Below are 175,926 nucleotides of genomic sequence, written 5' to 3'. Positions count from 1 at the left end.
CCTGAGAGTCACCACTGGCCTTGCCCGGGACCGCGCACGTCACATCCCATACGGAGGAGCGCCAATGCCCAATCCCAACAATGAATCTCAGAGCGTCGAAGAGCTCTTGCCCAATTCAACCGGGGTCTGGCGCATAACAACCGTCGGTTCCACCCACGTTCTCGACCTCGTCCGAGGGACAGTCACCCGCTTCCCCGGACCCGGCGCGGCGCCAACGATCAACGACTGCTGCCGCCCCCTGCGCACGCTGGACACGTGTCGGATCGGTGAGCGCGGTCGGTGGACGATGATGTCCGACGAGTGGTCCATCGAGTACTACTGGCAGGTCACGTCCACCATCCTCAGCATTCAAGAGGTGATTCCGGATGAATGCGAACAAGGTCAGGAAGGGGTCGGCATGTAGCCGATCCGGCTTCTTCAGGGAGAAACCTTCAGGTTCGCGCCCAGTCCGGAAACTCGCCCATGCTCGCTGCCGGCAATGCGGCCGCCGACGGGTCGTCCTCACTCGCCAGCGACTCACCGCGCGTGAACCCACTGATGTCACCCAGCATGCGGTCCGCCGCAGCGACGTCTTCCAAGCGCATGATGACCTCGCCACGCAACATCTTTACCAGCCTGTCGTAGCTGATTCCAGCCATCTGCGCGTAAACCCGGCTGCGCGTCATTCCTCTGCCCTTCACCTGCGTTCCCTCTGCGATGGCCCGTCGGATCCGCATCGCGTAGTAATGCTGCATCTGGGCTGCTTGCAGTCGCCAGGCGTTCGTGCGCCAGTCCGCGTATCGCCGCCGCAGATCTTGCAGCTCCGCCGGGTCTTCAGGAATGACCCAGTCGACGACCTGAATCGACTTCCATTCAATCCCCGTCGGCCTACCGAATCGGTCCGGGGTCAGGGCGAAGTCACGTGGTCTGAAGCGGGCATCGGTCACAGAACTCAGGCTATCGGCTGTCCAGTTGGAATTGATTTATGCCTTTTAGACACTCCGGATGTCGTGAGTGTGTCTATTAGACCCTCTAGAGCGGTCGTAGAGCCCAGCCGGCTTCCGACGGCGCGCATTGAGTGGGCATGAACAACATCACGCATAACCCAGAAGCAAAATCCGCCCCCTCTTTCGCGCCGCAGCCGGACGTCATGGCGTCCAATCTGTACGTTCCAGATACCGGCGTGCTCACACCCGAGTCCGCCCTGCCTGCCCGCGTTCAGTGGAAGAAGCGCAATGACCAGAAGACCTTGACGTCGGCACTGGCTGGCCGCGCGCTCCTCGGCATGGACCTGTACACGGCAGCCCCCATCCGGACCGGCAACCGGTACCCCCAACAGCGCAACTATCACGGCTACTACTGGCACAGCGCGGCCCGCATGCAGCTCTGGCACGAATCGCTGCTGGAGCGCAGCATCCTGATGTGGCTTGACCACTCCGAAGACATCGTGGCCATCGCCACACAGCCATTCACCATTCTCTTCGCCGACGGCACCGAACACGTCCCCGACTTCATCGCCCTCCACGCCAACAACAAGCAGGTCGTCTACGACGTCAAACCGCTCTGGCGCATCAACGACAACGCCGCCGAGCAGTTCCGGAAAACCAAGGCCGTCTGCGACGAGGTCGGTTGGACCTACGAGGTGCACACGGAGCTGAGCGAACCGCTCGCCTCCAACCTCGCCTGGGTCCAAATGTTCCGGCACCCCCGCTTCTACCCCGGACTGGCCTCGGTCCAGCAGCTGACCGACGCGCTCACCGAACCGGTATCCCTCGACGCCATCGCCGCGCTGCTGCCCGACCTCACGCTCGGCAACGCACGCGCCGCCGTCTACCACCTCGTCTGGGAGCGCATCCTCGACGCCGACCTGACGCAGCCACTCTCCAACACTTCCCTCATCCGAAAGGCCAGTCATGCGAACGATTGATACCACCCAACCACTCGAACTGATCGACGGCACGTTCCTCTGCGTCGAGCGAATCGGCAACCAGCTGACTCTGCGCAATCTGACCACCGGCGACTACAAGAACTTGCACGTCGCGGAATTGACGAGCCGGCTCCTCACGCCGCCTGCGATGGTCTCCCTTCCGGAACGCTCGCTCGCGGCACTGCCCAAACCCGAACAGGAAGAGCTCTCCACCGTCGCGGCACACCTGCGCGAGATGGAAACGGGAGAACGAGCCGGGCACGACACGCCTCGCCCCGAATACGACCCAGCGACCCGGTCGCTGACCCACCGGATGGAAGCCAAGGCCGCGGAGCTTGCGGGGACCGAATTCGAGATGTCCGTCCCGACCCTGAAGCGAAAACTCAAGGCGTACCGCGAGTCCGGGGCCGCGGGCCTCATCGACAAGCGCAAGCAGCGCACGTTCGAACGCTTCGACAACGTGGACGAGCGCGTCTACAGCGTCATGTGCTCCATCGTCGACGACCAGACCAACCAGGCCACCGGTACCGTCGCCCGCCTCATCCGCACCCTCGGACGCCGGCTCGACGAACTGTATCCAACAGACGAAGTCCCGGTGCCCTCTGATGCCACGCTACGGCGCCGCTTCGCGGAACTGACCAAGGGCCGGTACACCACCGGGAAGGCCACGTCACGGCGCTCCCGCGACAACACCCCGAAGCGCGTGCACAAGTCCACCATCCGCCTCCTCCCCGGCGCCGAGGTGCAGCTGGACTCCACGATTATGGACATCGAGGTGCTGGGCGAGGACGGCAAACTGACCCGGCCGTGCCTGACCATCGCCGTGGACGTGGCGACCCGCAGCATCGTGGCCGCCACCCTCCGGCTCGACGCCACCAAGGGCACCGACCACGCTTTCCTGCTCGCTCAGATGCTCACGGGCCCACAGTTCCGCCCGGACCGATCTGCGTTCCGCGCCGAGCTGAACCTCGCCCTCATCAACACCCATCACGGGCTGAAGCTGCTCGCCCCCGAGGTTCGCCGGCCTCTCGAGGAAGCTCGCCCGTTCGTCTACCCGCGGCAGATCACCACCGACAACGGGAAGGACTACCTGAGCGAAACGTTCCGCGCCGCCTGCGTCACCTTCGAGTCCGACATTGTCCTCTCGGCCATCCACACCCCAACGGACAAGGCCGTGGTGGAGCGAATGTTCCAGACCATCAACACGCTCTTCACGATGCAACTGCCCGGATACATCGGCAACAGCCCAGTCAACCGCGGCCGCAGGCCGAAAGACGCCCCCGTGCTCGACATCCACACGCTCTTCGAGCTATTCGACGACTGGGTCATCAACTGCTGGCAAAACACACCCAACTCGGCGCTGCGCGACCGGCTCGACCCCAGCATCACGCTCACCCCGAATCAGGCGTTCGCCGCCGCCACCGACCTGTTCGGATCCATGCCGATCTCACTCGACGCCGACATGTTCATCGAACTACTGCCCAGCGATTGGCGTGCAATCGGCGCTGCCGGCATTCAGTTCGACCGTCGTTTCTACGACTGCGCTGACATCAACAAGTACAGAAGGAAGAAGTCCAACATCCCGCACAAGGACAACAAGTGGGAGTTCAAGTACCACCCGTACGACCCGCTCGTGATCTGGCTACGTGACCCCGACGGCGGCTGGATCGAATGCCGGGACCGCAAGGAGCACCTCGCCACCGAACCACACGCCGGCGACTTCCAAGCCGCCCGGCGAGAAGCATTCCGGCGGGCGACCGCAATCACCAACGCCGCAGCCACCGGCACGCCCATGCCCCTCCCCAGCATCTCCGAGACAGAGGACACATTCGCCCCGACCGACCCATCCAGCGAAACCCCAGCACCCAAAACCACCAAGCTCACCCGTTTCAACCCGACAAAGGAAGACCAATCATGAACAGCCCCACAATCATGTTCCCCGAAACCACGAAGATAAAGCCCGCGCCGCGGCACACCAAGGAGGACCTCGCCCGGTTTCTGAACACCATCCCCTACGAACCCGAACGCCACACTGCCGCCGAGTACGCCGCCCTCGGCACCCGCGCCCGAACGGCCTACGACCGGCAGCGCAAGATGTTTCTCTCCGGAGGGATCACCATCCACACCCCGGACTTCTTGCAAGCACGGCTCTCACTGGCCGAGTCCATGAACGAGAACATCCACCCCGACCGTGACCCCAGTGGTTTGATCCTCACCGGAGATGCCACGCTCGGGAAGACAACCGCGACCAGAATGCTCATCCGCTATGTGCACGACGCGTACGTCCGGCAGTTCCCGGACTACGCCAACCACGGACGCGTGCCCATTGTGTTCATCGAAGTGCCGGCCACCTGCACAGGACGAGCACTGATGTGCACCTTCGCCCACTTCTTCGGGATGACCGTCGCACGCACCGACACAATGGAAATGCTCCGGCAGCGCGTCGTGGACATGATGGACCGCGTCGGCACCCGGTTGGTCGTCGTCGACGAACTCCACAACCTCTCGGCCGCCAACAAAGGCAACGGGGAAAGCGTCGACATTCTCCGAAGCCTTCACCGGGACGTCTTCGCAACCTTCCTCTACGCCGGCATCGACCTCGACACCGGCGACCTCCTGTCCGGTCCACGAGGACGCCAGATCGCCGCCCGGTTCACGATGATGCCCATGGAGCGCTACCACCCGAGCAGCGAGGCCGACCACGAAATCTGGCGCGGCATCATCGAACAGTTCGAGGACGCACTGCCGCTCCTGAACCACAAGGCCGGAAGCCTCGTCGCCCTCAGCGCCTACCTTCTCGAGCGCACCAACGGTTCGATCGGCTCGCTCGGCCGACTCATCAACGGCACCGCCAACGGCGCCGTTGGCACCACTGAAGCGGTCACCCGGGCGCTCCTCGACAAGAAGACGATCGACTTCGCAGCCGAGACAGCGCGCATCGAAACCCTCGCCCGCAAAACCCGCAGCCGCCAGTCGGCCGGACGCATTGGAGGCACCAAATGAACGAAGCAACCCGCGTCTTCACCTTTCGCGTTCGACCCCTCGACCGCGAAACCCGTGCCAGCTACATCCGCCGCCTGCTCGAAGCCAACGGCGAGACCCAAGCGCATTGGAAACACCTGCTGAGGCTCGCCGGCACCGAGGAGGCCGGCGCGACCGGTGACCCCGAACTGCGCCTCCTTCAGGCCAAAACAGGGCGCACCGAGTTTCCCTTCACGCGGGAAGTTCTGTCTCCCACGCACTCCGACGGGACAAGCTGCCCGGCCTGCACTGAAGGCTTAGGGAACCAGTGGATGTGCATCCTGTGCGCCCACGGTGCCACGGTGGAACAGGGAGTTCAGTTCACCGAGTACGTGTGCCTCAAGCACGCTCTCTGGGTTGGGGCGGGCACCCGACCTGATCAGCAGATCAATGTCGGTCCTGACGTTCTCGCCGCCGAACGGACCTTTCGGAAGCTCAGAGCGAGGAACCTGCTCGAAGCACGCCTCTTCCTCATCCTCCGGAACGCGCTGATCCAGTCCCCGGTCATCCCGCTCACACCGGAGACTTACCCGGTGCTGATTCGTCTGGCCGCCCTGCTCACCAGCACCGCGTTCATGCGGGCCTTCTATGACCCGACTCAACCGTTCGGGGATGCACACAAGTACCTGAGCCAGGCAATCACAGGAGTCATCGGCACACCCCACCGCAAGCTTGTTCGTGCGATCTGGCTTCACAGTAGGTCAACGCACCTCGCCGTCCGCGAAGCGACCGCGGGTGAACGGCCGTTCACACCGGCATGGGAACACGACCTTCCGCTCAAACCTTCAGTCGCCGCCCGATTCGAGCCGGTAACGGATCCGCTGGAACCGTTCCACCGGTTCTTGGAACCCACTGGAGATCGAAAACTCAGCCGGTCCAACACGTTGGAAGTCCTCGCCCACCAACTGAGACGGAACAAACAGTCCGGGCAGGAGCCGATCACCGGCGCCGGCAAAGTCCCCACCGTCTGCCGCGAAGGACACCGTCTCCAACAGTTCCCAACCGACCTGCTCCGCCACGCCCCGCGGAACACTGACCGGTGCCCGTACTGCAAAAACCGTGAAGCTCTGCCAGGGTTCAACTCCCTCGAAGTCACTTGCCCGGAGCTCGCCCAGCAATACGAACCGGCGCTGAACAACGGGCGACCCGTAAACACGATCTTGGCCGGTTCGCACGACATCATCGTCTGGCGCTGCGCCGCGAACCATCTCACCGAGGCGTCACCTTCCGAACGCACAGCCGGTGGCATCGGCTGCGGAAAATGCACGGGCCGAATCCTATCCGTGGGCGAAAACGACCTCGGGACCACCCACCCCGAAGTGGCAAAAACCTGGCACCCGCGCAACTTCCCCGCGACACCGCAGTCAGTATCCGCGGGAATGAGCGACGTGGTCTACTGGCTCTGCGATGCCGGGCACACCTACAAGCGCAGTATCAGATCCCGAACCCACGGCGGCGGATGCCAACACTGCGACAAGAAAGAACGTCGCGCCACCCTGCCCACGCTTGCCGCGGCGAGGCCCGACCTCGCCCGCGAATGGGACCATGAACTCAACGGGACCCTGACTCCCGAAAAAGTAACAACCGGCTCCGGAAAGACCGTCTACTGGCGCTGCCCCGAGGGACATTCCTACGACCAGATCATTGAGCGACGTGTCGCTGGCTACCGGTGCAGTATCTGCACGCACCGACGCCTCGACACCGGAACGAACGATCTCCTCACCAGAGAACCCGTTCTCTGCGCCGAATGGCACCCCTACCTGAACTACCCCGCCGAGCCCAGCAAGATCGTCCGGGGAACCGGCTCCTTCTGGTGGCGCTGCGGTCATGGACACATCGTGCAGCAGACCGTGGCGCATCGCCTCCAGTCCCACGGATGCACAGAGTGCGATCCAGCGGAAAGGATCCTCAGCAGCCCCTAACAGTAGACAGCAGAAGACCGACCAGAAATTTTCTCTGGTCGGTTTTTTGCTGTCCAAAATGAAAACGGAGCAACCCCGGCAACACGTCAGATCAGAATGGTTGCAACTCCACCAACGGTAGGCCTGACCACCGGCCCAATGATTACAAGGGATCAATTCACTGGAATAGATCAACAGGAAGGCAACGTGTCACCTGTGATGCGGCTCGGTGATGCGGCTCTGTGCTGCCCCACGTCGGCGGCCTCCGGTATCGTCGAGACTATGACCGACCCGACACTGCGTATGCCGAACACCGTGCTGCGGGTGGTGCTCGACCTCGGCGTGCTGCCCCTGGACATCCCCCCGCTGCCCCCGCGTTTCCGGCACCCGGAATTCGACGCGGACTGGGACGACGAGGAGCAGGTCGCCGGCATCTTCCTCGGCTTCGACGACGGAGAGTTCCACCTGGACATCCTGGAAGAAGGAGTCGAGTACCACTTCCACAACGCGGACGGGTCTTCGAGCGATGACAGTCCGTGGCCGGCCGCCGACACCCAGGCCCTCGTCGACTGGGCGACCGGCTTCGTGCTGCACGTTGCACCGCGCCTCCCGGATCTGCTGGAAGACTCGGATGAGGCCGCCGAATGGCACCATGTGGGGCTGCCGGTGTACTCCCGCGATTACGGGCCGGTCCCGCTCGAAATCATCGACGTGGAGTTGGAGGGCGAGCAGCTGATGCTCCCCTGGCTCGGGTCCGGCCACATCGCCGACGATCACCTCGACGGATCTGACCACCCGATCGCGCTCCTCTGGAATCCGGAGCACGAAGATCCGGATATCCCGATCGCACGGGTGTGGCTGAACCCGAAGACCGGGGAACCGACAGCGCGCGCGGAAGCAGGGGTGGACTGGTCGGCCGTGGGGCTCACCAAAGCGGAAGTCCTGTCATGGGCGGAGAGCCTGTACCTGAACAATCACGTGATCGGCGATCCGGCCCAGATGATCATGCGAGCCGCACTGGAACGCATGGCAGGGCTCGACCGCTAGCTGAGTGAGTCCCAACCCGTTGGGTTGCATGACTCCCGATAGCTCCGATCCGACAGCCCCCGTGGACTTTGTTTCTCAGCGGCGGAGCGCCGGGTCCGTCGCCGCACCAATTCGACGGAGATTCTCGTATATAAGACCATTTTTTCGGGTTTCCGGGCCGTTTCGGGCAAAAACTCCGTCGAATTCGTTCGGGCCGGCGTTGCCGGCAGCGAGCGCGCCCTCGCCGCGGCGAACGAGGCCACCATGACCTATCTGCCGGCATGCGAAATCCTGTACCTGCCGGGTCTCCCCCGCCGGGTCGACGAGGTCACCGTATCCCGCGGCACCTCGATCACGGGCTCCGTGATGCGCGTCTCCGGTGCCACGATCCAGATCAACGCCTCCGCCTCGGCGAGCGATGCCAAACTCATGAAGGTCGGCAACGCCGCCGTGCTCTCGATGCAGGACGATTCCGAGCACGGCGCCACCGTGACATCCGTCGCCGTGGCCGAGGCTAAAGAGGGAACGGATGCGGCGAGCGGACGCTTCACCATCCTGCTCACGCTCGACGACCTCACACCCGGGCAGCTCCAGAGCATCCAGGGCAGCAACCTGCGGGTCACCATCCCGGTCAGCTCCACCGACGGGGAGGTGCTCGCTGTGCCGTTGGCCGCGCTTACCGCCGGCCCGGGCGGGGAATCCCGGGTCGAGGTGTCGACCGGATACGGAAAAAAGACCGTGCTGGTCGAGGTGAGCGCCGGGCTCGCGGCTGACGGTTACGTCGAGGTGCAGGCGGTCGACGGTTCCCTCGAGGAAGGGGACCTCGTCGTGGCCGGGCGATGAGCCGACCGGCCGTCGTGGAGCTCATCGACGTCACCCGCTCCTTCCCCGGCCCGCCCGAGGTCCAGGCGCTCACATCAATCAACCTGCGGGTAGAGAAGCAGGACTACCTCTCGATCGTCGGGCCGAGCGGGTCGGGCAAGTCGACCATGCTCAACATCCTCGGCCTGCTCGACCGACCGAGCGTCGGCGAGTACTACCTCGACGGAGCGCTCACGGGTCTGGCCGGCGAGGCGGAACGCGCGGCGCTGCGGGGCGGCAAGATCGGCTTCGTGTTCCAGGCCTTCCACCTCATGCCGCACCGCTCGGTGTGCGACAATGTGCTGCTGGCCACGATCTACAGCAAAGTTCCGCGCGCCGACCGCGAATGACGGGCCCGCGCCGCCCTGCACCGGGTGCACCTGGACCACCGGATCGACTTCCTGCCCGGCACTCTCTTCGGCGGCGAGCGCCAGCGGGTCGCGGTCGCGCGGGCCGTGGTGGCCTCGCCCCAGCTGCTGTTGGCCGACGAGCCGACCGGCAACCTCGACGCCTCCACCTCCAGGGAGGTCATGGACCTGTTAGAGGAGCTGAACGCCGGCGGCCTCACGCTCATCGTCATCACCCACGACCGGGCCGTGGCGGATCGCGCCGGGCGCACCATCAGCATCACCGACGGCCGCGTGAGCGAAACAACATGAAATTGCGGATGCCGAACCGCCGTCGAGCGACCAGCGCTCCGGCCCCGGTAAGCGACGGTGACCGCGGGGCCGCGCCGGCCATCACCCGCGCCGACCGGTTCTCGGTGCAGGACCTCATCGTCGAGGCGGGCTATGGCATCGGGGCGCGCCCCACCCGCCTGATCATGACCACGCTCGGGACCACGATCAGAATCGCCTCCCTGGTGGTGACAATCGGATTCGCCCAGACGGCAGCCGGCCAGATCGCCCGCCAATTCGACGCGGTCGCGGCCACCCAGGTCGTGATCGAGCCGGGGAGCACCGACGGGATGAACAGCTCGGAGCGCGCGACCGGGCGACTGCCTTGGGATGCCCCGGACCGGGTCAGCCGCCTGGCCGGGGTGGAGCTGGCCGGCCTCGTCAGCGAGGTGCCCCTCGATGCCGTGACCATTACCGCGGTGCCGGTAAACGACCCGTCGGAACCGGCAACCCTGGGCCCATCGCTGATGGCCACCTTCCCCGGACTGCTCGACGCGGTTCGCGGCAACATCGTGACCGGCCGGTACTTCGACACCGGCCACGATGCCAGGGCCGATCGGGTGGCGGTGCTCGGTTCGCGCGCGGCTGATCGCCTGGGCATCAACCGCGTCGACAGCCAGCCCTCCATCTTCATCGGCGACTCCTCATATACCGTGATCGGCATCATCGATGGGATGGAGCGACGCTCCGACCTGCTCGACGCGGTGGTCGTGCCGATGGGCACCGCGCGCGCCGACTTCGGCCTGACCGGCCCGGATGAACTGCAGATCCGGATCGCTCTCGGCGCCGGCAAAGTGGTCGCGGAACAGGCTCCGCTCGCCCTGGACCCCAACGCTGCGCAGAACTTCGAGGTACAGGCCCCGTCGGCTAGGTCCGCCCTGCGCGAGAACGTGCAGGCCGACGTGAACGTCATCTCCCTGATTCTCGGCGTGCTCGCACTCGTCGCGGGCGGACTGGGGATCGCGAACGTCACTCTGCTGTCGGTGATGGAAAGGGTGGGCGAGATCGGGCTGCGCCGGGCCTTGGGCGCCACCAAGCGCAACATCTCGAGCCAGTTCATGGTCGAATCCGTGGTCATCGGCCTACTCGGCGGCCTGATCGGAGCCGCACTCGGGGTCTTCGCGGTGGTGATCGTGTCGCCTATTCAGCAGTGGGCGCCGGTCGTCGACCCCTGGCTCGCAGCCGGGTCGGCGCTGCTCGGGGCCGTCGTCGGCCTTGCCGCCGGGGTCGACCCCGCCCTGAAGGCGTCGAATATCGAGCCGATCGTCGCCCTGCGCGGGGGCAACTGACGCACCCTGTCGGCCCCGCCTCGCATCAGCCGCGCGCCTCGTCGGCGACGAGCGCGAGCTCCACGAACGCGCGCACGGCAGCCGACGCGCGCCGCTTGCGCGAGGCCGCCAGGTACACCGTGAAATCGGGCAGATTCGCCACGGGAAGCCGGTGCACGTCGAGCGCGTCGTGGGCGGTGAATTCGGGCAACAGGGCCACTCCGAGGCCGTTGGTCACGTATTCGGCGGCCGTTCCGATATCGGAGACCTCGATCATCACCCGCCGCTCGAGGCCGGCAGCGGTGAAGGCATCGTCCACGATCTGACGGCTGGCGTAGCCGGGCGGCAGATCGATGAACTCCTCCGGCACGAGGTCGCCCAGGCCCACGGCCGACGCGGAGGCGAGCCGGTGGCCTTTCGGCACCACCAGCACCATCGGCGACGAAGCGATCGGCACGGCTGAGAGCGCCGTCGGCGCCGGGCCGCTGAGGGCGAGGAAGGCCAGGTCGAGTTCGCCCGAGACGAGCTCGTCGACCAGCCCGGCCGACCCCCGCCGGGCCGCGCGCAGCCGCACGCCGACGCCCGGATGGCCGGCGCGGAAGAGACCGAGCAGCCGAGGCACATTGACGAGCGTGACCGAGGTCATCAGCCCGATCACGATGGACCCGGTGATGGCGCGGGTGGTGTCCTGGGCGGCGTCGCGCACCTCGTTCACGGCGTCGAGGGCGTCGCGCACCTTCGGAAGCAGCAGTTCGCCAGTCGTAGTGAGCCTGATCTGGCGGCGGCTGCGATCGAACAGTTCGACGCCCAATTCGCTTTCGAGCGATCGAATGCCGGCCGAGACGGCTGACTGGGCGATGGTGAGCCGGTCCCCGGCGCGCGTGAAGCTCAACTCACCGGCGACGGCGCTGAAGAATTCGAGCTGTCTCAATTCCATGGGCCTAAGCATCTCATTTTCAGATCGTTTGCATCGCTACTCGGCGTTGCTTGTTATTGAATGTGCAGCGACGATGGAGGGGAGGCCGATTCAGAACGGCGATCCGGGAGGCATCACAATGACCACTACTTCACCGCTCCAGAGCGACGACGACACAACCGAGACCACGCTCGTGCGCTCTGACGCCGGCACCCCCGCTCCGTCCACCCGCTCCGCCGAACGCGTGGTGGAATGCCTGAAGGCATACGGCGTGCAGTGGGTCTTCGGCGTTCCCGGCGCCAAGATCGACCCGGTCTATGACGCTCTCATCGACGACGGACCCGAGGTGATCGTGGTGCGTCACGAGCAGAATGCGGCCTTCATGGCCGCGGCCGTCGGGCGTCTGAGCGGCCAGCCGGGCGTCGTCCTGGTGACGAGCGGCCCAGGCACCTCCAACCTCGCGACGGGCCTGCTGACGGCGACGACCGAAGGCGACCCGGTGGTCGCCCTCTGCGGCGCGGTTCCGCGCGCAGACCGGTTGAAGCGTACCCACCAGACAATGGATGCCGTGGGCATGCTGTCCGCCGTGACCAAGTCCGCCGGCGAGGTGAGTGTCGCCGACAACGTGCCGGAAGCAATCGCGAACGCGTTCCGCGAGGCAAGCCAGGAGCCCAAGGGCGCCGCAGCGGTTGTTCTCCCCTACGACGTGCTCACGGACTCGACGACCGTGTCGATGACGCATCCGCACTGGGTGCCGCAGCTGGGCGCCGCACCCTCCAAGAGCGTGCAGCGCGCTGCCGCCCTGCTGAAGGATGCGCAGTTCCCGGTCATCCTTGCCGGCGCGCGGTCCGGCTCGGACCAGGCCGTCGCGGCGCTGCACCGCCTGCTGGGCGTCGCCGGACTGCCCGTCGTTGAGACGTTCCAGGCCGCGGGAGTCATCTCGCACGAGCTCGAAGAGCATTACCTCGGACGCGTGGGCCTGTTCCGCAACCAGCCCGGGGACATCCTTCTGCACAAGGCCGACGTGATCCTGACCGTCGGCTACGACTTCGTCGAGTACGAACCGTCGAAGTGGAACAAAGACCACCTGCGCGTGATCATCCACCTGGACGAACTCTCCGCCGACCTCGACGACTACTACCGCCCCACGCTCGAACTGCGCGGCGACGTCGCCGAGACCCTCGACGCCCTCGCCCGCCAGATCAACGGGCTGTCGATGCCGGTCGCCGCCGCGGCCGAGGTAGCCGAGCAGCGCGCCCGCCTCGCGCACGCCGACCAGCCCACCGGTCGCCGGGACGAGTCCGAGGGCGTGCACCCGGCCGACCTCACCCTGATGATGCGCGAACTGCTCCCGGATGACACGACGGTGCTCTGCGACGTGGGCTCCCACTACATCTACATGGCCCGGCACTTCCGCACCTACCACCCGCGCACCCTGCTGTTCTCGAACGGCCAGCAGACCCTGGGCGTGGCCCTGCCCTGGGCGATCGCCGCGACCCTGGTGCGCCCGGGCACACCAGTCGTGTCCGTGTCGGGCGACGGCGGTTTTCTCTACTCCGCCATGGAGCTGGAGACGGCCGTGCGGCTCGGCTCGACGTTCACCCACATCATTTTCAACGACGGCACCTACGACATGGTGGCGTTCCAGCAGATGGGCAAATACGGGCGCACCTCCGGCGTGCAGCTGGGCGATTACGACGCCGTCGCCTATGCCGAATCATTCGGCGCCCACGGCCACCGGGTAACGCACCTCGACGACTTCGCCGGCATCCTGGCGCAGGCCCTTGCCGAACCCGGCCCGAGCATCATCGACGTGCACGTCGACTACCGCAACAATAGAGATGACCTGATGGCCGATCTGGAAAGCGATGTGCTGCAATGAGCAAATTCACTGTCACCCGACACGAAATTTTCCAGACGAGCCTGATGAGCGCGCTGCTCGACGGCGTCTACGAAGACGAGATGACCGTGCGCGACCTGCTCGGCCGCGGCAGTTTCGGACTCGGCACGTTCAACGGACTGGACGGTGAAATGCTGATCATCGACGGCATCTGCTACCAGTTGCGGGCCGACGGCGGGGTGTCGAAGGCCGACCTGGGCGCGCACACGCCCTACGCCGTCGTCACGAATTTCGTGCCTCATATCGAGAGCCAATTGCCGAAGAACATCGTGCGCGCGGAGGCGTCAACGTTCATCGACAAGCTGACGGCGTCGCAGAACTACATGTACGCCCTGCGCATCGACGGCGACTTCGAGTGGATCCGGATGCGCACGGTCGTCAAGCAGGAGAAGCCCTACCGCCCCATGGTGGAGGCAACCGACGAGGACGCGATCATTGAGTTGCACGACGTCTCGGGCGTCGTGGCTGGCTTCCGCACCCCGCTCTACGAGCAGGGGATCGGCGTGCCCGGCTGCCACACGCATTTCCTGACCGACGACCGCACGGCCGGCGGCCACGTGCTCGACTTCAAGCTGCGCTCCGGCACCGCTGCCCTGTGCCTCGGCACCGACCTGCGCTTGCAGCTGCCGCTGACGGATGCCTTCAAGAACGCCAACCTGTCCCCCGACGACCTCGAGTGGCAGATCCAGAAGACCGAAATGCACCGGTAGCCGAGCGATCCGAATCGGTTGGTTGTGTCGCTCTCGAAAGATCACAGCTCAGCGCACCGAGTGAATGCTGCTCATCACAGGTGACTCCCTGCCCGGCGTCCAGCCAATTCGACGGAGATTCTGGTGCAAATCGGCTTCTTCTCAGGATTTACGGCCATTTTTGGGCAAAATCTCGGCTCTCCGTCGAATTCGTCCGGGGTACGGGGTGGAGCGGCTGATGGAGGTGCGAAGCGCGCACGCGCTGCCGCTCATCCGGCGCGCGTTGTGGCCAATTCAGGAGATCCGTCCGGCCGGGCCGAACATCCGCCCCGGTTCCGCACTGGTCCGTGGCGGCCGATGGACTTGGCTGACGGATGTCCTGAGTTGGCCACATGTGTCGGCTCGGCCGGGCCTAACCCACGCATGAGGGCAGCGCGACCGCCATCACGGTGAGCGCGAAGGTGCGGGGTATCCGTCTGCTGGATGGCGTGGGCGACCACGACATCGACTGCAAGCTGGACGGATTCGGCTCAATGCGGCTGAAGTCCAGCGTGGTGAAGAAGGTCCAGCCCCGAACCGCCCGCTAAGGGGACCGTCAGCGTCCGGAATCCAGCCCTGCCCGACGGTTCGACATCAGCGCCGCCAGATCGGTGTTCACCAGAACCCGCACCCGTTCCGCCCGCCGCTGCGCGTAGTCGGGCTCCCGGCGGTCGACAACCTGTTCGACCAGCCGGGCGGCGAGCGCGGCGCCGATTTCCTCGCTGGCGTCCGTGCGGGCCCGCTTAAGCAGGTCGGCGACCTGCTCGTCGTCGGCGGCCACGGCCCGTAGGGCACCGGCGAGCTTCAGGTGCACACTCCGTCGCAAGGCCAGCTGGCGCACGTGGAGCCTGTCATCGTCGGTGATCTCGAATGCGCTCCGCTGCCGGCCCAGGACTTTCCGCTGCCGGCCGACACGCTCGGCATCTTCCTCGTTCTGCGTCGCCAGCCGGACCAATTCGGAGCGGACGGCCGCGGTGTAATCGGCATCGGCGAAGTCGCGGTGCTCACGCAGCGCCCCCACGATGATGTGGTTCTTCACGGCCATGCGCGCCGCGGAGAGCCCGATGAGAACGCCCTCGTCGACAATCCGCTCAAAGGAGGCCATGGCGATACCCTACGCCCCACGCGCCCACGGGGGTCTCATGGGCTGCATGACGGCAGGAACCGAAGCCTCGACACGCTGGCCCACCATCCCCAAGAATGTTCGCGCCCTCACGGTGCCGCCCAACCTCGTCAACTATGACGAGACCTGCGCTGCCTTCACCTGGGACGAGGCCCGCCACGCTCTTTCGGGACTGCCCGGCGATCGGGGGCTCAACATCGCCTACGAGGCGGTTGACCGGCATGCCGCCGGTGCCAGGGCCGCTCACGAGGCCCTGTGCTTCGTGCGCGGCGACGGCACGACCCACTCCCTGAGCTATGCAGAGCTCGCCGAGCAGACCGGCCACTTCGCCAGCGTGCTGCGGGGCCTAGGCATCGGGCGGGGCGACCGGGTCTTCTCCCTCCTCGGCCGCGTTCCCGCGCTCTACGTCGCGGTGCTCGGCACGTTCAAGAATGCCAGCGTCTTCTGCCCGCTGTTCTCCGCCTTCGGGCCGGAGCCGGTACGCCGACGGCTCCAGCTCGGCGGCGGCCGGGCCCTGGTCACAACGCGGGCGCTGTACCGCAAGAAGGTGGCGCCGATCCGGGTCCAGCTGCCGGACCCGCGACACGTGTTGCTGGTCGACGCCGACGGCCATCCGGACCCGGGCACGCTCGATCTGGCGGCCCTGCTGCGGGAGACCCCGCCCTACATCGAGATCGCCGCCACCCAGAGCTAGGACATGGCTCTGCTGCACTTCACGAGCGGCACCACCAGCACCCCGAAGGGTGCCATCCACGTTCACGACGCCGTGACCGCGCACTACGCGACCGGCCGGTTCGCCCTCGACCTGCACCCCGGTGATCTCTACTGGTGTACCGCCGACCCCGACTGGGTCACGGGCACCTCCCACGGCATCATCGCTCCGCTGGTGCACGGCGTGACCGCCATCGTCGACGAGGAGGAGCTGGACGCGGACCGGTGGTTCCGGGTGCTCACCGAGCAGCGCGTGACCGTCTGGTACACGGCGCCGACCGCCCTGCGAATGCTTCTGAAAGCCGGCTCAGACCGGGCCGCCGGCCACGACCAGTCCACGCTGAGGTTCGTGGCCAGCGTGGGTGAGCCGCTCAACCCGGAGGTCGTGGTGTGGGGCCAGGAGACGTTCGGGCAACCCGTGCACGACAACTGGTGGCAGACCGAGACCGGCGGGATCATGATCGCGAACTACGCGGCCACGCCCATCCGCCCCGGCTCGATGGGGCGGCCTTTGCCCGGCGTCGGGGCGGCGAGGTCGTGCTGGTGACCGAAATGGATGCCCTGAGCGAGCTGGCACTGCGGCCCGGCTGGCCGTCGATGTTCCGCGGGTATCTGGGCGAGGAGGAACGTTACCGACGAACTTTCGCCGGCGGCTAGTACCTCACCGGCGACCTCGCCCGACAAGATTCCGACGAGTACTTTTGGTTTGTCGGCCGCGGAGACGACCTCATCAAGTCGTCCGGGCACCTGATCGGGCCCTTCGAGATGGAGAGCTCGCTGATGGAGCACGAGGCGGTGGCGGAGGCCGGCGTGATCGGCATCCCGGATCCGGTTGACGGCGAGGTGGTCAAGGCCTTCGTGGAACTAAAGACAGGGTGAGAGCCCAGCGAGGCCCTGCACCTGGACATTATCGGCTTCGCCCGCGGCCTGCTGCACCAGATGCTGCGGGTGCGGCGGTTCGAGGAGAAGTGCGTCGAGCTGTACTGCGCCGCATAGATCCGCGGGTTCATGCACGTCTGCATCGGCGAAGAGGCGGTGGCAGCCGGCGTTCTGGTGACGCTCGAACCGGAGGACGCCGTCGTGGCGACCAACCGCGAACACGACCACGCGCTGCTGCGAGGGGTCGCCGCCGGCGCAATCCTGGCCGAGATGTACGGATTCGAACAGGGATGCTGCCGGGGCCGCAGCGGGTCCATGCACCTTTTCGACGCGGCCACCCGGTTCTTCGGGGGCAACGCCATCGTCGCCGGCGGTCTTCCTCTCGCCATCGGTCTGGCTCTGGCCGACAAGATGGCGGGCCGTTCCCGCGTCACCGCCTGCTTCTTCGGCGAGGGCGCCGTCGAGGAAGCCACTCGGCGCGCCGTCGCCGCCGTGAGAGCCGGCGCCGGACCGCACTTCCTCGAGCTCCGCACGTACCGCTTCCGGGCGCACACGATGATCGACCCCGAGCGCTACCGCGAGAAGGCCGAGGTGGCCCAGTGGCTGGAGCGCGACCCGATCGACCTGCTGCGCGCCGCGCTGGAGGCCGACGGCGAGCTCCCCGAGCGCATGTGGGCCGACCTGCGGGCATCCGTGGACACCGAGGTGCAGGTCGCCGTCGACTTCGCCGAGGCAGGCACCGCGGAACCGGTCGAAAACCTCACCCGCCACGTGTATACCGAGAGAGACGTCACCGAGCAGGAACGATCATGAAACGGATGCCGAGATGAAAACCACCTATCGCGAGGCCATGCGGGCGGCCATCCGGGAGGCGATGGCGCGCGATGACCGGGTGTTCATGATGGGGGAAGACGTCGGGTCCCACGGCGGCTGCTTCGCGGTGAGCCTGGGTCTGCTCGAGGAATTCAGGCCCGAACGCATCCGGGACACCCCGCTCTCGGAAACCGGGTTCGTGGGGGCCGGGATCGACGCGGCCCTGGGCGGGATGCGCCCGATCGTCGAGATCATGACCGTCAACCCCAGTCTGCTCGCCCTCGGCCAGATCATGAACAACGCGGCGACCCTGTCCTACATGTCGGGCGGGCAGTTCAGTGTGCCCGTGGTGATCCGCATGACCACCGGCGCCGGGCGCCAGCTGGCCGCCCAACACTCGCACGGCCTCAAGGGCTGGTACGCACACATCCCGGGCCTGCGTATCCTCACCCCGTCGTCCCTGGCCGACGCCCACGGGGTGCTGTGGAGCGCCCTGCAAGACCCTGACCCGGTGCTGATCTTCGAGCATAGTTCGCTCTACAACACTGCCGGCGAGCTCGACGATGACGCCGGCGCGGTCGACATCGACACCGCGGTCGTGATCGACGAAGGTTGGCGCAGCGGCAGCATCTCGTCCGAGATCAGCGCACGCATCTCCGAAACAGCCTTCTTCGACCTGGATTCTCCGGTCGGCCGGGTCTGCAGCGCCGAGGTGCCGCTGCCCTACGCCCGGCACCCGGAGCAGGCCGCCCCGCCGTCGACCGCACGCGTCATCGCCGCCGCCCGGGAGGCGGTGGGCACCCGTGGGTGAGTTCCGGATGCCGGCGCTCGGCGCGGACATGGAGCAGGGCAGGGTGGTGGAGTGGCTGGTCAAGCCGGGCGACTACGTGCATCGCGGCGACATGGTCGCCGTCGTCGACACCGAGAAGGCGGACATCGACGCGGAGTCGTTCGAGGAGGGCGTGGTCGCCGAGCTGCTCGTCGAGGTCGGCACGACCGTTCCGGTCGGCGCACCACTCGCCCGGATCATCCAGACCCCGGCGGCCGAGGTCGAGCCCACGGTGCCGACCACGTCCGCGCCGGCCCCGGCGCTCGCCCGGGCGGTCCCGGTGCCGGGCTTCGTGTCTCCCCCTGAGCGCCAGCTTGCACACCGGCTCGGCGTCGACACCGACGCGTTGCACGGAACCGGGAAGCACGGCGCCCTCACCCGGGCCGACGTTGAGCAGGCCGCAGCCGCGCTGTCGACCGCCGAACAACCGTCTGCCCCGGCAGTAACCCCGCTGACGGTCCGCCGGGTGCGGTCCTCCCCGCTCGCGCGGCGCGTCGCCAAGAGTCTCGGCGTGGACCTGGCAGTCGTGCCGGGCACCGGCGCCGGGGGCGCCGTCACCGAGGCCGACGTGCGCAACGTCACCACCGCGCCACCCGTCGCAGAGCCGGCCGCCGCACCAGTGATCGCACCAACCGCCGGGCCAACCGCCGCTCCAACGGATGCCGCCGAGCGGGCCGCGGGCCTGCTCCGCGCCATCGGGTCGCTGATGGCGCGCTCGAAGAAGACCATCCCGCACTACTACCTGAGCACCACCCTGGATTTGCGGGCGGCACTGGCCTGGATGGAGCAGTACAACTCCGCCCGCCCGATCGCTGAGCGGCTCGTGCCGGCCGCCCTGCTCCCGAAGGCCTCCGCGCTGGCCGCCAGGGACGTCCCCGAGGTCAACGGCTTCTTCACCGAGGGTTCCTTCCAACCGAGCGCCGCAGTGCACCTGAGCGTAGCCGTGGCAGTGCGCCGGGGTGGCCTGGTTGCCCCCGCGCCGCACGACGCGGACACCCTGCCGCTGGAGGTGCTGATGAAACAGCTGCGGGACCTGGTGAGCCGGGCGCGCGGCGGGCGATTCCTCGCCCGGATCAACGAACTGTTGCAGAACCCGGAGGAGCTATGACCGAACAGACCGAACAGGAGGCCCGAGCGGCAGTGTATGCGGCCATCCGCCAGGTGGCGCCGGATGTCGACACCGACGATCTCGACGAGGGCGCGCGATTGCGCCAGGATCTGGAACTCGACTCGCTGGACTTCTTGCGGCTGATAAAGACGATCCACGAGGCGACAGGCGTTGACATCCCCGAGCGCGACTACGCGGTTGTCACAACGGTGCGAGTCCTGATCACCTATGTCGCCCTGCACGGTTGATTCAGTTCTCGAGCATTATTCGGTTTCTTCCCGGCCGAGTCAAGGCCCTCGACGCAGTCCCGCCCAGGATATGTACTGATGTTCCAGCCCGAACTGGAGGAACCCATGACCATTACCGCACATGCATCATCCGTTGCCACGTATAACCGTGCAGCGACGGACGCGTTCGGCGACTACCTGAGAAAAATTGGCAGCGTTTCGCTCCTCACCGCCGAGGACGAGGTCGACCTGGCCAGACGCATCGAAGTCGGCCTGTTCGCCGAGCAACGCAGCGAGCAGGGCGAAATTGAACCCTCTCTCCTCCGCGAGCTGGCCTGGCTTGCCCATGACGGCCGCCGCGCGAAGAACCACTTCATCGAAGCGAATCTGCGCCTGGTGGTCAGCATCGCCAAGCACTACTCCGGACGCGGAATGCCCATCATGGACCTCGTGCAGGACGGCAACATCGGCCTCGTCCGCGCCGTCGAAAAATACGACTTCATGACCGGCTACAAATTCTCCACCTACGCCACCTGGTGGATCCGCCAAGCCATCCACCGCGGCATGGCCGACAAATCCCGCATGATCCGCATCCCCGTGCACACCGCGGAGAAGCTCAACAAGATCAAGCGCATCCGCCGAGACCTCACCAGCACCCTCGACCGCGAACCCACCGTGGCGGAGCTCTCCGAGGCCTCGCAGATCCTGCCGGCCGATGTGATGCGCCTGCTGCGCTATGACAACGAGCCGATGTCCCTGCAGTCGCCGGTGGGCGATGGTCTCGGCGACATCTCCGAGCTGATCATCGACGACGACCTCCCCCAGCCCGAGGAGCATGCCGTGCTCACCATGCGGGCTTCGGACATCGTTTTCTACATGAGTGCCCTGCCGCCGCGGGAGCGGTCGATCCTGATGTCCCGGTTCGGTCTCGACGGGGGCGCGCCCCAGACGCTGGACCAGATCGCCGTCGTTCAGGGCGTGACCCGGGAACGGGTGCGCCAGATCGAGAAGCGCGCACTGGCCCTGCTGAAGGTGCCGTGCCTGGAACAGTACCTGCGCGATTGACCGCCTCTGGGCGGGGACCCGACCGGCTGACGCAGCGGCCGACGCGACTCGAGAAGTCACGTCAGCCGCTGTGGTCACTCCCCCTGCTCATCCATGGCGCCCAGTAGTTCCGGTCGAAGGCGATTTCACTGACCCTGCCCAGCGGCGCGTCGATCGGCATTAGGCGCTCGGTCGCGGGAAGCGCGAAAATGGGCTCATGTCCTCCGTAAGCGCTGCACCCAGGTCTCTGCCCGCATCCGTTCGAATCGGAGAGGGCCGCGGTGGCCTCACCGTGGTGAGAGTGGTCGGTCGCGCCGGCTCCGCCGAGATCTACCTGCACGGCGCGCACGTCACCGACTTCACCCCGGCCGGCGGCCGGCCGGTGCTTTTCCTGAGCGACCTGAGCCGGTTCGGGGCCACCGCCGCGATCCGCGGCGGCGTGCCGATCTGCTTCCCCTGGTTCGGTGCGAACGCGCTCGATGCGGCCGCGCCGTCGCACGGTTTCGCCCGCCTGATCGAGTGGGAGCTCGTGGACGCCCACGAATCCGACGACGACGTCGTGCTCACCTTCAGCCTCACCGACACTCCCGCCACACGCACCTCGGCTTGGCCCCACCGTTTCGAGGCCCGCTACACGGTCACCGTCGGCGCCCGCCTGACCCTCGCCCTCCGGGTGACCAACCGGGAGACGGATGCGCTCAGCTACGAAGAAGCGCTGCACACCTATCTGCGAGTGAGCAATGTGCGCGGCACGACGGTCTCGGGGCTGCAGGGCACCGCGTTCCTGAACCAGCTGACCGCTCTGACCGAGCCCGCGGAGAACAACCCCCTGGGCTTCGGCACCGAGACGGACCGCCTCTATCTGGGCAGCCGCGGCAGCGCCACCGTCGCCGACCCGGACGGCCGCACCGTCACGATCGAATCCGACGGATCCGACAGCACCGTGGTCTGGAACCCCTGGGCCGACAAGGCCGCCCGGATGAGCGACTTCGGCGACGACGAGTGGCCTGGCATGGTCTGCGTGGAAACCGCGAACGTACGCCGGGACCAGGTACGTCTGGACGCCGGCCAGAGCCACACGACGACCGTCGAGTTCGCGGTTTCGGCCTGAGAACCGACCTTCGGGACTGCCCCGCAAAAACTTTCTTTCGGCGCTAGCGTGACGAATTCCCGTCGACCCACGTCATACTAGTGTCGCCCGGCTCGTGCCACGCGCCGCGACAGATTGGAGCATGCCATCGTTGAACAGACGACCTCCGCACGACCAGCCGTCCCCTTAACCGGACCAGGGACGACTGTCATCGCCGATGGCGTCGTCGCGAAGGTAGCCGGCATCGCCGCACGCGAGGTGCCGGGCGTTCACGCGCTCGGCGGAAGCGCGGCCCGGGCTCTCGGCGCCATCCGGGAAGCCCTCAGCGTCGCCGACCTCTCCCCCGGGGTGAGCGTCACCACCGAGGGCGCCGCGGCATCCATCGCGATCTCCATCGTCGTCGAGTACCCGCACGAACTGCAGAAGGTCGCGGGCGCAGTGCGCAACGCGGTCGAGACGGCGATCGAGACAATCGTCGGCATGCAGGTCACCTCGGTCGATGTGACCGTCAAGGACGTGCACCAGGCGTCAGATGACACGGTCGCGGACGTCGACGAGGCAGACACCCCGGACTAATCCGGCTCTTTTCCCCACTTCACCAGAACTGGCCTTCATCAGTTCGCAAACAACAGAGAGACGCAAGGACAAATTATGGGCTTCATCGGATTCCTTATTCTCGGACTCATCGCCGGCGCAATCGCCAAGGCAATCCTGCCGGGCAACCAGGGCGGCGGCTGGGTCATCACCCTCATCCTCGGCGTGCTCGGCGCGTTCCTCGGTGGTTTCCTCGGCTCGGTCATCTTCGGCACCGGTCTCGAGAACTTCTTCGACATCTCGACCTGGCTTCTCGCCATCGCCGGCTCCGTCATCGTTCTCGTGATCTACGGCGCACTCACGGGGCGTCGTCGCCGGGCCTAAGTCACGGCAGCGCGACAAGCGCGCACGAACGGGCGCACTATTAGGGGGTGCTCCGGTTCGTTCGCGCTTTTTTTTGTTGATTTGTGCCTGCCGGCGTCCGATTGCCGGCATTCTGCGTGCCGGTGGCGTCAGTCGCCGGCGACGTCGTGCAGGTGGTGCACCGGATCGTGCACGAAATATTGCCCCATCGTGGTGACGGTGAACCGGGCACCGTCGCTGCGGCGACCGGTTCGGCCGTGGTCTGCGGGCGAAACGGCGGCGAAAGAGCCGGCGACGGATGCCGCGGCTTCGGCGAGTTCGCGGGCCACGACCGCCGGCTCCTGCTCGTTATAGCGCTCCATCACCGCGGTGGCGTCCTGGTCCCAGTTCGGGAAAGCCGGGTCGTCCTCGGCGAGCATGAGGGTGAGACGCTCGTCGAAGATGCGGAACACGTCGCGAACATGGGCCGCGTATTCCAGAGCAGACCAGGTCTGCTCGTCGGGGCGCGACGCGACATCCATTCGCTGCAGCACCGGCTGCCAGCGGGCCGCGTTCTCGCGCACCAGCCGCGGAATGTGCGCGAAATCGACGTCGGCGGCGGAGAAACCGCACTCCGGGCAGGGGCGCTCCAGCACCCAGGTCCAATCTTTTATATCCGCGCTGATTCCCATCCGGTGATCCTATCCGGCGGTCACGGCTACGCACCGGTGTCCGGCCAAACCGAACCGTCGTTGATTCCGAACAATGGGCGAGCACGGATGCACCGTGACATCTACTGGAGGTCTTCTCATGCGTACATCCCCCAACCGCATCATTGCCACTGTTTTCGGTGCCGTCTACGTTCTGGTCGGCGTGCTCGGTTTCTTCGTGACCGGCGGCGTCGACTTCTTCGCCACCGATGGCGGCCTGCTTCTCGGCATCTTCGCGGTCAACCCTCTCCACAACACGGCCCACCTCCTGATCGGCGCAGCACTGTTGATCGCCGGCCTGGCCACGGCCCCCGCCGCAAAGGCCGTCAACACCACGGTCGGTGCGGTGTACCTGCTCCTCGGAATTGTCGGTTTCTTCATCGCCGACACCGCGCTCAACATCCTCGCCCTCAACACGGCCGACCACTTCCTGCATCTGACCAGCGCCATCGTGCTGCTTGGAGCCGGTCTCGCAGCCGACAAGACGGTACCTCGCACGGTCACCGTCTAGCCCACGCGCGCCACCCACACCGCGGACAGGAATCCCATGACGCAGATCACGCGCCTCTGGATCGCTTTCGCCGCCCTCGGGGCAGGGATTATTCACCTGGCCGTGGGCGCCGGCGCTCCAGCCCTGCTCGCCGTCACCTTCGTCGGGCTCGGCGTCGCCGAGCTCTGCTGGGGTGTGGCGACGCTCGTGCGAGGAAGGCATCTTTGGCCGAACCAGGCCCTCGTCGCCGCCCTTCTCCCGGGCGTCGTTTGGGCTGCAATGGTGGCGCTCCGCAGCACCTCGGCGGTGCCGGCCGACGCCACAGTGCTGCCGGTCTTCCCAATGACCATCGCCACCCTGTTCGGCGTGTTCGTGGCCGTCTCCCTTGCCCTCACCCGGCGGCGTGCCAGATGCCGGGCGGCGGCATCCGACACCCCTGCCGGGGTGACCGGGGCGACCGAACCCGCACCGCAGGGCTGGCGTTTCCTGGCCGCGCTGACGCTCGGCGGCCTGCTGGTTTCCGGCCTGACCACTCCGGCCCTGGCCGCGACGGATGCCGGCACTCAGGCGGTCCCGCACGGGTCCCACGGTCACTCGGGCCCCGCCGTTCTGCCCGGCGCACCGCACTCCCACCACTGACCGGCTGCGGGCCAAAGATAATTCCCGGGTCTCGCTGGGCCCGGCAGCCCTTCTAGTCCGGCTGCTGCGATCCGCAGACGGCGACAGCCCGGATTTCGCTGGCGATTTGGTTTTCGGTCCAGGGCAGGTTCAGCTGGGGTGCCGGCACCTCTCCGGACGCGGGCGCAGCGCCGGCGACCGCGGCAAGTCGGCGGGCGACCGCCTCGGCGAATCCGCGGCCGGAGGTCGAATTATTGAAGGCGACCACTACCGTGAGTCCGCTGACCGGGTCGGCCATCGCCGCCGAAATGAAACCGGGGATCTCCCCGGACTGACCGAGCAGCGGGCCGAACCGCTCGACCCCGAGGCCGTGTTGATGCCAGGAGAGGGCTCCGGCACCCGGCAGAACCGGCGCCCACTGCGCATCCGTCGATGTTTTCGACAGGAGGGTCCCCGCGGCCAGCGCCTGCGCCCAGATCTTCAGGTCGTCGAGGTTCGAGACCGCCCCCGCCGCCACTCCGCCCACCGAGGGCGACAGCTGCGTCACATCGAGCACGCTCCCACAGCGGGCCCTGCCGACCGGATCAAGGGCCGCGGCATAGCCGCGGGGACTCGGCCCCGGGATCGCAAGCTCGCCCGGCGATGGCAGGCTGGTGTTCGTCATGCCCAGCGGTTCGAACACGTAGTGCCGGTAGAGCCACGGCCAGTCGCGTCGGGTTGCCTGCTGCAGGGCGAGACCGAGCAGCACGACCCCGGTATCCGACGCGGACCAGGTTCCGCCGGGCAGCGCCACCCGAGGTGCGCCCGTGCCGCTCGCGATAACTTCGCGCGTCGACCATTTGCGACTGGGGTTGGCCATAATCTGCGGAGCCATCAGTGAGGCGTGATCGGCCAGGCCGGACGTGTTGCGGCAAAGCTGCCCGAGGGTGATTTTGTCCAGCCCCACCACCCGGGGCACGTAGTCGGACACCGGATCCTCCAAGCGCACCTGCCCCTCCTCGACGAGCCGGAGCAGCACCGTGCAGGTCAGCGCCGTCGTGTTGGTGCCGATCCGGAATCGCATCTCCGGGGTGAGGGCACCCGGTGTCGTCCTCGAGACGGACCCGGGCGACGCGACCCAGGTGCCGGCCCACGGCGCCCAGACACCGGCAATGGCCCCCGAGGAACCGGACAGGGTCTTCGCCTCGGCGAGCACGTCATCCAGCCGGGACGTGACCTCGGACGAGAACGGGGCCGCCGCCTGCGCGCGGGCCTCCGGGGACGCATCCGTCGCCGCGGTGCACGCCGTCAGCACGAGGGCGGCACTCACGACGAGAGCCGGCACGCGGTGGTGGCGTGTGTGGGGGCTCGCGTGACGAGGTGCGGAGCCGGCTGGTACAAGGCCGGCTGCGGCTTGGCTGATCGGTGCCTGTCCGAGCTTCATCGCCTGACCCCCGTCGCGTCGCGGCCCACACAGGAGCGCCCCTGCACGACGGAGTGTACCCACGCCGCCGTCCGGCCGCACCGTATTGCTGCCGGCGGCCCCCCGGCTCTCGCTCTTGCCCCTACTGCCGCCCTCGTCCCTAACGAATTCGACGGAGATTTTGGGCTAGAGACTCTAGTTTTGGGCTGTTCTGCACCGTTTTCGGCAAAATCTCCGTCGAATTGGTGCGTAGGCAGCGGCGGGAGAGGCAGCCGCGAGAAGGGCAGCCGCGGCGGTAAACACGGGGCTAGTCGGCGGGGGTGACCGGGCAGGGGGTCTCGGTAGCGCGCGGGCCGCGCATGAACCGCTGCACGTTCTCGTCCACGATCATGTCGCTCGGGCGCAGCGGACGGGTCAGATAAAGGCCGTCCAGGCTGGTCAGCCGGCTGAGGGCCACATAGGTTTGGCCGGGGCTGAACACGCGCGCGCCGAGGTCGACGACCGCGCGTTCATAGGTGGCGCCCTGCGATTTGTGGATGGTGACTGCCCACGCCAGCCGCAACGGGAACTGCGTGAACTCGGCGATGACGTCTTTGCGCAGCTTCTTCGTGGTCGGGTTGTAGGTGTACTTGAACTTCTCCCACACCGCCGGTTCGACCTCGTGCGTTTCGCCGTCGATGTCCACGTACACCGTCGAATCGACCCGAGTGACGGTGCCGATGCTGCCGTTCACCCAGCGCGGGCCGCCGTCCTGGTTGGAGTCGTTGCGCAGAAACATGACCTGCGCCCCGACCTTCAGCTCGAGCACCTCGTCGGCGGGGAATGTGCGCCCGCCGAAGTCGCCGGTGACGTCGGCCTTGGCGGTCAGCGCCTTGCCGGGGAGGCGTTTGAGACCGGATGCGTTGATCCGGTTCACGGAATCGTTGCGGGTGGCCAGCGTGATCACGCCCTCCCTCGGCGGGGTGCGGGCGCCCGCGGCGTTGAGCGCGCCGCCGATCTCGGCCGTGACCTGCCCGTGCCGCACCGCGTTGAGCATGTGTTTGAAGTCGGCGTCGCGCTGCCGGTGCACCTCGGTGAGCTCGAAGATGCGCAGGTCGGCGACCTGCCAGACCTTCGCGTCGAAGAACCACATCGACCGGTAGGTGTCCGCGAAGTAGGCACGCTCGTCGGAATCCCCCGGCACCGGGGCCAGCTGGTACGGGTCGCCGAAGAGCACGATCTGCGCGCCGCCGAACGTGTCGTTCGGCCGTTGCCGCGCCTGACGCAGGCTGCGGTCGATCGCATCCATCAGGTCGGCGTTGACCATCGACACCTCGTCGATGACGACCGTGTCGATCGTGTTGAGCAGTTTGCGTACCTGGTCGGACTGGTCGATCGCGTTGTCGGCGATCACGCCGATCGGCAGGCGGAACAGGGAGTGGATGGTCTGGCCGCCCACGTTCAAGGCCGCCACCCCGGTGGGAGCGGCAATCACGATCTGCTTGCTCGTGTTCCAGGCGAGGTGATTAAGCAGCGTCGACTTGCCGGTGCCGGCGCGCCCGGTCACGAACACGTTCTGCCGGGTTCCCTCGATGGCCTCGAACACTTCGGCCTGCTCGCGCGACAGCGGAATCTCAGACACGGGGGCGCTTTCGATGGGGTGCGGACGGGACATACCACTGTATCCGGCCCGGCTGCACGAGTCGGCCCCGGTCTACGGGTTGGTGGAGAACCGGCCCCGTAGGATGTGGGGGTGAGCAACCGGGACGGCAGGCGCCGGCGTAACGAGCGGCGCGCCATCGTGGCCGTGGTCATCGTTGCCGCCCTCCTTGGCGCAGGCCTGGTCGCGACGATCGGGTCGCTCAACCGCGACCTCTACAGCGCCGGCAGCTTCGTGGGGCAGTATCTCGGCGCCCTGGCCCGCAAAGACACCGCCAGTGCGCTGCTGCTTCCCGGGGTCAAACCCACGGCTGCGGAGCTCAAAGCGGCCGCGCTGCCGAAGGACCTGCCGGACACCCTGCTGCGGAACTCTGTGCTGGGGGAGCTCACCGACATCCGTCTGACCGCTGACGACGAGTCGGCCGACGGACGGCACACGGTCGACTACGAGTTCCGGCTGAACGGCACACCCGCGGCGATGACCTTCCAGGTGGAGAGCGCCGGCACGTTCTTCGGCGTTTTCGACAGCTGGCGCTTCACCACCAGCCCGCTGGCCGTGCTGCGAGTGAACGTGCTGCAGCAGGCCACGTTCTCGGTGAACAGGCTGACCCTCGACACGCGTGCGCACGCCGCCGATGGCGCGCCGAAAATGTTCTCGAACCAGGCGGCCTACCTGGCCTTCGCACCAGCCCTCTACTCGTTCGAGCACACCTCCACCCTGCTCGACGCGGCCTCGCAGACGGTGCCGGTCGTCGCGTCCGGGGTGACGGATGTCACGGTCGACGCCCAGCCCAACGCCCAATTCATCGGTCAGGTCCAGGCCGAGCTGGACCGTTTCCTCGACGATTGCACCACGCAACAGGTGTTGCAGCCCACGAACTGCCCATTCGGCATCGAGATCAACGACCGGGTGCGAGACGACCCGATCTGGTCGATCGCCCAGTATCCCCCAGTCACCCTCGTGGCCGGCGACTCCACCTTCGAGATGCCCGACACCGAGGGGCAGGCGCACATTGTGGTGGAGGTGCAGTCGCTTTTCGACGGCGATGTCGAGGTGCGGGATGAGGACGTGGCCTTTGCGGTCGCGATCAGCGTGACCGTGAACCCGGACGGGTCGCTCGCTCTCCAGCTGCGCTGACCGGCGGCGGCTGCCCTGCTGAACGCTTTCTTGCTACTCCGAGCGGTCGTGCGCGGCGAGGCGGGCCAGGCCAGCGTTGTACTGGAGCAGTTCGGCGTCGCCCGTGCGGGCGGCGTTTCGGTCCTTGCGGCGGGTTTCCTTCTCGTCGCTGCGGCTCCATTGGATGGCCACCGCAATGGCCAGGGCGATCGTTGGGATTTCGCCGACGCTCCAGGCGATGCCACCGCCCATCTGCTGGTCCTCGATGCCGCTGAGCCCCCAATCGCGCCCCATGGCCCCGTACCAGTCGGCGAGGAGCAGCCCGGTACCCGTCATCATGGTGACACCGAAGAAGGCGTGGAAGGCCATCGTGCCCAGAAGAAGAAGCAGGCGGCCGGCGTAGGGCAGGCGGTAGGGCACCGGGTCGACGCCGATCAGCGACTGCACGAACAGGTAGCCGGTGATCAGGAAGTGCACGATCATCCACTCGTGGCCGATGTGGTCGGTCGTCGCCCAGCTGAATAGCGAGGAGTAATAGAACACCCAGAGTGAACCGGCGAAGAGCACAGCTGCGACCAGCGGATTGGCCAGGAACCCCGCGTACGCCGAGTGCACGGCCAACAGGATCCACTCGCGGGCGCCGCGGCTGCCATCCTGCCGCTTGCGGATGGCCCGGGCGGCGAGAGTGACCGGCGCCCCGGGCACCAGAAAGACGGGCACGAGCATGGTCAGGGCCATGTGCATGAGCATGTGGGAGGAGAAGAGGTACTTCGCGTAGAGGTTCGCGCCGCCGTTGGTGATGTAGAACAGGATCAGCATGCCGGTCACCCAGAGCACGGTGCGGAAGACGGGCCACTTATCGCCGCGGCGGGCCAGGCGGCGCACCCCGGCCACGTAGAAGAAGATGCCGAACGCGCAGAACAACACCCAGGCCAGGTCGAAGTTCCACTCGGTGAAGTAGCGGCTGAAAGTGAGCGGCGGTGGCAGGAGCTCGCCGGTCAGGATCTGGGCGGGCGTCGAGGTGGGAATCTCGGTCGCCGTGATCTGCTCGACCGGCGTCGCGGTCTTGGCGAGGGCGGCGGCAGCCCCGGAGGCGAGCCCCATGAACGCCAGTTCCGTGACGATGAGCCACCAAAACCAGACGTTCCGGCGGGGTGCGGGGGTCTGGGCGTCTGCGGGGGTGCTCCGCAACATCCGCCCGATCACGTACCGGCGTTGCAGCACGCCGAACACGCCGAGCACGGTGAGGGCGAAGACCTTGACCAGAACGAGGATGCCATAGGGCGAGAGCAGCCGGTCCCAGGCACCCAACCGCAGTTCGGCGCCGACGTAGCCGGACGCAGCGACGACGATGAAGGAAACGAGGGCGAGCGAGGAGTAGCGCGCGATGACCGGATCGAGGCGGCCGCCGGCCAACTGCTTGCGCAGCACGATGATGGTCAGCAGCCCGCCCAGCCAGACCGCGGCGAAGACCAGGTGCAGACCCAGGGCGGTGATGGCCACGTCGTGCCCCTCGGCGCCGGCCGCGTGCCCCTGTAGTGCAATCGGCACCAGGGCCCCCACGGCGAGGACCGTGACGAAGACGAGCCCGGTCAGTGAACGCACCGCGAAACACAAGACGGTGACGAAGGCCGCGATCAGGGTGGTGATCAGCCAGGCCTGGCCGATCTCGATGTCGCTGAAGAACTGCCCGGCGGTGGCGCTGAACCGGTCATCGAAGCTGAGCGGAATGGTCGTCACCTGCAGGAAGGTGAAGAAACCGGTGAGGGCGGATGCCACGGTGAAGACGGCGGCGGACCCGGCGGCGAAATCGAGGGCCGCGTTGTATTCGGGTTCCCGAGGGCTCAGGGCGAAAAGGGTGAGCACAAGGGCGCCGATGGTGCCGGCGGCGCTGAGGTTGACGAGGAGCTTGGCCAGCGGGAGACCCCACCGCACGACTGGTCCCGGATCGGCCAGCAGTTGCGCCGAAGCGCCGCCACCGTAGGCTAGCGCGACGAGCGTCGCCAGCGTCGCGACCAGCAGAAGCACTGCCGGACCGGAGATACGCACGAGACGAGGCACTGACTCAGCCTAACCGTGCCCGGTGGACGCACGCTCCACGAGGCACGCTGACGTGTGACGTCACAGACGAAAGCAGGGCGCCGACCGAAGGCGACGCCCTGCTTTCTTGGTTCGCGACCTACTTGGCGGCAGCCTTGAGCTTGCTACCAGCGGTCAGCTTGACGCGGTGGCCCGCGGCGATGGCGATCTCTTCGCCGGTCTGCGGGTTGCGGCCGGTGCGCGCTGCGGTAGCGGTGCGCTCGACTCCAAGCCAGCCCGGGATCGTGACCTTGCCGTCGTTCGCGACGGTGTCGGCGAGAGTTGCAAAGAAAGCGTTCAGAACGCTGTCAACTGCAGCCTGGCTCTGGCCAGAGTCTGCGGCAACCTTGGCAACGAGCTCGGTCTTGTTCAGCGACTTGTCAGCCATTGAGTGTCCTCCTCGGACCTTTGTCTGTAAAAACAGGGATTCACGTATTGCGGGCGACGCTCCGAGGAGCGACTCCGTTTGGCCGGTTGGACCGGGTTGAATCTAGCAGACAACCGCGGAATTCCGCGGATTTGCGGCGTTTCTAGCCGGTTTGGCTGCCGTAACGGCTTCATTTTCGCTGTGGGCGAAAAAAGAGGATGCCGACCGGAGTCGACATCCTCTCGCTTCAGAACCGAGGTTCCGAATGACCGGCTAAGCGGCTTGGTGCGTTGTTACCAGCTGGACTTGGTGATGCCGGGCAGTTCGCCGCGGTGAGCCATGTCGCGGAAACGCACGCGGGAGATTCCGAACTTGCTGAGGTGTCCACGGGGACGACCGTCGACCGCGTCGCGGTTGCGCAGGCGAACCGGCGACGCGTTGCGGGGAAGCTTCTGCAGGCCGAGGCGAGCAGCTTCACGGGACTCATCGGTGCCGGCCGGGTTGACGAGGGCCTTCTTGAGCTCAAGGCGCTTCGCGGCGTAGCGCTCGACGATAACCTTGCGCTGGTTGTTCTTGGCAATCATGCTCTTCTTCGCCATTTTTAGCGCTCCTCACGGAAGTCAACGTGCTTGCGCACTACGGGGTCGTACTTCTTGAGTACGAGACGGTCGGGGTCGTTGCGACGGTTCTTCTTGGTCACGTAGGTGTAACCGGTGCCAGCCGTCGAACGGAGCTTGATGATCGGGCGGACGTCATGCTGCTTGGCCATTAGATTTTCTCCCCACGAGCGAGAAGGTCCTTTACGACCGATTCAATGCCACGAGCGTCGATCACCTTGATGCCCTTGACGGACAGGGTCAGCGTGACGTTGCGGCGAAGCGACGGTACGTAGTACTTCTTGGTCTGAACGTTCGGGTCGAAGCGACGCTTGGTGCGTCGGTGCGAGTGCGAAATGTTGTGTCCGAAGCCGGGAACGGCGCCGGTCACCTGACAAGTAGCTGCCATGGTTCTCCTCCAATACCGAAGGGCGACTGCCCTTCCCAAGATCTCTTGTCGGCTGGCGTGACTACGCTTCCGCGAAGCGGAAGCGAGCGAACCAGCAGTGCACGCACAGATATGCGCAGCAGCACGTAACATTACGCGGTGCTCTCCCCCAGCGCAAACTGAACCAAATTCGACGGAGATTTTGCCGATTCAGGCCCTAAAGCCGGCAAAACCGGGTTGTGGGGGCAGAATCTCCGTCGAATTCGTTCGGGGCGAGGACGAGTCCGGCGCGCGGAGCCCGGCGCGCGGAGTCCGGCGCGCGGAGTCCGGCGCGCGGAGCCCGGCGCGCGGCGGTGGGCCTAGTCCACGGATGCGGCGGAGCAGGCCGCGCAGAGACCGAACACGTCGACCACGTGGGCGGCCTGGCTGAAGCCGTGCTCGGCGGCCACGTTCTTGGCCCAGTTTTCCACGGCGTCCGCTTCGATCTCGACGGTGAGTCCGCAGTTGCGGCAAATCAGGTGGTGGTGGTGGTCGGTCGTGCTGCAGGCGCGGTAGAGCGCCTCACCGTCAGGCGACTGCAGCGAGTCGGCCTCGCCCTCGCCGGCCAGGTCGGCCAGGGCCCGGTACACCGTGGCCAGGCCGATGGGCGAACCGGTGGCGTGCAGGCTGGCGTGCAGACCCTGGGCGCTGACGAATCCCTCGGCGTCGCTGAGTGCGGTGCGCACGGCCTCGCGCTGCCAGGTGTTTCGCTTCATGCTTTCAACCGTAACCGCGCCCGGACCAGCCGGCGACCGCCCAGGGCCACCAGGAAGAAGACGGCCGCGGTGAGGGCGATCGCTGGCCCGGCGGCCACGTCGATCGCCCGGGACAGGAGCACTCCGACCAGGCCGGCGGCCGCGCCCAGCACCGGAGCGAGAACCAGGATCTGGGTGGCGGTGCGCGTGACCAGGCGCGCGGCGGCGGCCGGGGCCGCGATCAGCGCGATCGCGAGGATCGCCCCGACGGCCGGCATTGCGGTGACCACGGTGGCGGTGATCAGGGCGAGGGTGAGCAGCTCGATCGGCCATTCCCGGAATCCGGCGGCGCGGAATCCGCTCGGGTCGAAGGTAGAGAACAGGATCTCCTTGCCCAGCAGCACCATCACGGCCACGGCCACCCCGAGCACGCCGACGGCCAGCCAGACGTCACCGGTCGTGACGGTGAGGATTGACCCGACCAAATAGGAGTCGACCTGCACCGGCAGCGACGGGTTGAGGGCCTGCAGAAGCACGCCGAGCGCGAAGCCCGCGGTGAGCAGGATGCCGGACGCCACCTGGGTGCCCTGCCGCTTCACCCGGCCGATCAGGGTCATGATGCCGACGATGAGGATGCTCGCCAGGGCCGCCCCGAGTGGGATGCTCACGCCGACGATCGTGGCGGTCACGGCGCCCGGGAAGGTGGCGTGGGTGAGGGCCTGGGCGAAGAAAGTGCGGCGGCGCAATACGACGAGGGATCCGACCAGCCCGCTGAGGGCGCCGATCACGGCGGCCGCGAGGAGTGCCTTCTCGAAGTAGCCCATCACGTCACCAGCTGTTCGTGCGGCGGCGGGGTGTGCGGCTGCGGGGACAGCGGCGGCGGGGTGCGCGGCGGCGGGGTGCGCTGCGGCCGAAGACGGGGCGAACCCAGCCGCCGAAGACCGTCGATGGACAGGCGCAACAGCAGCACCACGGCGTAGCCGGCGACCAGCACCAGCACCACGGTCGCGCCGCTGGACAGGTCGAGACCGGCCTGCACGGATGCCTGGAAACCGAGCACGAGCCCAAGCCAGGCACCGAGGGCCGCGAAACAGGCCGCGATCGGGAACAGCAGCCAGAGCCGGTCAGTGATGAGCCGGGCCACGGCGCCGGGCACGATCAACACGGCCAGGACGAGGAGGTTGCCGACGGCGCTGGAGGCCGCGACGACCACGAGGGCGATGGCCACGTTGAGCACGAGGTCGAGCGCGAGCGTGCGGTAGCCGGCCGCGGCGAAGCCGACCCGGTCGAAGGCGCGGAACACCTCCTCCTTGAGTGTGAACCCGATCAGGACCAGCGCCACGAGGCAGATGGCGACGGTCTGCACGACCTCATTCGGGCTGACCGTGAGGAGGCGGCCGAAGAGAAGCTGCTCCAGCTGGCCGACGTAGTTCGTCTCGCGGGAGACCAGGATGATGCCCACGCTGAACATGGCGGTGAAGACGATGGCGATCGCGGCATCCGAGGACACGGACTGGCGCACGATCAGGGTGAGGGTGACCGCCGCGAACAGGGCGGCGACCATCGCGCCGGCGAACAGCCCCTCGCGCCCACCCCAGACGAAGCCGATCGCGATGCCGGGGAAGACCGCGTGGGTGAGACCGTCGCTGATGAACTCGAGGCCCCGCAGATTGACCAGCACCCCGACGACGCCGGCTACCAGGCTGAGCGCACCCAGCACGAAGAGGGCCCGGGTCATGAACGGCAGGGCAAAGGCGTCGATCAGCGGGCTGAGGAAGTCCATCTCAGTGACCGGTGTGCCCGGGCACAACCACGGTGTGCTCGTCGATCTCCACGCCGACCTCTCGGAACGTGCGCTGCACGTTCTCCAGGATCAGCACCGACTCGCGCGGCCCGAACGCCACCTGGGCGCCATTGAGCAGCAACACCTGTTCGCAGACCTCGCGGGCGAGCTGGAGGTCGTGGGTGGAGACGACCACGGCCACCCCCTCCTCCTTCAAACGCTTGACGGTGCCCACGAGCGCGTCCCGATTCTGCTGGTCGAGGCCGTTGAACGGCTCGTCGAGCAGCAGCAGGCGGGGCCCCGCGGCCACGGCCCGTGCGAGCAGTCCGCGCTGCTGCTGGCCGCCGGAGAGTTCCCCGAAGCGGGTTTTCGCGCGATGCGCGAGGCCCACCGCGTCGAGTGCACGGGCCACGGCCTGACGGTCGCGCTTACCGGGCAGGCGCAGCCAGCCTAGCGAGCGGTAGCGCCCCATCATGACGACCTGCTCGAGCGTGACCGGGAACTGCTGGTCGATCTCGTCGGCCTGCGGCACGTAACCGATGGATCCGGCCGGGGCCGCTGCCGCTCCCAGCACCTCGACGGTGCCGCTCACGCGCTGGATCAGGCCGAGGATGCCCTTGAGCAGCGTGGACTTGCCGGACCCGTTGGGCCCGATCAGCGCCACGGCCTCGCCGGCGTGCACCTCGAAGTCGATGTCGGCCAGGGCAGGGCTCTGGCCGTAGGAAAAGGAGGCGCCCGCCACCTTGAGCGCGACAGGCGCGCTCGGCCGTACTTGAGAAGGGTTCTCGATCACTGACTAACTATCGCAGGTCTGCGGGCACCGCGGTGGGCTCGGCTCCCCAGGATTCGAGGATCAGGCCGACGTTGTGCAGCTGCGAACTGATGTAGGTGGCGCCGTCACTGTGCCGCGCACCGAGGGAGTCGCTGTAGAGCGCGTCCTCCCCCGAGTACACGCTGACGCCGGCCTCGCCGGCGATGGTGTCGGCGGCCTTCGGGCTGATCGAGGCCTCGGAGAAGACCGCCTTGACCCCGGTGGCCGTGATGGCGTCGACGAGTTCGTCGATCGCGGCGGCGCTGGGCTCGGCGTTGTCATCGAAGCTCGGGATGATGGAGCCGACGTAGGTGATGCCGTAGGCCTCGGTGAAGTAGCCGAATGCGTCGTGGTTGCTCACGAGCAGGCGCTGCTCGGCGGGCACGGCGTCGATGTTGGTACGGATCCAGTCGTCGAGCTCGGCCAGCCGGCCGGTGTAGGCGGTCGCGTTGGCCTCGACGTCCGGGGCCAGGTCCGGCTGGGCATCACTGAGGCCCGTGGCGATGGTGACGGCCATGGTCTCGGCATTGGACACGTCGGTCCAGATGTGCGGGTTGCCGCCCTGGTGGGAGTGCTCGGCGTCATCCGTCGCGGCCTTGTCGTCGGCGTGGTCCTCTTCGCCGGCTGCGATGTCCTGGATCTCGATGCCCTCGTCGGAGTCGATCGTCACGCCGTCGAAACCGCTGGCGCTGATTGCGTCGTCGAGCCACTCCTCGAGGCCGACCCCATTGATCACGAGCACATCGGCCTCACCGAGGGCTGTCAAGTCGGCCACGGACGGATCATAGCTGTGCGCGCTCTGGTTGGGCTGGATGAGCTGGGTCACTACTACGCCCGCGGTGTCGCCGACGACGTTGCGGGTGAGGTCCGCCACCTGGGTGGTCGTCGCGACCACCTTGAGGTCGCCGGCGGCGGCGCCATCCGCCGAACCGCCGGTCGGAGTGCAGCCGACCATGGTCAGCGAGGCAACGGCGGCCAGGGCGGTGAGGACGAATCGATTGTTGATCACAGGGCCGACGTTACGCCTAATGATAATGATTGTCAACACCAATAAGAGCCGCCGCCGGGATCTCCTCCGGGACCTTACTCGAGCAGCAGCGCGGGCTCCTCAATGATGCTCGCGACATCCGCCAGGAAGCGGCTCGCGACATCCCCATCGACCACGCGATGGTCGAAGCTCGCGCCGATGGTCGTCACCTGACGCACCCGCACCTCGCCGTCGACGACCCACGGTTTGGGCTTGATCGTTCCGAGGGCCACGATGCCGGCCTCGCCGGAGTTGAGGATGGGCGTGCCGGTATCCATGCCGAAGACACCGATATTGGTGATCGTGATCGTGCCGTTCGACATCTCCGCCGGCGAGGTCTTGCCGTCCCGCGCGGTGAGCGTGAGCTTCTCAAGGGCGCGGGCCAGTTCAAGCAGGCTCATGTCCTGCGCTTCCTTCACATTGGGCACGATGAGCCCACGGGGGGTGGCCGCGGCGATGCCCAGGTTCACGTAGTGCTTGATCACGATTTCCTCGTCGGTGAAAACCGAGTTGACCGTGGGGTTGCGCCGCACGGCCCAGATCATGGCTTTGGCCATGATCAGCATCGGGGACACGCGCACGCCCGCGAAGTCGGTGGACGCCTTGAGCCGCTTGACGAACTCCATGGTGCGGGTGGCGTCCACGTCGACGAAGAGGCTCACGTGCGGTGCGGTGAAGGCGCTGGAGGCCATGGCCTGGGCGATGGCCTTGCGCACGCCTTTGACCGGGACGCGCTCCTCACGGTCGCTGGGCCATTCCGGCGTCTGGATGTTGCGGAACACGCTGGCCTGGGTGGCCTCCCGCAGCACGTCCTCGCGGGTGACGTCGCCGACCGGGCCGGTCGCCTCGACCAGGGACAAGTCCACACCGAGGTCCTTGGCCAGCTTGCGGATCGGCGGCTTGGCGACGACGGGGCCCGCGGATGCCGCGCGCGGCAGGTGCGGGAGCTGCGAAGTGGCCGGGCGCGTGGGGTGCACGGGCGGCGGCGCGATCGACTCGTGGGCGACGGGGGTGACCCCGTGGCGCTTGCGCCGGGTGGGCATGGTCGCCGCGGCGCCGCGCCCGACCAGGACCGCGCCCGGCGTCTCGGCCGGCTCGTCCGTGATGGTGGAGCCGGCATCCGCTGCCGCGCTGGCCAGCTCGCCCGCGCGGTTCGCGATCGCACTGCTCGACGCAGACGCGACGGCGACGGTCTCGGCCACGATGGTGATGATGACCGTTCCGACGTCGACGGTCGTGCCGGGTTTCACCAGGATCTCCCCGACCACGCCGACGTACGGCGACGGCAGCTCGACGAGCGACTTCGCGGTCTCGATCTCGACCAGCACCTGGTTGATCGACACGGTGTCGCCGGGCGCCACCTTCCACTCCACGATTTCGGCCTCGGTGAGACCCTCGCCGACGTCGGGCAGTGTGAATTTCGACACGCTCATCGAGTACGCTCCTTGCGATTGGTGAGGCGAGAAGCCCTGGTGCGACTCATATCAGTAGGAGAGGGCGCGGTCGACGGCCTCGAGCACGCGGTCCGGGCTGGGCAGGAAGTGCGTCTCGACGGCGGCCGGCGGGAACGGGGTGTCGAAACCGGAGACGCGCAGCACGGGAGCCTCGAGCAGGTAGAAGGCCTTCTCCATGACGGTCGCGGCGATCTCCGATCCGACGCTGACGAAGCCGTGGGCCTCCTGGGCGACGACCAGATGCCCGGTCTTCTCGACCGACGCGAGGATGGGACCGTAGTCGATCGGCGAGATTGAACGCAGGTCGATGACCTCGACGCTGGTTCCCTCCGCCGCCGCGAGATCCGCCGCCTGCAGCAGGACGCTGACCATGGCGCCGTGGCCGACGACCGTCGCATCCGTGCCGCTGCGTACCACGCGGCTGGCGTGCAGGGGCGTGCCGCTCTCGGCGAGGTTCACCTCACCCTTGGGCCAGTAGCGGCTCTTGGGCTCGAAGAAGATGACCGGGTCGTCGGAGGCGATGGCCTCCTGCAACATCCAGTAGGCGTCGTGCGGGTTCGACGGGCTGACCACGCGCAGGCCCGGCGTGTGCGCGAAGTACGTCTCCGGGCTCTCCTGGTGGTGCTCGATCGACCCGATGTGGCCGCCGTAGGGGATGCGGATCACGACGGGCATGGAGACCTCACCCTCGTGCCGGTTGCGCATCCGCGCCAGCTGGCTGGTGATCTGGTCAAAGCCGGGGAAGACGAACCCGTCGAACTGGATCTCGCAGACCGGGCGGTAGCCGCGCAGGGCCAGGCCGATGGCCGTACCGATGATGCCGGACTCGGCCAGCGGGGTGTCGAGCACGCGCTTGTCGCCGAATTCGGCGATCAGACCCTCGGTGACGCGGAAGACCCCGCCCAGCGGGCCGATGTCCTCGCCCATCATCAGCACCCGGGGGTTGTCGCGCATGGCCTGGCGCAGGCCCGCGTTGAGGGCCTTCGTCATGGGCAGGTTCGCCGTTCCGGTGCCGGGAATGGCCCGCTTGGCGGCGGCCGGGTGTTCCGGGGTCGGCATCGCGGTGGTCGGTGTGGCGAGGCCGGTGGTGCTCGTCACGATCGTGTCGCTCACGCGTCGCCTCCTTCGAAGGATGCCTCGTAGTGGTCGAGCCAGGCCTTCTGTTCCTGGATCAGCGGGTGGGGTTCGGCGTAGACGTTGTCGAAGATGACAGCCTTCTCCGGGGAGTGGATGTCGAGGGCCCGGCGGCGCACATCCGCGGCGTAGTCGTCGGCCTCCATGTCGACGGCGTCGAGGAACTCCTGCTCGACGCCCAGGCCCTGCAGGTAGCTGCGGAAGCGCACGATCGGGTCGCGGGCCACCCAGTAGGCCAGCTGCTCCGGGTCGCGGTACTTGGTGGGGTCGTCGGCCGTGGTGTGGGCACCGACTCGGTAGGTCAGGGCCTCGATCAGGGCGGGGCCGTGGCCGGCGCGGGCGTCGTCGAGGTGCTTGGCCGTCACCGCGAAACTGGCGAGCACGTCGTTGCCGTCGATCTGGGTGCCGGGCATGCCGAAGCCGGCGGCACGCAGGTAGAGCGGAGTGCGGGACTGCCGGGTCACGGGCACTGAGATGGCCCAGTGGTTGTTCTGCAGGAAGAAGACCTGCGGGGTCTGGTAGCTGGCGGCGAAGACGAGCGCCTCGTTGGCGTCGCCCTGCGACGAAGCTCCATCGCCGTAGTACACGATGACGGCCTGGTCGGTCTCGGGATTGCCGGTCGCGGTCGCGCCGTCGAGCTGCATGCCCATCGCGTAGCCCGTGGCGTGCAGGGTCTGCGAGGCCAGCACAAGGGTGTACAGGTGGAAGTTGCCGTGGTCCTCGGGGGTCCAGCCGCCGAGGGTGACACCGCGCAGCATCCGCAGGATATCGACGGGGTCGAGTCCGCGGATCATGCCGACAACGTGCTCGCGATAGGACGGGAACACGTGGTCCTGCGGCCGGGTTGCGTAGGCGGAGCCGACCTGGGCGGCCTCCTGGCCGTGGCTGGGCACCCAGAGGGCCAGCTGGCCCTGCCGCTGCAGGTTCGCGGCCTCGGTGTCGAACCGGCGCACCACCACCATGTCGCGGTAGAACCGCCGATGGTCGGCCTCGGTCAGTCGATCGAGGTAGGGCAGGAACTCGGCCGCGGAATCGCTCGGGGCGAAGACACCCTCCGGGGAGAGCATTCGCACCGTGGGAGAGGCACTCGGGGTCGCTGACACCGTACTAACCTAGCCCTCGGGCAGGGTGCCCCGTTGGTAGATCGTCAACAATGTCGGCGCAAATACCCAGGAGCTTCTCCACGGATTCTTCCTCACCGATCGAAATTCGGATGCCCTCGGGGAACGGGCGCACGATCAGGCCGACGGCCGACAGGACATCGGCGATGTCGGCGGTGTCCTCAGCGGTGGGCAGCCAGATGAAGTTTCCCTGAGGCACCGGAATGTTCCAGCCCTGCTCGCTCAGCAGGCGCCAGACCCGGTCGCGCCGCTCGGTCAGGGCACGCACCCGCCGCAGCAGCTGGTCGGCGGCGTCGAGAGAGGCGATCGCGGCCGCGCCGGCAACACCTGTGACCGAGAGCGGGATCGCGGTGGACCTCGCCGCATCGAGCACGGCGACGGGACCGAGGGCGTAGCCGACGCGCAGGCCGGCCAGGCCGTAGGCCTTGGAGAAAGTGCGCAGCACGACCAGGTTCGGGAACCGGGACAGCAGTGGCAGGCCGGTGACCGCCTCGGGGTCGGTGACGAACTCGCAGTAGGCCTCATCGAGGATGACGAGGAGGTCCGGCGGGACGACGGCCATGAACGATTCGAACTCGTCGCCCGTGACGGCAGTCCCGGTCGGATTGTTCGGGCTGCAGATGATGACGACGCGGGTATGGTCCGTGATGCGGGTGGCCATCTCGGGCAGGTCGTGGCCATGGTCGGCCCGGTTCGGAACCTGCACGCTCGTGGCACCGGCGACGGTGACCAGACCGGGGTAGGCCTCGAAGGAGCGCCACGAGTAGAGCACCTCGTCACCCGGTCCCGCGGCGGCGAGGATGAGCTGGGCCAGGAGGGCCACGGAGCCGGCACCGATGTGCACCTCGTCGACGCTCAGGCCGAACTGCGTGGCCAGCCGTTCGCGCAGGGCCAGCGCCGAGGCATCCGGGTACCGGTTGTACGCGGTCTCGGCGTTCACGGCGGCGATGACGCCGGGCAGCGGATCGAAGGGGTTCTCGTTGCTCGAGAGTTTGAACGCGCTGGCTGCGGCAGCTTGACCCTGCCGATAGGCCGGGAGGGCGACAATCTCGGGGCGCAGGCGGACCGAGGGCGGGTCTGATGGGCTCACTCGGCGATTCTACGCCGCGGCATATTCACGTGGCCGCATGGTTAGGCCCGGGGCTGGCCCATCCGTGCGACCAGTCACCGGCGATGCCATAGTGGAGTCATGGCCAGATTCCTGATCAAGCTGATCCTCAACTCCGTCGCCCTGTGGCTCACGACCCTGCTCGTCAGCGGGGTGCGGGTCGATCCGTTCGCCGAGGGCACGACCGCCCTGATCGCCACCTATCTGTTGGTCGCGCTGGTCTTCGGCCTCGTCAACAGTGTGATCGGCGGCTTCGTGCGGGTTGTCGCGTTCCCGGTCTACATCCTCACGCTCGGCCTGATTTCCTTGATCGTGAATGGTTTCCTGCTGATGATCGTGGCCTGGTTCTCGGGCCTGGTCGGCTTCGGGCTCGTGGTGGACGATTTCTGGTGGGGTGTGCTCGGCGCACTCGTGCTGGGCATCATCAGCTGGATTCTCGGCGTGCTGATCCGACCGGTCACCCCCCGCTCGTAGCGATCTCCAGCCGTCGGGTCAGCCGTCGGCCAGGCGGAAGCCCCGCCACCGGGAGGACTCGCCAGCTTCCCTGCCGAGGATCTTCCCGAGGGTCTCCCGGAACTCCTGTAATCGTGGTTCCTCGGAGCCGTCCATGAGCCGCCCGGTCTCCCGGTAGGTGGTGAGGGCGTGAGCCGGCAGCGGCCGGTCGACCGGCACCTCCGTCTCAGCGAACACCTCGCGGCGCACCACCAGGCGCTCATCGTCGCCGGTGGCCGTTCCCCCCAGGGCAGGGACAAGGTCGTCGGTGTGCTCGACCATGACGGCCTCCACGTCTGCGGGCAGGGCCACTTGGGCGGTGAGTCCCCCAAAGGTCGCCACCGCGACGGTGTTGAAGTCCCCGGACGCCGCGAGCTGCGCCGCGACCAACCCGCCCTGCGAGTGACCCACCGGAACCACCGGGTCGCCCGGCGCCACCCCGGCCTCCCGCAGGGCATCGACGACCGCCCGATAGGAGCCGGAGCCCTGGTCGGCGAGGGCGACGAGGTTGGAGGTGAGGTCCCACGGTTGTTCACCGGCGACCGGACTCCACGCCGCGGTGCCGCCGATGTAGACCACCCAGGATGCGTCGTCCGGACCGCCATAACGCTCGATGCGCACCTGCGGGGCGTCCTCCGACACCGAGGGGATGCGGGCAGCCAGGTCCTCGAAGCCGGCCGGCGGAGCGACGGGTCGGCCGGGGAGAGCGGCGCCGGGCCGCGCGGCACCCGCAGGCGGCGGGCCGAGGGGGCGGGTCCCACCGTCGAGCCGCTCCACCGACACGGGAGTCTCGCGCAGCAGGCCGAGGGGGCGGGCGAGCCCGACCAGGCCCGCCGCGGTCGTCGTGACACCGAGCAGGCCGAGGCCCTCGTCGCCGAGGGCCAGTGACACCGGGAACGGCACCCCGGCACGACCGGTGGCCGCGTCGTCGGCCGAGGAGACGATCACCCGCACCGCCTCGACCAGGACCGGGTTGGTCAGGGCCCGCGGATGCGCGTGGACCCAGGCGCCGATCTCGGCGGGCGCGTCTCCCGGACGCCGGCCGGTGAGCAGACCGCCGAGCACCAACCCCACCACGCCGACCGTGAGGCCGGGCACGGCCGCCAGGGCCAGAAGAGGTGCCAGCAGCCCGAGGGTGGAGCCCAGCCAGGCCCCGGAGAGGCTTGCTCCCCAGTCCCGCAGGCGCTCGGCCCTGCCGTAGCCCTCCGCCGCCGCGATGAGAGCGTCGGCGAGGGTCTGGCTGCGCTCCGCGACTCGCTCCAGGGCGGAGCGGGCCGCGAACACGTTCATCCCGGCGTTGGGCAGGCTCATCACCGGACCGAGGGGCTGGTCGGAATCCAGTGCCTGGATGCGCGCCACCCGCACCAGCCAGTCCTCGGCGTCACCCTGAAGCAGCCGCAGCCGCGCCGCCTCGGCCAGCAGCGTGTCGGTGGCGACGAGCGTGCTCCCGCCGCCGGACACGATCAGGGTGTCGCCGGGGCCGCCAGGCTGCTCCCCCGTCATCGCACCGCCCGGGCTGGAGCCGGGCCGGGTGCCAGGGTCGGGATCGGCGCCCGGGCCTCGGCCAGAGCAGCCCCGCCCTGATCGATCGCGGCCACCACCTCGGTGAGAGCGGCGTCGAGGAGCCCGGCGGCTCGGCGGAGTTCGCCGGCGAGGTCGCTGCGCTGACGGTCGTAGTTCCGCTGGGCCTCTGAGCGCCACGAGCCGGTCAGGTCGCCGGCCGTGAGCCGGCCCGCCGCCATGTCGACGTCGTCGCGCAGCAGGCGCAGCAGCATCCGTCGCTGCCGAAGTTCGTCGAGGCGCGCCTCCAGCGCGTAATGAGTCACGATCGTGCAAGTCGAGCTGGTGCCGCCCGGAATCTCCATCTCCGCCCTTCTGCGCGCTGCGGATTCGCTGCCAGTGAGCGTGCCACCCCCGGCAGACGTGGTCGCTATGAATCCGAGAGTTCACGGAACATGCCGCACGACGGCGGCTGGGGAGGGGGCCGGGTGCAACACAATGGGGAGATGGACATTGTGTCGATCACACCCGATGAGTCGACACCGTTCCGCATTATTTTCGTCTGCACCGGGAACATCTGCCGTTCGCCGATGGCCGAAGTCATGCTTCGCGATCTGATCACGCGCTCCGGCCTGGGTCGTTTGATCACCACCAGCTCCGCCGGCACCGGCGACTGGCATGTCGGCGAGCAGGCGGATCAGCGCACGATCGCCGCCCTGGCCACCCGCGGCTACGACGGCAGGCATCATCGGGCCCGCCAGTTCGACCCCGAGTGGTTTGCCGACCTCGACCTCGTCGTGGTGCTCGACCGCGCGCAGGAACGCATCCTTCGCAACTGGGCCACGACCGAGCGTGACCGCAGCAAGGTGCGCCTGCTGCTCAGTTTCGATGCGGCCCAGGCTGCCCTGCTGGACGTTCCCGACCCCTACTATTCCGACGATGCTTTCTTTGACACGGTTCTTGGCATGATTGAAAGCGCAAATGAAGCGCTCTTCGCGCAACTTGCACCCGCAATCCGACAGGGAGTCCGATGAGTCCGTTACCGCCCCAGGTCCTCAGCCCACTCGATGGCCGCTACCGCGCCGCCGTCACCGAACTGGGCGAGTACCTATCCGAGGCAGGCCTCAATCGGGCCCGGGTGCAGGTCGAGGTGGAATGGCTGATCACCCTCACCGACCGCAGCCTGTTCGGCTCCGTACCGCTGAACGCGGAGCAGAAGCTCGGCCTGCGCGCTCTGGTCACCGACTTCGGCCAGACCGAGATCGACGAGCTGGCCGTGCTGGAAGCCACCACCCGGCACGACGTGAAAGCCGTCGAGTACCTCGTGCGCCGCCGCCTGAGCACGCTGGGCCTCGACCACATCAGCGAGCTCACCCACTTCGCCGCCACCAGCGAGGACATAAACAACCTGTCCTACGCGCTGACCGTGAGCGACGCTGTGCGCGAGGTCTGGCTGCCCAAATTCCGCGCCGTCATCGGCGCCCTGCGCCTACGCGCCCTCGAATACCGCGCCGACTCCATGCTGGCCCGCACACACGGCCAGCCGGCGACACCCACCACGGTGGGCAAGGAGCTCGCGGTCTTCGTCTACCGGCTCGAGCGCCTGGCCCAGCAGGTCGAGGACAGCGAGTACCTGGGCAAATTCAGCGGTGCCACCGGCACCTTCGCCGCCCACGTCACGGCCGATCCCGCCGTCGACTGGCCGGCCGTGTCGCGCGGCTTCGTCGAGGGCCTCGGGCTCACCTGGAACCCGCTGACCACCCAGATCGAGCCCCACGACTGGCAGGCCGAGCTCTACTCGCGCGTCTCCCACGCGAACCGGGTGCTGCACAACCTGGCGACGGATGTCTGGACCTACATCTCGCTCGGCTACTTCCGTCAGATCCCGCAGGTCGGGGCCACCGGCTCATCGACCATGCCGCACAAGATCAACCCCATCCGCTTCGAGAACGCGGAGGCCAACCTCGAGCTGTCCAGCGCGATCCTCGACTCGCTCGCGGCGACACTGGTGACCTCGCGGCTGCAGCGCGACCTGACCGACTCCACCACGCAGCGCAACATCGGCGTGGGCTTCGGACACTCCCTGCTCGCCCTCGACAACATCCTGCGCGGCCTCGGCGAAATCGACATCGACCGCGCCATGCTCGCCCGCGACCTCGACGCCAACTGGGAGATCCTCGGCGAGGCGATCCAGACCGTGATCCGCGCCGAGGTGTCGGCGGGGCGCTCTACGATCGAGGACCCCTACGCCCTGCTCAAGGAACTCACCCGGGGCAAGCGGATCAACCGGCACGATCTGGTGGCCTTCGTCACCGAACTGGAGATCGGCGACGCCGCCAAGGCGCGGCTGCTCGATCTGACCCCGGGCAGCTACGTGGGTCTCGCGGACCCGCTTCTCGACTACCTGACCTAGCGGCTGCGCGGGTGCTGCGCCGTTCCGCTGGTGGCGTGCCACGTGCGCAGCAGCGCACCCCACGCGCGGCGTCAGAATGCTCGTGGCGTCGGAGTACGCACGGCGCCTCCGTTCAGAGGCCGCGGTCCTGCTCGTCGAGGTCGGACCTCTCGGCCGGGTTCGGCTTCATGCCGAGCACGAGCATCGCGATCACGACGAGCACGAGGATGAACGTGCCGCCGAAGCCGATCAACGCCAGCACCACGTCCCGGGTGCTCATCAGCACGACCAGGCCGAGGAACACGGCCATCACGGCCGAGAAGCCGACGAGTTCGATCGGCTTGAGCTTCTCGGAACGGCTGGGCGTGCGCGGGGTGTTCTGGGTCACAGGGTGTCCGAATCGTTGGGTGAGGCCGTGAGGGCGCGGGCGGCATCCGTGCCGGACCACTTGAGGGAGAACCCGGCGATGGCGAGGTAGACGCCGAGCATCACGAGGTAGGCGCCGAACAGGCCGACCGACACCACTGCGTTGGGCGGCAGCAGCAGGAAGATCACGGCCAGCAGGGCGGTGACGGCGCCGACCAGCAGCCAGTCACGGTCGGCCGGGTCGCGCCGACGCGCACGGATGCCGCTGTACAGCTCGAGAAAACCGGTCACCGCCGCCCAGACCGAGACCAGGAGGAGGAAGAAACCGAGCCCGCCCGCGTGGAAGAGCAGCGCGAGGAGGCCGGCGGCGACACCAACGGCGCCCTGCACCACAAAGAGGGACCGCTCCCGCGGATCGGCCAGCGTGCGCCGGCTGAGCAGACCCACCGTGAGGCCGCTGAGAAGCGCGAAGACGCCGAACACGAGAAGGCCGAATTCCGCCGAATGATCGGCGTTGAAGGTAATCGCGGCCGCCGGCACAAGGGTGAGGGCGGCCCGCAGCACCGGCACCGGCCAGTACCGGCCGGTGGTGGAGTGTGGAGCCTGGGCGTTCGCCACGCGACGACCTCTTTCATTGCGGGTTGAGACGAATACAGTCTACGCGGGCGGTCCTGGCCGCCCGCTGGGCCCCGGTGCGCAGATCGGTCAGAACAGGGTGTCGCCGATGTAGCCGTCCGTTGCGCATCCCGGCGGAATCGCGAACACTGCGGAACCGATCGGGGTGGTCCACTGGTTGAGCAGGTCGAGGGTGTCGAGGCGCTGCTGGATGGGCACGAACTGCGCGTCGACATCCGCCTGGAAAGACGCGAACAGCAGTCCGGAGTTGGAGACGCCGGAACCCTGAGGCGCGTCGTCATAATTGTAGCCGCGGCGGTGGATGCGCTGGGACCGGTCCTCCGACCGGGCGCGACGCAGGTGGGAGTACTCGGGGATGACCGGGAACCCGAGCGCGTTCGTCGCCGTGAAGTCGGGCTCGTCGCGCTCCTTCGTGCCCGTGAGCGGCGCCCCGACGGCGAGAGTGCGTCCGACCGCGGACTCGCGGCCCGAGCGGTCGAGCCCGTCCCACGTGTCGAGGTTCATGCTGATCCGGCGCAGGACGAGGCTGGTTCCACCCACCAGCCAGCCGGGACCGGAGGCCGTGCCCCAGACCAGGGCATTGAAGTCGGCCGTTCCGGCGGACGGGTTCGCGGTGCCGTCCACCTGGCCGAACAGGTTGCGCATGGTGGTGCCGGGCTTCTCCGAACCGGCTGCTCGGCGGAAGCCGGACTGAACCCACCGCACCGACGCGAAGGAGCGCAGGTCCTTCAGAAGCATCCGGGTAGCATGGGCGACCGTCATCGGGTCGTCGGCGGCGATCTGCAGCAGCAGGTCACCGTCGTTCCACTCCGGCTGGAGCCGGTCGATCGTGAACGCGGGCAGGGACCTCAGCCAGCCGGGAGCCTCTCCCCCGGCGACGGCGACGAGGCCGGGCCCGAAGCCGAAGGTGACCGTCAGCCGGGCCGGCACGACGGCCAGCTCGGGTTCCGAGTCGGCCAGGGCGCCCTCGCCCTGGGTGAGCCGGGCGGCATCGTCGGTCAGGATGCGCATCATCCGCCGCAGCGCGGCCCGGTCGATCTGCGCGGGCAGGTTGAGCGCCACGAACGTGACCCGGGCCTGCGGGTCGGTGTCCACCCCGGCCTGGTGCACCCCGAAGAAGGGAACGGCGTCGGTGCCGCGAAAGAGCGGTACCGATGGAGCCGCAGAGCCGCCGATCCCGGCCTTGGCCACGAGGTCGATGCCCATGGCTCCGGCCGCACCGATCCCGGCGGCGGCACCACCCAGAAGAAGGTGGCGCCGGCTGAGCCGGCGGCCCGACTGCACGGACGATTCGGGCGGTCCACTCCGTTCATTCTCTGTGAGGGAACTCACTGGCTGTCGGTATCCATGTCCATTTCGGTGTCGCCCTCGTATGTTTCGTTGGCCCCGGTGTAGTCCTTCACCGGGGCTGAGAAGTCCAAGCTCGACCCGTCGGCGAGGTCGAGGGTGAAGGCGGCCGCATCGCCGGCGGCGAGCGGGCCGGTGAGCCCCATCAGCATGATGTGGCGGCCGCCAGGGATGAGTTCGATGGAGCCGCCGGCCGGCACCACGAAGCCATCCGGATTCTCCTGCATGACCATGTCGCCGGCGTCGTTGGCCACGGTTTCGTGAAGTTCGATCATCGAGGCTGCGGATGTCTCGGCTGAGACGACCGTGATGTCGTCGGGTCCGGAGTTCTCGAGCAGGCCGAAGGCGCCGGTCATGCCGGACTCGCTCGCCTTGACCCAGGCATCCGTCATGGCCAGGGTGTCGGCCGAGGTGGCGCTGTCGGTCGTCGCCGCGGGTGCCTCGGTCGCGCCGGCGCAGCTCGAGAGGGCCAGCATCAGAGCGGCGGCGGCAACGACGAATCGGGTGGGAACGGTGTTGAGCTTCATGAGGGGTTCTCCTGGTCTGGTGCGTTGGGTGCTCGGGAAACGATGCGGCGTGTCAGGTGCTTCAGGTGCTTCACGGGTTGCCGCGGCGCCTGGCTCGCCAGGCAATGAACAGGGCGACGGCGGCCAGTCCACCGAAGGCACCGAAGAGCCCCACCGCGACCACCGAGAGTCCCGTTCCGTCGGCGGTCTCTTCCGAGGCGGCGGATGTCGCCTCGCCGGACGGGTCCGGCGCCGCGGTTGCACCCGCAGTCGACTGTGATCGAGGCTGGGCCGCGGCGCCCACGGTGAAGGCGAAGGCGCCAGAGACCGGGTGACCGTCGGCGGACACGACCCGCCAGCGCACGTCGTAGGCACCGTCGGGCAGGTCGGCCGCCACCGGCTGGGTGGCCTGCGGCCCGTCGAGCCGCATGTCGCCCTCTGCCCAGTTCTTCTCCTCGGTATCGACAACCATGACGATGGCGCCGACCTCGAGGATGTCGTCCGTGAACGTGATGGCGATCTCGGCGGGAGCGAGGTCGACGTTCGCACCGTCGGCCGGCACGGTCAACGCCACCTGGTCGTGGGCGTCGGCCGCCGGAGCCACCGGGCTGAATATGGACAGAGCGATCACGGCCAGGGTCAGGAAAACGGCGGCTGCCGGGCGTCGCGGTTGGGCAGAAATCATTGAAATCTCCGATTCGTGGAGGGAAGAGATGGGGCGGTGCGACGGCAGATTCACCGGGCACAGACGTGCCGGTGGCCGGGTGCGCAGACGCCGTCGACCTCACCGAGGTCGAACGGAATCACTCGGGCCAGGTGTCAGCGGGTCAGCGGGTCAGCGGGTCGCGCGCAGGGTGCAGCGCATCGGGATCAGAGCGCACGAGTAAGAAGGTCAGAGCCTCACGGTGCCAGGGCGCGCGGGGGCGGACCGCGGCGTAGCGCACTGGAGAGCAGTACGCCGAGATCGGCAGGAACGAAGACCCGGCGGAAAGCAGGGCGCAGCGTCGCCGCATTCGTTCCGATCTGCGCCGGAGCGAGGCGTTCGATCAGGACCGCGATGAGACGGATCGTCGTCTCCTCAAGCAGCGCCCAGAACGTCTTCTCGCCGCGGTACAGGGCGGCGATGGTGACGAGGGCGGCCAAGGCGTGTGCCACCCACATCCAGCCACCAGGCAGGGCGCCGACCGCGTGCATCAGGTGGGGGGTCGCGTCCGCCAGGGTGACGGCTCCGTGATGGGAGGTGCTCGTCATCGTCGTGCTCGAGGCCCCGCCGAGGCCGAACAGAACGTGCAGCAGAAGCTGGCTGACCCCGACGGAGAGGGAGAGACGCAATAGCGACAAGCTTGTGCCGGCCAACAGTACGGACGCTATCCCCGCGAAGGCGAGGGCCAGACCCACGCTGAGCCAGCCGGGAGCGTTGCCGCCGCCGGCGATGTGCGAGAGGGCGGCGACGAAGACGGCGACGGATGCGGTCAGCCATCCGCGACCGAATCGCGCCCACCTGCTCGTCATGGCCCTCCCTCGCACCGGAACCGCCCCGATCGGGATCAGGGTCGGATCCCTGACTGAACCCTACCGCCCTGACCTGTGCGCCGGGGCCGGGCGGGCACCGAACTCAGAGCGCGTTGACCGCGCCGAGCACCTTCGTCAGAGAGTCCTTGGCGTCGCCGAACAGCAGCGTCGTCTTCGGGTCGTAGAGCAGCTCGTTCTCGATGCCGGCGAAACCGGGACGCATCGACCGTTTGAGGAACACCACCTGCCGGGCATCACCGACGTCGAGGATCGGCATGCCGTAGATCGGCGAGCCGGGCGACGTCTTCGCGGCCGGGTTGACCACGTCGTTGGCGCCGACGACGAGGGCGACATCCGTGTTCTTGAACTCGGGGTTGACCTCGGCCATCTCCTTGAGCGCCTCATAGGGCACATTCGCCTCGGCGAGAAGCACGTTCATGTGCCCGGGCATGCGCCCGGCCACCGGGTGGATGGCGAAGACGACCTCGATACCGCGCGCCTCGAGGGTGGTGGCGAGTTCGGCGATGGTGTGCTGGCCCTGCGCCACGGCGAGGCCGTAGCCGGGCACGATGACCACGCGCTGGGCGTAGTTGAGCAGCACCGCGACGTCTTCCGCATTGGAGCTGCGCACGGGCCGGTCGCTCTGGGCGGTCGACCCGGCGGTGGAACCGCCCTTGAACGCCCCGAACAGGATTCCGTTCACGCCGCGACCCATGGCGGATGCCATCGCCCGGGTCAGGATCGTGCCGCTGGCGCCCACGAGGGTGCCGGCCACCACAAGGAGCAGGTTGCCGAGAACGATGCCGGAGGCCGCGACGGCCAGTCCGGTGAAGGCGTTGAGCAGGGAAATCACGATCGGCACGTCGGCTCCACCGACGGGGAGCACGAGCAGTGCCCCGACGAGCAGTCCCAGCACGAGCAGACCGATAGCCCAACCGGCCGCACCGGTGGCAACGACAAAGCCCCCGGCCACAAGGGCGGCCAGCACGATGCCGCCCATCACGATCGCGAGGCCCGGGAAGATGAGAGGCCTGGAGCTGATCAGACCCTGCAGCTTGCCGACGGTGACCGCGGAGCCGGAGAACGAGACGGCGCCGATGAGCATCGTGAAGACCACGGCCACCTTGCTCCACGGGCTGTCGGTGCTGCCGAGCTCCAGCATGGCGACCAGTGCCGCGGCACCGCCGCCGACGCCGTTGAACAGCGCGACGAGCTGGGGCATCTGCGTCATCTCCACGCGCCGCGAAATGGGGGCGGCGATCGCCGACCCCACCGCGATGGCGATGAGGATGGCCGGGATGTTCTCGATCCGGGCGGAGAGGAAGACGGTGATCACGGCCAGCAGCGCGCCGGCGGCCCCGATCAGGTTGCCGCGGCGGGCGGTCTTCGGCGAGGAGAGCCCGCGCAGGGCCAAGATGAAACAGACCGCGGCGATCAGGTAGAGCAGGCTGGTCCACTCGGGGCTGAGCAGGCTCATTTCGTCGCGTCCTTCGGATCGGTCTTCGGGCCGGCGCCGGCCGGTTTGCGGGGGGCGAACATTTTGAGCATCCGGTCGGTCACGACGAAGCCACCGACGAGATTCGCGGTGGCCATCACCACGGCGAGCAGGGCGACCGCGAGCAGCCACGGCTCCAGGGTCTGCCCGGCGACGATGATGGCTCCGATCAGGATGATGCCGTGGATGGCGTTCGCCCCGCTCATCAGTGGGGTGTGCAGGGTGCTCGAGACCTTCGAGACGACCTCGAAGCCGACGAAAACCGCCAGCACGACGACGGTCAGCAGGGTGATTGGATCCATCAGTGTTCTCCTGTCGCGGCGGCGGCCACGGCGGCGGCCGTGGGTTCGTGCCGGATGGTGCCGTCATGCGTCAGGCAGGCCCCGGCGACGACCTCGTCCGTGAAGTCGGGCGTCACCGTGCCGTCGACGGTCATCAAAGCGAGCAGGTTGGCCACGTTCTTGGCGAAAAGCCGCGAGGCGTCCGCCGGCATCGTGGAGGGGGCGTCCTTCATGCCCACGAGCGTGACGGAGCCGTCACCGACCTGGGTGGGCACCAGGGTGTCCACACCGGCGAGAACACCCTCGACGTTCCCGCCGGTCTCGGCGGCCAGGTCGATCACGACCGAGCCTGGACGCATCGCGGCCACCATCTCGTGCGTGACGAGCAGCGGGGCCGCGCGACCGGGGATGGCCGCCGTGGTGATCATGACGTCGGCTGCGGCCACGTAGGGTGCAAGCAGTTCGCGCTGGCGCACGGCACGGTCTACGCTCAGCTCCCGGGCGTAGCCACCCGTACCCTCGACGGCGTCCAGGTCGAGGTCGACGAAGGTGCCACCCATGGAGGTGACCTCATCGGCCGAGGCCGGGCGCACGTCGTAGGCCGAGACCCGGGCACCAAGGCGCTTGGCCGTGGCGATTGCCTGCAGTCCGGCCACGCCGGCCCCGAGCACGAGCACTCGAGCCGGCGGAATCGTACCGGCCGCGGTCATGTAGAGCGGGAAGAAGCGGGGGAATCGGATGGCCGCCTCGAGCACTACGCGATAGCCGGAGACCAGCGATTGGCTAGTGAGCGCGTCCATCGACTGGGCGCGCGAGATGCGCGGAACCAGCTCGAGGGCAAAGGCCGTCGCGCCGGCCGCGGCCAGGGCGGCGACGGTGGCCAGCTCGGAGGCCGGCGACGCCAGGCCGACCGTAATCGTGCCGGGGCGGAGAGCAGCCGCGAACTCCGGGGCGAGGGGGCGCACGTGGCAGTAGACATCGAGGTCGCCCGGGGTGAGGTGCGGCACAACGGCGGCACCGGCATCCGTGTAGGCGGCGTCGCCGTGACCGGAAGGGGCGCCCGCACCGGACTCAACCAGGACCTCGAGTCCAAGGGTTGTGAGCTGGGTCACTGTCTCGGGGGTCGCCGCGACGCGGCGCTCACCTTGCAGGCGTTCTCGTCCGATGCCGACTCTCACGCGCGTCTCCTTCGTGGCGAACGGCCACGAGCGAGAACGGACCGATCCGAACGCTTGCACGGCACTTTCGTCCCCGTTCGTAGCGTAGTGGGATTCGCGTGCCGCCCGGAGAATATGACCGCGTTGCGGCGGGTGTGTAGGTTCCTGACTCAGTTGTCATTGGCTACTGCCGAAATCACGGCGAATTCTGTGCACCTGTCACCGCGCCAATCCCCGTCTACCTGTCACTATCCTCGACCGTGTCTCAACCTTGTCCTGCAGGTGGTCAAGGGGTGAGATCACCCGGCAATACCCTTATGGCATGTCAGCAGTTGAGGAAATTCCGAGCATCGTGGCTTCAATCACAGCCGCCGTCGCGATAGGCGTCTCAGTCAGTGGCGCCTTCATGCCGAACGTCGGTCTAGGTCGAATTGAACGACTCACGTCTGCGATTGAGAAGCTCTCTGGTCCAGACCAAGCGTCCTCAGCGAAGTGAGATCGCAGCTGATCAGAAACTATGTCAAAGCATCTTCTTCATGGACATTAACTGCTGACCGGATTCAAGTTGGCGTGCTAACGGCCGGTGGAACTCTGATGTTCGTTTCACTGGGCGCGAGCTTCATCGCGGCTGCGTCAACTTCACCGGGATCGGAGGACCGGTCGAGCGCCTGGTGGATCCCTGGCTATGTCATTGGCCTGGGCACGGTGGTTGTCAACTCAATCATCTTGTTGTGTCGGAGAGCTCGCGCCAAGAAGGATCCGGAAGGACACACAACTCGATCCATCGTGACCGTTCCACAGCCGCCAGTCGGCACACCGACTAATGCAACATCCACTGCAGCAGAAACTTGTAAGAAGCTAGACCCGCTGCATCGTTAGCGCTTGGACGCTCCATGCCTGCTACGAAATGCGTCGTCTCTCGATGCCAGAATCGAGAGTGGGGCGTGTCACGACCAACTTTTCGGCGGAAGGCGAGTCCACCCGTGAGTCCGAAGCACGAAGTTGAACTGGTATGAGCCTCGCGCCGCCTCTTGGACGCGTTTGGATGCCTTCCCGAGGAGTCTACGGAGGACAGCACTCGGGCTCATCCCGAGGATCGCTGCAATTTCCCGGGCGGACTCACCCTGGTCGACGTAGTGCCGCACGGGAAACTCCCGTGAAATGTCTTTCGGGCGACGACCACAAGGAGGTGGCTGGATTCCATGTTCCTTAAATTGCCGAGAAAGCGTGGTTCTTCCGAATCCGGCGTCCTGTGCAATCCGGGTAAGAGTGTTCCCGGCGGCGGTCTCTGCGACGAAAGCACTCACCGTGAAAACTTCCCTCGCTGCGAGGTTACGGTGCCAATTCGAAGGGCGTTATTTCGGATCTCTGAAGCCGACGGCCGGTGGTTCGAGTATCAAGCCCAATACCGTTCAGTTAAGCGTTTGAGTGGTGATTTCTGGCTCGTGGAGGGGTTGTGGCCAGTGCGCGTGGTGGAAGCGTTTGGCGGGCCGTTTTGAGACCTTGCGTTTGATGACGCGAGGGTTTGAACGCCGTCGTCGCGCGGGGTTCAGCCGTCGGATCAGGGCGCGTACCGCATGGCGCCAGACCGCTTTGGCGTAGTCAGGGTGCGGGGGGGAAAAAAGCGCCCTGAGTCACGGAACGGCGGGCGATGCGGAGTGCGGCGATGAGGGAGACCCGGTCAGGGTCGCGGTGAGCATGCTGGGCGGCCTCGACCATGAGGGTGCGGATCGCGTAGTGGCAACAGAGGTGCCCCCAGATTTCCTGCTTGACCAGGTCGGGGAATTTGGACCGCATCACCATGCGCGGACCGCGTTGATGAGTCTTCAGCTCGTCGGACATGGACTCGATCTCCCACCGTTCGGAGTACACGGTCGCGAGTTCTTCCGCGGAGGCCTCGGCCGGATCAAGGATCGTGGTCAGCAGCCGGTAGGCGTCAGGGTTGTCGCGTCCGTCGTCGATCGTGTAGTCCACGACCCGCACGGTCAGTGGTGGTGTCGATTGCCGCCCCGGGCCCGAGGTCGGGATGATCGTGGTCTCGGCCGAGCCGGTCCACCTTCCGAACCAGGAGCGTGTCACCATGACGCAGCGCCTTCAGGCAGGCCGCCAGGTGTGGCCGTCCGTCCTTCTTGCCGGATACCCGGTCCTCGTAGACATCCCCTGCAGGGACGCCGGCAGCCAGGAGTGCGTCTCGTTGTAGATCAGTGCTCTGCGAACCATCAGCTTTTGACACGCGCATGCATCCGACGTGCATGCTCGACCCCTGTCATCTAAACGTTCGATTACGTGACATCACGTGCGTATCGCCCAGAAACCCGAAATTTGTCACATAATCTGCCAGGCATTTCACGTGTTGCAAAGGATCAGCGCGCAAGCCAAATTGACGAGAATTACTAATATCCTGCAGATGCTGAAACCGAGGCCTGTGAGTCTCAATGGTCAAGGGCGTTGTTTCGGCAGTTATTTGTGACCGATTTCTGAGTCATCAACCGGCTTGACACACCCCATTTGGGTCACATAGATTTTTTGCGTTGCTCTAGGCCCTGTCAGCGGATTCACTCACCACATCCAGGGAGTGCCTTGTCTACACTCGTCATTCGAGCGTCCGGGACCGCACCATGGCCACCGCCGAGACGGAGCCGCGTCCCCCCGTGACGGTGCCGGCGACCATTTGCTTCTCGAACAAGTAGCCGCCGGTGACGCGCTCGCCTTCGGCTCCTTGTATGACGCCTCCGTCACCGAAACCTATGCAATCTGCATGTACAAGTTTGCAATGCCGTCGTCGGCCGACACAGCCATGGTCAAAATATGGATCTTCCTTTGGAGCCACGCCGCCGCACTCAACGAACTGGCGGGTACAACAAAATCCATCGTGTTGTGTCCACTGCCTGGGCCGTCATCTCGCAGCGCCGCAGAAGCCTCCGTCAGCTGATTACCCGTAAGATCCGCTAGGTCAGCTCGTCCTCATAAGACCAACAAAACGCGCGGCAAAACGATACGCGCAATGTTGGTAGCGGCAACGAATTTACGAGCCACCCCTACCTACGCGCCAGCGTTGACGGATCGGAGGCGCTACCAGGCACACCAGTACAGTTCTGCCTGCGTGCCCAGTGCGCGATCAAGGCCGTCTCGCGTCATAAACCATAGTCAAATAAGCGTCCTCCGCCCTACTCCTTCTGATTAGGCACGCCAGTTATCGCAGGTTACGGTGCCAGGCCGAGTTGTTGGAGCATGCCCTGTTCGTCGCTGCTACCCCAACGCTCGACAAGTTTCCCGTTCTCGAACCGGCTGATTTGCATGCCACGAACAGACATCGTTTTCCCGCTAGCCGGGTGGCCCATGAGAGGGCCCTGGTGGGTGCCGGTGAGAGTGTACGCGAATGCGACGTCGGTGTCGTTCGCGACGAGGCGCTCGACTTCGATGTGCAGGTCGGGGAAAGCGGCAATCATCTCGCCGAAGAATGCTTTGTAGCCTGCGTGGCCCGGGCCCTGGCCCGGGGCCGGGTCGTTGTCGACTGCGTCTTCGGCCACGAGGTCATTGAGAAGGTCGAGTTCTCCGCTGTTCACGGCGTCACCAAACTTCTGCTGTGCAGCAATATTCACTTCTTGACTCATGTGTTCGCTCTCTTCCCAGAATTAATCATGGATGGGTTTGTGTGGGCCACGAGGTGACCATACCGCCGTTGACGTTCAACGTTGGGAGTGGTGAAAGAATCTGAGCATGAATCCGATGCCGATGAGGACGGCCTGCATTGCAATTCCTGGCAGTGTCGTTGTCTCGACGACGGCCCAGAGCACAGCGGTGCGAACCGTCGCCTCGACGCCGTTGAAGGCGAAGGATCGGGCAAATCGGATACATCCGGATGCGGCAGGTTCTCGGAGGTCTCGGAAGTCGAATCGCTCTTGGAGGAGGAAATTGCCGACGATTGTGACGGCTGCAGAGATGATTGCAGCAGCGATGTACCACACGCCGAGAGCCTGCAGTCCTGCCATGATGAGCAGGTTCGTTACCGCGCCAGCTGCGCCGATGTTGACGAAGCCGGAAAGGTGACCGAAGCGGAGTGCGGCAAGTTGCGTGACGACGCGGACCCCTTGCTGGAAGTCGGCTCTGGATAAACCGGCTTGTCGTTCGTCGAAAACGAACGGTTCCTCCACCACGGTGACCGTATTGCGGGCCAGAATCTCGAGCAGTATTTTGAATCCTCGTGGCTGCAACGCTGATATATCTATGGTGGCGCGGTGTACGGCGAAAAAGCCTGTCATCGGGTCGGTGCAGTTCTGCGGCCTGACGGGAGCATTGCGCGTGCCAGGAGGTTTGCTGCGGTGGAGACGATATGGCGGGATGCGGCTGCGAGCCCGCCGGATGAACCGTCGTCAAGGTTCCGGGAGGCGACAACCACATCTTCGTGTTCGCTAGCAGCTGCGGCTAGCAGAATCGGAATCATCTCGGGAGGGTGCCGCAGATCGCCGTCCATCACGATGCACCCCTTCCCGTCGCTGGCGGCAATGCCCTCGAGGACCGCACCCGCTAAGCCGCCGGTGGGTGTACTTCGGTGGATGATGCGGACGGGGAGGCGGGCGGTGTTGCCGACGTGAACTATTACCTGCGGTGTGTCATCCGAAGAGACGAAGATGATTTCCGCGTCGTAATTGGCTGTGGCGTCACTAATCCGTGCGGCGAGCTCAGCGATGCTCGGTGCCACATTGTAGGTGGGTATCACGATCGAAACGGCCATCAGCGGGTCATTCCGTTCCTGTCCGGGGCGAGGCGAGCGTTCTTGTTCGCCGCTGGCGGGAGGCGAGGTAAAGCCGGTGGGCGGTGATGATTATCGCGAGCTACGCCAGTCCGACGTGGTCTTGCCCGCCCCGTTGTGCCCGAGCAACCCGAATACTTCTCCCATCGGCACCTCGAGAGCGAGGTCGGCTAACGCCGAAGGGAACCGAAGGACCGCAACAGGCCCCTGATAGTTATTGCCATCTTTGTCATAAAACTGACGCTATTGACACCACCGTGAGAAGAAAGCGAGAGAGCCATCGACGCCCGTGTCAAGGGCGGGCTCCCCAGCGGTCGGCTCGACAAACGCCAAGCAGCACCGAGTGGGACACACTTGAGTCGGTACAACTGGTGGACCCCATCTCGGTTCACAGCAATAACCGCCAAGGCCGACGAGGAAGTGGGTGATAGTCGGTTGGAATGCGATTGGAGTTGGAATACTTTGCTGCGACGAACGCTAAGACGCTCGTGGTTTTCGTCACGGGGGGCGTGAATGATGACTGAATGGTGGCAGTTCGCGCTAGCGCCCTGGGAAGCCGCGCACTCTTCTGGCTCGCGCTCGTGCTTTTCCTCTGGATTGAATCCACGCGTCACCTAAGAGGTGCATCGCTCAAGGATTTGTTGCGGCTCGTGCCCGATACCTCGCATCTCCTTCGGCGGCTCGCGAGCGATCATTCAGTGTCCATGGGCGTGCGAATATGGCTCCACATTCTTCTCTTTCACCTTCTATTTCCCATTGATGTGATCCCTGACTTCATCCCGGTTCTGGGATATGCTGACGGCGCCCTTATTGTCGCGATCGCGCTGCAGTTCGCGACCCAACAAGCAGGTAGCGTCGCGATCAAACGCCACTGGCCTGGTGCGCCGGAAGGACTAGCCGCGGTACTGCGACTAGCTGGCCTGCACCAAGGGGAGGCATCTGATCATCATGGGGTTTGAGGCGCCGAAGGTACGATGCATCCGCACCGATAGTTGCGCTGGACAGTTTGTTGGACATCACCTATGTCCTCGTCCATGGTTTAACGATGACGACTTGCCAGTGAATATTGGGAGGAAGATTTATTAGCAGTAGCGGGCAAGACGACGGTGGGACCAACGAGAAAAAATTCCTATCGACGGGAGCGCGCGTCCGTGCTGGCTTCCACGGAGGCCGCTCCGTGTCCCTCGACGCTGTGCGCGTGTTCGCAATGCTCGCAATCGTGGCCGGCCACATCTGGGTAGAGGGTCCAGCACGACCATTTCTTTACAGTTGGCATGTACCGATCTTTTTTTTGCTCTCCGGTTATCTCTGGAAGGTCGGTCGGTCGTTCAACCGGGAGGTTAGGAACCGGGTCAGGTCCCTCCTCATCCCCTACGCGGTCTGGCTCGTGCTGCTTGGAACGGTCACCTTAGGGACCGAAAGTGTGGAGGGCGGCTTCGATCCGATCAGGCTCGCGCACCTTCTCTGGGGCGGCCAGTTCGCGACCGATGGGCCCTTTTGGGCGATGTGGTTTGTGACAGCGTTGTTCTTCGCCGCTGTCATCTATTGGCCTGTGTCACGGTTGCCGCTACCCGGGCAGTGGGCCATCGCCGCGATACTTTTCATCGCGGCGGCGTACATCCCGGGACATCCTGCACGATTCCTGCCGTTGAGCCTGGGGCTCGCCCTTGCGTGCATCATCTTCATCGTTGCCGGGCGTTCGATGCGGCGGGCCCGGGGTATGGTGCGGCACCCGATTGTCACTGGTGTCGTGTTGCTTGCGGTTTCCTTTACCCTCATCGTTCTGGGATGGTCGCAGCCGCTTGATTTGAAGCGTCTCGATGTGGGTACCCCGGTCGTGAGCATAGTGGTGGCCGTCGCACTTTCCTTCGGCTTCATTCTCATTACAGAGGGTCTGCTGGGCGGCGATTCTGTTGGGGAGGATGCCAAACCCAGTGTCAGACGAAAGAGCCGAGTCGACGGCATTGGCCAGCTCTCGCGAGTGGTCACTCAACTTGCCCGGGCGTCATTAACGGTGCTCTTTATCCACCCTGCGGTGGTCACAGGCCTCCACTCATTGGGTCTACCGAAACCCGTGGTCTACCTGCTCACGATCGGAATCGCTTGGCCGGTGGGACTGCTGTTGCTGCGCCTCCCCCATAGCCGCGCTGTCACCGGCCTCAAGCCCGCACACTGACCAGAGGAGAATGGCGTAAACATGCGAGCTCGGAACGCTGCGCCGCGGACGCCGCAACGACTTTCAATCCGAGTGCCGAACTGAACGTAAAACCTCGAAGCCGAACCGTTCCATATCCTTGAAAGTGGAACGCCTCCTACGGCGGAGTTTAGAATTTCGACACGCTGTGGAAATTCGTTCCAAAAGTAAGGTTCGAAAAGGTCTTTCGTTTCTCTCGTACAAAAACGACTTCCGGTACGGCCGCTGTGGATATTGGCTAAACTCGCGTCTCGACTGCCAAGCAAGACCTCGACCGGCAGCTCGACGCGCTCGGCGCCGTCGGGATCCCCGCCGATCAGGTCTACGTCGACAAGAAATCAGGCTCGACGACAAACCGACCGGGGCTAACGGCGGCTCTCAAAGTCGCTCGATACGGCGATGTAATCGTGGTGCACACCCTGGACCGTCTCGGCCGAACTGTTCGAGACACGCTAAACATGATCCACGACCTGCGCGAACGTGGCGTCGGGGAACGAAACCTAGCCGATCCGATTCGGGTCGACTCCGCCAATCCGGATGATTCGATGTCGCAGCTAGTCGTAGTCATGCTCGCCTTATTCGGACAGATGGAGCGCATCTATTCGCTCGAACGTGCCGCCCATGCCCGTGCAGTTGCGATGAGCAAGGGCCGGCGCATCGGGCGCCCCAGCGTCGTGGATCCCACAAAACTCGCCTACGCTGATCACCTCCGCAACGCGGGGCACACAATCCCCGACATTGTTTCTAAGACCGGCATCACGAAATCGAGCCTGTACCGCATTCTGCCTCCACGACGGGCTGACCCTGCTCCAGGTGCAGACGAGTAGAACGCAAGATCGACGAACCTGATGCAAAAGATTTGCCCATGATCCCGAATGAAATAGCCGACGCCTTCAGCAAAATCGACGTTCCCGTGCTCGTCGCTCTCCTCACGACTCTCGTCGTAGAGTACTTTGCTACGCCCGATTGGAGGCCAAAAAATCACGGCTCATCCGTGATCGCCAGCAGATCGATGAGGTCATCTTCGCATTTCAGAAGGCAGCGATGCTCGCTCCGGCATTGCTTCCCGACGAATACATAACTCATCACCCAAACACGAGCGCGGTGAAACGACGCCAAATTGAAAGGCTCGCGCCAGCGGTCGACGCGCTTTTCGACGCGACAGCGCGGTTGCCCTCGCAATTCATAGCCAGACATTCCTGGCAGGTGGGAGCGGCGAGCTTCTTCGTGGCCTACTTTGCTGGTGTTAACGCCAACTGAAAACAGGGCCAGAAACGCCAACTGAAAATAGGGCCACCAACCATCATGGAAGGTGATCAAATTGGATGATTGGGCAGAGATTCGCCACCTGCATTCGACGGGGAAGCATTCGAAGCGGGAGATAGCTCGGCTGGTTGGAGTGTCCCGAGGAACGGTGGACCGGGCGTTGGCCGTGGATCGGTCGCCGACGTATCAGCGGGAGCCGACTGGGTCGAGTTTCGACGCGTTCGCCGGCCAGGTGCGGGTGTTGCTCGCAGCGACGCCAACGATGCCGGCCGCGACCGCTGCTGAGCGGGTGGGCTGGTCGGGGTCTCCGTCGCTGTTCCGGGCCAAGATCGCCGAGCTGCGGCCGGAGTATGCGGTGCCGGATCCCGCGGATCGGCTGGTGCACCCGCCCGGGTTCCAGGTCCAATGTGATCTCTGGTTCCCGCACGAAGACCTGCCGCTGGGCCATGACCAGGCTGCTGCGCCGCCGGTTTTGGTGATGACGTCAACGTTCTCCGGATTCATCCAGGCCCGCATGTTGCCCTCGAGGACGACGCCGGATTTGCTCGGTGGGATGTGGTCGTTGCTGCAGGAGGCCGAGGCCGTTCCCGCCCGTTTGACCTGGGACAACGAGACCGGCATCGGGCGCGGGAAACTCACCGAGCCGGCCGCCGCGTTCGCCGGCACCCTCGGCACGCAAATCAAGCTGCTCAAGGCCCGCGATCCTGAGTCCAAGGGCATGGTGGAGCGGATGAATCGCTTCTTCCGCAGCCGATTCATGTCGGGTCGCGCCTTCATCTCTCCCGACGACTTCAACCAGCAGTTGGCTGGCTGGCTGCCCATCGCGAACAACCGTCTCTCGAGGTCGCGACGAGGGCGACCCGGTGACCTGGTCCGCCTCGACCGGGCGGCGATGCGCGGCCTGCCGCCGATGGCGCCGGAGGTGATGTTCCGCAACAGCGTCCGGCTCCCAAGGGATTACTACGTTCGCGCGTTCAGCAACGACTACTCCGTCGACCCAGCCATGATCGGCCGGGTCGTTGACGTGGCAGCGAGCCTGGAGCGCGTGACCGTCCACCACGACGGGGTCCTCATCGCCGAGCATCGCCGGAAATGGGCTCGGCAACTGACCGTCACCGACCCGGCACATGTCCTCCGCGCGGCCGAGCTGCGCGCCCAGTTCCAAGCCCAACGCGCCCGCCGGCCCACGGTCACGGCCGTCGTCGAAATGGCCTCACTGGACCGCTACGACGAGCTCTTCAGCGTTGACATCGACGCCGCACCGACCGTGTTGGCGGTCGCGTCATGACCGGCTCAGAAGCGGCCTCGCAGATCGAGTACTACGCCCGCGCGCTGCGGGCACCACGGATCAGTGAAGCGTTCCGGCGCCTGGGCGATCAGGCCCGCGACGCGGGCTGGTCCCACGAGGAATACCTCTCCGCAGTGCTCTCCAAAGAGGTCTCCGAACGCGAAGCCTCCGGGGCCGCGCTGCGGATCAAGGCCGCCCGGTTTCCCGGTCACAAGACCCTCGAGGACTTCAACTTCGACCACCAACCCTCCGCCAACCGAAACCTGATCGCGCACCTCGGCACGAGCGTGTTCCTCACCGAAGCGAAGAACGTCGTCCTCCTCGGGCCACCCGGAACCGGGAAAACACACCTCGCCGTCGGCATCGGGATCAAGGCCGCCAAGGCCGGCCACCGGGTCCTCTTCGACACCGCGACGGGCTGGGTGACTCGACTCCAAGAGGCCCACTCGCGGGGCAAACTCGCCGCCGAACTCATCAGGCTGCGCCGCTACAGCCTGCTGATCGTCGATGAGGTCGGCTACATCCCATTCGACCAGGACGCCGCGAACCTGTTCTTCCAGCTCGTGTCATCCCGCTACGAACACGCCTCGCTGATCATGACGAGCAACCTGCCCTTCGCCCGCTGGGGCGACGTGTTCGGCGACCTCACCATCGCCTCCGCGATCAGCCTCAAAGGCAACAGCTACCGGCTCAAGCAACACCAACCCGCCGTGACTACGGCACACTAGAACCACACGAGAGTGGCCCTGTTTTCAGTTGGCAGAAGTGGCCCTGTTTTCAGTCGGCGTTAACAGCTGGCTTAGTTTGGTCAGAGCTGGAGTCTGAACGGCCCAACGGCGATCACCTCCGCGCAGCTGGCAGTGACATCAGCGAGTTCGACGCGAGTTCGCGGCACACGCGAGTTTTCACGACAGTCAGGAGCCGTGGATCAAATGGGCCTTCTCGAGGCGCTTCATGCGGGTTGATTACAAAGAGCAAGCGGAGGCCGTAATTGCCAAACACGGCCTCGAACTATCCAAGTAGCGCTCACGCCGGGCGGAGGGGTGACGAATCCTTAATGAGCAGGGTCTGAGACCCTTGCGTGTCAGTGCCAAGAAGATCGAGCTTGAACCCTATCTGGCAGGGTTTCTGTGGAGTTTGGAGATAAATGGCGGCGCCCTGTGAAGCTCGATGTCGCATTATCGGGCTTCGAGTCGTCTTACATCTCATGTGTGGCGGATTCAAGTGGTGTCTGCAACACCGGTTTGATTTGTTGGGTTCGAGATTAGCGTGGCGAGGACCTCTGCGGGCGTTCGGTAGCCATGGCGTTTGCGGGGCCGGCGGTTGAGCTCCGCGGCAACGTTTTCCAGTATCCCGGGCCCGTGAAAGGACAGGTCTGTACCCTTCGGAAAGTACTCGCGCAAGAGCCCGTTGGTGTTCTCGTTGCTGCCACGCTGCCAGGGCGAGTGCGGAGCGCAGAAATAGATCGGCATCCCGGTCGCCATCGTGATTTCCTGGTGTCGAGACATCTCCGCTCACTGATCCCAGGTGGTCGAACGGCGCAGCTGTTCCGGGAGGGTATTCATCGCGACGATCATCGCGTCGGCCACCGTGCGAGCGGTGTGATCCCCGGGCAGATGCAGCAGCATCACGTATCCCGTGGTCCGTTCGACGAGTGTTCCGATCGCGGACTTCGACGAGGTCGAGCCGATGATCAGGTCGCCCTCCCAATGCCCAGGAACGGCGCGGTCCTCGATCTCCAGCGGGCGGTCAGAGACCATCACCATCTCCCGGAATCTCTGCGGCCGCGGACCCTCCGGCCGCTGCGGCCGCCGTGTGACACGCCCCGACCGCAACGCGGTGGCAACTTCCAAGCGCAACGATCCGCGGCCCTGCACGTAGAGGGCCTGGTAGATCGTCTCGTGTGACACCTGCATCTCCAGATTCTCCGGATGCTCGACTTTCAGTCGGCCCGCGACCTGTTCCGGGCTGAACCGATCGGTGAGCATCGTGGTGACCTGTTCCCGTAACGCTAACCCGTCCAGCTTCCGGGCTCTTGGCCGCCGAGCCCGCGCCCAGGTTTGCTCCTGCGCGAGCGACGGCACGTAGCGGCCAGTGACCTTGTTTCTGGCCACCTCCCGGCTGATCGTTGATGGCACCCGGCCCAGAGCCGCGGCGATGCGGCGCACCCCTTGACCGCGGGCGAGCTGGAATCCGATCTCTTCGCGCTCTCGCAACGATAAGAGTCCGGCACGGGCAACACCGAAATCCTGAACCGGTGATGGCAGCACCTTCTGATGCTGGCTTAACCAACGATACCCAGTCGGTCGCGACACCCCAGCAGCCTGCGCCGCGACGGCCACCGATAGCCCCGCGTCCAGCCCATCCCAAAACGACAAACGGACGCTCAAAGGCGACCACGGTCGAGCCATCGACAACACCCCACAGAACTCAGGGTGTTGCTCTCACCACCTGAACTCGCCTGTTTCGACACACCGAGGTTACGAGACACCCCACACATGAATCTGACTGCATTTGGCGAATTGGGCGGTGCCTAGTGTCTCAAGGGTTGCCGGACGCAATCTCACCGCTGCCCTCATCACCTTGGTGAGCAGCAATGCTGCCGCGTCATGACCGCATCACCAGCCCTAACGGCGTGTGATTTCCGACCCCTGTTGTTGCTACCGCTCCGGGTCACCCCATGGGTAGGCTCGGCTCATGACCTCTGGAGCGGTAGTCAACACGTCGTCGCTCGGCAATGCCGTGCGGTTCGTCGACGTGCCCACCTCGCTGCCAATGAAGATCGGGATCTGGGGCCTTGCAATCATCGCGATCGGGTTCATCGCCGTGGTCCTCAGCGACCTGTTGGTTGGCGCAGATGGCCAGTTCGCCGATCGAATGTCGTTCCAACAAACAGGCCGGATCGGGCTGGTGGGGCTTGAAGTGCTTGTCGCCCTGATTTTCTTGGGCACCGCCGTATTCCAGCGCGCCAAGTTGCGAGCGGCAAAGGCGGTTCGACCCGACGCCTTTGTCTTCATGACGCAGCGCACCCCGGCACTCATCGACGCCCTGAAGACGATTGGGACCGACCGACCGCGACTGCGCCAGCACTTCGTGGTCACGCTCGGACCGAAAGGAATCGAGCTTTGGGGTCGCGGACGAACCGATGTCCCTCGAATGGCCCTGCCCTGGAACGACATTGATTACGCCCATCCCGGCCGACACATGGTCGAAATAGGAAATATCAGCGTCGCGGTTCTGGCCCTCCGCATTTTTCAGACTGTCGATGGGCGCCGGCTAGATCTACCGTTTCCGATTTTCGGTCCGCAAGGCATCAATCGCGCAGGAACTCATGATGCCAACAAGGTGCTCGATGCCTGCTCCCGCTATACGAGCATCGCCTGACCGACCGCAGCGACCTGAATCAGTCGCGGTTCCCGACAACAAATTCGGTAAACGAAAACATCAGCCAGTGCCCCGCTAGACGTTCCTTCGTGACACCCAACCTGGCAGGCCGAAATCGTTGAGTTTTCGACCCGAAGCCGCGGCGTTTCTGGTCTGCTGGAGACTAAGCGCTCGGGTTTGCCGATGCGTACCATCGGCAGGCTCCTAGAACGCGTCGGGTGCGACCGTCTTCGCGCCGACTTGCAGGGCCAGCGCCTCGAGTACGTGCGCGGGGGTCGTGGCGGCCTGGAGGGCGTCGCGGAAGGTGGGCTTTATCAGGGCGCGGGATAGCTGGGCGAGTACCTTCAGGTGCTCGGTTCCGGCCTCCGCCTCCGGGACGGCGATCATGAAGATCAGCGTGGCCTTGGAGCCGTCGGCTGAGTTCCAGTCGATGCCTTGCGTGCTGCGGGCGAAGGCGAGTACCGGGGCGGTTACACCGTCCGACTTTGCGTGGGGGATCGCGATGCCGTCGCCGATGCCCGTCGTGCCGTGCTTCTCGCGGGCGAGGGCGGCCTGGGTCACCAGGGTCTCGTCGGTGACGCGGCCGGTCTTGCTCATCAGGCCGGCGAGGGTGCTGATCATCGCATCCCGGTCGGTCTCGTCGACGTCGAGCACGATCGTGCGTTCGTCGATATAGTCGAGCACCGTCTTCTTCGCCGGGGGCATAGGCGACGATTCGGACTCGGACGCGACCGAGCCGACCGTGCCGGCATCCGCGTCCGATGGGCCCGTGGGCGCGGGGACAGGACCGGAAGCCCCGGCGGCGGTGCCCGTGGCCGCACCCGTCGCTGCAGCGTGGCGGGTCGACTTGCGCGCGGAAATGCCGAGCAGCAGCACCGAAACGAGGGCGGTGACGACGGCGCCGGTGAGCAAGGCCGCGAAGTACATCGGCACCCCGGAGACCGCACCGAAGACGGCGACGATTGGGCCACCGTGCGGTACGGAGTTGGTGACCCCGAACAGGGCGGCAATGCCTCCGGCCATGGCGCCACCGATCATGTTCGCCGGGATGACCTGCAGCGGCTTGGCCGCGGCGAGCGGAATCGCGCCCTCGGTGATGCCGAAGAATCCCAGGAACAGTGCGGCGATGCCGGCTTCACGCTCTGGTTTGGAAAAGTAGCGGCCGCGGATCAGGGTGGCCAAGCCCATCCCGAGCGGCGGGACGGCGATCGCGGCGGCGACCATGCCCATCGGGGCTGAGTTCCCCTCCGCGATCAATGCTCCACCAAAGAGGAATGCGGTCTTGTTGATCGGGCCGCCCATGTCGAAGGCGACCATGGCGCCGAGAATCAGGCCAAGCACGATCGCGCTGCCACCCTGCAGGCCGGTGAGGAACGTGGTCATGCTGGAGAAGACCCAGCTGATCGGCTGGCCGAGGGCGAGCACGAAGGCGCCGCCGACGATCACGGTGGTGAGCACGGGGATCACGAGGATCGGCATGATCGGCTTGATAAAGCGGTGTACGGGAATTTTCTTGATGCCGAGGGCGACGAAGCCGACCAGGAAACCGGTGATGATGCCGCCAATAAAGCCGGCGCCTGATTCGGAATTGTAGAAGGCCCCGGTCGTGGCGATCCAGCCACAGATCATGCCCGGTGCGAGCCCGGGCCGGTCGGCGATGGCGTAGGCGATGAAGCCAGAGAGGATCGGCACCATCAGGGTGAAACCGAGTCCGCCGATCTGGTTGAGCGTCAGCCAGAAACTGCCCTCCGGGATGACGAGCCCATTCGGGGTCGCCTCGCCGCCGAAGGAGAGCGAGATGGCGATCAGGAGCCCGCCGACCACAACGAACGGGATCATGTACGACACGCCGTTCATCAGTGCGCGGTACAGGGTGCTTCCGAAGTCGGCCTTGCCGCTGTTCGAGGGCGTGGCGTCCCGGCTGGAACTGTCGCCGACGGTGGACGGCTCGGCGGCGAGGGCGTCCCGGATCAGGGCGGCGGGGCGGTGAATGCCGTCGGCGACCCCGACGGAGACGATCCGCTTGCCCACGAAGCGCGAGGCATCGATCTTGGTGTCGGCCGCGATCACGATTGCGTCCGAACGGTCGATGTCGTCCTGGCTGAAGGTGCCTTCGACGCCGACCGAGCCGTGCGTCTCGACCTTCATCTCGTAGCCCAACTCAGCCGCTGCGCTCTCGAGCTTCTCGGCCGCCATGTAGGTGTGCGCTATGCCCGTGGGGCAGGCGGTGATCCCGAGAATCAAGAGTCTCGGTGGCACCGTGCTCGCTTCGAAGAGAGGTTGGGACATGGCTAAGCCGTCCTTCCGGGGCGAGGCCGACCGGAACTTCCGCGGACACCACAGCCCAAGTTCATAAATTTAGCCGAGTTTATCACTGCCACGAAAGTGGGTGCGTGCCCTAGCCCTTTGACCTGATGGAGCCCCTGAGGGCGAGTGCGTCCGTCGCAATCCGGGCCATCGACACGACGTCACGCATCCATTGGCCCTGACCCCGCTGGCAGGCTTCACGCCGGGAGCCAGGGTGGAGTAGTCAGGCAATTATCGATCGCGTGCGGGCGTCTCCAACTCGGCCGGTTCCGGCGTTACCCGCAGGCCGCCTGGTGTGTTTGACAGACGCACCAATTCCTCGACCCAAGCACGGTTTAGGAGAGGTTCCTTATTGCCGAAAAAGTCGAATTGAAGCGGAATCGTTGGGTGGATCCAAATGGTGCTGTGACCGTGTCCTGATGCCGCCGAGTATTCCCACGAAAACGTGAAACTTTCCCCTCGGCGTACCTTGGACAAAATGACGATCTTGAGGTGAGCGAGCACCCGGTCGTCGAAATCGACGGAGATCGACGGAGTCCCGTAGATAAATTTACCCATGAATGCTCCCAAGTCCGTTGTCGATTTCGTTAGCGACAAGGTTAAAGTCCTTGGCCGTCCGACCAGCGTCGCCTGTGGTTTCGACGGTGCCGGTAATTCCGATCATCGGCATTTCAGGTAACGGGAAACGCGTCGCCTCATCTTCCTCCGTCATCCCTTCGACGTCGACATCGACGACGTCGAATTGACTGGTTGGGCTGAGAGTTAGCGTGTGCACGGATGTCTCGTCGTTCTCGTCGAGCACGGTGACATCCACAGCCACACTATTGTCGCTATCGGCCACTGAGGTGACGTAGTCGAGAAGCGCTGATGTGATGCTGTTGCTCGTGACAATGGAGCCGCCGATATATGTTATGCGCTTCATGCGGTGATGCTAGCTGATTGTTGTGCCCCGCGCACGCCGATGGTCCACCGGCGCAGGCCAGCGGGAGAAGGCTGGCCTCGCGAAAGGCTGCCCCGACGCCGGCGGGCCCTGGCGATTCCCGCGAGTGAAGGTTGAAGCCGTGCGGCGCTCCAGTCCATCCACAGGGCCGCTACTGACTGACGCGGTGGGCGAGTCACGCCAAGCTGTTTCGACTTTCGAGGTTTGCTAGTTGTCATCACTGACAAGCGATGGACAACAAGATCAGGATTATGACATGTAGATCAGGAACCTAAAGGGTGTCAGGCGCCCGGCACCATATCGGCGAAGCGGGAGTAGTGGCCGTGGAACGCGACCGTGACGGTGCGCGTGGGGCCGTTACGGTGCTTGGCGACGATCAGGTCCGCCTCGCCGGCGCGCGGATTGTCCTTCTCGTACGCGCTCTCGCGGTGCAGCAGGATGACCATGTCGGCGTCCTGCTCGAGCGAACCGGACTCGCGCAGGTCTGAGATGGCCGGCATCTTGTCCGCGCGCTGTTCGGGACCACGGTTGAGCTGGGAGAGGGCAATAACGGGAACCTGTAGCTCCTTGGCCATCAACTTGAGCGCACGGGAGAACTCACTGACCTCCTGCTGGCGCGACTCGACTTTCTTGCCCGACGTCATCAGCTGCAGGTAGTCGATGATGACCATTTTGAGGCCGACCCGTTGCTTCAGCCGGCGGCACTTGGCCCGGATCTCGACCAGGGTCATGTTGGGGCTGTCGTCGATGTAGAGCGGGGCGTCGTTGATGCGACCGCGGGTGGCGGCAATGGTGGTCCAGTCGCGCGCGTCGACGGCGCCCTTGCGCATGCTCTGCAAGGGCACGGATGCTTCGGCCGCGAGCAGACGCATCGCGATTTCGCTGCGGCCCATTTCCAGGGAGAAGAAAATGCTGGGCATGTCGTGCTTGATGGAGGCTGCCCGGGCGAAGTCGAGGGCGAGCGTGGACTTACCCAGCGCCGGACGCGCCGCCACGATGATCAGCTGGCCGGGATGGAAGCCGTTGGTGAGCTCGTCCATATCGGCGAAGCCGGTGGGAACACCGGTCATCTGACCGTCTTTGAGCTTGGCAGCCTCGATCTCCTCGATCGCGGCTGTGACCGCGTCGGTCAGCGGCACATAGTCTTCGGTTTCGCTGCCACCCGTGACGGCATAGACCTCGGCCTGGGCGGTATTGACCAGATCCAGCACCTCGCCCTCACCGGAGTAACCCATCTGGGCGATGCGGGTGCCGACCTCGACGAGGCGCCGGAGGAGAGCGCGTTCGGCGACGATCGAAGAGTAGAAACCGGCGTTGGCCGCGGTCGGCACGAGGCTCGTGAGCGTGTGCAGGTAGTCCGCGCCGCCGGCCCGGGACAGCTCGCCGAGCTTGGTGAGCTCGTCGGTGACGGCGATAACGTCGGTCGGCTCGCCCTGCGCGTAGAGCGACAGGATCGCGTCGAAGATGATCTCGTGCTTGGGGATGTAAAAGTCTGCGGCGCGCACGGTCTCGACGACGTCGGCGACGGCATCCTTGCTCAGCATCATGCCGCCGAGCGCGCTCTGCTCGGCCAGGAGATCGTGCGGGAGCGTGCGCTCGGTGTGCCGGGCTTCCAGTCCGCCGCGTGAGTCTGCCCCGCGTTTGTCCGCCAGACCCAAGTGAGAGATCGACACTCGTGCCTCCTTTACTCGTGGTGCAGTTCTATCAGGGCCCACCGACATCGCTGCCGGGCACTGTGCACACCTCGATTGCGGTCGCGTGCCCACCATACGGACCCGGCTCGGCAGAGAACAAACCGCCCTGTGGATAAGCCTGTGGGCAATCTGGGCGAAACGCCGCGTGTCTTGTGCACAACCTGTGGAATCAACTGTGGACAACTTAAGTTTTTTGTCGGATAAATACAGTTTGATCAGGTATTAATTTAATTCACAGTGTCGTGTAGAAAACCTGTCTAAAGTACGTGTTGAATCTTGTCGAGCTGTGAGAAAACCTGTGTACAGCGCCTCATGTTTTGGGACTAAAATCACCCCCGATTGGGTGTGTGGCATCGCTTAAACAGGTGTGGCGGTGGGTTCCTTTCGGAACCCACCGCCACACGGGTGTAAAGCTGTAGAGCTTACTTGGCAGCTACCACCAGCAGTGTGATGGTCGCACTCAGCTCGTCACGAAGACGAACCGTTGCCTGGTGTTCACCCGTCATCTTGATCGGGCTGAGCTCGATTTTGCGCCTGTCGAGGGCACCGAGACCCGCTGCGGCAACTGCATCCGCAACATCCGTGGTCTTGACGGAGCCGAAAAGGCGTCCGCCTTCGCCGGCCTTGACGACCAGCTTGACCTTGGCGTTCTCGAGTGCAGCCTTGAGAGCCTGCGCCTCTTCGAGGGTGGCGTGCTCGCGGGCTACGCGAGCGGCCTTGATCTGCTGAATCTGCTTCTCGCCACCGCGAGTCCAGGAAACAGCAAATCCCTGCGGGTAGAGGTAGTTGCGGGCGTACCCGTTCTTGACCTCGACGATGTCACCGGGTGCACCGAGGCCGGAGACCTCGTGCGTCAGAATGATTTTTGACATGAGGTGTCCTACCTGCCTGAACCGGCGTAGGGCAGCAGCGCCATTTCGCGAGCGTTCTTGACGGCGCGGGCGATAAGACGCTGCTCCTGAACGGAAACACCGGTGATACGACGGGCGCGGATCTTTCCACGCTCGGAGATGAACTTGCGGAGGGTGGGGACATCTTTGTAATCGATGACACCAACCCGGATCGACTTCGCGGGAGCGGCATTCTTGCCACCCTTAGCACCGCGGAGCGGCTTGCGGCGGTCGCCGCTCGACTTTCCAGCCATGATTTCCTTACTTTCTCAAAGAAGTGTTTTTCAGCCAACAGCCTGTAGGGCTCGGCTTAGAAGGGTGTCTCGTCGCTGAAGTTTCCCGGAGTGTTCCAGACATCTCCACCGGTGTTCGCGGCGGGGGCGCTGGCAGCCCAGGGCTCGTCGTTCGAGGCAACGGCAGGTGAGCCACCGCCTCGAGGAGAAGACGATGACTGCGCGCGAGTGAGCTGAGCGGTGGCGTATTTCAGCGAAGGACCGATTTCATCGATCTCGAGCTCCATGCTCGTTCGCTTCTCGCCTTCCTTCGTCTCATACGAACGCTGCTTGAGACGCCCGGAAGCGATGACACGGGTACCCTTGGTCAGTGAACCAGCTACGTGCTCGGCGAATTCACGCCAAACGCTCGCGCGCAGGAAGAGCGACTCGCCATCTTTCCACTCACTGGTCGCGCGATCGAAATTGCGCGGAGTGGATGCGATGGTGAAGTTGGCAACCGCCAGCCCGTTCTGCGTGTACCGCAGCTCCGGGTCGCTGGTCAGGTTGCCCACCACGGTAATTACGGTCTCGCCGGCCACGGGCTACTTGTCGCTTGCCTTGTCGGCGGACGCGGCCGGCGCGGGAGCAACAGCTTCTGCGGTGGCAGGGGCGTCGACAACCGGGGTTTCGACCTTAGCCGGAGCAGCCTTGACCGCGGCGGCAGCAGCTGCCGATGCGGGCTTCACGGACGCGGCGACCTTGGCGGTCGGGGCGGCAGCAGCGGCTTCAGCCTTCGCAGCGATTACCTTCGGGTTGGCTGCCTTGCGGGCGGCCTTCTCGGCGGCGAGCTTGCTCGCGACGGCGACCTGGGCAATGCCTTCTTCTGCGCGAAGCACTTTGGTGCGCATGACGGCTTCCGACAGCTTCAGCTGGCGGTCGAGCTCGGCCGTGGCAGAAGCGTTGGCGGTGAAGTCGACAACGGCGTAGATGCCTTCGGACTTCTTGTTGATCTCGTAAGCGAGACGGCGGCGACCCCAAACGTCAACCTTGTCAATGGTTCCACCATCGTTGCGAACAACGTTGAGGAACTTGTCAAGGCTGGGAGCTACGGTGCGCTCATCTATCTCGGGATCGAGGATAACCATCAACTCGTACTGATGCATGACTAACCCACCTCCTTCGGACTAAACGGCTGCAGAATCTCTGCAGCAGGAGGGTTGTGCATGTGTTGTAAGCGGAGGCCGGGAATCCGGCGCACAGACAACCTGCCAAGGCTACCGGAAACGGCGGCCCTCCGCCACCGCCTCCGCCCGTTCACCCGTTTGGCGCCCTCGTCGCCGCCGAGTCCGTCAACGCTGTCGCGAGTATCGCCGACTGTGCCGACCATCGCCGTTCTATCGGAGATTCTGGGCACGAACGGCGACGGTCGCTTCACCTGTTGGGGCATTTCCCTGGTTCGGGACGCAGTCCGGCGGCGAGCAGGAGCCGTTTCAGGCTCTCCCGGCGCAGCGCTACCGCCCAGATCCAGCGCGCCATTCCGTGCCCCGTCCCGCGAAGCCGGTCCTCGCGAAGCTTTTCTGACCACACGGCTTCTTCACTGGTACGCCCATTCATGAAGGCGTCCCGCGTGTACTTGACTTTGCCGTCGAATTCGCCGAGGAGGCGAAGTGTGCGGTTCTTCTGTTTCTGAACCCACCGGAAGTCCGTGATGTCTTCCTGCCCGTCCTCGTGCACGAAGGACACCTGTAATTCGGGGGGCGGGAATCCGCACAGGTGAATCTGTCCTCGGCTGAGGGACTCGCCCACCGAACCGGATCGACTGTCGCAGAAGACAATGGCGATCCGAGCGGCTCGTGCCCCACGGGTTGGTCCGTCGGAGTCGAGTCGATCAAGCAGAATGTCGCGGTCGATCCCGAGCGCAGCCATGCCGTTCGGCAGGGTGAATTTAGGTTTCATTCCGTAATCGAGCGTGGCGACTGCCGACAGGAATCCTGCCGTTCGTGCGACATCGATCAGCGTACGCAGCAGACCCGTGACCAGCATCCCTTCGATCTCCACGACGTCTTCGTCGGGCAATCGGTCGTGGTGCCAGGTGACCCCGTTCTTCGAATGCACGCCGGTTTCACCGGCAGCCATGAGGTGGACCTCGTCGGGCAATCTGCCGACGATGGGCAGTCCCCACAAAACAGCAGCCGATTCATAAGAGTAGACGGGCTGGGACTTTCTGGTGGCCTCCACGGCGCGCAAACGCAAGAAGTACCGATCACGATCACTGATGGTGTCCCAGCCGGTCGCGTCAACGGCAACGCCACGTCGTAGGCGAACGGCTTGACCGGATCCGACCGGCCGTTGAACAGGACGCCCATCGCTGCCGAGAAACCGAGCGTCACGGCCGAGATACAAAGGCCGCCAGTCATGCGGGGAGTAGAGATTCATAGCGCCATGCTGGTGGTGCGGCCTACTGGCTCCGATCGCAAGGGCGGCTCCTGTGGCCAAGATCGGCGGCGGAGGTCCTGTGGAGGGATGGTGACACATCCGCTCGCGAAGTGCCACCGGGTCTCGACGCTCGCCGTTTGTGCCGAGAGTCGTCACCCGTGCGGCGACTCTCGGCACAAACGGCGAGCCTCGGCGAATAGACGGGCCCGGAAGGCGCCGGGAGGGCCTACTGTGCGCGCTCGGCCCACCAGGCGATAAGGCGGCGGGTGGCCTCGTCTTCGCCGAGCGGCCCATCATCCAGCCGCTGCTCGAGCAGGTACCGGTAGGCCTCGCCGACGTCACGGCCCGGACCCACTCCGAGGACGGCCATGATCTGCTCACCGTCGAGATCGGGGCGCACCGCCGCCATCTCTTCCTGTTCGTTCAGCTCCTCGATGCGCTGTTCCAGGTCGTCGTAGGCGAAGCCGAGCCGGTCCGCCTTGCGGCGGTTACGGGTGGTGACGTCCGCACGAGTCAAGATGTGCAGTCGTTCGAGCTGGTCCCCCGCGTCCCGCACGTAGCGCCGCACCGCGGAGTCCGTCCAGGCACCCTCGGTGTAGCCGAAAAAACGCAGGTGCAGTTCGATCAGGCGTGCCACGGCGGCCGTCGTGTCGTTGTCGAAACGGAGGGCTCGTAGCCGCTTCTTCGCCAGCTTCGCGCCGACCAGGTCGTGGTGGTGGAAACTGACCACGCCGCCCGGCTCGAGCTTGCGAGTCGCGGGCTTGCCGATGTCGTGCAGCAGCGCCGCCAGGCGCACGATCAGGTCGGGGCCGTCGAAGCTGCCGCGGGACTTCTCGTAGCCGATGGCCTGGTCCAGCACCGTCAGGGTGTGCTGGTAGACATCCTTGTGGTGGTGGTGCTCGTCGACTTCGAGGCGCAGGGCGGGGATCTCCGGCAGCACCCGGCTGCAGAGCCCGGAGTCCACCAGCAGCTCGAGCCCGGCATGCGGGTTGTCCGCACACAGCAGCTTCGAGAGCTCGTCGCCGATGCGTTCGGCCGAGATATTACGAATGCGGTCCGCCATCGCTTCCATCGCTTCCGCGGTGTCGGCGTGGAGGGCGAATCCGAGCTGGGCGGCGAACCGGGCCGCCCGCATCATGCGCAGCGGGTCGTCGCCGAACGAGATCTCCGGGGAAATCGGCGTGCGCAGAACGCCGGCCAGGAGGTCGTCGATGCCGTTCGCGGGGTCGACCAGAGTCAGCCCCGGAAGGCGCAGAGCCAGTGCGTTCACCGTGAAATCGCGGCGTAGCAGGTCATCCTCCAGGCGGTGGCCGAAAACCACCTCGGGCTTGCGCGTCTGGCCGTCGTAGCTCTCCGACCGGTAAGTCGTGATCTCCACCTTTTCGCCGGCGATTTGGGCGCCGATTGTTCCGAAGGCGCGGCCGATATCCCAGTGGGCATCCGAGATTGGCTTCACGAGGTGCAGGATTTGGTCCGGCGTGGCATCCGTCGTGAAATCGAGGTCGTTGAACGGCCGGTCGAGGAAGGCGTCGCGGACCGGTCCGCCGACGAGGGCCAGTTCGTGTCCAGCCGTCTGGAACGCGGTCGCCAATCGGGAAACGGTCGGGGTGGCAGCCAGGTCGCCCAGCCGCTTGAGGGCTGTCGCAACGCTTTGCATGACCTCATGTTAGTTGCTTGAGCTACGCCGGCTGCCCCGGTGCGGCGTTACCCCCGCGTCGAAGCCGTAGAATCCCCTACATGGTGGCCGAGTCTGTTCTCAAGCGTCGGCCCGCGCTCCCCGGAGCGATGCGCGGCCTCTGGTCACGCACGAAGAGGCCGATCGGCGCCGTTCTGATCGGCCTGCTGGCCGGGGTTCTGCCGGTCGCCTCCGCCGGTCTGCCCGCATCCGCAACCGCGTCTGAAATCACATCTGCATCTGCCCCAGCGGCCCCGACAGCGAAGACCATCACCGCCGTAACGGCCAATGCGGTGAACCTGCGCGTGTCGCCCGCGACACTGGCGCCCCTCCAGGCTGGCCAGGACCTCACGGTCACTGTCACCGTCGAGAACGCGACCCTTGACACCATCTCACCGGGCACCATCAACCTCTTCCTCGCGGAACGGGCACTGATCAACCGCAACGCCCTCAACAGCTGGCTGGATCCGGAGAAGAACAGCAAACCCGGCGATCTCATGCTGAGCGAGCCCACGATGGCGTCCATTCAGCCGGACAGCACCGAGATCTTCACCTTGACCGTGCCGGCCGGCTCCGTGGGCCTCACCAGCGGCAACGCGTGGGGTGCCCGCGGCATTGCCGCCACCCTGAGTACAGACGACAGGGTGCGGGCAGAGGGCAGAGGCACCTTCGTCTGGTATTCCGACGAAGAGGTCACCCCCGTCAACATGTCGGTGATCATGCCGATCACCGTCCCCGCGCAGTCGACGGGCCTGATTACGTCAAAGGCACTGGAAACGTTTACGGCGCCGACCGGTGTTCTGAGCCGCCAGCTCGACGGCGTCGTCGGCCGCCCGGTCACCATTGCCATCGACCCGCTGATCATTGTTTCCATCCGAATCCTCGGTTCGGCGGCACCGCCCAGCGCAATCGCGTGGCTGAACCGGCTGGACGAGGCTCCGAACGATATATTCCCGCTCAGCTATGCCGATGCCGACCTTGCCCTGCAGGCTCAAGCCGGCGCCGGGCCGCTGCTGACGCCCACCACGTTCGGCCAGGCGATCGACCCTGCCTTGTTCTCCGCGACGGACCAGTCCGCGACGCCGAACTCCGTCCCTGCCCTCCCGCCTGGCACCGAGACACCGGCGCCGTCAACGGACCAGCCCGCACCCCCCAGCGATGGCACACCACCCACCACGGAAGAGTTGCTTGCTTGGGAATATAGCGCCACTGACATCGGCTGGCCGGCCGAGGGTGACGTTGCGAGTGCAGACCTGGACGTATTCGCGGCCAGTGGCCTCAACACAACCATTTTGGGCGGATCGAACGCATCCGGGGCCGCCGGCGACTTCACCCCGAATGCATCCCTTGATCTCGGCACCGGCCACGGTTTGGGTCTGGTCGTCGATGATTCGTTGGCCGCCGCCCTGCGCACCGCCGCGGCCGCGACAACGGATGACGCGTGGCGCGAAGCCATGTCCCAGGTCAGCTCGCAGCTGGCGGTCGTCTCGGCCGAGCGCCCCGGAACCGCGCGCACCCTCCTGGCCACTTTCGACCGCGGGTGGCCGCCCAACGCAGACCGACTCACCGAGACCATCGACGCGCTGGCCGGGTTGCGGTGGTACGCGCCGTCCACCCTGCCGGAGGTGCGGGCATCCGTTCCAGCCGAAGAGGTCGAGTTTGACAGCCAGGCCGAGCCGGAGGATCGCGTGGCCCTGGCCGCCGAGCTCTTCGAGGCCGAGAAGACAATCACCGACTTTTCCTCCGTACTGTCCGACCCGGCGATCGTCACAGGCACGCAGCGCCTGGACCTGATGGCTCTGCTATCCAATTCCTGGGCATCCCAGGAGGCCAGTTGGGCGGATGCCGTCGGCACCAGCCTCGCGAACTCCTCGGCGCTTGTGGGCTCCATCACGGTCGCGACCAAGGGCCCCATCAACGTGGTCGGCAGCCAGGTCGACATTCCGGTGACCCTGGACAACGCCCTGAGCCAGGCCGTGACGGTGATGGTGCAGGTCGTTCCCTCCAACGGGCGCCTCCTGGTCGGCGAGGCGGTGGAGTCCACCATCGAAGCCCAATCCGCCCGCACCGTGACCATCCCGGTGACGGCCGCAGTGGGAAACGGCGCCGTCACCCTGCGCGTGACCCTGCTCACTCCGGCGGGAACGGTCATCTCGCAGCCCGCCCTCATCCCGATCAACGTGCGCGCAGACTGGGAAGGCCTCGGATCCCTCCTGTTCGCCGCGTTCGTGGTGCTGTTCTTCGGGTTCGGGGTGTGGCGCAACATTCTGCGACGCCGACGGGAACGTGCCGAAACTGAGACTGCGGACGCCCCCGAGCCAGAGGCAGAACCGGCCACAGTCCCTGAAGCCGAAGCACCCCCAGAAGAAGATCCCGAATCCGGGGCCGCCGGCGCTGCGCCCGGCCCGCTGACCCCCGCCAGCGCGGCCGATGCCCCGACGGAGCCCCGTGCCTAAGACCGACAGCATCGGCCGGGCGAGCGCATTCCTCGCCTCCGGAACCATTGTTTCTCGCATCCTCGGCTTCGTGAAGCTGATTGTGCTGGCGGGGGTGATCGGCCAGGTCGGTCAGAGCACCAACGCGTTCGCCGTGGCGAATCAGCTTCCGAACACGGTCTACGTCATCGTGGCCGGTGGGGTGCTGACGGCCGTCCTGGTGCCGCAGATCGTGCGCGCCAGCCTGCACGCCGACGGTGGCACGGCGTACATCAACAAACTCCTCACGCTGGCCCTGGTCATCCTCGCCGCGACCACCATCGCAGCCACCGCGCTTGCTCCGCTGTTGACCCTGCTCTACGGGTCCAACATGAAGCCGGAATCGCTGGCCCTCGCCACGGCGTTCGCCTTCTGGTGCCTGCCACAAATCTTTTTCTACGGCCTGTATACGGTCCTCGGAGAGGTTCTGAACGCCCGCAAGTCCTTCGGCCCGTTCACCTGGGTTCCCGTGATCAACAACGTCGTGGCCATCGCGGGCCTACTCACCTTCTCGGCGTTCTACGGAGCCGACCCGAACGGGACCCGGCTGGCCACCGAGTTCACGCCCGCGATGATCGCCGTCCTCGCCGGGAGCGCCACGCTCGGCGTCGTGCTGCAGGCCGTCGTGCTGTTCTATTTCTGGCACCGCATCGGTCTGCGCTTCCGCCCCGACTTCCGCTTCCGCGGCGTCGGGCTCGGCGTGGCCGGCCGGATGGCGAGCTGGACCTTCGGGATGCTCCTGCTGACCACCCTGGCCGGCGTCGTCGAAACCCGGGTGGTCACCCTCGCCGGCGACTCCGACGCCTCGGTCGCCGCACTCAACACGGCCTGGCTCATCTTCATGCTCCCGCATTCGGTGATCACCGTCTCAGTCACCACCGCCTACTTCACCCGGATGAGCGAGCACGCCTCGGTGGGCAAGCTGGCCCTGGTCAGAACGGATGCCTCCTCCGCCATCCGCGGCACCACCCTGATCATCGTGCTCGCCTCCGCCGTCATCGCGGTCTGCGCCTACCCGTTCGCCCGGGTCTTCGTCGCCCCCTACGAACAGGTGCAGAGCATCGGCAACGTCATCGTCGCCTACGTGCTCGGCCTCGTTGCGTTCTGCGTCCTGTTCGTCGTACAACGCACCTTCTACGCGCTCGGCGACACCCGTACGCCGTTCTACTTCACCCTGTTCCAGGTGACGCTGGTCATCATCGGCGTCCTTGCCTGCTCGCTCCTGCCCAGCGCCTGGATCGCCGCGGGCGTCGCGCTCACGGTCACCGTGTCCGGCATTGCGCAGGCCCTGCTGGCGGCAGGGCTGCTCCGTGGGCGCCTCGGCGGCATCGACGGGCGGCGCATCCTGCGCAGCCTCGTGAAGTACTTAGTCGCCGCCGTGCCCGCGATCACGGCCGGCGTTCTCCTCCTGCTCGTGCTTGGTGGCACCCAGGAGGCTGGATTCGCCCTGTCCGGGAAGCTCCGGGCCGTTCTCACCATGATCGTCATCGGCCTCGCCATGTCAGGCGTCTACTTCGGCCTGCTGCTGCTCATGCGCACCGCTGAGCTGCGCGGCTTCATCGACCCGGTGATCGACCGCATCCGTTGTCGTTGACCGGTCCCCAGCCGGCGTGGAATAGCATCCGATTAGGATGTGTTGTATCCGGAAGCGAGGCAATCGAGATCGCTGCCCCCACAATCTGAAGGAGTCTACGCGTGCGTCAGATCATCATCATAGGCTCCGGACCGGCCGGTTTCACGGCCGCGATCTATGCCGCCCGGGCGAACCTGAAGCCGCTTCTGATCGCCAGTTCGGTCGAGGCCGGCGGCGAACTGATGAACACAACCGAGGTGGAGAACTACCCGGGCTTCCCCGACGGCATCCAGGGACCGGAACTGATGTCCAAGATGCAGGAGCAGGCCGAGCGGTTCGGCACCGAGGTCGTCTATGACGACGTCACCGAGCTCGAGCTTTCCGGCGACACCAAAACCATCACGCTGGGCAGCGGCGAGAAGCACGAAGCTCTCTCCGTGATTTTTGCCACGGGTTCCGCCTACCGCAAGCTGGGCCTGGACGACGAAGAGCGCCTGTCCGGCCGCGGCGTGTCCTGGTGCGCCACCTGCGACGGCTTCTTCTTCAAGGAGAAGACGATCGCCGTGATCGGAGGCGGCGACTCCGCGATGGAAGAGGCCACCTTCCTCACCCGCTTCGCCAGCAAGGTCTACGTCGTGCACCGCAAGGACACCCTGCGGGCCTCCAAAATCATGCAGGAGCGTGCGTTCGCCAACCCCAAGATTGAATTCCTCTGGAATTCCCAGGTCGTCGGCATCACCGGCACGGATGCCGTCGACGGCTTGGTCCTGCGCAACACCGTCTCGGGTGATGAAACCTTGCTCCCCCTCGGCGGAATCTTCGTGGCCATCGGCAACGACCCGCGCACGCACCTCGTGCACACCAAGCTCGATTTGACCCCGGAGGGCACCATCGCCGTCGCCGGTCGCAGCTCGAAAACCAGCCAGACCGGTGTTTTCGCCGCCGGGGACGTGATCGACCCGACCTATCGCCAGGCGGTGACCGCAGCGGCATCCGGAACCGTCGCCGCACTCGACGCGGAGCACTACCTGGCCTCGCTTCCCGAGAACCTGCTGGCCAGCGCCGGCGAACCCGCACTCGCGTAACCCCTCACCGAAGTCACATAACCCGCAATCAAGGAGTAACCACATGTCTGCACGCGCCGTCACCGACGTCACCTTCGACCAGGAAGTCATCAACAACGAAAAAACCGTTCTGGTGGACTTCTGGGCGGAATGGTGTGGCCCGTGTCGCGCCGTCAGCCCGATCCTCGACCAGATTGCCAGCGAGAACGCTGACAAGCTCGACATCGTCAAGCTGAACGTCGACGACTTCCCGGCGCTGGCCGCCAAGTACCAGATCACCTCCATCCCGGCGATGAAGGTGTTCCAGAAGGGCGAGGTCGTCAAGACCGTCATCGGCGCCAAGCCGAAGGTCGCCCTTGAGAAAGATTTGGCCGCCTACCTGGCCTAACCGTCCCTGCCTCTACCGAGGCCCTGACCCGTCCGGCTCACGCCGGGCGGGTTTTTCGGGATTCGGGCCGGATGGTACCGACCGCATACGATTGAAACCTCACCAGATCGGAAGTGACGTGACAGCGAAGCGCTCCCCCCAGACCGGCAACAACCTCGACCCGTGGTACCACCACTACGCCGAGCGAGCCGCGGGGTTGCGCGCCTCCGAGGTCAGGGCTCTCTTCGCGGTGGCCTCCCGCCCCGAAGTCGTCTCACTGGCCGGCGGCATGCCCTACGTGGCTGCCCTACCGCCCGACCTGGTTATCAACGCCATGGACCGGGTCATGCGCCAGCAGGGCCCCGTCGCTCTCCAATACGGCTCTGGTCAGGGCGTTCCCGTTCTGAGGGAGCAGATACTCGAGGTGATGGGGCTTGAAGGCATCCGTGCGCACGCCGACGATGTCGTCGTGACAACGGGGTCGCAACATGCCCTCGAATTGGTCAGTAAACTTTTTCTCGACCCGGGCGACGTGGTGCTCTCGGAGGGCCCCAGCTACGTCACGGCCATGGTCATCTTCAAGTCGTATCAGGCCGAGGTAGAACACGTGCCCATGGACGAGCACGGCCTGATCCCTGAAGCGCTCCGCCAGCACATCCAGCGCCTCAAGGCCGCCGGCAAGACCATCAAGTTCCTGTATACGATCCCGAACTTCCACAACCCGGCCGGAGTGACCCTGAGCTGGGCCCGTCGCCTCGAGATCCTCGAGATCGCCCGGGCGAACGACATCCTGGTGTTGGAAGATAACCCCTACGGACTGCTCTACTTCGACCAGCCGGCACCGGATGCGATGCGCTCGCTCGAAGAGGACGGAGTCGTCTACCTAGGCACGTTTTCCAAGACCCTCGCCCCGGGCTTCCGGGTCGGTTGGGCGCTGGCCCCGCACGCCATCCGGGAGAAACTGGTGCTTGCCAACGAGGCCGCGGTGCTCTCCCCCAGCTCGTTCAGCCAGCTGGTGATTTCCGAGTACCTGGCGACGTCCGATTGGAAGGGCCAGATCAACACCTTCCGCGGGGTCTACCACGAGCGAAAGAACGCACTGCTGGACGCCCTGGAAGAGTACCTGCCCGGCCTCACCTGGACCAATCCGAACGGAGGGTTCTACGTCTGGGTCACTCTTCCAGAGGGACTGGACTCCAAGGCCATGCTGCCGCGGGCGGTCAAGGAACTCGTGGCGTACACGCCCGGCACCGCCTTCTTCGCCGACGGCGACGGGCGGCGCAACATGCGCCTCTCGTTCTGCTACCCGACGCCGGATCACATCCGGGTCGGAATCCGTCGCCTCGCATCCGTCCTCCGTGATGAGCTCGACCTGCTCGAGACCTTCGCCGGCACCGGTTCCCTGAACCCGTTGCGCGCAGAAGGCCGCTTCAACTCCCCACCCCCCGACATTTCGTAGTTCGTCTCCGTCGGTATCCACACCAGCCAAAGCAAGGAAAAACCCTGACCATGAGCGATTTTTTGGCACTTGACATCGTTGTTCTCGCGGGCGGGATCTCGCACGAGCGGGACATCTCACTGCGCTCGGGTCGCCGGGTCGCGGATGCACTGACGAGCTTGGGCCATACCGTCACCGTTCTGGACCCGCAGGCCGGCCTGCTCGCCGATCTGACCATCCGGAAACCCGATGTGATCTGGCCGGTCGTGCACGGCGCCACCGGTGAGGACGGTGCACTCCTGGCCCTGCTGGAGACCACCGGGATACCCCACGTGGGCTCGCTAGCTGGACCGGCCCGTCTGGCCTGGTCGAAGCCGATCGCCAAGGAGCTCGTGCGCCGGGCCGGCTACGCCACCCCCGACGCAATCGCTCTGTCCACCGAAACGTTCCGCGATCTCGGTGCCGCCAGCGTCCTCGAGCACCTCCTGACGGCCATGCCCACGCCGCTCGTGGTGAAACCGGCCGAGGGTGGCTCGGCCCAGGGGGTCAACATCATCGACTCCCCCGCCGGACTGCCGCGTGCCATGGTCGACGCCTACACCTACGCCACGGTCGCCCTGGTGGAGGAGAAGGTCGAGGGTACCGAACTCGCGGTCACGGTCATCGACATCGGAGACGGCCCCAGTGCACTGCCCGCCGTGGAGATCGTGCCCATTGACGGCGTCTACAGCTTCGAGGCCCGCTACAACGCGGGAGAGACGCTGTTCTACACACCGGCCCGGATCCACGCGGAGATTGCGGAACTGGTGGCACAAACCGCGGTCGCCATCCATGAACTGCTCGGCCTGCGCCACATCTCCCGCATCGACCTGATCGTGGACTCGGATGGCGTTCCCTGGTTCCTGGAAGCGAACGTGCTTCCGGGTCTGACCGAGACGTCCCTGGTGCCCCAGTGCATCGAGGCTTCCGGTCAGTCTCTCGGCGCCGTTTACGACGCCCTCGCCCGAGCCGCCATCGCTGGCTCGTAGTCCGCGCCGTGGGCCGTGTTTCACGTGAAACATGGTTCTGTCGCCACTCTAGCCCGTCGGTGGACGAGCTCATCGAGACCACGCCGACCAGCCCCCCCCCTCACGCTGGTGAAGGCTATCGAGCACCCACCCCGCTCCCACACCGCCCGCCCTGCCGGCATGGACGCCTTGCCCCCCCGTACCTGCCCGAATGCCCGGACGGCACCGACGTCGTTGGCTGCACCTGGAAGTTAGGTCGCAGACTCTTTCATTACACCGTCGGAGATGGTGACGAGTACACTCGCACCCGACGCTCGGTGTCGCTCCTCTGCGTCGATGAACACTACTTGATCGACGATGCTCTCGCGAGGGACAGCCCCGGCCACACTTGCCACCGTCCGCTCACCGACCGTCATCCGCGGGATCCAACGTTTCACGTGAAACGCTCACGACACATCCACTCGCTGACCGCAGTAGACGCTAAACCACCGAGTGTCCACGTACGAACCGGCCCGAGAACAACCACGGGTGAGCAAGCTCGGACTGACTGGCCCTCTCCCCTACCCCTCCCCTCTGGCAGTGTGACGCCTTCGCGGATTCGACGGATGTGACGCAAGCTAACGGAATGAGACCAGACCGCAGACGAACCGCCGTGCCTCCAGGGAGTCGGCACGCCGCGCGCAAGGCAGGACATTCTCACCGTTCCGCCGCACCGTGTGCCCGGGACTAGGCGCAATCCAGACAGGCAACATCGACCATATCGGCCTAGGTGGCGGATCGAACTCGCGACTGTGACAGATGCCATGCCGTGGGCGGATGCATCCGCTGACGATCCCCGATCTCACGAACACACTCATTTCGGCGGTCGATCCTGTCAAGACCGGAATGGGAACCGGCGCAGGTGCGCGGAGGTGTCTACGCTGCGGAACTGCTCCAGTGTCGAACTTTTAGAGACCAGATCCGAACCCGGCATGTGTTTCACGTGAAACATGACCATGTCGGGACGGGGAAACGATATTCTTCGCCCACGCAGTGCCCTGGAACCCGTTCGCATGGCGACCCGCCCGATCTGGACGTCGTGTCTTCGGGTCTGCCTGTCGGGGTTCTTGCGCTCGACGCGGTTGGATTTCGGCAATGTCGAACAGGGACGAGGGGATGCCGATACTGCCTCACCCAGGTCCTGCTGGGTTTGCGCAGCGCACGGGGGAGGCGACTCCCCGTCGTGTTGCACAAACGGCAGGACCAAACCCACGAGCCGTGGGGAACAAGTCATCAGTTGACGGGGGCCGAGGGTCGCTCCAGTGATTGACCTCACCCGCGCAACACTCATGATTCACCAGGTTGACCCGCGTCATGCTCGGTCACGCGGAAGGACCCCAGGAGCCCGGCACGTGACGAACCCGACCACCGAAGCGGATCGACGAGAACCAGTCCCGCCACGCTTGACCACCGGAACGGGACGGGGGGCGACGGTCGTCGAGCCTGTCGCAACCTGTGTACACTGAATCGCTCCATTCTCTGCAGGCAAGAATCTGACCGCGGATGCCGGCTGCTCACTCGAAATGCGCGCCGTGACTCAAGCCGAGAATCCAGGGTGGGCTGGTCAGTGCGCTTCTTGAGTGCACGATCTCTGAAGCGCAGAATTTAGGCCTCATAAGGTCCGTAACGCGGATTTCTGTTCTGCCACCTGAATGCTTAGGTTGCTTCCTGATGACGTCTAATGTGCAGTTCATGGCTGATTTGATCGCCCCGGAGACTCAGCTGGCGATGACCGGAGGTCGGTTTGACGAATCGCAGGCCCGCACGCGCGGGAGGACCAGCGTATCTGGATGGACGTGCGACCAAGATGTCGGGTCGCGGGTCTCGGGTCTCGGGTCTCGGGTCTCGACAGGCTCCACCACCGGAAAAGGTGAGGGGACAGAAGTCTGGACAGGCTCGAACACCGCGGCCCGGTTCGACGCGCGGGTGAGGGCCGATGCTCATGTTTCACGTGAAACACTAATGGGGTGGGCGGGTGTCGACCCACTCGACCACGGGGTGATCGGACACCGGCCGGTCGACCACCGAGCGGTCGATCAGCGGGGCGCTCGACACTCGGGTGAGGCTAGCTGGCTCCGAAACCGGGTTCACCGAGGACGTCGAGAATGCGATTGAGATCACCGATCGTGGCAAAATCGACCATGATCTGGCCTTTTCTTGCGCCTAAATGGATCTTTACGCGGGTGTCGAGTCGGTCACCGAGGCGTTCCGCGATCTCGTCGAGGTGTCCCTGACGACGTCCGCCCGTTGGCTTGGCGGAATCGACACGTGGCTGCATCGCGGCCGCGGCCTCTGCTGCCCGCACGGAGAGATCCTCGTTGACGATTTTATCGGCCAGCTTGACCATGCCCGCCGGATCCCCGACAGAGAGGATCGCGCGCGCGTGCCCGGCGGACAGAACACCGGCGGCAACGCGCATCTGCACGGCCTCGGGGAGCTTCAGCAAACGGATGGTGTTGGTGATCTGCGGCCGCGACCGACCGATCTTCTGTGCGAGCTCCTCCTGGGTGATGCCGAAATCGGCCAGCAACTGCTGGTAGGCGGACGCCTCCTCGAGCGGGTTCAGCTGTGCGCGATGCAGGTTCTCCAGCAGCGCGTCACGCAACATGTCGGCATCCGCCGTTTCACGGATGATCGCCGGAATGGTGGTCAGTCCGGCCACCTTCGTGGCACGAAGCCGACGCTCCCCCATCACCAGTTCGTATTTGCCGGGCTGCTCCACGATGGAACGAACCACGATGGGCTGCAGCACGCCGACTTCCTGGATGCTGTGTACCAGCTCGGCCAGGTCGGACTCATCGAAGGTGCTCCGCGGCTGGACGTGGTTCGGCACGATGTCGCTGGGATTGAGGTGCGCGAGCCGCGCACCCGGAACCGGGAGAAGTCCCTCGGTCTCGTCCGAGCGCACCGCATTGGCGTAGGGGAAGAACACATCGACTGGACGCGCCTGAGTCGGGTCGTCCTGAATGGGGATGAGTGCACCGATCCCCCGGCCAAGCCCAGTCCTTTTAGCCATTAGAGTGCGACTCCTGTCTTGGGGGCGCCCCGATGGGCGATCTCTGCTGCTGCTTCGAGGTATGAGAGTGATCCGGCAGAGTTGAGGTCGTAACTGATAACGCTCTGACCGTAGCTCGGCGCCTCAGAGACACGCACGGAACGCGGTATAAGGGTGTTCAGAACCTGCTTGGGGAAGTGTTCACGCACATCCTGGGCCACGTGGTTCGCCAGGTTGGTGCGGCTGTCGTACATCGTGAGCAGAATCGTGGACACCTCGAGGTCCGGGTTCAAGTGCTTCTCGATCAATTCGATATTCTTAAGCAGTTGACTGAGACCTTCGAGCGCGTAGTACTCACACTGAATCGGGATCAGCACCTCGCGGGCCGCGACAAACGCGTTGATCGTCAAGAGTCCCAGAGATGGGGGGCAGTCGATGAAAACGTAATCGTAGGGGTCATCCATCGTTTTCAGGTGCGATTCGAGGGCGCGGTTGAGACGCTGCTCACGGGCGACCAGGGAGACGAGCTCTATTTCTGCACCCGCGAGGTGGATGGTGGCCGGCACACAGAACAGCGAGCCGAACTCCGGGCTGTTCTGAACGACCGCAGCCATTTCCTCGTCGTTGACGATGACGTCGTAGACGCTGGGTGTTTCCGCGCGATGTTCGACGCCCAAGGCTGTAGACGCGTTGCCCTGGGGGTCCAAGTCGATCACCAGAACGCGCGCGCCCTGACGGGCCAGAGCGGCCGACAAGTTGACCGCGGTCGTGGTCTTGCCGACGCCACCCTTCTGGTTCGAGATGGTGATGACGCGCGTCTTCTCCGGCCTCGGCAGCGTCTCGGAGGCAATCCGCTGTCGGCGCCGCGTCAGATCAGAAATCTCACGCGCAAGCGGGGTCGTATCGTCAAACACCGCGGCCGCCTTGCTTGATTGCTGGTCTTCACCAGGTTGTTTCACGTGAAACCTTCGCGTTCGACGATTGATGAGCCACCCCCACAGGGACTCCGGTTGTACCTCAGCACTGATAAGAGCAGACACCAGGGACTAATCCACTGTAGCCCTTATGACTCGAGTCACATCCTGCAGCACGCCCTCGCCGAGGGTGATCACCTCGACATTGCTGAGCCGGAACTTACGGATGGCCTTCGCCGCGGCTTCGACCTCCGCCGCGGCGCCCGTGCCCTTCATCAGCACCAACTCACCGCCGGGATTCAGAAGGGGGGCCGTGAGAGGGATCAGGGTGCGGAAGGCACTGACCGCACGGGCGGTCACCTGGTCAAGCCGCCCGGGCAGCCGAACGTCTTCCGCCCGAGCCCGGAGTACGGTCGCATTGGTCAGGCCGAGCGCGGCCACTTGGCCGGTCAACCACGCGACCCGGCGCTCCATGGGCTCGATGAGTACGAACGTCACGTCCGGCCGGGCGATCGCCAGCACCAAGCCGGGTAACCCGGCCCCGGAACCGACATCGCCGACGAGTCCGGGTCGGAGCAGCGGCGCCACGATCGCACAGTTGAGGATATGTCGACTCCATAGCCGTGGTACTTCCACCGGGCCGATCAGGCCCAGTTCCTCGCCCTGCGCAGCCAGACTGGCCACGAAGGCGCGGGCACCCTCGATCTGGCCACCGAAGAGATCCGCGGCAACGGCTGGCTCCGCCTCGAGAGTGTGAGTCACAATATTTCGATGTACTACGCGGCGGAGATGACCGTGTGACGGTCCCGGCCCTCGCCTTTGGACTCAGAGACGAAACCCGCCTCCGACACCAGGTCATGCACGAGCTTGCGCTCGTAGGAGGACATCGGCGGCATTGATGCCTCGGCGGCACCCGCCTGGATGCGTTCCACGGCGCGGGACACCAGCGAGGCTAACTCGGCCTGCCGGGCGTCGCGCGAGCCGCCGATATCCAGGATCAACCGCGAGAAAGCTCCGGTCTTGTTCTGCACGGCCAGTCGCGTCAATTCCTGCAAGGCATTGACGGTTTCCGGCTTAGAGAGCAAACGCAGGTTCGCGACATCCGAGGAATTGACGGACAGGTATGCCCGCCCATTACGCGCGTCAATGTCGATGTCCCCGTCGAGGTCGCAGATATCGAGGAATTCCTCGATGTAGTCCGCGGCGATGTCCCCCTCCTGCTCGAGCTGGCCGAGCGTGGGGGAATCGTCCGCCGGTCCAGGTGCGGCGATCACGTCAGTGTTCTCAGTCACGTTGGGTCTCTTCTTATTTTTTAGGGCCGGATTGCTTTTTGGCACGATTCTTTGCGACCGGCTGCTGACGCTGAGGCTTCTTGGGTTCTTCGACCACAATCACGTCACCATCCGTGGCGATGAGTTTACCCTTTCGGGCCAGTCGCTCTTCGCGCGCCTTGGCGGCCTCGCTGCCGGGCGTGGGCATATTCCGGATGACCAGGAACTGCTGGATCATGGTCCAGATGTTCGAGGTGAGCCAGTAGAACATGACGCCGAGGGGGAAGGCAACACCGGAGAAGGCAAAGACGAGGGGAAGCAGGTAGAGCATGATGCGCTGCTGCTTGAACATGGGGCTCGCCTTGGTTTCCGGCGACATGTTCTTGGAGACGATCTGTAGCTGGGTGATGAACTGTGAGGCAGTCATCAGAACCACCATGATGGCCGCGATCCACATAACGACGGCATTGAAGTCCTGACCAGCGACCATTTTCGTCCACTGAGACGCGAACGAGTCATGCAGCGGCGCGTCGCCGAATAGGGTGGCGTTTCCGAAGCTCTTCGCGAGATCGTCGTTGAGTGGGCCGACTCCAGCCTGACTGCGTTGCGCGTCATTCAATACGGAGAACAGGGCGAAGAAGATCGGCATCTGCAGCAACAGAGGCAGGCAGGAGCTCAGCGGGTTGGTGCCTGTGCGCTTGTAGAGCTCCATGGTCTCGCGGGACATGGCCTCGCGCGAAAACTGGTCTTTCTTGCCCTTGTACTTGTCCTGAATCTTCTTGAGTTGCGGCGCGACCTCCAGCATCTTGCGCTGGCTCTTGATCTGCCGCACGAAGATGGGAATCAGGGCGGCCCTGACGACAATCACGAGTCCGACGATCGAGAGCACCCATGTGAGGCCGTCGTCGTAGTTCATCCCCATGACGGAGAAGAGGGAGTGGAATGCGACGAGTAGAGCCTCGACGACCCATTTCAGCGGCCAGAGAATCGTACCTAGGAGGTCCATCTTTGCGTCAGCCCTTTCCGTGGCTCGCTGCGATAACAAAACCAAACGACGTCACGATGACGCGACGCTTCCGCCTGAGGGGAACGTCATCGATCCCGCCTTCGGCCCACGGATGGCATCGGCCCAGCCGCAGCGCGGCTCGGGCTGATCCCACGACGAGTCCGTATTCCTGAACGGTGCCGAGTGCATACGCCGAACAGGAGGGGTAGTACCGGCAAACATCGCCGTAGAGCGGGGAAATCACGGCTCTGTACGCACGCAGTACGAGAACCCCCGCATTGCGTGGGAGGAGTATGAGCGTAGTCAAGAACCTGTTCATCAGTCAGCGATCCGATCGGATCGCTGCCGGGGCCTTACCGGCAACGGATGTAACCGAAATGCGCTGAAACTTCTCCAGCGCCACGGACAGTTCCGCATGCAGGGTCGACCACGACGCATCCGCTGCTGACGGCAGAGCGCGGATGACGACATCCGTGCCGGGCCGCGCAGAGATCAGCACAGCGTAGCTCGCCGCCTTCAAACGACGTCGGACTCGATTGCGCCGCACGGCGTCACCCACGTTTTTCGCCACAATGAAACCGAACCGTGCCGGAGCCTCCTCCGGATTCCGGCGCAGATACGTCACCAGGTGCGGGCCGACGATGCGCGCACCCCGGCGCACGACCGACTTGTAGTCGTCACCGGCGGTGATGCGATTGGCCCCCGCGAGCACGAGAGTACTTAAGCGGAGAGTTCGATGCGACCCTTGCGACGGCGAGCACCCAGAATCGCGCGGCCGGCACGGGTCTTCATGCGAAGGCGGAAGCCGTGCACCTTGGCGCGACGGCGATTGTTCGGCTGGAACGTTCTTTTGCTCATTGTTTTGTCTCCACGTGTTAAATCTCCGCAGGCCAAACTGAGCGGCCGGGAAAGAGTGAGGTAGCCCTCGGGCTGGGGTCAACTGATTAAAACTACGGCTTTGGCCGGTGATGGTCAAACTCGACCTCCCGAAATCATCGGTTGTACACACAATCGCACCCATTTCGAGCATCGACACGCGCACGAAATGCGAACGAATTTGGCCGGACTGGCGGTGATTGACTACCGTGAGGACAAGTTATCCACAGGTTTTCAACAAACCCTGTGAATTGGGGCTTATTTGCCCACAGGCGGTGGATAACCTTGTGGATGCTTTGGCTGGATTATGCGTTCAGAGACGAGCCCAATCCTCGATCTCCGTCGTTGTAGAAGGCAACAATGAGAGAAAAGCGGAGAAACCATGGCCACCGAAGAACAGCCCATCACGGAGACCTGGCGGTCTGTCCTGACCAGCCTGGAATCCGACGACAGCATCACGCCCATGCTGTACGGCTTTCTCAACCTGGTCGAACCCAAGGGTATCGCCGCCGGCACGTTCTACCTCGAGGTCCCCAACGAGTTCACGGCCAGCATGCTCAATCAGCGCATGCGAGTGCCGCTCCTGACGGCGATGGGCCACCTGGATGAGGCGTCCGCGGTGTCCACCTTCTATGTGGTCGTCAATCCCGAGCTGGAGAAGGAATCCATCCGTCCGGTGCACGAATCGAGTTCTCCCCCCGATGTGGAAACCCCAGCCGCACCGCAATCGGTGTTCGAGAGCAGCTCGCCCGAGCGGCCCCATGACACCCGGTTGAATTCGAAGTACAGCTTCGACAATTTCGTGATCGGCCAGTCCAATCGCTTCGCACACGCCGCGGCGGTCGCGGTAGCGGAGGCGCCGGCGAAGGCCTACAACCCTCTCTTCGTCTATGGGTCGTCCGGCCTCGGCAAAACCCACCTCCTGCACGCCATCGGCCACTACGCGATGAGCCTGTACCCCGGCATCCGTGTGCGTTATGTCAGCTCAGAGGAATTCACCAACGACTTCATCAACTCGATCGCCAACAACCGTGGTTCCGCATTCCAGTCGCGTTACCGCAACATCGACATCCTGATGATCGACGACATCCAATTTCTGCAGGGCAAGGCGGAAACGCAAGAAGCCTTCTTCCACACCTTCAACACCCTGCACGATCACAACAAGCAGGTGGTCATCACGAGCGACCTCCCGCCCAAGCACCTCACCGGTTTTGAGGACCGAATGCGGTCACGCTTCGAGTGGGGCCTGATCACGGATGTCCAGGCACCCGATCTGGAAACGCGAATTGCGATCCTACGCAAGAAGGCGCAGAGCGAGAAACTCCAGGTCCCGCACGATATTCTTGAGTTTATGGCCTCGAAGGTCTCCTCGAACATCCGTGAACTCGAGGGAACCCTAATCCGGGTGACGGCCTTCGCGAGCCTCAACCGCACCCCGGTCGACATGGACCTGGTCCAGACGGTGTTGAAGGACCTGATCACCCTCGATGAGGACAACGTGATCGCGCCGGTCGATATCATCACCAACACCGCCGACTACTTCAAGCTCTCCGTGGATGACCTCTACGGGTCATCCCGGTCGCAGGCGATCGCCACGGCGCGCCAGATCGCGATGTACCTGTGCCGTGAGCTGACCAACCTCTCCTTGCCCAAGATCGGCCAATTGTTCGGCAACCGCGACCACACCACGGTGATGTACGCGAATAAAAAGATCAGCGAGCTGATGAAGGAACGCCGGTCGATCTACAACCAGGTGACCGAGCTCACGAACCGCATCAAGCAGAACCACCGTTACAAATAGCGGTATTCCTTCAGTTTTCACACCTGTGGATAACCCTGTGGAAATTGTTTACACAACTGGGCACAACCTGTAGAAACTCAGCACCTGGTTGTGCAAACTCCCCTCCTTTCCAAACCGGCACGACACCGAGGTGTGCTGGGCACTCACAGGCTGCCAACAAGTTACAAGTTTGTAGTTCCCAGTCGCGTGGCGGCATCCCACAAGTTATCCACAGTTTCCACACCGGTTAAGAAGATTAACAATTAACTTCTCTTTCTCTCCATTCGACAACCTTGAGTGCTCGACGGTTGCAAAAATTTGCTCCGTGAAACACGGCTACCATTGAGGCCGTATCCAGGTCTCTAACCGAACAGGAGTGACTTCGTGAGATTTCAGGCCAACCGGGACGTCTTCAGTGAAGCCGTCTCTTTCGCTGTCAAGCTCCTTCCCCAGCGGACGACGCTGCCGATTTTGAGCGGTGTGCTGATTGAGGCGACGGCAACCGGGCTGATCCTCTCCTCGTTCGACTACGAGGTTTCCGCGCAAACCGAGATCGCCGCCGACGTCGAAGAAGTCGGCAAAGTTCTCGTCTCGGGACGACTCCTCGCCGACATCGCCAGTCGGATGCCCAACGCACCGGTGCGGTTCTCGACCAACGAATCCCGGATCACGGTCAGTTGTGGCAGTGCGAGTTTCACGTTGCTCTCCATGCCGGTTGAGGAATACCCGAGCATCCCGCAGGTCAGCGCGCAGTCCGGTCTCGTGCCCGCCGAAGAGTTCTCGGCCGCTGTCGCCCAGGTGGCCGTCGCTGCCTCCCGTGACGATGTCACCCCCGTGATCACCGGCGTACAGCTGCAAGTCACGGAAAACAGCCTCAGCCTCGTGGCCACGGACCGGTACCGTGTTGCCGTGCGTGAGATCGACTGGGATAAAGGCAGCACCACGACCACCGACACCATCACGGCCCTGGTTCCGGCCCGCACTCTGCAGGAAGTCGGCAAGACGTTCGGTCACAGCGGCACGATTTCTATCGCGATCACTCACACCGACGACCGCGAGCTCATCGCCTTCACCGCCGATAAGAAAACCGTCACCTCCCTTCTGATCAAGGGAAACTATCCACCCGTGCGGCGCCTGTTCCCCGATAACGTGGACAACTACGCGGTCATGAACACGGCGGACCTGATCGAGGCGACCCGTCGAGTGCAGCTCGTCCTCGAGCGCGAAGCAGCCCTGAGGTTCACCTTCACCGCCGACGGTCTCACCCTCGAGGCGGTCGGATCGGAGCAGGCCCAGGCATCGGAGACGATCGACGCGATCCTGTCCGGTACAGACACGATCGTTTCGTTGAAACCTCAGTTTTTGCTCGACGGCCTGGGCGCGGTGCACTCGGAATTTGTGCGAATCTCTTTCACGAAGACCGAGAATCCCAACAAGCCGGGCCCGGTTCTGATCACCAGCCAGACCTCTCGGGATCAGCCGGGCGCCGACAGCTACAAGTACCTGCTCCAGCCCAACCTGCTGTTGCGCTAGACCAATCTCGGAAGGAACAGCCATGCACATCGGCATCATCGGCCTGGGGAAAATGGGCGCGAACATGCGCGACCGTCTGCGGGCCAATGGCGTCGAGGTCACTGGTTTCGACCGGAACCCCGAGATTTCGGACGTTGCCGGCACCGCTGAGCTGATTGCCGCGCTGCCGGCTCCGCGGCTTGTTTGGGTAATGGTCCCGGCCGGTGCCGCGACGGATGCCGTGATCGCCGAATTGGCCAATGAGCTTAGCGCCGGCGACCTTGTCATCGACGGTGGAAACTCGCGCTTCACCGATGACTTCGCCCATGCCGCCCTTCTGGCGGCATCGGGCGTGCATTACGTCGACGCCGGGGTTTCCGGGGGCGTGTGGGGGCTGACCAATGGATTCGGGGTGATGGTCGGTGGCGCCGCCGAGCAGGTCGAGCGCGCCATGCCCGTCTTCGACGCTCTGCGTCCCGAGGGCCCACGCGACGAGAGTTTCGTGCATGCCGGAGCGGTCGGCGCCGGGCATTACGCGAAGATGGTGCACAACGGAATCGAATATGCCCTCATGCAGTCATACGCCGAGGGCTATGAACTGCTGGAGAAGCGCAGTGACCTGATCACCGACGTTCCCGGCGTGTTCAAGGCCTGGCAGCGCGGCACCGTGGTGCGGTCCTGGCTGCTTGAACTTCTCGTGCGAGCCCTGGACGACGACCCGGAACTTCAGAACATCGAGGGTTTCGTCGAGGATTCCGGTGAGGGCCGCTGGGCCATCGAAGAGGCCATCAATAACGCGGTACCCGTACCGACGATCAGCGCGGCCGTCTTCGCGCGGTTCGTGTCCCGGCAGGACGACTCCCCCGCGATGAAGGCGGTCGCGGCCCTGCGCAATCAGTTCGGCGGCCACGCCGTCAAAACAACCGACTGACCCGAGTGCGGGTCCAACACCTTTCGCTGACCGACTTTCGCAACTATGCGCAGGTCGAGGTGCCGTTCGCGCCGGGACCCAATCTGATCGTGGGCCGGAATGGGCAGGGAAAGACCAATCTCGTCGAGGCCCTGGGATTCCTCAGTACCCTCAGTTCGCACCGGGTCTCCAACACGTCCGCCATGATCAGGGCCGGTCGCGACGCCGGCATCATCCGGGCCAAGCTCGAGTTCAACGGCCGCGAGATCCTGACCGAGGTGCAGATCAACCGCTCGGGCTTGAACCGGGCCCAAGTCAACCGGTCGGTGATCAAGACTCGAGAACTCCCACGTTTTTTCTCCAGCGTGCTCTTCGCCCCTGAAGACCTGGCACTGGTTCGGGGTGACCCGTCCGGGCGCCGGCGATTCCTCGACCAATTGCTCGTGCTGCGCACCCCCCGGCTTAGCGGGGTTCTGGCCGACTACGACCGGGTGCTGCGCCAGCGGAATACGCTGCTGAAGTCGGCGCGGGCCTCGGGGGTGCGCACCACCCAGCTTGGAACACTCGAGATCTGGGACGATCGCCTCGTTGCTCTCGGCTCCGAGATCATCGACGAGCGGGCCGAACTCGTTCGCCTGCTCGGGCCATCCCTGGGTGCTGCGTACCGGGCGGTCGCGGGGGAAGACCATGGGCCGATGCTGGTTCCATCGCTCAGCATCCTGGGTGCAGACGAGGATGCAGCGATGGAGGCGATGGCCTCGACGGGCTCGGTTCCCACCGGTTCGGTTTCGTCAGCCTCGGTTTCGACAGGATCGACCACCGGGGACTCGTTTCGCACGGCACTGGCCGCCCTTCGTCGCAAGGAGCTCGACCGGGGTATGACCCTGGTCGGACCGCATCGGGACGACCTGGTCTTCGCGCTCAATGCACTGCCCGCCAAGGGCTATGCCAGCCATGGTGAGTCGTGGTCGTTCGCCCTCGCCCTGAAACTCGCCTCGGCGGAGCTGCTGCGCCGGGACTCGACGACGGGCGACCCGGTCCTGATCCTCGACGACGTCTTCGCCGAACTGGATCTGAGCCGCCGGAGACGTCTGGCCGCCGCCGTCACCGGTTTCGAACAGGTCCTGATCACCGCGGCGGTGCTCGAAGACGTGCCGGAAGAACTCACCGAGCACACCATCCACATCCATGCCGGGGCGGTCGTCGATGGCTGAGCCGAGCGAGGCCTCCCGGGTCTACCTGCGCTTCAAGGATGTATTCGGTGACCCAAACGCCAAGCGCAGCCGCGCCCGACGGCGTCCTGGAGCCGAAATCGGCTCGAGCGTTCCGTTCGGTGCGGGCCGGGATCCTCGAGGACTGAGCGATACGATCAACTCGCTCACGCTGCAGCTGGGTTGGAATTCACCACTGGCCCAATCGGAGCTGCTTGCTTCCTGGACCCTGCTGGCCGGCGAGGAGACGTCGAAACACTCGACCCCGGTCGGAATCGACGAGGGCGTTTTGACGGTGCAGTGCGAGTCGACGGCCTGGGCGACGCAGCTGCGCATGATGCGGGTGGAGATAATGACGCATATCGCCGTGAAGTATCCGGACGCAGGCATCGAGTCGATCCGTTTTCAAGGACCTAACGCCCCCTCTTGGAAAAAGGGTCCCAGATCAATTCCAGGGCGCGGTCCACGCGATACCTATGGGTAACTGGACAAAACAGGTCAACACGGTGCATTAAACGCCGCAGATGCCCGATTTGGCCCGCAGTGCTTGGCGTCTTTGGTAGGCTAAAGGGTCGCCCGCGCGACGGTCAGGAGCCCCATTACAGATGTCAGTTGACCCACAGATCGAGCCGGAGCACGGATACGGCGCAGACGATATCCAAGTTCTCGAGGGACTTGAAGCCGTTCGCAAACGACCCGGAATGTATATCGGGTCCACCGGACCTCGCGGTCTGCATCACCTCGTCTACGAGATCGTGGACAACTCAGTCGACGAGGCCCTCGCCGGTTATTGCGACACCATCGACATTAAGATCCTGTCGGATGGCGCGGTTCGCGTCGCCGACAACGGCCGAGGAATTCCGGTCGACATTCACAAGGCGGAGGGCCGCTCGACCGTCGAGGTCGTGCTCACCGTGCTGCACGCCGGAGGCAAGTTCGGCGGCGGAGGGTACGCGGTGTCCGGCGGTCTGCACGGCGTGGGCAGCTCGGTTGTCAACGCGCTGTCCAGCCGCCTCGAGGTGGAGGTACGCCGTCAGGGTCACGTCTGGCGCCAGAGCTTCCACGACGGCGTGCCCAACGCTCCCCTCACCATGGACGAGCCGTCGGATGCAACCGGCACCACCATCACGTTCTGGCCAAGTTCGGAGACCTTTGAGACCACGGACTTCGACTTCGAGACTCTGCGAGCCCGCTTCCAGCAGATGGGCTTCCTGAATAAGGGACTCAGCCTCACGCTCACCGACGAGCGCCCGCAGAACCTCGACGACGAGGGCACGCCGGTCACCAGGACCTTCCTCTACGAGAACGGCCTTGTCGACTACGTCGAATATCTCAACCGGGCCAAGAAAGCCGACCTGGTCAACGACGAGATCATCTCGTTCGAGTGGGAAGATCACGAACGCAAGATGGCGCTTGAAGTGGCCATGCAGTGGACCACCGCCTACACCGAGAGCGTGCACACCTACGCGAACACGATCAACACCCACGAGGGAGGCACCCACGAGGAGGGCTTCCGCGCCGCGCTCACCACCCTCGTCAACAAATACGCCCGGGAAAAGGGCATCCTGAAGGAAAAAGACGACAACCTCACCGGTGACGACGTGCGCGAGGGCCTGACCGCCGTGGTCTCGATCAAGCTCGCCGAACCGCAGTTCGAGGGACAGACGAAGACCAAGCTGGGCAACACCGAGGCGAAGTCCTTCGTGCAGAAGGTCGCCAACGACCAGCTATCCGACTGGTTCAACCGCAACCCCAACCCGGCGCGGGAAATCATCCGCAAGGCGCTTCAAGCTTCGAACGCACGGATGGCCGCCCGCAAAGCGCGAGAGACCGCCCGGCGCAAGGGACTCCTCGAGGGTGGCGGCATGCCCGGCAAGCTTAAGGACTGCCAGAGCAAGGACCCATCGCTTTCCGAGATCTTCATCGTGGAGGGTGACTCGGCCGGCGGATCCGCCGTGCAGGGCCGCAACCCCGAGTTCCAGGCGATTCTGCCCCTGCGGGGCAAGATCCTGAACGTGGAGAAGGCCCGGCTCGACCGTGCCCTCGGCAACGCCGAGGTTCAGGCCATGATCACGGCCTTCGGCGCCGGCATGGGCGAAGAGTTCAACCCCGACAAGGTGCGGTACCACAAGATCGTTTTGATGGCCGACGCCGATGTCGACGGCCAGCACATCACGACCCTGCTGCTCACATTGCTCTTCCGGTATATGCGGCCACTTATCGATCTCGGATATGTCTACCTGGCCCAGCCGCCGTTGTACCGCCTCAAATGGGCGAACTCGGCACACGAGTACGTCTACTCCGACCGAGAGCGCGACGCGCTCCTCGAAGACGGAGCCGCGGCCGGCAAGCGCATTCCGAAGGACAACGGGATCCAGCGCTACAAGGGTCTGGGCGAGATGGACTACAAGGAGCTGTGGGAAACCACGATGGCACCCGAGTCCCGCACTCTGCTGCAGGTCACCCTCGACGATGCTGCCGCCGCCGACGAAATCTTCTCCACTTTGATGGGCGAAGACGTCGAGTCCCGCCGTAACTTCATCCAGAAGAACGCGAAGGACGTGCGTTTCCTTGACATCTGACCACTCCAACACCGGCGGCACCTCGGGCGAGGGCCCCGACGGGACCGACATGGACGCCGCGTCCGTGGCAGCAGACACCGCGGCCAAGGCTGCGCACCTCGTGCAGCACGGCAAGATCGATCAGGTCGACCTGCAGCTGGAAATGCAACGCTCCTACCTCGACTACGCGATGAGCGTCATCGTCGGGCGCGCGCTGCCCGACGTGCGCGACGGCATGAAGCCCGTGCACCGTCGCGTCATCTACGCCATGTTCGACGGCGGCTACCGTCCGGACAAGGCGTTCTCCAAGTGTGCTCGCGTGGTGGGCGACGTGATGGGGCAGTTTCACCCCCACGGTGACTCCTCGATCTACGACGCGCTCGTGCGCCTCGTGCAGCCTTGGAGCCTTCGTTATCCGCTGGCCCTCGGGCAAGGCAACTTCGGCTCCCCCGGCAACGACGGCGCCGCAGCCCCACGGTACACCGAAACAAAGATGGCCCCGCTCGCTCTCGAGATGGTGCGCGACATCGACGAGGACACCGTCGATTTCCAGGACAACTACGACGGCCGCACACTCGAGCCCACCGTATTGCCCTCCCGCTTCCCTAACCTGCTGGTCAACGGCTCGGTCGGCATCGCCGTGGGTATGGCCACAAACATCCCGCCGCACAACCTGCGCGAGGTGGCGGCCGGCGCCCTGTGGTACCTGCAGAACCCCGACGCGACCCGCGATGAACTGCTCGAAGCGCTGATCCAGCGCATCAAGGGCCCCGACTTCCCCACCGGCGCTCAGATCCTCGGCATCAAGGGCATCCAGGATGCCTATCGCACCGGCCGTGGTTCCATCACCATGCGTGCCGTGGTGAGCATCGAGGAGCTCCAGGGTCGCACCTGCCTGGTGATCACCGAGCTGCCCTACCAGGTCAACCCGGACAACCTCGCGATCAAGATCGCCGACCTGGTCAAGGACGGCAAGATCGGCGGCATCGCCGACATCCGTGACGAAACCAGTGGCCGCACGGGCCAGCGCCTTGTGATCGTTCTCAAGCGCGACGCGGTGGCGAAGGTCGTGCTGAACAACCTCTACAAGCACACCCAGCTGCAGGAGAACTTCGGCGCGAACATGTTGGCCATCGTCGACGGGGTGCCGCGCACCCTGTCCCTCGACGGCTTCATTAACGCGTGGGTCGCCCATCAGGTCGAGGTCATCGTGCGGCGCACCCAGTTCCGCCTGAAGAAAGCCGAAGCGGATGCGCACATCCTGCGCGGCTATCTCAAGGCCCTCGACGCCCTCGACGAGGTGATCGCCCTCATCCGTCGCTCCCCCACCGTCGACGACGCTCGTACCGGCCTGATGGAACTGCTGGACGTGGACAAGCTCCAGGCCGATGCGATCCTGACCATGCAGCTGCGACGTCTAGCTGCTCTGGAACGTCAGAAGATCATCGATCAGGCTGCCGAGTTGGAACTGCAGATCGTGGAGTTCCAGTCAATCTTGGCCAGCCCGGAGCGTCAGCGCACCATCATCAGCGATGAGCTCACCGAGATCACCGACAAGTTCGGCGACGACCGGCGCACGGAGATCATGTTCGGCTTCGACGGTGACATGTCGATCGAGGACCTCATCCCCGAAGAGGAGATGGTGGTCACGGTTACCCGCGGCGGCTACATCAAGCGCACGCGCAGTGACAATTACCGCAATCAGCACCGCGGCGGCAGGGGTGTCAAGGGAGCCCAGCTGCGGGCGGACGACGTGGTCGAGCACTTCTTCGTCACGACCACGCACCACTGGCTGCTGTTCTTCACGAACACCGGACGCGTCTACCGGGCCAAGGCCTACGAAGCGCAGGAATCTGGCCGGGACGCGAAGGGCCAGCACGTCGCCAACCTACTGGCGCTGCAGCCGGGTGAGGAGATCGCGCAGATCCTGGACATTCGCGACTACGGCGTGGCCCAGTACCTGACGCTGGCGACCCGCGACGGCCTGATTAAGAAGACCGAGCTGCGCGAATACGACACGAACCGCACGGGCGGCATCATCGCGATCAAGCTGCGCGAGGGCGACGAACTTGTCTCGGCCCTGCTGGTCGAAAACGACTCCGATCTGCTGCTCGTCTCCAAAAAAGGAATGTCGATCCGGTTCACGGCGTCGGATGAGGCGTTGCGCCCGATGGGACGCAGCACCTCCGGCGTCATCGGAATGCACTTCCGCGGCGAGGACAGCCTGCTGGACGCATCCGTGGTCTCGGGCGACGGCTATGTGTTCGTCGTGACCGAGGGCGGTTACGCCAAGCGCACCGCAGCCGACCAGTACCGCCTCCAGAACCGAGGCGGACTGGGCATCAAGGTGGCCAAGCTCAACGACGACCGTGGCGACCTGGTGGGTTCGTTGATCGTCGACGAGGAAGACGAGGTGCTCGTGGTACTTGCCAGCGGCAAGGTGGTACGCTCTGACGTCTCCGAAGTCCCGGCCAAGGGACGGGACACAATGGGCGTTGTTTTCGCTAAGTTTGCGGATGAAGACAGAATCATCGCCATTGCGAAAAACACCGAGCGCAATCTGGTGGCCGAGATTCTTGCGGCCGAACCGGAAAACGCCTTGGGAGAGGAAGAACCTGTAAATGAGTAGTGTCGCCGAAAAGCTCGCCAAGAAATCCAGCCGCAAGCCGGCCGCGACCAAGCAGGTGCGGCTCAAGCTCGTCTACGTGGATTTCTGGTCGGCTGTCAAACTGTCTTTCCTGATCGCTCTGTGCCTGGGCATCGTCACGATCGTGGCCACGTTCCTGATCTTTACGATCCTGAACGGAACGGGCATCTTCGGCAAGGTCGATGACCTCTACACCGATATCGCCGGCGCCTCGTCCGATCTGGCCAGCATCCTGTCCATCGGGAACGTGATGGGCTTCGCCTTCGTCGTGGCCATCTTGAACACGGTCGTCATCACTGCGCTGGGAGCCGTATACGCGGTTCTGTACAACCTGAGTGTGAAGATCACCGGCGGCTTGCTCGTCGGATTCACCAACAACTAGTCGTCGGATGTCGCCGGTTGGGTCGCTTTGCGGCTCGATTGGGACAATCCCGCCGAATCGGGTAGTCTCAAACCTGCCCATTAGGGGGATATAGCTCAGTTGGTTAGAGCGCTTCGCTGATAACGAAGAGGTCCCAGGTTCAAATCCCGGTATCCCCACGCAAGAAAAGTTTTGACACCGCGGCATGCAATCCCCGTGATCATGCGGGGCCATAGCTCAATTGGTAGAGCGCCTGCTTTGCAAGCAGGAGGTCCGGGGTTCGATTCCCCGTGGCTCCACAAGGAAGAATGCTCGGCCCCTTTTTTTTTGGGGCCGGGCGTTCTCCATTTATCGGCCCTTAGTCACTTTCGCACAGCTTCACCCTGCGATTTGGTACGGTGAGGCGCATGTCAGCCAGCAACCGCCCTGCACCAGCCGCCGCAATGCCGCCCTCCCGGCCCACGGCGGACTGGCTCGCGATCACGGCCCTCCGGATGGGCATTGTGGCCTTCGCCGGCGGCTGGCTCCCGGTTCTCGGCCTGTTGCTCGCGATCGTAGGGATTGTGCTCGGCATTATCGCGCTGCGGCGCTCGAATCGCCGGGAGCTGGCGCAGATCGGGCTGATCCTCTCGATCGTCGCTGCGCTGTTCAATGTGGTCATCGACGTGATTGTCGTCATGTCGATTCTGACGCAGCTCGAAGAACTCGAGGGTGCCTCGACGACTCTTCTCGGCTGAGCCGGCAGCCCGAAAGAAAAGGGGAGGGCCCACATCCCATGGATGCGGGCCCTCCCCTGGTGTTGCGGTGCTGCGGTCTAGTCTTCGACTGACGTGGCGGCGGCGGGATCATCTTCAGCGACCCACAGCTCGTCGTCGGCGCGGAAGGTCTGCCAGACGGCGTAGGCGACGCCTGCGGCGGCGGCCAGGGCAACGCCGAGTGCGATGTAGGTGCCGGCGCCAGGACCCTTGTTCTCTAGCACTACAGGCTTCTGGAACCGCACGCGGTTCAGTGCCGCACGAACGCGGGCGTCGCGGGCAACGTCCCCGACGCTCATCACCGAGCCGATGGCCGTGCCGATTCCGCTGCCGATTCCGGGCAACACCCGGTCGATGACCTGGTGGCGAACACCTTCGGCGAGATCCTGAGTGGCCTGCACTCCAGGGCGCAAAAGGTGCTCATAGCTTTCACGCACGCGCGGAGCTACTTCTTCACGGGTGAGGATGCCGGCCTGGCGGCTGGCCTCCCTTGCAATGGCGTTGGCACGCTCGAGCACTTCCTGCTGGTTGTTCCATAATTCGTCTGCGCTCTTACGCAGCCGAGTAAGTTCCTTGCGGCGCTTGCGTGACAGGCTCATCTGGACCCTCCATCGATGTCATGTGGCGAACACTGTCCATCTTGCCACGCAATCGTCTGGGAGGGCTCTGGGTGGAGCCGGTGTTGATCGGAATCCACTAATCCGGCTGTGCAAGAATTGAGTCCATGTCTAAGCACACCGCCGTCGCAACGCTCAATACCACCCTCGGACCGATCAAGGTCAACCTCTTCGGCAATCACGCGCCGAAGACCGTCAAGAACTTCGTCGGTCTCGCAACCGGCGAGATCGAGTGGAAGCACCCCGCCACCGGTCAAACCTCCAACGCACCTCTCTACGACGGTACGGTCTTCCACCGCATCATCAAGGACTTCATGATTCAGGCCGGCGACCCGCTCGGCCAGGGCACCGGCGGACCGGGCTACCAGTTCGACGATGAAATCAACTCGGACCTCGACTTCACACAGCCGTACGTGCTCGCAATGGCGAACGCCGGTATCCAGGGCGGACGCGGAACCAACGGTTCACAGTTCTTCATCACCGTCGTGCCGACGACTTGGCTGCAGGGCAAGCACACCATCTTCGGTGCCGTCGAAGACGAGGAGTCCCGTGCGATCGTCGCCAAGCTCGCGACCGTGCCCACCGACGGCCGCGACCGTCCGCAGACCGAAGTCGTCATCGAGAGCGTCACCGTCGAGCAGGTCTAGGCTCCGCCTACGATGACAGGCCTGCCCGGAACCGCCGCTAACTTCTGCTACCGGCATCCGGGCAGGCAGAGTTACATCCTCTGCCAGCGCTGCGGCCGCACAATCTGCCCTGACTGCCAGACTCAGGGCGCCGTCGGCGTGATCTGCCCCGAGTGCATGAATGAACAGCGCAGGAATGCCCCGCGCACCAAGCCGGCCATCCTGACCCGGCTGAAGAGCACCTCGCACCCGGTGACCACAGTGATCATCGGCGTCACACTGGCGATATACCTGCTGCAGTTCATCCTGGGTGCTGGTTTCACCAGCCTCCTCTGGTACGCGGGCGTTTACTCCTCTCCCGGGAGCTTTGAGCCCTGGCGCTTGCTGACGAGCGTGCTCGTGCACGGCTCCATCTTCCACGTACTGCTGAACATGTACACGCTCTGGATCTTCGGTCAGATCCTTGAGGGAATGCTCGGTCGTGGCCGTTTCCTCGCCCTGTACGTGCTGAGCGGCCTCGCCGGATCCCTGGGCGTCCTGTTCCTGTCCGACCCCCGGATTCCCGTTGTCGGCGCCTCCGGCGCCATCTTCGGCCTGATGGGCGCGTTCCTGATCATCCAGCGACGCCTGGGCGGCAACGCGACCCAGCTTTTGATCCTGGTCGGCATCAACCTGGTGATCGGATTCCTACCGGGGCTGAATGTGGCCTGGCAGGCGCACGTGGGCGGTCTGATCGCTGGTGCGGTGGTCGGGCTGATCTTCGTGCAGACCCGCCGCATCAAGCAGCAGCGGCTGCAGACCGTGCTGATAACGACTTTCGGGGCGTTTCTGGTGGTCGTCAGCGGTGCGATGTTCCTGACCTAGCTCGCCGAGTGAGCCCCGGTTGCCCGGGGCAATGTGGGTTCGCGGAGGGTGGCGGAGAAGGTTGTTCCCGATACCGACGCAGGCGCGCAGGGGACCGCGGGGCGGGCGGTACGTGCGGCCCAACCGCCGTGTCTGTCGAGCCCGAGGCCTGCAGCTACTCTGCCCGAACGAATTCGACGGAGATTCTTCGCTAAACAGCCCGTTTGGGCTGAGGAACAGGTGTTGGACCCAGAATCTCCGTCGAATTGGTTCGACGCCGGGCACGGCGCTCCGCCGGGGATGAACGCGTGCCCGCAGTGCGGTCAGCCCGCGACCTTCCGGGAGCGACACAACCAAACGATGAGGACTCACTCCCCTAGGAAGTGGCTTCGGCCGCCTGATCACGCAGATAGCCGGCGAATCCTTCTGGAGTGCGCCCGGCGAGGCGACCGGAGGTAACAACGGGGATCAGTTCGGTGCGAATCTCGCTCACCCTGAGACCACGCAGGGCGGAGACCAGCCGCACGTCCTCATGCCCGTCGACGCGCGCGAATTCTCCGGCGTGGAAATACCGGTCGGCGCGCACTCCGAGGTTCGCACCGTGCACATAGGTGTGGCCCTCGACCAGGCGGTGCTGGGCGTCCCATCGTTCCCTGCCTCCGTCGGACAACCCCTCGTCGGGAACCACGGTTCCCAGGACGAGATCGATGGAGTTGCGGGCGAATGCGAGCTGAACGGTCAGCCAGTTCGGCGGCACAGCGGAGTCGGCATCCGTCGTCGCGATCCACGTCGTCGAGGTGAACCGATCAGAGGTCGGCACAAGGTGCCGCACCCCGGCGCGGCGGGCAACGCCGACGGCGCCACCGTTCGTCTGGATGCTCGCGAATATCGGCCACTCCGAGGCGACGTCGGCTGTACCATCGCTGCACCGGTCGAGCACGACCACGACGTCGATGACCGGCGGCGCCTGACCGGCCACCCCGCCGACCTCTCCGACGGCCACGGCCAATGCCGACAGGCATCTCGGCAGGAGCTCCTCCTCATTGCGGGCCGGTACCACGACGATGATTCTGTCGATCGCGCCGCGGCCGCTCACGGAACCAGGCCTTCATGTTGTGCGACCGAGCGAGCCGGCGCGGCTTCGAACACCTCGAGCAGGAAGTCGCGTTCCCGATGCTCAACCGTGCGCTCGAACCCAGCCAGCCTGCCGAGCTCTGCGTGCACCTGGTCGCCGGTCAGTGGATATTCCGGCACCGGATGCCGCCAGTGGCAGGCCACGAGCACACCACCGGCAGCAAGGCTATCGCGGCATCGCCCGAGAACCGCTCGCAATTCCTCCGCCGAGAAGTAGTACCCGACCTCGGAGAACACGATGAGATCGAAGGAGCCCTCCGGCCACTCGGTGGGCAGGGTGAGCCGTGCGAAAGTGACGCTGGGGCGTGATACCAGCCGGGCGCGGGCGACCTGGAGCGGCTGCTCGGCGATGTCGACCGCGGCGACAGTGTCGCACCGGTCGGCAAGACCAGCCGTCAGCATGCCGATCGAGCAGCCCAGTTCCAGCGCCGCTCGGTAGCGTTTCCGAGGCAGCGCCGACAGGGTCAGTGACCGCTTGCGCTCCTCGTACCAGCGAGTTTCGAAACTCCACGGGTCACGGTTCCCGGCGTAGAACTCCTCGAAGAAATCCCCGGCCAAACTCGCTCTATTCCCCGACTCTTTCTCAGTTTCGATCTCGATGAAAATCTCATACTCGCGTTCGAAGTGCGCACCGAAGGCCGCCTGGATGATCGCTTCGTCGCCGGGCAGCTCGGACAGCGGCTGCACCTGACTGATGTGCAGAGCCATTGCCCTAGATTTACGCCGACGGTCTTCGGGCGCCAGGTCAAGGGTTCGCAGCACGCCGTCCGACCAGATCGGGTCCCCCGGGGTGGACCAGTGCCAGGCCCAAATCGGGTATTCGAAGAGGCTGACACCTCGGCCGCGGGCCGCGTGGCGGGCGGCCTCGGCCGCCGCCGCATGGTCAGGATGGCCGTCCAGGCTCCAGGGGGCGACCAACCAGGTTCCCGGCCCGCCGGCCCCGAGTTCGACGGAAATCGCCCGGGACGCCTCCTCCGGGCGCTCGGCGAGGGATCCGTCGGGGAGCTCGACCAGGCGCACCAGGGCCGTGGGCGCCAGGGCGGTGACGGCAGCCGTCACCTCAATCCGGCGCAATTCCGCAAGCCGCCCGGGGTCGTGCGTACGGGACCGGGGATGGGAGGCCTCACCATTGGTGAGCACCACAACCGTCACCGGAACTCCGGCTCCCCCGGCCCGGGCGATCAGCCCGCCGGCACCGAGCGTTTCGTCGTCGGGATGCGACGCGACCACGACGAGTCGGCGCAATCCGTCGATGCGCAGTGCCTGCACGCCGGCCGCATCACCGTGCACCGCCGTCCACACGGTTTCGGCCGTGCCAGCATCCGTGTGACTGAAGCTCACCACGGGGATACCCCGGCGTCTCGTAGTCGGCGGCCGAGCGCCGCGTCGTCCCGTTCGGCGTGGTGCTGGCGAACGTAGAGCTGCAGATCGGCGATGCGCCCGGCGTGCCGAGCGTCGAAGGCGAGCGGCGCGGGGCCGAGCGCGTGGCCCGTGCGGGTGATCACCTCGTCGACCGTGCGCGCGACCTGGCCGCGCACCCGCGCTGCCAGGAGTGCGCCCTGGTCGCCGACGGCGTCCCCGGCGTCGATCGCCGCCGCGGCGGCAGCCAGGGAGGTCCCGGCGGCGGTCAGTGCGAGGTCGAGGGCGCCCAGGTGCGCGAGCGCGATCTGATCGGGCTCTCGCTCGAGTACGGACTCCCAGACCCGCCTGGCCAGACCCACGGCGCCACCCCACCAGCAGGCCGCGACGCCGATCCCGCCCCAGGCGAAGCCCGGTCTGCGGAGGTACCAGCCGTCGTCGCCGACCGGCCGGGCCGTAGTGCCTCGGAACTCGACCGGTCCGCTCGGCACGGCGGGGAGCCCTCGGCTCACCCAGGCGTCCGTGCGGACGGTGATGCCGGGGTCGGCCAGGTCGACCACGAACAGCCGCTGGGTGGTGGCCGCGGTGCTCGCCGTGACCAGGGCGTGGCTGAGCGAGCCGGCGAGCGAGCACCAGGGTTTCGTGCCGTCGAGACGCCACCGTGCGCCGCCGACCGGTCTCGCCTCGAGACGAGACCCCGCGGCCTCGGCGGCGAAGACGCCCCAGCTCGGTTCCGGGCTGCCCCCCGCGACGAGCCCGGCCGGATGCAGGGCGGCCTGGTCGAGGATGGCGAGGGCGTCCAGGTGCGCCTCGGCTACCCGCGCGGCCGTGAGGTCCGCGGCGGCCAGGGAAGCCAGGGTTTCAAGCAGGCGCAGCGTTCGCCCTGACCCTGGTCGGGGAACGGAGCCGCCGAGCGCGCGGGAGAGCTCCAGGGCCCGCCCCGCGTCTCCGTTCACTGCGAAGGCAGCCGTTGCGGCGTCGCGCAGGCTGGACTCCGCCGTGCGTTTCCCGGGCACGGTCAGCCAGGTCGGTCCCGGACTTTCTATCCTCGTCAAACCGACCTCCTGGTTTGGTACCGACCACACCAGGCTCCGTGTGCAGGTGCGTGAAACAGGAGGCGCAGCTTCCGACTCAGGCCCTGCCGGCTGGCCTGGTCGGGGCCTTGGCCGGCGCCTTGCGCGGGGTGCGGTTCTCGGCGCTGACCATCCAGGCGTACTGTTCCAGCTTCTCGATAAAGCCGTGCAGGATGTCGGCGCTCGTCGGGTCTTCCTCGTCGACCGCGTCGTGAACGGCACGGATGTTGTCGACCGCCGCGTCGAGGCGTTCGGTGACCAGGCCGACGGTCTCCGAGGTGTCCACCTCTCCGGCAGGGAACTTGGGCAGGTGGGTGGTCGCCGTGACCGTCTCGCTTCGGCCGTCCGGCAGGGCGTCGAGCGCGCGCATCCGCTCGGCCAGCTGGTCGGTGAATAGTCGGGCATCGTCGATGATCTCGTCGAGCTGGAGGTGCAGGTCCCGGAAGTTCTTGCCCACGACGCTCCAGTGCGCCTGCTTGCCTTGCACGTGCAGCTCGATCAGGTCGACGAGAACGGACTGAAGGTTGGAGCCGAGTTCTGCTGATGCTTTCATGAGTTACGCCTCTTCTCACACAGCGGAAACACGTCTCGACCGCGTCTCGGCCGGTGCCCCCGCTTGGTTTCACACAGCACCTTAGCAGGTGCACAATGTGAGACACAGTGCCGGGGTTCAGCGAGCGGTTCGGCCGCGGTCGCCTCCCGGAAAAGTTATCCACAGGTTTGTCCACATGGGGATAATTACACCGTTGTCATTATCCCGTCGCGGGGGTGCGGGACGGGGTCTCGACAGGTGTGACAACCGGGCCGGATAAGGGCGGGATCAGCGCCAGCGGGTGGTCATCAGGAAGCCGACGAAGGCGATCCCGAAACCGACCAGAATGTTCCACGACCCGAAACCAGCGACGGGCAGCGTTCCCTGGCTCACGTAGAAGACGATGATCCAGGCCAGCCCGATGAGCATGAAACCGAACATCACCGGCTTGAACCACACGGCGTTCGGACCGGCCTCGCCGGAGCGGGCGACCTCGGTGCGGGCGGGCTTGCTGCGGGGATTCGAGCGTGACATGCCTGCGATTCTAGCGTCTTTGGCTGGATCGACCGGCAGGCGCCCGGCAGAGAGGACCCACCTCCCCGATTAGAATTGAGACCATGTCCGAGCGAGCAGATCAGCCTCCCGCAGAGGCGACCCGCCACGCCCCCCGCCACAAGAGTCGCCCGCGACTCAGTGCCGTGGGGATCATCGGCGAGGTGCTCATCACGGCCGGCGTTCTCGTGCTCGCATTCCTGGGCTGGCAACTCTGGTGGAATGACATGATTATGGCCGGTCAGCAGTCGAAGGCGGCGGCCGAGATCAGCCAGACCTGGATTGACGACGAGCGGTCCAGTCGCGATCAGGCCGCGGATACCCCGCAGACAACCGACCCGGGGGAGTCGGCCCCGGCCGACTTCGGTGACCCGGTCGTCCGTGAGGCTCCCCCCAGCGCCCAATCCTTCGCCGTGCTCTACGTGCCGCGATTCGGGGCGGACTATCACCGGTCCATCGCCGAGGGGATTGGTAACAATGTGCTCAACAGCTCCCGGTCGGGGATCGGCCACTACCCCGACACCCAGATGCCCGGTGAGGTCGGCAACTTCGCCCTGGCGGCGCACCGCAGCGCTAACGGCGGTGGCATGCACCTGATCAACGAACTCCAGCTGGGCGACGCGATCTACGTTCAGACCGCCGATGGCTATTACACCTACCGGTTCCGCGACCTCGAGTACGTCGCCCCGACCGCGGTCGATGTGATCGCGCCGGTGCCGCACAATCCGGATGTGGCGCCCGTCGACCGGTTCATCACGCTCACGAGCTGCAATCCCCTGCTCTCCACGGACGAGCGCATCATCGCGTACGGTGTTCTCGAGGCGTGGCAACCGACATCTGCCGGCCCGCCGGCCGAAGTCGCGACCGTTATCAATGCCCAGGCCCAGGCCCAGGGCTAGGAGGCTCGGATGTACGCTGCTCTCTGGCGGGTTCTACCCGGACCGGTCTGGCTCCGGATCGTGCTGGTGTTCGTGTTGCTCACAGCCATGTTGTTCGTGCTTGCCACCTGGGCGTTCCCATGGGTGGATTCCATTGTCAACAATCAGGAAGTCACGGTAGGAAGCCCATGACCCGCATCCTCGTCATCGATAACTACGACAGTTTCGTCTACACGCTCAACGGCTACCTGATGGAGCTCGGAGCCGAAACGGTCGTGCTGCGCAACGATGCCTTCGAGCCGGAGGAGGCCGCGGCCCGCATCGCGGAATTTGACGGCGTGCTCATCTCACCCGGTCCCGGCAAGCCGTCCGACGCTGGCGTCTCCGTACCGATCGTGCGCGCCGCCCTCGGTTCCGGTCAGCCCCTGTTCGGCGTCTGCCTGGGGCACCAGGCGATTGCCGAGGCCTTCGGGGCCACGGTCACCAACGCCGAAGAACTCATGCACGGCAAGACCAGCCTGATCACGCACGACGGCAGCGACTTCTACGCCGGCGTGCCGCAGCCGTTCTCGGCGACGCGGTATCACTCGCTCGCCGTCGTCGACGGCACCGTGCCGAGCGACCTGATCGTCACCTCACGCACGCAGGGCGGCGTGATCATGGGGCTCCGGCACGTGAGCGCCCCCATTTTGGGTGTGCAGTTCCACCCCGAGTCGGTGCTAACCGAGGGCGGCTACCTGATGGTGGCCAACTGGCTGGTTCTGGCCGGACTGCCCGGCGCCCGGAAGACGGCCCAGGGGCTCACTCCCCTGCTGAAGCTCAGCTGAGGCAGTCAGCCGCCGGGCCGGGACTCAGTCGGCAGCCGGGCCGGTGCAGTAGACCAGCGTAACCTCGGACTTCTGGGGCACGTCGCCCGGAGCCAGGGACTGCTGGGTCACCGGCGAGCCATCCTGCTGGGGACATGTCTCATCGGGTGTGGGGATGGGGAACAACTGCACGTCGGCTGCGGCGAGCATATCGATCGCCGCGCTCAGGAGCTGACCCTCGAGGTCGGGGAGGGCTACGAGGCCGCTGGAGACGATGAAATCGACCGTGACACCGGTTTTTTCCGTCGTCGCGGCGACTGGGTCGGTTCGGAGCACCAGACCGGCGGCGATGGTCGGAGAGTTCTCCCGAGTGACCGACCCCGCGGTGAGGCCGAGGTCCGTCACCGCGGTCTGGGCGTCGGCGAGGGGCAGGTTGGTGACATCCGGGACGTCGACCGGCTGGGCGCCGGTGGAGACATAAACCTCGATCAGGTCGGTCGGCTGGGCGATCGTGCCTGCCGGAGGGTCTGTGCGGATCACCTGGTCCTTGGGCACCGTGGCGCTGGCCTCCTCGGCCCGGATCGCGGCCAGGTCACGGTCCAGAAGTGAATTCTGGGCGTTCTCATAGCTGAATCCGGTGAGCGACGGCACCCGGCGCGAGTTGTCGGGCAGATCAACGCTTGGCGTGAGGCTGAAGGCCCAGATCATGACGGAGAGCACGATGACGATGACGCTGAGGATACCGGCCCAGATCCAGATCACGGGTGGGCGGCGCTGCGTGCGCACCATGGTTTCGTCTTCGGTGAGCTGCTTGAGCGCGAGCTCGGAGCCGGAAGCCGCCAGCGGGGCAGCAGCGAACAGCCCGCCGCTGGAGTCATCGGACGTGTGGTACTCCGGAATCTGCCCTGACCCGGCCAGCTCGACGTCGGTGCGGAACTCCACGGCACTCTGGTAGCGCGTGAAACGGTCCTTCGCCAGGGAATGCAGCACGACGGCGTCGAGTGCGGGGGACACCCGGGAGTTGATCGAGCTCGGTTCGACCGGGGCTTCGCTGACGTGCTGGTAGGCGACGGCCACGGCGGAGTCACCGCGGAATGGAGGGCGACCGGCGAGCATCTCGAACAGGACCACGCCCGTGGAGTAGAGGTCGGTGCGGGCATCCACCGATTCACCCTTGGCCTGCTCGGGGGAGAAATAGGAGGCGGTGCCCAGGATCGCCGTGGTCTGCGCCACGGTCGTCGAGGAGTCGGAGATGGCCCGGGCAATGCCGAAGTCCATCACCTTGACCTGACCTGTCTTGGTGATCATGATGTTGCCGGGCTTTATATCGCGGTGCACGACGCCCGCGCGATGAGAGTATTCGAGGGCTGTCAGAACGCCGACGATGATGCGAACGGCCTCGTCGGGCTGAACCGCGCCCTCGCGGATGATGTCCTTGAGCAGTCGACCGTCGACGTATTCCATCACGATGAACGGGATCTGCGATTCGTGGCCGCCGATCTCGGAGACAGACTCCTCGCCCGCGTCGAAGACGCGCACGATGGTGGGGTGAGCCATACGGGCGGCCGCCTGCGCCTCCTGGCGGAAGCGGGTGCGGAATGCCGGGTCGGCGGCAAGCGATGACTTGAGCAGCTTGATCGCGACCGTGCGGCCGAGCCGGGAATCGGTGCCGATGTGCACATCGGACATTCCACCTCGCCCGAGGAGCGCACCCACCCGGTAACGACCGGCGAGCAGACGGCCTTCATCAGTCAAAGCATTACTCCCAGCTCGCGCACACAGTTCACCGTATTTTAGCCGTACCTTCCTGAGCCTCCGCTACGCCGCCGGGGTGACGGTGACAGGTGTGCTGGACTTCGAGTAGGCCGATGCGACCTGGCCACAGATGTAGCGGAACTTGACCGTGAAGGTGCCGGCGTCGGGACCCGCGGTGATCTTCGTAGAGGTGGCGTCCGGGCTGATCGGGCCGGGGGAGACGGCGTCGCCGTCGGCCACGACCTCATAGCCGGAGAGGGTCTGGCCGCTTGGGCAGGACTGTGCAGCCCAGGTGACCGTGGCCTCTGCTCCGGCGGCGACCGAGGCGGGGGCGACGGTGGGCGCCGCGGTCGGGTCGTCGGGGGTGACGGCGGGGGCGTAGACCGTGACCGTGATCGTGGAACCCTTCGTCACCGGGCCGGTGGGGTTCACGTCGTAGACGGTGTCGGCGATCTGCTCCGGGGTGGTGGCCGCGTTGCCGGCTTGGACATCCGCTACGAATCCCAGCCCGGACAGCTTGTCGCGCGCCTCCGTGCTGGTCAGTCCCTGGTAGTCGGCCAGACTGACTTCGACGGTGTTGCTCGTTGGGGTCGGCGATGGCGCGGGGGTCGCCGAGGGGGTGGGCGTTTTGCTCGGGGACGGAGTCACCGATGCCGGTGCCGACGTGGTCGGCGTCTCCACCGGCGTCGTGTTGTCCTGTGTGAACAGGGCGATCAGGGTGCCGGTGAGTACGAGCGCGAGCAGGCCGATCAGGCCGATCAGCGGCCAGGTCCACGGGCTGCGCTTCTTTTCCTCGGGTTCCGCCGTCGCGGAGGCACGCGTCGCGGGCGCTCCGGTGGGCAGCACGGTCGTGGCCTGCATTCCGCCGGCGCCGGGCATCAACATGGTCGCGGAGGTGGGCGTGACGCCGTTCATGATGGCAGGCACGGATGCCGCAGCGGCCGCGATGTCGCCGCGGCGGAGGGCTGCGGCGGCACGGGACAGGTGCGCGGCCGAGGCCGGACGGTCCGCGGGGTTCTTGGCCAGGCAGGAGATCACCAAGTTGCGCACCGGCTCCGACACCGTGTCGGGCAGGTCGGGGGCGGTCTCATTGATCTGCGCCATGGCGATCGCGACCTGGGACTCGCCCGTGAACGGCCTGCGGCCGGCGAGGCTTTCGTAAGCGACGATGCCGAGCGAGTAGATGTCGGTGGTCGGCGAGGCGGAGCGGCCGCTGGCCTGCTCGGGTGAGAGGTACTGCACGGTGCCCATGACCTGGCCAGTCGCGGTAAGCGGCACCTGGTCGGCGATGCGGGCAATGCCGAAGTCGGTGATCTTGACGCGGCCTTCGGGCGTGATCAACAGGTTGCCCGGCTTGATGTCGCGGTGCACGAGTCCGGCGGCGTGCGCGGCGTGAAGTGCGGCGGCCGTCTGGGAGACGATGTCCAGCACCTTGTCCGCGGGGAGGACATGCTCGCGCTCGAGGATGGTGGACAGTGCTTCACCGGGTACGAGTTCCATCACGAGGAAGGCGCTGCCGTCTTCTTCGCCGTAGTCGAACACGTTGGCGATGCCTTCGTGGTTGACGAGCGCGGCGTGACGGGCCTCGGCGCGGAACCGCTCGAGGAACCCAGGGTCACCGAGGTACTCGTCCTTGAGAATCTTGATGGCGACCGTGCGACCGATTACGAGGTCGATCGACTTCCAAACCTCGCCCATCCCGCCAATGGCGATCCGGGACTGCAGCTCGTATCGTCCCCCGAAGGTGAGCCCTGATGTGGGTCTCATTTGTTCAGCACCGCCTCTAGTACTTCCTTTGCAATAGGTGCGGCAAGCAGATTGCCGTACCCTGTCTGGCCAAGTCCCCCGCCATTTTCAACGAGAACGGTGATCGCATATTTCGGATCCTCCGCAGGAGCGAATCCGGTGAACCACAGGGTGTAAGGCTCGTCCTCGGCGTTCTCCGCCGTGCCCGTTTTACCTGCCACCTTGACCCCGTCTATTCTTGCATTGCTGGCGGCGCCATCCTGGACTCCGTTGACCATCATTTGGTTCAGTGTTGCCGCCGTTTCGGCGCTCATCACCCGTTTCATTGCTTCCGGCTCGAAGACCTGAATCGGACTCAGGTCCGGTGCGGTCACCTTGTCGACGAGGTTGGGCGTCATCAGCTGGCCGCCGTTGGCGATCGCGGCTGAAACCATCGCCATCTGCAGGGCCGTCGCACGGACATCCGTCTGGCCGAAGGCCGAGAGTGCGGTCTGGGCGTCGTCGAGAACCGTGGGGTACACGCTTTGAGACACGTCGAGGGGGATCGAATAGTCGCTGTTGAAGCCGAACTTCTCGGCCGTGTCGCGAATGGCCTTGTTGCCCAGCTGCAGACCTAGTTCGGCCAGTGGAATGTTGCAGGAGAGACGCAGGGCGGTGGCGAGAGTGACGGTGTCCCCTCCGCCGCAGGTGCCGCCGCCGGAGTTGATGACGACCGCCGACGAGCCGGGCAGCTGGTACGTGGGCGGGTTCGGGAAGGTGCTCTCCGGGGTGAACTTGCCCGATTCCAAGGCGGCCGTCATCACGACCAGCTTGAACACCGAGCCGGGTGGGTTGAGGGTTTTGGTGGCGCGGCTGAGCAGCGGGTTACCGTCGTCGTTCAGCAGCGACTGATAGTTGTCGGTGACCTGCTGGTTGTCGTGCACGGTGAGCAGGTTCGGGTCGTAGCTGGGCTTGGAGACCAGGGCGAGGATGCGACCGGTCGCCGGCTCGGAGACGACGACGGAGCCGGTGAGGTCGCCGAGGGCATCCCAGGCGGCCTGCTGCGCAACCGGGTCGATCGTGACCTCCACAGAAGCCCCCTTGGGGTTCTGGCCGGTGATCAGGGCGTTCATCTTGTCGAAGAACTGGGCGTCGGACGTTCCGCTGAGTTCGCCGTTAAGGGAATGCTCCAGCCCGGTGGGCGCACCGTTGAGCGGAATGAACCCGGTGATCGGGGCGTAGAGCGGCCCGTTGCTGTAGGTGCGCTGAAACTTGTATTCATCGTCGGCGGGCATCGACTGGGCGATCGGCTCGCCCGCGACGAGGATCGGACCGCGTTCGACGGAGTAGCTGTCGTAGAGCGTGCGGGTGTTGCGGGCATCCGCGGACAGGCTGTCTGCCTGGAAGACCTGCACGATTGTCGTGGAGACGAGCAGGGCCACGAACATGAGCATGACCACGATGCTCACTCGTTTGAGTTCACGATTCATCAGACCACCAGCCTGGGTTGGTTGCGCACCGTGTCGGACAGGCGCAGGAGCAGGGCCACGATGATCCAGTTCGCGACGAGGGAGGACCCGCCGGCGGCGAGGAAGGGTGTGGTCAGACCGGTGAGGGGAATCACACGGGTGACGCCGCCGATCACGATGAAGCACTGCAGGGCGATGACGAAGGAGAGACCCACGCCGAGCAGCTTGCCGAAGTCGTCATTGCCGGCGAAGCCGATGCGGAAGCCGCGCGCGACGAGGAGCAGGTAGAGCGCGAGGATCGCAAAGATGCCGGCCAGGCCGAGTTCCTCGCCGAGGCTGGCGATGATGTAGTCGCTTTGGGGGACGGGGGTGATCTCTGGACGGCCCTGGCCCAGGCCCGTGCCGATGAGCCCGCCTTTGGCGAGACCGAAGAGCCCCTGCACCAGCTGGTAGCTGCCGCCGTCGGCCCCGTAGACATCCGGGTTGAGGGCGTCGAGCCAGTTCTGGAACCGGCCGTTGACGTAGTCCAGGGTCTGGCTGGCGATGAGGGCACCGCCGAGGAAGAGAGACATGCCCAGCAGCACCCAGCTGAGGCGGCCGGTGGCCAGGTAGAGCATGACCAGGAATAGACCGAAGTAGAGCAGGGCGGTTCCGAGGTCGCGCTGGAAGATGATCACGGACATGGACAGCGCCCAGACGACAAGGATCGGGCCGAGGTCGCGCAGGCGCGGGAAACGCATGCCAAGAAATTTCTTGCCCACCATGGAGAGGCTGTCGCGGTTGCGCACGAGGTAGCCGGCGAAGAAGACGGCCAGGGCGATCTTCGCGATCTCGCCCGGCTGGAAGGTGGCGAAGGATCCGACGCCGATCCAGACGCGCGCCCCGCTGACCTCGCGGCCGAGGCCGGGAACGAGCGGGAGCAGCAACAGTGCCACACCGACGAACCCGGCGATGTAGGTGTAGCGGAACAGCACCCGGTGGTTGCGGATGATCAGGATGACCGCGATCGCGCAGCCGATGGCCAGGGCGCTCCACACGGTCTGGCGTACGGAGGCGCTGGCCCAGCCGGACTCTTCGTTGGCCAGGTCGATGCGGTAGATCATGGCGATGCCGAGGCCGTTGAGCAGGGTGGCGATGGGCAGGATAAACGGGTCGGCCTCGCGGGCCACGACGCGCAGCACCACGTGCATGGCCAGAACCAGCACCGACAGGCCGGCGCCGAGCAGCACCAGTGTCGTGTCGATTCGGCCAAGCGCGCCGAGCTGCACGAGCACAACGGTGGCCGCGTTGATGCCGCAGGCGATGAGCAGCAGGACCAACTCGAGGTTGCGCAGCTTCTGGGGCAGGTGCAGTCGGCGCACGCGACCTGTTCGGGGCGGGCGCGCGGGCGCATCCGTCGTCGTGGACCGGTTACTGGACGCTGGCATCTTGGAGCCGTTCGACGATGAGCAACGCATCCGCGAGGGAGGTTGCGCTGATGGTTTTTTCGACCTGCTGCCGGTCGTAGACCCGCAGTTCGGACAGCTCCAGGTCGGTGTCCTCGAAGACGGAGGATAGGGAGAGGGGGCCGAGGTCCTGCTGCACGCCCTGGAAGATGGCGACCGTGCTGCCTTCCACCCCCACGAAGTAACGGGACTGGGTCCACCGGTAGCCGAGGAAGCCGGCGCCGACGATGGCCAGGGTCAGCAGGATGATGCCGACCAGCCAGGTGATCTTGCGGCGGCGGGCCCGGCGATTGTCTTCCTCGATCAGCTCCGAGAGATAGTCCTGGGAGTCAGGCTCGAAGTGCGTCTCACGCACGGGGTGCAGGCGCAAGCTCGACATGCGCAGCGCCCGGCCGCGGGTGGGCTCCTCGCCGAAGGCGAGGGGAGCGGATGCCGACCCGACCACGGTGGGCATGTCGATGCGTTCGGCGGGTGAGCCGATGTCGACGACGACGATGGTGACGTTGTCAGGGGCTCCGCCGTCGAGGCTTTCCTTGACCAGGCGATCGGCCACGCCTTGGGCGTCAAGTGGGCTGAGCAGGGCCGCGGCGATGCCCGAATTAGAGACCACGCCGCTGAGCCCGTCGGAGCAGATCAGCCAGCGGTCACCGGGGAAGGTCGCAAGGATGGAGGTGTCGATCTCCGGCGCCGATTCGACGTCGCCCAGCACGCGCATGAGCACCGAGCGGCGCGGATGCACCATGGCTTCCGCCTCGGTGATGCGGCCGCTGTCGACGAGTCGCTGCACGAAGGTGTGGTCGATGGTGATCTGGGAGAGTTCGCCCTCGCGGAGCAGGTAGATGCGCGAGTCACCGATGTGCGCGATCGCCACCTCGTCTTCCAGCACGATCAGCGCGCTGACGGTGGTGCCCATGCCGGTGAGTTCGGCGTGCTCGAACACAGTCTCGGCGAGCAGCGAATTCGCGGCGATCAGCGCCGCCTGCAGGGCGAACTCGGCGTCTTGCGGAGACTGGAAGTCCCGGTCAGCATCCATGATGCGTTTGGTGGCGATCGCCGAAGCGACGTCGCCGCCGGCGTGCCCGCCCATGCCGTCGGCAACCAGGAAGAGATGGCGCCCGGAATAGCCGGAGTCCTGGTTGTTGGACCGAATCTTTCCAACGTGGGACGTGGCCGCGCTGTGACTGACTGTCGCCATGCAGCTACCGCCGAAGCTCGAAGCTGGTTGCGCCGATCTTGACGGTGGTGTTCAGGGGGACCGGGGTCGGCACGGCCAAACGGTTGCCGTCCAGGAAGGTGCCGTTGGTCGAATCGAGATCCTGGATCATCCACTTGTCATGCCAGAGCATCAGACGCGCGTGGTGGGTGGACGTGTAGTCGTCACGGATGACGAGGCTCGAGTCGCCCGACCGCCCGATCGTGATCGAGTCGCCGGTGAGCGGGAACTCAGTGCCGGACTTCGGGCCGGAGGTGATCACGAGGCGGGTCGCGTTCTGGCTGGTGGCCTTGTCGTCCACGGCGGTGAACGCCGGGCCAGGCCGAGCCGTGAACTGCTCCGTCGGCGCGGAGGCCGCAGCGGCGGGAGGCTGGGTGGCGCTCGGCACGGGCGTGGCGCTCGGGAACGCGGCGGGCGCGCCGGCCGAGCCAGCGACATCCGCCTGCATCTTGCGGGCGCGCTGGCCGAACAGGTCGCTGCGCAGGGCATAGACGATGCCGAAGATGAAGAGCCAGAGCACCAGCAGGAAGCCGAGGCGCAGCACCAGCAGGGTGAGCTCACTGACGCTCATGCGGTGGGTCCCCAGAATCCGTCCATGTCGTGACGTTCGCGGCCGCCGTCGCGGTGACGCTCGGTCACCGGCTCGGAAGAGGATGCCTGCGCGATGACCCGGAAGACGATGCGGGTGCGGCCGATGGTGACGACTGAATCGGGCTCGAGGATGGCCTGCGTGACCGGTGAACCGTTGAGCTGGGAGCCGTTTGTCGAGCCGAGGTCGCGCACCTGGGCACGGGAGCCGTCCCAGAGGATCTCGACATGCCGGCGAGAGGTGCCGGAGTCGTCGATGGTGATGTCGGCGTCGCTCCCGCGGCCGATGACGGTGTGCGACTGCGTCAGGGGATAGCGCTTGCCGTTGACCTCGACCACGGGGATCCAGGCGACGCTGCCCTTGATCGTGCTGGAGTCGATCTGGACCATGCCCTCACTGAGGCCGCGATCCGCGGACAGGGTGATCGAGACGCCGCCGGCGAACTGGTAACGCTGCTCGCGGCCGTGCAGCTGCACGAGTTCGGTGAGTTCGTCGAGGAGGGTCTGGCCAAGGGCGGACATGCGCTGGAAGTCGGCATGGCTCATTCGCACCGTGAAGCGATTGGGCGCGAGAATGCGATCGCGGGACACGACCGCTGCTTTTGTGTCGAGTTCGCGTCGCAGTGCTGAGGTGATTTCAACCGGTTGCAGCCCCGACCTGAAGGTCTTGGCGAACGCACCGTTGACGGCGCGTTCGAGACCCTTTTCAAAACTATCCAGAATGCCCACAGGTCTCCCGATCCGATCCTTTCGGCTATGAGCATGTTACTTGTCTCAAGTGTTAACTCACCCGCCGGGCAATACCCGGTGAGGGTTGTCATCCTACGGGAGCCAGTCCGGGTCACCATGTCGGGCGCATATCGGGCGCGTGTTCAGGATGTTCGGCACGCCGCGCAGACCTGTGTTCGCGCGGCCTGCCTGTCTCGAATGGCGTTGTGCCCTCGGAAAGTGCTAATCTGCCTAAGTTCGCGCGAGTGGCGGAATTGGCAGACGCGCTGGCTTCAGGTGCCAGTGTTCGAAAGGACGTGGGGGTTCAAGTCCCCCCTCGCGCACAGTGGGTGTTTCAGGAAATCCAGGAATGGATTTCATGAAATCCAAGCGAACAGGCCGGTTGAGCAGAAATGCTCAGCCGGCCTTCTTCTTTTAATGACTCAGTGCGCGTTCGGTGGCCGTTTTAACGCTCGCCGCTCGGGGGTTTGCGCTTTAAACGCCAATCAGCCTGCTGGTGGGCAAGCTGAAGCGTTCGGTGCGCGGGGTGACGTTCGGAATTGGCGTTGGTTTCTGCTACTGCGGCGGTGCCAGGGCGGGAAGTGCGCTGTGTTTATTCAACGGTGTTCCGGTGGCTTCTTTGCGTCGGTGTTCTCGGGAGAGACTTTCGCCGCTGTCACGTTCGGCGGTCTTCACGAAGAAGTCGAATATCTTCCGCAGGTTCGATGACACGGCGGCGATGGTCGCCGCGAGGTAATTGAAGGCGAACTTCTGGAGGTGCTTCACGGCCAACCGGGGGTCCTGATTCCGTTCGGCTGGGGCTCCGGCATCCATCGGGATGGTGACGGTCACTGGTGTGACGGGTCTGGTGACGCGCTTGCCACTGGCACGGTCGATTGCCATGTAGGTGCCGGGAGCAGGAGTGAACACTCATCGCCGGGCCGGAGGCATGGGTTCGATATCCTAGGAACATTGAGATGTCTTAAGAAAAGACGAATAGCCCCTATCTGCGAAATGGGGTTGCCTATGGCCAGCATCAAGGAATCGAAGGTGGCGGCACTGAGAGAACTAACGAAGACCAATCTGGATAAGCAGGGATTCGGAGGCCTCGATGATGAAGCCAAGTCTTGTTACGCATGGCCCCTACGATTCACACCGGCAGTGGGCACTGTCTTGATCGTTCTCGGATTGATTTTGCAGTCGCCTATCATTCTTGGATTGGGTGCAATCGTTCCTCTCACAGGGGCACTATTTCCCCGTGGCATGATTCTCGATCTGGTCTATAACTTGGTCGTTCGCCATATGTTTCGCGCTCCGGCGCTTCCCCCCACGCCGAGTCCACGACGGTTTTCCTACCTGCTGTCCACCGTGCTACTTGCAGGTGCGGCCTTGTCCTTCTATTTCGGATTATCAGCGCTGGGAATCGTGCTGGGAGGAATGGTAGCTCTCGGCGGCACAATTCTCACCACGACCCATTGGTGTCTCGGATCGTGGTTGTACAGACTAATTCTTCCTCACGCAGCAGCAAGGTGAAAAGGTCGGGTCCACGCCGCAGAACCACAGCTCGGTCGGGTTGCCTCATCAGGAACTGTCAACGGCGTTATGGGAAGCTATCCGTTCGTGAGGCACCCGGCCGTCCCGTGACAACTCATGGTCGAACTAGCCAGCAACCGAGCTCGCCGCATCAGCGGTCGCTTTCTCTTCGGCAAGAACTTGGCGATCGCGGCCGCACGGGATGTTCACGCCACGCCGACTGTCGCCGTTAGCTCGCGCGCTCCGGAGGTTCGTGCTGATCCCAACGCGACGAGCTCAGCGCAGGGGCCACCCGTGAAATGATAAACGTTGACGCCGACGTGGATATGTCCCGTGGCATCACAAACGGCAGCCCCGACTGTGTGTACCCCGCGTTCAACGTCCGTGTTGGCGCCAATTGCCTCTTCCGCTTTCGCTTTCGCTTTCGCAATGAGTTCCAGGTCGTCACCGGTGAGTTGGCGCACATCCATTCCAGCATTCGCTGTTGGGATGCCCGTCGCCGACGTATGTGCTGGATCTATATCTACCTGGTGCCCGATAGCCGGACGTTCACCGATCAAGGGTCACCGGCACGAACCGGGCGCGGCCAGGACTACGGGAAGCGCTGGCTGCATGCCGGGCCGGGGACACGCTTGTGGCCACCAAGCTCGACCGCCTCGCCCGGTCACTGCGCGACGCGAAAGACATCGTCGATGACCAGAAACTGCACCACACCACACACGGGTGTAGGCGGTTCAGGAAGGCGTTCCAGCTTTCGTGGCGCTCGCGGGCGCTACAGCGCGGTGGAGCCAGCGGAGGTCTGTCCCTCGATTCCATGAATTTTCAGAAGATTTTCGTCGAACGCCAGAGCATCGGCAAGATCATTCAGAAGAATCGCGGGGAACTACGCAACCAGCACACGGGGTCAGGCCGAAGTTTTGAGTTTTGCAATCAACCCACAGCGAACACGATGGGTTGATTGCCGTCCACCCAGTCGGACAGAAAGGCCCCCGAGAGATTGGGGGCCTTGTGTCGTTCCGGTAGTTTCAGCCCCGGTGGTCGAGCCCGTCGAGACCCGGCGACCCGTCCCGCCCTACAGGTTCGCCCGCTTGCTCGGCAGAGCGATCAGTGTCCGCTTCGGGTCAACCTCCACCGGTGGCCGCAACCATTGCTGAGTTCCGGTGCGGCTGATCGTCCAATGCTGGTTGTGCAGCAGCAGATGGTGGGGATGACAGAGGAGTACCCCGTCGGCGAGGTCGGTGTAGCCGTTGCCTTTCAACCACTCGTTGATGTGGTGGGCTTTGCTCCAGGCCGGTGATCTGTCGCAGTCGATCCAGAGGCATCCGCCGTCACGCACGGCCATCGCGGCGCGCTGTTTCTCGGTGAAGAGCCGTTCGTCGCGGCCGACGTTGATGATCTGGCCGTTGTCGTCGAATTTGATGCCGCGGGTGCCGGCGTCGCAGAGCAGCCGGTCGATGGTTTCCTGGGAGATGGGGAAAGGGTTGCCCTCGATCTGCCCGTGAGCGGCCGGTTCGGCCGGCCCGTGTTCGTTGACCTGCTCAGTCGAAGGTGGAGAGCACGAACTCGCCGTCTTGGGGCGCGAACAGCCCGCTGAGTCGTACGTTGCCGTTGCCCAGCCGGTAGACCCGCAGGTAGCGGTCGTCGTCGGCCTGCTTCTCGCGGGCGGCGATGCCGGCCTCATCGAGCCGGTCGCGCATCCGTCTCGCCCGTTTGAACACCTGATCGGCATTCAGTGACGACGCCTCGGTGAGTAGCGCTTCGAGTGCCGCACCGAGCTTCTCGGCGGTGACCGCGGCGTCGATCTGGCCGAGCCCTGAGCGGATCGACTCGGCCGCGTCGACGGAGAGGGTTCCGGCGGTGACGGCCCGGGCGATCGGAGCCTGCCACGGCACCTTCGCCTCGAACTCGGCGACCTCGGCGGCATCCGCGTCGGGCGAGGAGAGCGCCGCCTCGACCTGCTTCTCGGCTGCTTCGGCATCAGCCATCATGGTGCCGACGGCGACCATTTTGTAGGCGTCGCCCTTCGAGGAGCCGGTCCACTTCTGGATGAGGGCCTCCGGCGAGAGAAACCCCTGCTGCGCCGCCAACCCGGAGTGGCCCAACTCCGGCCGGGACCGCCGGGCGATGGTGCCGGCCATCCACGCGGCGCGGGTGTCGAGCAGGCGGCGAGCCGCCGCGATCTGCTTCTGACCGGACAATACTGCGGCATCAGCCAGCGCCTCATAATCGGCACTCGAGGAACCCAGCAGGGCGACGGCCTCGGCCGCTTGCCTGAGGTCATCCGCGAGATTGATCATGATACGAGGATACCTCAAAGCGAACACAGAGTCGAGAGTCTGTCAGTATTTCGAGACTCGATTCAGAGTTTATCTCGAAGGTTTGTTCACAAGTTCAGAGAGCGGCTCACCGGGTCTCGACCAGCCCGACCACCGTGGATTCGACTGACGGGTTGGGGTGGGCGATCCGAGGGGGACATCCGTCGTCTACGCTCGGGCTATGTCCAGACCGGCGCGACCTGCTCCCCGTGACCTCGTGGTGGGGTGGCCCGACGTGCCGTCGGCGGGCGCCGTCGGCGAGGTGGCCCGTCAGTTCGCGGTGAACGTGCAGGCCGCAATCGGCGAGCGGAGCGTGCGCGCCGTGGCGCGCGATGCCGGGCTCGACCACACGACACTGCTCTCGGTGCTGCACGGGCGGTCCTGGCCGGACCTGGCGACCGTGGCCCGTCTGGAGAACGGTTTGGGTGTCGACCTGTGGCCGGGGCGCGTGGGCCCGCCGTAGGGCCGCCGATTGAGACCTGCGCCGCGAGGCGGGCAGGCAGGCCTGGCAGACGTCGAAGATACGTCTATCCACAGCCTTGTGGATAACCCTGTGGACAGCAGAGTGAAATGTGGCTTTTGCCCGCATAATTACTGGAACGCCCGGTGTGGATAACTACGCGTGAAACCTGTGGACGACTGCCATAATCGCCTTTTATCGCTGTCGGGAATGGCAAGATGCCCAGCTCCGAATACCTCAAATACAGGTTCGAATTTCGGGTGCTCAGCGAATCTCGGTGAGGTAAGTCGTGTAGCCGGCGCTGCGCATCGCGGTGATGATCGGTTCGGTGCCGCCAGGTTCGGCGATAGCGATCATGGCGCCGCCGCCCCCGCCACCGGTCAGCTTCGCTCCGAGGGCGCCGGCGCGGCGGGCGATTGCCACGAGTGACTCGATCTCCGGGCTCGACACCTGTAGCGCGTTGAGCAGTCCCTGATTGATGTTCATCAGTTCGCCGAGCTCGGCGATGTCGCCGCGGCGGAGCGCGTCTACCCCGGCCAACACCAGCCCGTCGATCTGGCTGAAGATCGCGTCGTAGCGCGCGGGGTTGCGCTGCCAGGCGCTGCGCACGAGGCCCACGGTCTGCTTCGTCAGCGACTCCACCCCGGACAGCCCGATGACGATGGGGATCGGGTGGGGAGTGAAGATGTCGCGGATCGTGTGGCCGCCCGGGGCATCCGATCTCTGGAAAAGAACCGACCGGCCGAAGGTGGCGACGGTGTTGTCGATGCCCGACGGGGTGCCATGCACGATCTGTTCGCACTCGAAGGCGAGGCTCGAGACCTCGGCGTCGCTGATCGTGAGCTGGAAGCTGTCGGCGACGGCGCGGATCAATGCCACCGCGAACGCGGCGGAGGCACCCAGGCCGCTGGCGCGCGGCAGGTGAGAGAACACGTCGACCCGAAGGCCGGCGTCGGGCACGCCGAGCCGGGTGACGATCAGCGCCGCCACCCGGTGCGAGAGGTCTGCTCGGATCGGTTCGCGCACCGAGCCGTCGACGTCCCGGTCGGCGATGACCGGTTCGCGGAGCGACGCCTGGCGGGTGACCTGCGCGCGCACCGACAGACCGATCGGCGCGGCGATCGCGTGGTAGCCGTAGACGACGGAATGCTCGCCCATCAGGATGATTTTACCGTAGCCGAGGTGGGCATCCGAGCCGGGGGCGCCGGGGGTGAGGGCAGCAGCGCACGTGGCGGAAGCGCTGGGCGTAAGGGTGGCAGTGGGTGCGGGGTGAGCCGCGGGCAAGGCGACGACGGCGGCGGTGCCGTACCCGGCATCCGGCGCGGCCGGCTCAATAACCCGGTCGCCGTCACTGCTCTCTTCGAGGGCCTGCATGATCTGGCGCGCCTTCCACACCTTGATCTCGCCGTCGGCAATGAGCCTCTCGACGACCTCCTCGAACCGGGCTCCACTGGCGTCGGCGGCAGCCGCCACGGCCCGCGCGTGCAGGCGCATGTGGCCGTGCTGGATGCCATTGGTCGACAGGGCCTTGAGGGCGGCCAGATTTTGGGCCAGCCCCACGGCGGCCATCACCTCGGCCAGCTCGGGCGCTGAAGACACCCCGAGGATCGTGTGGGCGAGCCGTACGGCCGGGTTCGACTCCACCTGGCCGCCGACCGTGCCGACCTTCAACGGGATGGTCAGTTCGCCGACGAGATCGCCGGCGTCGTTCACGCTCCAGGTGGTGAGCGGGCCGTAGCCGTCGCCGCGGCCGGCGTAGGCGTGGGCCGCCGCCTCGATCGCCCGCCAGTCGTTGCCGGTGGCGAGGGCGACGGCGTCGATGCCGTTCATGATGCCCTTGTTGTGCGTGGTGGCCCGGTAGGGATCCATGGCCGCGAACTCGTTTGCGAGCACGATACCGTCGCGCACGCGTTCGCCGGGGAAGTCGGCGGTCTCGAGCAGCGCGTGCGGGATCACAGCACGGGCGCGCACCAGGGCCCGGTCGGTGAGGTTGGAGAGGATGCGCAGGAACACGCGGCCGCCGCTGATCTCCTCGACCAGTGGGGCGAGCCGTTCGCACATCGAGTTGACGAGATTGGCGCCCATCGCATCGCGGGTGTCGACCAGCAGGTGCACTACGAGCAGTTCGCCGTTCTGCGCCGTCGCACCGCGCAGGAAGACCTCGATGCCGCGGGCGCCGCCGCCGCGCGCCACCATTTTCGGATGCCCGCTGTCGGCCAACGCCACGAGCTCGTCGCCGCGCGCGAGCAGGTCAGCCTGGGCGCGCTCGGGGTCGATAAGGTCGACGACCTGGATCTGGCCGATCAGCAGCGGCTCGTCGGCGACGCTCGTGAACCCGCCGGCCTGGCGCACCAGCCGGGCCGCGGAGCTGACCGCGGCGACGATCGAGGGCTCTTCGACCACCATCGGCACCAGGTGGTCCCGGCCGTTGATCTGAAAGTTCAGGCCGAGTCCCATCGGCATTGAGAAGACGCCGATCACGTTCTCGATCAACCGGTCGGCGGCCTCCACGTCGAGGGCGGACGTTCCGTCTGCGAGGTGCGCGGCGGCATCCGTCGACAGGACACCACGTTGCCGGAGGAGCGCGATGCGTTCACTGACCGACAACTGGTAGAAGCGGGGGATGCGGGACCGGCTCATGACGCGGTGCCTCCCTGTAGGCCGGCGGCGAAGAAGCCGAGCGGGACGATGGCGGCCCCGGCCCGGGCGAGTGCCCTGGCGAGTCGCTCGGTGGGTTCTCCAGCGTAGCTAAAGGCCAGACCGACGTCTCCGCCGCCGGCCCCGCTGGTCTTGAAGATGCCGCCCTTGCGCCGGGCGAGGGCGTGTAGTTCACGGTGTCGCTCGCTCACGATGCCGGCCTGGGCATGCGCGTCGAGTTGGGTGAGCGCCGCGAAGTAGTCGGAGGCGAGGCTCAGAAAATCGGCCGGGCTGGCCAGCGCCGCCTCGGCCTGTTCGGCGAGGTGTTTCAGCCGGTCGAGGTCGGCCCGGTGCCGGGCGGGGTTCTCGGCGGCGTAGTCGGCCACGCGGCCCACCAGACGGGTGGTCAGCGCACCTTCGCCGGTGACGACGGCCGAAATGCAGAGCTCCTCCGGCCAGCGCAGAGGCACCACTGCGGCACCCGGGGCATAGCGGATCAACCCGCCGTGCACGCTCGCGGCCACGTCTCCGCCGCTGCCGGCGCCGTTCTGCGCGCTGCGGTGGGCGGCGTGGGCCAGGCGGAACAGCTCGTCCCGGTCGAGCGTCAGGCCCAGGGCGCGGGCCAGGGCGTCGGTCAGGCCGGCGGCGGTGGCGGCGCTGGAACCGAGGCCGAGCTTGTGGCCGCCCCGGGACAGCGCGCTGCTGTCAATGGTGATGGCAAGCGGGGTCTGACTCTGCGGCAGCACCCGCGCCTGCAGCGCAGCGGCCTGCACGGCGACGCGCACCTGGTCGAAGACGCGGAGGTGGTCGCGCTGCTGGTCGGTGAGCCCGGCCGGGAGGGCGCCATCCGTGCCCAACACCAGGTTCCGGATGCCCAAATTGGACGCGCTGACCTGCCAGGAGCCCGTGGTTGACTCGTCGACCGTCACCTCTACGCGTCGGTCGACGGAGGTGAGCAGGGCCGGCGCGCCCTCGAGCACGGCGTACTCGCCCAGCAGGAAGAGCTTGCCGGGCGCGGACGCGCGGATCGTCGGCTTCGGCGGAGGCGTCGGCAGAGTCGTCGCCATGGTCATTCCAGCCGGCAGGCGGCCGGGCCGAGCGCGCTGATGCGCGCCTCGAGCACCCCGGGCACGAGCACCATCGCCCGCTGAACCGCGGCGGCGTCGCCGGGCAGGCAGAGCACCTTGACTTGCGGCCCTGCGTCGATGGTGAAATAGGCCGGCACGCCCTGGGCGCGAAGACCCGCCACGGCGTGCATCGCGGCGACGGTCGCGGCGTTCCAATAGATCAGTGCGGGTCGGGTCGTGAGCATCAGGGCGTGCAGTTTGAGGCAGTTGTACTCGGAGAGCTGCCCGAGCCGGGCGAAATCGCGGTCACGGATGGCGGAGCGCATCTCGTTGAGGTCGTCGTCGGCCGAGTCAAGCCAGGCCTGGTAGAACGGCGAGGAGGCCTTGCTCTCGTTCATGCCGATAGTGGAATTTATCGATTTCTCGCCGTGCTCGGTGATCGCCACGACGACCGCCAACGGCCAGCCCGCCCGGTCGAGCAGCTCTTCCGCGTAGGCGTCCGATCCGTCGGCGGCGGTGCCGGCGTGCATCTCGGCGAAGCCGCCGAAGATCGAGCGGGCGGCCGAGCCCGAGCCGTGCCGGGCCAGGATCGACAGTTCCCGGTCGGCCAGGGTGAGGCCGGCGGCGCCGGACGCGGCAACCGCGAGGGCGGCGAAGCCGGATGCCGACGAGGCGAGGCCGGCCCCGGTCGGAAAGTTGTTCGTCGACGTCACGATGGCGTTCAGTCGGGCGGCGGACAGGCCCATGCTGGCGGCATGCCCACGCACCAGGTCGAGAACGTGACTGATGCGCGTGGCCGGGACGCGGCATCCGGCCAGCCACAGTTCATCGGCGACCAGACCGGGCGTGAAGGTGACGCGGGTGTCGGTGTAGAGCGCGTCTAGCGTGACCGAGATGGAGCCGACCGCGGGCGTGTTCAGGGCGGCGTCGCGCTTGCCCCAGTATTTGACGAGGGCGATGTTGCTGTGCGCGCGGGCCACGGCGGTGGCGCCACCATCGATGGGTTGGTCCACAGTGGTGCTCCGATCGGGTTCACTCGATTTTAGTCGCTTCCCGGGGGGCCGCACCGCCGTGATCGGGTCGGTTCCGCCTGACGATCTGATCCTGGTCACCACTTTCACCAACCGATCCGTTGATAATGGAGTGGTGCGTTTGAGACCCGGTGTGGGTGAACAACCACGCCAAACCTGAAGAGGGAACTGTTGACGCCTGGAATTAGTGGATTCTCCCTGTTCGTGCCGCCCTACCGGGTGCAGCTCGAAGCCTGGTGCGACTGGAACGACCAGCCGTGGGGGAAGGTCCGGAACGTCGTTGGACGCAGCTTCCGCATGCGCGGCCCAGGCCAGAGTGTCTACACGCTCGCGGCGAACGCGGTGTGGCGTTTGATCCGCGACTACGACATCGACCCCGGTCAGGTCGGCCTCCTGGCCCTCGGCACCGAATCCAGCAGCGACAACTCGGCCGGTGCGGTCATCGTCAAGGGCATGGTCAACGATGCCCTCACCGCCCATGGCATGCCGCTGCTCGCGCGCGACTGCGAGGTGCCCGAGTTCAAGCAGGCCTGCCTCGCCGGCGTCTACGGCATCAAGGCCGCCCTGCGCTACCTGGCGACGGATGGCGTGGGCCGCCAGGCCATCGTCGTCTCCGCCGACATCGCCGAATACGCTCGCGGCGGCAGCGGCGAGCCCACCCAAGGTGCAGGCGCCGTCGCTGTGCTCCTGGAAAGCGAGGCCCGACTGCTGGAAGTAAATCTGGCCGGGTCCGGCAGCGACTCCGACTACCGGGTGGCCGACTTCCGCAAGCCGTTCGCGCGCTTCCGCGGGCAGCCGCCCCGCGACGACGGGCAGATGCAGGACCTGCCCGTGTTCAACGGCCGGTACTCGACCAGCTGCTACATCGACGCGACCCACCACGCGATGACGGCCATGCTGGGAAAGCGCCCCGGCAATTCCCTCGATTACTTCAACGAGGTCGACCGGGTGTTCATGCACCGCCCGTACCACCAGATGCCGGCGACCGGCTGGGTGATGGCCTACCTGTTCACGCTCGCGGCCGACGAGGAATCGGGCCGCGACCAGCTGCGCGCGCACTGCGCGGATGCCGGGATCGACGCCGACCTCCTGCTCGCCGAGATGTGCGCACCCTCGCCGTTCCACGGAAACGGGGCCGACATCGGCGAGATCATCGGTGACGTCTTCCCGCTGTCCCGCCGCCTGCGCCAGCACCTGCGCAGCACCGAAGTCTGGAACACCCTGGTCAGCGAGAAGCTCGGCCTCGGCTCGGACGCCATGCGCGACCTGGGCAACCTCTACACGGCCGCCCTGCCGGCGTGGCTCGCATCCGGTCTGCAGCACGCACTGACGGAGGGCCTCGAGCTCGCCGGCCAGGAGTGGCTGGCGCTCGGCTACGGCAGCGGCGACGCCGCCGAGGCTCTCCCGATGCGGGTCGCCGAGGGTTGGCAGGCCGCCGCCGCACGCATCAACTTCGAGACCGCCCTGCACGGCCCGGTCGACCTGACCGAGGCGCAGTACATCGCGCTGCACGAGGGGCGCCCCGGTGACCTCGTGCCGGCCCCGGCCGAGGACCAGTTCGTCGTCGACCACCTCGGCACCGCGAACGGCCCCGACTTCTACGACCAGGGCATCGAGTATTACCGCTACGTGCCCCTTACCGCCTGACGTTCTTGCCGCCTGACGCGCGATTCAATCCCCTGAGCGCGCGAACCAATTCGACGGAGATTTTGCTCCGTGACCCGGTTTTTCGCACCGATCGGGGTGATCCCGGCAAAATCTCCGTCGAATTGGTGAGGTCGGCACCGTGAGCACGGGCGGCCCAGAAAGCCGAGCTGGCTGAGCGCCAGGCCGCTTTGCGGGAGTCGCTGAGGTCGTGCCGAAATCAACCCTGCACCTAGAGCGCAGATCCGAGTAAAGTCGGGCCATGAAACCCCGAATCCGACTCCTGTCCAGCGTCCTCGCCGCCATCCTCGCCGCCTCGGGCGTGCTTGCCGCTGGTGCTCTACCGGCATCCGCCGCACCCACGGCCCCGGCCAACAAGTACGTCGCCTTGGGCGACTCCTACGCGGCCGGGCAAGGCGGCGGTGACTACGTGGACAGCTGCCTGCAGAGCCCGAATGGCTACCCCGCCCTTCTGGACGCGGTGAAGGGCACGAACCTGCTGCGCAACGTCAGTTGCAGCCTGGCCACCACCGGGACTGTGACCACCACGCAGCTGTCGTCCCTGAACCGGGGGACCACCCTGGTGACACTTACCGTGGGCGGCAACGATCTGAATGTGGCCGGCGTGGCGGCGGCGTGCGCGTCCGCGGATCCGGTCGCGTGCGGGAACGCCATCTCCACCGCCGGCGCCCTGATCTATTCCGGCGAGCTTACAGCCCGTCTGGCCGACACCTACGCGCGCGTCGCGGCGGCCGCCCCGAATGCCCACGTGGTCGTCACCGGCTACCCGCTGCTCTTTGCCCCCTCGGCTAACCCGCTGATCGCCCAGCTCAACGGGGCAACCATGCTGCTAAACCAGACCATCCAGGGCGTCGTAGCCCAGGCCCAGGCAATCCGACCGAACTCCAGCATCGAATACGTCGACGTGTCCGCGGCTTTCGCGGGCCACGGCATCGGAGACGTCGACTCGTGGGTCTACTTCGCCGGTCCGGATGCCTTCCACCCGACCCCCGCCGGCTACCAGGCCTACGCGGCGGCCATCCAGGCGGCGCTGTAACTCGGTAGCAGTCCCGGTTCCCGGCTCCCCGGGCACTGGCCTGCCGACGCCGCGAACGAATTCGACGGAGATTTTGACGAAAATCGACCTATTTCCTGTGAAATGCGGTCACTATCGCGAAATCACCGTCGAATTGGTTATTGCCAGAGCGACGGACGAGGGGCCGGGGCCGGGGCCAGGGCTAGAAACGAGGGAGGGCCCCCGACGATGTGCCGTGGCCCTCCCCGCGGAAGCGAACTAGTCGTTCGGCTCCAGGAACTCGGTGGTGTGCGCGATCGTCGGGATCGAGGACGTGATGACGGTGCCGTCGGCCCGTCGCCCGCCCTCGACCAAGGTCCGAGAGGGTGCTCCCGGGTCGCGCGGGCCCTGGTGGGTCAGCGCGACCGTGATGGGCAGGCCCATCCGCACGATGACGGAAACACCGCGCACGGACAGCATGACGTCGACGCCCTCCTCGATCGTGAGGTTGACCTCGCTCTGCCGCACGTCCACGCGCAGCCGGGTTCCCCGGAGCGTGACGCGGAAGGTCAGCGCCTCCCAGGTCTCAGGCAGTCGCGGGTCGAGGGTGATCTTGCCGCCGTGGTCGCGCATGCCGCCGAAGCCGTAGACGAGCGCGCTCCAGACACCGCCGGCGGATGCCACGTGAACGCCGTCCGCCGCGTTGTGGTGCAGATCGGCGAGGTCGACGAACAGGCCCGAGGTGAAGTATTTGAGCGCCAGCTCGTGGTAGCCGACCTCGGCCGCGATGATCGACTGCACGACGTCGGACAGCGTCGAGTCACCCGTGGTGATCGGGTCGTAGTAGTCGAAGTCGGCACGTTTCTGCTCCGGCGTGAACTGGTCACCCTGCAGCAGGAGGGCGAGCACGACATCCGCCTGCTTGAGCACCTGGAAGCGGTAGATCACGAGGGGGTGGTAGTGCAGCAGCAGCGGGCGGTTGGCGGGCGGCGTCTGCGAGAGGTCCCAACGTTCCTTCTCCAGGAACTGCGCGTCCTGCGGGTGGATGCCCAGGGTCTTGTCAAAGGGGATGTGCATTGCTTCCGCGGCGAACGACCACTCGATGATCTCGGCCTCACCGAGTCCGAGGCGGGCGACCATGAAGTCGTAGGAGGCGATGTCGACCTCGCGCAGTCTGCGCACACTGGTGACCGCGTCCCGCAGGTTCGAGCGGGCCATGATGTTCGTGTAGAGGTTGTCGTTGACGACGGTCGTGTACTCGTCGGGCCCGGTAACGCCGTGAATGTGGAAGACGTCGTTGCCGTTGCCGCGCCAGAAGCCGAGGTCGGCCCACATGCGCGCCGTCTCCACCAGGATGTCGATGGCCTCGCGGGAGAGGAAGTCCTCATCGCCGGTGGCCGACACGTACTGGGTCAGCGCATAGGAGATGTCAGCGTCGATGTGATACTGCGCGGTGCCGGCGGCGTAGTACGCGGACGACTCCAGGCCGTTGATCGTGCGCCACGGGAACAGCGCGCCCAGCTGGTTCAGTTCGGTGGCGCGCATCCTGGCGTGCTCGAGCATCGCGTGCCGGAACCGCAGCGCGTTGCGCGCGGCGTTCGGTGACGTGTAGGTCAGGAAGGGGAGCACGTACACTTCCGTGTCCCAGAAATAGTGACCGCCGTAGCCGGATCCGGACACGCCCTTCGCGGACACGCCCTGGCCGTCGGCTCGCATGGACGCCTGCGCGAGCTGGAAGAAGTTCCAGCGGGTGGCCTGCTGGAGGGCAGGCTGGCCGGCGAGTTCGACATCCGTGCGCGCCCAGAAGGCGGTGAGCCAGTCGCGCTGCTCGGCGACGTACTGCTCGGTTCCGGCTGCGACGGCGCGGTCGAGCGTGCGGTCGCACCGGTCGGCGAGCTCGTGCGTGGGCACGCCGGTGGAGGTGTGGTAGCTGAGGGTCTTGGTCAGTCGGATGGACTGGCCCTGCTTGGCCTTGATGCGGTAGACGTGCTTGGCGAGGTCGTCGCCGATGTGCGAGGCCTCGTCGTACTCATTGAGCGTCTCAAGCTGGTGGTCGGCGGCGCAGGCGATGGTCATGCCCGAGTTCGTGCAGCGGAAGCCGAGGATGTAGCGGCCCTCGGATGCCCGTTTGAAGCGGGGGCGCAGCACCCGGTCGGTGAACGACTCGGCCCTACGCGGGTCGAAGTCCTTGCCGTTGGTGGGCTTCGGGGCGTCGTACTCGCCGATGCCGTCCTGGCGGTTGAGGATCTGGCTGGAGATAACGACCGACGCGTCGGCGTCCAGCATGGTGACCTCGTACTCGAGGATTGCGAGGTGGCGTTCCGTGAACGACACCAGGCGGCGCGACTGGATCAGCACGCGCTTGCCCGAGGGCGTGCGCCATTCGAGGGATCGGGAGAGGATGCCGCCGGCGAAGTCGAGGCGGCGCTCATAGCTGAGCAGATCCGCGAGGGTCAGGACGAGCGGCTCGTCGTCGACGTAAATGCGAATGATCTTGGCATCCGGCGCGTTGACGATCGTCTGCCCGACGCGTGCGAAGCCGAAGGCCTCTTCCGCGTGCCGGATCTGCCAGGTCTCGTGGAACCCGTTGATGAACGTGCCGTGGGCGTGGCCGTCCCGGCCCTCGTCCACGTTGCCGCGCAGGCCGAGGTACCCGTTGCCGATGGCGAACAGCGTCTCGGTGCGTCCCATGTCGTCACCCGAGAAGTCCTTCTCGACCAGGGCCCACTCGTCGATCGGAAATCGGTTGCGGTCGAGCGGGTCGTTCGTGTCGGTGATCCGGTTCATTCTCCGGCCTCCGTTTCGACGTTGGGGAGCAGCTCGTGCAGGTCGGTAACGACGACGTCGGCCCCGGCGTCGAGCAGGGTCTGCGTGCCCACGCCGCGGTCCACTCCGAGCACGAGGCCGAAGTTGCCGGCGCGGCCGGCCTGGATGCCCGAGTGCGCGTCTTCGACGACGACGCACTGGGCCGCATCGAGGCCGAGGAGTGCCGCGCCGAGCTCATAGGTGTCGGGGGCCGGCTTGCCGGCCAGGCCACGCTCGGCCGAGAGCAGGCCGTCGACGACGATTTCGAAGCGTCCGCGAATGCCGGCTGCCGCGAGGGTCTTCTCCCCGTTGCGCGAGCTGGTGACGACGGCCACGGCGAGGCCGGCGGCCACGACGTAGTCGAGGAACTCGATCGATCCCGGGTAGGGCGTGACGCCGCTTTCGGCGAGGGTCTCGTTGAAGGCCTCGTTCTTGCGGTTGCCGAGGCCGCAGACGGTGTTGCGCTCCGGGGCGTCCGTCGGGTCGCCGTCGGGCAGCTGGATGCCCCGGGAGGCGAGCAGCGACCGCACGCCGTCATAGCGGGGCTTGCCATCGATGTACTGGAAGTAGTCGGCCTCGCTGTAGGCGGGGCTCACTCCCTGGTCCTCGAGAAAGCGGGTGAACAGGCGCGACCAGGCGGCCATGTGAACATCGGCGGTGGGCGTGAGCACCCCGTCGAGGTCGAAGAGTACACCGCGCATGGACAGGAGCCGGGCGCGCGTTTCCGCGCGCGACAGGGGGAATCGCGTAGAAGTCATAACTGATGCCTTGCTTGGTAGGTCCTGAGACAGTGGGAGGTCTGATCGAAGCGGTCAAATGATCACGATCTCGATCGGGGGATCGACGTGATGTGCGCCAACGCGGCGAGGAATGCGATTGACGACGCTGCGGACCAGGGCTAGGACTGCATACGCCTGAATACTCCCCCCGATCCTATGCCCCCGAAGGCGTTGCGCCGATTTCTCCGGTTGCGCGGCCCTGATCCCCCGGTCTCCGGCGCGCCCGGAAAATCGGCCGATACTATTGGCAGGATGAACCAAGAACGGAGCGCGCTCTCGGCCGCACCCGCGTCCGCGAATCGATCGCGCTCCGCGCGGCTGGCGGGCCGGCGTTTCCGACAGCTCTTCTCGGTCACGGTCGCGGTTCTCGTCCTGCTGGTGGCGGGCCTCGCGATGGCCAACTTCAGCCAGGGTCCCCGCCTGGCCTCCGCCGAGATCAACCTCGACGCCGCCGTCACGCGTGGCAACGCGCGCCTGCTGCTCACCGCGAACCAGCCGCTGGCCGAGGTCCAAGCCGGCCAAGTGGCGGTATCCCCGGCTACAGAGGTCTCCGCCCGTGTCGCCGACCGCGCCCTGACGGTGGAGTTCGCCGGCATCCTGCGCTACAACACCGTCTATACGGTGACGGTGACGGATGTCGCGAGCATCACCCAGGACGCCACCGCCACCCTGGAATACGAGTTCACGACCCCGGACGTCGACATCTATGCGCTGCAGCGCGACAGCCGGGTGGATGACGCCGGCGCGAAGCGGCCCGACACCGTGCGCCGAACGACCCTGCAGGGCCGGGGCGACGGAGACATCGTGTTCAGCGCCCCGCGCATCCAGCAGTATGTCGCCCTGGAGAACCACCTCGCCGCCGTCACGCTCGCCGAAGACGACACGGCCACCCTCGAGGTGGTCTCGTTCGGGGGCGGGGACAACGTGCAGGTGCCCGTGCCGGGCGCGGGCGTGATCGAGAACCTGGCGGCCTCCCCGTCGAAAACCCTGATCGCGTACACCTTCACCAGCGCCCCGGAGACGGCGGGGCGCCGCTACGACCGCACCCCCTTCGTCTACGACCTGACCGAGTCCTCGGGCCTCCCGGCCGAGGTCACCGGGGTGGACGGCCTGCCGATGACGGTGATGGACCTGCGCTTCGTGCCGGACAGCACCTCTCTCGTCGTGCAGAACGCCGGGCAGACTCTGTTCCTGATCGACATGCTCGGCGACGCCGTGCTGACCCCGTTGGGCGAGCACGACGAGATGCGCGGATTCGTTCCCGGCACCCGCGCGCTCGTCGTCGCCGACCCCGACCAAGGCTCGACGATCGACCTCGCCGACGGTGCCGTGACCACACTCGACCTCGCGCCCAGCCTGCTCGAAGCGAGCGCCTACCCCGGCAAGCTCGTACTCCTCACCGAGCAGGGGCGCTACGCCCGCCTGTTTCTGCAGGAGACCGGCGACAGCAACCAGCTGACTTACCTGATCGCCGTCACCGACGCCGCCGACTCGAGCGTCGCGTTCACTCCCGCGTCGGACGCGTCGCGCGTGCGGGACTTCTGCGTCTCGCCGAACGGCCAGTACCTCGCGGTGGAGACGATCCCGGCGGCCGGCCTCGGCGACGACTACCCGACCCTGCCCGCGTTCTCGGGCATGACGACCACCCTGGTAGACCTCGACCGCGGCACCAGCAGCCGTAGCGTGTCCGGTTTTCTCCCTGATTGGTGCGGCTAACCGAGGGATACCCCCGCCAACCTCCTGCCGATGGCTTCCTGTCCCGAGCGCAACCGAGTCGAAACAGGACAAGATATACCCATGAGTCAGACCATCGACGCGCGGCCCTTCACCGCGCGCCGGAGGCCCGGCCGCGGCCTCTCCGTCGGCCTCGTCATCATCGGGCTAGTGATCCTGCTGCGCGTGTTTGCGCCGTCGGCCCCTGCCGACACCCTGGCGGACACCTTCCGCGACTTCGTCACCCTGTCGATCAGCGTGGTGATCGAGTCGCTGCCGTTCGTCTTCCTCGGCATCGTGCTGTCGATCGTGGTGCAGACCTGGCTGCCGGAGGGGTTCCTGCTGCGGCGCCTGCCGAAGAACCCGGTCGCCCGGCGGGTCGTACTCTCGCTGCTGGGCATGCTGCTGCCGGTTTGCGAGTGCGGCAATGTGCCTCTGGCGCGCGGCCTGATCGCCAAGGGGCTGACGGTCGGCGAATCGATGACGTTCCTCTTCGCGGCCCCGATCCTCAACCCGGTGACCATCATCACCACCCAGCAGGCCTTCGGTTGGGACAGTGGTATCCTGGTCTGGCGCATCGCCGGCGGATTCCTGATCGCCAACCTGATCGGCTACATCTACAGCCGGCACCCGAAACCCGAGTCCCTGCTCGCTCCCCGGTTTCAGGATGCCTGTGCACTCGGCGACCACCATGACGCGGCCGACGGGAAGATCAAGCGCAGCGCCGGCCTGTTCACGAAGGAGACCAGCGCGATGTTGCCGGCGCTCTTTATCGGCGCCGGACTGGCCGGGCTGATCCAGACCGCCGTCTCTCGCGAGGTGCTCGTGACGCTCGGCAGCCACCCGGTCTGGTCCGTGCTGGCGCTGATGGCCCTGGCCTTCGTGGTTTCGATCTGCTCCAACGTCGACGCCTTCTTCGTCCTCTCGTTCGGTGCGACGTTCATGCCCGGTGCCATCGTGGCCTTCCTGGTCTTCGGCCCGATGATCGACATCAAGATGCTGGCCCTGCTGCGCACGACCTTCACGGCCAAGACCCTGATGCAGCTCACCCTGATTGTGGCTCTCTGCTCCGCGGTTCTCGGATTGGCGATCAACTATGTCGTTTAGACGGCTCCTGCGGCGCTGGCGGGCGCGCTTCTCAGCATCGTGGGCATTGTGGCCACGGTCTACCTGGGGGTCAGCGGGCAGCTCGGGCTCTACATCCACCCCCGGTACTTCGTGTTCACCATGGTGATGGCCGTGATCGCCGCCGCGCTGGTCGTGGCCGCATTCGCTCTCCTGCCCGCAGCCGAAGACGAGCACGAGCACGAGCTGCCTGAGGACGACGGAGGACGCTGGGCGTGGCTCTGGCCGGCCGGCAGCATCCTGATCATCGTCGCGGCCACCGTGGGCCTCCTGGTGTTGCCGCCGGCGACCCTGACCACGGCCACGGTCGCCAAGCGCGACCTGAACGGCTCGACCTCGCTCATCACGCAGAAAGAGGCGAGCGACCTCGTCGGCGGCGACTACTCGACCTTCACCGTGCGGGACTGGTCCTCGCTGCTGCGCCAAGGCGCCGGCGAGGACTTCTTCGCCGACAAGACCGCGACCGTGACCGGGTTCGTCACGCCCGACACGAGCGACCCCGAGAACGTGTTCTTCGTGGCCCGCTTCGTCGTGTCCTGCTGCGCGGTCGACGCGCAGCCGGTCGGCATCCCCGTCTACTACCCCGGCTGGCAGGACGAATTCCCGACCGACAGCTGGGTTGCCATCGAGAGCGGTTTCAACACCAACCCGAGCATCCGCAGCGATGAGACCATCGCCCTTGTTCCGAGCGAGATCACGCCCACGGACCAGCCCGCCCAGCCGTACGTCTACTGACGCCGGCAAGCTGATCGGGCCGCTCTGACGCCCGGTGCCCGCTGCATCCGTCGCTACGCAAACTCGGAGAAATTGCCGAAACGCCGGCTGGGAGGCCCGGAGTGCGCCGAGCTGCGTGGCACGTTCCCGGGTGATTCGGGCGCCGCCCGCGGGGCTCGGCGAGCTCGACCCCCGATCAGGCGGCCGAGGCATCCTTGGGGTCGGTGGCGGCGTCATCCGTGCCGAAGTGGTTGCTGCCCGCGGTCACGCCGGCGAGCCGCAGCCAGGTGTCGACCACGGTGTCGGGGTTCAGCGACACGGAGTCGATGCCCTCGGCGACGAGCCACTCGGCAAAGTCCGGGTGGTCGCTGGGGCCTTGACCGCAAATGCCCACATACTTGCCGCGGGCCTTGCAGGCCGCGATCGCCATGCTGAGCAGTTTCTTCACGGCCGGGTCGCGCTCGTCGAAGCCGCCGGCGACGATCGCCGAGTCGCGGTCGAGGCCGAGCGCCAGCTGCGTCATGTCGTTGGAGCCGATGGAGAACCCGTCGAAGTAGTCCAGGAACTCGTCGGCGAGCAGCGCATTGGCCGGCAGCTCGCACATCATGACGATCTCAAGGCCGTTCTCCCCACGGCGCAGCCCGTTCTCTGCGAGCAGTTCAATAACGCCCGCGGCCTCGTCCAGGGTGCGCACGAAGGGGATCATCAGCTTGACGTTGGTCAGCCCCATCTCGTTTCGCACGAATGAGAGCGCCTCGCATTCGAGGTCGAAGCAGTCCCGGAACGAGGGCTCGAGGTAGCGGGACGCCCCGCGGAACCCGAGCATCGGGTTCTCTTCGTGCGGCTCGTAGGCCGGTCCGCCGATGAGGTTGGCGTACTCGTTGGACTTGAAATCGCTCATCCGCACGATCACGGTCTCCGGCGCGAAGGCGGCCGCGATCGTGGACACGCCCTCGGCCAGGCGCTTGATGTAGTAGTCGCGCGGATTGCCGTAGGCGGCGATGCGGGTGTTGATCTCGCGGGCCACGTCGGCGGGCTGGTCGGCCAGGTTGAGCAAGGCCTTGGGGTGGATGCCGATCTGACGGTTGATGATGAATTCGAGCCGGGCGAGACCCACGCCGTGGTTGGGCAGCTGGGCGAACGTGAACGCCTGCTCCGGGGTGCCGACATTCATCATGACCTTCACCGGGGCCGGCGGCAGGGTGGTGAGCGCGGTCTCCTCGATGCCGAAGTCGAGCAGCCCTTCGTAGATCAGGCCCGCCTCACCCTCGGCGCAGGACACCGTGACTTCGAGGCCGTCGGAGAGGATGTCGGTGGCGGTCCCGGTGCCGACGACCGCGGGAATGCCGAGTTCGCGGGCGATGATCGCGGCATGGCAGGTGCGGCCGCCGCGGTTGGTCACGATGGCGCTGGCGCGCTTCATGATCGGTTCCCAGTCGGGGTCGGTCATGTCCGCGACGAGCACGTCGCCGGTGGCAAAGCTCGCCATCTGGTCGATGGACGAGAGGATGCGCACGCTTCCGGCGCCGATCCGCTGGCCGATGGCGCGGCCCTCGACCAGGATCTTACCGGTCTCGTTCATCTTGAACCGGCTCTGGGACACCGCGGTCGCTCGCGACTGAACCGTCTCCGGGCGGGCCTGCAGGATGTAGATGCCGCCGTCGATGCCGTCTTTGCCCCACTCGATGTCCATCGGGCGTCCGTAGTGCGCCTCGATCGAGAGGGCGTAGCGGGCCAGCTCCTCCACGTCGGCATCGGTGATGCTGAACAGGTTGCGCAGGTCGACGTCCACGGGAACAAAGTCGATCGTGCGGCCGATTTCACGGTTCTTCGTGAAGGTCATCTGCAGCGCCTTCTCGCCGAGGGTGCGCTTGAGGATGGCGGGACGGCCGGCCTCGAGTGCCGGCTTGTAGACGTAGAACTCGTCGGGGTTGACGGCGCCCTGCACGACGGCCTCGCCCAGACCGTAGGAGGAGGTGATGAAGACCGCGTCGCGGAAGCCGGATTCGGTGTCCATCGTGAACATGACCCCGGAGGAGCCGATGTCCGAGCGCACCATGCGCTGGATCCCGGCCGACAGCGCCACCTCGGCGTGCTCGAAATCGTGGTGCACCCGGTAGGCGATCGCCCGGTCGTTGTAGAGGGAGGCGAAGACATCTTTGATGGCCGGCAGGATGTTCTCGATTCCGCGCACATTCAGGAACGTCTCCTGCTGACCGGCGAAGGACGCATCCGGAAGGTCCTCGGCGGTGGCGCTGGAACGCACCGCCCAGGAAATGTCGTCGGAGCCGCCGTGCTTCAGGACCAGGGCCGCGTAGGCGGCCCGGATCTGGGACTCGAACTCGGGCAGGAAGGGCGTGTCACGCATCAGGCCGCGGATTTCCTTGCCGGCCGCTGCCAGCGCGGTGACGTCGTCGATGTCGAGGCCCCGCAGGCGCTCGATGATCCGCTGGTCCAAACCGGAATCGGACAGGAACCGGCGGTAGGAGTCCGCGGTGGTGGCGAATCCGTCGGGCACCTTGACGCCGGCCGACGTCAGATTCTGCACCATTTCGCCCAGGGAAGCGTTCTTGCCGCCCACCCGGTCCAGGTCCGTGAGTCCGATTTCGGAAAACCAGAGGATGTCTGTCGTCATGTGTTCTGCTCCCTTGCAGTGTGCGACCAGAGGTGAGGCCACGAGGTGAGGAGGCTCACCTCATGGATAAGCGACCTATTCCCATAGTGACAGGTCTATCCGGCCTGAGCGCAATTTGTTTACTTGATTGACATGTTCACTTGTCTGCGTTTTGAATGTGAGTCAGCGCTTGAGGTTCATTTGCTGCAGAATCATGGCCGACATCTCCTCCACGGACATGCTCGCCGAGTTGAGGAATGGGATTCCGTGGGAGGCATAGAGTCGCTCCGCACTGCGCAGCTCGAACCCGCACTGCCGCAGAGACGCGTAGGGCGAACCTTCCCGGCGCTGGGTGCGCACCTGGCTCAGGCGCAGGGGATTGGTGGTGAGCCCGAAGCACTTGTCCACGAACGGTCGCAGTGGCTTGGGGAGACCCTCCCGCTCGAAGTCCTCGTCGACGAGAGGAAAGTTCGCCGCGAAGATGCCGTGCTGCAGCGCCAGGTACATCGTGGTGGGGGTCTTGCCGCAGCGCGACGGGGCCACCAGGATCAGCTGCGCCTTCTCGAGCGCTCGCAGGCTCTGGCCGTCATCGTGCTCCATCGCGTATTCGACGGCCGTCATGCGGGACTGATAGCGGGCGGCGTTGCCGAGGCCGTGGGCGCGCCCTGGTTCGTTGCTGGCCTGCGTCGCCAGGGTCTCCTCGAGCTCGCCGAGATAGGTTCCGAGCAGGTCGATCAGGGTGGCCGTGCAGGTGCCGAGGGTGCGGCGGATGTCGCTGGTCACGGCCGTGGAGAATACGATCGGCTTCTGGCCGCGCTCCACCAGAGCGTCGATCAGGTCGACCACGGCCTGGGCCTGGTCCACATTCAGGATGAACGGGATCGTCGTGCGGTCGAACTCCACGGTGGGGAACTGGGACAGGAGGGTGCTCCCGAGCGTTTCCGCCGTGATTCCGGTGCTATCCGAGAGAAAGAAAACCGGGCATGGATCGTCAGTGGCCATACCTCATTGTGTACCTCCCGGCAGGCTCGGCGCGGATCGGTGCGCGCGTACTGAGCGCCGCAGTCGATTCCGCGAGTTGCCGTCGTCGCATCGTGCGCAGCAGACTTGAGTCTGGGGTTGCGACTGATTCGTCCGCCCGGTAGCTAAGGAACCCACCATGACTGAACCGAATGATGCACGCGTCGGCCTCTACATCGACTTCGACAACATCGTCGTCTCTCGTTATCAGCAACTACACGGACGAAATGCCTTCCAGCGCGATGGCATCCGTAATTTCGACAGATCGAGCGCGGATGCCGAGCCCGAGGTTGCCGCGAAGCTGAACGCCGCGACGGTCGACTTCAACGCGATCATTGATTTCGCCGCGTCGTTCGGCACGCTGGTTGTCAATCGCGCGTACGCCGACTGGTCCGTGCCCGTGAATGCGAGCTACCAACGCCAGCTCATGTCCCGAGCGGTTGACCTCACCCAGCTCTTCACCACGACCACGCGGGGAACGAAGAACGGGGCGGACATCCGTCTTGCCGTCGACGTGGTCGAAGACCTCTTCCGGCTGCCCGACCTCACCCACGTCATCATCGTCGCCGGTGACTCGGATTACATCGCCCTCGCCCAGAAGTCGAAACGTCTCGGTCGCTTCGTGGTGGGCATCGGAGTGGCCGGGTCGACCAGCACCTCCCTCGCGGCTGCGTGCGACGAATTCGAAGACTATGACTCTCTCCCCGGCATAGCGAAGGTCGCCGCCGCCGCGCCCGCCCCCGTGGCGCTCGTGCAGAAGCCCCCGTCGGGCAGGAAGGCCGCAGAACCCGCGACCATGCCACCCAAGACGGTGCCCGTCAAAGCCCGCACCCTGACGACGATCCCGATGTTCTCGCACACCACAAGTTCGCAATTCGACGAGCCGGAGCCGGAACCGGCCGAGGACATCGACCCTCAGACAATCGCGTCGGAGCTCCTCGTGCGTGCCCTGCAGATCGGGCACGCAAAGGGCGACGACGACGAGTGGCTGAACACCGGCACGGTAAAGAACCAGATGCGCCGGATGGACCCCTCGTTCAACGAAAAACCGCTCGGCTTCCGTTCCTTCACCGACTTCCTCTCCTCGCGCAGCGAGGTGGCCGAGCTGCAGGAAGATGGCCCGCATCGGCTCATCCGTCTGCGCCCGGAGGCGAACGCCGGACGCTGAGTCGGTCCGTGCGGTCCGGCGCCGAGCAGGAGCAACGCGTGGTGTGTCAGAACCAGGTTCCGTCGAACACAGACAGCGGTGTGATCTGAGCCCGTGAGCGTTTCGACCGAGACGAAGGCTGCTTTCAAGACGACCGAATTCATCGCCTGAATGCTGATTCTCGTCGCGCGTTCATCGCTTCCGCCATGGTCGATAACGGGGACGACGGGCAGGGTTTCGGGGCCAGCTCCGCCTGGCTGTCCGCCACGCTCCTCACCATCGGTTACATGATTAGCCGCGGCCCGGCCAAATCGGGAAGCCGTGAGAACTACGACCGTGACGAGCGCGACAACCGCCGCTAACTGACTCGGTGCACGGACCGGATCTGCCCTTGACGCGGCGTCCGTACAGGAGGCCCCCTACGCTTCGCGCAATGGGCCTTCTGCTCCGTGCAGGGCGCTGGAGCGTCCCGAACAACACCCGCCGTGGCTTCGGGGCCAGGGATATCGCCGATGTCGGCGACGGTGAAGAAGAGGAGGCACGTCGTTTTCCCGTTCCGCAGCTGCCGGAAGTGGGCAGCAAGGGAACTGTGGAAAAAAACGGGGACGCAGAGGCAACAGCGAAGGACTTCGATGCCATGATGGGCGACATCGACGTGGGACTCGGACAATAATCATGGGCGAATTTGTCTACGGAAATCCCGCTGTCATCGTCGAGTTCGATGATCGGGGTCTCGCAGCTCAAGATCGTCATCCTCGCCAAGGTGCGTCGAGGGGAGAGCTTCTCTTTCTCCTGGGAGTACACGGCGGCGGCTGGCAGCGGCCACAGCTCCATCTGGATCCACCCCACCATCCCGTTGCAGTTCAACTTTCAAGGCAGCAAAGAACCTCTCCTGAACCGGGCAAGGGTGGAGTAACTCGTCCGCATCTCGAACACACCCGCCGGTCTGCGCGTCACCCCAGAGCCGCCCCAACCGGGGGAAGTGCGACTCTGATTCTCAGAGCGGTCGCGAGAGCCGATCGGCCGTGATTTGTTCAAGGAAGTTCGCAGACCGCCACGAAAAAGCCCCGGCTTCACCGCGCCTGGGGGGAGGCGAGGAATCTGCCGGGGCCGATTCGTTTGGAGTGGGGGAACTCCATTGACCACGGTACGGCGGACGGGCTGAATTTCGGCTGGACGAGCCCCCATGTCGGAACAAAACCGGCCGGTCGCCGCGGAACCGGGCATCGACCGCGTGTTCGCCGACGCAGGCCGACGGGGGCATCGCCGTCGGAACCGGGACGGGGGTCGCGATCGCCTCCGATGGGTCATCCTCGCCAGCGACGACCCGCGCCCGGAAAACAGCGCTCTTTCGGTGGTCTCCCGGCGGGCATAAAATCTCGGCATGTCTGCTGACCCGGATGACTATCGTCAGGCCCTGGAGCGAGCGAAAGCCCATGCCCTGGACTGGCTCTCCTCCCTGCCCACCCGGCTTGTGGGGCCACGCGTCGACGCCGACACCCTCGCCGCGGGCTTCGCAGCGCCGCTGCCGCTGCAGCCGACGGACCCGGCGGAGGTGATCGACGAGCTGGCCCGGCTGGCCGAACCGGGGCTGATGGCGATGACGTCCGGCCGCTTTTTCGGCTGGGTGATCGGCGGCACGTTGCCGGCAGCCCTGGCAGCCGACTGGCTGGTCAGCGCGTGGGACCAGAACGCCGGCATGCGCTTCGCGACCCCGGCCACGGCCGCCGCCGAGGAGGCCGCCGGCGGCTGGATCCTCGATCTGCTGGGTCTGCCGGACGGCGCCGACGTGGGCTTCACCACCGGGGCCACCATGGCGAACTTCGTAGGTTTGGCGGCCGGACGCGATCATGTGCTCGGCGGCGCCGGCTGGGACGTCGCGATCGCCGGTCTGGCCGGGGCGCCCCGCGTCGCCGTCTACGTGGGCGATGAGCGCCACGCGGTGATTGACCTGGCCCTGCGCTACCTGGGACTCGGCGCCCCCATTGTCGTCCCGGCCGACGACCAGGGCCGCATGCTCCCCGAGGCCCTGGCGGCCGCGCTCAACCAGGGCACTGGCCCCGCGATCGTCTGCCTTCAGGCCGGCAATGTGCACTCCGGCGCCTTCGACCCGGTCGGTGAACTCACCGACCTCGCCCACCAGCATGGTGCCTGGGTGCACGTCGACGGCGCCTTCGGCCTCTGGGCCGCAGTGAGCCCGCGCTACCGCGAGCAGCTGGCAGGCCTCGACACCGCCGATTCCTGGGCCACCGACGCGCACAAGACACTCCAAGTGCCCTACGACTGTGGCATGGCCATCGTGGCCAGGCCCGCCGAGCTGCGGTCCACCTTCGGGGTGCACACGAGCTACCTGTTCGCCGACGAGACCGGTCCGGGTGACCCCTACGAAAAGGTGCCCGAGCTGTCGCGCCGGGCGCGCGGTGTTCCGGTCTGGGCGGCTCTGCGCTCCCTGGGCCGATCGGGCACCGTGATGCTGGTGGAGCGGCTGGCCGATCACGCCCGGGCCATCGCCGACGGACTGGGTCGCATCACCGGCGCCGAGGTGCTCAACGACGTGGTCTTCACCCAGGTCTGCGTCAGCTTCGGCGACGACGAGCGCACCCGACGGGTGACGGAAGAACTACTCAAGGAGGGAACCGCCTGGATGTCGGGTTCGCGTTGGCAGGACCGGGATGTGCTGCGGGTCTCCGTGAGCAACTGGTCGACGGATGCGGACGACGTCGCCGCATCCGTGGCTGCCGTCGAACGGGCCTGCGCGGCGGTCGCGCGCAACCGTCCGACGGAATATGAGAAGGCATGAATACGGCCGTGGTCCGGGCTGATTCCAGGGCTGGCCCGGGCCCGGTCCGGGCGGCGATTCGTGCTCCGATCGGCGGCCGCCACCGACGGCCCGCGAGAGGCCGCTGGAGACGACGGTCGTAGGATCGAAGTAACAAGGATTGCCACAGGTTGCCGGTTGCCCCGGATTCACCGGCAACTGGAGGTATGTCGAATGCTCGCTCAACCACGGGTCGTCATCGTCGGCGGCGGAATCAGCGGATTGGCGACAGCACACTACCTGCACCGCCGGCTTGGCGACGGGGTGCGTCTCACTCTGGTTGAGGGTGGGGCGCGGTTGGGAGGCAAGATCTCCACTGAGCAATTCGGCGGGCACCTCGTTGACGTCGGACCTGACGCGCTGATGGTGCGGGCACCCGTGGTGGCAGCCCTCATCGAGGATCTCGGGGTCAGCGACCTCGTCGTGGCCCCCGCCGGGTCCGGCGCACGCATCTGGTCGCGCGGTAAGCTGCGACGGCTCCCGGCCGGCACCCTCTTCGGCATCCCCGATCGGCTGCTGCCCCTGATGAAATCCCGACTGCTGTCGCCGCTCGGTCTTGCCCGTGCTGCCCTGGACCTCGTGAAGGCGGCCCCGGCGGGATTGCCAGACGACCCCACAATCGCCGAAATCGTTCGCCCGAGGATGGGCGGGCAGGTGTTCGATCGCCTCGTCGATCCGCTGCTCGGAGGTGTGCATGCCGGCAGGGCCGACGAGCTCAGCGCTCGGAGCACCGCGCCTGACATCGACGCTCTCGCCCGCGGCAATCGCAGCCTCTACCTCGGACTGCGGCGCCGACGCCGGAATGCCCCACCCAAGCCCGCCGGAGCAGGAGGTGCGGTCCTCGTCACCCTCCGTGGGGGACTCGCCCGGTTGATCGACGCACTGGCCGTCCACGTCGTGGGCGACGATGTGCGCCTCGGTACGGCGGTCGTCTCCGTGTCGCGCGGCACCGCCGGCTATGAGGTGAAACTGAGCGATGGCACGGTGCTCGAGGCCGACGCGGTGGTGCTCGCCACTCCCGCGTTCGCTGCGGCGGACATGGTGCGCAAGGAAGCCCCCGACCTGGCCGCCGCGCTGGCGGGTATTCCCTACGTCGATGTTGCCACGATCTGCCTGGCCTATCCGCGCTCCGCCGTCGCCCACAACCTCGTCGGCACGGGCTTCCTGGTGCCGCCGGAGGAAGGCAAACTCATTGTCGGCTGCACCTGGTCCAGCGCCAAGTGGCCGCACCTCGCCGATGACACAACCATGATCATCCGCTGCATGGTGGGCAGGCGCCGCGACCAGCGCTGGATGGACCTCGATGAGGACACCCTGGTCAGCCAGGTGCACGCCGAACTCGTCGAGGCCATGGGTCTGACCGGGCGCCCGACCGAGCAGCACATCGAGCGCTGGCTGCAGGCGATGCCGCAGTACATCGTCGGCCATCAGGGCCGGCTCGCCGCCGCGGAGGTGGCTCTGGGTCGGCTGCCGGGGCTCTACCTGACCGGTTCCGCCTACCGGGGGGTCGGGCTGGCCAGCTGCGTGGCCGATGCCGAGCGCACCGTCGACAAGCTCGCGCAGCTTCTGACCGATGCGCGTCCCGCGAGCGAGGTGCCCGCATGAGCGGGCTCAGCATCCCCCTCGGCGAGACCGCCGTGTTGCCGACCCTGCCGACCGCCCGCCGTGGAAAGGGCCCGGACTACGCGCAGCGCCCGATGCTGGTGTTCTGGGAAACCACCCGCGCCTGCCCGCTTGCCTGCAAACACTGCCGGGCCAGTGCCACGATGCAAGCCCTACCGGGCGAGCTGACCACGGCAGCGGGCAAAGACCTGATTGACCAGGTGGCCGGATTCGGCCGGCCGTACCCGATCCTGGTGCTCACCGGCGGCGACTGCCTGATGCGCCCTGACCTGTTCGAACTCGTCGACTACGCCACCGGCCTTGGACTGCCGACGGCGCTGTCCCCGTCGGTCACGCCGAGTCTCACTCCGCAGATGATCGAACGGATCGTGGCGAGCGGGGTCAAGGCGGTGTCGATCAGCCTTGACGGCGCCGTCGCCGCGACCCATGAGGGCGTGCGCGGGATCCCGGGCCACTTCGACGACACCATGGCGGCGATCCGGGCTCTCGCCACGGCGGGGTTGACCGTCCAGGTCAACACGACCGTCATGCGCGCCAATGTCGACGAGCTCGCAGATGTCGCGGCCCTGATCAAGAACGCCGGCGCCGCTATCTGGGAGGTCTTCTTCCTCGTCCAGGTCGGCCGCGGCGTCTCGACCGAGGCCGTCAGCCCAGCGGAGCACGAAGACATCTGCCACTTCCTCTTCGACGCCTCCCAGCACGGCTTCATCGTGCGCACGGTCGAGGCACCCTTTTTCCGGCGAATCGTCGCCCGCCGACGCGCCGGTGACCCTGCACCGATGAGCGCACCGTACAACACCCTGTCCGCGAGGCTGGAAGCCCTGATGGGGCCGCCCGCGGGCCTGCCACGGGCGCAGACCGCGTCGACCCGCGACGGCAAGGGCATCGTCTTCGTGGCCTACGACGGCGAGGTCTACCCGGCCGGGTTCCTGCCACTCGGCCTCGGGAACGTGTGCACGACCCCGCTGGCCGAGATCTATCGGGACAACCCGCTACTCAAACAGATCCGGGCCACGGAGTTCACCGGCCGCTGCGGCAGCTGTGAGTACGCGGACCTGTGCGGGGGCTCCCGAGCCCGCGCGTTCGCGTCGAGCGGCGATCCGCTGGGGGAAGACCCGGCCTGCCCGTTCCAGCCCGGCGCGGCCGGCGCCCACGTCGGTGCCTGAGTCCCAGCCAGTGGATGGCCTCGTGCCCGCGCCTTCCGCGGAGCCAGCCGGGTACGACGCCGTGGTCCTCCTCGGCTTCGGAGGCCCCGAGGGCCAGGACGACGTCATCCCGTTCCTACGGAACGTCACCCGGGGCCGCGGAGTTCCGGAGGCACGCCTCGAAACCGTGGCCGCCCACTACCGCTCCTCGGGTGGTGTGAGCCCGGTCAACGCCCAAAACCGGGCGCTCCGTGACGCGCTCCAAACCGAACTGGCCGCCCGAGACACCTTCGTGCCGGTGTACTGGGGGAACCGCAATTGGGCTCCGTACCTGCGAGACGCCGTGACTGCGGCCGTCGACGCCGGCCACACCCGATTGCTCGCGCTCACGACGAGCGCGTACAGCTCCTACTCGAGCTGCCGGCAGTACCGGGAAGACCTGGCCGAGGCGCGGTGCGCCACCGGGCTCGGCGACGCCGTGCGCATCGACGCGGTTCGCCCCTACTTCGACCATCCCGGCTTCGTCGCCCCGTTCGTGCTCGGCGTCTGCTCCGCCCTCGCCGACTTCGCGCGGCAGGGCCTGGCCCCGGACGACGTTCACGTGCTCTTCACAACCCACTCCATCCCGATGGCGGATGCCGAGCAGAGTGGCCCACGCGAGCGATCCTTCGGTGCCGGCGGGGCCTACGAGGCGCAGCACCGGGCCGTCGCGGAGGTGGTGATGGCCGCCGTTTCAGCGGCGGCGGACGACGACACAGTGGCCGACGCCACCCCGGCCTGGTCTCTGGCATTCCAGTCGCGGTCGGGTCCGCCCGAAATGCCTTGGCTCGAACCTGACGTCAACGACGTCATCGTCGTGCTCGCCGCGGCCGGCACGCGGGCCGTCGTCGTGGTGCCGATCGGATTCATCTCCGACCACATGGAGGTCTCCTGGGACCTCGACACGGAGGCGGCGGCCACTGCCGCCGCGCACGACTTGGGGTTTACCCGGGTGTCGACCCCCGGCCTGCACCCGGCGTTCGTGGCGGGGCTCGTCGACCTGTTGCTTGAGCGACTGACGCCGGCAACGACCCCGGAACGCTGCGCGCTCACCGCGCTCGGACCATGGACGGATGCGTGCCCGGTGGGATGCTGCGAAAAGGGGCCGGCCCGGAGGCCGGGGGTGGAACCCTCATCCCCAGCAGGAAATCCCGCGGCCAGGGAGGTCCTTTATCGGGGGAGGCGCACCGCTGACGCCCGCGCAACTGGCCGAACGGATGGCCGCCATCCGCGGGTGACCCCGGCCTCCCACCGATTGGGTACGCTCGGCGATAGGGCTCAAGAAGGCTAACGAAGGACCAACCGTGACCCACCCGTATCCGTTGTATGTGGCCATCCGGGCGCAGTGCTTCTGCTGCCAGTCGCTGCAGCCGTTCACGTTCACCTCGGCGACCGACCAGGTGGTCTGCGCATCCTGCCTGCACCACCTGGGGGCGGAAAAGGCCACCCGCCGGGACGCGGAGCACATCAAGCTGTGGGTCGGGCAATACGCCGACCAGCAGGAGAACCACCGGCAGTTCACCGAGAAGTCGGCGGGGGCGGATGCCGAGCAGCAGGCGGTGATCGACGGGCTCACGGCCCAGGTGGTGGAGCTGCGCGGCGTCGTGGCCGGCGAGTCCGACCGCACGAAGAGCGCCGGGGTGCGCGCGCTCCTCGAGAGTGACCTGGTGCGGCGCGCCGAGCGGAAGACCGAGCTCGCGCACCGTCAGCTCGACTGGGCTATGGCCGTGCTCTGGCGGATCGGGCAGCTGCACCACGCCGTGGAGGGCATGCCGCTGGCCTGCGTCTGCGGGCGCGCCGCCGCGGCTTGCGCGGAAGGTCGGGCGATCGATCCGCAGCGGCAGGCCGTGCTCGACTGGGAGCGGAAGAACCTCCTGCTGCTGCGCGCCGGCTCCCGGCACGCCCTGCCCGACGACCACCCCGAGGTGCGGGCCTCAAAACGACAGCCGTGAGAGGTGCGGGCCGCCAACCCCTCAAACGTGTCGGTGCACCGGCGAGCGGACGGCGGGGGCCTACGCTGGAAAAATGGAACCCCTCAACACCCTGCACATTGTCTCCGGCGTCTTCATCGTCGGGCCCATGGCCATCCTCCCCATGACCGCCATGCGCTCCATGCGTGCCGGGGAAGCCGGCCAGGTGGCCTCACTGGCGAAGTCCACCAATCTCTTCACTCTGCTGTCGCTGCTGGTGGTGTTCCTCGGTTTCGGCGCGGTGGGCTTCAGGGACAACGCCTCCCTTGCGTCGACCTGGATCTGGCTGTCGATCGTGCTCTACGCGGTGGCCCTCGTACTCAGCCTGTTCCTGGTGGTTCCGGCCATGAAGTCGGTCTCAGAGCTCCTCGCCGAGCAGTCCGCCAGCGGTACCCGGGTCGCCGGCGCCAAGGTCGCCGGTTACTCGCGCGTGGCCATGGGCTCGGGCATCGTCTCGCTGCTCCTGGTGGTCGTGGTCGTGCTGATGGTGGTCAAGCCGGTCTAGCCGTTCACAGTCTCGCCGGGCTAGTCCAGGTCGCCCACCGAGACCAGGCCGTCGTGACGGCGGCCATCGAAGATGATCGTCGGGATCTTCACGGTGTGGATGCTCTCCTCGACCAGCCGCGTGTTCGCGGCGATGATGTCCGCGACCTCGTCGGAGGCGGCGACGGATGCCACGTCGGCGACCTGTTCCTGGCTCAGGCCGAATTCGGCCGACCAGTCCTGCAGCAGCGCGGTGGCGACAGCCGGCTCGGCGCCGTTGATCACGCTCTGCCAGGAAACGCCCTTGTCATCGACTTCCGTGTAGATCCGGCGCAGGATCTCCCAGTCGACCGGCGTGGCGGCGTCGGCGAGAGGGTTCAGCCGCAGCGCCTCGAGGTACTGGGTGACGAGCAGCGAGTTCTGGAACTTGTAGCCGTCGGCGGCGGCGATCGGGTAGGCGATGTAGGTGAGGTTCATCCGGTCGTCGAACCCGGCCTCCTCGATGTTGTTGAACAGCTGCAGGCAGTAGGTGCAGCCGGGGTCGATGACCTCGAGCGCGGTTTCCTTCTTCGCGTCGTAGACGCCCAGGTAGCTGGCGTTGGCGGGCAGGTATTCCTCGGCCTCCCAGTTCTGCATGCGGGAGGGGATCGCCGAGAACGTCTCGCCGAGGCTGGCGAAGTCGTTGCCGAAGGCGCCGATCACGTCGCCGGAGAGCAGGGACTCGCCGAAGGTGGGCGTCTGGTCGGGGATCGAGCAGGCCTCGGCGCCCAGGCTGCAGGATGCGGAATCCTGCTTGTTGCAGGTGCCGTAGACGTACAGGTTCACACCGCTCTTGACGACGACGTATGCGCTCCAGACGGTGGTGAGCACCACGAGCAGCGCGACCACCTCGAGGGCGACGGATGCCGGGCCGACGAGCTTCGGACGGCGCACCGCCAGCGGCGCGAGCAGGTGGTCCTTGATGTCCTGCTTGAAGGTGGTGTCGCAGGGGCGGAACGTGACACGGCGGAGGGTGCAGTTCCACGCCCTGCCTAGGTAGCGGCGGTATCGTGCCGACACGGCCCCCATGAGAACGAGAACGATGAATGCGGCAATGCAGAACACTTAGGAGAGGCCTTTCATCAGGCGCGCGAGGGCCTGTGCGGCCTGATCGACATCGGCCGTGGTTGAGTGCAGTCCGAGCGAGAAGCGCAGCAGCGGCGGCAGCCCGAGCTGGTCTTTCAGGTAGTGGTGGGCGCAGAAGTAGCCGCTGCGCACCATGATGTGGGACTGGGAGAGGAACACGGCGAGCCGGTGCGAATCCTGTTTCGGGGCGTAGGCGCTGATCACCGGGCTGGCCGCGGTGTTGACCAGAGTGAGGCCGGGGATGTCGCCGAGACCCTCGAAGAGACGCTGCGAGAGACCCTGAAGGTGCTCGGCCGCGGGCCGGCCGCCAGGGCGCACCTGTCCCAGCCACTCGATCGCATGGCGCAGGGCGATGATCTCGCCCCAGGCCTGCAGCCCGGGTTCGAGCAGGGCGCCCGGGTCGTTGGCGAGAAGGTCGTAGGAGTCTTCGCGGACGTCCGCCACCATGCCGCCGCCCACGAAGGTGAGCTCGAGGGAACTGAGCAGCTCGTGGGTGGCGACGACCACGCCGAGGCTGGCGCCGTACATCTTGTGGGCGGAGAAGCAGAGCGCGTCGGCCTCGGTTTTGGCCAGCAGGGTGCGTTCGTGCGCCATGGCCTGGGCGGCGTCGAGAATGACGATGCCGCCGCGGGCGTGGGTGTCGCGCACCAGGTCGGTGAGGTTGGTAAGCAGACGCCCGTCGATGTTGGAGGCCACGTTGACGACCACGATCGCGCGTTCGAGCTGGGCCGGCCGGTAGACCAGGGCGCCGTCGGGGGCCCGGTCGAGCACCAGGCGGGGCACCCCCAGTCGGGTCGCCGCCGTCATGGTGGGCAGGAAGACCGAATTGTGCTCGATGTGGCTCGTGACCATCTGCCCGAACCGGCCCTGCGGCAGCTGTTGCAGCAGCAGGTTCAGCCCGAAGGTCGTGTTGAGGGTGAAGGAGACCGCGTGACCCCGGCCGGAGAGGCCGAGCAGCTCGAGCACGGCCCGGCGGGCGTCCTGCACCTCCCGGTCGACGCGGGTGCCCCAGGCGTACTTCACGCGCCCGCCGCAGGCGTTGTACTCCGTGTAGTACTCGGTCAGGGCGTCGAGGACCGGCTGCGGCCGGAGGCTCTGACAGGCGGAGTCGAGGTAGACCGCGCCGGGTTCGAGGTAAGCGAAATCGGCGAGACGGCCGGTTTCGACCGCAACCGGTGGCGTGCGCCGGAACAACCCAGTGTGCTTCATTGCCTTCAATTCTTTCCGGCTCATTCTAGGCGAGCAGCGGGTTCTGCCCGGCGCGGCTGGGAACCGGCTGGGAGCGTGGTGGTCATAGCTTCATCCGTCGCACCGGGCTAGGCCTGGGCCGCAACGAGCACGGTCCAGGTGAGACCGAAGTCGTCGCTCGCGACGACCCCGCGTCGGTCGGCGGCGAGGAGCCAGGGCACGCTCCCGCCGACGAAGCCGAAGGCCTCCGGGCTGCCGTCGGTCTGTCCTCCGCGGGTCCAGGTTCCGCTTCCGGCCTCCTCGTGCCAGAGCACGCCCTCCGGGTCGATGCCGACGACACCCCCGCCGGCCGCGGCATCCTGAACGTCGATCAGGTACAGCATCGGTGCGCCGGGGACCAGCGCGAACGTGCGCCCGGCATCCTTGCTCACGGCGAGGCCGTTCTCGGTGGTCGCGAAGACCCGGTTGGGGGTCGCCGGGTCGGCGGCGAGGTCGCGCAGCGCCACCGCGGCTCCGGGCGACCAGGTGGCCCCATCGTCGTCGCTGATGCTGACCCTGCCGGCGGCGGCGTCGTAGCCGTAGACGCGCAAGGCTCCCGGCGGCAGGGTCACCGCGTCGAGGTCGTGGAAGTCGGTCTTGCCGGCGAGAGAGACGTTCGACCACGTGGCTGCCGCATCCACGCTGCTGATCAGTCCCACGTTGGGGCCCACCAACGTGGACTCGTCGGAGCCCGGATGCCCGGAGGCCAGCAGCAGGCCCGGCGCGGCCACCGTGAAGCCCATGGCGTCGAAGGCCGGGCCATCGCTCGGGGTGGGCTGGGTGAGCCCGGCCTCCGGCGCGCCGGCCAGGTAGCTGTCGGGCAGCAGGTCGGTCGGGATCTGCCACACGCCCTGGTGCGTGCCGGCGTAGGTCTTGCCGGTGGACGGGTCGGCGCCGAGGCCGTGAATGTGTTCAAAAGCCGCCGTGGTGGGGGCGGACGTGCCGGTTGGCGGAGCAGCCGGAGTGGGCGCGCAACCGGCCAGCGCGGCCGCGAGGCCGACGGTGATCAGGGCGGCGCCGCCGAAGCGGAGGGTTCTGCTGGACGTCGTCATGGGTCAGTACGCGGCGAGGAGGTCGGTCATGACGGCGATTTCGGCGGATTGCGACGCGACGATGGTGGCCGAGAGGGTCTGGGCGTCGGCGTTGCTGCCCTCGTCGATGTGCGTCTGCGCCATGGCGATTGCGCCCTCGTGGTGCGCGATCATCAGCTTGAGGAACACCCGGTCGGCGTCTGCGCCCGAGGCGTTGCCGAGCGTCATCATGTCGGCCTCGCTCATCATGCCGTCGGTGCCGTGGTTCATGTCGGACATGCCGCCCGTTTCGGCGCCCCACTCGCCCAGCCAATCGGTCAGCTGGGTGATCTCGGGCTCCTGCGCGGCCTTGATCTTGGTCGCCAGGGCGACGACGCGCGGGTCGGTGCCGTGCTTGGCGAGGAAGTCGTCGCTCATCGCGACGGCCTGCTCGTGGTGGGGGATCATCATCTGGGCGAAGTCGACATCCGCGGCGTTGGCGTTGGCGGACGCGGTGGCGGTGGGTCCGTCGGCGGCCGGGGCGTCGGCGGCCGGGGTCGGGTCGCCGCAGGCGGTAAGGGTGAGCGCCGTGGTGAGCGCGGCGGCGGCGATCAGCGAGGTGCGGATGGTGCGGAGCATTCGTGTTCCATTCGTTGACAAAAGGGTGAGAAACCGGGGGCCGGGGTGCGGCCGGGCCGCGCAGGCCGGTGGGGTGCGCTGGCGAGGGTTTCGGCCTAAATGCGGCTGATGGAGAGCAGGGTGAGGCGGGGCCGATGCAGGTGCAGCGGAATCTCCCAAAAGGAGCCGACGATGAAGCTGCTGGCCTCGAGCAGGCGACGGCAGGCCGACGGGCGCCGTGCCAGCAGAATCAGGCCGACCAGCACAAGCAGCAGGGAACACGTCATCGAGAGGGTGGCCAGACCGGACATCGCGTGGGTGTCGGCGCTGCCGAGTGCGCCGGCGGACAGGGCGACCACGGTCGCGGTCGCGGGCGCGATGCGCTCAAGCAGCGGGCCGGTGAGGGATGCGGGGAGGGATGCAGCGAGGGATGCAGCGAGAGGCGCGGCGGATGATGCGGTGTGCCCGGCCGCGGAGTGTGCGTCGGCGGTCATCGCAGTGGTCATGGTTGTTGACGCTGTTGTTGATGAGGGAGCCGGAGCGGTCGGGGCCGAGGACAGGCCGCCCGGTCCGTGCGCCGGCCCGTGTCCGGTTCCGGCCGTGTGCGCCGCGAGCAGGCAGAGCAGCAGCGCGGCCATCATGAGCAGGGCGGAGTGGAAGACCCGGCGTCCACCACGGAGCGAGATCGCAGCGCGAGTGTGCAGCTTGCCGCCTCCGTCCGAACTGTGGTCTGGGCTTCCGTCGGCCTGTCGCTCACCGTGGATGCCCTTTCAGGATATACCGGGCGGATCGGCGTCAGCTGGGAGCAGCCTCGGTCCGGGGCGACACCCGGGCCGGGGCTCACCCCCAGTCGAGCGCGAGCACCCACGACCCGTCGGTGTCGCGGCGCAGGTCGTAGCGGTGTTGTTCCTCGTCGCCGCGCGAGGCATCGAGGCGCCAGAGCTCGGTGTCGATGCGGGACGGCACGCCGCCGGCATTCTCCCACCAGCGGGTGCGGGTGAAGATCGCCTGCGGCTGGCCGATGACGGTGTGTTCGAACCGGTTCCAGATGAACGCCCGCGGGTCGCCGTCGATGGACAGCTCCACGTCGACGACTGCGTCAATGATCTGAGGCATGCGTGGCTCCCTTGATTTTCTCGAACATCTATTCGATTCTGTGAGTGTAGTTCATGCCGCCGACACTCGCCAGACCCGATCAGGAAATCGCTCGCGACCCCGGCACCGAGGACTTGCCCGGTTCTCGCGCGCCCAGGCTCGACGAGCCGGACCGGGGCGTGAGCCCGAGCCGCCGCACGATCTCGGCGGCCTCCTCGGCCGGAGCGCGGCCGGCGTCGATGGAGATCGCGCGCTCGTCGGCGTCAGGCGCCTCGAGTGTGGCCACCTGCGAATCGAGCAGGGAGGTCGGCATGTAGTGGTCGAGGCGCGTCGCAAGCCGGCGCCCGATCAGGTCCGTCGACCCGGTCAGGTGCACAAAGATCACGTTGTGCTCGCGCAGCACGTCGCGGTAACGGCGCTTGAGCGCCGAGCAGGTGATGATTCCCGGCGCCCCCGCCATGGTGTGCTCGATGATCCACGAGGAGACCGTGTCGAGCCAGGGCGCGCGGTCATCGTCGTTCAAAGGCCGACCGGCAGACATCTTGTCGATGTTCGCCTGGGGATGCAGGTCGTCGCCCTCCTCGAGATCCCAGCCCAGCTGGCCGGCGAGGAGCCCCGCCACGGTGGACTTGCCGGATCCGGAGATGCCCATGATCACAAGCACGGGCTGCTGAGTCTCGAACATGCTAGATCACGATATTCAGCAGGAGGACGCCGGCAAGGCCGACCACGGAGATCAGACATTCCATCACGGTCCAGGTCTTCAGATTCTGCCCGACGGTCGTGCCGAGATACTCCTTGACGAGCCAGAACCCGGCATCGTTGACGTGGGAGAGGAAGAGCGAACCGGCGCCGATGGCGAGAACCATCAGCGAGACATCCGTGCTGCCCAGGCTGGCCGCGACGGGGGCGAGGATGCCGGCGGCCGTCACGGTGGCGACGGTGGCCGACCCGGTAGCGACGCGAATCAGGGCGGCGACGAACCACGCCAGCACGAGCACCGAGACGCTGCTGCCGGCCACGGCGTCGGCGATGACGGTGCCGATGCCGGTGTCGATGAGCACCTGCTTGAACCCGCCGCCCGCACCCACGATGAGCAGGATGCCCGCGATCGGCGGGAGGGAGTCGGAGAGGGACCTGGCGACCCCGGCGCGGTCCATGCCGCCACCGCGACCGAAGACGATCATCGCGTAGATCACAGCGATGCCGAGGGCGATCATCGGCGTGCCGAGGAAGTCGAGCGTGGCGTTGAGAGGCGAGGTGGATCCCGGGTCGATCGCGTCGGCGATCGATCGGGCGAGCATCAGCACGACGGGGAGCAGGATGCCCGAGATGGTGATCAGGAAGCTCGGGCGCCGCATGTTCTCGCCCAGACCCTGATCCTCGTTGGTGAGGAACAGGGCCGGCACAGGCACGGAGACCCAGCGGCTCGCGAACCGGCTGAAGATCGGGCCGGCGATGATGACGGTCGGAATGGCGATGAGCACGCCGATCGCGAGAGTGAGCCCGAGGTTCGCATCGAGAGTGGTCACGGCCACGAGCGGACCGGGGTGCGGCGGCACCAGGCCGTGCATGACGGACAGGCCGGCGAGGGCCGGGATGGCGATGCGGATGAGCGAGAGCCCGCTGCGGCGGGCCACCAGGATGATCACCGGGATGAGCAGCACGAGGCCGACTTCGAAGAACATCGGCAGGCCGATCAGCCCGCCGATCAGGGCCATCGTCCACGGCAGGGTGCGGGCGCTCGAGCGCGTCACCAGCGAGTCGACGATGCGGTCGGCTCCGCCGGAGTCGGCCAGCAGCTTGCCGAACATGGCGCCGAAGCCGACCAGGATGCCGACGCCGGCCATGGTGGCGCCGAAGCCGGCGCTGAAGCTCGTGACGGCGGCGGCGGGAGCGAGGCCGGCCCCGACGCCGACGCCCACGGCGCCGATCGAGAGGGCGAGGAACGGATGCACCTTGAGCCAGGTGATGAGCAGGATGATCACCGCGACGCCGACGAGGGCGGCGAGGATGAGCTGGAGGTCGCTGCCGGCCGGTTCAATCGGAACCACCGGAGCCGCGTAGGGAAGAATCATCTGAATTTCCATTCCGAGGCTGCTTCACTGCGACCTCATCGTCCAATAATCTGATTAATCAGATATTTGAGTTTGGCACACGAATCGCGACTCCGGGACCAACGCCGGTACGATCACGATGGGCGACGTAGCGACGACGCGCGCGGCCAGTCCGCAGGGAGAAGCTGAGATGAACCGTGGGGCGGGCGCAGGAGTGTGGCGTGAGCGAGGGCTTCATGCGCGGGTGGTGAACTCGCTGGGCCAACAGATCGTCGACGGCGGATACCTGACCGGCGACATCCTGAACCTGGACGTGATCAGCGAGGAATTCGCGGTTTCTCGCTCCGTGCTGCGCGAGGCACTGCGGGTGCTGCAGTCGCTGGGTATGGTCGAGCCGCGGCAGCGGGTGGGCACCCAGGTGCTGCCTCGCACCTCCTGGGACCTGATGCACCCGCAGATCATCTACTGGCGCGGACGCGGCACCGACTATCTCACCCAGATGCGCGAGATGCTCGAACTGCGCCTCGGCATCGAGCCTGTGGCCGCCCGACTGAGCGCGCGCCTGATGACCGCCGAGCAGCTGGACGCGGTGCGGGCGGCAGCCGAGGGCATGGTCGCGGCTGATCTTGCCGGCGACGGTCGCGGGTTCCTCGAGGCCGACATCGAGTTCCACTCCCTGATCCTGATCGCCTCCGGCAACAGCGTGATGGGGCACTTCGCCGGCACGGTCGCGGCGCTCCTCCGCACGCGCGAGGAGGAGAAGCGCTTCACCATCACCGAGTACACGCCGCCGTCGGCCCACCGGCACAACCAGCTGGCCGAGGCGCTGTTCGCGCGCGACGAGGATGCCGCGTACCGCTGGTCGTATGCCACGATCGAAGCCACCCTGACCGAGTTCATCCAGGAATCGGGCCGCGCCGAACGGGGCCTCGGGGCCTGAGGCTGCCGGCCTGGCGCAGTGTCCGTTGCCCGGCACCTCGTGCTCAGAGCCGGGCGAGCCGCTCGATGTCCTCCAGGAATTCGCTGGCGACCTGGGCCGACACGGTCGTGCGGGTCGACCGGATCGCGACCAGGTAGTCCTCGGTGCCCGGGCCGCCGGGCGTCGACTCGTCCTCCCCCTCGAACAGTGCGCGTTCCAGCGCCTGCTGGGAGGCGCGCCGGGCGGCGTACTCGATGTCGGCTGGTGAGAACCCGTCGCTTGCGGTGACGAGCGCGCTCAGGTCGACCGTGCTTTTCCTGCCCTCGGGGATGTAGCGCTCCCAGATGGCCTGGCGGGCGGCGACATCCGGAAGCCCGATCGGGATGACGTAGTCGAAGCGTCCGTGCCGGAGAAAGGCGGAATCGAGGGCGCGGATGAAGTTCGTGGCGCAGACCAGGAGCCGGCCGGGCTGCTCGCGGAAGGCGGGAATGATCTTCAGCAGCTCATTGGTGACGCCCTGCAGCGCCGAGGGTGGCTCGCCGCCGCGTTGCGCCGCGATCTCCTCGACCTCGTCGATGAACACGACCGCGTGCTCCAGCTCGGAGATCTTCAGGAAGGTCTCCCGAAGCGCACCGGCAAGGCCCTTGGGGTCAGCCGCGAGCCGCGAGGGGAAGACCTCGACAAAGGGCCATTCCAGCCGCGACGCGATGGCCTTTGCGAAGGTGGTCTTGCCCGTTCCGGGAGGCCCGAAGAGCACGACCGCCTTCGGTGGCACGACGCCGTACTGTTCGGCCATGTCGGGTTTGGCCAGCGGCATGACGAGCCTTCGTTCGAGCAGCTCCTTTTCGGTGCGCATGCCGCCGACGCCCTCCCAGAGATCGCGCGGCAGGATGCGCCCGCCCAGTTCGCTGAGCGACCGCAGCTCCTCGCGCTGCACCGGGATGTGGCGCTCGAAGTAGCGCAGGTGCTGCTTGACCTCGAAGCCCCGCTTCACGAAGGCGTCGACGCGCGTGGCCGATTCGGGCATCAGCGCGGACAGCTTGGTCAACGCGTGCCGGGACATCTTCTTCTCGAGGGTGGCCAGCAGGGCCGTGCCGATGCCGCGGCCCTGGTAGCGCTGCGCGGTGGCGAGGAAGACGACCCAGCCCTGGGCGTGGGCGGCGCGGCCCACGGCGGCCCCGACGACCTCGTCGCCGGCAAGGGCGACCACGGCGTCATCCTTCTGGCAGGAGGCCAGCACCTCGGACAGGCCGTAGACGGGCTCCGTCTTGGCGGCCGTGATCTCTTCCCAGAGGCGAAGGATGCCGTCGAGGTCGTCCGAGTGAAAGTCGCGGATCCGCCAACCAGTCATGAGTGCTCCTTCGCGCCGACACGTACGCTTCCCAATCTATGGCACTTGCGGCGCCGAACTAGCGATCAGCCAAGCGGCGGGCAAGGTAAGGCGCGGTGCGGCTGTGCGGGTGCCGCGCGACGGCATCCGGGGTTCCGGTCGCCACGATCTGGCCGCCCGCATCTCCGCCGGCCGGTCCCAGGTCGATCACCCAGTCGGCGGCGGCCACCACATCGAGGTTGTGCTCGACGACGATCACCGTATTGCCGGCGTCGACGAGGCGGCCCAGCTGGGCCAGGAGAAGGCGGACATCCGCGGGGTGCAGTCCGGTGGTCGGCTCGTCGAGGAGGTACATCGTGTGGCCGCGGCGGGCGCGCTGCAGTTCGGTGGCGAGCTTGATGCGTTGGGCCTCGCCGCCGGAGAGCTCGGTGGCCGGCTGGCCGAGACGCAGGTAGCCGAGCCCGACCTCCCGCAGGGTGGCGAGGCTGCGGGCAGCGGCCGGCACGTCGGCGAGGAAGCCGGCGGCCTCCTCGACGCTCAGGCCGAGCACGTCGGCGATGGACTTGCCGTGATAGGTCACCTGAAGGGTCTCCGGGTTGTAGCGCGAGCCAAGGCAGGTCGGGCAGGGCGTGTAGCTGCCGGGCAAGAAGAGCAGACCGACGCTCACCGAGCCCTCTCCGAGACAGGTCTCGCAGCGGCCGCCGGGCACGTTGAAGGAAAACCGCCCGGCGCCGTAGCCGCGCTTCCGGGCCTCGTCCGTGGCCGCGAAGGTCGCGCGCACCGCGTCGAAGAGCCCGGTGTAGGTGGCCAGGTTGGAGCGCGGAGTGCGCCCGATCGGCTTCTGGTCCACGCGCACCAGGCGGTCCACGGCCTCCAGGCCGGTGATCCGGTCGACCCGCGCCCGCGGCTCGGGGTCGCCGCGTTCGCCGTCGTTGCCGTCGTCGTCGTCGTTGCCGTCGTCGTCGACGGCGCCTGCGGCTGCCGTCGGATCAGAGGCGACGGCGACGTCGGACTCCGGATGCAGCGCGAGCCGCACGGCATCCGCCAAAACCTGGCTGACCAGGGTGGATTTGCCCGAACCGGACACGCCGGTCACCGCGGTCAGCACACCGAGTGGGAAGCCGGCGTCGACGCCTCGGAGGTTGTGCCGGGTGACACCGTGCAGGCCCAGCCAGCGTTCTGGTGTGCGCAGCGCCGCGGGCTGGGGCGCGTCGGGCTGGAGCGTGGCTGGCGCGGCCGGCTCCGGCGCGGCCGGGAACAGGAACTGCCGGGTAACCGACTCCGACACATCGGCCAAACCTGCGATGGGTCCGCTGTAGAGCACGACGCCGCCGCCGGCCCCGGCCAGCGGGCCCACGTCGACGACCCAGTCGGCGCGGCGCACGATGTCCATGTTGTGCTCGACGACGAAGACCGAGTTGCCGGATGCCTTCAGCTGCTCCAGCACGAGCAGCAGCGGTTCGGCGTCGGCCGGGTGCAGCCCGGCCGACGGTTCGTCGAGCACGTAGATCACGCCGAACAGGCCCGAGCGCAGCTGGGTGGCGATGCGCAGGCGCTGCATCTCGCCGGGGGAGAGGGTGGGCGTCGCGCGCCCGAGGCTCAGGTAGCCGAGGCCCAGTTCGAGCAGCACCTCGATGCGGGCGAGCAGGTCTCGGGTGAGGGTCACGGCGGCCTCCGTGGGCTCCGCGGCGTGCGGCCTCGCGGTGTGCGGCTCCGCGGAATCAGGCGCGGCGGTGCGCTCGGCGCCGCTCGCCCGGAGCGTCGGGCGAAGCAGCTCGGCGAGCACGGTCAGCGGCAGCAGGTTGAGCTGGGCGATCGACCGGCCGGCCACCGTGACCGCCAGGGCCGCGGGCGTGAGACCGCTGCCGTCGCACAGCGGACATGGGCCGGATTCGACGAACCGCAGCGCGCGCTCCCGCTGACTCTGGCTCTTGGAGTCGGCCAGGGTGTGCAGCACGTAGCTCCTCGCGCTCCAGAATCGGCCCTGGTACGGCTTGGCGATGCGGTCGCGCTGCGGGGTGACCTCCACCACGGGCTGTTCCTCAGTGAACAGGATCCAGTCCCGCGCAGAGCGCGGCAGGTCCTGCCAGGCGGTGTCCACGTCGTAGCCAAGGGTGATCAGGATGTCCCGCAGGTTCTTGCCCTGCCAGGCGCCCGGCCAGGCCGCGACGGCGCCGTCACGAATGCTCAGGGCAGGGTTGGGCACGAGGGTTGCCTCGGTCACGGTGTGCGCCGTGCCGAGGCCGTGGCACTGCGGGCAGGCGCCGGCCACGGTGTTGGGGGAGAAGGAGTCGGACTCGAGGCGTGGGGCAGCCGCCGGGTACATGCCGGCCCGGGAATACAGCATGCGCAGCGAGTTGGACAGGGTGGTCAGGGTGCCCACGCTCGAGCGGGAGCTGGGCGCGCCTCGGCGCTGCTGCAGGGCCACGGCCGGCGGCAGCCCCATGATTTCGTCAACCTGCGGGGTGTGGCCCTGCTGGATCAGCCGACGCGCGTAGGGCGCGACGGACTCCAGAAACCGGCGCTGGGCCTCCGCGAAGATGGTGCCGAACGCCAGCGACGACTTTCCGGAGCCGGAGACCCCGGTGAAGGCGACGATGGCGTCCCGGGGAACGTCGACATCAACGTTCCGGAGGTTGTTCTCCCGAGCCCCGCGCACCTGCACGTAGCCCGCGAATGGCGCGTTCCCTAGTGCGGTCGACGGAGCGTTCCGGGTCGAGGCGGCGGTGTCGGCGTCAGGGCGAGGCGGTTGCATCCGCCGACTCTAGCCCGAACGTCTGGGCGGATGCCGGGCTAGAGACAGTGGACCTGAGAGGCGACGCGGTATACTGGTGAATTGCGATCCCGTCCGCTGATGGTGGTGGGCCGGTCTTCATCTCGATGCTCAACCGTGACAGATCCCGATGTTCTACCGTGACAATCTCGATCGCTCTTCTATTGAACCAGGCTCAGCGGCGTGCCGTTCAAACCACGTTTGAGACTGAGAGAACCATTGGCTGATACATCCGGATCCACCGCTACCCACTACGTTTCCCTGCTGCGTTGGGCGTCCCTGAAGAGAGCGTTCCTGTCCCGCCAGTCCCCGCCGAGCGCCGCCCCAATCGGCGAGCGTCGCTGAGTACCCCATGGCCGACCGCACCACTCCCACCGGTTCCGATCAGCAGGTACCTGCCAACCAGGTCTCGATGCCCCGCTGGGCCGAACTCAAGCGCGCTTACGTCGCGCGGCTCTCGAAGAGCGAGCGCGCCGCACTGGCCGCAGCCGCCGAGCATGCGAACGACCCCCCGGAGTGACCCGTCGGTTCCCCTGAGCCGTTGTAGAACCAATTCGACGGAGATTTTGGCGTGAAAGCGCTCTTTCGCAGGATTTAGGTCCGATTCGCGCAAAATCTCCGTCGAATTCGTTCGGGCCGTAAGGGCGCGCCGGTCACGGCAGGCGCAGGTGGTCAACGGGCATCATGACCAGCGGCGCGCGCAATTCCATCAGGTCCCGGGCGTGCTGGTCGAGCCGCTTGTCCTCCGGGGTGATCAGCGTCAGTGGTTCTACCGGCTCGGCGTGCCCGTTCGCGCCGAGTGCGACGAAAATGCTCATGCACTGCGTCGTGAGGTGCAAATCGTGGGGCGTGCGTGGACTGCCCGAGCGCACCCGGATGCTGATGTGCATGCTGCGCTTGCCTGTGTGGATGAGCCGGGCATCCACTTCGACGATGTGCCCGATGTGGATCGGCCGGTAGAAGTGGATGCCGCCCGAGTAGACGGCAACGGCCGCTACGGAGCTCCAGGCCGCCGCCGTAGCGAAGGCGGCCTCATCGATCCAGCGCATCACGGTTCCGCCGTGGGCGTTGCCGCCCCAGTTCGCGTCGGCGGGGTCGGCCAAAAACCGGAACACCGTGCCTGGCGTGGTGCTGTCATCGGTATATTCCTGTGAGCGCATGACAGTCTGGATGCGCTTGCGCGGCTCGAGCCGGGCCGTCGCGTTCTCTTGCAGCTCCCGGTCGACGTCGGAGTGGGGCACCCACAAGGGAACTTCCTGCGGCTTCCCGGCATCGTCGACGGCGACGAAGACGAGGATGCAGTGGGTCGCCGGACTGTATTCGCGGGCGCGGACATCCGTGGTCTCGACCGTGACAAGCACGTGCATGCTCGTGCGTCCGGTGTGGATGATGCGGGCGTGCACCTCGACCAGGTTGCCGGGCTTTATCGGCCGGGTGAAGTGCACATTGCCGACGTAGGCGGTGACCGTGTCGGATGCGCTCCAGCCCACCGCACAGGCGTAAGCGGCCTTGTCAATCCACTCGAGCACGCTGCCAGCGGCCACGGTCGCGCCCGAAGCGGCGACGTCGGCGGGAACGGCCATGAACCGCAGGGTGATGCGGTCGTCGGGCATGCCCGCGTCGAATTGCGACATCGAACGGACAGGTGCGGCGGTCACGGATACTCCAACGAAAGCAGGTCAGGGGCTTCGGTCCAGACTTTCACATCCGGGCAGGCTGCGGGACAGGGCTGCGGGACAGGGCTGCGGGACAGGGCCGCGGGACGGGGCAGCCGGGACGGGGCAGCCGGGGCAGGGGAGTCGGGTGCGGGCCAGACCGTTGCCGGTCAGCCGTGGGTGCGGCGGTGTTCCTCGAGCGCCTCGACGACAAGGTCGTGGTCATCGCGCTGGACCAGCCCGGAGACGCCGACGACGCCGATGAGCGAGCCCTGTACGCGCAGGGGGAAGGCGCCGCCGTGCGCGGCGTGTGTGTTCGGGTCGAGGTTCGAGTCGGTGCTGAAGTCGCGGGAGTTCGCTCGGAAGCGCATGCCCACGGCGTAGGAGGAGTTGGCGAAGCGCCGCACCACCCGGAACTTGTTCTCGAGCCAGGCGTCATTGTCGGCGCAGGCACCGGGCAGGGCGGCATGGAAGACGCGCTGGTCGCCGGACATGATCGATACCGCGATCGGATGCCGCCGGGCGTTGCCGAGTTCCACGAGCCGCGACCCGACGGCCCAGGCGTCGCCCACGTCGAAGGAGTCGAACTGAATGACACGTTCCTGCTCGAGAAGCAGCGGAAGAAGGTCTGCGGCGTCGTGCGCGTCGGTCATCGCATGCCTTTCGGGTTGAATGATGAACAGGGCAGAGGCGCCCGCAGTCAGTCTTCCACTCCCGCGCTCGCAACGGGAGCCGGTGCTAACGCAAACGGGTCGCCGAATATCGATAAGCGTCGATATGCTAGGAGGACCGTCATCACGGACAAGTCGTCCCCTCTGGATGCCGGTCTAGGAGATGGTCACCCATGGCACACATCGAGATTTTCGAACCGGGACTGTGCTGCGGCACAGGCATCTGCGGAGTCGACGTCGACCAGGCGCTGGTCACCTTCTCCGCGGACCTCGATTTCACCCGCGCGAACGGCGGCGACATTGCCCGATTCAACCTGGCCCAGGAGCCCCTCGCCTTCGTGCAGAACGAGGTGGCCCGCCAGTTCCTGCACACCGTCGGCCAGGAGGGCCTGCCCGTCACGCTCGTAGGGGGAGCCACCGTGCTCACCGGCCGCTACCCGACCCGCGCCGAGCTCGCGAGCTGGACCGACGTGGCGGCTGTCGACACCGGCGCGGCCAGTCACCGTGCGGCCGTGCAGCCGGAGGGAACGGTGCGGCTGCTAGCCATGGCCGGGTCCGGTAGCGCCACAGCCACCGAGCTCACTGAAAATACCGCGGGCGCCGATGCCGGCTGCTGCGGCAACGGCGGCTGCTGCTAGGGCCGATCATGACGACCCTGCGCTTCCTCGACGACGCCCCACGTTTCCTCTTCTTCACCGGCAAGGGCGGGGTCGGCAAGACCTCCATCGCGTGCGCGAGCGCGGTGCGTCTGGCCGAGTCCGGGGCATCCGTGCTGTTGGTCAGCACCGATCCGGCCTCCAATGTGGGCCAGGTCTTCGGGGTGACCATCGGCAACACGGTCACGCCGATCGCGGCGGTGCCCGGCCTGTCGGCCCTCGAGATCGACCCCGAGCAGGCGGCCGCGCAGTACCGCGAACGCATCGTCGGCCTGGTGCGCGGCCTGCTGCCGCCCGCCGAGATGGCCTCGATCGAGGAGCAGCTCTCGGGTGCCTGCACCACCGAGATCGCCTCGTTCAACGAGTTCACCGACCTGCTGACGGATGCCGCGTGGACGGCCGCGTACGACCACATCCTCTTCGACACGGCCCCCACCGGGCACACCATCCGTCTGCTGCAGCTGCCCGGGTCGTGGACCGACTTCCTCACCGAGGGCACGGGCGACGCGTCCTGCCTCGGGCCGCTCTCCGGCCTCGAGAAGCAGCGCGCCGTCTACGCCGAGGCCGTGGCCGCCCTCGCCGACCCTGCCCGCACCCGGCTGGTGCTCGTGGCGCGCGCCCAGGGCGGCGCCCTGCGGGAGGCCGCCCGCACCCAGGCAGAACTCGCCGCCATCGGCATGCAGCGTCAGCACCTGGTGGTCAACGGCATCCTGCCGGCCGGACCGGCAACGCTTTCTGATGCCGATGCGGGCACGCCCGCCGAGGCCGACCCGCTCTTCGACGCCATCCGGGTGCGCGAACAGCAGGCGCTCGCCACGATGCCCGCGGGGCTGCGCACCGCGCCCACCGACTACGTGGGGCTGAAGAGCACCAACATGGTCGGCTTGGCCGCGCTCCGCAGCCTGCTCGAGCCTGAAGTCGTCTCGACACTGGGCACCGGAATCGCCACGGTCGCTCCGGGGGCCCCGCTCTCGGCCCTCGTCGACGAGATCGAGGCCGGAGGCCACGGCCTGGTGATGCTGATGGGCAAGGGCGGTGTGGGCAAGACCACGCTCGCGGCGGCGATCGCCGTCAGCCTCGCCGAACGCGGGCTGCCCGTGCACCTCACCACGACCGACCCGGCCGCGCACCTCGATGACACCCTGGCCGGCGGGCTGGCGAACCTGACCGTGTCCCGGATCGACCCGGCCGTCGAAATCGCCAACTACACCGAGCGGGTCATGCGCACGAAGGGCGCTCACCTCGACGCGCAGGGCCAAGCCATGCTCCGCGAGGACCTGCGTTCGCCGTGCACGGAGGAGATCGCCGTGTTCCAGGCCTTCTCCCGCGTGAGCCGGGAGGCGAAGGGCACCTTCGTCGTGATGGATACCGCGCCCACGGGCCACACCCTGCTGCTGCTGGATGCGACCGGGTCGTACCACCGCGAGGTCACCCGGCAGCTGGGCGGCGGCATCCGTCTGACGACGCCGATGATGCGGCTGCAGGACCCGGAGCAGACGAAAGTGATCCTGGTCACCCTCGCCGAGACCACGCCTGTGCTCGAGGCCGCGGAGCTGCAGGCCGACCTGGAGCGGGCCGGCATCACCCCGTGGGCGTGGATCGTGAACAACTCGATCGCCGCGGCGGCGCCGACCAACCCGCTGCTGCTCGCGCGGGCCCGGAACGAGCTCCCCGAGCTCGAGCACGTGCACGAGAAGCGCGCCCCGCGGCTCGCGGTGGTGCCGCTGCTGGCGGAGGAGCCGGTGGGCATTCCGGCGCTGCTCGCGCTCGCCGCGGGGCGGCAGCCCGCGCCGGCATCCGTTCGCTAGCTGGCCGGTCGGCCAGCGAGGGGGTCGGCCGGTGTTCCAGCCCCTACGTCTGTCGAGTCTGAGGTCCCGCAGTACCTGCGTCCCGAACGAATTCGACGGAGATTCTGGCCAAATCGGGTTCAAACAGTTGGAAAGAGCGCTCTCAGCACAAAATCTCCGTCGAATTGGTTCGACACCGAGGGCGGGATGCCAGCTGTGCGGAAAGCGTCCACGCGGTGCGGTCGACTCGCACCTGCCGCAGTGAAATAACCAATCGTCAGGACTGACCCGGTTAGCGCACGACCGGCCGGGCCGTGGTGCCGCGCACGGCAGACCAGACGACGATGACGCCCGCGAGCACCATGGTGACCAGCCCGAGCCCGGAGTAGCCGATCGCGCTCAGGATCAGGCCGGCCAGGGCTCCGCCGAGGGCACCGGCCCCGTTCATCGATAGGTCGGAGAAACCCTGCAGGGCGGCGCGGTCGTGCACGCCCACCACCTCGGCGATCAGCGCCGAGCCGGCGACGACGGATGCCGACCAGCCCAGTCCGAGCAGGATCAGCCCCACCGTCATGGCAGTTTGTGACTCCCCGGCCAGCCAGAAGATCGCCAGCGAGACCAGCAACAGGCTCTGGCCGATGAGGATGACGGGCATCCGTCCCAGCCGGTCGGCCAGCCAACCGAAGACGGGCGAGAGCGCGTACATGCCGGCGACGTGGAAACTGATGGTCAGCCCCACCAGCGTCAGGGTGGCGCCGTGGTCGCGCAGGTGCACCGGGGCCATCGACATCAGGGCGACCATGGTGGCGTGGCTGCAGGCGATCACAACCACTGCGAAGCGGGCCTGCGGGTTGACGCGCACGATGGCCAGGCCGCCGCGCCGCGTGCCGCCGACAGGGTCGACCTCGCGTGCGGCGAGGGCGGTGAGCAGCGGGTCGGGGCGGAGTCCGACCGTGTAGACAACGGCCGCGCCGACCGTGGCGATCAGGGAGAAGGCGAAGGCACCGGTCAGAGGGGGCAGGCCGAGGGCCTTCCCCACGGTCTCGCCGGGGCCGAACAGGTTCGGGCCGAGCACGGCGCCGATGGTCGTCGACCAGACCACGATGGACAGGTCGCGCGCCCGGAATTGTGTGCTCGCGAGGTCGGTGGCGGCGAAGCGGGCCTGCAGATTCGTGGCCGATCCGGCGCCGAGGAGCATCAGGGCCAGCAGGAGCAGCGGGAAGATGTCGACCGCGACCGAGGTGATGGCGAGAACAGCGCCGGAGCCGGCGATGAGCGAGCCGGTCGCGAGGGAGCGGCGGCGCCCGCGGCGCTGGGCCAGGCGGGCCAGCGGTACGGCCGCGAGGGCGGCGCCGAGGGTGCTCATGGTGGCGGCCATGCCCGACCAGGCGCTGGAGCCGGAGAGCTGCGCGGCCAGCAGGGCGCCGAGGGAGAGCGTCGCGCCCATGCCGATGCCGCCGAGGATCTGGCCTGCGATGAGCACCCGCACGACCGTGCGCTGCAGCGGCGTGTGGTCGGCGGGCGCGGGCGCGGGGCGGGCGTCCGGGGTCACGGGCGCGGGCGCATCCGGATTGGTGGACATCGGGCTCCCTTGTGGCATGTGCGCTGGGGTTTCAGCATACCCCAGGGGGTAATTAGACTTCGACGACGAGCAGGGTGTCGAGGGCGAATGTGGCGGCGCCGCCGTCGCCGGGGGCCTCCGGGTCGGTGGCGAGGTCGCGGCGGATGGTCTCGCAGCGCACGACCCGGGAGGCACCCGGGCTTGCGGGGTCGATGCAGGAACGCAGCAGCTCGGGCGAGTAGAGGATGGCCGGATCGCCCGGTCCGGGAGCCCCGGTCGCGAGGTTGGTCTGGTCGTGCCCGAGCGCGACCAGGTGCCCGCCGGGGGAGAGCCACCCGGCGGCGCGGGCCAGCACGGCGCGCAAGGCGGGCTCGGGCAGGTGCAGGTACATCACGGTGACCAGGTCGAAGCTTTCGCCTGACGGATCCCAGGTCGTGGCGTCGCCGACCTGCCAGTCCACCGACACGCCTGCCTCGGCGGCGTGCGCTTCGGCCAGGCCGACGGCTTCGGCGGAGAAGTCGACCGCCGTGACCGTCCAGCCGTGGCCGGCCAGCCAGATCGCGTTGCGACCGTCGCCGGTGGCCAGATCCAGCGCACGCCCCGGCGGGAACGGGCTCACGGTGTCCTGCACGATCTGTGCCGGCAGAGCCGACCACAGACGTCCGGCCTGGCCGGCCTGTGCCTCACGGGCGAGGCGGTAGCGGGTGTCCCATTCGGTGGCGTCCATGGCGTGTCCTCTCGGCGGGCATCCGTCGGTGTGAAGGGATGCTGCGCGATGGCCAGTTTCGCACGGAAGCGGCGGCTCAGCGGGAGAGCGCTGCCAGCTCGGCCCGGGTGGAAGCACCCACCTTGCGCAGCAGGTTGGCGACGTGGAACTTGACCGTGTTCTCGCTGATCGAGAGCGTCTCGGCGATCGCCCGGTTGCGGGCGCCGGAGGCGACCAGCTCGAGCACGCCCTTCTCGCGCGGGCTCAGACCCCACGCGGCGGCGGCCGTGAGCGGTGCGAGCGGCACGTCGAGGGGGAGGGTGACGGTCATTTCGGACCCCCAGCCGGTCGTCGCCTCCAGCCGCAGCGAGCCGTTCAGTGCGGCCACCCGGCTCGTCAACCGGCTGACGCTCGGGCTGTCCGGGGTGAGGTCGCCGGAGCCGTCGTCGCGGATGTGGATCAAAAGGTTGCTGCCGTCGCAGTCCCAGTGCACGCGCACGCGGGCCACCCCGGCCTGCTCGACCAGAGCCAGGACCGCGCCGCGCACGATGGCCCGGGCGGCGTGGGCCACCTCGCCGGGCAGGGCCCGGCCGTTCACGGGCGGCTCGATGAACTGCACGTCGAGGTCGCCGAAGCGCACGAGCGGGCGCAGGTCATCGCGCAGGCGTTCGAAGGCCCGAGCAACGGGCTCCTCGGTGAGGGACCGGTCGAGGTCGGAGACGGCGCGCAGCGCCACCATCGCCGTCGCGGCCAGGTCGATCGCGGTTTGCCGGGCCGAGGCGTCGCTCGTGTTCCGGGAGCGGAGCACGGCGAGCAGGGACTCGAGCGTGGTCGCCTGCGTGTCGGTCAGGTCGGCGACGACCCGGGCGCGCTCTGCGGCGGCCGAGCGGGAGTCGAACGGCTCGATCGAGGGGGCTGGGCGCTGACTATTCACCTCAGCATCCTACCGGAGGCGCGTTCAGCCATCCGTTCGGGTAGGTGCACCGCCCGTTCGGTGGGCCTCCTGCCCGCCCGAAAGAGTGGACCATAAGGGGATGCCCTCTTGCACCGACACCCCCGTGACACTGACCGTGACCGAGTCGCTCGCCGCCATCGCGGCCGAGAACGCCGGGATCGTGCGCCAGCTCTTGACGACGGCGACCAAGAACAGCGCGAACACCACGAACAGCACGAACAGCAGTGACGACACGGCCGGCCTCCCGACCCTCGACCAGGCTGCGGCCGCCCTGCGGGGAGCCCGGCGCGTGTTTGTGCTCGGCGCGGGCCGGTCCGGCCTGGCCCTGCGCATGACCGCGATGCGGCTGATGCACCTCGGGCTCGACGTGCACGTGGTCGGCGAGGTCACCACCCCGGCGATCGCGGCCGGCGACGTGCTGCTGGTAGCGAGCGGGTCCGGCGCGACGGCCGCCGTCGTGCGCGCGGCCGAGACCGCCGCGGCATCCGATGCCCGGGTAATCGCGATCACCACCGCACCGGACTCCCCGCTCGCCGCGCTGGCCGCGGTGACCGTGGTCGTGCCGGCCGCCCAGAAGCAGGACCACGACGAACTCCGGTCACTGCAGTACTCGGGCGCGCTCTTTGAACAGACCGTCGTCGTGCTCGGCGACGCGATCTTCCACAGCCTGTGGAAGGCATCCGGGGCCACGGCCGACGAACTGTGGCCGCGGCACGCCAACCTCGAATAATGCTTTTCACTCACTCAGACCTATCAGACCTCACCAGACGTCACCAGAACCGGAAAGAAGACCATCATGAAGCTTCAAGTCGCCATGGACGTACTCACCACGGATGCGGCCCTCGAGCTGGCCGCGAAGGTTGCACCCTACGTGGACATCATCGAGCTCGGCACCCCGCTGATCAAGGCGGAGGGGCTGCGTGCCGTGACCGCCATCAAGGCCGCTCACCCCGACAAGACGGTCTTCGCCGACCTCAAAACGATGGATGCCGGTGAGCTCGAGGCCGACCTGGCGTTCACCGCCGGCGCCGACCTGGTGACCGTGCTCGGCACGGCCGGGGACAGTACCATCGTCGGGGCCGTCGCCGCGGCCACGAAGCATGGCAAAGGCGTCGTCGTCGACCTGATCGGCGTCGCCGACAAGGTGTCGCGGGCCCGCGAAGTGACAAAGCTCGGCGCCGTCTTCGTCGAGATGCACGCCGGCCTTGACGAGCAGGCGGAGCCCGGCTTCTCGCTCTCGACTTTGCTCAACCAGGGTGAGACCGCCCGGGTTCCGTTCTCCCTGGCCGGCGGTGTGAGCGTCGCCACCATTGCCTCCGTGCAGCGTGCCGGGGCCCGGGTCGCCGTCGCCGGCGGCGCCATCTACGGCGCGGAGGACCCGGCCGCCGCGGCGGCCGCCCTGCGCGCCGCCATCATCTAGCCACCCCGGAGTTGGCGCGGGAGTCCGCGTGGATACGGAAAAAGCACCCTCGTTTCGAGACGAGGGTGCTTTCTCGTGGGGCCAGGGAGGGGGGGGGTGTCAGCCGAGTAGCATCTTGCCGAGCGTGTCAGCGGAGTAGACGGTCGCGGTCGCCTCGGCGGCCTCGGACGGGGAGCCGTAGCCCCACTCCACGAGGATGGCCGGCACGCCGTGGGCGGCCGCACCTTCCGCGTCGTAGCGGCGGTCACCGACCATGACGGGCTTGCTGAGGTCGGCACCGGCGGCGGCGAGGCGCTCGAGGGCCTCCGCCACGACGTCGGCCTTGGAACTGCGCGTCTCGGTGTCGGTGGAGCCCACGATGGCGGTGAAGTACTGTGCCAGGTCGAAGTGCTCGAGCACCGCGATCGCATTGTGCTGGGTTTTGCTGGTGGCCACGGCCATCGGGATCTTCGCCGCGTGGATGCGCTCGAGGAGTCCGGCGACGCCCGGAAAGATGGCGGTGTCCAGCAGGTGCTTGCCCTGGTCGTCGGCGCGATAGACGGCGACAGCCTCGGCGGCCTCCTCCGGTGTCATTCCGGCGTACTCGCGGAAAGCGGCCAGCAGAGGCGGCCCCACGTAGGCCAGTAGTTTCGCGTCGGCGGGAACCGGGCGGCCCAGCACGGCGAAGGTGCGGGCGAGGGCATTGGTGATGGCCGGGGCGGAATCGGTGATCGTTCCGTCAAGGTCAAATATGATGGCACTCCACGTGCGGGTCAATGTCGAAATCACAGCCTAATACTAGGGGTCGGGGGTCGATCCATCGCATGAATTTAAAGAAAAATAGGAGTAATACGCTTTCGCGCGGGCCGCCAGCCCCTAAAAGAGTTTCGATTGTGTGTCGTCGAGTCCGCGCATGGCGTCGTAGTCGAGAACGAGGCAACGGATGCCCCGGTCCTCGGCCAGGGTGCGCGCCTGCGGCTTGATGATCTGTGCGGCGAAAACCCCGATCACCGGCGCAAGATGCGGGTCGCGGTTCATGAGTTCGAGGTAGCGCGTGAGCTGTTCGACCCCGTCGATGTCGCCGCGCCGCTTCAGCTCCACGGCGACGGATCCGCCCGTGGAGTCGCGCGCCAGGATGTCGACCGGGCCGATCGCCGTCATGTACTCCCGGCGCACCAGGATATGGCCGTCGCCGAGCAGGTGGATGTGCTCGGCCAGCAGCTTCTGCAGGTGGGCCTCGACGCCGTCCTTGATCAGCCCGGGGTCGATGCCGAGCTCGTGGGCGGAGTCGTGCAGCACCTCGTAGATGCTGACGATGAGCTGATCGGCGGTCTTGGCGTGGGTGACCGTCCAGACGGCCGTGACGCCGGCCTCCGTCTGGTCGTCATCGGGCTCGGACAGCGCCAGGCTGCACGGCGGGCTCATCCAGTTGAGCGGCTTGTACGAGCCGCCGTCGGAGTGCACGAGCACGCTGCCGTCCGACTTGATCATGAGCAGGCGGGTGGCCAGCGGCAGATGCGCGCTCAGTCTCCCGGCGTAGTCGACGGAACATTTCGCAATCACAAGGCGCACGGTTCGAGCCTAACCGCGCCGCGGCATACGTTCGCCCACCCTCGACGAACCTCCCGCGCCCCGGGTCCGAACCAATTCGACGGAGATTTTGCCGTTTCGGCTTGAAACAGCCCCAAGACCGGCCTCTAGCGCCAAAATCTCCGTCGAATTCGTTAGGCGGCGGGGGCGCTGGTGCGCTCGCGCGCGGCGGGGGCGGCCAGGCCCGCCAGAACCATCAGCGCCAGGATCAGGAACAGGGCGTTCAGGATGCCCCAGGCCTCCCCGAGCAGGCCGAGCACGGGCGGGCCCACGAGGAACGCGAAGTAGCCGATCATGGCGACGGCGCTCACTCGGGCGGCGGCGTTCTGCGTGTCGTCGGCGGCGGCCGACATGCCCACCGGGAAGCCGAGCGACGCGCCGAGACCCCAGAGCACCGTGCCGCTGTAAAGCAGCCCCTCGTTCGGCGCGAGGATGAACAACACCAGGCCCAGGATGCCCAGCGCGGCGCAGGCGCGCAGCACCGGTACCCGCCCGAACCGGTCCAGGATCGGCCCGCCGAACACTCGGCCGACGGTCATCGCCGTCACGAAGACGCCGAAGATGATGGCGCCCTCCGTGTTGCTCAGCCCGTGCCCGTCGACGGCGGCCAGGGCCAGCCAGTCGTTGGCCGAGCCCTCGGCGAAGGTCATGCCCAGCACGATCGTGCCGATCAGGAGGATCCTCGTGTCACCCCACGCGGACAGGCCGACGCGCAGGCGCTCCCGCCACGGCGGCGCAGGGCGCGGCCCGGCCTCCGCCGTTCCCGGCGCGACGCCCGGCTCCGCGCCCGACGCCGACGCCGTC

General features: G+C 66.3%; 171 protein-coding genes, 3 tRNA genes and 7 pseudogenes. 83 read left to right on the top strand and 98 right to left on the bottom strand.

What is annotated here, in order from left to right:
• The first annotated feature begins 64 nt into the window (after positions 1-64).
• Positions 65-403, top strand: a complete 339-nt coding sequence (locus E3T25_RS16115) for a hypothetical protein (RefSeq protein ID WP_134375369.1) — start codon at positions 65-67, stop codon at positions 401-403.
• A gap of 28 nt (positions 404-431) precedes the next feature.
• Here the strand turns inward: E3T25_RS16115 and E3T25_RS16110 are convergent, their stop codons facing one another.
• A complete protein-coding gene (locus E3T25_RS16110; RefSeq protein WP_134375367.1) occupies positions 432-926 on the bottom strand; it encodes a hypothetical protein in 495 nt (164 codons plus the stop codon).
• A 203-nt stretch (positions 927-1,129) separates the two neighbouring features.
• Here E3T25_RS16110 and E3T25_RS16105 point away from each other — a divergent pair, with 203 nt between their 5' ends.
• The 8 genes and pseudogenes from E3T25_RS16105 to E3T25_RS16070 all read left to right on the top strand — a co-directional run bounded on the left by E3T25_RS16105 (position 1,130) and on the right by E3T25_RS16070 (position 10,681).
• Complete coding sequence (locus E3T25_RS16105) at positions 1,130-1,906, top strand: TnsA-like heteromeric transposase endonuclease subunit (protein ID WP_166786031.1); 777 nt, start codon at positions 1,130-1,132, stop codon at positions 1,904-1,906.
• A complete protein-coding gene (locus E3T25_RS16100; RefSeq protein ID WP_134375363.1) occupies positions 1,893-3,824 on the top strand; it encodes a DDE-type integrase/transposase/recombinase in 1,932 nt (643 codons plus the stop codon). The genes E3T25_RS16105 and E3T25_RS16100 overlap by 14 nt, the downstream gene beginning before the upstream one ends.
• The gene (locus E3T25_RS16095; RefSeq protein ID WP_166786030.1) at positions 3,821-4,909 is read left to right on the top strand and encodes a TniB family NTP-binding protein; all 1,089 of its coding nucleotides are present in this window, start codon (positions 3,821-3,823) and stop codon (positions 4,907-4,909) included. Before E3T25_RS16100 ends, E3T25_RS16095 begins: the two co-directional genes overlap by 4 nt.
• The gene (locus E3T25_RS16090; RefSeq protein WP_134375359.1) at positions 4,906-6,849 is read left to right on the top strand and encodes a zinc-ribbon domain-containing protein; all 1,944 of its coding nucleotides are present in this window, start codon (positions 4,906-4,908) and stop codon (positions 6,847-6,849) included. The genes E3T25_RS16095 and E3T25_RS16090 overlap by 4 nt, the downstream gene beginning before the upstream one ends.
• 261 nt (positions 6,850-7,110) lie before the next feature.
• Positions 7,111-7,875 (top strand): hypothetical protein, encoded by a 765-nt coding sequence (locus E3T25_RS16085; RefSeq protein ID WP_134342701.1) that lies wholly within the window; start codon positions 7,111-7,113, stop codon positions 7,873-7,875.
• Positions 7,876-8,118: 243 nt separating this feature from the next.
• Positions 8,119-8,697 (top strand): efflux RND transporter periplasmic adaptor subunit, encoded by a 579-nt coding sequence (locus E3T25_RS16080; RefSeq protein WP_134375357.1) that lies wholly within the window; start codon positions 8,119-8,121, stop codon positions 8,695-8,697.
• A pseudogene (locus E3T25_RS16075) lies at positions 8,694-9,374 on the top strand (ABC transporter ATP-binding protein). Before E3T25_RS16080 ends, E3T25_RS16075 begins: the two are co-directional and overlap by 4 nt.
• Before the next feature lie 8 nt (positions 9,375-9,382).
• The gene (locus E3T25_RS16070) at positions 9,383-10,681 is read left to right on the top strand and encodes an ABC transporter permease (protein WP_166786029.1); all 1,299 of its coding nucleotides are present in this window, start codon (positions 9,383-9,385) and stop codon (positions 10,679-10,681) included.
• Between the two features lie 25 nt (positions 10,682-10,706).
• Here the strand turns inward: E3T25_RS16070 and E3T25_RS16065 are convergent, their stop codons facing one another.
• Positions 10,707-11,597 carry a LysR family transcriptional regulator gene (locus E3T25_RS16065; RefSeq protein ID WP_104099734.1) on the bottom strand — a complete coding sequence of 297 codons (891 nt, stop codon included), beginning with the start codon at positions 11,595-11,597 and terminating at the stop codon, positions 10,707-10,709.
• Between the two features lie 118 nt (positions 11,598-11,715).
• On the opposite strand from E3T25_RS16065, the gene alsS reads away from it, so the two are divergent.
• The 3 genes and pseudogenes from alsS to E3T25_RS16050 all read left to right on the top strand — a co-directional run.
• Positions 11,716-13,458, top strand: coding sequence for an acetolactate synthase AlsS (gene alsS, locus E3T25_RS16060; RefSeq protein WP_134375353.1), 1,743 nt, complete (start codon positions 11,716-11,718; stop codon positions 13,456-13,458).
• Complete coding sequence (gene budA, locus E3T25_RS16055) at positions 13,455-14,186, top strand: acetolactate decarboxylase (RefSeq protein WP_104099735.1); 732 nt, start codon at positions 13,455-13,457, stop codon at positions 14,184-14,186. The genes alsS and budA overlap by 4 nt, the downstream gene beginning before the upstream one ends.
• A gap of 404 nt (positions 14,187-14,590) precedes the next feature.
• Positions 14,591-14,752 (top strand): annotated as a pseudogene (locus tag E3T25_RS16050) (PhnA domain-containing protein); the annotation flags it as partial.
• Positions 14,753-14,760: 8 nt separating this feature from the next.
• On the opposite strand, the gene E3T25_RS16045 reads toward E3T25_RS16050, so the two are convergent.
• Positions 14,761-15,309, bottom strand: coding sequence for a hypothetical protein (locus E3T25_RS16045; RefSeq protein WP_104099736.1), 549 nt, complete (start codon positions 15,307-15,309; stop codon positions 14,761-14,763).
• Here E3T25_RS16045 and E3T25_RS16040 point away from each other — a divergent pair.
• The 10 genes and pseudogenes from E3T25_RS16040 (at position 15,227) to E3T25_RS16000 (ending at position 22,946) form a co-directional block, all read left to right on the top strand.
• A pseudogene (locus tag E3T25_RS16040) lies at positions 15,227-16,585 on the top strand (AMP-binding protein). The gene E3T25_RS16045 and the pseudogene E3T25_RS16040 sit on opposite strands and share 83 nt — an antisense overlap.
• 218 nt (positions 16,586-16,803) lie before the next feature.
• A complete protein-coding gene (locus E3T25_RS17825; RefSeq protein ID WP_338145489.1) occupies positions 16,804-16,917 on the top strand; it encodes an AMP-binding enzyme in 114 nt (37 codons plus the stop codon).
• A 129-nt stretch (positions 16,918-17,046) separates the two neighbouring features.
• Entirely contained in the window at positions 17,047-17,730 is a 684-nt protein-coding gene (locus E3T25_RS16035; protein ID WP_338145488.1) for a thiamine pyrophosphate-dependent enzyme, read from the top strand.
• A gap of 13 nt (positions 17,731-17,743) precedes the next feature.
• Positions 17,744-18,541 (top strand): alpha-ketoacid dehydrogenase subunit beta, encoded by a 798-nt coding sequence (locus tag E3T25_RS16030; RefSeq protein ID WP_134375351.1) that lies wholly within the window; start codon positions 17,744-17,746, stop codon positions 18,539-18,541.
• Complete coding sequence (locus tag E3T25_RS16025; protein WP_134375349.1) at positions 18,534-19,667, top strand: E3 binding domain-containing protein; 1,134 nt, start codon at positions 18,534-18,536, stop codon at positions 19,665-19,667. The genes E3T25_RS16030 and E3T25_RS16025 overlap by 8 nt, the downstream gene beginning before the upstream one ends.
• Positions 19,664-19,915: an acyl carrier protein gene (locus E3T25_RS16020; RefSeq protein ID WP_104099739.1), complete on the top strand. Its 252-nt coding sequence runs from the start codon at positions 19,664-19,666 to the stop codon at positions 19,913-19,915. Before E3T25_RS16025 ends, E3T25_RS16020 begins: the two co-directional genes overlap by 4 nt.
• Before the next feature lie 78 nt (positions 19,916-19,993).
• On the top strand, positions 19,994-20,959 hold the full coding sequence (locus tag E3T25_RS17105) for a sigma-70 family RNA polymerase sigma factor (RefSeq protein ID WP_241980919.1): 966 nt from the start codon (positions 19,994-19,996) through the stop codon (positions 20,957-20,959).
• A gap of 196 nt (positions 20,960-21,155) precedes the next feature.
• Positions 21,156-22,049 (top strand): D-hexose-6-phosphate mutarotase, encoded by an 894-nt coding sequence (locus tag E3T25_RS16010; RefSeq protein ID WP_134375347.1) that lies wholly within the window; start codon positions 21,156-21,158, stop codon positions 22,047-22,049.
• 114 nt (positions 22,050-22,163) lie between these two features.
• A complete protein-coding gene (locus E3T25_RS16005) occupies positions 22,164-22,604 on the top strand; it encodes an Asp23/Gls24 family envelope stress response protein (RefSeq protein ID WP_134375345.1) in 441 nt (146 codons plus the stop codon).
• A 75-nt stretch (positions 22,605-22,679) separates the two neighbouring features.
• Positions 22,680-22,946 (top strand): GlsB/YeaQ/YmgE family stress response membrane protein, encoded by a 267-nt coding sequence (locus E3T25_RS16000; protein WP_104099742.1) that lies wholly within the window; start codon positions 22,680-22,682, stop codon positions 22,944-22,946.
• Between the two features lie 128 nt (positions 22,947-23,074).
• Here E3T25_RS16000 and E3T25_RS15995 read toward each other — a convergent pair whose 3' ends face one another.
• Entirely contained in the window at positions 23,075-23,596 is a 522-nt protein-coding gene (locus E3T25_RS15995; protein WP_134375343.1) for a DinB family protein, read from the bottom strand.
• Positions 23,597-23,714: 118 nt separating this feature from the next.
• Between E3T25_RS15995 and E3T25_RS15990 the strand changes: the two genes are divergently transcribed.
• Together E3T25_RS15990 and E3T25_RS15985 are read left to right on the top strand one after the other, a co-directional pair.
• Positions 23,715-24,125 (top strand): DUF4383 domain-containing protein, encoded by a 411-nt coding sequence (locus E3T25_RS15990; protein ID WP_104099744.1) that lies wholly within the window; start codon positions 23,715-23,717, stop codon positions 24,123-24,125.
• A gap of 36 nt (positions 24,126-24,161) precedes the next feature.
• The gene (locus tag E3T25_RS15985; RefSeq protein ID WP_134375341.1) at positions 24,162-24,743 is read left to right on the top strand and encodes a hypothetical protein; all 582 of its coding nucleotides are present in this window, start codon (positions 24,162-24,164) and stop codon (positions 24,741-24,743) included.
• A gap of 52 nt (positions 24,744-24,795) precedes the next feature.
• Here E3T25_RS15985 and E3T25_RS15980 read toward each other — a convergent pair whose 3' ends face one another.
• Together E3T25_RS15980 and E3T25_RS15970 are read right to left on the bottom strand one after the other, a co-directional pair.
• Positions 24,796-26,031 (bottom strand): serine hydrolase domain-containing protein, encoded by a 1,236-nt coding sequence (locus tag E3T25_RS15980; protein ID WP_166786028.1) that lies wholly within the window; start codon positions 26,029-26,031, stop codon positions 24,796-24,798.
• A gap of 400 nt (positions 26,032-26,431) precedes the next feature.
• Positions 26,432-27,745: an ATP-dependent DNA helicase gene (locus E3T25_RS15970; RefSeq protein WP_134375337.1), complete on the bottom strand. Its 1,314-nt coding sequence runs from the start codon at positions 27,743-27,745 to the stop codon at positions 26,432-26,434.
• Between the two features lie 111 nt (positions 27,746-27,856).
• Between E3T25_RS15970 and E3T25_RS15965 the strand changes: the two genes are divergently transcribed.
• On the top strand, positions 27,857-28,900 hold the full coding sequence (locus E3T25_RS15965; RefSeq protein ID WP_134375335.1) for a hypothetical protein: 1,044 nt from the start codon (positions 27,857-27,859) through the stop codon (positions 28,898-28,900).
• A 33-nt stretch (positions 28,901-28,933) separates the two neighbouring features.
• Here the strand turns inward: E3T25_RS15965 and E3T25_RS15960 are convergent, their stop codons facing one another.
• From E3T25_RS15960 to E3T25_RS15895, 14 genes are all read right to left on the bottom strand, one after another.
• Positions 28,934-30,940 (bottom strand): bifunctional copper resistance protein CopD/cytochrome c oxidase assembly protein, encoded by a 2,007-nt coding sequence (locus E3T25_RS15960; RefSeq protein WP_174843030.1) that lies wholly within the window; start codon positions 30,938-30,940, stop codon positions 28,934-28,936.
• Positions 30,941-31,058: 118 nt separating this feature from the next.
• Positions 31,059-31,346, bottom strand: coding sequence for an HU family DNA-binding protein (locus E3T25_RS15955; RefSeq protein ID WP_104099750.1), 288 nt, complete (start codon positions 31,344-31,346; stop codon positions 31,059-31,061).
• 272 nt (positions 31,347-31,618) lie between these two features.
• Positions 31,619-31,924, bottom strand: a complete 306-nt coding sequence (rpsN, locus tag E3T25_RS15950; RefSeq protein WP_104099751.1) for a 30S ribosomal protein S14 — start codon at positions 31,922-31,924, stop codon at positions 31,619-31,621.
• A 2-nt stretch (positions 31,925-31,926) separates the two neighbouring features.
• Positions 31,927-32,094, bottom strand: a complete 168-nt coding sequence (gene rpmG / locus E3T25_RS15945) for a 50S ribosomal protein L33 (RefSeq protein WP_104099752.1) — start codon at positions 32,092-32,094, stop codon at positions 31,927-31,929.
• Positions 32,094-32,330, bottom strand: a complete 237-nt coding sequence (gene rpmB, locus E3T25_RS15940) for a 50S ribosomal protein L28 (RefSeq protein ID WP_104099753.1) — start codon at positions 32,328-32,330, stop codon at positions 32,094-32,096. The genes rpmG and rpmB overlap by 1 nt, the downstream gene beginning before the upstream one ends.
• A gap of 338 nt (positions 32,331-32,668) precedes the next feature.
• Positions 32,669-33,064 carry a Fur family transcriptional regulator gene (locus E3T25_RS15935; protein WP_134375333.1) on the bottom strand — a complete coding sequence of 132 codons (396 nt, stop codon included), beginning with the start codon at positions 33,062-33,064 and terminating at the stop codon, positions 32,669-32,671.
• Positions 33,061-33,867: a metal ABC transporter permease gene (locus E3T25_RS15930; protein WP_104099755.1), complete on the bottom strand. Its 807-nt coding sequence runs from the start codon at positions 33,865-33,867 to the stop codon at positions 33,061-33,063. Before E3T25_RS15930 ends, E3T25_RS15935 begins: the two co-directional genes overlap by 4 nt.
• Positions 33,867-34,826: a metal ABC transporter permease gene (locus E3T25_RS15925; RefSeq protein WP_134375331.1), complete on the bottom strand. Its 960-nt coding sequence runs from the start codon at positions 34,824-34,826 to the stop codon at positions 33,867-33,869. The genes E3T25_RS15930 and E3T25_RS15925 overlap by 1 nt, the downstream gene beginning before the upstream one ends.
• 1 nt (position 34,827) lies before the next feature.
• A complete protein-coding gene (locus E3T25_RS15920; protein WP_104099757.1) occupies positions 34,828-35,619 on the bottom strand; it encodes a metal ABC transporter ATP-binding protein in 792 nt (263 codons plus the stop codon).
• 7 nt (positions 35,620-35,626) lie between these two features.
• Positions 35,627-36,646 carry a metal ABC transporter substrate-binding protein gene (locus tag E3T25_RS15915; RefSeq protein ID WP_198412275.1) on the bottom strand — a complete coding sequence of 340 codons (1,020 nt, stop codon included), beginning with the start codon at positions 36,644-36,646 and terminating at the stop codon, positions 35,627-35,629.
• Between the two features lie 74 nt (positions 36,647-36,720).
• On the bottom strand, positions 36,721-38,097 hold the full coding sequence (locus tag E3T25_RS15910) for a dihydrolipoamide acetyltransferase family protein (RefSeq protein ID WP_134375329.1): 1,377 nt from the start codon (positions 38,095-38,097) through the stop codon (positions 36,721-36,723).
• 51 nt (positions 38,098-38,148) lie between these two features.
• Complete coding sequence (locus E3T25_RS15905) at positions 38,149-39,108, bottom strand: alpha-ketoacid dehydrogenase subunit beta (RefSeq protein ID WP_233191201.1); 960 nt, start codon at positions 39,106-39,108, stop codon at positions 38,149-38,151.
• Positions 39,109-39,227: 119 nt separating this feature from the next.
• Entirely contained in the window at positions 39,228-40,319 is a 1,092-nt protein-coding gene (locus tag E3T25_RS15900; RefSeq protein WP_134375385.1) for a thiamine pyrophosphate-dependent dehydrogenase E1 component subunit alpha, read from the bottom strand.
• 40 nt (positions 40,320-40,359) lie between these two features.
• Complete coding sequence (locus tag E3T25_RS15895) at positions 40,360-41,463, bottom strand: histidinol-phosphate transaminase (RefSeq protein WP_134375327.1); 1,104 nt, start codon at positions 41,461-41,463, stop codon at positions 40,360-40,362.
• A 99-nt stretch (positions 41,464-41,562) separates the two neighbouring features.
• Here E3T25_RS15895 and E3T25_RS15890 point away from each other — a divergent pair, with 99 nt between their 5' ends.
• Positions 41,563-41,955, top strand: coding sequence for a phage holin family protein (locus E3T25_RS15890; RefSeq protein WP_104099761.1), 393 nt, complete (start codon positions 41,563-41,565; stop codon positions 41,953-41,955).
• A gap of 18 nt (positions 41,956-41,973) precedes the next feature.
• On the opposite strand, the gene E3T25_RS15885 is transcribed toward E3T25_RS15890, so the two are convergent.
• On the bottom strand, positions 41,974-43,476 hold the full coding sequence (locus E3T25_RS15885; RefSeq protein WP_134375325.1) for a hypothetical protein: 1,503 nt from the start codon (positions 43,474-43,476) through the stop codon (positions 41,974-41,976).
• Entirely contained in the window at positions 43,473-43,838 is a 366-nt protein-coding gene (locus E3T25_RS15880; RefSeq protein ID WP_104099763.1) for a hypothetical protein, read from the bottom strand. The genes E3T25_RS15885 and E3T25_RS15880 overlap by 4 nt, the downstream gene beginning before the upstream one ends.
• 141 nt (positions 43,839-43,979) lie before the next feature.
• Here E3T25_RS15880 and E3T25_RS15875 point away from each other — a divergent pair, with 141 nt between their 5' ends.
• Positions 43,980-44,507, top strand: a complete 528-nt coding sequence (locus tag E3T25_RS15875) for a low molecular weight protein-tyrosine-phosphatase (protein WP_104099783.1) — start codon at positions 43,980-43,982, stop codon at positions 44,505-44,507.
• Positions 44,504-45,886 carry an adenylosuccinate lyase gene (gene purB / locus E3T25_RS15870; protein WP_134375321.1) on the top strand — a complete coding sequence of 461 codons (1,383 nt, stop codon included), beginning with the start codon at positions 44,504-44,506 and terminating at the stop codon, positions 45,884-45,886. Before E3T25_RS15875 ends, purB begins: the two co-directional genes overlap by 4 nt.
• 112 nt (positions 45,887-45,998) lie before the next feature.
• Here the strand turns inward: purB and E3T25_RS15865 are convergent, their stop codons facing one another.
• The 11 genes and pseudogenes from E3T25_RS15865 to E3T25_RS15815 all read right to left on the bottom strand — a co-directional run bounded on the left by E3T25_RS15865 (position 45,999) and on the right by E3T25_RS15815 (position 55,404).
• On the bottom strand, positions 45,999-46,253 hold the full coding sequence (locus tag E3T25_RS15865; protein ID WP_104099765.1) for a hypothetical protein: 255 nt from the start codon (positions 46,251-46,253) through the stop codon (positions 45,999-46,001).
• The gene (locus E3T25_RS15860) at positions 46,250-46,849 is read right to left on the bottom strand and encodes an HdeD family acid-resistance protein (RefSeq protein WP_104099766.1); all 600 of its coding nucleotides are present in this window, start codon (positions 46,847-46,849) and stop codon (positions 46,250-46,252) included. The genes E3T25_RS15865 and E3T25_RS15860 overlap by 4 nt, the downstream gene beginning before the upstream one ends.
• Before the next feature lie 87 nt (positions 46,850-46,936).
• Positions 46,937-48,151: a Dyp-type peroxidase gene (locus tag E3T25_RS15855; protein WP_420898251.1), complete on the bottom strand. Its 1,215-nt coding sequence runs from the start codon at positions 48,149-48,151 to the stop codon at positions 46,937-46,939.
• A 44-nt stretch (positions 48,152-48,195) separates the two neighbouring features.
• On the bottom strand, positions 48,196-48,741 hold the full coding sequence (locus tag E3T25_RS15850; RefSeq protein WP_134375319.1) for a copper chaperone PCu(A)C: 546 nt from the start codon (positions 48,739-48,741) through the stop codon (positions 48,196-48,198).
• A gap of 70 nt (positions 48,742-48,811) precedes the next feature.
• Entirely contained in the window at positions 48,812-49,405 is a 594-nt protein-coding gene (locus tag E3T25_RS15845) for a copper resistance CopC family protein (RefSeq protein ID WP_134375317.1), read from the bottom strand.
• A 215-nt stretch (positions 49,406-49,620) separates the two neighbouring features.
• Positions 49,621-50,232 carry a hypothetical protein gene (locus E3T25_RS15840; RefSeq protein WP_134342720.1) on the bottom strand — a complete coding sequence of 204 codons (612 nt, stop codon included), beginning with the start codon at positions 50,230-50,232 and terminating at the stop codon, positions 49,621-49,623.
• Positions 50,233-50,335: 103 nt separating this feature from the next.
• Positions 50,336-51,709 carry an NAD(P)(+) transhydrogenase (Re/Si-specific) subunit beta gene (locus tag E3T25_RS15835; RefSeq protein ID WP_104099770.1) on the bottom strand — a complete coding sequence of 458 codons (1,374 nt, stop codon included), beginning with the start codon at positions 51,707-51,709 and terminating at the stop codon, positions 50,336-50,338.
• A complete protein-coding gene (locus tag E3T25_RS15830; RefSeq protein WP_104099771.1) occupies positions 51,706-52,029 on the bottom strand; it encodes an NAD(P) transhydrogenase subunit alpha part 2 in 324 nt (107 codons plus the stop codon). The genes E3T25_RS15835 and E3T25_RS15830 overlap by 4 nt, the downstream gene beginning before the upstream one ends.
• A complete protein-coding gene (locus E3T25_RS15825) occupies positions 52,029-53,186 on the bottom strand; it encodes an NAD(P) transhydrogenase subunit alpha (protein WP_104099785.1) in 1,158 nt (385 codons plus the stop codon). The genes E3T25_RS15830 and E3T25_RS15825 overlap by 1 nt, the downstream gene beginning before the upstream one ends.
• A 1,581-nt stretch (positions 53,187-54,767) precedes the next feature.
• Positions 54,768-55,157 (bottom strand): annotated as a pseudogene (locus E3T25_RS15820) (transposase); the annotation flags it as partial.
• Positions 55,102-55,404, bottom strand: coding sequence for a recombinase family protein (locus E3T25_RS15815; RefSeq protein WP_478213432.1), 303 nt, complete (start codon positions 55,402-55,404; stop codon positions 55,102-55,104). The pseudogene E3T25_RS15820 and the gene E3T25_RS15815, both read right to left, overlap by 56 nt.
• 432 nt (positions 55,405-55,836) lie before the next feature.
• Between E3T25_RS15815 and E3T25_RS15810 the strand changes: the two genes are divergently transcribed.
• Positions 55,837-56,097, top strand: a complete 261-nt coding sequence (locus E3T25_RS15810; protein WP_134375313.1) for a hypothetical protein — start codon at positions 55,837-55,839, stop codon at positions 56,095-56,097.
• A gap of 271 nt (positions 56,098-56,368) precedes the next feature.
• Here E3T25_RS15810 and E3T25_RS15805 read toward each other — a convergent pair whose 3' ends face one another.
• From E3T25_RS15805 to E3T25_RS17820, 4 genes are all read right to left on the bottom strand, one after another.
• Positions 56,369-56,767, bottom strand: coding sequence for an ester cyclase (locus E3T25_RS15805; RefSeq protein WP_198411506.1), 399 nt, complete (start codon positions 56,765-56,767; stop codon positions 56,369-56,371).
• Positions 56,768-56,854: 87 nt separating this feature from the next.
• Positions 56,855-57,427, bottom strand: coding sequence for a GtrA family protein (locus E3T25_RS15800; protein WP_134375311.1), 573 nt, complete (start codon positions 57,425-57,427; stop codon positions 56,855-56,857).
• Positions 57,424-57,900 (bottom strand): glycosyltransferase, encoded by a 477-nt coding sequence (locus tag E3T25_RS15795; RefSeq protein ID WP_134375309.1) that lies wholly within the window; start codon positions 57,898-57,900, stop codon positions 57,424-57,426. The genes E3T25_RS15800 and E3T25_RS15795 overlap by 4 nt, the downstream gene beginning before the upstream one ends.
• 90 nt (positions 57,901-57,990) lie before the next feature.
• On the bottom strand, positions 57,991-58,065 hold the full coding sequence (locus tag E3T25_RS17820) for a hypothetical protein (RefSeq protein WP_338145491.1): 75 nt from the start codon (positions 58,063-58,065) through the stop codon (positions 57,991-57,993).
• Between the two features lie 377 nt (positions 58,066-58,442).
• Between E3T25_RS17820 and E3T25_RS15785 the strand changes: the two genes are divergently transcribed.
• From E3T25_RS15785 to E3T25_RS17725, 4 genes and pseudogenes are all read left to right on the top strand, one after another.
• Positions 58,443-58,877 (top strand): YkvA family protein, encoded by a 435-nt coding sequence (locus E3T25_RS15785; protein ID WP_174843959.1) that lies wholly within the window; start codon positions 58,443-58,445, stop codon positions 58,875-58,877.
• Positions 58,878-59,095: 218 nt separating this feature from the next.
• Complete coding sequence (locus tag E3T25_RS15780) at positions 59,096-60,094, top strand: acyltransferase family protein (RefSeq protein ID WP_338145487.1); 999 nt, start codon at positions 59,096-59,098, stop codon at positions 60,092-60,094.
• Between the two features lie 275 nt (positions 60,095-60,369).
• A pseudogene (locus E3T25_RS17730) lies at positions 60,370-60,753 on the top strand (recombinase family protein); the annotation flags it as partial.
• Positions 60,751-60,939 carry a helix-turn-helix domain-containing protein gene (locus E3T25_RS17725; RefSeq protein ID WP_255453082.1) on the top strand — a complete coding sequence of 63 codons (189 nt, stop codon included), beginning with the start codon at positions 60,751-60,753 and terminating at the stop codon, positions 60,937-60,939. The pseudogene E3T25_RS17730 and the gene E3T25_RS17725, both read left to right, overlap by 3 nt.
• Positions 60,940-61,093: 154 nt before the next feature.
• Here the strand turns inward: E3T25_RS17725 and E3T25_RS15770 are convergent, their stop codons facing one another.
• Positions 61,094-61,432, bottom strand: coding sequence for a hypothetical protein (locus tag E3T25_RS15770; RefSeq protein ID WP_134375305.1), 339 nt, complete (start codon positions 61,430-61,432; stop codon positions 61,094-61,096).
• Between E3T25_RS15770 and E3T25_RS15765 the strand changes: the two genes are divergently transcribed.
• Both E3T25_RS15765 and istB read left to right on the top strand, forming a co-directional pair.
• Positions 61,425-62,666, top strand: a complete 1,242-nt coding sequence (locus E3T25_RS15765) for a Mu transposase domain-containing protein (protein ID WP_134375303.1) — start codon at positions 61,425-61,427, stop codon at positions 62,664-62,666. The two genes, E3T25_RS15770 and E3T25_RS15765, sit on opposite strands and share 8 nt — an antisense overlap.
• Complete coding sequence (gene istB / locus E3T25_RS15760) at positions 62,663-63,394, top strand: IS21-like element helper ATPase IstB (RefSeq protein WP_134375301.1); 732 nt, start codon at positions 62,663-62,665, stop codon at positions 63,392-63,394. Before E3T25_RS15765 ends, istB begins: the two co-directional genes overlap by 4 nt.
• 492 nt (positions 63,395-63,886) lie before the next feature.
• Here the strand turns inward: istB and E3T25_RS15755 are convergent.
• Positions 63,887-65,077, bottom strand: a pseudogene (locus E3T25_RS15755) (IS30 family transposase).
• Positions 65,078-65,363: 286 nt separating this feature from the next.
• On the opposite strand from E3T25_RS15755, the gene E3T25_RS15750 reads away from it, so the two are divergent.
• Entirely contained in the window at positions 65,364-66,050 is a 687-nt protein-coding gene (locus tag E3T25_RS15750; RefSeq protein ID WP_134375299.1) for a hypothetical protein, read from the top strand.
• A gap of 204 nt (positions 66,051-66,254) precedes the next feature.
• Here the strand turns inward: E3T25_RS15750 and E3T25_RS15745 are convergent, their stop codons facing one another.
• The 10 genes and pseudogenes from E3T25_RS15745 to E3T25_RS15700 form a co-directional block, all read right to left on the bottom strand.
• Positions 66,255-68,339 (bottom strand): fructose-specific PTS transporter subunit EIIC, encoded by a 2,085-nt coding sequence (locus tag E3T25_RS15745; RefSeq protein WP_134375297.1) that lies wholly within the window; start codon positions 68,337-68,339, stop codon positions 66,255-66,257.
• Between the two features lie 249 nt (positions 68,340-68,588).
• Entirely contained in the window at positions 68,589-68,915 is a 327-nt protein-coding gene (locus tag E3T25_RS15740; protein WP_134375295.1) for a DUF7882 family protein, read from the bottom strand.
• Entirely contained in the window at positions 68,908-69,279 is a 372-nt protein-coding gene (locus E3T25_RS15735) for a hypothetical protein (protein ID WP_134375293.1), read from the bottom strand. Before E3T25_RS15735 ends, E3T25_RS15740 begins: the two co-directional genes overlap by 8 nt.
• Before the next feature lie 299 nt (positions 69,280-69,578).
• The gene (gene dnaB / locus E3T25_RS15730) at positions 69,579-70,970 is read right to left on the bottom strand and encodes a replicative DNA helicase (protein WP_104100664.1); all 1,392 of its coding nucleotides are present in this window, start codon (positions 70,968-70,970) and stop codon (positions 69,579-69,581) included.
• A gap of 443 nt (positions 70,971-71,413) precedes the next feature.
• Positions 71,414-71,863, bottom strand: coding sequence for a 50S ribosomal protein L9 (rplI, locus tag E3T25_RS15725; protein WP_104100663.1), 450 nt, complete (start codon positions 71,861-71,863; stop codon positions 71,414-71,416).
• A gap of 8 nt (positions 71,864-71,871) precedes the next feature.
• Positions 71,872-72,135 (bottom strand): 30S ribosomal protein S18, encoded by a 264-nt coding sequence (gene rpsR, locus E3T25_RS15720; protein ID WP_035835236.1) that lies wholly within the window; start codon positions 72,133-72,135, stop codon positions 71,872-71,874.
• Between the two features lie 56 nt (positions 72,136-72,191).
• Positions 72,192-72,695, bottom strand: a complete 504-nt coding sequence (locus E3T25_RS15715; RefSeq protein ID WP_104100662.1) for a single-stranded DNA-binding protein — start codon at positions 72,693-72,695, stop codon at positions 72,192-72,194.
• A gap of 195 nt (positions 72,696-72,890) precedes the next feature.
• A pseudogene (gene rpsF / locus E3T25_RS17815) lies at positions 72,891-73,259 on the bottom strand (30S ribosomal protein S6); the annotation flags it as partial.
• Positions 73,260-73,527: 268 nt separating this feature from the next.
• Positions 73,528-74,592: a hypothetical protein gene (locus E3T25_RS15705; protein WP_134375289.1), complete on the bottom strand. Its 1,065-nt coding sequence runs from the start codon at positions 74,590-74,592 to the stop codon at positions 73,528-73,530.
• A gap of 166 nt (positions 74,593-74,758) precedes the next feature.
• On the bottom strand, positions 74,759-76,189 hold the full coding sequence (locus E3T25_RS15700; protein WP_104100659.1) for a CCA tRNA nucleotidyltransferase: 1,431 nt from the start codon (positions 76,187-76,189) through the stop codon (positions 74,759-74,761).
• Positions 76,190-76,269: 80 nt separating this feature from the next.
• On the opposite strand from E3T25_RS15700, the gene E3T25_RS15695 reads away from it, so the two are divergent.
• From E3T25_RS15695 to E3T25_RS15670, 6 genes are all read left to right on the top strand, one after another.
• On the top strand, positions 76,270-78,663 hold the full coding sequence (locus tag E3T25_RS15695) for a DUF6049 family protein (protein WP_134375287.1): 2,394 nt from the start codon (positions 76,270-76,272) through the stop codon (positions 78,661-78,663).
• Positions 78,656-80,275 (top strand): murein biosynthesis integral membrane protein MurJ, encoded by a 1,620-nt coding sequence (gene murJ / locus E3T25_RS15690; RefSeq protein WP_338145486.1) that lies wholly within the window; start codon positions 78,656-78,658, stop codon positions 80,273-80,275. The genes E3T25_RS15695 and murJ overlap by 8 nt, the downstream gene beginning before the upstream one ends.
• Positions 80,276-80,376: 101 nt before the next feature.
• On the top strand, positions 80,377-81,339 hold the full coding sequence (gene trxB / locus E3T25_RS15685) for a thioredoxin-disulfide reductase (protein ID WP_104100657.1): 963 nt from the start codon (positions 80,377-80,379) through the stop codon (positions 81,337-81,339).
• A gap of 43 nt (positions 81,340-81,382) precedes the next feature.
• The gene (trxA, locus tag E3T25_RS15680) at positions 81,383-81,706 is read left to right on the top strand and encodes a thioredoxin (RefSeq protein ID WP_104100656.1); all 324 of its coding nucleotides are present in this window, start codon (positions 81,383-81,385) and stop codon (positions 81,704-81,706) included.
• Positions 81,707-81,824: 118 nt separating this feature from the next.
• Positions 81,825-83,144: an aminotransferase-like domain-containing protein gene (locus tag E3T25_RS15675; RefSeq protein WP_104100655.1), complete on the top strand. Its 1,320-nt coding sequence runs from the start codon at positions 81,825-81,827 to the stop codon at positions 83,142-83,144.
• Between the two features lie 50 nt (positions 83,145-83,194).
• Positions 83,195-84,151: a D-alanine--D-alanine ligase family protein gene (locus E3T25_RS15670; RefSeq protein WP_134375283.1), complete on the top strand. Its 957-nt coding sequence runs from the start codon at positions 83,195-83,197 to the stop codon at positions 84,149-84,151.
• A gap of 2,083 nt (positions 84,152-86,234) precedes the next feature.
• Here the strand turns inward: E3T25_RS15670 and E3T25_RS15665 are convergent.
• The 8 genes from E3T25_RS15665 to rpmH form a co-directional block, all read right to left on the bottom strand.
• Positions 86,235-87,185, bottom strand: coding sequence for a ParB/RepB/Spo0J family partition protein (locus E3T25_RS15665; protein ID WP_134375281.1), 951 nt, complete (start codon positions 87,183-87,185; stop codon positions 86,235-86,237).
• On the bottom strand, positions 87,185-88,123 hold the full coding sequence (locus tag E3T25_RS15660; protein ID WP_277613330.1) for a ParA family protein: 939 nt from the start codon (positions 88,121-88,123) through the stop codon (positions 87,185-87,187). Before E3T25_RS15660 ends, E3T25_RS15665 begins: the two co-directional genes overlap by 1 nt.
• Before the next feature lie 87 nt (positions 88,124-88,210).
• Complete coding sequence (gene rsmG, locus E3T25_RS15655; RefSeq protein WP_104194723.1) at positions 88,211-88,843, bottom strand: 16S rRNA (guanine(527)-N(7))-methyltransferase RsmG; 633 nt, start codon at positions 88,841-88,843, stop codon at positions 88,211-88,213.
• Positions 88,844-88,854: 11 nt separating this feature from the next.
• Positions 88,855-89,370, bottom strand: a complete 516-nt coding sequence (locus E3T25_RS15650) for a Jag family protein (RefSeq protein WP_134375279.1) — start codon at positions 89,368-89,370, stop codon at positions 88,855-88,857.
• Positions 89,371-89,383: 13 nt separating this feature from the next.
• The gene (gene yidC, locus E3T25_RS15645) at positions 89,384-90,355 is read right to left on the bottom strand and encodes a membrane protein insertase YidC (RefSeq protein ID WP_104100649.1); all 972 of its coding nucleotides are present in this window, start codon (positions 90,353-90,355) and stop codon (positions 89,384-89,386) included.
• 7 nt (positions 90,356-90,362) lie between these two features.
• Positions 90,363-90,674 carry a membrane protein insertion efficiency factor YidD gene (yidD, locus tag E3T25_RS15640; protein ID WP_104170913.1) on the bottom strand — a complete coding sequence of 104 codons (312 nt, stop codon included), beginning with the start codon at positions 90,672-90,674 and terminating at the stop codon, positions 90,363-90,365.
• Positions 90,675-90,677: 3 nt separating this feature from the next.
• Positions 90,678-91,067, bottom strand: a complete 390-nt coding sequence (rnpA, locus tag E3T25_RS15635; protein ID WP_134375277.1) for a ribonuclease P protein component — start codon at positions 91,065-91,067, stop codon at positions 90,678-90,680.
• Between the two features lie 8 nt (positions 91,068-91,075).
• Complete coding sequence (gene rpmH / locus E3T25_RS15630; RefSeq protein WP_104100646.1) at positions 91,076-91,213, bottom strand: 50S ribosomal protein L34; 138 nt, start codon at positions 91,211-91,213, stop codon at positions 91,076-91,078.
• A gap of 400 nt (positions 91,214-91,613) precedes the next feature.
• Here rpmH and dnaA point away from each other — a divergent pair, with 400 nt between their 5' ends.
• From dnaA to E3T25_RS15575, 11 genes are all read left to right on the top strand, one after another.
• Positions 91,614-93,032, top strand: a complete 1,419-nt coding sequence (gene dnaA / locus E3T25_RS15625; RefSeq protein ID WP_104100645.1) for a chromosomal replication initiator protein DnaA — start codon at positions 91,614-91,616, stop codon at positions 93,030-93,032.
• A gap of 363 nt (positions 93,033-93,395) precedes the next feature.
• The gene (gene dnaN, locus E3T25_RS15620; protein WP_104100644.1) at positions 93,396-94,544 is read left to right on the top strand and encodes a DNA polymerase III subunit beta; all 1,149 of its coding nucleotides are present in this window, start codon (positions 93,396-93,398) and stop codon (positions 94,542-94,544) included.
• A 4-nt stretch (positions 94,545-94,548) separates the two neighbouring features.
• Positions 94,549-95,454: a phosphogluconate dehydrogenase (NAD(+)-dependent, decarboxylating) gene (gene gnd / locus E3T25_RS15615; RefSeq protein ID WP_338145490.1), complete on the top strand. Its 906-nt coding sequence runs from the start codon at positions 94,549-94,551 to the stop codon at positions 95,452-95,454.
• A 5-nt stretch (positions 95,455-95,459) separates the two neighbouring features.
• Positions 95,460-96,647: a DNA replication/repair protein RecF gene (gene recF / locus E3T25_RS15610; protein ID WP_134375273.1), complete on the top strand. Its 1,188-nt coding sequence runs from the start codon at positions 95,460-95,462 to the stop codon at positions 96,645-96,647.
• Entirely contained in the window at positions 96,640-97,128 is a 489-nt protein-coding gene (locus E3T25_RS15605; RefSeq protein WP_233194112.1) for a DciA family protein, read from the top strand. Before recF ends, E3T25_RS15605 begins: the two co-directional genes overlap by 8 nt.
• Before the next feature lie 121 nt (positions 97,129-97,249).
• The gene (gene gyrB, locus E3T25_RS15600) at positions 97,250-99,226 is read left to right on the top strand and encodes a DNA topoisomerase (ATP-hydrolyzing) subunit B (protein ID WP_104100640.1); all 1,977 of its coding nucleotides are present in this window, start codon (positions 97,250-97,252) and stop codon (positions 99,224-99,226) included.
• A gap of 49 nt (positions 99,227-99,275) precedes the next feature.
• Complete coding sequence (gene gyrA, locus E3T25_RS15595; RefSeq protein WP_104100675.1) at positions 99,276-101,834, top strand: DNA gyrase subunit A; 2,559 nt, start codon at positions 99,276-99,278, stop codon at positions 101,832-101,834.
• Positions 101,827-102,234, top strand: a complete 408-nt coding sequence (locus E3T25_RS15590) for a DUF3566 domain-containing protein (protein ID WP_104100639.1) — start codon at positions 101,827-101,829, stop codon at positions 102,232-102,234. Before gyrA ends, E3T25_RS15590 begins: the two co-directional genes overlap by 8 nt.
• Before the next feature lie 84 nt (positions 102,235-102,318).
• Positions 102,319-102,392 (top strand) — tRNA-Ile (locus E3T25_RS15585).
• A gap of 47 nt (positions 102,393-102,439) precedes the next feature.
• Positions 102,440-102,512 (top strand) — tRNA-Ala (locus E3T25_RS15580).
• A gap of 108 nt (positions 102,513-102,620) precedes the next feature.
• The gene (locus E3T25_RS15575; protein WP_134375271.1) at positions 102,621-102,950 is read left to right on the top strand and encodes a hypothetical protein; all 330 of its coding nucleotides are present in this window, start codon (positions 102,621-102,623) and stop codon (positions 102,948-102,950) included.
• A gap of 77 nt (positions 102,951-103,027) precedes the next feature.
• Here E3T25_RS15575 and E3T25_RS15570 read toward each other — a convergent pair whose 3' ends face one another.
• Entirely contained in the window at positions 103,028-103,567 is a 540-nt protein-coding gene (locus E3T25_RS15570) for a hypothetical protein (RefSeq protein WP_104100637.1), read from the bottom strand.
• A gap of 125 nt (positions 103,568-103,692) precedes the next feature.
• On the opposite strand from E3T25_RS15570, the gene E3T25_RS15565 reads away from it, so the two are divergent.
• Both E3T25_RS15565 and E3T25_RS15560 read left to right on the top strand, forming a co-directional pair.
• Positions 103,693-104,232 carry a peptidylprolyl isomerase gene (locus E3T25_RS15565; RefSeq protein ID WP_104100636.1) on the top strand — a complete coding sequence of 180 codons (540 nt, stop codon included), beginning with the start codon at positions 103,693-103,695 and terminating at the stop codon, positions 104,230-104,232.
• 12 nt (positions 104,233-104,244) lie between these two features.
• Positions 104,245-105,075 (top strand): rhomboid family intramembrane serine protease, encoded by an 831-nt coding sequence (locus E3T25_RS15560; protein ID WP_134375269.1) that lies wholly within the window; start codon positions 104,245-104,247, stop codon positions 105,073-105,075.
• Between the two features lie 355 nt (positions 105,076-105,430).
• Here E3T25_RS15560 and E3T25_RS15555 read toward each other — a convergent pair whose 3' ends face one another.
• From E3T25_RS15555 to E3T25_RS15535, 5 genes are all read right to left on the bottom strand, one after another.
• Positions 105,431-106,150 carry a glycosyltransferase family 2 protein gene (locus E3T25_RS15555; protein ID WP_134375267.1) on the bottom strand — a complete coding sequence of 240 codons (720 nt, stop codon included), beginning with the start codon at positions 106,148-106,150 and terminating at the stop codon, positions 105,431-105,433.
• Positions 106,147-107,532, bottom strand: a complete 1,386-nt coding sequence (locus E3T25_RS15550; RefSeq protein ID WP_134375265.1) for a bifunctional PIG-L family deacetylase/class I SAM-dependent methyltransferase — start codon at positions 107,530-107,532, stop codon at positions 106,147-106,149. Before E3T25_RS15550 ends, E3T25_RS15555 begins: the two co-directional genes overlap by 4 nt.
• Positions 107,526-108,602, bottom strand: a complete 1,077-nt coding sequence (locus E3T25_RS15545) for an acyl-CoA dehydrogenase family protein (RefSeq protein ID WP_134375263.1) — start codon at positions 108,600-108,602, stop codon at positions 107,526-107,528. The genes E3T25_RS15550 and E3T25_RS15545 overlap by 7 nt, the downstream gene beginning before the upstream one ends.
• Before the next feature lie 76 nt (positions 108,603-108,678).
• Positions 108,679-109,173 carry a Dps family protein gene (locus E3T25_RS15540; protein WP_104100631.1) on the bottom strand — a complete coding sequence of 165 codons (495 nt, stop codon included), beginning with the start codon at positions 109,171-109,173 and terminating at the stop codon, positions 108,679-108,681.
• A 267-nt stretch (positions 109,174-109,440) separates the two neighbouring features.
• Positions 109,441-109,686: a cell division protein CrgA gene (locus tag E3T25_RS15535; RefSeq protein ID WP_104100630.1), complete on the bottom strand. Its 246-nt coding sequence runs from the start codon at positions 109,684-109,686 to the stop codon at positions 109,441-109,443.
• Between the two features lie 83 nt (positions 109,687-109,769).
• Here E3T25_RS15535 and E3T25_RS15530 point away from each other — a divergent pair, with 83 nt between their 5' ends.
• From E3T25_RS15530 to E3T25_RS15525, 3 genes are read left to right on the top strand one after another with little or no spacing between them, the layout of a single operon-like run.
• Complete coding sequence (locus E3T25_RS15530) at positions 109,770-110,603, top strand: class E sortase (protein WP_134375261.1); 834 nt, start codon at positions 109,770-109,772, stop codon at positions 110,601-110,603.
• A 9-nt stretch (positions 110,604-110,612) separates the two neighbouring features.
• Positions 110,613-110,774: a DUF4175 domain-containing protein gene (locus tag E3T25_RS16945; RefSeq protein ID WP_146067669.1), complete on the top strand. Its 162-nt coding sequence runs from the start codon at positions 110,613-110,615 to the stop codon at positions 110,772-110,774.
• On the top strand, positions 110,771-111,409 hold the full coding sequence (locus E3T25_RS15525) for an anthranilate synthase component II (protein WP_134342744.1): 639 nt from the start codon (positions 110,771-110,773) through the stop codon (positions 111,407-111,409). Before E3T25_RS16945 ends, E3T25_RS15525 begins: the two co-directional genes overlap by 4 nt.
• A gap of 24 nt (positions 111,410-111,433) precedes the next feature.
• On the opposite strand, the gene pknB is transcribed toward E3T25_RS15525, so the two are convergent.
• From pknB to E3T25_RS15490, 7 genes are all read right to left on the bottom strand, one after another.
• Positions 111,434-113,143 (bottom strand): Stk1 family PASTA domain-containing Ser/Thr kinase, encoded by a 1,710-nt coding sequence (pknB, locus tag E3T25_RS15520; protein WP_104100627.1) that lies wholly within the window; start codon positions 113,141-113,143, stop codon positions 111,434-111,436.
• A 63-nt stretch (positions 113,144-113,206) separates the two neighbouring features.
• Positions 113,207-114,910: a protein kinase domain-containing protein gene (locus E3T25_RS15515; RefSeq protein ID WP_104100626.1), complete on the bottom strand. Its 1,704-nt coding sequence runs from the start codon at positions 114,908-114,910 to the stop codon at positions 113,207-113,209.
• Positions 114,907-116,358: a peptidoglycan D,D-transpeptidase FtsI family protein gene (locus E3T25_RS15510; protein WP_104100625.1), complete on the bottom strand. Its 1,452-nt coding sequence runs from the start codon at positions 116,356-116,358 to the stop codon at positions 114,907-114,909. The genes E3T25_RS15515 and E3T25_RS15510 overlap by 4 nt, the downstream gene beginning before the upstream one ends.
• Positions 116,358-117,764: an FtsW/RodA/SpoVE family cell cycle protein gene (locus E3T25_RS15505; RefSeq protein WP_104100624.1), complete on the bottom strand. Its 1,407-nt coding sequence runs from the start codon at positions 117,762-117,764 to the stop codon at positions 116,358-116,360. Before E3T25_RS15505 ends, E3T25_RS15510 begins: the two co-directional genes overlap by 1 nt.
• Positions 117,748-118,977 carry a PP2C family protein-serine/threonine phosphatase gene (locus E3T25_RS15500; RefSeq protein WP_134375259.1) on the bottom strand — a complete coding sequence of 410 codons (1,230 nt, stop codon included), beginning with the start codon at positions 118,975-118,977 and terminating at the stop codon, positions 117,748-117,750. Before E3T25_RS15500 ends, E3T25_RS15505 begins: the two co-directional genes overlap by 17 nt.
• A 4-nt stretch (positions 118,978-118,981) precedes the next feature.
• Positions 118,982-119,566: an FHA domain-containing protein FhaB/FipA gene (locus E3T25_RS15495; RefSeq protein WP_104100622.1), complete on the bottom strand. Its 585-nt coding sequence runs from the start codon at positions 119,564-119,566 to the stop codon at positions 118,982-118,984.
• Positions 119,563-120,312, bottom strand: coding sequence for an FhaA domain-containing protein (locus E3T25_RS15490; RefSeq protein WP_104100621.1), 750 nt, complete (start codon positions 120,310-120,312; stop codon positions 119,563-119,565). The genes E3T25_RS15495 and E3T25_RS15490 overlap by 4 nt, the downstream gene beginning before the upstream one ends.
• A gap of 239 nt (positions 120,313-120,551) precedes the next feature.
• Here E3T25_RS15490 and E3T25_RS15485 point away from each other — a divergent pair.
• Positions 120,552-120,635: transfer RNA gene (locus E3T25_RS15485), tRNA-Leu, on the top strand.
• A 232-nt stretch (positions 120,636-120,867) separates the two neighbouring features.
• Here E3T25_RS15485 and E3T25_RS15480 read toward each other — a convergent pair.
• On the bottom strand, positions 120,868-121,194 hold the full coding sequence (locus E3T25_RS15480; RefSeq protein WP_134375257.1) for a hypothetical protein: 327 nt from the start codon (positions 121,192-121,194) through the stop codon (positions 120,868-120,870).
• Positions 121,195-121,317: 123 nt separating this feature from the next.
• On the opposite strand from E3T25_RS15480, the gene E3T25_RS15475 reads away from it, so the two are divergent.
• Together E3T25_RS15475 and E3T25_RS18005 are read left to right on the top strand one after the other, a co-directional pair.
• Positions 121,318-121,824, top strand: coding sequence for a DUF4395 domain-containing protein (locus tag E3T25_RS15475; protein ID WP_166784794.1), 507 nt, complete (start codon positions 121,318-121,320; stop codon positions 121,822-121,824).
• A 604-nt stretch (positions 121,825-122,428) separates the two neighbouring features.
• Positions 122,429-122,782 (top strand): recombinase family protein, encoded by a 354-nt coding sequence (locus tag E3T25_RS18005; protein WP_420898250.1) that lies wholly within the window; start codon positions 122,429-122,431, stop codon positions 122,780-122,782.
• Positions 122,783-122,896: 114 nt separating this feature from the next.
• Here the strand turns inward: E3T25_RS18005 and E3T25_RS15460 are convergent, their stop codons facing one another.
• Together E3T25_RS15460 and E3T25_RS15455 are read right to left on the bottom strand one after the other, a co-directional pair.
• Positions 122,897-123,166: a hypothetical protein gene (locus E3T25_RS15460; protein ID WP_134375253.1), complete on the bottom strand. Its 270-nt coding sequence runs from the start codon at positions 123,164-123,166 to the stop codon at positions 122,897-122,899.
• Between the two features lie 196 nt (positions 123,167-123,362).
• Complete coding sequence (locus tag E3T25_RS15455) at positions 123,363-124,121, bottom strand: DUF222 domain-containing protein (RefSeq protein ID WP_134375251.1); 759 nt, start codon at positions 124,119-124,121, stop codon at positions 123,363-123,365.
• Between the two features lie 199 nt (positions 124,122-124,320).
• Between E3T25_RS15455 and E3T25_RS15450 the strand changes: the two genes are divergently transcribed.
• Positions 124,321-124,602, top strand: coding sequence for a helix-turn-helix domain-containing protein (locus tag E3T25_RS15450; protein WP_134375249.1), 282 nt, complete (start codon positions 124,321-124,323; stop codon positions 124,600-124,602).
• Between the two features lie 261 nt (positions 124,603-124,863).
• Here the strand turns inward: E3T25_RS15450 and E3T25_RS15445 are convergent, their stop codons facing one another.
• The 3 genes from E3T25_RS15445 to mvaD are packed head-to-tail and all read right to left on the bottom strand — an operon-like array spanning position 124,864 to position 129,316.
• The gene (locus E3T25_RS15445; RefSeq protein WP_134375247.1) at positions 124,864-127,239 is read right to left on the bottom strand and encodes a hydroxymethylglutaryl-CoA reductase, degradative; all 2,376 of its coding nucleotides are present in this window, start codon (positions 127,237-127,239) and stop codon (positions 124,864-124,866) included.
• A complete protein-coding gene (locus E3T25_RS15440) occupies positions 127,236-128,303 on the bottom strand; it encodes a mevalonate kinase family protein (RefSeq protein ID WP_104100613.1) in 1,068 nt (355 codons plus the stop codon). The genes E3T25_RS15445 and E3T25_RS15440 overlap by 4 nt, the downstream gene beginning before the upstream one ends.
• Positions 128,304-128,305: 2 nt before the next feature.
• Positions 128,306-129,316: a diphosphomevalonate decarboxylase gene (gene mvaD, locus E3T25_RS15435; RefSeq protein ID WP_241980917.1), complete on the bottom strand. Its 1,011-nt coding sequence runs from the start codon at positions 129,314-129,316 to the stop codon at positions 128,306-128,308.
• Positions 129,317-129,505: 189 nt separating this feature from the next.
• On the opposite strand from mvaD, the gene E3T25_RS15430 reads away from it, so the two are divergent.
• Positions 129,506-130,981 (top strand): hydroxymethylglutaryl-CoA synthase family protein, encoded by a 1,476-nt coding sequence (locus tag E3T25_RS15430; RefSeq protein ID WP_104100612.1) that lies wholly within the window; start codon positions 129,506-129,508, stop codon positions 130,979-130,981.
• A 259-nt stretch (positions 130,982-131,240) separates the two neighbouring features.
• The gene (locus tag E3T25_RS15425; RefSeq protein WP_134375245.1) at positions 131,241-132,035 is read left to right on the top strand and encodes an SGNH/GDSL hydrolase family protein; all 795 of its coding nucleotides are present in this window, start codon (positions 131,241-131,243) and stop codon (positions 132,033-132,035) included.
• Between the two features lie 237 nt (positions 132,036-132,272).
• Here E3T25_RS15425 and E3T25_RS15420 read toward each other — a convergent pair whose 3' ends face one another.
• Entirely contained in the window at positions 132,273-134,780 is a 2,508-nt protein-coding gene (locus E3T25_RS15420; protein ID WP_104100610.1) for a glycoside hydrolase family 65 protein, read from the bottom strand.
• Complete coding sequence (locus E3T25_RS15415; RefSeq protein ID WP_166785114.1) at positions 134,777-135,556, bottom strand: HAD family hydrolase; 780 nt, start codon at positions 135,554-135,556, stop codon at positions 134,777-134,779. Before E3T25_RS15415 ends, E3T25_RS15420 begins: the two co-directional genes overlap by 4 nt.
• Before the next feature lie 273 nt (positions 135,557-135,829).
• On the opposite strand from E3T25_RS15415, the gene E3T25_RS15410 reads away from it, so the two are divergent.
• From E3T25_RS15410 to E3T25_RS15400, 3 genes are all read left to right on the top strand, one after another.
• Complete coding sequence (locus E3T25_RS15410; RefSeq protein WP_134375243.1) at positions 135,830-137,293, top strand: WD40 repeat domain-containing protein; 1,464 nt, start codon at positions 135,830-135,832, stop codon at positions 137,291-137,293.
• Positions 137,294-137,374: 81 nt separating this feature from the next.
• A complete protein-coding gene (locus E3T25_RS15405; protein WP_134375241.1) occupies positions 137,375-138,397 on the top strand; it encodes a permease in 1,023 nt (340 codons plus the stop codon).
• A gap of 39 nt (positions 138,398-138,436) precedes the next feature.
• Positions 138,437-139,150 carry a TIGR03943 family putative permease subunit gene (locus E3T25_RS15400; RefSeq protein ID WP_241980916.1) on the top strand — a complete coding sequence of 238 codons (714 nt, stop codon included), beginning with the start codon at positions 138,437-138,439 and terminating at the stop codon, positions 139,148-139,150.
• Between the two features lie 175 nt (positions 139,151-139,325).
• On the opposite strand, the gene ppsA is transcribed toward E3T25_RS15400, so the two are convergent.
• On the bottom strand, positions 139,326-141,764 hold the full coding sequence (gene ppsA, locus E3T25_RS15395) for a phosphoenolpyruvate synthase (protein WP_134375237.1): 2,439 nt from the start codon (positions 141,762-141,764) through the stop codon (positions 139,326-139,328).
• 162 nt (positions 141,765-141,926) lie between these two features.
• Positions 141,927-142,745, bottom strand: coding sequence for a pyruvate, water dikinase regulatory protein (locus tag E3T25_RS15390; RefSeq protein ID WP_104194700.1), 819 nt, complete (start codon positions 142,743-142,745; stop codon positions 141,927-141,929).
• 157 nt (positions 142,746-142,902) lie between these two features.
• Here E3T25_RS15390 and E3T25_RS15385 point away from each other — a divergent pair, with 157 nt between their 5' ends.
• The 10 genes from E3T25_RS15385 to E3T25_RS15345 all read left to right on the top strand — a co-directional run bounded on the left by E3T25_RS15385 (position 142,903) and on the right by E3T25_RS15345 (position 152,010).
• The gene (locus E3T25_RS15385) at positions 142,903-143,931 is read left to right on the top strand and encodes an NYN domain-containing protein (RefSeq protein ID WP_134375235.1); all 1,029 of its coding nucleotides are present in this window, start codon (positions 142,903-142,905) and stop codon (positions 143,929-143,931) included.
• Between the two features lie 185 nt (positions 143,932-144,116).
• Positions 144,117-144,272, top strand: a complete 156-nt coding sequence (locus tag E3T25_RS16940) for a hypothetical protein (protein WP_166786027.1) — start codon at positions 144,117-144,119, stop codon at positions 144,270-144,272.
• A gap of 71 nt (positions 144,273-144,343) precedes the next feature.
• Positions 144,344-144,583, top strand: a complete 240-nt coding sequence (locus E3T25_RS15380) for a hypothetical protein (protein WP_134375233.1) — start codon at positions 144,344-144,346, stop codon at positions 144,581-144,583.
• A gap of 12 nt (positions 144,584-144,595) precedes the next feature.
• A complete protein-coding gene (locus E3T25_RS15375) occupies positions 144,596-144,826 on the top strand; it encodes a DUF7882 family protein (protein ID WP_134375231.1) in 231 nt (76 codons plus the stop codon).
• A gap of 468 nt (positions 144,827-145,294) precedes the next feature.
• Positions 145,295-146,710: a pyridoxal phosphate-dependent decarboxylase family protein gene (locus E3T25_RS15370; RefSeq protein WP_134375229.1), complete on the top strand. Its 1,416-nt coding sequence runs from the start codon at positions 145,295-145,297 to the stop codon at positions 146,708-146,710.
• A 192-nt stretch (positions 146,711-146,902) separates the two neighbouring features.
• Entirely contained in the window at positions 146,903-148,333 is a 1,431-nt protein-coding gene (gene hemG, locus E3T25_RS15365; protein WP_134375227.1) for a protoporphyrinogen oxidase, read from the top strand.
• The gene (locus tag E3T25_RS15360) at positions 148,330-149,517 is read left to right on the top strand and encodes a TIGR04053 family radical SAM/SPASM domain-containing protein (protein WP_134375225.1); all 1,188 of its coding nucleotides are present in this window, start codon (positions 148,330-148,332) and stop codon (positions 149,515-149,517) included. The genes hemG and E3T25_RS15360 overlap by 4 nt, the downstream gene beginning before the upstream one ends.
• A 22-nt stretch (positions 149,518-149,539) precedes the next feature.
• Positions 149,540-150,826: a ferrochelatase gene (locus tag E3T25_RS15355; RefSeq protein ID WP_241980915.1), complete on the top strand. Its 1,287-nt coding sequence runs from the start codon at positions 149,540-149,542 to the stop codon at positions 150,824-150,826.
• Between the two features lie 13 nt (positions 150,827-150,839).
• The gene (locus E3T25_RS15350) at positions 150,840-151,487 is read left to right on the top strand and encodes a hypothetical protein (RefSeq protein ID WP_134375221.1); all 648 of its coding nucleotides are present in this window, start codon (positions 150,840-150,842) and stop codon (positions 151,485-151,487) included.
• Positions 151,488-151,560: 73 nt separating this feature from the next.
• Positions 151,561-152,010: a DUF2269 family protein gene (locus E3T25_RS15345; RefSeq protein WP_104194695.1), complete on the top strand. Its 450-nt coding sequence runs from the start codon at positions 151,561-151,563 to the stop codon at positions 152,008-152,010.
• A gap of 20 nt (positions 152,011-152,030) precedes the next feature.
• Here E3T25_RS15345 and E3T25_RS15340 read toward each other — a convergent pair whose 3' ends face one another.
• From E3T25_RS15340 to E3T25_RS15305, 8 genes are all read right to left on the bottom strand, one after another.
• Positions 152,031-153,056, bottom strand: a complete 1,026-nt coding sequence (locus tag E3T25_RS15340) for a DsbA family protein (protein ID WP_233191368.1) — start codon at positions 153,054-153,056, stop codon at positions 152,031-152,033.
• A 36-nt stretch (positions 153,057-153,092) separates the two neighbouring features.
• On the bottom strand, positions 153,093-154,322 hold the full coding sequence (locus E3T25_RS15335) for an aminotransferase class V-fold PLP-dependent enzyme (protein ID WP_166786026.1): 1,230 nt from the start codon (positions 154,320-154,322) through the stop codon (positions 153,093-153,095).
• A 107-nt stretch (positions 154,323-154,429) separates the two neighbouring features.
• The gene (locus E3T25_RS15330; RefSeq protein ID WP_134375217.1) at positions 154,430-155,392 is read right to left on the bottom strand and encodes a F510_1955 family glycosylhydrolase; all 963 of its coding nucleotides are present in this window, start codon (positions 155,390-155,392) and stop codon (positions 154,430-154,432) included.
• Between the two features lie 3 nt (positions 155,393-155,395).
• Complete coding sequence (locus tag E3T25_RS15325) at positions 155,396-155,989, bottom strand: DUF305 domain-containing protein (protein WP_134375215.1); 594 nt, start codon at positions 155,987-155,989, stop codon at positions 155,396-155,398.
• Between the two features lie 95 nt (positions 155,990-156,084).
• Positions 156,085-156,609 (bottom strand): hypothetical protein, encoded by a 525-nt coding sequence (locus E3T25_RS15320; protein WP_166786025.1) that lies wholly within the window; start codon positions 156,607-156,609, stop codon positions 156,085-156,087.
• Between the two features lie 199 nt (positions 156,610-156,808).
• Entirely contained in the window at positions 156,809-157,084 is a 276-nt protein-coding gene (locus E3T25_RS15315) for a hypothetical protein (RefSeq protein WP_134375211.1), read from the bottom strand.
• Between the two features lie 79 nt (positions 157,085-157,163).
• Complete coding sequence (locus E3T25_RS15310; RefSeq protein ID WP_134375209.1) at positions 157,164-157,748, bottom strand: gluconokinase; 585 nt, start codon at positions 157,746-157,748, stop codon at positions 157,164-157,166.
• Between the two features lies 1 nt (position 157,749).
• Positions 157,750-159,153 carry a GntP family permease gene (locus tag E3T25_RS15305; RefSeq protein ID WP_241973082.1) on the bottom strand — a complete coding sequence of 468 codons (1,404 nt, stop codon included), beginning with the start codon at positions 159,151-159,153 and terminating at the stop codon, positions 157,750-157,752.
• Positions 159,154-159,364: 211 nt separating this feature from the next.
• On the opposite strand from E3T25_RS15305, the gene E3T25_RS15300 reads away from it, so the two are divergent.
• The gene (locus E3T25_RS15300; RefSeq protein ID WP_158250247.1) at positions 159,365-160,060 is read left to right on the top strand and encodes a FadR/GntR family transcriptional regulator; all 696 of its coding nucleotides are present in this window, start codon (positions 159,365-159,367) and stop codon (positions 160,058-160,060) included.
• A gap of 43 nt (positions 160,061-160,103) precedes the next feature.
• Here the strand turns inward: E3T25_RS15300 and E3T25_RS15295 are convergent, their stop codons facing one another.
• Together E3T25_RS15295 and E3T25_RS15290 are read right to left on the bottom strand one after the other, a co-directional pair.
• Positions 160,104-161,390: an ATP-binding protein gene (locus tag E3T25_RS15295; RefSeq protein WP_134375205.1), complete on the bottom strand. Its 1,287-nt coding sequence runs from the start codon at positions 161,388-161,390 to the stop codon at positions 160,104-160,106.
• A 58-nt stretch (positions 161,391-161,448) separates the two neighbouring features.
• Positions 161,449-164,124, bottom strand: a complete 2,676-nt coding sequence (locus tag E3T25_RS15290; protein WP_166786024.1) for an excinuclease ABC subunit UvrA — start codon at positions 164,122-164,124, stop codon at positions 161,449-161,451.
• 370 nt (positions 164,125-164,494) lie between these two features.
• Between E3T25_RS15290 and E3T25_RS16935 the strand changes: the two genes are divergently transcribed.
• Positions 164,495-164,662 (top strand): hypothetical protein, encoded by a 168-nt coding sequence (locus E3T25_RS16935; protein WP_166784790.1) that lies wholly within the window; start codon positions 164,495-164,497, stop codon positions 164,660-164,662.
• A gap of 133 nt (positions 164,663-164,795) precedes the next feature.
• Here E3T25_RS16935 and E3T25_RS15285 read toward each other — a convergent pair whose 3' ends face one another.
• Both E3T25_RS15285 and E3T25_RS15280 read right to left on the bottom strand, forming a co-directional pair.
• Positions 164,796-165,800 carry an acyl-CoA thioesterase gene (locus tag E3T25_RS15285; protein ID WP_241976708.1) on the bottom strand — a complete coding sequence of 335 codons (1,005 nt, stop codon included), beginning with the start codon at positions 165,798-165,800 and terminating at the stop codon, positions 164,796-164,798.
• Positions 165,801-165,967: 167 nt separating this feature from the next.
• The gene (locus tag E3T25_RS15280) at positions 165,968-166,450 is read right to left on the bottom strand and encodes a heme-degrading domain-containing protein (protein ID WP_134375203.1); all 483 of its coding nucleotides are present in this window, start codon (positions 166,448-166,450) and stop codon (positions 165,968-165,970) included.
• Positions 166,451-166,641: 191 nt separating this feature from the next.
• On the opposite strand from E3T25_RS15280, the gene arsD reads away from it, so the two are divergent.
• Together arsD and arsA are read left to right on the top strand one after the other, a co-directional pair.
• Positions 166,642-167,106 carry an arsenite efflux transporter metallochaperone ArsD gene (gene arsD / locus E3T25_RS15275; protein WP_134375201.1) on the top strand — a complete coding sequence of 155 codons (465 nt, stop codon included), beginning with the start codon at positions 166,642-166,644 and terminating at the stop codon, positions 167,104-167,106.
• A gap of 8 nt (positions 167,107-167,114) precedes the next feature.
• A complete protein-coding gene (gene arsA / locus E3T25_RS15270; protein ID WP_277613325.1) occupies positions 167,115-168,932 on the top strand; it encodes an arsenical pump-driving ATPase in 1,818 nt (605 codons plus the stop codon).
• A 271-nt stretch (positions 168,933-169,203) separates the two neighbouring features.
• On the opposite strand, the gene E3T25_RS15265 is transcribed toward arsA, so the two are convergent.
• The 3 genes from E3T25_RS15265 to E3T25_RS15255 form a co-directional block, all read right to left on the bottom strand.
• The gene (locus E3T25_RS15265; RefSeq protein ID WP_134375199.1) at positions 169,204-170,493 is read right to left on the bottom strand and encodes an MFS transporter; all 1,290 of its coding nucleotides are present in this window, start codon (positions 170,491-170,493) and stop codon (positions 169,204-169,206) included.
• A gap of 52 nt (positions 170,494-170,545) precedes the next feature.
• The gene (locus E3T25_RS15260; RefSeq protein ID WP_134375197.1) at positions 170,546-171,199 is read right to left on the bottom strand and encodes a class I SAM-dependent methyltransferase; all 654 of its coding nucleotides are present in this window, start codon (positions 171,197-171,199) and stop codon (positions 170,546-170,548) included.
• A 76-nt stretch (positions 171,200-171,275) separates the two neighbouring features.
• On the bottom strand, positions 171,276-172,112 hold the full coding sequence (locus tag E3T25_RS15255) for a LuxR C-terminal-related transcriptional regulator (protein WP_104100580.1): 837 nt from the start codon (positions 172,110-172,112) through the stop codon (positions 171,276-171,278).
• A gap of 100 nt (positions 172,113-172,212) precedes the next feature.
• Here E3T25_RS15255 and hxlB point away from each other — a divergent pair, with 100 nt between their 5' ends.
• Both hxlB and hxlA read left to right on the top strand, forming a co-directional pair.
• The gene (gene hxlB / locus E3T25_RS15250) at positions 172,213-172,863 is read left to right on the top strand and encodes a 6-phospho-3-hexuloisomerase (RefSeq protein ID WP_134375195.1); all 651 of its coding nucleotides are present in this window, start codon (positions 172,213-172,215) and stop codon (positions 172,861-172,863) included.
• Positions 172,864-172,929: 66 nt separating this feature from the next.
• Complete coding sequence (hxlA, locus tag E3T25_RS15245; protein ID WP_134375193.1) at positions 172,930-173,553, top strand: 3-hexulose-6-phosphate synthase; 624 nt, start codon at positions 172,930-172,932, stop codon at positions 173,551-173,553.
• Between the two features lie 99 nt (positions 173,554-173,652).
• On the opposite strand, the gene E3T25_RS15240 is transcribed toward hxlA, so the two are convergent.
• From E3T25_RS15240 to E3T25_RS15230, 3 genes are all read right to left on the bottom strand, one after another.
• Positions 173,653-174,321 carry an HAD hydrolase-like protein gene (locus E3T25_RS15240; RefSeq protein WP_134375191.1) on the bottom strand — a complete coding sequence of 223 codons (669 nt, stop codon included), beginning with the start codon at positions 174,319-174,321 and terminating at the stop codon, positions 173,653-173,655.
• Positions 174,322-174,408: 87 nt separating this feature from the next.
• Entirely contained in the window at positions 174,409-175,104 is a 696-nt protein-coding gene (nucS, locus tag E3T25_RS15235) for an endonuclease NucS (protein WP_104169263.1), read from the bottom strand.
• A 152-nt stretch (positions 175,105-175,256) separates the two neighbouring features.
• On the bottom strand, positions 175,257-175,926 hold a 670-nt coding region (locus E3T25_RS15230), incomplete at its 5' end, for an MFS transporter (protein ID WP_134375189.1).

Origin of the sequence: Cryobacterium sandaracinum, assembly GCF_004403415.1 — a bacterium.
Classification (GTDB): domain Bacteria; phylum Actinomycetota; class Actinomycetes; order Actinomycetales; family Microbacteriaceae; genus Cryobacterium; species Cryobacterium sandaracinum.
The sequence above is the reverse complement of the archived record's forward strand: the minus strand, read 5'-3'. Positions and strand labels throughout refer to the sequence as shown.

Coding starts and splice junctions, on each gene's coding strand:
- E3T25_RS16115 (WP_134375369.1), top strand. CDS start 65: ATGCCCAATCCCAACAATGAATCTCAGAGCGTCGAAGAGCTCTTGCCC.
- E3T25_RS16105 (WP_166786031.1), top strand. CDS start 1,130: ATGGCGTCCAATCTGTACGTTCCAGATACCGGCGTGCTCACACCCGAG.
- E3T25_RS16100 (WP_134375363.1), top strand. CDS start 1,893: ATGCGAACGATTGATACCACCCAACCACTCGAACTGATCGACGGCACG.
- E3T25_RS16095 (WP_166786030.1), top strand. CDS start 3,821: ATGAACAGCCCCACAATCATGTTCCCCGAAACCACGAAGATAAAGCCC.
- E3T25_RS16090 (WP_134375359.1), top strand. CDS start 4,906: ATGAACGAAGCAACCCGCGTCTTCACCTTTCGCGTTCGACCCCTCGAC.
- E3T25_RS16085 (WP_134342701.1), top strand. CDS start 7,111: ATGACCGACCCGACACTGCGTATGCCGAACACCGTGCTGCGGGTGGTG.
- E3T25_RS16080 (WP_134375357.1), top strand. CDS start 8,119: ATGACCTATCTGCCGGCATGCGAAATCCTGTACCTGCCGGGTCTCCCC.
- E3T25_RS16070 (WP_166786029.1), top strand. CDS start 9,383: ATGCCGAACCGCCGTCGAGCGACCAGCGCTCCGGCCCCGGTAAGCGAC.
- E3T25_RS16065 (WP_104099734.1), bottom strand. CDS start 11,597: ATGGAATTGAGACAGCTCGAATTCTTCAGCGCCGTCGCCGGTGAGTTG.
- alsS (WP_134375353.1), top strand. CDS start 11,716: ATGACCACTACTTCACCGCTCCAGAGCGACGACGACACAACCGAGACC.
- budA (WP_104099735.1), top strand. CDS start 13,455: ATGAGCAAATTCACTGTCACCCGACACGAAATTTTCCAGACGAGCCTG.
- E3T25_RS16045 (WP_104099736.1), bottom strand. CDS start 15,309: ATGGCCTCCTTTGAGCGGATTGTCGACGAGGGCGTTCTCATCGGGCTC.
- E3T25_RS17825 (WP_338145489.1), top strand. CDS start 16,804: ATGGAGAGCTCGCTGATGGAGCACGAGGCGGTGGCGGAGGCCGGCGTG.
- E3T25_RS16035 (WP_338145488.1), top strand. CDS start 17,047: ATGCACGTCTGCATCGGCGAAGAGGCGGTGGCAGCCGGCGTTCTGGTG.
- E3T25_RS16030 (WP_134375351.1), top strand. CDS start 17,744: ATGAAAACCACCTATCGCGAGGCCATGCGGGCGGCCATCCGGGAGGCG.
- E3T25_RS16020 (WP_104099739.1), top strand. CDS start 19,664: ATGACCGAACAGACCGAACAGGAGGCCCGAGCGGCAGTGTATGCGGCC.
- E3T25_RS17105 (WP_241980919.1), top strand. CDS start 19,994: ATGTTCCAGCCCGAACTGGAGGAACCCATGACCATTACCGCACATGCA.
- E3T25_RS16010 (WP_134375347.1), top strand. CDS start 21,156: ATGTCCTCCGTAAGCGCTGCACCCAGGTCTCTGCCCGCATCCGTTCGA.
- E3T25_RS16000 (WP_104099742.1), top strand. CDS start 22,680: ATGGGCTTCATCGGATTCCTTATTCTCGGACTCATCGCCGGCGCAATC.
- E3T25_RS15995 (WP_134375343.1), bottom strand. CDS start 23,596: ATGGGAATCAGCGCGGATATAAAAGATTGGACCTGGGTGCTGGAGCGC.
- E3T25_RS15990 (WP_104099744.1), top strand. CDS start 23,715: ATGCGTACATCCCCCAACCGCATCATTGCCACTGTTTTCGGTGCCGTC.
- E3T25_RS15985 (WP_134375341.1), top strand. CDS start 24,162: ATGACGCAGATCACGCGCCTCTGGATCGCTTTCGCCGCCCTCGGGGCA.
- E3T25_RS15955 (WP_104099750.1), bottom strand. CDS start 31,346: ATGGCTGACAAGTCGCTGAACAAGACCGAGCTCGTTGCCAAGGTTGCC.
- rpsN (WP_104099751.1), bottom strand. CDS start 31,924: ATGGCGAAGAAGAGCATGATTGCCAAGAACAACCAGCGCAAGGTTATC.
- rpmG (WP_104099752.1), bottom strand. CDS start 32,094: ATGGCCAAGCAGCATGACGTCCGCCCGATCATCAAGCTCCGTTCGACG.
- rpmB (WP_104099753.1), bottom strand. CDS start 32,330: ATGGCAGCTACTTGTCAGGTGACCGGCGCCGTTCCCGGCTTCGGACAC.
- E3T25_RS15935 (WP_134375333.1), bottom strand. CDS start 33,064: ATGAAGCGAAACACCTGGCAGCGCGAGGCCGTGCGCACCGCACTCAGC.
- E3T25_RS15930 (WP_104099755.1), bottom strand. CDS start 33,867: ATGGGCTACTTCGAGAAGGCACTCCTCGCGGCCGCCGTGATCGGCGCC.
- E3T25_RS15925 (WP_134375331.1), bottom strand. CDS start 34,826: ATGGACTTCCTCAGCCCGCTGATCGACGCCTTTGCCCTGCCGTTCATG.
- E3T25_RS15910 (WP_134375329.1), bottom strand. CDS start 38,097: ATGAGCGTGTCGAAATTCACACTGCCCGACGTCGGCGAGGGTCTCACC.
- E3T25_RS15905 (WP_233191201.1), bottom strand. CDS start 39,108: ATGACGAAGGCCCTCAACGCGGGCCTGCGCCAGGCCATGCGCGACAAC.
- E3T25_RS15900 (WP_134375385.1), bottom strand. CDS start 40,319: ATGCTCTCCCCGGAGGGTGTCTTCGCCCCGAGCGATTCCGCGGCCGAG.
- E3T25_RS15890 (WP_104099761.1), top strand. CDS start 41,563: ATGGCCAGATTCCTGATCAAGCTGATCCTCAACTCCGTCGCCCTGTGG.
- E3T25_RS15885 (WP_134375325.1), bottom strand. CDS start 43,476: ATGACGGGGGAGCAGCCTGGCGGCCCCGGCGACACCCTGATCGTGTCC.
- E3T25_RS15880 (WP_104099763.1), bottom strand. CDS start 43,838: ATGGAGATTCCGGGCGGCACCAGCTCGACTTGCACGATCGTGACTCAT.
- E3T25_RS15875 (WP_104099783.1), top strand. CDS start 43,980: ATGGACATTGTGTCGATCACACCCGATGAGTCGACACCGTTCCGCATT.
- purB (WP_134375321.1), top strand. CDS start 44,504: ATGAGTCCGTTACCGCCCCAGGTCCTCAGCCCACTCGATGGCCGCTAC.
- E3T25_RS15850 (WP_134375319.1), bottom strand. CDS start 48,741: ATGAAGCTCAACACCGTTCCCACCCGATTCGTCGTTGCCGCCGCCGCT.
- E3T25_RS15845 (WP_134375317.1), bottom strand. CDS start 49,405: ATGATTTCTGCCCAACCGCGACGCCCGGCAGCCGCCGTTTTCCTGACC.
- E3T25_RS15840 (WP_134342720.1), bottom strand. CDS start 50,232: ATGACGAGCAGGTGGGCGCGATTCGGTCGCGGATGGCTGACCGCATCC.
- E3T25_RS15835 (WP_104099770.1), bottom strand. CDS start 51,709: ATGAGCCTGCTCAGCCCCGAGTGGACCAGCCTGCTCTACCTGATCGCC.
- E3T25_RS15830 (WP_104099771.1), bottom strand. CDS start 52,029: ATGGATCCAATCACCCTGCTGACCGTCGTCGTGCTGGCGGTTTTCGTC.
- E3T25_RS15815 (WP_478213432.1), bottom strand. CDS start 55,404: ATGCGCGTGTCAAAAGCTGATGGTTCGCAGAGCACTGATCTACAACGA.
- E3T25_RS15800 (WP_134375311.1), bottom strand. CDS start 57,427: ATGACAGGCTTTTTCGCCGTACACCGCGCCACCATAGATATATCAGCG.
- E3T25_RS15795 (WP_134375309.1), bottom strand. CDS start 57,900: ATGGCCGTTTCGATCGTGATACCCACCTACAATGTGGCACCGAGCATC.
- E3T25_RS15785 (WP_174843959.1), top strand. CDS start 58,443: ATGGTGGCAGTTCGCGCTAGCGCCCTGGGAAGCCGCGCACTCTTCTGG.
- E3T25_RS17725 (WP_255453082.1), top strand. CDS start 60,751: ATGAGCAAGGGCCGGCGCATCGGGCGCCCCAGCGTCGTGGATCCCACA.
- istB (WP_134375301.1), top strand. CDS start 62,663: ATGACCGGCTCAGAAGCGGCCTCGCAGATCGAGTACTACGCCCGCGCG.
- E3T25_RS15750 (WP_134375299.1), top strand. CDS start 65,364: ATGACCTCTGGAGCGGTAGTCAACACGTCGTCGCTCGGCAATGCCGTG.
- E3T25_RS15745 (WP_134375297.1), bottom strand. CDS start 68,339: ATGTCCCAACCTCTCTTCGAAGCGAGCACGGTGCCACCGAGACTCTTG.
- E3T25_RS15740 (WP_134375295.1), bottom strand. CDS start 68,915: ATGGGTAAATTTATCTACGGGACTCCGTCGATCTCCGTCGATTTCGAC.
- E3T25_RS15735 (WP_134375293.1), bottom strand. CDS start 69,279: ATGAAGCGCATAACATATATCGGCGGCTCCATTGTCACGAGCAACAGC.
- rplI (WP_104100663.1), bottom strand. CDS start 71,863: ATGTCAAAAATCATTCTGACGCACGAGGTCTCCGGCCTCGGTGCACCC.
- rpsR (WP_035835236.1), bottom strand. CDS start 72,135: ATGGCTGGAAAGTCGAGCGGCGACCGCCGCAAGCCGCTCCGCGGTGCT.
- E3T25_RS15700 (WP_104100659.1), bottom strand. CDS start 76,189: ATGCAAAGCGTTGCGACAGCCCTCAAGCGGCTGGGCGACCTGGCTGCC.
- E3T25_RS15695 (WP_134375287.1), top strand. CDS start 76,270: ATGGTGGCCGAGTCTGTTCTCAAGCGTCGGCCCGCGCTCCCCGGAGCG.
- trxA (WP_104100656.1), top strand. CDS start 81,383: ATGTCTGCACGCGCCGTCACCGACGTCACCTTCGACCAGGAAGTCATC.
- E3T25_RS15670 (WP_134375283.1), top strand. CDS start 83,195: ATGAGCGATTTTTTGGCACTTGACATCGTTGTTCTCGCGGGCGGGATC.
- E3T25_RS15665 (WP_134375281.1), bottom strand. CDS start 87,185: ATGGCTAAAAGGACTGGGCTTGGCCGGGGGATCGGTGCACTCATCCCC.
- yidC (WP_104100649.1), bottom strand. CDS start 90,355: ATGGACCTCCTAGGTACGATTCTCTGGCCGCTGAAATGGGTCGTCGAG.
- yidD (WP_104170913.1), bottom strand. CDS start 90,674: ATGAACAGGTTCTTGACTACGCTCATACTCCTCCCACGCAATGCGGGG.
- rpmH (WP_104100646.1), bottom strand. CDS start 91,213: ATGAGCAAAAGAACGTTCCAGCCGAACAATCGCCGTCGCGCCAAGGTG.
- dnaA (WP_104100645.1), top strand. CDS start 91,614: ATGGCCACCGAAGAACAGCCCATCACGGAGACCTGGCGGTCTGTCCTG.
- E3T25_RS15605 (WP_233194112.1), top strand. CDS start 96,640: ATGGCTGAGCCGAGCGAGGCCTCCCGGGTCTACCTGCGCTTCAAGGAT.
- gyrB (WP_104100640.1), top strand. CDS start 97,250: ATGTCAGTTGACCCACAGATCGAGCCGGAGCACGGATACGGCGCAGAC.
- gyrA (WP_104100675.1), top strand. CDS start 99,276: ATGGACGCCGCGTCCGTGGCAGCAGACACCGCGGCCAAGGCTGCGCAC.
- E3T25_RS15590 (WP_104100639.1), top strand. CDS start 101,827: ATGAGTAGTGTCGCCGAAAAGCTCGCCAAGAAATCCAGCCGCAAGCCG.
- E3T25_RS15575 (WP_134375271.1), top strand. CDS start 102,621: ATGTCAGCCAGCAACCGCCCTGCACCAGCCGCCGCAATGCCGCCCTCC.
- E3T25_RS15570 (WP_104100637.1), bottom strand. CDS start 103,567: ATGAGCCTGTCACGCAAGCGCCGCAAGGAACTTACTCGGCTGCGTAAG.
- E3T25_RS15565 (WP_104100636.1), top strand. CDS start 103,693: ATGTCTAAGCACACCGCCGTCGCAACGCTCAATACCACCCTCGGACCG.
- E3T25_RS15560 (WP_134375269.1), top strand. CDS start 104,245: ATGACAGGCCTGCCCGGAACCGCCGCTAACTTCTGCTACCGGCATCCG.
- E3T25_RS15540 (WP_104100631.1), bottom strand. CDS start 109,173: ATGAAAGCATCAGCAGAACTCGGCTCCAACCTTCAGTCCGTTCTCGTC.
- E3T25_RS15535 (WP_104100630.1), bottom strand. CDS start 109,686: ATGTCACGCTCGAATCCCCGCAGCAAGCCCGCCCGCACCGAGGTCGCC.
- E3T25_RS15530 (WP_134375261.1), top strand. CDS start 109,770: ATGTCCGAGCGAGCAGATCAGCCTCCCGCAGAGGCGACCCGCCACGCC.
- E3T25_RS16945 (WP_146067669.1), top strand. CDS start 110,613: ATGTACGCTGCTCTCTGGCGGGTTCTACCCGGACCGGTCTGGCTCCGG.
- E3T25_RS15525 (WP_134342744.1), top strand. CDS start 110,771: ATGACCCGCATCCTCGTCATCGATAACTACGACAGTTTCGTCTACACG.
- E3T25_RS15515 (WP_104100626.1), bottom strand. CDS start 114,910: ATGAGACCCACATCAGGGCTCACCTTCGGGGGACGATACGAGCTGCAG.
- E3T25_RS15510 (WP_104100625.1), bottom strand. CDS start 116,358: ATGAATCGTGAACTCAAACGAGTGAGCATCGTGGTCATGCTCATGTTC.
- E3T25_RS15505 (WP_104100624.1), bottom strand. CDS start 117,764: ATGCCAGCGTCCAGTAACCGGTCCACGACGACGGATGCGCCCGCGCGC.
- E3T25_RS15500 (WP_134375259.1), bottom strand. CDS start 118,977: ATGGCGACAGTCAGTCACAGCGCGGCCACGTCCCACGTTGGAAAGATT.
- E3T25_RS15495 (WP_104100622.1), bottom strand. CDS start 119,566: ATGAGCGTCAGTGAGCTCACCCTGCTGGTGCTGCGCCTCGGCTTCCTG.
- E3T25_RS15480 (WP_134375257.1), bottom strand. CDS start 121,194: ATGGCAATCGACCGTGCCAGTGGCAAGCGCGTCACCAGACCCGTCACA.
- E3T25_RS15475 (WP_166784794.1), top strand. CDS start 121,318: ATGGCCAGCATCAAGGAATCGAAGGTGGCGGCACTGAGAGAACTAACG.
- E3T25_RS15460 (WP_134375253.1), bottom strand. CDS start 123,166: ATGGCCGTGCGTGACGGCGGATGCCTCTGGATCGACTGCGACAGATCA.
- E3T25_RS15455 (WP_134375251.1), bottom strand. CDS start 124,121: ATGATCAATCTCGCGGATGACCTCAGGCAAGCGGCCGAGGCCGTCGCC.
- E3T25_RS15450 (WP_134375249.1), top strand. CDS start 124,321: ATGTCCAGACCGGCGCGACCTGCTCCCCGTGACCTCGTGGTGGGGTGG.
- E3T25_RS15445 (WP_134375247.1), bottom strand. CDS start 127,239: ATGAGCCGGTCCCGCATCCCCCGCTTCTACCAGTTGTCGGTCAGTGAA.
- E3T25_RS15440 (WP_104100613.1), bottom strand. CDS start 128,303: ATGGCGACGACTCTGCCGACGCCTCCGCCGAAGCCGACGATCCGCGCG.
- E3T25_RS15425 (WP_134375245.1), top strand. CDS start 131,241: ATGAAACCCCGAATCCGACTCCTGTCCAGCGTCCTCGCCGCCATCCTC.
- E3T25_RS15420 (WP_104100610.1), bottom strand. CDS start 134,780: ATGAACCGGATCACCGACACGAACGACCCGCTCGACCGCAACCGATTT.
- E3T25_RS15415 (WP_166785114.1), bottom strand. CDS start 135,556: ATGACTTCTACGCGATTCCCCCTGTCGCGCGCGGAAACGCGCGCCCGG.
- E3T25_RS15410 (WP_134375243.1), top strand. CDS start 135,830: ATGAACCAAGAACGGAGCGCGCTCTCGGCCGCACCCGCGTCCGCGAAT.
- E3T25_RS15405 (WP_134375241.1), top strand. CDS start 137,375: ATGAGTCAGACCATCGACGCGCGGCCCTTCACCGCGCGCCGGAGGCCC.
- ppsA (WP_134375237.1), bottom strand. CDS start 141,764: ATGACGACAGACATCCTCTGGTTTTCCGAAATCGGACTCACGGACCTG.
- E3T25_RS15390 (WP_104194700.1), bottom strand. CDS start 142,745: ATGGCCACTGACGATCCATGCCCGGTTTTCTTTCTCTCGGATAGCACC.
- E3T25_RS15385 (WP_134375235.1), top strand. CDS start 142,903: ATGACTGAACCGAATGATGCACGCGTCGGCCTCTACATCGACTTCGAC.
- E3T25_RS16940 (WP_166786027.1), top strand. CDS start 144,117: ATGGTCGATAACGGGGACGACGGGCAGGGTTTCGGGGCCAGCTCCGCC.
- E3T25_RS15380 (WP_134375233.1), top strand. CDS start 144,344: ATGGGCCTTCTGCTCCGTGCAGGGCGCTGGAGCGTCCCGAACAACACC.
- E3T25_RS15370 (WP_134375229.1), top strand. CDS start 145,295: ATGTCTGCTGACCCGGATGACTATCGTCAGGCCCTGGAGCGAGCGAAA.
- hemG (WP_134375227.1), top strand. CDS start 146,903: ATGCTCGCTCAACCACGGGTCGTCATCGTCGGCGGCGGAATCAGCGGA.
- E3T25_RS15360 (WP_134375225.1), top strand. CDS start 148,330: ATGAGCGGGCTCAGCATCCCCCTCGGCGAGACCGCCGTGTTGCCGACC.
- E3T25_RS15345 (WP_104194695.1), top strand. CDS start 151,561: ATGGAACCCCTCAACACCCTGCACATTGTCTCCGGCGTCTTCATCGTC.
- E3T25_RS15340 (WP_233191368.1), bottom strand. CDS start 153,056: ATGGGGGCCGTGTCGGCACGATACCGCCGCTACCTAGGCAGGGCGTGG.
- E3T25_RS15335 (WP_166786026.1), bottom strand. CDS start 154,322: ATGAAGCACACTGGGTTGTTCCGGCGCACGCCACCGGTTGCGGTCGAA.
- E3T25_RS15330 (WP_134375217.1), bottom strand. CDS start 155,392: ATGACGACGTCCAGCAGAACCCTCCGCTTCGGCGGCGCCGCCCTGATC.
- E3T25_RS15325 (WP_134375215.1), bottom strand. CDS start 155,989: ATGCTCCGCACCATCCGCACCTCGCTGATCGCCGCCGCCGCGCTCACC.
- E3T25_RS15320 (WP_166786025.1), bottom strand. CDS start 156,609: ATGATGGCCGCGCTGCTGCTCTGCCTGCTCGCGGCGCACACGGCCGGA.
- E3T25_RS15315 (WP_134375211.1), bottom strand. CDS start 157,084: ATGCCTCAGATCATTGACGCAGTCGTCGACGTGGAGCTGTCCATCGAC.
- E3T25_RS15310 (WP_134375209.1), bottom strand. CDS start 157,748: ATGTTCGAGACTCAGCAGCCCGTGCTTGTGATCATGGGCATCTCCGGA.
- E3T25_RS15305 (WP_241973082.1), bottom strand. CDS start 159,153: ATGGAAATTCAGATGATTCTTCCCTACGCGGCTCCGGTGGTTCCGATT.
- E3T25_RS15295 (WP_134375205.1), bottom strand. CDS start 161,390: ATGACTGGTTGGCGGATCCGCGACTTTCACTCGGACGACCTCGACGGC.
- E3T25_RS15290 (WP_166786024.1), bottom strand. CDS start 164,124: ATGCAACCGCCTCGCCCTGACGCCGACACCGCCGCCTCGACCCGGAAC.
- E3T25_RS16935 (WP_166784790.1), top strand. CDS start 164,495: ATGGCCGACCGCACCACTCCCACCGGTTCCGATCAGCAGGTACCTGCC.
- E3T25_RS15280 (WP_134375203.1), bottom strand. CDS start 166,450: ATGACCGACGCGCACGACGCCGCAGACCTTCTTCCGCTGCTTCTCGAG.
- arsD (WP_134375201.1), top strand. CDS start 166,642: ATGGCACACATCGAGATTTTCGAACCGGGACTGTGCTGCGGCACAGGC.
- arsA (WP_277613325.1), top strand. CDS start 167,115: ATGACGACCCTGCGCTTCCTCGACGACGCCCCACGTTTCCTCTTCTTC.
- E3T25_RS15265 (WP_134375199.1), bottom strand. CDS start 170,493: ATGTCCACCAATCCGGATGCGCCCGCGCCCGTGACCCCGGACGCCCGC.
- E3T25_RS15260 (WP_134375197.1), bottom strand. CDS start 171,199: ATGGACGCCACCGAATGGGACACCCGCTACCGCCTCGCCCGTGAGGCA.
- hxlB (WP_134375195.1), top strand. CDS start 172,213: ATGCCCTCTTGCACCGACACCCCCGTGACACTGACCGTGACCGAGTCG.
- hxlA (WP_134375193.1), top strand. CDS start 172,930: ATGAAGCTTCAAGTCGCCATGGACGTACTCACCACGGATGCGGCCCTC.